At 70.3% G+C, this 225,344-nt stretch carries 213 protein-coding genes and 1 tRNA gene (2 of these 214 running past the window's edge); 128 read left to right on the top strand and 86 right to left on the bottom strand.

The genetic code is table 11. From position 1 onward, the window contains the following. The 3 genes in view from GON04_RS24270 to GON04_RS24260 are tightly spaced (at most 43 nt apart) and all read left to right on the top strand, a layout consistent with a single transcriptional unit that may run on beyond the window. Positions 1–1,068: the 3' portion of a class I SAM-dependent methyltransferase gene (locus GON04_RS24270; protein WP_232533177.1), read on the top strand. It extends 21 nt beyond the left edge of the window; the window shows 1,068 of its 1,089 coding nt (coding positions 22–1,089); the start codon falls outside the window, past its left edge; the stop codon is at positions 1,066–1,068. 43 nt (positions 1,069–1,111) lie between these two features. Continuing rightward, positions 1,112–1,306, top strand: a complete 195-nt coding sequence (locus GON04_RS24265) for a DUF2905 domain-containing protein (RefSeq protein WP_157400522.1) — start codon at positions 1,112–1,114, stop codon at positions 1,304–1,306. Further along, complete coding sequence (locus GON04_RS24260) at positions 1,303–2,226, top strand: ROK family protein (protein WP_157400521.1); 924 nt, start codon at positions 1,303–1,305, stop codon at positions 2,224–2,226. The genes GON04_RS24265 and GON04_RS24260 overlap by 4 nt, the downstream gene beginning before the upstream one ends. On the opposite strand, the gene GON04_RS24255 is transcribed toward GON04_RS24260, so the two are convergent. The 4 genes from GON04_RS24255 to GON04_RS24240 all read right to left on the bottom strand — a co-directional run bounded on the left by GON04_RS24255 (position 2,199) and on the right by GON04_RS24240 (position 6,773). Beyond that, positions 2,199–3,452, bottom strand: a complete 1,254-nt coding sequence (locus GON04_RS24255) for a multifunctional CCA addition/repair protein (RefSeq protein ID WP_157400520.1) — start codon at positions 3,450–3,452, stop codon at positions 2,199–2,201. The two genes, GON04_RS24260 and GON04_RS24255, sit on opposite strands and share 28 nt — an antisense overlap. Positions 3,453–3,490: 38 nt before the next feature. After that, positions 3,491–4,174: a glutathione S-transferase family protein gene (locus tag GON04_RS24250; RefSeq protein ID WP_157400519.1), complete on the bottom strand. Its 684-nt coding sequence runs from the start codon at positions 4,172–4,174 to the stop codon at positions 3,491–3,493. Positions 4,175–4,254: 80 nt separating this feature from the next. After that, a complete protein-coding gene (locus tag GON04_RS24245) occupies positions 4,255–4,776 on the bottom strand; it encodes an MgtC/SapB family protein (protein ID WP_157400518.1) in 522 nt (173 codons plus the stop codon). Continuing rightward, positions 4,776–6,773: a lytic transglycosylase domain-containing protein gene (locus GON04_RS24240; protein ID WP_157400517.1), complete on the bottom strand. Its 1,998-nt coding sequence runs from the start codon at positions 6,771–6,773 to the stop codon at positions 4,776–4,778. Before GON04_RS24240 ends, GON04_RS24245 begins: the two co-directional genes overlap by 1 nt. Positions 6,774–6,782: 9 nt before the next feature. On the opposite strand from GON04_RS24240, the gene GON04_RS24235 reads away from it, so the two are divergent. Beyond that, complete coding sequence (locus GON04_RS24235; protein ID WP_157400516.1) at positions 6,783–7,370, top strand: 5-formyltetrahydrofolate cyclo-ligase; 588 nt, start codon at positions 6,783–6,785, stop codon at positions 7,368–7,370. Positions 7,371–7,385: 15 nt separating this feature from the next. Here GON04_RS24235 and GON04_RS24230 read toward each other — a convergent pair whose 3' ends face one another. Beyond that, on the bottom strand, positions 7,386–8,369 hold the full coding sequence (locus GON04_RS24230) for a LysR substrate-binding domain-containing protein (protein WP_157400515.1): 984 nt from the start codon (positions 8,367–8,369) through the stop codon (positions 7,386–7,388). A 117-nt stretch (positions 8,370–8,486) separates the two neighbouring features. Here GON04_RS24230 and GON04_RS24225 point away from each other — a divergent pair, with 117 nt between their 5' ends. Next, a complete protein-coding gene (locus tag GON04_RS24225) occupies positions 8,487–8,942 on the top strand; it encodes a DUF2917 domain-containing protein (RefSeq protein ID WP_181653744.1) in 456 nt (151 codons plus the stop codon). A gap of 311 nt (positions 8,943–9,253) precedes the next feature. Continuing rightward, a complete protein-coding gene (locus GON04_RS27235; protein ID WP_157400513.1) occupies positions 9,254–9,955 on the top strand; it encodes a cyclic nucleotide-binding domain-containing protein in 702 nt (233 codons plus the stop codon). A gap of 3 nt (positions 9,956–9,958) precedes the next feature. On the opposite strand, the gene GON04_RS24215 is transcribed toward GON04_RS27235, so the two are convergent. Continuing rightward, entirely contained in the window at positions 9,959–10,618 is a 660-nt protein-coding gene (locus tag GON04_RS24215) for a peroxiredoxin family protein (RefSeq protein WP_157400512.1), read from the bottom strand. A gap of 22 nt (positions 10,619–10,640) precedes the next feature. Beyond that, entirely contained in the window at positions 10,641–13,769 is a 3,129-nt protein-coding gene (locus tag GON04_RS24210) for an AAA family ATPase (RefSeq protein ID WP_181653743.1), read from the bottom strand. A gap of 121 nt (positions 13,770–13,890) precedes the next feature. Here GON04_RS24210 and GON04_RS24205 point away from each other — a divergent pair, with 121 nt between their 5' ends. The 4 genes from GON04_RS24205 to GON04_RS24190 all read left to right on the top strand — a co-directional run bounded on the left by GON04_RS24205 (position 13,891) and on the right by GON04_RS24190 (position 16,042). Further along, positions 13,891–14,031, top strand: a complete 141-nt coding sequence (locus tag GON04_RS24205) for a hypothetical protein (protein ID WP_157400510.1) — start codon at positions 13,891–13,893, stop codon at positions 14,029–14,031. Next, positions 14,028–14,546 (top strand): gluconokinase, encoded by a 519-nt coding sequence (locus GON04_RS24200; RefSeq protein WP_198349400.1) that lies wholly within the window; start codon positions 14,028–14,030, stop codon positions 14,544–14,546. Before GON04_RS24205 ends, GON04_RS24200 begins: the two co-directional genes overlap by 4 nt. Before the next feature lie 79 nt (positions 14,547–14,625). Then, positions 14,626–15,615: an MBL fold metallo-hydrolase gene (locus GON04_RS24195; RefSeq protein ID WP_181653742.1), complete on the top strand. Its 990-nt coding sequence runs from the start codon at positions 14,626–14,628 to the stop codon at positions 15,613–15,615. A 130-nt stretch (positions 15,616–15,745) separates the two neighbouring features. Next, complete coding sequence (locus GON04_RS24190; RefSeq protein ID WP_157400508.1) at positions 15,746–16,042, top strand: hypothetical protein; 297 nt, start codon at positions 15,746–15,748, stop codon at positions 16,040–16,042. Positions 16,043–16,052: 10 nt separating this feature from the next. Here the strand turns inward: GON04_RS24190 and GON04_RS24185 are convergent, their stop codons facing one another. Both GON04_RS24185 and GON04_RS24180 read right to left on the bottom strand, forming a co-directional pair. Next, positions 16,053–17,198 carry an MFS transporter gene (locus GON04_RS24185; protein ID WP_157400507.1) on the bottom strand — a complete coding sequence of 382 codons (1,146 nt, stop codon included), beginning with the start codon at positions 17,196–17,198 and terminating at the stop codon, positions 16,053–16,055. After that, a complete protein-coding gene (locus GON04_RS24180) occupies positions 17,195–18,091 on the bottom strand; it encodes a DUF6279 family lipoprotein (RefSeq protein ID WP_157400506.1) in 897 nt (298 codons plus the stop codon). The genes GON04_RS24185 and GON04_RS24180 overlap by 4 nt, the downstream gene beginning before the upstream one ends. Between GON04_RS24180 and glmU the strand changes: the two genes are divergently transcribed. Further along, on the top strand, positions 18,090–19,490 hold the full coding sequence (gene glmU, locus GON04_RS24175) for a bifunctional UDP-N-acetylglucosamine diphosphorylase/glucosamine-1-phosphate N-acetyltransferase GlmU (protein WP_157400505.1): 1,401 nt from the start codon (positions 18,090–18,092) through the stop codon (positions 19,488–19,490). The genes GON04_RS24180 and glmU overlap by 2 nt on opposite strands. Positions 19,491–19,493: 3 nt before the next feature. Here glmU and GON04_RS24170 read toward each other — a convergent pair whose 3' ends face one another. Next, positions 19,494–19,991, bottom strand: a complete 498-nt coding sequence (locus tag GON04_RS24170) for an Lrp/AsnC family transcriptional regulator (RefSeq protein WP_370530029.1) — start codon at positions 19,989–19,991, stop codon at positions 19,494–19,496. A 125-nt stretch (positions 19,992–20,116) separates the two neighbouring features. On the opposite strand from GON04_RS24170, the gene glmS reads away from it, so the two are divergent. Beyond that, entirely contained in the window at positions 20,117–21,967 is a 1,851-nt protein-coding gene (gene glmS / locus GON04_RS24165) for a glutamine--fructose-6-phosphate transaminase (isomerizing) (RefSeq protein WP_157400503.1), read from the top strand. A 149-nt stretch (positions 21,968–22,116) separates the two neighbouring features. On the opposite strand, the gene GON04_RS24160 is transcribed toward glmS, so the two are convergent. From GON04_RS24160 to GON04_RS24145, 4 genes are all read right to left on the bottom strand, one after another. Continuing rightward, positions 22,117–23,031: a LysR family transcriptional regulator gene (locus GON04_RS24160; protein WP_157400502.1), complete on the bottom strand. Its 915-nt coding sequence runs from the start codon at positions 23,029–23,031 to the stop codon at positions 22,117–22,119. Positions 23,032–23,056: 25 nt separating this feature from the next. Next, positions 23,057–24,439 (bottom strand): FAD-dependent oxidoreductase, encoded by a 1,383-nt coding sequence (locus tag GON04_RS24155; protein WP_157400501.1) that lies wholly within the window; start codon positions 24,437–24,439, stop codon positions 23,057–23,059. A 22-nt stretch (positions 24,440–24,461) separates the two neighbouring features. Beyond that, positions 24,462–25,472 (bottom strand): Bug family tripartite tricarboxylate transporter substrate binding protein, encoded by a 1,011-nt coding sequence (locus tag GON04_RS24150; RefSeq protein WP_157400500.1) that lies wholly within the window; start codon positions 25,470–25,472, stop codon positions 24,462–24,464. A 192-nt stretch (positions 25,473–25,664) separates the two neighbouring features. Further along, the gene (locus tag GON04_RS24145) at positions 25,665–27,041 is read right to left on the bottom strand and encodes an amidohydrolase family protein (RefSeq protein WP_157400499.1); all 1,377 of its coding nucleotides are present in this window, start codon (positions 27,039–27,041) and stop codon (positions 25,665–25,667) included. Positions 27,042–27,293: 252 nt separating this feature from the next. Between GON04_RS24145 and GON04_RS24140 the strand changes: the two genes are divergently transcribed. From GON04_RS24140 to GON04_RS24130, 3 genes are all read left to right on the top strand, one after another. Then, on the top strand, positions 27,294–27,737 hold the full coding sequence (locus tag GON04_RS24140; protein ID WP_157400498.1) for a hypothetical protein: 444 nt from the start codon (positions 27,294–27,296) through the stop codon (positions 27,735–27,737). A 592-nt stretch (positions 27,738–28,329) separates the two neighbouring features. Beyond that, entirely contained in the window at positions 28,330–29,895 is a 1,566-nt protein-coding gene (locus GON04_RS24135) for an FG-GAP-like repeat-containing protein (RefSeq protein ID WP_198349398.1), read from the top strand. Between the two features lie 305 nt (positions 29,896–30,200). Further along, entirely contained in the window at positions 30,201–31,019 is an 819-nt protein-coding gene (locus GON04_RS24130; RefSeq protein ID WP_157400496.1) for a ParB N-terminal domain-containing protein, read from the top strand. Between the two features lie 116 nt (positions 31,020–31,135). On the opposite strand, the gene GON04_RS24125 is transcribed toward GON04_RS24130, so the two are convergent. Next, positions 31,136–32,221 carry an acyltransferase family protein gene (locus tag GON04_RS24125; RefSeq protein WP_157400495.1) on the bottom strand — a complete coding sequence of 362 codons (1,086 nt, stop codon included), beginning with the start codon at positions 32,219–32,221 and terminating at the stop codon, positions 31,136–31,138. A 221-nt stretch (positions 32,222–32,442) separates the two neighbouring features. Beyond that, the gene (locus GON04_RS24120; protein WP_157400494.1) at positions 32,443–33,066 is read right to left on the bottom strand and encodes a glutathione S-transferase family protein; all 624 of its coding nucleotides are present in this window, start codon (positions 33,064–33,066) and stop codon (positions 32,443–32,445) included. 302 nt (positions 33,067–33,368) lie between these two features. Between GON04_RS24120 and GON04_RS24115 the strand changes: the two genes are divergently transcribed. Further along, positions 33,369–34,286, top strand: coding sequence for a LysR substrate-binding domain-containing protein (locus GON04_RS24115; protein WP_157400493.1), 918 nt, complete (start codon positions 33,369–33,371; stop codon positions 34,284–34,286). Between the two features lie 22 nt (positions 34,287–34,308). Here the strand turns inward: GON04_RS24115 and GON04_RS24110 are convergent, their stop codons facing one another. The 9 genes from GON04_RS24110 to GON04_RS27230 form a co-directional block, all read right to left on the bottom strand. Continuing rightward, positions 34,309–35,493, bottom strand: coding sequence for an iron-containing alcohol dehydrogenase (locus GON04_RS24110; protein WP_157400492.1), 1,185 nt, complete (start codon positions 35,491–35,493; stop codon positions 34,309–34,311). 7 nt (positions 35,494–35,500) lie between these two features. Further along, entirely contained in the window at positions 35,501–36,484 is a 984-nt protein-coding gene (locus GON04_RS24105) for a Bug family tripartite tricarboxylate transporter substrate binding protein (RefSeq protein WP_157400491.1), read from the bottom strand. A 34-nt stretch (positions 36,485–36,518) separates the two neighbouring features. After that, positions 36,519–37,388 (bottom strand): TauD/TfdA dioxygenase family protein, encoded by an 870-nt coding sequence (locus tag GON04_RS24100; protein WP_157400490.1) that lies wholly within the window; start codon positions 37,386–37,388, stop codon positions 36,519–36,521. A 98-nt stretch (positions 37,389–37,486) separates the two neighbouring features. Further along, on the bottom strand, positions 37,487–38,422 hold the full coding sequence (locus tag GON04_RS24095; RefSeq protein ID WP_157400489.1) for a glutathione S-transferase family protein: 936 nt from the start codon (positions 38,420–38,422) through the stop codon (positions 37,487–37,489). A 36-nt stretch (positions 38,423–38,458) separates the two neighbouring features. Beyond that, positions 38,459–38,779 (bottom strand): hypothetical protein, encoded by a 321-nt coding sequence (locus GON04_RS24090; RefSeq protein ID WP_157400488.1) that lies wholly within the window; start codon positions 38,777–38,779, stop codon positions 38,459–38,461. Positions 38,780–39,049: 270 nt separating this feature from the next. Further along, positions 39,050–39,928 (bottom strand): NAD(P)H-hydrate dehydratase, encoded by an 879-nt coding sequence (locus tag GON04_RS24085; RefSeq protein ID WP_157400487.1) that lies wholly within the window; start codon positions 39,926–39,928, stop codon positions 39,050–39,052. Next, complete coding sequence (locus GON04_RS24080; RefSeq protein ID WP_157400486.1) at positions 39,925–40,683, bottom strand: histidine phosphatase family protein; 759 nt, start codon at positions 40,681–40,683, stop codon at positions 39,925–39,927. The genes GON04_RS24085 and GON04_RS24080 overlap by 4 nt, the downstream gene beginning before the upstream one ends. A 13-nt stretch (positions 40,684–40,696) precedes the next feature. Then, complete coding sequence (ligD, locus tag GON04_RS24075) at positions 40,697–43,270, bottom strand: DNA ligase D (RefSeq protein WP_157400485.1); 2,574 nt, start codon at positions 43,268–43,270, stop codon at positions 40,697–40,699. Between the two features lie 37 nt (positions 43,271–43,307). Beyond that, a complete protein-coding gene (locus GON04_RS27230) occupies positions 43,308–45,038 on the bottom strand; it encodes a ferritin-like domain-containing protein (protein ID WP_338051043.1) in 1,731 nt (576 codons plus the stop codon). 218 nt (positions 45,039–45,256) lie between these two features. Here GON04_RS27230 and GON04_RS24060 point away from each other — a divergent pair, with 218 nt between their 5' ends. Both GON04_RS24060 and GON04_RS24055 read left to right on the top strand, forming a co-directional pair. Beyond that, entirely contained in the window at positions 45,257–46,135 is an 879-nt protein-coding gene (locus tag GON04_RS24060; protein WP_157400484.1) for a hypothetical protein, read from the top strand. Between the two features lie 40 nt (positions 46,136–46,175). Continuing rightward, on the top strand, positions 46,176–46,757 hold the full coding sequence (locus GON04_RS24055) for an SAM-dependent methyltransferase (RefSeq protein WP_338051042.1): 582 nt from the start codon (positions 46,176–46,178) through the stop codon (positions 46,755–46,757). Positions 46,758–46,766: 9 nt separating this feature from the next. Here the strand turns inward: GON04_RS24055 and metK are convergent, their stop codons facing one another. After that, entirely contained in the window at positions 46,767–47,945 is a 1,179-nt protein-coding gene (gene metK, locus GON04_RS24050) for a methionine adenosyltransferase (protein WP_157400483.1), read from the bottom strand. Positions 47,946–48,082: 137 nt separating this feature from the next. Between metK and GON04_RS24045 the strand changes: the two genes are divergently transcribed. Together GON04_RS24045 and GON04_RS24040 are read left to right on the top strand one after the other, a co-directional pair. Continuing rightward, entirely contained in the window at positions 48,083–48,901 is an 819-nt protein-coding gene (locus GON04_RS24045; protein ID WP_157400482.1) for a lysophospholipid acyltransferase family protein, read from the top strand. Next, positions 48,901–49,767 carry an LpxL/LpxP family acyltransferase gene (locus GON04_RS24040; RefSeq protein WP_157400481.1) on the top strand — a complete coding sequence of 289 codons (867 nt, stop codon included), beginning with the start codon at positions 48,901–48,903 and terminating at the stop codon, positions 49,765–49,767. The genes GON04_RS24045 and GON04_RS24040 overlap by 1 nt, the downstream gene beginning before the upstream one ends. A 7-nt stretch (positions 49,768–49,774) precedes the next feature. Here the strand turns inward: GON04_RS24040 and GON04_RS24035 are convergent, their stop codons facing one another. Both GON04_RS24035 and yihA read right to left on the bottom strand, forming a co-directional pair. Continuing rightward, on the bottom strand, positions 49,775–50,695 hold the full coding sequence (locus tag GON04_RS24035; RefSeq protein WP_181653741.1) for an alpha/beta fold hydrolase: 921 nt from the start codon (positions 50,693–50,695) through the stop codon (positions 49,775–49,777). Further along, a complete protein-coding gene (gene yihA, locus GON04_RS24030) occupies positions 50,692–51,378 on the bottom strand; it encodes a ribosome biogenesis GTP-binding protein YihA/YsxC (protein ID WP_157400480.1) in 687 nt (228 codons plus the stop codon). Before yihA ends, GON04_RS24035 begins: the two co-directional genes overlap by 4 nt. An 85-nt stretch (positions 51,379–51,463) precedes the next feature. Here yihA and GON04_RS24025 point away from each other — a divergent pair, with 85 nt between their 5' ends. The 5 genes from GON04_RS24025 to GON04_RS24005 all read left to right on the top strand — a co-directional run bounded on the left by GON04_RS24025 (position 51,464) and on the right by GON04_RS24005 (position 57,398). Beyond that, positions 51,464–52,135, top strand: coding sequence for a c-type cytochrome (locus GON04_RS24025; RefSeq protein WP_157400479.1), 672 nt, complete (start codon positions 51,464–51,466; stop codon positions 52,133–52,135). 99 nt (positions 52,136–52,234) lie between these two features. After that, positions 52,235–54,349: a cytochrome c biogenesis protein ResB gene (locus tag GON04_RS24020; RefSeq protein ID WP_157400478.1), complete on the top strand. Its 2,115-nt coding sequence runs from the start codon at positions 52,235–52,237 to the stop codon at positions 54,347–54,349. Next, on the top strand, positions 54,349–55,668 hold the full coding sequence (gene ccsB / locus GON04_RS24015; protein WP_157400477.1) for a c-type cytochrome biogenesis protein CcsB: 1,320 nt from the start codon (positions 54,349–54,351) through the stop codon (positions 55,666–55,668). Before GON04_RS24020 ends, ccsB begins: the two co-directional genes overlap by 1 nt. 72 nt (positions 55,669–55,740) lie before the next feature. After that, positions 55,741–56,739 carry a protein-methionine-sulfoxide reductase catalytic subunit MsrP gene (gene msrP / locus GON04_RS24010; RefSeq protein ID WP_157400476.1) on the top strand — a complete coding sequence of 333 codons (999 nt, stop codon included), beginning with the start codon at positions 55,741–55,743 and terminating at the stop codon, positions 56,737–56,739. Beyond that, positions 56,739–57,398, top strand: a complete 660-nt coding sequence (locus GON04_RS24005; protein WP_157400475.1) for a protein-methionine-sulfoxide reductase heme-binding subunit MsrQ — start codon at positions 56,739–56,741, stop codon at positions 57,396–57,398. The genes msrP and GON04_RS24005 overlap by 1 nt, the downstream gene beginning before the upstream one ends. Here the strand turns inward: GON04_RS24005 and lysA are convergent. After that, positions 57,361–58,635, bottom strand: coding sequence for a diaminopimelate decarboxylase (gene lysA, locus GON04_RS24000; protein ID WP_157400474.1), 1,275 nt, complete (start codon positions 58,633–58,635; stop codon positions 57,361–57,363). The genes GON04_RS24005 and lysA overlap by 38 nt on opposite strands. Further along, positions 58,632–58,895: an LPS translocon maturation chaperone LptM gene (gene lptM / locus GON04_RS23995; RefSeq protein ID WP_157400473.1), complete on the bottom strand. Its 264-nt coding sequence runs from the start codon at positions 58,893–58,895 to the stop codon at positions 58,632–58,634. The genes lysA and lptM overlap by 4 nt, the downstream gene beginning before the upstream one ends. A 12-nt stretch (positions 58,896–58,907) precedes the next feature. On the opposite strand from lptM, the gene cyaY reads away from it, so the two are divergent. Beyond that, positions 58,908–59,237, top strand: coding sequence for an iron donor protein CyaY (gene cyaY, locus GON04_RS23990; protein WP_157400472.1), 330 nt, complete (start codon positions 58,908–58,910; stop codon positions 59,235–59,237). Positions 59,238–59,253: 16 nt separating this feature from the next. On the opposite strand, the gene GON04_RS23985 is transcribed toward cyaY, so the two are convergent. Then, positions 59,254–61,725 (bottom strand): penicillin-binding protein 1A, encoded by a 2,472-nt coding sequence (locus GON04_RS23985; protein WP_157400471.1) that lies wholly within the window; start codon positions 61,723–61,725, stop codon positions 59,254–59,256. A gap of 267 nt (positions 61,726–61,992) precedes the next feature. On the opposite strand from GON04_RS23985, the gene GON04_RS23980 reads away from it, so the two are divergent. Genes GON04_RS23980 through GON04_RS23930 form a run of 11 tightly spaced genes read left to right on the top strand, consistent with a single transcriptional unit; the run spans position 61,993 to position 72,498 of the window. Beyond that, positions 61,993–63,072, top strand: coding sequence for a pilus assembly protein PilM (locus GON04_RS23980; protein WP_157400470.1), 1,080 nt, complete (start codon positions 61,993–61,995; stop codon positions 63,070–63,072). Further along, complete coding sequence (locus GON04_RS23975; RefSeq protein ID WP_181653740.1) at positions 63,069–63,713, top strand: PilN domain-containing protein; 645 nt, start codon at positions 63,069–63,071, stop codon at positions 63,711–63,713. The genes GON04_RS23980 and GON04_RS23975 overlap by 4 nt, the downstream gene beginning before the upstream one ends. 6 nt (positions 63,714–63,719) lie before the next feature. Beyond that, positions 63,720–64,394: a type IV pilus inner membrane component PilO gene (locus tag GON04_RS23970; RefSeq protein ID WP_157400469.1), complete on the top strand. Its 675-nt coding sequence runs from the start codon at positions 63,720–63,722 to the stop codon at positions 64,392–64,394. Continuing rightward, complete coding sequence (locus GON04_RS23965; protein WP_232533175.1) at positions 64,394–64,930, top strand: pilus assembly protein PilP; 537 nt, start codon at positions 64,394–64,396, stop codon at positions 64,928–64,930. The genes GON04_RS23970 and GON04_RS23965 overlap by 1 nt, the downstream gene beginning before the upstream one ends. Then, complete coding sequence (locus tag GON04_RS23960) at positions 64,927–67,062, top strand: type IV pilus secretin PilQ (RefSeq protein ID WP_157400467.1); 2,136 nt, start codon at positions 64,927–64,929, stop codon at positions 67,060–67,062. The genes GON04_RS23965 and GON04_RS23960 overlap by 4 nt, the downstream gene beginning before the upstream one ends. Before the next feature lie 23 nt (positions 67,063–67,085). Beyond that, complete coding sequence (locus GON04_RS23955) at positions 67,086–67,616, top strand: shikimate kinase (protein ID WP_338051041.1); 531 nt, start codon at positions 67,086–67,088, stop codon at positions 67,614–67,616. 25 nt (positions 67,617–67,641) lie between these two features. Further along, positions 67,642–68,736, top strand: coding sequence for a 3-dehydroquinate synthase (aroB, locus tag GON04_RS23950; protein ID WP_157400466.1), 1,095 nt, complete (start codon positions 67,642–67,644; stop codon positions 68,734–68,736). 28 nt (positions 68,737–68,764) lie between these two features. Continuing rightward, the gene (locus GON04_RS23945; RefSeq protein WP_157400465.1) at positions 68,765–69,895 is read left to right on the top strand and encodes a deoxyguanosinetriphosphate triphosphohydrolase; all 1,131 of its coding nucleotides are present in this window, start codon (positions 68,765–68,767) and stop codon (positions 69,893–69,895) included. Further along, positions 69,892–71,082 (top strand): MFS transporter, encoded by a 1,191-nt coding sequence (locus GON04_RS23940; RefSeq protein WP_157400464.1) that lies wholly within the window; start codon positions 69,892–69,894, stop codon positions 71,080–71,082. Before GON04_RS23945 ends, GON04_RS23940 begins: the two co-directional genes overlap by 4 nt. A 13-nt stretch (positions 71,083–71,095) precedes the next feature. Continuing rightward, positions 71,096–71,656 (top strand): DUF1415 domain-containing protein, encoded by a 561-nt coding sequence (locus tag GON04_RS23935; RefSeq protein WP_157400463.1) that lies wholly within the window; start codon positions 71,096–71,098, stop codon positions 71,654–71,656. Beyond that, positions 71,653–72,498: a class I SAM-dependent methyltransferase gene (locus GON04_RS23930; RefSeq protein WP_157400462.1), complete on the top strand. Its 846-nt coding sequence runs from the start codon at positions 71,653–71,655 to the stop codon at positions 72,496–72,498. The genes GON04_RS23935 and GON04_RS23930 overlap by 4 nt, the downstream gene beginning before the upstream one ends. On the opposite strand, the gene GON04_RS23925 is transcribed toward GON04_RS23930, so the two are convergent. After that, positions 72,495–72,674, bottom strand: coding sequence for a hypothetical protein (locus GON04_RS23925; RefSeq protein ID WP_157400461.1), 180 nt, complete (start codon positions 72,672–72,674; stop codon positions 72,495–72,497). The two genes, GON04_RS23930 and GON04_RS23925, sit on opposite strands and share 4 nt — an antisense overlap. Positions 72,675–72,799: 125 nt before the next feature. Here GON04_RS23925 and GON04_RS23920 point away from each other — a divergent pair, with 125 nt between their 5' ends. The 27 genes from GON04_RS23920 (at position 72,800) to tatC (ending at position 96,399) form a co-directional block, all read left to right on the top strand. Next, positions 72,800–73,486, top strand: coding sequence for an REP-associated tyrosine transposase (locus GON04_RS23920; RefSeq protein ID WP_157400460.1), 687 nt, complete (start codon positions 72,800–72,802; stop codon positions 73,484–73,486). A 132-nt stretch (positions 73,487–73,618) separates the two neighbouring features. After that, on the top strand, positions 73,619–78,346 hold the full coding sequence (locus tag GON04_RS23915) for a glutamate synthase-related protein (RefSeq protein WP_157400459.1): 4,728 nt from the start codon (positions 73,619–73,621) through the stop codon (positions 78,344–78,346). Positions 78,347–78,370: 24 nt separating this feature from the next. Then, the gene (locus GON04_RS23910; RefSeq protein ID WP_157400458.1) at positions 78,371–79,837 is read left to right on the top strand and encodes a glutamate synthase subunit beta; all 1,467 of its coding nucleotides are present in this window, start codon (positions 78,371–78,373) and stop codon (positions 79,835–79,837) included. A 199-nt stretch (positions 79,838–80,036) separates the two neighbouring features. Then, complete coding sequence (locus tag GON04_RS23905; RefSeq protein WP_157400457.1) at positions 80,037–80,855, top strand: ABC transporter ATP-binding protein; 819 nt, start codon at positions 80,037–80,039, stop codon at positions 80,853–80,855. Further along, the gene (gene mlaE / locus GON04_RS23900; protein WP_157400456.1) at positions 80,852–81,634 is read left to right on the top strand and encodes a lipid asymmetry maintenance ABC transporter permease subunit MlaE; all 783 of its coding nucleotides are present in this window, start codon (positions 80,852–80,854) and stop codon (positions 81,632–81,634) included. Before GON04_RS23905 ends, mlaE begins: the two co-directional genes overlap by 4 nt. A gap of 9 nt (positions 81,635–81,643) precedes the next feature. Further along, the gene (mlaD, locus tag GON04_RS23895) at positions 81,644–82,147 is read left to right on the top strand and encodes an outer membrane lipid asymmetry maintenance protein MlaD (protein WP_157400455.1); all 504 of its coding nucleotides are present in this window, start codon (positions 81,644–81,646) and stop codon (positions 82,145–82,147) included. Further along, positions 82,144–82,935 carry an MlaA family lipoprotein gene (locus GON04_RS23890; protein ID WP_157400454.1) on the top strand — a complete coding sequence of 264 codons (792 nt, stop codon included), beginning with the start codon at positions 82,144–82,146 and terminating at the stop codon, positions 82,933–82,935. The genes mlaD and GON04_RS23890 overlap by 4 nt, the downstream gene beginning before the upstream one ends. A gap of 107 nt (positions 82,936–83,042) precedes the next feature. Further along, positions 83,043–83,693: an MlaC/ttg2D family ABC transporter substrate-binding protein gene (locus GON04_RS23885; RefSeq protein ID WP_157400453.1), complete on the top strand. Its 651-nt coding sequence runs from the start codon at positions 83,043–83,045 to the stop codon at positions 83,691–83,693. A gap of 14 nt (positions 83,694–83,707) precedes the next feature. Next, the gene (locus GON04_RS23880; protein WP_181653739.1) at positions 83,708–83,980 is read left to right on the top strand and encodes an STAS domain-containing protein; all 273 of its coding nucleotides are present in this window, start codon (positions 83,708–83,710) and stop codon (positions 83,978–83,980) included. Between the two features lie 75 nt (positions 83,981–84,055). Then, the gene (locus GON04_RS23875; RefSeq protein ID WP_157400452.1) at positions 84,056–84,979 is read left to right on the top strand and encodes an ABC transporter ATP-binding protein; all 924 of its coding nucleotides are present in this window, start codon (positions 84,056–84,058) and stop codon (positions 84,977–84,979) included. Between the two features lie 56 nt (positions 84,980–85,035). After that, positions 85,036–85,791 (top strand): ABC transporter permease, encoded by a 756-nt coding sequence (locus GON04_RS23870; RefSeq protein WP_157400860.1) that lies wholly within the window; start codon positions 85,036–85,038, stop codon positions 85,789–85,791. A gap of 10 nt (positions 85,792–85,801) precedes the next feature. Continuing rightward, positions 85,802–86,050 (top strand): BolA family protein, encoded by a 249-nt coding sequence (locus tag GON04_RS23865; RefSeq protein WP_157400451.1) that lies wholly within the window; start codon positions 85,802–85,804, stop codon positions 86,048–86,050. 1 nt (position 86,051) lies between these two features. Then, positions 86,052–87,320: a UDP-N-acetylglucosamine 1-carboxyvinyltransferase gene (murA, locus tag GON04_RS23860; RefSeq protein ID WP_157400450.1), complete on the top strand. Its 1,269-nt coding sequence runs from the start codon at positions 86,052–86,054 to the stop codon at positions 87,318–87,320. Between the two features lie 5 nt (positions 87,321–87,325). Continuing rightward, entirely contained in the window at positions 87,326–87,967 is a 642-nt protein-coding gene (gene hisG / locus GON04_RS23855) for an ATP phosphoribosyltransferase (protein WP_157400859.1), read from the top strand. A gap of 4 nt (positions 87,968–87,971) precedes the next feature. Continuing rightward, on the top strand, positions 87,972–89,291 hold the full coding sequence (hisD, locus tag GON04_RS23850) for a histidinol dehydrogenase (RefSeq protein ID WP_157400449.1): 1,320 nt from the start codon (positions 87,972–87,974) through the stop codon (positions 89,289–89,291). Then, positions 89,288–90,367, top strand: a complete 1,080-nt coding sequence (gene hisC / locus GON04_RS23845) for a histidinol-phosphate transaminase (protein WP_157400448.1) — start codon at positions 89,288–89,290, stop codon at positions 90,365–90,367. Before hisD ends, hisC begins: the two co-directional genes overlap by 4 nt. Further along, the gene (gene hisB / locus GON04_RS23840) at positions 90,364–90,960 is read left to right on the top strand and encodes an imidazoleglycerol-phosphate dehydratase HisB (protein WP_157400447.1); all 597 of its coding nucleotides are present in this window, start codon (positions 90,364–90,366) and stop codon (positions 90,958–90,960) included. Before hisC ends, hisB begins: the two co-directional genes overlap by 4 nt. Positions 90,961–90,988: 28 nt before the next feature. Then, positions 90,989–91,633: an imidazole glycerol phosphate synthase subunit HisH gene (gene hisH, locus GON04_RS23835; protein WP_157400446.1), complete on the top strand. Its 645-nt coding sequence runs from the start codon at positions 90,989–90,991 to the stop codon at positions 91,631–91,633. Positions 91,634–91,687: 54 nt separating this feature from the next. After that, complete coding sequence (gene hisA / locus GON04_RS23830; protein ID WP_157400445.1) at positions 91,688–92,431, top strand: 1-(5-phosphoribosyl)-5-[(5-phosphoribosylamino)methylideneamino]imidazole-4-carboxamide isomerase; 744 nt, start codon at positions 91,688–91,690, stop codon at positions 92,429–92,431. A gap of 64 nt (positions 92,432–92,495) precedes the next feature. Beyond that, positions 92,496–93,275, top strand: coding sequence for an imidazole glycerol phosphate synthase subunit HisF (hisF, locus tag GON04_RS23825; RefSeq protein WP_157400444.1), 780 nt, complete (start codon positions 92,496–92,498; stop codon positions 93,273–93,275). 28 nt (positions 93,276–93,303) lie between these two features. Next, complete coding sequence (gene hisI / locus GON04_RS23820) at positions 93,304–93,702, top strand: phosphoribosyl-AMP cyclohydrolase (RefSeq protein WP_157400443.1); 399 nt, start codon at positions 93,304–93,306, stop codon at positions 93,700–93,702. Then, a complete protein-coding gene (locus GON04_RS23815; RefSeq protein ID WP_157400442.1) occupies positions 93,699–94,064 on the top strand; it encodes a phosphoribosyl-ATP diphosphatase in 366 nt (121 codons plus the stop codon). Before hisI ends, GON04_RS23815 begins: the two co-directional genes overlap by 4 nt. Then, on the top strand, positions 94,061–94,417 hold the full coding sequence (locus tag GON04_RS23810; RefSeq protein WP_181653738.1) for a hypothetical protein: 357 nt from the start codon (positions 94,061–94,063) through the stop codon (positions 94,415–94,417). The genes GON04_RS23815 and GON04_RS23810 overlap by 4 nt, the downstream gene beginning before the upstream one ends. 12 nt (positions 94,418–94,429) lie before the next feature. After that, positions 94,430–94,789 (top strand): histidine triad nucleotide-binding protein, encoded by a 360-nt coding sequence (locus GON04_RS23805; protein ID WP_157400441.1) that lies wholly within the window; start codon positions 94,430–94,432, stop codon positions 94,787–94,789. An 86-nt stretch (positions 94,790–94,875) separates the two neighbouring features. Next, positions 94,876–95,121 (top strand): Sec-independent protein translocase subunit TatA, encoded by a 246-nt coding sequence (gene tatA, locus GON04_RS23800; protein ID WP_157400440.1) that lies wholly within the window; start codon positions 94,876–94,878, stop codon positions 95,119–95,121. Between the two features lie 25 nt (positions 95,122–95,146). Next, on the top strand, positions 95,147–95,608 hold the full coding sequence (gene tatB, locus GON04_RS23795) for a Sec-independent protein translocase protein TatB (RefSeq protein ID WP_181653737.1): 462 nt from the start codon (positions 95,147–95,149) through the stop codon (positions 95,606–95,608). Further along, positions 95,608–96,399: a twin-arginine translocase subunit TatC gene (gene tatC, locus GON04_RS23790; protein WP_157400438.1), complete on the top strand. Its 792-nt coding sequence runs from the start codon at positions 95,608–95,610 to the stop codon at positions 96,397–96,399. The genes tatB and tatC overlap by 1 nt, the downstream gene beginning before the upstream one ends. A 7-nt stretch (positions 96,400–96,406) precedes the next feature. Here tatC and GON04_RS23785 read toward each other — a convergent pair whose 3' ends face one another. Beyond that, a complete protein-coding gene (locus GON04_RS23785) occupies positions 96,407–97,552 on the bottom strand; it encodes a S1C family serine protease (RefSeq protein ID WP_157400437.1) in 1,146 nt (381 codons plus the stop codon). Between the two features lie 100 nt (positions 97,553–97,652). Here GON04_RS23785 and GON04_RS23780 point away from each other — a divergent pair, with 100 nt between their 5' ends. Together GON04_RS23780 and pdxA are read left to right on the top strand one after the other, a co-directional pair. Beyond that, the gene (locus tag GON04_RS23780; RefSeq protein WP_157400436.1) at positions 97,653–98,411 is read left to right on the top strand and encodes a Nif3-like dinuclear metal center hexameric protein; all 759 of its coding nucleotides are present in this window, start codon (positions 97,653–97,655) and stop codon (positions 98,409–98,411) included. After that, positions 98,408–99,445: a 4-hydroxythreonine-4-phosphate dehydrogenase PdxA gene (gene pdxA / locus GON04_RS23775; protein WP_157400435.1), complete on the top strand. Its 1,038-nt coding sequence runs from the start codon at positions 98,408–98,410 to the stop codon at positions 99,443–99,445. Before GON04_RS23780 ends, pdxA begins: the two co-directional genes overlap by 4 nt. A 7-nt stretch (positions 99,446–99,452) precedes the next feature. Here the strand turns inward: pdxA and mscL are convergent, their stop codons facing one another. Continuing rightward, positions 99,453–99,884 carry a large conductance mechanosensitive channel protein MscL gene (gene mscL, locus GON04_RS23770; RefSeq protein ID WP_157400434.1) on the bottom strand — a complete coding sequence of 144 codons (432 nt, stop codon included), beginning with the start codon at positions 99,882–99,884 and terminating at the stop codon, positions 99,453–99,455. 139 nt (positions 99,885–100,023) lie between these two features. Here mscL and petA point away from each other — a divergent pair, with 139 nt between their 5' ends. The 8 genes from petA (at position 100,024) to GON04_RS23730 (ending at position 106,721) form a co-directional block, all read left to right on the top strand. After that, on the top strand, positions 100,024–100,626 hold the full coding sequence (petA, locus tag GON04_RS23765; protein ID WP_157400433.1) for a ubiquinol-cytochrome c reductase iron-sulfur subunit: 603 nt from the start codon (positions 100,024–100,026) through the stop codon (positions 100,624–100,626). 7 nt (positions 100,627–100,633) lie between these two features. After that, positions 100,634–102,112: a cytochrome b gene (locus tag GON04_RS23760; RefSeq protein WP_157400432.1), complete on the top strand. Its 1,479-nt coding sequence runs from the start codon at positions 100,634–100,636 to the stop codon at positions 102,110–102,112. Positions 102,113–102,126: 14 nt separating this feature from the next. Further along, positions 102,127–102,891: a cytochrome c1 gene (locus GON04_RS23755; RefSeq protein WP_157400431.1), complete on the top strand. Its 765-nt coding sequence runs from the start codon at positions 102,127–102,129 to the stop codon at positions 102,889–102,891. 99 nt (positions 102,892–102,990) lie between these two features. After that, entirely contained in the window at positions 102,991–103,602 is a 612-nt protein-coding gene (locus tag GON04_RS23750) for a glutathione S-transferase N-terminal domain-containing protein (protein WP_027100926.1), read from the top strand. 18 nt (positions 103,603–103,620) lie between these two features. After that, entirely contained in the window at positions 103,621–104,130 is a 510-nt protein-coding gene (locus GON04_RS23745; RefSeq protein WP_157400430.1) for a ClpXP protease specificity-enhancing factor, read from the top strand. A 35-nt stretch (positions 104,131–104,165) separates the two neighbouring features. After that, a tRNA-Thr gene (locus GON04_RS23740) sits at positions 104,166–104,240 on the top strand. A gap of 202 nt (positions 104,241–104,442) precedes the next feature. After that, a complete protein-coding gene (locus GON04_RS23735) occupies positions 104,443–106,026 on the top strand; it encodes a hypothetical protein (RefSeq protein ID WP_157400429.1) in 1,584 nt (527 codons plus the stop codon). 134 nt (positions 106,027–106,160) lie between these two features. Further along, positions 106,161–106,721 (top strand): YbhB/YbcL family Raf kinase inhibitor-like protein, encoded by a 561-nt coding sequence (locus tag GON04_RS23730; RefSeq protein ID WP_157400428.1) that lies wholly within the window; start codon positions 106,161–106,163, stop codon positions 106,719–106,721. Positions 106,722–106,771: 50 nt separating this feature from the next. On the opposite strand, the gene GON04_RS23725 is transcribed toward GON04_RS23730, so the two are convergent. Then, complete coding sequence (locus GON04_RS23725; protein WP_157400857.1) at positions 106,772–107,254, bottom strand: HugZ family pyridoxamine 5'-phosphate oxidase; 483 nt, start codon at positions 107,252–107,254, stop codon at positions 106,772–106,774. A gap of 9 nt (positions 107,255–107,263) precedes the next feature. On the opposite strand from GON04_RS23725, the gene GON04_RS23720 reads away from it, so the two are divergent. The 4 genes from GON04_RS23720 (at position 107,264) to GON04_RS23705 (ending at position 109,567) form a co-directional block, all read left to right on the top strand. Continuing rightward, entirely contained in the window at positions 107,264–108,118 is an 855-nt protein-coding gene (locus GON04_RS23720; protein ID WP_232533173.1) for a hypothetical protein, read from the top strand. Positions 108,119–108,291: 173 nt separating this feature from the next. Further along, positions 108,292–108,453 (top strand): DUF1328 domain-containing protein, encoded by a 162-nt coding sequence (locus GON04_RS23715; protein ID WP_157400427.1) that lies wholly within the window; start codon positions 108,292–108,294, stop codon positions 108,451–108,453. A gap of 364 nt (positions 108,454–108,817) precedes the next feature. Then, the gene (locus GON04_RS23710) at positions 108,818–109,081 is read left to right on the top strand and encodes a hypothetical protein (protein ID WP_157400426.1); all 264 of its coding nucleotides are present in this window, start codon (positions 108,818–108,820) and stop codon (positions 109,079–109,081) included. 36 nt (positions 109,082–109,117) lie between these two features. After that, positions 109,118–109,567: a GFA family protein gene (locus GON04_RS23705; protein ID WP_157400425.1), complete on the top strand. Its 450-nt coding sequence runs from the start codon at positions 109,118–109,120 to the stop codon at positions 109,565–109,567. Between the two features lie 123 nt (positions 109,568–109,690). Here GON04_RS23705 and GON04_RS23700 read toward each other — a convergent pair whose 3' ends face one another. Beyond that, on the bottom strand, positions 109,691–109,996 hold the full coding sequence (locus GON04_RS23700; RefSeq protein WP_157400855.1) for a hypothetical protein: 306 nt from the start codon (positions 109,994–109,996) through the stop codon (positions 109,691–109,693). Between the two features lie 25 nt (positions 109,997–110,021). On the opposite strand from GON04_RS23700, the gene GON04_RS23695 reads away from it, so the two are divergent. Further along, positions 110,022–110,996 carry a M23 family metallopeptidase gene (locus tag GON04_RS23695; protein ID WP_157400424.1) on the top strand — a complete coding sequence of 325 codons (975 nt, stop codon included), beginning with the start codon at positions 110,022–110,024 and terminating at the stop codon, positions 110,994–110,996. Positions 110,997–111,114: 118 nt separating this feature from the next. Beyond that, entirely contained in the window at positions 111,115–113,910 is a 2,796-nt protein-coding gene (gene secA / locus GON04_RS23690; protein ID WP_157400423.1) for a preprotein translocase subunit SecA, read from the top strand. A 33-nt stretch (positions 113,911–113,943) separates the two neighbouring features. Here the strand turns inward: secA and GON04_RS23685 are convergent, their stop codons facing one another. Continuing rightward, entirely contained in the window at positions 113,944–114,906 is a 963-nt protein-coding gene (locus GON04_RS23685) for a response regulator (RefSeq protein ID WP_157400422.1), read from the bottom strand. Positions 114,907–115,061: 155 nt separating this feature from the next. Between GON04_RS23685 and GON04_RS23680 the strand changes: the two genes are divergently transcribed. The 6 genes from GON04_RS23680 (at position 115,062) to dcd (ending at position 120,541) form a co-directional block, all read left to right on the top strand. Continuing rightward, positions 115,062–115,724 carry a helix-turn-helix transcriptional regulator gene (locus tag GON04_RS23680; RefSeq protein ID WP_338051040.1) on the top strand — a complete coding sequence of 221 codons (663 nt, stop codon included), beginning with the start codon at positions 115,062–115,064 and terminating at the stop codon, positions 115,722–115,724. 52 nt (positions 115,725–115,776) lie between these two features. Then, a complete protein-coding gene (locus GON04_RS23675; protein WP_157400421.1) occupies positions 115,777–116,703 on the top strand; it encodes a hypothetical protein in 927 nt (308 codons plus the stop codon). Between the two features lie 19 nt (positions 116,704–116,722). Then, a complete protein-coding gene (locus GON04_RS23670; protein ID WP_181653736.1) occupies positions 116,723–117,496 on the top strand; it encodes a type III pantothenate kinase in 774 nt (257 codons plus the stop codon). Positions 117,497–117,578: 82 nt separating this feature from the next. After that, complete coding sequence (locus GON04_RS23665) at positions 117,579–118,649, top strand: BMP family ABC transporter substrate-binding protein (RefSeq protein ID WP_157400419.1); 1,071 nt, start codon at positions 117,579–117,581, stop codon at positions 118,647–118,649. 5 nt (positions 118,650–118,654) lie between these two features. Continuing rightward, complete coding sequence (gene guaD, locus GON04_RS23660) at positions 118,655–119,932, top strand: guanine deaminase (RefSeq protein ID WP_157400418.1); 1,278 nt, start codon at positions 118,655–118,657, stop codon at positions 119,930–119,932. Between the two features lie 42 nt (positions 119,933–119,974). After that, positions 119,975–120,541, top strand: coding sequence for a dCTP deaminase (dcd, locus tag GON04_RS23655; RefSeq protein ID WP_157400417.1), 567 nt, complete (start codon positions 119,975–119,977; stop codon positions 120,539–120,541). 7 nt (positions 120,542–120,548) lie between these two features. Here dcd and GON04_RS23650 read toward each other — a convergent pair whose 3' ends face one another. Together GON04_RS23650 and GON04_RS23645 are read right to left on the bottom strand one after the other, a co-directional pair. Continuing rightward, positions 120,549–121,298 carry a substrate-binding domain-containing protein gene (locus GON04_RS23650; RefSeq protein ID WP_157400416.1) on the bottom strand — a complete coding sequence of 250 codons (750 nt, stop codon included), beginning with the start codon at positions 121,296–121,298 and terminating at the stop codon, positions 120,549–120,551. Further along, complete coding sequence (locus GON04_RS23645; protein ID WP_157400415.1) at positions 121,295–122,203, bottom strand: delta(1)-pyrroline-2-carboxylate reductase family protein; 909 nt, start codon at positions 122,201–122,203, stop codon at positions 121,295–121,297. The genes GON04_RS23650 and GON04_RS23645 overlap by 4 nt, the downstream gene beginning before the upstream one ends. Before the next feature lie 97 nt (positions 122,204–122,300). Between GON04_RS23645 and GON04_RS23640 the strand changes: the two genes are divergently transcribed. Together GON04_RS23640 and GON04_RS23635 are read left to right on the top strand one after the other, a co-directional pair. Next, positions 122,301–122,573 (top strand): hypothetical protein, encoded by a 273-nt coding sequence (locus tag GON04_RS23640; protein ID WP_157400414.1) that lies wholly within the window; start codon positions 122,301–122,303, stop codon positions 122,571–122,573. Between the two features lie 134 nt (positions 122,574–122,707). After that, the gene (locus GON04_RS23635; protein WP_157400413.1) at positions 122,708–123,010 is read left to right on the top strand and encodes a hypothetical protein; all 303 of its coding nucleotides are present in this window, start codon (positions 122,708–122,710) and stop codon (positions 123,008–123,010) included. Here GON04_RS23635 and recJ read toward each other — a convergent pair whose 3' ends face one another. Next, on the bottom strand, positions 123,011–124,720 hold the full coding sequence (gene recJ, locus GON04_RS23630) for a single-stranded-DNA-specific exonuclease RecJ (RefSeq protein ID WP_157400412.1): 1,710 nt from the start codon (positions 124,718–124,720) through the stop codon (positions 123,011–123,013). Then, on the bottom strand, positions 124,717–125,670 hold the full coding sequence (locus tag GON04_RS23625) for a phosphoglycerate mutase (protein ID WP_157400411.1): 954 nt from the start codon (positions 125,668–125,670) through the stop codon (positions 124,717–124,719). Before GON04_RS23625 ends, recJ begins: the two co-directional genes overlap by 4 nt. 68 nt (positions 125,671–125,738) lie before the next feature. On the opposite strand from GON04_RS23625, the gene GON04_RS23620 reads away from it, so the two are divergent. Both GON04_RS23620 and lolD read left to right on the top strand, forming a co-directional pair. Continuing rightward, complete coding sequence (locus GON04_RS23620) at positions 125,739–126,995, top strand: lipoprotein-releasing ABC transporter permease subunit (RefSeq protein WP_157400410.1); 1,257 nt, start codon at positions 125,739–125,741, stop codon at positions 126,993–126,995. After that, a complete protein-coding gene (gene lolD / locus GON04_RS23615; protein ID WP_157400409.1) occupies positions 126,988–127,668 on the top strand; it encodes a lipoprotein-releasing ABC transporter ATP-binding protein LolD in 681 nt (226 codons plus the stop codon). Before GON04_RS23620 ends, lolD begins: the two co-directional genes overlap by 8 nt. A 250-nt stretch (positions 127,669–127,918) precedes the next feature. Here lolD and GON04_RS23610 read toward each other — a convergent pair whose 3' ends face one another. From GON04_RS23610 to GON04_RS23595, 4 genes are read right to left on the bottom strand one after another with little or no spacing between them, the layout of a single operon-like run. Continuing rightward, complete coding sequence (locus GON04_RS23610) at positions 127,919–128,959, bottom strand: VWA domain-containing protein (RefSeq protein WP_157400408.1); 1,041 nt, start codon at positions 128,957–128,959, stop codon at positions 127,919–127,921. Between the two features lie 12 nt (positions 128,960–128,971). Continuing rightward, complete coding sequence (locus GON04_RS23605; protein ID WP_157400407.1) at positions 128,972–129,958, bottom strand: DUF58 domain-containing protein; 987 nt, start codon at positions 129,956–129,958, stop codon at positions 128,972–128,974. Further along, complete coding sequence (locus tag GON04_RS23600; protein WP_157400406.1) at positions 129,939–130,946, bottom strand: AAA family ATPase; 1,008 nt, start codon at positions 130,944–130,946, stop codon at positions 129,939–129,941. The genes GON04_RS23605 and GON04_RS23600 overlap by 20 nt, the downstream gene beginning before the upstream one ends. A 50-nt stretch (positions 130,947–130,996) precedes the next feature. Continuing rightward, positions 130,997–131,998, bottom strand: a complete 1,002-nt coding sequence (locus GON04_RS23595) for a S1C family serine protease (RefSeq protein WP_157400405.1) — start codon at positions 131,996–131,998, stop codon at positions 130,997–130,999. 101 nt (positions 131,999–132,099) lie between these two features. Between GON04_RS23595 and GON04_RS23590 the strand changes: the two genes are divergently transcribed. From GON04_RS23590 to GON04_RS23565, 6 genes are all read left to right on the top strand, one after another. Then, the gene (locus tag GON04_RS23590) at positions 132,100–132,933 is read left to right on the top strand and encodes a TatD family hydrolase (protein WP_157400404.1); all 834 of its coding nucleotides are present in this window, start codon (positions 132,100–132,102) and stop codon (positions 132,931–132,933) included. 22 nt (positions 132,934–132,955) lie between these two features. Next, positions 132,956–133,705, top strand: a complete 750-nt coding sequence (locus tag GON04_RS23585) for a class I SAM-dependent methyltransferase (RefSeq protein WP_338051039.1) — start codon at positions 132,956–132,958, stop codon at positions 133,703–133,705. Positions 133,706–133,712: 7 nt separating this feature from the next. Continuing rightward, entirely contained in the window at positions 133,713–135,509 is a 1,797-nt protein-coding gene (gene tfpB / locus GON04_RS23580) for a type IV pilus assembly ATPase TfpB (RefSeq protein WP_157400403.1), read from the top strand. A gap of 164 nt (positions 135,510–135,673) precedes the next feature. Continuing rightward, complete coding sequence (locus tag GON04_RS23575; protein ID WP_157400402.1) at positions 135,674–136,162, top strand: tripartite tricarboxylate transporter TctB family protein; 489 nt, start codon at positions 135,674–135,676, stop codon at positions 136,160–136,162. A gap of 11 nt (positions 136,163–136,173) precedes the next feature. Beyond that, positions 136,174–137,685 carry a tripartite tricarboxylate transporter permease gene (locus tag GON04_RS23570; RefSeq protein ID WP_157400401.1) on the top strand — a complete coding sequence of 504 codons (1,512 nt, stop codon included), beginning with the start codon at positions 136,174–136,176 and terminating at the stop codon, positions 137,683–137,685. A gap of 108 nt (positions 137,686–137,793) precedes the next feature. Continuing rightward, a complete protein-coding gene (locus tag GON04_RS23565; protein WP_157400400.1) occupies positions 137,794–139,095 on the top strand; it encodes a DUF3422 family protein in 1,302 nt (433 codons plus the stop codon). 37 nt (positions 139,096–139,132) lie between these two features. Here GON04_RS23565 and GON04_RS23560 read toward each other — a convergent pair whose 3' ends face one another. Both GON04_RS23560 and GON04_RS23555 read right to left on the bottom strand, forming a co-directional pair. After that, complete coding sequence (locus GON04_RS23560) at positions 139,133–140,074, bottom strand: M48 family metalloprotease (protein ID WP_157400399.1); 942 nt, start codon at positions 140,072–140,074, stop codon at positions 139,133–139,135. Beyond that, positions 140,074–140,652 (bottom strand): SH3 domain-containing protein, encoded by a 579-nt coding sequence (locus tag GON04_RS23555; RefSeq protein ID WP_157400398.1) that lies wholly within the window; start codon positions 140,650–140,652, stop codon positions 140,074–140,076. The genes GON04_RS23560 and GON04_RS23555 overlap by 1 nt, the downstream gene beginning before the upstream one ends. A 39-nt stretch (positions 140,653–140,691) precedes the next feature. On the opposite strand from GON04_RS23555, the gene GON04_RS23550 reads away from it, so the two are divergent. Next, positions 140,692–141,489: an SDR family oxidoreductase gene (locus tag GON04_RS23550; protein WP_157400397.1), complete on the top strand. Its 798-nt coding sequence runs from the start codon at positions 140,692–140,694 to the stop codon at positions 141,487–141,489. A gap of 24 nt (positions 141,490–141,513) precedes the next feature. On the opposite strand, the gene GON04_RS23545 is transcribed toward GON04_RS23550, so the two are convergent. After that, positions 141,514–142,416, bottom strand: coding sequence for a DMT family transporter (locus GON04_RS23545; RefSeq protein ID WP_157400396.1), 903 nt, complete (start codon positions 142,414–142,416; stop codon positions 141,514–141,516). A gap of 99 nt (positions 142,417–142,515) precedes the next feature. Here GON04_RS23545 and GON04_RS23540 point away from each other — a divergent pair, with 99 nt between their 5' ends. The 3 genes from GON04_RS23540 (at position 142,516) to GON04_RS23530 (ending at position 144,824) form a co-directional block, all read left to right on the top strand. Next, positions 142,516–143,499, top strand: coding sequence for a quinone oxidoreductase family protein (locus GON04_RS23540; RefSeq protein ID WP_157400395.1), 984 nt, complete (start codon positions 142,516–142,518; stop codon positions 143,497–143,499). After that, the gene (locus tag GON04_RS23535) at positions 143,496–144,305 is read left to right on the top strand and encodes an NUDIX domain-containing protein (protein ID WP_181653735.1); all 810 of its coding nucleotides are present in this window, start codon (positions 143,496–143,498) and stop codon (positions 144,303–144,305) included. Before GON04_RS23540 ends, GON04_RS23535 begins: the two co-directional genes overlap by 4 nt. 132 nt (positions 144,306–144,437) lie before the next feature. Next, a complete protein-coding gene (locus GON04_RS23530; protein WP_181653734.1) occupies positions 144,438–144,824 on the top strand; it encodes a response regulator in 387 nt (128 codons plus the stop codon). Between the two features lie 6 nt (positions 144,825–144,830). Here the strand turns inward: GON04_RS23530 and GON04_RS23525 are convergent, their stop codons facing one another. The 9 genes from GON04_RS23525 to GON04_RS23485 are packed head-to-tail and all read right to left on the bottom strand — an operon-like array spanning position 144,831 to position 155,235. Continuing rightward, a complete protein-coding gene (locus GON04_RS23525; RefSeq protein WP_181653733.1) occupies positions 144,831–145,499 on the bottom strand; it encodes an HAD-IB family hydrolase in 669 nt (222 codons plus the stop codon). After that, positions 145,496–146,869 (bottom strand): aldehyde dehydrogenase family protein, encoded by a 1,374-nt coding sequence (locus GON04_RS23520; protein WP_157400394.1) that lies wholly within the window; start codon positions 146,867–146,869, stop codon positions 145,496–145,498. Before GON04_RS23520 ends, GON04_RS23525 begins: the two co-directional genes overlap by 4 nt. Positions 146,870–146,916: 47 nt before the next feature. Beyond that, positions 146,917–147,687, bottom strand: a complete 771-nt coding sequence (locus tag GON04_RS23515; protein ID WP_157400393.1) for a gamma-glutamyl-gamma-aminobutyrate hydrolase family protein — start codon at positions 147,685–147,687, stop codon at positions 146,917–146,919. Positions 147,688–147,700: 13 nt separating this feature from the next. After that, positions 147,701–148,834 (bottom strand): iron-containing alcohol dehydrogenase, encoded by a 1,134-nt coding sequence (locus GON04_RS23510; RefSeq protein ID WP_157400392.1) that lies wholly within the window; start codon positions 148,832–148,834, stop codon positions 147,701–147,703. A 38-nt stretch (positions 148,835–148,872) separates the two neighbouring features. Beyond that, complete coding sequence (locus GON04_RS23505) at positions 148,873–150,234, bottom strand: glutamine synthetase family protein (protein WP_157400391.1); 1,362 nt, start codon at positions 150,232–150,234, stop codon at positions 148,873–148,875. A 13-nt stretch (positions 150,235–150,247) separates the two neighbouring features. After that, on the bottom strand, positions 150,248–151,366 hold the full coding sequence (locus GON04_RS23500) for a 2-aminoethylphosphonate--pyruvate transaminase (protein ID WP_157400390.1): 1,119 nt from the start codon (positions 151,364–151,366) through the stop codon (positions 150,248–150,250). A gap of 15 nt (positions 151,367–151,381) precedes the next feature. Further along, positions 151,382–153,127, bottom strand: a complete 1,746-nt coding sequence (locus tag GON04_RS23495; RefSeq protein WP_157400389.1) for a putative 2-aminoethylphosphonate ABC transporter permease subunit — start codon at positions 153,125–153,127, stop codon at positions 151,382–151,384. Position 153,128: 1 nt separating this feature from the next. Beyond that, complete coding sequence (locus GON04_RS23490; protein WP_157400388.1) at positions 153,129–154,187, bottom strand: putative 2-aminoethylphosphonate ABC transporter ATP-binding protein; 1,059 nt, start codon at positions 154,185–154,187, stop codon at positions 153,129–153,131. A gap of 10 nt (positions 154,188–154,197) precedes the next feature. Further along, positions 154,198–155,235 carry a putative 2-aminoethylphosphonate ABC transporter substrate-binding protein gene (locus tag GON04_RS23485; protein ID WP_157400387.1) on the bottom strand — a complete coding sequence of 346 codons (1,038 nt, stop codon included), beginning with the start codon at positions 155,233–155,235 and terminating at the stop codon, positions 154,198–154,200. Positions 155,236–155,415: 180 nt separating this feature from the next. Here GON04_RS23485 and GON04_RS23480 point away from each other — a divergent pair, with 180 nt between their 5' ends. The 6 genes from GON04_RS23480 to GON04_RS23455 are packed head-to-tail and all read left to right on the top strand — an operon-like array spanning position 155,416 to position 162,643. Further along, positions 155,416–156,123, top strand: coding sequence for a phosphonate utilization associated transcriptional regulator (locus tag GON04_RS23480; RefSeq protein WP_157400386.1), 708 nt, complete (start codon positions 155,416–155,418; stop codon positions 156,121–156,123). Between the two features lie 10 nt (positions 156,124–156,133). Continuing rightward, positions 156,134–157,348: a phosphonoacetate hydrolase gene (gene phnA, locus GON04_RS23475; RefSeq protein WP_157400385.1), complete on the top strand. Its 1,215-nt coding sequence runs from the start codon at positions 156,134–156,136 to the stop codon at positions 157,346–157,348. A 7-nt stretch (positions 157,349–157,355) separates the two neighbouring features. Then, positions 157,356–158,831 carry a phosphonoacetaldehyde dehydrogenase gene (phnY, locus tag GON04_RS23470; RefSeq protein WP_370530022.1) on the top strand — a complete coding sequence of 492 codons (1,476 nt, stop codon included), beginning with the start codon at positions 157,356–157,358 and terminating at the stop codon, positions 158,829–158,831. Beyond that, positions 158,822–159,376 carry a phosphonate degradation HD-domain oxygenase gene (locus tag GON04_RS23465; protein ID WP_157400384.1) on the top strand — a complete coding sequence of 185 codons (555 nt, stop codon included), beginning with the start codon at positions 158,822–158,824 and terminating at the stop codon, positions 159,374–159,376. Before phnY ends, GON04_RS23465 begins: the two co-directional genes overlap by 10 nt. Beyond that, positions 159,373–160,230, top strand: a complete 858-nt coding sequence (locus tag GON04_RS23460) for an EamA family transporter (protein WP_157400383.1) — start codon at positions 159,373–159,375, stop codon at positions 160,228–160,230. Before GON04_RS23465 ends, GON04_RS23460 begins: the two co-directional genes overlap by 4 nt. 4 nt (positions 160,231–160,234) lie before the next feature. Further along, a complete protein-coding gene (locus GON04_RS23455) occupies positions 160,235–162,643 on the top strand; it encodes a GcvT family protein (RefSeq protein ID WP_157400382.1) in 2,409 nt (802 codons plus the stop codon). Positions 162,644–162,649: 6 nt separating this feature from the next. Here GON04_RS23455 and GON04_RS23450 read toward each other — a convergent pair whose 3' ends face one another. The 5 genes from GON04_RS23450 to GON04_RS23430 form a co-directional block, all read right to left on the bottom strand. Further along, positions 162,650–164,320: a Na/Pi cotransporter family protein gene (locus GON04_RS23450; RefSeq protein ID WP_157400381.1), complete on the bottom strand. Its 1,671-nt coding sequence runs from the start codon at positions 164,318–164,320 to the stop codon at positions 162,650–162,652. Positions 164,321–164,398: 78 nt separating this feature from the next. Then, positions 164,399–166,066, bottom strand: coding sequence for an FAD-dependent oxidoreductase (locus tag GON04_RS23445; protein WP_157400380.1), 1,668 nt, complete (start codon positions 166,064–166,066; stop codon positions 164,399–164,401). A gap of 57 nt (positions 166,067–166,123) precedes the next feature. Next, complete coding sequence (gene lspA, locus GON04_RS23440) at positions 166,124–166,630, bottom strand: signal peptidase II (protein ID WP_157400379.1); 507 nt, start codon at positions 166,628–166,630, stop codon at positions 166,124–166,126. Beyond that, entirely contained in the window at positions 166,630–169,479 is a 2,850-nt protein-coding gene (gene ileS / locus GON04_RS23435; RefSeq protein WP_157400378.1) for an isoleucine--tRNA ligase, read from the bottom strand. The genes lspA and ileS overlap by 1 nt, the downstream gene beginning before the upstream one ends. 112 nt (positions 169,480–169,591) lie before the next feature. After that, positions 169,592–170,590: a bifunctional riboflavin kinase/FAD synthetase gene (locus GON04_RS23430; protein ID WP_157400377.1), complete on the bottom strand. Its 999-nt coding sequence runs from the start codon at positions 170,588–170,590 to the stop codon at positions 169,592–169,594. A 135-nt stretch (positions 170,591–170,725) separates the two neighbouring features. Here GON04_RS23430 and GON04_RS23425 point away from each other — a divergent pair, with 135 nt between their 5' ends. Beyond that, positions 170,726–171,283 (top strand): HNH endonuclease, encoded by a 558-nt coding sequence (locus tag GON04_RS23425; RefSeq protein ID WP_157400376.1) that lies wholly within the window; start codon positions 170,726–170,728, stop codon positions 171,281–171,283. Positions 171,284–171,301: 18 nt separating this feature from the next. Here the strand turns inward: GON04_RS23425 and GON04_RS23420 are convergent, their stop codons facing one another. The 4 genes from GON04_RS23420 to GON04_RS23405 all read right to left on the bottom strand — a co-directional run bounded on the left by GON04_RS23420 (position 171,302) and on the right by GON04_RS23405 (position 175,773). Further along, complete coding sequence (locus tag GON04_RS23420; protein ID WP_338051038.1) at positions 171,302–172,675, bottom strand: alpha/beta fold hydrolase; 1,374 nt, start codon at positions 172,673–172,675, stop codon at positions 171,302–171,304. Between the two features lie 70 nt (positions 172,676–172,745). Then, positions 172,746–173,858 carry an acyl-CoA dehydrogenase family protein gene (locus tag GON04_RS23415; RefSeq protein ID WP_157400374.1) on the bottom strand — a complete coding sequence of 371 codons (1,113 nt, stop codon included), beginning with the start codon at positions 173,856–173,858 and terminating at the stop codon, positions 172,746–172,748. Between the two features lie 11 nt (positions 173,859–173,869). Further along, entirely contained in the window at positions 173,870–175,051 is a 1,182-nt protein-coding gene (locus GON04_RS23410; RefSeq protein ID WP_157400373.1) for an acyl-CoA dehydrogenase family protein, read from the bottom strand. A 50-nt stretch (positions 175,052–175,101) separates the two neighbouring features. After that, positions 175,102–175,773, bottom strand: coding sequence for a YceH family protein (locus GON04_RS23405; RefSeq protein ID WP_157400372.1), 672 nt, complete (start codon positions 175,771–175,773; stop codon positions 175,102–175,104). Between the two features lie 26 nt (positions 175,774–175,799). Between GON04_RS23405 and purN the strand changes: the two genes are divergently transcribed. The 3 genes from purN to GON04_RS23390 all read left to right on the top strand — a co-directional run bounded on the left by purN (position 175,800) and on the right by GON04_RS23390 (position 179,015). Beyond that, positions 175,800–176,384, top strand: coding sequence for a phosphoribosylglycinamide formyltransferase (gene purN, locus GON04_RS23400; protein WP_157400371.1), 585 nt, complete (start codon positions 175,800–175,802; stop codon positions 176,382–176,384). A 3-nt stretch (positions 176,385–176,387) separates the two neighbouring features. After that, positions 176,388–177,656 (top strand): RsmB/NOP family class I SAM-dependent RNA methyltransferase, encoded by a 1,269-nt coding sequence (locus GON04_RS23395; RefSeq protein WP_157400370.1) that lies wholly within the window; start codon positions 176,388–176,390, stop codon positions 177,654–177,656. A 144-nt stretch (positions 177,657–177,800) separates the two neighbouring features. After that, a complete protein-coding gene (locus tag GON04_RS23390; protein ID WP_157400369.1) occupies positions 177,801–179,015 on the top strand; it encodes a DesA family fatty acid desaturase in 1,215 nt (404 codons plus the stop codon). A 205-nt stretch (positions 179,016–179,220) separates the two neighbouring features. On the opposite strand, the gene rpmG is transcribed toward GON04_RS23390, so the two are convergent. Together rpmG and rpmB are read right to left on the bottom strand one after the other, a co-directional pair. Beyond that, positions 179,221–179,391: a 50S ribosomal protein L33 gene (gene rpmG, locus GON04_RS23385; RefSeq protein WP_055899695.1), complete on the bottom strand. Its 171-nt coding sequence runs from the start codon at positions 179,389–179,391 to the stop codon at positions 179,221–179,223. Positions 179,392–179,409: 18 nt separating this feature from the next. Continuing rightward, on the bottom strand, positions 179,410–179,643 hold the full coding sequence (rpmB, locus tag GON04_RS23380) for a 50S ribosomal protein L28 (RefSeq protein ID WP_157400368.1): 234 nt from the start codon (positions 179,641–179,643) through the stop codon (positions 179,410–179,412). Between the two features lie 229 nt (positions 179,644–179,872). Here rpmB and GON04_RS23375 point away from each other — a divergent pair, with 229 nt between their 5' ends. Continuing rightward, on the top strand, positions 179,873–180,100 hold the full coding sequence (locus GON04_RS23375; RefSeq protein WP_157400367.1) for a sulfurtransferase TusA family protein: 228 nt from the start codon (positions 179,873–179,875) through the stop codon (positions 180,098–180,100). Between the two features lie 15 nt (positions 180,101–180,115). Here the strand turns inward: GON04_RS23375 and GON04_RS23370 are convergent, their stop codons facing one another. Together GON04_RS23370 and GON04_RS23365 are read right to left on the bottom strand one after the other, a co-directional pair. After that, positions 180,116–181,105: a phosphatidate cytidylyltransferase gene (locus GON04_RS23370; RefSeq protein WP_157400366.1), complete on the bottom strand. Its 990-nt coding sequence runs from the start codon at positions 181,103–181,105 to the stop codon at positions 180,116–180,118. Between the two features lie 9 nt (positions 181,106–181,114). Then, positions 181,115–181,726 (bottom strand): lysophospholipid acyltransferase family protein, encoded by a 612-nt coding sequence (locus tag GON04_RS23365; protein WP_157400365.1) that lies wholly within the window; start codon positions 181,724–181,726, stop codon positions 181,115–181,117. Positions 181,727–181,840: 114 nt separating this feature from the next. Here GON04_RS23365 and GON04_RS23360 point away from each other — a divergent pair, with 114 nt between their 5' ends. Next, the gene (locus GON04_RS23360) at positions 181,841–182,707 is read left to right on the top strand and encodes a CAP domain-containing protein (protein ID WP_157400364.1); all 867 of its coding nucleotides are present in this window, start codon (positions 181,841–181,843) and stop codon (positions 182,705–182,707) included. Positions 182,708–182,719: 12 nt separating this feature from the next. Here GON04_RS23360 and mtgA read toward each other — a convergent pair whose 3' ends face one another. Genes mtgA through GON04_RS23335 form a run of 5 tightly spaced genes read right to left on the bottom strand, consistent with a single transcriptional unit; the run spans position 182,720 to position 187,807 of the window. Then, a complete protein-coding gene (gene mtgA / locus GON04_RS23355; protein WP_157400363.1) occupies positions 182,720–183,448 on the bottom strand; it encodes a monofunctional biosynthetic peptidoglycan transglycosylase in 729 nt (242 codons plus the stop codon). A gap of 3 nt (positions 183,449–183,451) precedes the next feature. After that, on the bottom strand, positions 183,452–184,294 hold the full coding sequence (gene aroE / locus GON04_RS23350) for a shikimate dehydrogenase (RefSeq protein WP_157400362.1): 843 nt from the start codon (positions 184,292–184,294) through the stop codon (positions 183,452–183,454). After that, positions 184,291–185,139 carry an energy transducer TonB gene (locus GON04_RS23345; RefSeq protein ID WP_157400848.1) on the bottom strand — a complete coding sequence of 283 codons (849 nt, stop codon included), beginning with the start codon at positions 185,137–185,139 and terminating at the stop codon, positions 184,291–184,293. Before GON04_RS23345 ends, aroE begins: the two co-directional genes overlap by 4 nt. A 2-nt stretch (positions 185,140–185,141) precedes the next feature. Then, complete coding sequence (locus GON04_RS23340; protein WP_157400361.1) at positions 185,142–187,199, bottom strand: ribonuclease catalytic domain-containing protein; 2,058 nt, start codon at positions 187,197–187,199, stop codon at positions 185,142–185,144. A 23-nt stretch (positions 187,200–187,222) separates the two neighbouring features. Then, complete coding sequence (locus tag GON04_RS23335) at positions 187,223–187,807, bottom strand: YqiA/YcfP family alpha/beta fold hydrolase (RefSeq protein ID WP_157400360.1); 585 nt, start codon at positions 187,805–187,807, stop codon at positions 187,223–187,225. Positions 187,808–188,125: 318 nt separating this feature from the next. Between GON04_RS23335 and GON04_RS27140 the strand changes: the two genes are divergently transcribed. Both GON04_RS27140 and GON04_RS23325 read left to right on the top strand, forming a co-directional pair. Beyond that, the gene (locus tag GON04_RS27140; RefSeq protein ID WP_198349396.1) at positions 188,126–189,874 is read left to right on the top strand and encodes a hybrid sensor histidine kinase/response regulator; all 1,749 of its coding nucleotides are present in this window, start codon (positions 188,126–188,128) and stop codon (positions 189,872–189,874) included. After that, positions 189,864–196,022: an alkaline phosphatase D family protein gene (locus GON04_RS23325; protein WP_181653732.1), complete on the top strand. Its 6,159-nt coding sequence runs from the start codon at positions 189,864–189,866 to the stop codon at positions 196,020–196,022. The genes GON04_RS27140 and GON04_RS23325 overlap by 11 nt, the downstream gene beginning before the upstream one ends. Positions 196,023–196,043: 21 nt before the next feature. On the opposite strand, the gene GON04_RS23320 is transcribed toward GON04_RS23325, so the two are convergent. After that, positions 196,044–196,715, bottom strand: coding sequence for a response regulator (locus GON04_RS23320; RefSeq protein WP_157400357.1), 672 nt, complete (start codon positions 196,713–196,715; stop codon positions 196,044–196,046). Between the two features lie 98 nt (positions 196,716–196,813). Between GON04_RS23320 and rodA the strand changes: the two genes are divergently transcribed. The 6 genes from rodA (at position 196,814) to GON04_RS23290 (ending at position 204,881) form a co-directional block, all read left to right on the top strand. Continuing rightward, on the top strand, positions 196,814–197,968 hold the full coding sequence (rodA, locus tag GON04_RS23315; protein ID WP_157400356.1) for a rod shape-determining protein RodA: 1,155 nt from the start codon (positions 196,814–196,816) through the stop codon (positions 197,966–197,968). Beyond that, positions 197,965–198,852 carry an NAD(P)-dependent oxidoreductase gene (locus GON04_RS23310; protein WP_157400355.1) on the top strand — a complete coding sequence of 296 codons (888 nt, stop codon included), beginning with the start codon at positions 197,965–197,967 and terminating at the stop codon, positions 198,850–198,852. The genes rodA and GON04_RS23310 overlap by 4 nt, the downstream gene beginning before the upstream one ends. After that, on the top strand, positions 198,849–200,930 hold the full coding sequence (locus GON04_RS23305; protein ID WP_157400354.1) for a protein kinase domain-containing protein: 2,082 nt from the start codon (positions 198,849–198,851) through the stop codon (positions 200,928–200,930). Before GON04_RS23310 ends, GON04_RS23305 begins: the two co-directional genes overlap by 4 nt. Before the next feature lie 44 nt (positions 200,931–200,974). Then, positions 200,975–202,435, top strand: coding sequence for a metalloprotease TldD (tldD, locus tag GON04_RS23300; protein WP_157400353.1), 1,461 nt, complete (start codon positions 200,975–200,977; stop codon positions 202,433–202,435). Positions 202,436–202,650: 215 nt separating this feature from the next. Beyond that, entirely contained in the window at positions 202,651–203,775 is a 1,125-nt protein-coding gene (locus GON04_RS23295; RefSeq protein ID WP_157400352.1) for a 3-deoxy-7-phosphoheptulonate synthase, read from the top strand. An 80-nt stretch (positions 203,776–203,855) separates the two neighbouring features. Continuing rightward, complete coding sequence (locus GON04_RS23290; RefSeq protein WP_157400351.1) at positions 203,856–204,881, top strand: hypothetical protein; 1,026 nt, start codon at positions 203,856–203,858, stop codon at positions 204,879–204,881. Here GON04_RS23290 and mpl read toward each other — a convergent pair whose 3' ends face one another. Then, entirely contained in the window at positions 204,882–206,258 is a 1,377-nt protein-coding gene (mpl, locus tag GON04_RS23285) for a UDP-N-acetylmuramate:L-alanyl-gamma-D-glutamyl-meso-diaminopimelate ligase (RefSeq protein ID WP_157400350.1), read from the bottom strand. Positions 206,259–206,330: 72 nt separating this feature from the next. On the opposite strand from mpl, the gene GON04_RS23280 reads away from it, so the two are divergent. The 7 genes from GON04_RS23280 to GON04_RS23250 all read left to right on the top strand — a co-directional run bounded on the left by GON04_RS23280 (position 206,331) and on the right by GON04_RS23250 (position 212,325). After that, positions 206,331–206,930, top strand: coding sequence for a hypothetical protein (locus tag GON04_RS23280; protein WP_157400349.1), 600 nt, complete (start codon positions 206,331–206,333; stop codon positions 206,928–206,930). Beyond that, a complete protein-coding gene (locus tag GON04_RS23275) occupies positions 206,917–207,465 on the top strand; it encodes a TlpA disulfide reductase family protein (RefSeq protein WP_232533172.1) in 549 nt (182 codons plus the stop codon). Before GON04_RS23280 ends, GON04_RS23275 begins: the two co-directional genes overlap by 14 nt. A gap of 129 nt (positions 207,466–207,594) precedes the next feature. Further along, positions 207,595–208,044: an acetyl-CoA carboxylase biotin carboxyl carrier protein gene (gene accB / locus GON04_RS23270; RefSeq protein WP_157400347.1), complete on the top strand. Its 450-nt coding sequence runs from the start codon at positions 207,595–207,597 to the stop codon at positions 208,042–208,044. A gap of 21 nt (positions 208,045–208,065) precedes the next feature. Continuing rightward, on the top strand, positions 208,066–209,415 hold the full coding sequence (gene accC, locus GON04_RS23265) for an acetyl-CoA carboxylase biotin carboxylase subunit (protein WP_157400346.1): 1,350 nt from the start codon (positions 208,066–208,068) through the stop codon (positions 209,413–209,415). A 16-nt stretch (positions 209,416–209,431) separates the two neighbouring features. Then, on the top strand, positions 209,432–210,316 hold the full coding sequence (prmA, locus tag GON04_RS23260) for a 50S ribosomal protein L11 methyltransferase (protein ID WP_157400345.1): 885 nt from the start codon (positions 209,432–209,434) through the stop codon (positions 210,314–210,316). 43 nt (positions 210,317–210,359) lie between these two features. Further along, on the top strand, positions 210,360–211,397 hold the full coding sequence (locus GON04_RS23255; protein WP_157400344.1) for a DUF3426 domain-containing protein: 1,038 nt from the start codon (positions 210,360–210,362) through the stop codon (positions 211,395–211,397). A 31-nt stretch (positions 211,398–211,428) separates the two neighbouring features. Continuing rightward, positions 211,429–212,325, top strand: coding sequence for a carbohydrate kinase family protein (locus GON04_RS23250; protein WP_157400343.1), 897 nt, complete (start codon positions 211,429–211,431; stop codon positions 212,323–212,325). Between the two features lie 13 nt (positions 212,326–212,338). On the opposite strand, the gene GON04_RS23245 is transcribed toward GON04_RS23250, so the two are convergent. Then, positions 212,339–213,106: an SDR family oxidoreductase gene (locus tag GON04_RS23245; RefSeq protein WP_157400342.1), complete on the bottom strand. Its 768-nt coding sequence runs from the start codon at positions 213,104–213,106 to the stop codon at positions 212,339–212,341. 129 nt (positions 213,107–213,235) lie between these two features. On the opposite strand from GON04_RS23245, the gene GON04_RS23240 reads away from it, so the two are divergent. After that, on the top strand, positions 213,236–214,690 hold the full coding sequence (locus GON04_RS23240; protein ID WP_157400341.1) for an MBL fold metallo-hydrolase: 1,455 nt from the start codon (positions 213,236–213,238) through the stop codon (positions 214,688–214,690). A 6-nt stretch (positions 214,691–214,696) separates the two neighbouring features. Here GON04_RS23240 and GON04_RS23235 read toward each other — a convergent pair whose 3' ends face one another. From GON04_RS23235 to GON04_RS23200, 8 genes are all read right to left on the bottom strand, one after another. Further along, the gene (locus GON04_RS23235; protein ID WP_157400847.1) at positions 214,697–215,638 is read right to left on the bottom strand and encodes a branched-chain amino acid ABC transporter permease; all 942 of its coding nucleotides are present in this window, start codon (positions 215,636–215,638) and stop codon (positions 214,697–214,699) included. Between the two features lie 86 nt (positions 215,639–215,724). Beyond that, positions 215,725–216,609 (bottom strand): branched-chain amino acid ABC transporter permease, encoded by an 885-nt coding sequence (locus tag GON04_RS23230; protein ID WP_157400340.1) that lies wholly within the window; start codon positions 216,607–216,609, stop codon positions 215,725–215,727. Positions 216,610–216,674: 65 nt separating this feature from the next. After that, positions 216,675–217,874 carry an ABC transporter substrate-binding protein gene (locus GON04_RS23225; RefSeq protein WP_157400339.1) on the bottom strand — a complete coding sequence of 400 codons (1,200 nt, stop codon included), beginning with the start codon at positions 217,872–217,874 and terminating at the stop codon, positions 216,675–216,677. A gap of 30 nt (positions 217,875–217,904) precedes the next feature. Beyond that, positions 217,905–218,609: an ABC transporter ATP-binding protein gene (locus GON04_RS23220; RefSeq protein ID WP_157400338.1), complete on the bottom strand. Its 705-nt coding sequence runs from the start codon at positions 218,607–218,609 to the stop codon at positions 217,905–217,907. Positions 218,610–218,694: 85 nt separating this feature from the next. Beyond that, the gene (locus GON04_RS23215) at positions 218,695–219,489 is read right to left on the bottom strand and encodes an ABC transporter ATP-binding protein (RefSeq protein WP_157400337.1); all 795 of its coding nucleotides are present in this window, start codon (positions 219,487–219,489) and stop codon (positions 218,695–218,697) included. Between the two features lie 154 nt (positions 219,490–219,643). After that, positions 219,644–222,937 carry a fused isobutyryl-CoA mutase/GTPase IcmF gene (gene icmF / locus GON04_RS23210; RefSeq protein ID WP_157400336.1) on the bottom strand — a complete coding sequence of 1,098 codons (3,294 nt, stop codon included), beginning with the start codon at positions 222,935–222,937 and terminating at the stop codon, positions 219,644–219,646. 152 nt (positions 222,938–223,089) lie between these two features. Further along, positions 223,090–225,117, bottom strand: coding sequence for a TRAP transporter large permease subunit (locus GON04_RS23205; protein ID WP_157400335.1), 2,028 nt, complete (start codon positions 225,115–225,117; stop codon positions 223,090–223,092). Next, positions 225,114–225,344, bottom strand: the final stretch of a protein-coding gene (locus GON04_RS23200) for a TRAP transporter small permease subunit (RefSeq protein ID WP_157400334.1). Its footprint extends 396 nt past the window's final position; 231 of the gene's 627 nt are visible here — the last part of the coding sequence; the start codon falls outside the window, past its right edge; the stop codon is at positions 225,114–225,116. Before GON04_RS23200 ends, GON04_RS23205 begins: the two co-directional genes overlap by 4 nt.

The following is a 225,344-nucleotide window of genomic DNA, read 5'->3' as shown; positions in this document are numbered from 1 at the left end:
AGCGCCCTCGCGGCGCTGATCGGCCGGGCGGCCGCCCGCGACGGCGGCTGGTTGCCGTTCGACCGCTTCATGGCGCTGGCGCTCTACGCGCCGGGGCTGGGCTACTACGCCAACGCCTCGCGCAAGTTCGGCGCGCTGCCGGCATCGGGCAGCGACTTCGTCACCGCACCCGAGCTGACGCCGCTGTTCGGGCAGGCGCTGGCGCGGCAGGTGGTGCAGGCGCTGGACGCGACCGCGACACGCCAGGTCTGGGAGTTCGGCGCCGGCTCCGGGGCGCTGGCGCAGCAGCTGCTGGAGACCCTGGGCGATCGCATCGAGCGCTACACCATCGTCGACCTGTCGGGCAGCCTGCGGCAGCGCCAGCAGGAGCGGCTGGCCGGCTTCGGCGAGCGGGTCGCCTGGGTGGACGCGCTGCCGGAGCGCTTTTCCGGCGTGGTGGTCGGCAACGAGGTGCTCGACGCCATGCCGGTGCAGCTGCTGCACCGCCGGCAGGGCCGCTGGCACGAGCGCGGGGTCGTGCTGCAGGACGGCCGGCTGGTGTTCGAGGACCGCCCGACCGACCTGCGGCCGCCGGTCGCGATCGACGGCGAGCACGACTACCTGACCGAGATCCACCCGCAGGCGCAGGCCTTCGTGCGCACGCTGGCCGACCGGCTGGAGGCGGGCGCGGCGTTCTTCCTCGACTACGGCTTCCCGGAGGCGGAGTACTGGCACGTGCAGCGCCACATGGGCACGCTGATGTGCCATCGCGGCCACCGGGCCGACCCCGACCCGCTGCAGGACGTCGGCCTCAAGGACATCACCGCCCACGTCGACTTCACCGGCATCGCGGTGGTGGCGCAGGCGGCCGGGCTGGAAGTGCTGGGCTACACGACGCAGGCCCGCTTCCTGTTCAACTGCGGCCTGCTGGAACTGGCCGCCGACGCCAGCCTGCGCGACAAGGCGGCCATCCAGAAGCTGGTCAACGAGCACGAGATGGGCGAGCTGTTCAAGGTCATCGGCCTGGCGCGCGGCGACTGGTGGGATGCGATCGGGTTCGCCGCCGGCGATCGCACCGGCCGGCTCTGACGCACGGTCCCACGGTCCGCGGCGCACGGCCTACACTGCCCAGATGATCCGCTGGTTCGTCGTCGTCTTCCTGGCCCTGATGCTGATCAGCTGGCTCACGCCCGCCCTGCAGAAACTTGGCTTCGGCCGCTTGCCGGGCGACCTGCGCTTCCGCCTGTTCGGCCGCGACTGGCAGGTGCCCCTCACCAGCACCATCCTGCTGAGCCTGCTGTGCAGCCTGATCGCCAAGTACCTATGAGAGCCTGCATCGACATCGGCGGCACCAAGGTGGCCGTCAGCCTGAACGACGGCAGCAGCCACGAGCTGCTGGCGCGCCGCAGCGAACCGACCGCCAAGACCGGCAGCAACGATGCCGTCGCGCGGCAGGTGCTGCGCATGGTCGACGCCGCCTGCGCCGAGGTGGGCATCGCGCCGGAGACGGTGCGCAGCGCCGGCGTGGCGTCGTGCGGCCCCTTCGTGCTGGTGGCCGGCCGCATCGAGCTGGCGACGCCGAACATCTGCGGCGGCATCGCCGGACCCGAACGCGGCCTGCCGAACGACTGGCGCACCGCGGTGCTGGAGGCGCCGCTGGCGCAGCGCTTCGACCGCCTGCGCATCGAGAACGACTGCATCGGCGCACTGGAGGCCGAGCGGCGCTGGGGCGCCCTGCAGGGCGTCGCCGACTGCGCCTATGTCACCTGGAGCACCGGCATCGGCACCGGCCTGTGCGTCGACGGCCGCGTGCTGCGCGGCAAGAATGGCAACGCCGGCCACGCCGGCCACTCGTTCGTGAGCGACAACGACGACGCCCTGTGCGGCTGCGGCAACATCGGCGACGTCGAGGCGCTGGTGGCGGGCAACGCGGTGGCGCGCCGCTTCGGCGCCGATGCCGCGACGCTGCTGCAGCGGGCCCAGGCCGGGGATGCCGCCTGCGCGGCCCAGGTCGACGAGCTGTGCCGGGTGCTCGGTCGCGCGCTCTACAACCTGGTGGTGACGCTGGACCTGCAGCGCATCAGCCTGGGCGGCAGCGTGTTCTGCAACAACCGCGACTACCTGCTGCCGCGCCTGCGTGCGCAGCTGGCGGGCCGCCTGCCGGCGCTCACCGACGGCTGCGAGCTGGTGCCCGCCGGCCTGCAGGAGCGGGTGGGCGACTACGCCGCGCTGGCGCTGGTCGACTGACCGGCGGCCAGCCGCTCCTGCACCGCCGCCACCCGGGCGGCCTGGATCCACTCCCCCACCTGGGGGCCGCTCAGGCCGCGCTCGGCCGCCTGCGCCGCGACCGTCGCGGTGGGCACCTGGCGCGCCGCCTCCAGCGCGCCGAGCAGGCGGGCGCGCTGCGGGTACGGCTGCTCCTCCAGGCCGAGGCGGCCGCGGGCATCGCACTCGCAGGCGAGCAGGGCGTCGGCGAAGCGCTGCGGCTTGCGGAAGGCGTCGCAGCGTTCGAGCAGGCGCACCACCGCCGCCGCGCCGAACTCGCCGCTGCGGTGGATGTTGCCGTGCTCGCGCGCCACCACGTCGGCCAGCTCCTGGCATTCGGTCGGCACCCGCAGCCGGTTCGTCACCTGCTTGAGGAGGCGCGCGCTGCGCTGCTCGTGGCCGATGTGGCGCGGCAGCACCTCCGCGGGCGTGGTGCCCTTGCCCAGGTCGTGCGTGAGGCAGGCGAAGCGCACCGGCAGCGGCGCCCGCAGGCGCGCGCTCATGTCCAGCACCAGCAGCAGGTGTTCGCCGGTGTCGACTTCGGGGTGGTACTCGGCGCGTTGCGGCACGCCCCACAGCCGGTCGACCTCGGGCAGCAGGCGTGCCAGCGCACCGCAGTCGCGCAGCACCGTGAGCATGCGCGAGGGCCGGTCCTCCATCAGGCCGCGCGCCAGCTCCTGCCAGACGCGCTCAGGGACCAGGTGGTCAACCTCTCCCTCGGCGACCATGGCGCGCATCAGCGCCAGCGTCTCGGGCGCGATCGAGAAGTCGCCGAAGCGGGCGGCAAAGCGCGCCAGCCGCAGGATGCGCACCGGGTCCTCGCGGAAGGCGTCGGTGACGTGGCGCAGCGTGCGGCCGGCCAGGTCGCGCCGGCCGTCGAAGGGGTCGATGAGGCGGCCGGCCTGGTCCTGCGCGATCGCGTTGATGGTGAGGTCGCGCCGCGCCAGGTCCTCCTCCAGCGTGACGCCGGGGTCGGCGTGGAAGGCGAAGCCGTGGTAGCCGCGACCGGTCTTGCGCTCGGTGCGCGCCAGCGCGTACTCCTCGCGCGTGTCGGGGTGCAGGAAGACCGGGAAGTCGCGCCCGACCGGCAGGTAGCCGGCCTCGATCATGGCCTGCGGCGTGGCGCCCACCACCACCCAGTCGTGGTCGTTCACGGGCCGGCCCAGCAGCGCGTCGCGAACGGCCCCGCCCACCATGTACGTCTGCATGGCGGCAGTGTAAGGGCCGCCCCCCGCGGCGTGCCGGGCTAGCGCCGGGTGCGGTAGGGCTCTTCGAAGTCGAGGAAATCCTGTTCGGCCAGCGCGCCCTCGATCCAGTCCGCCACACCGGGCAGCGAGCAGACACGCTCGATGTAGTCGGTCACCGCGGCGGGCACCGGCAGCGCATAGGTGCGCAGCCGCATGCACACCGGCGCGAAGTAGGCGTCGGCGATGCCAAACTCGCCGAACAGCATCGGGCCGCCGTGCTGGCGCAGCAGGCCGGTCCACATCGTCACCAGCCGCTCGACGTCGGCGCGCACCGCCGGCCGGTCGCGCCAGACCAGGGCCCCGACCTCGGGCAGCCGGGCCTCGATGTTCATCGGGCAGTGGGTCCGCAGGGCGCTGAAGCCGGCGTGCATCTCGGCGCAGATGCTGCGGGCGCGGGCGCGCGCCTGGCGGTCCTGCGGCCACAGTTGCCGGTCGGGCCAGGCCTCGGCGACGGTCTCGGCGATGGCCAGCGAGTCCCAGACCGCCAGCTCGCCGTCCACCAGCACCGGCACCTTGCCCACCGGGTTGATGCCGGCCAGGGTGGCCTTGAACTGCGAGCCGGGATCGAACGAGTCGAAGCGGACCCGGATTTCCTCGAACGGGATGCCGGCCTGGCGCAGCAGCACCCAGGGCCGCATCGACCAGGACGAGTAGTTCTTGTTGCCGATGTAGAGCTTGAGCATGCGGGCCTCCGCGCGGGATGGGCGGATGCTAGCGGCCGCGCCGGCCGCCATTGATGCGAAATCGCGCCGCGATTGATGCGTCAGCTCGCGCCGGGGCCGCCGTCGTCGACCGCCGCCCGGCGCCGGCGGCGCTGGTTCTGGATGACGTTGCGCAGCGGGATCTCCAGGAGCAGGATGCCCAGTGTCAGCAGCGTGCTCAGCACCGCCAGTGCGTCCAGGCCCAGGCCGGCGGCCAGGCCGATGGCGGCCGTCATCCACAGGCCGGCGGCCGTGGTGAGCCCGTAGACATGCTCCTGGTCGTCGGCCTTCAGGATGGAGCCGGCGCACAGGAAGCCGACGCCGGCCAGCAGTCCCTGGATGACGCGCGACACGCCTTCCTCGTCGAGCCCGGCACGACGCGCCGCCAGCATGAACATGGCCGAGCCCAGCGCCACCAGCATGTGGGTGCGCAGGCCGGCCGGCTTGCCGGTCAGCTCGCGTTCCAGGCCGAGCAGGCCGCCCAGCAGGGCGGCGAGCAGCAACCGCACCAGGGCGCGGACGAAGGACTCCAGGTCCCGGATGTCGGAGAACTCGCTGGCGACCGTGGCCAGCACCACGTCCATCAGGGCAGGTCCCGGTTGGGTTCGGGCAGCGCCATGTCGCGCGGGCCCACCATTCCCAGCCGGGCCTTGAGCGACTGCGGCTGGCCGGTGAGCACGGCGGCGTACAGGGTGGTGTTGGCCAGCACCTTCTTGACGTAGTCGCGGGTCTCGCCGAAGGGCACGTTCTCGGCCCAGGCGGCGGCCTCCATCACCGGGCCGTTGCGCCAGTTGCGCGGCCGGCCCGGGCCGGCGTTGTAGGCGGCGGCGGCCAGCGCCATCGAGTTGCTGAAGTCGTCGAGCACCAGCTTCAGGTAGCCGGTGCCGATCGCGATGTTGGTGTCGCGGTCGGCCAGCTGTTCGACCCGGAAGCCGTTCAGCCCGAGCTTGCGCGCCGTCCACCGGGCCGTGGCCGGCATGACCTGCATCAGCCCCGAGGCACCGACACTGGAGCGGGCGTCCATCACGAAGCGGCTCTCCTGGCGGATCAGGCCGTAGACGAAGGCCGGGTCGAGGTTGATGTCGAGGCTGCGGCGCACCACCTGCTCACGGAAGGGCAGCGGGAAGCGCTGCTCGATGTCGACCTCGCCCTTGGTGCGCTCGCTGGTGTTGATGCAGCGGTCCCAGACTTCGCGCTCGCAGGCGACCTGGGCGGCGGCCAGCAGCTCGCGGTCGGCCATGCCGCCGGGCCGGGCCAGGTTGGTGCCGTAGTTCCATTCGCGCACGCCCTCGCCGCGCAGGCCGAGCGCGATGGCGTACAGGCCGCGGGCCAGGCTGGGGTCCTGGCGGGCGGCCTCCTTCTCCTCGGCCGTGGGCGGTGCCGGGCGCGCCGGCGGCGTCACCCGCTGCCCCAGTTCCTCCAGTGCCAGCATCTCGTAGAAGCCGCGCGTGGGCGAGGCCAGCGCCTCCAGCAGCTTCTGCGCCTCGGCCCGCTGGGCCTCGTGGCCGCCGGCCAGCAGGGCGCGCGCCTTCCAGTACTGCCAGGCCGGGTCGCGGCGTGCCTCGTCGCTCATGGCGTCGATGGCGGCGGTCAGCGTGGGCCACTGCGGCGTGCGGCCCGCGCGCAGGGCGGCGCGCGCCTTCCAGGCCAGCATGTCGTCGGTCAGGTCGCTGTCGCGGGTGACCTTGGCGTAGAGCGCCAGCGCGTCGTCGTCCAGCTTCTGCGCCGCCTGGCGGCCGAGCACGCCCCAGATCCAGTTGCGTTCCTCGAGCTTGAGCTGCGGGCCCCACTTGGACTCGAGCAGCGCGGCCGCGTTGTCGGGGTCGGTGGTGGCCATCCGGATGAGCGCCAGGCCGATCAGCTCGCGCCGCACCCGCGAGCTGGCGGTCGCGCGGCTGGTGAGGAAGCGGGCCGGGCTGGCGTTCAGCTCGGCCAGCAGCGGCATGGCCTCGGCCGAGGCCAGCTCGACCGCCGCGGCCACCATCTTCGGCCGGTTGGCCTCCATCGCCAGCCGGGCCTTGCGCCAGGCGTCGGCGGTGCTCATCCGGTTGCGGCCGCTGGTCTCGGTGAGGAAGCGGCTGGCGGCCAGGGTGCAGGCGTCGTCGTCGCCGCGCTGGGCGAACCAGATCCGGCGCACCTCGTCGGCCAGGGTCGGCGGCGCCGCCGGCCCCTCGACCAGGTGGCGCACCAGTGCGGCATAGCAGCGCACCTGGCCGTCATCGTTCATGCGAAAGCGCGGGTGCTCGTCGGCGAAGGTGGTCCAGTCGCGCCGCTGGCCCAGCAGCAGCAGCCAGTCGTTGCGCAGCCGGTCTTCCTGGTAGGTCCCGGCGTAGCGGCCGAGGAAATCCTGCACTTCCTGGGTGCTGGCGGTGTCGAGGCGGGCGCGCAGTTCCCAGTAGGCGGCCCAGGGTTCCAGCACGTGGCCGCGCGCCAGCGGCAGCAGCTGGCTCAGCCGTGCCTTGTTGCCCTGGCGGAACGCCTGGGCCATCTCGAGGAGGGTGTCGTCGCCCCGGTTCTGAGCCTGCGCCACGGTTGCGGCAAACCCCACGGCGATCAGTGCCAGAATCGTTCGAAACTTCATCGGTGGATTATGGACAAGCCGGAGGACAAGAACGCCCTGCGCAAGCGCCTGGTCGAGGAGCGGCTGGCGCTGCCGGACCGCCAGCGGCGGTCCGACCTGCTGCAGCGCGTGATGCGCATCTGGCTGGTGGGCCGCCCCGATGCCGCCATTGGGGCGTACTGGCCGATCAAGGGCGAATTCGACCCCCTGCCGGCGCTGCACCGCTGGAAGGAAGACGGCGAATTGCAGGGCGAACCGCAGTTGCGCCGGATCGGCTTGCCTGTGGTGGACAAGCTGCACAAGACGCTCAAATTCCACGCCTGGTTCCCGGGCTGCCCGATGGAGGAGGACGCCTACGGCATCCCCAAGCCCAAGGACACCGAGGTCATCGTGCCCACCCTGCTGTTCGTGCCCTGCGTCGGCTACGGCGCCGGCGGCTACCGGCTGGGCTACGGCGGCGGCTTCTACGACCGCACGCTGTCCAAGCTGGAGCCGCGCCCGTTCACGGTCGGCCTGGGCTTCACCACCGGTTTCCTCGACGATTTCGAGGCCGAGCCGCACGACGTGCCGCTGGACGCCATCCTCAACGACAACGGCGTGGTCTGGCCGATCGGTTGAGCCCGGCGGCGCCGCTCAGTCGATGTCGTCGACGGTGTCGGGGTCCGGCACCTCGCCGATGGTCTGGCGTGTCGACCGGGCCTGCAACTGCAGCCAGTCGCAAAAGCCGGTGATCTCGGGGCGGTGGGCGCCGCGCGGACCGACGATGAGCCAGTAGGCCATGGGCGAATCGATGCGCAGCCGCGGCAGCGGCTCGATCAGGTCGCCGTTGGCCAGGCTCTCGGCCACCATCGGCAGCCGGGCCAGCACCACGCCCTGGCCCGTCAGGGCGGCCTGCACCATCTGGTAGGCGTAGTTGAAGTACAGCCAGCGCTTGGGCTGCAGGCGCGTGAGCTGGTGGCCGTCGAGCCAGCGGCGCCAGGTCAGCCACTCCAGGTGCGAGCGGTTGGCGTCGCCGGCCTCGATGAACGCGAACTGCGCCAGGTCGGCCGGCTTGTGCACGGCGCTGCCGCTCTTGAGCAGCCAGGGGCTGGCCACCGGTGTCAGCTGCTCGCCGAACAGCCGCACCGACTTGGGCGGCATGTTGGCCGCCGGCCCGTAGCGCAGCGCCAGGTCGACGTCGGCCAGCTCCAGGTCCAGGCTGGTGTCGGTGGCGTCGATGCGGATGTCGATGTCGGGGTGGTCGCGCTGGAACTGCTCCAGCCGCGGGATCAGCCACATCGAGGCGAACGAGGCGAAGGTGGTGATGGACACGCTCTTGCGGCCGGCGCTCTGGCGGATCTGGCGCACCGCGGCGTCGATGCGCGGCAGCCCGTTGTTCACCGCCAGCAGCAGCTGGCTGCCGGCGGTGGTGAGTTCCACCGCCCGCGTGTGCCGCAGGAACAGCGACACGCCCACTTCCTCTTCCAGCGACTGGATCTGGCGGCTGACGGCTGACTGCGTGAGCGCCATTTCCTCGGCCGCGGCGCGGAAGTTCAGGTGCCGGGCGACCGCCTCGAAGGCCCGCAGGTAGCCGGCCGACACCGGGCGGGTGCGCAGGTGGGTCTGGGAGTGGAGCATGGGGCGGGCCAGGGATTGATGCGGGATCGGAATGAAAAGCCTAGCTGGATTTCATTGGACCGACAAGCGCGCGGCTCCCATCATTCACTGCCGCCAATGCCAGACCAGGAGATCGCCATGTCCATGACCGCGCTGCTGCATCCGCAACAATCGACCACCCGCCTGAGCGGCACCTGGAAGCTGGCGCAGGGCCGTGCGACCACGCTGCGCCCGCGCGAGGACGGCGTGCTGCGCGTCGCCCACGGGCGGGTCTGGCTCACGTTCGACGGCCCGCACGCCGGGCCCGCCAACGATTTCGGCGACCGCGTGCTGGGCGCCGGCGACTCCGTGCGGGTGGCGGCCGGCCGCCGGCTGGTGCTGGAGTCGTGCGACGCCGCGCGGCCGGTGTATTTCAGCTGGGACTTCGAGACCGCCCCGCAGCCGGCAGCGGCGCGGGCGGTGGAGCAGTCCTGGAGCGACCTGCGCCTGGCCCTGGCGCTGGGGCTGCGGTCGGCCGGCCGGCTGGCGCGCGCCCTGGTGGCGCTCGGGGCCGGCACGCTGCTGCCGCGGCCGGTGCCCGTGCCGGCCCGCTGACGGGCAGGCGCCAGCGCCTGCTGGCGCTGAAGGCAGGGCAGGTCGGGGCGTCGGCGCAACGCGACGTGGTGCCGGCCGCTAGCCGTTTTTCCTGCGCCGCGCCTATCCTTGGCGGATCGACGACGCCAACGAGACGCGGTGACCTGGATGCTGCTCGGCATGTTCAACTGCCTTCACCTGGCTGCGCCGCGGCGGCCGGATGACATCCACCGACTTCGCCGGGCGGGTGATCGCGCTGCTCGAACAGGGGCTGGCGGGGTGAACGCGGTGACCACCACGCCGGCCGGCGCTGCCAGCCGAGGCGCGCCGCGGTGACCAGCGGCAGCGAACTGATCCAGGGCGCCGGGTCGCAGCTGGCCGGCTTCGTCGCCAGCATGCTGGCCTCGCCGGCGCACATGGTGGCCGGCCTGGCAGCGGCGCTGGGCGTCGGGCTGGTGGTGGCCGGCGCGCTCACGCGCACGATGCTGCCGCTGCGCTGGCTGGCCGTCGGCAGCAACGTCGGACTGCTGACCTACGCCGTGCTGCAGCCGTCACCGATCACGATGATCGTCTCGTTGTCGCTGCTGCCGATCAACCTGTTCCGGGCCATCGAGGTGACGCGGCTCACGCGCCGCGTGGCCCGCGCCGGTGTCCAGGCCGACATGGCGGCGCTCTGGCTGCGCCCGCACATGAAGCGGCGCCGGCTCAAGGCCGGGCGGACCCTGTTCACGAAAGGCGATCCGGCGGATCGGCTGTACCTGCTGGCCGAAGGCGAACTGGAGCTTGCCGACATCGGCGTGCCGCTGCTTCCGGGCCGCATCTTCGGCGAGGTCGCGCTGTTCTCGCCCGACCACAACCGCACGCACACGGTCCGCTGCGTCACCGACTGCCTCATCCTCGAGATCCACGAGAGCACCGTGCGCCAGCTGTTCTTCCAGCAGCCCGCCTTCGCGTTCCACCTGGTGCAGCTGCTGGCGCAGCGGCTGGGCGAAGACGTCCAGCGCGCGCAGAACAGCTCGAAGCTCGAGCGCTGACGGTCAGGCGGCCGCGCAGGCGCGCGCCGCGTCGAGGATCACCTCTTCGGAGGGAAGCTTGCCGATCCCGGCCACCCCTTCATCGGCGCACTCGATGTGGGCCCAGCGCACGATGCCTTCCCGATCGATCAGGTACAGCGCCTTGAGCTGCGGCCACTGCTGGTCGATGTCGGCCTGGTCGGCCGCGGTGTTGACGTAGCCGTCGAGCTCCCCCAGCACCTTGGCAGCCTCGGGCACCGGCAAGGGTTCGGGCAGCTCGCCGGTCGGGTTGACGCGGGTCGTCGCCAGCGCGTCCAGCAGGGCCGGCGTCGGCTCGGGCTTGGGCACGCCATAGGCGCGGTGCGTCGTCAGTCCAGGGTCGGACGCCAGGCGCAGGCGCGTCGGCCGGAACTTGAAGTACAGGCGCGCGTTCTCCGGCGCGGTGGCCACGACCGCCAGGGTCTCGACGCCGAGCTCCTTCAGCTTGTTCTCGAAACTGCCGAGCTGCACGAGCTGGCGGCGGCAGAACGGGCACCACAGGCCGATCATCAGCGCCAGGAACAGCGAGCTGCGGCCGCGGTAGTCGTCCAGCGAGACGGTTCCGGCCCCGGCCACCGCCGGGAGCGCGAAGCCGGGCGCCGCTTGGCCCGGCAAGACCGGATGGGTGAGGGTGGCGGTCGACATGTCCAGGCTCCTTCATGCGGGGTCAGCAGAGGAATGGAAGCACCATCAGCGCGTCGGGCTCGAGGCCGGCGCGTTCGCAGACCTCCCGCGCCTTCTCGAGGTGGGTTTCAGCCTGCTCAGGCCGCCCCGTGTCGAGATACAACGTCGCCAAACCATCGTAGCAGGGGAACAGCAGTTGCGGCTCATCGATCTGCTCGGCGAGTTGCAACGCTTCTTCGTACGACGCGAAGGCACGCGCATGGTCGCCGTGGCACTGGTGGATCTGGCCCAGCACGATCAGCGGCACGGCCAGGTGGTCGAGCAGCCCGAGCCGGCGGTCCAGGGCGGCGGCCGCGCGTGCCGCCGCCACGCCCTCGGCCTCGCACCGGTTCGTCAGCGCGCAATAGGCGACCGCCAGGTTCGCGTACAGGCGCGACTGGAAGCCCAGGTCGCCGACCTTGCGGGCCGTCTCCAGCCCCCGCAGGCAGGTGTCGATGCTGCGTTGCGGGTCCAGCGAGGCGTACAGCACGCCGAGGTTGGTGTAGCCGCGGCACGCCGCCTGCAGCATCTCGTGGGCCTCGGCCCGGCGCACGCTGCGCTCGATCTGCTCGACCGCCTCGGACGGCCGGCCCAGGCGGGCCAGCGCGATGCCCAGCGTGTTGCAGGCCTCGGCCTCGACGAGGACGGCGTCGCGCGTCGCCCCGCTCGCCGGCAACTCGGCGAGTGCGCGTTGCGCCAGGGCCAGCGCCTGGGCGTTGTCGCCGGCACGGAATGCGAGCCGGCCCATCTCCTGGAACAGGTGCGCGCGTTCGATCGGATCACCGCCGTCGCCCAGCCGCTCCAGGCCGGCGCGGAAGCAGACGCCGGCCCGCTCGCGGTCACCGGCCTCCCAGTGCAGGCCTCCGGTCTTGCGCAGGACGCGCGCCGCGCGCACCGGATCGTGCGCCACCGGCGCGGCCCGCTGGATGAGGTCGTATTGCGCGAGGGCGTCGTCGCGCCGGCCTTGCAGGCCCAGCAGGTCGGCCAGGCGCTCGCGCGCATCGCAGGTCACTGCGTCGACCGCGGGCGCTGCGGCGTCCGCAGCCGTCTCGCCCAGCGTGTCCAGCGCGCGCCGGTAGTGGCGCAGCGCGTCGTCGTTGGCATAGACCGCGCGCGCCCAGTCGCCGGCCGCCAGCAGGTAGCGGGCGCCGCGCAGCTTGTCCGGCGACAGGCTCCAGTGGTGGCCCAGGGCTTCGAGCTCGGCCAGGCGCCGCGGGTTGCCGGGCTCGCCGCCGGCTGCGGCTTCGAGCGCGCGGCCGACGCGCTCGTGCAGGTCGGTGCGCCGCGCCAGCAGCAGGTTCTGGTAGGCCACCTCGTGCAGCAGCACGTGGCTGAAACGCCAGTGCTGGCCCCCCGGCCCGTCGGCGCGGATCAGGTCGTCCGCGGCCAGGCGGTCGAGCGCGACGCCGGTCGCGTGGGGCACCGTCGCCACCTGCTCCAGCAGCGCGCGCTCGAATCGCGCGCCGAGCACCGCCGCCTCCTGCAGGGTGCGGCGTGCCTCGGGCCGCAGGCGGTCGATGCGCGAGAGCAGCAGGCCGTACAGGGTCGTCGGGACATCGACGGCGGCGCCTGGCGTGTCGCTGCGCCGGCCGCCGTCGCCGCCGGCGAGCTGGCCGCGGGCGGCGAGGCTGCGAACGATCTCCTCGACGAAGAGCGGGTTGCCGCCGGCCCGCGCCGCGACCAGTTCGCGCACCGTCGCCGCGGCGTCGCCGGCCGCGGCGCCGAGCAGGTGGGTCACGAGCGCGCGCGTGTCGTCGTCGTCCAGCGGCCCGAGCTCGATCGTCGACTGCGGCACCCGCGCGGTGCGGGGCAGTCGCGCATCCGGACGCTGGGAGACGAGCAGCATCAGCGGCCGGTCCGCAAGCTGGTCGGCGACCTCGCACAGCAGGTCCACCGACGCCGCATCGGCCCAGTGCAGGTCGTCGATGACGATGAGCAGCGGCTGGCAGGCCAGCCGCCGCTCGATCAGTGCACGCGCGGCCAGCGTGATCTGGCGCTGCAATTGCTCCGGGTCGATGTCGCGCGGCCGGGTGTCGTCGATGCCGAGCAGGTAGTTCAGGACCCGTGCCACCGCATCGGTCTCGTCGGCGTCGGCGCCCAGGGCCTGCAGGCCCTCCTGCAGCTTGTGCCGGGCGACGTCCAGCGTGTCGCCGGCATCGAGCCGGTAGGCCTCGCGGAACAGCGCGCCGAAGGTGCCGTAGGTCGGTTCGCCGAGCGATGCGCAGCTGGCACGCCGCACCGTGACGGTCCCGAGCCGGTCCTCGCGCTCGAGGCGCGCGAACCACTCCGCCACCAGCCGGGACTTGCCGGCGCCGGCCTCGCCGACGACGACGACGAACGCGGCCCGGCCGCGCTGCAAGCCGTCGAATGCGCCCGACAGTTGCGCCAGCGCCCGGTCGCGCCCGACCAGCGGCGCGGCCAGCCCGAACTCGGCCAGGCCGCGCGCCGGCCCGGCGTCGCTGCGCACGCCGACGAGGCGATGGGTCAGCACCGCCTGCGCCTTGCCGCGCAGCGCGAGTTCGGTGGCCGGCTCGAAGGCATAGCGGTGCCGCACCAGCCCGCGCGTGGCGTCCGACACCAGCACCGTCCCCGGCGCGGCGGCCGCGAGCAGCCGGGCCGCCGTGTTCACGGTGTCCCCGGTGACCGCGTAGGCGCCACCGGCGCCGTGCCCGAGGCTGCCGGCGACAACCGCCCCGGTGTGGACGCCGATGTGCAGCGTCACCGGCCGCCCCAGGCGCCCCGCCCAGGCCCGGCTCAGGCGCTCGACGCCGTCCATCATCTGCCGCGCCGCCTCGAGCGCGCGCAGCGGGTCGTCCTCGTGCGCGACGGGCGCGCCGAACACCGCCATCGCCGCGTCGCCGACGAACTTCTCCACGAAGCCGTCGTGGCGGGCGACGGCCTGCGCGAGGGTCTCGAACAGCGCGTTCTGGAACGTGCGCAGCATTTCGGGGTCGAGCCGCTCGGCCAGCGACGTGAACCCGGTCAGGTCGGCGAACACCACGGTGACCTGGCGACGGTCGGCCGCGGGCTCGGGGGCGGCGCGCGCGAGCGCTGCGCCGCAGCGCGGGCAGAACGCGAAGCCGGCTTCGCAGCCAAAGCCGCACGCCGGACAAGCGAGGCTGGACGAGGTCATGGCGGGTCCCCGATGCTGCCTGCAGGAGCGTCCCGGCAACTGATTCAACAATGCGTAACGCGTTACGCAAAGTAGAATCGCCGCCTCGCCCGACGCGCCGCCGGCGCCAGGAGCATTCCCCATGTCCCACGCATTCGCGAGCCAGGCCGACCCGGACCACGAGACCAGCACCTCCGGGCAACTGCTCCCGCAGGACTGGGCCTGTACGGGCGGCGTCGCCGGGCCGGTCGTGGTGCTGCCCGGACCGGGGCTGGCGCCATGAACGCCGCTGCCGGCCCGCGGGTGGTGGTCATGGGCGTGTCGGGCTGCGGCAAGTCCGCGGTCGGCGCCCGGCTGGCGCAGGCCCTGGGGGTGCCGCTGGTCGAGGGCGACGGCTTCCACCCGCCGGCCAACATCGACAAGATGTCGCGCGGCCTGCCGCTGGACGACGCCGACCGGGCCGGCTGGCTGCAGGTGCTGGGCGACCAGCTGGCGGGCCATGCCGGCGGCGCGGTGCTCACCTGCTCGGCGCTGAAGGTGGCCTACCGCGACCGGCTGCGGGCCGCGGCGCCCGGCCTGCAATTCGTCCACCTGGCGCTCACGCCGGCGCAGGCGCAGGCGCGGGTCGCCGGCCGCGCGGACCACTTCTATCCGCCCAGCCTGGTGGACAGCCAGTTCGCCGCGCTGGAGGATCCGGCCGGCGAGCCGGGCGTGGTCACCGTCGATGCGGCGCTCCCGATGGACGCCGTGGTGGCGGCGGCCCTGGCCGGCCTGCAGCAGCGCCCGGCCGGCAACTGATTCAACAATGCGTAACGCGTTACGCAAAGTAGAATCGCCGCCTCGTTCAGCGCCGTCCCCGGCGCAAGGAGCTTCCTCCGTGTCCAAAGCATTCGCGAGCCAGGCCGACCTGGCCGACAAGACGATCACCTTCGAGCAGCTGTCCCCGCATTGCTGGGCCTACACGACCGAGGGCGACCCGAACTCCGGCGTGATCATCGGCGACCGCTACATCATGGTGAGCGACGCCACCGCCACGCCCGCGATGGCGCGCGACCTGATCGCGCGCATCCGCACCGTCAGCGACAAGCCGATCAAGTACGTGCTGCTGACGCACTACCACGCGGTGCGCGTGCTGGGCGCCAGCGCGTTCGTCGACGAGGGCGCGACCGAGATCATCGCCAGCCAGGGCACCTACGACCTGATCGTCGAGCGCGGCGAGCAGGACATGCGCTCCGAGATGGAGCGCTTCCCGCGGCTGTTCCGCAACGCCGAGACCGTGCCCGGCCTGACCTGGCCCACCCTGGTGATCGGCGGCGGCAATCCGGTGCGCGGCGAGGTGCCCGGCCGCCTGACACTGGACCTGGGCGGGGTGCAGGTGGAGGTGTGGCATCCGGGGCCGGGCCACACGCGCGGAGACACCATCGCCTGGATCGGGGCGGAGAAGGTGCTGTTCTCGGGCGACCTGGTCGAGTACGAGGCCGGCGTCTATACCGGCGACGCCCATCTGGAGGAGTGGCCGGCCACGCTGGAGGCGCTGCGTGCGCTGGAGGCCGAGGCCATCGTGCCGGGACGCGGCGCGGCGATGAAGGGCCGCGCGCAGGTCAACCAGGCGCTCGACTACACCAAGCGCTGGGTGCAGACCCTGTTCACCGCCGCCCGGGAGGCCGCCGCCGCCGGCATGGACCTGAAGGCCGCGATGGCGCACACCCGCAAGTCCATGGACCCGGTGTTCGGCCATGTGTTCATCTACGAGCACTGCCTGCCGTTCGACGTCAGCCGGGCCTACGACGAGGCCAAGGGCATCAAGAACCCGCGCATCTGGACGGCCGAGCGCGACCAGGAGATGTGGGCCTCGCTGCAGGACTGAACGCGGGGCCGCCGGCGTCGGCAGGCACCGACGCGTGGCTGTCGTCGCGTTCCGACGCCGGCCGGCGCGGCCGCCGACATCCCGCTCCTGGTGCAGTTCCTAAGCTGCGTGCTCCCAGGAGTGCACCACGATGACCCGCAGATCCCCGCAACAGCAACCGCCCGGCGACCGCGTCGCCCAGCAGCAGCAGATGTCCGGCTCGACCGGGTTCCAGGCCCCGCGGCAACCCGACCCCGGCAAGCCCCAGCAGATGGGCGAAGGCAGCTACGAAGGCACGCGTGACTACCAGGAGCGCACCGAACGCTACCTCGACAAGGCAGACGTGAAGTCCGACGCCGAACGCGCCCGGCCGCGTTCCGAAGAGGAAGCGCGCGAGATGGAAGCGGCGGAGCGCGAAGGCCGCTCGCACTCGCGCGGCGAGGACTGACAGCAGCCCGTCAGTCCGCCGGCACGCTGCGCGCCGCCACCAGCGTGGCGCCGGCCAGTGCGCCCAGCAGCGCCGCCAGCCCGAGCAACCCGCCCCATTGCAGGGCGGAGCCGCTCGCGACCGGACCGATCGTCCCGCCCGCCGTGTAGCCGGTGATCATGGCGGCCGCGCCACCCGCGGTGGCGCGGCCGGCGAACTCGTGCGCGACTTCCACCATGGTGAGCGTGTACAGCGCCCCGCCGACGCCGCCCCAGACCACCCCGACCGCCCACAGCAGCCAGGGCCCACGGTCCGCGAACGCCAGCGCCGCGCTGGCGGCCAGCAGCGCGAGCGCCGCCACCGTGAAGACGCGCCGCATCGGGAACCGGTCGGCCGCCAGCCCGGCCGGCAGCTGGCACAGGAAGCTGCCGACGCCGATCGCGCCGGCGACGCTCGCCGCGCTGCTGAGGTCCAGCCCGAGCGAGGAGGCGTGGGCGGCACTGATCGACCCCAGCCCGGCCTCGAACACGCCGCCGCTGAACGCGATCAGCGCCAGCAGCGGCACCTGGCGCAACGCGTGCCAGGTGCCAGCCTGGCCGGGCGGTGGTTCCACGGCCGCATGGCTGGGGATGGACACGGCCACCGCGCAGCAGCCGGTCACCAGGGCGAGGGCGGCCCACAGGATCGGCCGCTCGCCCCAGCCGAGCAGGGCCGGCAGGAAGGGGCCGAGCGCCAGGGCCGCGCCGAGCGAGGTCTGGTACAGGCCCATGACGCGGCCGCGCTGGTCCGGCGGCGCCTCGCGCGCCAGCAGCGCCTCGGTGGCGTTCCACAGGCCGGCGGCACCGATGCCGCTGACGGCGGCGCCCACCGTCCACGGCAGCCAGTGGTCGGTGGCGGCGTAGAGCCCGACCCCGGCCAGCTCGAGCAGGCAGCCGGCGCGGTAGGTGCGCACCACGCCCCAGCGCGCCAGGATGCGCGGCACCACCGGGATCAGGAGGCCGATCAGCAGGAAGGGCACCATCGCGAACAGCCCGACCGCCGCGGTGCTGGCGCCGGCCCGCTGCAGGCTGATGGCCAGCACCGGGCCGGTCATGGCGAAGGCCAGGACGATCAGCGTGGTGGCGAGCGCGAACCGCCACACGACGCCCATGGCGCCCCGGGACGCCACTGCCGTCATTGCTGGGCCGCCAGTTCGCCGATGTCGCGCTGCCAGCCCCGCAGGCGCCGCGCCGCGAAGTCGCGCTGCGCGGTGCTAGTGCTGTTGTGCAGCGCGGAGGTGATGCGACAGGCCTCCTGCCGCATCACGTCGACGTAGGCGCGGAAGGTGGGGTCGGGCGAGGTGAGGTAGCGCTCGAGCAGCTCGTGCACCGCCTGCCGTGCCTCGTGCAGGGCAGGGCCCGGCTGGGCCGTCAGGCGCCGCAGCACCGCCAGCGTGTCGTGCTGGCGCCGGCGGCGTTCGGCGAGCAGCAGCGACGGGTTCCAGGCCGAGCCCTGCACCAGCCGGGCCAGCATCGTCCGCTGCGTCTCGGTCAGGCTGCCGTAGACGGTGTCGGCGCGGCCCAGCAACTCCTTCAGGCGCTTGTCGGCCTGTTCGGCGCGCGGGATGTCGATCCACTCCTTGGCGTAGTCGCGGTTCTTCTGCGCGTACTTGCGTTCGAGATGGCGCAGCTGGGCGTCGCTCAGGGTGATGGCCGTGGTGGTCAGCGCCGGCTCGGCCTGATCGCGCAGGGCGGCGATGCGCTCGCGCACCGGCGCCTCGAAGGCGCAGGCCTGCTCGGCACTGACGTCCCCCGGCGCGAGCTGCTCGGCCTGCTGCAGCAGCGGCAGCAGCCTCGGCAGCTCGCTGGCCCGGTGCCAGGCGTGCAGCCGCGCCAGGTCCTCGCGCACCCGCAGGCGCTGCACGTCGTCGAAGTCGACGTAGCCGTCGAGCCACCAGTAGGCCAACTCGGGCAGGGTTGCGTAGCCGAGCTTGATGGCGCTGCAGCCGCCCAACGCCATGGCAAGCAGGAGCGCACCGATAATCGCCGCGAACCTGGATGCGACGCGCAGCAGGATGGAAGGACAGGACATGACAGCAGTGGATGTGGTGATCATGGCGGCCGGGAAGGGCACGCGCATGAAGAGCCAGCGGCCCAAAGTGTTGCATCGATTGGCGGGGCGTGCGCTGGTCGACCATGTGACCGACTGTGCGGCGGCGCTCCAGGCCCGCCGGGTGGTGGTGGTCACCGGCCATGGTGCCGATGAGGTGGAGGCGGCGGTGGCCGCGAGCGCGGCCGGCGCCGGCCGCCCGGCACCGGTGTTCGTGCGGCAGGAGCCGCAGCTGGGCACCGGCCATGCCGTGCAGCAGGCCGTGCCGGTCCTGCCCGACGATGGGGTCGCGCTCATCCTCAACGGCGACGTGCCGCTGATCCAGCCCGACACCCTGCGCGCGCTGCTGGCCGCCTGCGCCGGCGAAAAGCTCGCCCTGCTGAGCGTCACCCTGCCCGATCCGGACGGCTACGGCCGCATCGTGCGCGAGGGCCAGCGCGTCACCGGGATCGTCGAGCACAAGGACGCGGGCGAGACGCAGCGCCGCATCGATGAGGTCTACACCGGCTTCATGGCGGTTCCCAATGCGCTGCTCAAGCGCTGGCTCGCCCGCCTGACCAACGACAACGCCCAGGGCGAGTACTACCTGACCGACATCGTCGAGCACGCGGTCGCCGACGGTGCGCCGGTGGTGGCGGTGGCCTGCACCGACCGGGTGCAGGTCGAAGGGGTGAACAGCGCGCTGCAGCTGGCCCAGCTCGAGCGCGCGTTCCAGCTGCGCCATGCGGAGCGGTTGATGGAAGCCGGCGTGCGGCTCGCCGATCCGGCGCGGCTGGACGTGCGCGGCACGCTGCGTTGCGGCCAGGACGTCGAGATCGACGTCAACTGCGTGTTCGAGGGCCAGGTGGTGCTGGGCGACGGCGTGCGCATCGGGCCCAACTGCGTGATCGCCAACGCCAGCATCGAAGCCGGTGCGCTGCTGCAGGCCTTCACCCACATCGAGGGCGAGCGCGCCGGCGTCACCATCGGCGAGGGCGCGCAGGTGGGGCCGTTCGCGCGGCTGCGCCCGGGCGCCCGGCTGGGCCCGGAGGTGCACATCGGCAACTTCGTCGAGGTGAAGAACTCGACCATGGGCCGCGGTGCCAAGGCCAACCACCTGGCCTACCTGGGCGACACCCAGGTCGGCGCGCGGGTGAATTACGGCGCCGGCTCCATCACCGCCAACTACGACGGCGCCAACAAGCACCGAACTGTGATCGAGGACGACGTGCACGTGGGCAGCAACTGCGTGCTGGTGGCGCCGGTGCGCATCGGCGAGGGCGGCACGATCGGGGCCGGCTCGACCATCACCAAGGACACCGAACCCGGCGGCCTGGCGGTGGCGCGCGGCCGCCAGATCCGGTTGCCGAACTGGAAGCGGCCGCTCAAGCAGCCCAAGTGAGCGTCAGGCCCGCGCCGGGCGCGGCAGGGGAACGCGCGGATCGAACTTGGCGCGGCGCACGGCGAAGTACGCCTTGACGTTGCGCACGTTGGCGTCCTGCGTGAACAGCCGCTGCGCCAGCGCCAGGTAGCCGGGCATGTCGGGCGCGCGGATCACCAGCACGAAATCAGGGCCAGGGGAGACGCGGTAGCACTGCTGCACCGCCTCGTCGGCCGCCACCCGGGCCTCGAAGGCCTCCATCGACGCGTTGTCCTGCCGGTCGAGCGTCACCTCGACGATGGCATCGAGGCCGTGGCCGAGCACCTCCACCAGCTTGTCGCGGTCGAGGATGGCGACCCGGCGTTCGATGAAACCGGCCTGCACCAGGCGCTGCACCCGGCGCAGGCAGGTCGGCGGCGACACATGGACCCGGGCCGCCAGTTCCTGGTTGGTCAGCCCGGCATCCTGCTGGAGCTGGTCCAAAAGAGCCAGGTCAGTGCTGTCCAATGATTCCAAAATAATTCGATCAGAGAAAGAATATTCCTTAAATCTAGCATATCGACAGAATCTTGCGTTTGCGGTGCTAATTCGCAGGCTTATTTCTCGGGACCCGGCCTACAGTCCCGCCATCCCAAGGAGTTCCAACCATGTGTGGCATCGTCGGCGCCGTCTCCACCCGCAACATCGTTCCCATCCTCGTCCAGGGCCTGCAGCGGCTGGAATACCGCGGCTATGACTCCTGCGGCGTGGCCGTGCATGCCGGCGGCCTGCGCCGGGCCCGCAGCACCTCGCGGGTGGCCGAACTGCTGGCCCAGGTGGAGCGGGAACACCTGGCCGGCACCACCGGCATCGCCCACACCCGCTGGGCCACGCACGGTGCGCCGGCCGTGCACAACGCCCATCCGCATTTCAGCCACGGCCCGGGTGAGCACGCAGGCGACCGCCCCGGTCGCGTGGCCCTGGTGCACAACGGCATCATCGAGAACCACGACGAGCTGCGCGCCGCGCTCAAGGCCAAGGGCTACCAGTTCAGCAGCCAGACCGACACCGAGGTGATCTCGCACCTGGTCGACAGCCTCTACGAGGGCGACCTGTTCGAGGCGGTGAAGGCCGCCACCCGCCGCCTGCACGGCGCCTATGCCATCGCCGTGTTCTGCAAGGACGAGCCGCACCGGGTGGTCGGCGCCCGCGCCGGCTCGCCGCTCATCCTGGGCGTGGGGCGGCAGGACGGCGAGCATTTCCTGGCCAGCGACGCGATGGCGCTGGCCGGCGTGACCGACCAGATCGTGTACCTGGAAGAGGGCGACGTGGTCGACCTGCAGCTGGGCCGCTACTGGATCGAGGACAAGTCGCACAAGCCGGTCACGCGGCCGGTCAAGACCGTCTTGGTGCACAGCGGTGCGGCCGAGCTCGGCCCCTACCGCCACTACATGCAGAAGGAGATCTTCGAGCAGCCGCGCGCCATCGCGGACACGCTGGAAGGCCTGCAGTCGGTGGTGCCCGAGCTGTTCGGCGACGGTGCGCTGGCGGTCTTCAAGGAGATCGACTCGGTGCTGATCCTGGCCTGCGGCACCAGCTACTACAGCGGCTGCACCGCCAAGTACTGGCTGGAGGGCATCGCCAGGATTCCCACCCAGGTGGAGATCGCCAGCGAGTACCGCTACCGCGAGTCGGTGCCCAACCCGCGCACGCTGGTGGTCACCATCAGCCAGTCGGGCGAGACGGCCGACACGCTGGCGGCGCTGCGCCACGCGCGCGAGCTCGGCCACGTGCACACGCTGACGGTGTGCAACGTGCCGACCTCGGCCATGGTGCGCGAATGCAAGCTGGCCTACATCACGCGCGCCGGCGCCGAGATCGGCGTCGCCTCGACCAAGGCCTTCACCACCCAGCTTGCCGGGCTGTTCCTGCTGACGCTGGTGCTGGCCGGCGTGAAGGGCCGGATGACCGAGACGCAGGAGGCGGCCCACCTGAAGGCCATGCGCCACCTGCCCACGGCGTTGTCGGCGGTGCTGGCGCTGGAGCCTCAGATCATCAGCTGGTCGGAGGACTTCGCCGCCAAGGAGAACGCGCTGTTCCTCGGCCGCGGGCTGCACTACCCGATCGCGTTGGAGGGCGCGCTCAAGCTCAAGGAGATCACCTACATCCACGCCGAGGCCTATGCCGCCGGCGAGTTGAAGCACGGCCCGCTGGCCCTGGTGACTAGCCAGATGCCGGTGGTCACGGTGGCCCCCAACGACGCCCTGCTCGAGAAGCTCAAGAGCAACATGCAGGAAGTGCGCGCCCGCGGCGGCGTGCTGTACGTGCTGGCCGACGCCGACACCCGCATCGAGAGCGAAGAGGGCATCCACGTGATCCGCATGCCCGAGCACTACGGCCCCCTGTCGCCGCTGCTGCACGTCGTGCCGCTGCAGCTGCTGGCGTATCACACGGCGGTGGCGAGGGGGACGGACGTCGACAAGCCACGGAACCTGGCCAAGAGCGTGACCGTCGAATGACGGGCGCGCGTGCGAGATCAGCAGAGAGAGAGACAGAGTGACAGAGTCGTGCGCGGGAAACAGCGGCGCTGACTGAAAACGGCGCCGCCGACCGGCAACCATGGTTGGATCCTGGCGGCGATCCAAGGCAAGACAGGGTCGGTGACGTCTCACGCAACGCCGGTGCCAAGCTCCAGCTGCTGCAGGCGCCTAGCCAGGCGATCGACGAAGTTCTGCGTCATGCCTGGCAAAGCGCGCTGGGTCGGCACCAGGATGCCGACCTGGAGCTGCGCCAGTTCCGCCACCGCGAGTGGTCGCCAGAGAAGGTCGCCGCGCCGCAGGTCGGACAGGAAGGCGATTTTCGAGAAGCATCCGATTCCCAACCCCGCCATGATCAGCCGTCGCAGCACGGGCATGGAGCTGCAGACGGCCGTGGGCTCGATTCCATCCCAGAACTCCGCGAACTCGGGCGCCTGGGCGGCTGTCACGACCGGGCTCATGCTGGGCCTGACCAGCCGATGGCGCGCGCATTCCTGCAGCGTCACGCTCGGCTGGTCGGCGAGCGGATGACCCGGGGGCATCACGACACCGATCGGGCAGTTCGCCACGGCGACCGTCGTCACGCCTGCCGCCAGCCGGCCCACGTAGGTGATGCCGATGTCCGCCTGGCCGGACACCACCATGCGGGGGACTTCGAGCGATTGTGCCGGGGCGATGGTGTATTTCGCCGCGGGGAAGACTTGCAGGAATTCCTCGACGACGGCAGGCACGAGATCATCGAGGAATGGGTCCATCGATGCGACCTTGATGTGGCCGGTGCTCTCGCCCTTGATCGCATCGATCTCCGCCCGCGCGACCTGGTACTGGTGCAGGGTTTCCCGTGCGTGCTTCAGGAGGCGTTCACCGGCCGGATTGAGCCGCAGGCCGTCGGGCAAGCGATCGAAGAGCTCGGTGCCGAGCTCCTCTTCCAGCTTCAGGATCTGCCTGTTGACCGCGCTCGATGCAACGCAAAGTCGCTCCGAAGCCTTGCGCACGGAGCCGCAACGGGCGACTTCGATGAAGTATCTGAGAACGCTGGAGTGCATGCCGGGTGGTCCTTCGCCACCCCGATCATGCAACCGCCTCCATGAAGGGGCGCGCGATCGCCGGAACGTCGGGGTTCGGACCCGGCTGGTCGCCCGGATCGGCTCCCTGTGCCCGCAATGTCCTCTGAAGCCTGGCGACGTCGACCCGGCGTACGGAAACGCCGGCGTCGAGCGCGAGCGTCGCGGCGATGCCGACGGCCTCGCCCATGGCCATGCACGGCGGGATTTCACGAGACGTCTTCTGGGCGGCCGACGTGGCCGAATAGTGGCGACCGGCGACCAGGAGGTTCTCCACGCCGAGCGGCACGAAGCTGCGATAGGGGTAGTAGTAGTCGCGGCCGCGGGCAACGGCGTCGTGAAAGCGGGTGCGCTCCTGCAGGTCTTCCTTGGTCATGACGTACTCGCCCTCCAGCAGCCGCGTCTGGCGGATGCCGGTTTGTGGTGCCATGTCGACCAGGTAGCAGTTGCGGAAACCGGGCAGCTTCGCTCTCACGAACTCGATGACGTTGTGGATCGTGGTGCGGCCCTGGATCTCGGCCTGTGTGAGGTCTTCCACCTTGAGGCCGTCCAGTCCCGCCATGTGCGGGCAGTTGCACCACACCACGCCGGGCAGCGGCGTCCTGAGCCACCACGACTCCCAGGCGCCGCCGAGCAGCTGCTTGACTTCCTTGTCGAGCGCGCGATAGGCCTCGGGCTCCTCGAATTCGAAGCGCTCGGCTTCGCGGGTGTCCACGCCACCCAGGCGAAAGACGGTCGTCGCGATGTAGCTTCCGCTGATGTGCGGAGCGCCCGCCGATGCCGCGACGTCCAGGTCGCCGGTCGCGTCGATGACGACCTTGCCGAGGATCGCCTCGCGTCCGCTCTTCGTCTCGCAGATGACGCCCTTGACCACCCCATCCTCGACGATCGCCCTGGAGAACCACGAATGCAGCCGCAGCTGGATGCCCGCCCGCATCACCATCTCCAGCGAAGTCCGTTTCCACGCATCGGGATCGAACGCGGCCGCGAAGCAGATGGGCGAGGGCTTCTGCTTGCTGTGGAAATCGGTGGTTCCCCAGCGCTTCCAGCGGCGCACTGACTCCGGCAGCGTTCCCCACTCGTGTTGCAACGGGTATTCGGCCAGGCCCAGCGCCTTCATGCGCTCGATCATCTCCAGGCAGATGCCCCGCACGGAGATCTCGTTCTGGTGCCTGTCCCACATGTCGTCGAGCACGAGAACCATGCCACCCGAAGCGAGGCCGCCCAGGTGGTTGTAGCGCTCCAGCAGCGTGACGCTGGCGCCATTGCGTGCCGCGGCGACGGCAGCAGCCTGGCCCGCGGGGCCGCCGCCGACCACGACGACATCGGATTGCGCCGCCACCCGCACGCTCTGCGCGGGCTCTTGCACCCAGTCTCCCACCCGGTTCATGGACATCTCCTGTTGGACGGATTCATTGCCGGATCGTGGCCGCGAGCCGCGTGAGGGTCGGCTGGATGCGGACAGCGTTCTGCTGGATGAAATCGTTGAATTGGCTACTGGACTGCACGAGCACGACTTGCCCCTGCTCCTCGATCCGGCTGCGCACGTGCGGCGTGTTCAGTGCCTCGTTGATCTTCGCGTTGAGCGCGGCCACGATGGCGGGCGGCGTTCCCTTGGGTGCGAAATAGCCGAACCAGCTGGGGATCGCGAAGCCGCGCAGGCCCTGCTCGATGAATGTGGGGGTGTCCGGCAATTGCGTGAATCTCGTCTCGGCCGCTACGCCGATCACCTTGAGCTTTCCGTCCTTCACATGCTGCTGCACCGCAGGCAGCGACGCCCAGCCCAGTGGCAGCTGGCCGCCCAGCAGGTCGACGACCATCGGCACTTCGCCGCGGTACGGAATGGCGCTGAGCTGGATGCCGGCATCCTCCTCGAGCCATGCGCCGGCGACGTGCGGCACGCTGCCCAGACCCCAGGTGCCATAGCTGATCTCGCGCGGCTTGGCCTTCGCGAGTGCGGCCAGTTCCTTGAGGTTGCTCGCGGGAAAGTCGGCGCGTGCGACCAGCAGTGGATAGATGATGGAAATCGCGGCGACCGGCACGAAGTCGGCGACGGAGTAGTTGATGCCCGTGTTCAACGCCGGGGTCAGCGTCATCATCCCGAGATTGCCGTTCAGCAGCGTGTAGCCGTCGGGTTGCGCTCCCTTGGCTGCATTGGCGGCGACGCCACCGCCGCCGCCCGGCCGGCTTTCGATCACCATCGCCTGTCCCGTCGCCGCACGGAACTGCTCACCGATGACGCGCGCCTGGTTGTCCGCGCCGCCGCCCGGCGGGTACATCAGGATGACCTTCACCGGCTTGTTGGGAAAGTCCTGCGCCCTGGCCGGAGAGGCAAGCATGCCGCTGCCCAGGACACTGCCCGCGAGGATGCGGGACAGCGCCGTCCGCCGTGAGAGTTGTGGGTAGCGTGGGGCATTCGACATGGGGCTCCTTCGCATCGACCAGCACGATCGCGGCGCGATGGTAGGCGTGCATTGCCCGGTCTCGAAAGCACCTTTTTTCGTGACGGGCGAGCGAAAAATTCGCTCGCTCCAGCCGCTGCCTTCCGGCCTAGGACGGCCAGCCTTGGCGCGGCCTCGTCACGCACCGCTTGTGCGCGAGTACTCCGGCGGGCTTCAGCCCGGCTGATGGCCGTGCGCGGCGCGCAACCGCAGGAACTGCGCCCGGGTCTTCGGCCCGAACGTCAGGAAATGCGGATCGGGCTCGTAGGCGGCGCGGGCCCGGCCGATCTCGTCGGCGGCTGCGCGACGGATGACTTCCTCGACATCGAGGCCGTACACCCGCGCGCCGTTGAGCCCGAAGATGCGCGCCCGCAGCCGCGGGGTCATCGGTGCGTAGCCGAACTTCTCCTGGTATTCGCCCGAGATCTGGAAGGTGCGGAAGGCCTGGATCTGGTCCTGCGGGGAGCCGTACCAGATGGAGTCCGACCCCCACAGCACGTTGCCTTCGCCCAGGTGCTTGACCAGTTTGCCGACGACGTGCGCTGCCTGGTCGGGGTCGCGCATCAGCATGCGCCAGGTACTGCCGAGTTCGCCGTAGACATTGCTGCCCTTGCCGAGGCCGGCTTCCTCGACCGAGCGGATCAACCGGTCGACGCCATCGCTGCGCGTCGGGTCGTACGGTCCTTCCTTGGCGGTCTGCACGTAGCCCGCGTGATAGACCAGGAAATTCATGTCGGGGAACATCTTGGCCACGCGGCCAATGTCGGCACAGGTCGAATGCTCGTAGGACTGGCGGCCGAACGGCAAGCCCTTGTGCACGCAGATGTTCCGGATGCCGACGCTGCGTGCCTTCTCGATCATCCGAACGGCGATGTCGTCGGTGAGGTAGAAGCCGCGGCCGTCCGGCCCCCATTGCGTGTAGCACTTGAGCGCCGACACTTTCCATCGGCTGGCCAGGGCGTCGATGTCCTCCATGTCGCCGGGCTGGTTCGGGTTGACGCGGCCGTGGATCAGCAGGCGCTGGCCGCGCGGCAGGCGCGACACGATCTCCTGCACCGCTGCGGCTTCCGCGATCGGCAGGTACTCGTCTTCGCGCCGCGACGGGATGAAGGAAAGAACCATCATGTCCGTGTCGGAGTCGAGGAACACGTCCTTCACGAACTGGTCGACGCCGCCGAGGCCGTGGCGCCCCTGCCAGGTCCTGCCGACGAAATGGCCCTGGACGTCGAAGATGAATTCGCGCGAGCCGAGCCGCTGCGCTGCCTGCTCGACATCGATCGCCGCCGTCTTCTCGATCTCGTAGAAGCCGCCGGTGCGCCCGGCCGCGGCGTAGGCCTCGTTGAAGGCGAGCAGGGTGCCGGCCGCGCCTGCGGCAGAGACCAGCAGGCGCCGACGCGAGAGGCCGAGCCGCTTCGCGTTGGCGTCGGCCACCTGGTGCGCGAGCGCGTTGGCGTGCAGGTGCACGCGCTCCAGCGGCATCGGCGCGACCTCGCCGTTGGAGGTCGAGTCCAGCTTGATGGGAAGGCGGCGGCCATCGGAATCGTGTCGCATGAGACCTCCTCGTGCCGAGGACAGGGATCGTACGCCGCGCACCAGGCACCGGCGCCACGCGCGCACTACGCAAGGGTGCTGAGCAGTGTCGAAGACCTTGAGTGCCGGGCTCCCCGCGGTCCATCCGCCTTGCGCTCGCAACCCACGACAGAGATGACCGTTGGCTGCCCGCCCCTAGCGGCGGTCATCCGAGCCGTTGGGTCCTGGACGCCCGGTTGTGCGCACTTCCTGTGCGACCAGATGCAGGCAGTCTTGAAGCGCCTGGTCTGCTGCGGCGCGTGCCTGGACGAGCTGATGCTCCAGGAAGGGGCCGGTCGTCCTCAGCGACCCGCTCCGCTCGAGGGCGTGCGCAATCATCACCTTCCTTTCGAGATCCCTCACCGCGCGTTCGGCTTCGTGCCACCGCTGAAGCTGCTCATCCACTATCGCCCCGCTGGGTTGAGGACCTTCATGGCGTCGGCGAGTCTTTCGCTCGCGAGCGCTTTCCGCTGCTTCAACTCGGCGAACAACTCGTCACCGGGGGGATCCTTCAGGGTTCGCTCGAATTGCTGCCATGCACTGGCGAGTCGACGCTCCGTCTCGCGCGCGGCTGCCTCAGCACTCTTCCAGGCGCTGAAGGCTTCATTCGTGTGGCCCGACATGTCGCTGGCACCTCATGCGTTTGTCAAACGCAGCAGCCTGCACGTAGCGCGATGACGTCGACCTCAAACCTGCGGGGCTGAGCCGCAGGCCTGAATCTGACGGAGCTTGTCCGTCTGAATGGCGATGAGAAGCTCACAGGCATGCGTCATGGCCGGCCGATCATCGGCATGTGCCTGGTCTTGCATGCGATGAAGGTGGGCACGTGTGTCCAGCACGCGAGCCAACGCACCTTCCGAATTGCTGTGAGGATCGGTCGAGTCCGCCTCTTGGTTTTGCGCGAATGATAATCCGCGCCCACCGGGACGATTCCTCAAAGAGGGCGTCTTCCGACGCTACTGACTACTCGAAGCCATCCGGTGCACCCACTGGAGCGGGTCCGTTGCACGAGCCCGACACGCTGGTGGCGAAATGCCTCGCGGCGGACGCAGCAGCAGCGAGTCGCAGTAAGTCGAAGATACACATTCAAACCGTCAGTAAATAATTTGACTCCATCCAGCTGAGCCACGAAATCTGGGCGGTACGCCAGACGGCCAGCGTTTTTTCCGCCTGCAGAGGCGGTCTGACAAAGGAGGAGTTCGAGTTGCAATCCCAAGGAAGACATCTGCCCCGCCACGCTCGCAACGCGCTCGGCGGACTCTTTGCCGCCGTGTTCCTGGCCGCCTGTGGCGGCGGCGGAACCTCCGCGCCGACCGCCCAGGTGGCCGCCCCCGCACCTGCACCGGGTACCGCGCCGGCGCCGGCTCCCGGACCGGCCCCCGCACCAGCTCCCGGCCCCGCCCCCGCACCGGCCGTCGCCGTCAAGACGTCCTACACCCTGCTCAAGGAGAGCGGACTCGTTCCGCAGAAGACGCGCAGCGCGAACGACAACGCCCGGACCTACCTGGACGTGGATGGCGACGGCGTGCTGGAGACGTTCGCGGTGCAGATGCTCTACGACCCGGCAACGTCGACACCCGCGACCGCGCAACCGGCGCGCTTCGGCTTCTACCGCAAGCAGCCCGATGGCTCGCTGCTGGAGGACACCTCGCTGCTGCCCGCGGGCAACCGGGCCTGCGTGCATCCGCGCAAGGCCGTTCTGTCCGACTTCAATGGCGATGGCAAGCTGGACATCTTCGTCGCCTGCCATGGCTTTGACGCGGCCCCCTTCCCGGGCGAGAAGAGCAAGGTCGTGCTCAGCCAGCCCAATGGCACCTACCTGATCCAGGATGCGAACACGGAGGTGGGCTTCTTCCACAGCGCCGCCGCCGCGGACTTCAACGGGGATGGCATCCCCGACGTGGTCGTCGCGAACTCCCAGGCCAATCCGTCGATCAAGGTCTGGCTGAACAACGGCCAGGGCCAGTTCACGCCCACCACGGACTACGTCCCGAACGAACTGCGCCGCCAGGCGAATTTCTTCACCGTGGACGTTCCCGATGTCGACGGCGACGGCACGTTCGACCTGTTCGTCGGCGGCCACGAGTGGGAGAACGCCAAGCCGACCGTGTACGTCAACCCGGGGAACAACAACTTCACCAGCGTGGCGGGAACGGTGCTGCCAGCCGTCGCGAACGAAGGCGTCGTCCTGGACATCGCGGTGACGGGCACCGGCGTCGACCGCGCTGCCTGGCTGCTGCGGACGTCAGGTGGCGACGGCACCTTCTACCAGAGTCTGGTCGTGCAGAAGGTGCGCTGGCCGTCGCTGGCGAGCACGGTGGCGGCATACAAGCGCCCGCAACAGTGGCAGGCCTGGATGATCCCCGCGGTCATCAACGGCACGCCCAAGCTGGTCAGCGATGACGTCGATGTCGCCTCCATCGACATCGCCTACGGCCCGGCAGCCGACAAGTACGTCGGCACCTGGAACATGGCCTGCTCGGGCTCCGAGACCGAGACCTTCACGCTCACCAAGACGGACGCGACGCACCTGACGGGCCAGGTCGTCCAGAAGTCGTATGGCAACCCGAGCTGCACGGGCGCCCCGACGAGCACCCAGACGTTCAACGCCACCATCAGCATCGACGGCCAGGTCAGCGTCATGAAGTCGGGCCTGCCGGTGAGCCTCGACCAGGTCACGGCCAACGTCGACAGCGGTATCGGCATCATCAAGTGGATGGCGACGGTCCTTCCCAACGGCCAGCTGTTCGTCGACTTCGACGACGCCGGGGTGTCGTCCTCCACGGTGTATCCGAGCGACCTGACCGAGGGCTACACCACCTACGACAAGCAGTAATTCCGGCAGGGCCCGGCCAGGGTCCCCGGTTCCGGAGCGCCCGCGACCCCGCGGGCGATTTTTCTGGTGGATCGGCCTGCCACCCCTGGCCGTCCTGCCGCCGCGACGCGACTGCATCACGCCGCAGTCGCAACCCGGTGAGATCACAGCCGCGCAGCTTGCTGTCCATGCCAGTTTGGACAAGCCAGATCGCGCGTGCAGCTTGAAAGACCAGGCGCGTCCGCCAGGGCCGATCCCGGCCAGGAGCCGACACTCCGCTGCCTACAATGCGCGTCCCCCGCATTCATCCAGTCCCGCATTCCCCGATGGACATCGTCGTCAACGAAGAGATCAAGGCCTACATCGATCCACTGACTCCCGAGGAGTACAGCGCGCTCGAACGCAGCATCCTGGCCGAGGGCTGCCGCGACGCGCTGGTGCTGTGGGGCAACATGCTGGTGGACGGCCACAATCGCCACGCGATCTGCCGCCAGCACGACCTGCCGTTCCAGACGGTGCAGAGCACTCGCTTTCGCTCGATCGAGGATGTGCACCTGTGGATGATCGACCAGCACCTGGGGCGCCGCAGCCTGTCGGACTTCCAGCGCGGCGTGCTGGCCCTGCGCAAGCGCGAGATCGTTGCCGAGCGGCTGGCGCGCACGGCGCCGGAAGCGGGTCCTGAGGCGCTCGCCGCCGAGTCAGCGTCTGCTGAAGAATCCGCGCCCGTCCCCGCCGCCGGGGCGCGGGAGAACACGCGCGAGGCACTGGCCCGGGTGGCCCGCCTGAGCAGCAGCCAGGTGATGCAGATCGAGAGAATCCAGAAGCAGGCCGCGCCCGAAGTGGTCGCTGCCGTCAAGGCAGGTGAGATCTCGATCAATGCAGCGGCCACGGTCGCCAGCCTGCCCCGCGAAGAACAGGTGGCCGCAGCCACTGGCGGCAAGGAGGAACTGAAGCAGGCGGCCAAGCGGGTGCGCGAATCGCGCAGGAAGTCCGCCGTTGCGCCGACGCCTCGGCAGGACGAGGCTGCGACGGGGGATGAGGACACGATCGAGTCGCTGCGCCAGCGCGTTGCCGTCCTGACGGCGGAGAACATGCAACTGCGGGAGCAGTTGGCGCAGTTCCGGCGCGAGGCCGCCGGCGAATAGCCCTGCCACATCGGTCTTGACCGGCGGGCGTCACGGCGTCGACCCCCGCGGGTTCTCCGCCGCGCGCTTACCGCAGATGATCAAGAGCGCACCGGTTCAGGTGAGCTCCGCCTCAGTCAGCGGCCCGGTGCCGCCGTGCCGGCGCGGATGACCGCGGGGCGCCAACGCAGCAGCGGCGCCTCCACCCAGCGATGGAACGGCACCGCCGCCAGATTGGCCAGCCCCCAGGCCAGCAGCAGCGCGGCGGGCGCCAGCGCATCCGGCATGGGTGCGGGGCTTTCGGCGTGGTGCGCATAGACGGCGTTGACCAGCAGGATGACCGGGAAGTGCACCAGGAACAGGGCATAGGCATGGCGCGCCAGGCCCTGCACCCGATCCACCCACCAGGCCGGCCCCGGCCCCTGGCGCCACAGCATCAGCACCGCGCCGGTGGCCGCGGTGACCAGCAGACGCTCGCGGAACTGCAGGGCCAGCGCCAGCAGCAGGAGGCTGACCAGCAGACCCAGGCTCAACCAGCGCAGACGCGTCGGCCAGCCCTGCCACCAGAACAGCAGCGCGCCCAGGCCATAGGCTCCGAAGAAGTAGGGCGCATAGGCATCCTGCGCGGAGTGGCGGTTGAAGTACAGCAGCGAGGCGGTCACCAGTGCGCCTACCAGGACCGGCGCCAGGCCCTGGCGCCAGGTCTGCGACAGCCCAAGGCGGCGTAGCCCCCACATCAGGGCCAGCAGCAGCGCAAAGAGCTGGAAGTCGATTGCCACGTACCAGGCGCCCACGGTCAGGGCCTCCTGGCCCAGCACATCGTGCAGCAGCAGCACATGGGCCAGCAGTTGGGTCAGGGTCACCTGCTCGGGCGCCAACGCCGGCAGCAGGGGCGCCACCAGCCAGGAGGCTGCCAGGGTCAGGCCCACCGCGACCAGGAATGGCGGGGCCAGGCGCCCGTAGCGCTGGGCCAGCAGGGCCGGCGCCGACCGGTGCAGGCCTGGCTCGTGGGACGACAGTGCACGGGCGCTCAGATAGCCGCCCAGCACCAGGAAGATCTGCACCGCCATGCGGCCGTAGTCATAAAACCAGCCGCTGATCGCCGGACTCAGCCCGTGCATGGCCTCGGCGATGGGGCCATAGACGCTGAGGTGGTGCAGGACGATCAGCTGGGCGGCCAGAGCGCGCAAGGCGTCCAGCGGGAACGAACGAGTGGCGGCCATTGGTTGACGGCGATGGCCGGCTATGGCCCCATGCAAGTGCAACGGCCGCGCAAGGCGCGGCCGGCGGAGGTCATTCTACGGGCCACTCCGCCAGCCCGCTCCGAGGGCCGCCCGCCGGGACGCGTGCACTCCGCTGCGGGCCTCCAAGGTGGGTGGCCGGCCAAAGGCGGGCGTCCGGAGTCCATGCGCAATCCGATTGCGATCCGTTGCTGCAGCGCAGGTCACATGTTGAGGCCGTGCTCGTTCGCGACGGTGAGGTTCCGCGCCTCTGCGCGCTGCAAGGCGGGACGGGCGGCGAGGCGGTTGCCGTACGCGACGAATGCGGGCCGCGCCTCGAGCATGCTGAAGCGCAGCATGTAGCGGACGGTGCCACCGAAGATCACGTCAGCCATCGAGAAGTGGTCGCCGAGGAGGAACTCGCGGCCGGTGACCGCGCCCTCCATCGCACGCAGCATCGACTCGTGGTCGCCCCAGCCCGCCTGCGAAGGCTTGAACTGCCAATCGGCGGCCTTTGCGATCGAGCCGGGCTCGATCACCGACGGGGCGAAGAGGGACCACCTCAGGTACGTCGCGCGCGCGGGGTCGTCCGGCAGCGGAGCGAGGCGGCCGAGCGAGTACCGATCCGCGAGGTAGAGCCCGATGGCCGCCGACTCCGTCACGACGGCGTCGCCGTCGACCAGGATCGGAAGCTTGCCCATCGGGTTCAGCACAAGCAACTCGGCGGCCTTGTGTTCCCCCCGCATCAGGTCGACGAAACGAAGGTCGTACGAAACGCCGAGCTCCTCGAGCATCCAGACGACGCCCGCCGCGCGGGAAAAGGGGTGGTGGTAGAGCACGATAGCCATGGCAGCGGCCTCCCTTCGCCGAGCGCAGTCTAGCGGCGCGCGGCGCGGAATGCGCCGACACCTGCGTCCCAGGTGCGGACGACCGGTCAACCCTTGCGCCCCGTCTGGCGTGCCGGCAGCTTGCGCTTGGCGGCGATCCCTTCGAACAATCGAGCTGTGATGCCTGCCGCTTCGCACGGCTCGTCAACGGTGGCAGGGGGGCAGGCGCTTCGCGATGCGCTCGGCCGCTGGATAATTTGCGGCGCGTCCGCGTTGCACAAGGACACCAGCATGTCCCACCCATTCACTTCCGGGCTCGCCAGGTGAAGATCACCTTCCGCCAGGTCGAAGTCTTCCTCGCCCTGTCCAGCACCCTCAGCTTCAGCGAGGCCGCAAGGATCAGCCATCTGTCGCAGCCGGCATTGAGCGTGGCGATCAAGCGGCTGGAGGAGGTCCTGGGGGCCCGGTTGTTCGAGCGCACGACGAGGCACGTGGCCCTCACGGCCGTCGGGATGGAATTCCAGCGCCTCGCGCAGCAGCTCGCAGGCAACGTCGAGCAGGCCCAGATCCGCATCCGCGAGTTCGCCGCCGGCAAGCGGGGACGGCTGACCATCGCCGCCGGCCCATCGGTGGCGGCCGGTTTCCTGCCGGCCGTCATGGGTGAGTTCTCCAGGCGCCTGCCCGAAGTGGAGCTGAGGCTGCACGACGAGTTGTCCGGCATCTGCCTGGAGATGGTGCGCACCGGCAAGGCCGACATCGCCGTCACGCCCGCAATGGCCGCGGGCAACGGGCTCGCAGCGGAAGACCTGTTCCGCGATTACCTGGTCGCCATCTTTCCCGCCGGGCACCCCCTGTGCGCGAAGAGGACCCTGAAGTGGGCGGACCTCCAGGCCTATCCCCAGGTCGCCGTCAACAACACCAGCCATCTGCGGCAGACCCTGAACGAGCAGTACCAGCAGCTGGGGCACGTGTTCGTCCCCGCCTACGAGGTGGCGCAGGTCCCCACCATGCTGGGGCTGATCTCGGAAGGCCTGGGCATCGGGGTGCTGTCCGAAGCCCTGCTGGTGCGCAGCAACCTGGAGGGCCTGGCCCATCGCCGGATCAGCACGGCCTCGGCCTATCGCCGCATCTGCGCATCCATTCCGGCCGGATCGCCGCCGACCCCGATCGTGGCCAGCTTCCTGGAGACCTGCCGGGAATTCGCCCGAAAGCGGCCGGTCCGCAAGGGACGCGCGGCGTAGTCCAGTCGCGTTGGCCTTGCTGTCAGGCCACGGCCTGGAGGATCTCCAGGACGTCTTCCCGCCTGGCCAGCGGCCGCGGGTTGGTGGCGGCCCACATGTCGTTCAGGGTCGCCTCCGCGATCGCCTCCAGGTCCGAGGCGCCGACACCCACGTCCGCCAGCGTGCGCGGCAAGCCGAGCTCGCGGATCAGGTCGTCCAGCAGCTCGGCAGCCGGGCGTTCGACGGATCCCAGGGCGGCGCTGATCCGGCGCTGCCGGTCGCCGACATGGGTGGCGTTCCAGGCCTGCACGCCGGGCGCCGTGACGCACGAGGTGTAGCCGTGCGGCACCGCATGCCTTGCGCCGAGGACGTGGCCGATCGCATGGCTGGCGCCCATCGGCACGCCCGAGGCGCTCGGGATCTTGCTCTGCCAGGTTCCGACCTGGCAGAGCAGGCGCGCCTGCAGGTCGCCGGGATCGCGGCGCACGCGGCGCAATCCTTCGCCGAGCAGGCGCAACGCGCTCTCGGCCATGCCGTCGCTGTACGGGTCGGAGAGCGTCGAGGCCAGCGTCTCGGTCGCGTGATCGACGGACCGGATGCCCGTGGACAGCCACAACCACTCGGGGGTGTGGATGGTCAGGCGCGGATCGAGCACGATCGCGGCCGGGGCCATGCCGGGATGCGTGATGCCCTCCTTCTTCTTCCTGCGCTCGTCCGTCACGCCGGCGAGCGCGCTGAATTCACCACCCGAGAGCGTGGTCGGCACCGCAATCAGCGTCCGTGTCGGGCCCTCGAAGGCCGGCCGCGACCAGCCGGCCTTGCCGCGGACGGCAAAGGTGAAGCGATCGAGGTCCGACACCTCGGTGATGCCGTGGTGCAGGCCGAGGTTGACGACCTTCGCCGCATCCACCACGGACCCTCCGCCCACGGCCACGATCATGTCGGCGTCGCAGGCCCGCGCCGCGGCGATGCCGGCGAGCACGTCGGCGCGGGGCACGTGCGGGGAGATGCCCGACCAGGTCCCCGCGTGGGCGGCGCCCAGCGCGGCCTCGATGTCCCGCACCACCGCCGTGTCCTCGCGCAGGGTGCGGCCGGCGATCACGAAGACCCGCCGGGCGTTGGCGAACCCGGCCTCCTCGGCGATGACGCAGGCCGCTTCGAGGCCCAGGTGGACCCGCTGCGTGCGACTGAGGGTGACCGTCTTGGCGGTCAGCGCGTCCGGCTTCATGCCCCGTTCACTCCGGCGTGATGCCCGACTTCTTCACGATGTCGGCCCACTTGCCGGCCTCCGCCTGCACATAGGCGCGGTAGGCCTCGCGTGACTGCGGCGCATCGGGCTCGATGTAGATGCCTTCGAACTTCGCCCGGACATCGGGTCGGGCAATGATGGTTCCGATGGCGGCGTTGAGTTCGTCGGCGATGGTCCGGGGCGTGCGCGCCGGCGCGAAGATGCCGAACCAGGTGCGCTGCGCGGCGGACGGGAATCCGAGTTCGCGCATCGACGGCACCTGCGGGAAGAACGGGCTGCGCGCATCGGTCGCAGCGGCCAGCGGCCGCACCTGGCCGCTGCGAACGTACGGTGCCGCGGCACCGGAGGTCACGAACATCATCGAGATCTGCCCGCCCAGCACGTCCATGAGCGCGGGGGCGCTGCCGCGATAGGGAACGTGCCGCATGCGGACGCCCGACTCCTTCGCCAGCATGAAGCCGAAGAAGTGCTGCGGCAGGCCGATGCCGGGTGAGCCGTAGGTCAGCTCCTCGCCCTTGCGGCCGAGCTCGAGCAGCTCCTGCAGGGACCGCGCCGGGCTGCGGGCCGACACGACGAGCAGGTCCGGCGCGCTGCCGACCGGGCTGATCGGCTCGAAGTCGGCCACCGCGTCGAACGGCTTCGGGCTGTACAGCGCGGGCACGATCGCATTGGTGGCCACATGCCCGAGCAGCAGCGTGTGGCCGTCCGGGGCGGCGTCGACGACCGCCCGCGTGCCGATCACGCCGCCCGCGCCGGGCCGGTTGTCGACGATGACGGACTGTCCCAGCAAGGGCCCCAGCTCGGCGGCGATCAGGCGCGCCATCAGGTCGGAACTGCCGCCGGGCGGCCCGGCGACGATGATCTTCGCGGTCCGGGTCGCGTAGCTCTTCGCCACCGCGATGCCCGGAAAGCCCAGTGCGCCTGCTGCCGAAAGGCAGGCGGCGGCCTGCAGGATGGAACGACGGTTCATGGCGACTTCCTCTCGTGCTGCGTCGGGCCGGGGGTCAGGCGGACGCGATCTGCGTGCGATACATCAGCCGGCGCGACGTCGGGTCGAAGGCGTCACGGCGATGGAGCGTCGCGGCGTTGTCCCACATCACCAGGTCGCCGCGCCGCCATACCTGCGTCCAGGTGAAGCGCGGGCGGGTGGCGTGCTGCCAGAGCTGGTCGAGCAGCATTTCGCTCTCGTCGAGGGGCAGGCCGACGATGTACGCGTTGCGGCGCCGGCCCAGCATGAGGTGGCGCTTGCCGCTGACCGCATGCGTCATGACGAGCGGATGCACGGCGCCCACGGTCTGCCGGGGGTCGGTGACTTCCCGGGCGCCCAGGCGCAGCTCCCCGGCGCTGTTGCGGCTCGCGTCGTGCACGCAGCGCAGCGTGGCGATGCGCTCCTTCACCTTCGCATCCAGCTCCTCGTAGGCGGCATGCAGGTTCGCGAAGTGGGTATCGCCACCCTGCGGCGGAACTTCCCGGGCATGCAGGCAGGCGGCCTTGGGCGGAAACTCGTTGTAGGTCATGTCCGAGTGCCAGACCGCTTCGGCATCGCCCAGGGCGCCCAGCGGCTTGCCTTCGACCTTGATGTTGGAGATCACCGTGATCTCCGGCGGCAGCGCGTCGTGCTGGGCGCTCATCTCGGCGCTCACCGTGGGCCGCTTGTCCAGCTTGCCGAAATGGCGGGAGAACGCGATCTGCGCTGCGAGGCTGAGGTTGTCCTGGTCGCGAAACCGCAGGACCAGGTGCTCCGACCAGGCGGCCTGCAGGGCCCGCGCATCCGCGTCGGTGAGCGGCTCGTTCAGGTCGAGGCCGCGGATCTCGGCGCCGAGAGTGTCGCCCAGGGGGTGGACGGTCAAGCTGAGGGTGTCTGCGTGCGCCATGGCGAGGTCTCCTGTGTGGGTCGCCAGGGCATGATTGCGCGCCCGCACCTATCAGTCCAATGTATTTTGCGGAGCGATTGATCAATCCAGCAAAAGAATCAGCTCCCTTCGTCCCAGCGCAGCCGCGGCCCGACGGGAACGATGCGCGTCGGGTTGATGTGCGGGTGGCTCATGTAGTAGTGCCGCTTGATGTGGTCGAAGTCGACCGTGGCGGCGATGCCCGGCACCCGGTACAGGGTGCGCAGGTACCGCGACAGGTGCGGGAAGTCCTCGATCCGGTTGCGGTTGCACTTGAAGTGGCTGAAATAGACGGCGTCGAAGCGCACCAGCGTCGTGAACAGCCGCCAGTCCGCCTCGGTGGGCCGGTCACCGACCAGGAACGGCCCCTCGCCCAGTTCACCCTCCACCCAGTCCAGCGCCGAGAACAGCCGCTCGAAGGCGCGTTCGTAGGCGCCCTGCTCGGTGGCGAAGCCGCACCGGTAGACGCCGTTGTTGATGTTGTCGTAGACGAAGGCATTGACGCGGTCGATGGCGTCGCGCAGCGCTGCCGGATAGAGGTCGACATCACCCTGGGCCAGGCCGGCGAAGGCGCTGTTGAACATGCGCAGGATCTCGCTCGACTCGTTGCTCACGATGGTGCCGGTCTTCCGGTCCCACAGCGCAGGCACCAGCACGCGTCCGGTGTACCCGGGGTCGGCGGCGGCATACAGCTGGTGCAGGTAGCGCGAGCCGTGCAGGTGGTCCGGCAGGGCATCGCTGAAGCACCAGCCCTGCGTCATCACCGGCTCCACCACGGACACCGTGATGACGTCCTGCAGGCCCTTGAGCATGCGCGCGATGAGCGTGCGATGGGCCCAGGGGCAGGCCAGCGAGACATAGAGGTGGTAGCGGCCGGCTTCGGCATGGAAGACAGCCGAGGGGTCCGAGGTGATCCAGTGGCGGAACGCCGAGGTCGTCCGCACGAACTCGCCCTGGGTGGGGCGCGTGTCGTACCAGCCGTCACGCCACTGGCCGTGGTCGAGGTAGCCGCTCATGCGAACTCCCCGAACGCAGGGACGGTGGTGGCTGCGTCAGCCCGGACCTGGCACCGGCAGCTGCACGGGCGCCGGGGCCATGCGGGACGGCGAGCTGCCCATGGTGGATGACGGCGGTGGCATGGATCGGGTCTGCGCCGGCGGTGCGCCCATCTCGGTGCGTCCGCCCGAGGGGCTGGCCGTGCCGGACTTGTACGGGTCCGCGGTGGTGCCGGACATCGGGGGCGCATCGCGCGGTGCGGGTTGCATGGGCGCCGCCGCCGGATCGGCCGGGCGTTGATCCGGGGGCGACGTTGTGTACTGCGCCAGCGCTGCGCCGCAGGCCAGCGAGGCTGCCAGTAGGACGGAGGTTTTCATGTTGATACTTCCAGCGTTCGGACCTTGCCGGGCCCGGTGGCCGAGGCGCCGGGAGTGGCGCTTGTCGGGGTCGCGGAGTCTAGGCAGCGTGCCCTCGAAAGCGAGCACCGTTGCCCGCGGTTACGGGATGCCGCGTCACGACGGGGGTGGGTAGCAGCTCGTTGCAAAGGATCGCGGGCCCGCGGGTCCGAACCCCCGGTCCGCGATTGACACGCTCCCCGGTGGCGCGAATAGTGGGAAGGACCTTGCTGCCCGCGGGCGCGTCGCGCCTCAGCCCGCGATGGCGTTCAGCGCCTCGAGCATCGCGTCGGGAATCTCGCGCGCCAGGTAGCCGACGGCACCCCGCCGGGCCGCCAGCCGGTCGCCGGCCTGGGCGTGCAGCACCACGCCCCAGGCGCAGGCCTGCTCGAGCGTCGCCCCGCGTGCGCACAGCCCTGCGATGGCGCCGGCCAGGGTGTCGCCCGATCCCGAGGTCGCCAGCCCGCAGTTGCCCCCCTCGTGGCGCCAGCAGCGGCCGTCCGGCGTGGCCAGGACCGTGGCCGCCCCCTTCACGGCGACGACGGCGTTCCAGCGGCGCGCGGCCTCCCACGCGGCGGTCGCGGGATCGGCCAGGACCGCCTGCTTGCCGGCGCCGGTCAGGTGGGCCATCTCGCCGGCATGCGGCGTGAGCAGCACCGGCTCGGGAAAGGGGCCCGCCATCGCCGCATCCATGGCGGCGGCATCCAGCACCAGGCGCCGGCCCGCCAGCAGGGGCAGCAGGCCGCGCGCGAAGGCGGCGGTGGCGGCGGTCTCCATCATCCCCGGCCCCACGAGGATGGCGTTCGCGCCTTCCAGGCTGGCCTCCAGGCGTTCGATGCCGTCCAGGCGGAAGCCGCCGGCGGGCGTCTCCGGCAGGCCGATCACGCGCGCCTCGGGCATCGCGAGCGCCAGGCCGGTGGCCACCGATTCGCCGGTCGCGATCACGAGCTTGCCGGCGCCCATGCGCAGGGCAGCCGTGGCCGCCAGCAAGGCCGCGCCCGGGATCTCGCGGCTGCCGGCGACCACCAGCAGCTGGCCGCGCGCCTCCTTGTCGGCGTCGTCGGACAGCGCGGGCAGCGGCCAGTCGCGCAGCGCGCCGGCGTCCAGCGGCAGGGGCGGGGTGGACGTCATGGCTTGGGCGCGGCCATCGCGTCCGGTTCGCGCGTGATGGGGGTCCCGGCCTGACGCAGCGGCGCGACGAAGTTGACCAGGTCGACGGCCATCGCGCGCGCCTGCGGGTCGAGCCGGTAGGAGGTGACGCCGCAGTTGGGCACGTCGCCCTGGCGGTCGAGCGCCAGCACCTCGTGCTCCTCCAGGCATTCCAGCAGGTAGCGCATGCAGTGCACGATGACCTGGTGGGCGACCACCAGCACGCGCTGGCCATCGTGCTCGCGCGAGACCATCTCGACGACGCTGCGCAGGCGCAGCACCACGTCGCACCAGCTCTCGCCGCCGGGCGGACGGAAGTAGAACTTGCCCACGTGCGAGCGCTGTGCGGCCAGCTCCGGGTGGCGCTCGCGGATGCCGCGCACCGTCAGCCGGTCGAGGATGCCGAATTCCTTCTCGCGCAGGCGCTCGTCGATGCGCAGCCGCACCCGGCGGGGATCGAGGCCGGCGGCCTCCATCAGCAGGCGGGTGGTCTGGCGCGCGCGCACGTAGGGCGAGGTGATCACGACCTCGGGCTGGTCGCCTGGCGCCAGGCTGCCGAACCAGTGGCCCAGCGCCACCGCCTGCTCGCGCCCGAGGTCCGACAGCGGCACGTCGATGTCGCGGTCGGCGATGTCGATCACCACCAGGCCGGCAGCCTCGGCCGCGTCGCGCGCGACGTTGCCGGCACTCTGCCCGTGGCGGACGATCCAGATCTTGCTCGGCCAGTTGGGCGTCATCGTGAGCGCGGTGTCAGGCGGGCCGGAAGCCCAGCTTCTTCATGGCCGCGTTGATGGACAGCGCGCTCCTGGCATAGCCGTCCCACGGGCTGTTGCCGGCGTCCAGCCGCTGGTGCACGGTGGCCACGGTCCAGTGGTCGCCGCCCTTCAGGTGCGCCAGCTCGTCCCAGTGCACCGGCACCGAGATGCCCAGCCCCGGGCGCGCGCGCGCCGACCAGGCGCACACGGTGGTGGCGCCGAAGCCGTTGCGCAGGTAGTCGATGAAGATGCGCCCGACCCGGTTCTTCGGCCCCGACTTGGCGACGAAGCGCTGCGGGATGGTCCGGGCCAGGTGCTGCACCACGGCCTGCGAGAAATCCTTCACCGGGTCCCAGCCGTGCTGCGGCTTGATGGGAACCACCACGTGCAGGCCCTTGCCGCCGCTGGTCTTGAGCCAGCCGGGCAGGCCGAGCTCGTGCAGGAAGGCGTGCACCAGCTGGGCCGCTTCCTGCATCTGGGGCCAGTCGACGCCCTCGCCCGGGTCGAGGTCGAACGTCATGCGGTCGGGCTTGTCGGCGGCGGTGGCGACGGCATTCCAGGTGTGGAACTCGATCACGTTCATCTGCGCGGCCGACAGCAGGCCGGCAGGCGCGACGATCTCCAGCATCGCCGGATGGCCGGGGACCATCTTCGGGTCGAGCGCCGCCACGCCTTCCATCCGGTAGCGGTCCAGGTGCTTCTGGAAGAACTGCTGGCCGTCCACGCCGTCGGGCGCCCGCACCATGGCGATCGGCCGTCGCCACAGGTGCTCCAGCATCAGCGGAGCGACCAGCGCGTAGTAGCGCACCAGCTCGATCTTGGTGATGCCGCTGCGGGCGTCGACCACGCGCTCCGGGTGGCTCACCCGCAGGCCGGCCGGGAGGGCCGCCGCCGTTGCGGCCGGCGCGGGCGCAGGTGCAGCGGCCTTGCGTCGCGCCACCGGCAGGTGCAGCGCCTGCTCGCGCGACACCGCCGCCGCCGGCTTGTCGTCGCGCAGGCCATGGAAGACGGAGTGGCGCACCTTGCCCTCGCGCGTCATCTCGCCGAACGCCACCTCGCACACCAGCTCCGGCCGCACCCAGTGCGACCCGCGCGGCAGCCCGCTGCCGCCACCATCGAACGGGCTGCGCGGCGCTTCCAGGCCGTCCAGGCGCTGGCGCAGCGCGCGCAGCGTGCGGTCGTCGAAGCCGGTGCCGACGTTGCCGGCGTAGCGCAGCTTGCCGTCGTCCCCGTGCATGCCCAGCAGCAGCGAGCCGATGCCGGCGCGCGAACCCTTGGGGTCGGTCCAGCCGCCGATCACGAACTCCTGCCGGCGCCCGCATTTGAGCTTGATCCAGTCGCTCGAGCGCCGGCCGGCATAGGACGACTCGCGCCGCTTGGCGATCAGGCCTTCCAGGCCGAGCTGGCAGGCCGAGGCCAGGATGTCCTTCGGCGGCGCCTCGAACACGGCGCTGAAGCGCACGTTCGGGTGCGGCTTGCGCTCGACGATGCGCTGCAGCACTGCGCGCCGCTCCACCAGCGGCACCTGGCGCAGGTCCTGGCCGGCGCAGAACGGCAGGTCGAACAGGTAGTAGACGATGTGTTCGGTGTGCGCGCTGTCGAACGCGCCCTGCAGCGCCTGGAAGTCGGCCGGCGTCTCCTGGCCCGGCATGATGATCTCGCCGTCGTACCAGCCGTCCGGCAGATCCATCGCCTGCAGGGCCTGCTGCAGGGCGGGCAGGCGCGCCGTCCAGTCGTGGCCGTTGCGGGTGACCAGGCGCACCGTGCCGCCCTCGGCGCGGGCCAGCATCCGGTAGCCGTCGAACTTGATCTCGAACACCCAGGCCTGCGGGTCGGCCGGCGGCCCGTCCACCAGCACGGCCAGCTGCGGCTGCAGGGTGGCCGGCAGGGCGGCCGGTCGGGCCCCCGCGGGCGGGCCGGAGCGCGCGGGGGGCGCCGGCGCAGGAGCCGTTACAGCGCCGCCGGACGGCGTGACGGCGGCCGGGCGGTCGTCCAGGTCTTGCACGCTGTCGGGCAATTCGTCGACCACGCTGAACTCGGTGGCCGGGCGCACGAAGCCGTCGCGCTCCTTGATCAGCAGCCACGGATCCTGCCGGCCGCCCTGGGCGCGGCCCTTCATGCGCACCAGGGCCCAGTGGCCATGCATCTTGTGGCCGCGCAGCTCGAACTTGAGCTTGCCGTCACGGAATCCCTGGTGCGGATCTTCCAGTGGGACCCAGGTGCCCTTGTCCCAGATGACGACCTTGCCGGCGCCGTAGTTGCCGGCCGGGATCGTGCCCTCGAAACGGTTGTAGGCGATCGGGTGGTCCTCGGTGGGCATCGCCATCCGCTTGTCGTGCGGGTCGTAGCTCGGGCCCTTGGGCACGGCCCAGCTCTTCATCGTGCCGTCCAGTTCGAGCCGGAAGTCGTAGTGCAGCCGCGTCGCCCAATGCTTCTGGATCACGAACGCCCGCGCGCTCTCGTCGGCGACCCCGCCCTCGGCCGGCTCCGGCGTGGCATCGAACCGGCGCTTGGCCTTGTAGGTCTTGAGCGCCTCGGCAGGGGAGGGGGGACGGTCGTCGGCGGCCATGCGGGGCGGCGCGGGTTGGCGCCCGCGCCGTCGGCGGTCAGCTGCGTTGGGTGGAATCGCGCAGCATCCGGATCTGATCGTGGTTGCGCTGGACCGCCTGGAACTGGCTCTCCACCACCGCCCTCACACCCGCCGGCAGCGGCTTCTGCAGGGCCTTGCGGTAGCGGGCCATCGCGTTGTCCTCGCCGCGCTCGCACTCTTCCAGCACGGCCTTGTCGTCGTAGGTGCTCAGCTTGGTCTTGACCGACACCCAGCCGCGGTGCAGGGCGCCGAGCGCGCTGCCGCTGTCCTGCACCGACCCGCCGAGCTGGCGAATCTGCTGGTTCAGCTGCTCGGCGCCGCGCCGGCAATCGTCCGCGCGCTGCAGCAGCAGGGACTTGAGGTCCTGCCGCCTGGCCTGCTCGGCGCATTCGCGGAAGCCGTACTCGCCGTCCTTGCAGCACTCCGCCAGGTCCTGCAGCGCATCGACGATGTCGCCACGGTCGCCACTGGTGTTGCCGGCGCTCTGGGCCGCCCCCACCATGCCGGCGGCGCCGGTGCCGCGCTCCATGCCTTGCGACTGCGACTGCGACTGTGACTGCGACTGCGCGTGAGGCATCGACGGTGCCGCGCTCGCCACCGCACCGCCCAGGGCCGAGCTGCCCATCGCACCGCGCGCCGCGCTGTCCTGGCTGGCTTCGGCCCGCAGCTGGTTGCGCAGCTCGCGCACCTGCTCGTGGTTGCGCTGCACGCCCCGGAACTGCCGCTCGACGATGGCCTGGATGTCCGTGGGCAGCGGCTGCTGCAGCGCCTTGCGGTAGCGCGCCACGGCGTTGTCCTCGCCGCGCTCGCACTCCTCGAGCACTGCCTTGTCGTCATGGGTGCTGAGCTTGGCCTTGACCGACACCCAGCCGCGGTGCACCGCGCCCAGGGCGCTGCCGCTGTCCTCGGCCGAGCCGCCCAGGCGGACGATGTGCTGGTTCAGTTCGTCGGCGGCGCGCCGGCAGTCCAGCGCCCGCTGCTGCAGCAGCGACCGGATGTCGGCCCGCTGGGCCTGCTGCGCGCTTTCGCCGAAGCCGTACTCGCCGTCTCGGCAGCACTCCACCAGGTCCTCCAGCACATCGACGAAGTCGCTGCGGTTGCCGCCGGTGGTGCCGGCGCTGCGCACCGTGCCCGCGAAGCCCGGGACGCTGGTGTCGCGCACGGTGGCCGTGGGGCTGCCGGCCATGCTGTCGCCCGCCAGATCGGTGCCGGCGGTCCGCGGCGCCGGCGCCAGGTCGCTCGCGCGCACCATGGCCGTGTCGCTCGCCACCGCGCCGCTGCCGGCGCGGCCGCCGATGCGCTCCCAGGCAGCGCGGCTGGCCGGCCGGGCCTGTTCCCAGGTCAGCCCGGAACCGGCACGCTGGTTCTCCCACTCGGAGGCCAGGCGCGGCTCGGCGGCTTCCCAGTCGGTGTCCTCGCGCAGGCGGGCCGTCACGCCGTGCCGGTAGGCCGGGCCGTAGTCGTCGAAGCTGCGCCCCGGCTCGTAGTACGGCTCGCGGGTGTAGGTCTCGCGCCAGTGCGCCTCCTCGGCAGTGGGGTTGATGGCCTCGGCGGCGGCCTTGCCGGCCAGTCCGCCGACCACGGCGCCGATCACGCCGCCGACCATGGTGCCCACCGGGCCCGCAAAGGTGCCAGCCGCCGCGCCCGCGAGCGCGCCTCCGGTCGCACCCACGCCCGTGCCCACCGGATGTGCACCCGGTTCGTCGGTGATGGGGTCGCGGTTCATGTCCCTGTCGTCTGCAGCCATGTGATGCTCCTTGGATGCGTGAATGATGGCGGCGTCGAGGTCCGCGCCGCGTCTCCAGCCATCTTGTGGCGGCCGTTGGGCTGGACCGTCAGCGAACCCGGGGAGCGGGTGTAGGAAAAAACGGCGTCACGCCCGACGCCCGCGCGCCGAAGCGCACCGCACAGCCGATGCCTGCGGCGTCCTACAGCCAATCGGGCAGCGCCGACGCACGCTGCAGCATGTTTCGCAAAGCCGTTTTCCTGCTGTGCCTGGCCATCGGTTGCTGCGGCCTCGCGCCCGCCGCGCTGGCCGACGCCGGCGAGCTGCGGGCCCGCCACGAGCAGTTGCAGGAGCAACTGCGCAACAACCCCTACGGACGCACGCTGCACATCGTGTCGACCGAGGAGCCGGAGCGCCTGACCGGCGACGTGTTCGCGGTGCTCGACCATCCGTTTGCGCGGGTGAGCACGGCCCTGCAGGATCCGGCGCACTGGTGCGACATCCTGCTGCTGCCCTTCAACACCAAGTACTGCCATGCCGTCGAGGGCACGAACGGTCCGGGGCTGCGGGTGCGCATCGGCCGCAAGTTCGACCAGCCGCTGGAGCAGGCATACCGGATCGATTTCGGCTGGAACAAGGTGGCCGCCCAGCCCGACTATTTCGAGAGCCGGCTGGTGGCCCCGCAGGGGCCCGTGGGCACGCGTGACTACCGGATCAGCGTGGCGGCGGTGCCGCTGGAGCGTGGCAAGACCTTCCTGCGGCTGACCTACTCGTACGGCTACGGCCTGACCGGCCGCCTGGCCATGCAGGCCTACCTGGGCACGGTCGGTGCCGACAAGGTCGGCTTCAGCGTCGTCGGCAAGGAGAGCGACGGCCAGCCGCAGTACATCGGCGGCGTGCGCGGCGCGATCGAGCGCAACGCCATGCGTTACTACCTGGCGATCGACTCCTACCTGGACTCGCTGACAGTGCCGCCCGCCCAGCAGCTGGAGCGGCGCATCCAGGGCTGGTTCGACGCCACCGAACGGTACCCGCGCCAGCTGCGCGAGATGGACCGGGCGACCTACGTGGCCATGAAGCGCCTGGAGCACGAGCGCCAGCAGACGGTGATCGACTGAGCCCGGCGGCAAGGCGGGGCCCGTCCTGGAGGAGTACGCCGTGACCGTCCGCCCGCCCATCGCTGCGCCGGGTGCCGACCGCCGGATCCTCCTCGCCCTGCTGGCCGGCACGCCCCTGCTGGGCTACACCCAGTCCGGGCCCGACGACACGCAGCGCCTGGACGTCCCCTACCTGCCGACGCCGCAGCCGGTGGTGGACCGGATGCTGGCGCTGGCGGGGGTGGACCGGTCCGACACCGTCTACGACCTGGGCTGCGGCGACGGGCGCATCGTGATCACGGCGGCGCGCAGGCACGGCGCGCGCGGGGTGGGCATCGACCTGAACCCGCAGCGCATCGACGACGCGCGGACCAACGCGCGACAGGCGGGCGTCGGCGACCGGGTGCAGTTCCAGGTGGCCGACCTGTTCGAGGCCGACCTAGCGCCGGCCAGCGTGGTGACGCTCTACCTGCTGCCCGACCTCAACCGCCGGCTGCGCCCGCGGCTATGGCAGCAGCTGCGCGTGGGCACGCGGGTCATCTCGCACGACTTTGACATGGGCGACGAGTGGCCGCCCGAGCGGATGGAGCGGGTGGCCGGCAAGACCCTGTACTTCTGGACGATCCGGCCGGAACACAAATAGCCAGGTGCCTTACAGGCCCGCAGCCGCGCGCAGCGCCGCAGCTTTGTCGGTGCGTTCCCACGAGAACTCGGGCTCCTCGCGGCCGAAGTGGCCGTAGGCGGCCGTCTTCTCGTAGATTGGGCGCAGCAGGTCGAGCATCTGGATGATGCCCTTGGGGCGCAGGTCGAAGTGCTCGTTCACCAGGGCGGCGATCTTCTCGTCCGAAATGACGCCGGTGCCTTCGGTGTAGACCGTCACGTTCATGGGGCGGGCGACGCCGATGGCGTACGCGACCTGGATCTGGCACTGCTTGGCCAGGCCGGCCTTGACCACGTTCTTGGCCACGTAGCGGGCGGCGTAGGCGGCCGAGCGGTCGACCTTGGAGGGGTCCTTGCCGGAGAACGCGCCGCCGCCGTGCGGGCAGGCGCCGCCGTAGGTGTCGACGATGATCTTGCGGCCGGTGAGGCCGCAGTCGCCCTGCGGGCCGCCGACGACGAAGCGGCCGGTCGGGTTGATCAGGTACTTGGTCTCCTTGAGCCACTCCTTGGGCAGCACCGGCTTGATGATCTCCTCGATCACCGCCTCGATGAAGGCCGGCTTCATCTTGTGGCCGTCGCTCATCTCGGGCGCATGCTGCGACGACAGCACGACGGTGTCGATGCTGTGCGGCTTGCCGTCGACGTAGCGCATGGTCACCTGGCTCTTGGCGTCCGGGCGCAGGAAGGGCAGGCGGCCGTCCTTGCGCAGCTGGGCCTGGCGCTCGACCAGGCGGTGCGCGTAGTAGATCGGCGCCGGCATCAGCTCGGGCGTCTCGTCGCAGGCGTAGCCGAACATCAGGCCCTGGTCGCCGGCGCCGGTGTTCAGGTGGTCGTCGCTCGCGTGGTCGACGCCCTGGGCGATGTCGTTGGACTGCTTGTCGTAGCAGACCATGACCGCGCAGCCCTTGTAGTCGATGCCGTACTCGGTGTTGTCGTAGCCGATGCGCTTGATGGTGTCGCGCGCGACCTGGATGTAGTCGACGTGGGCGTTGGTGGTGATCTCGCCGGCGAGCACGACCAGGCCGGTGTTGCACAGGGTCTCGGCGGCGACGCGGCTGCGCGGGTCCTGCCGGAAGATCGCGTCCAGGATGGCGTCGGAGACCTGGTCGGCCACCTTGTCGGGGTGACCTTCCGAGACGGATTCGGAGGTGAAGAGGAAGTCGCTCGCCATTTGAATAAACTCCAGCGTTGGTTGCAAGGCGCGTTGCCTTGGCCGGAGCTTCTGGCGAACGCTTTAGCAGCTTGGTTTAACGTCGCCCTGCAAGTAGTTCAGTAACTCGGCGACCCCTCCATTCTAAACGTCCTGACTTGACCACCGTGTTCCGCCTCCTGGCCGTGCTGCCCCTGTGGCTGCTGCACGTCATGGGTGTGGCGTTGGGCTGGGTCGCGTTGCTGGCGTCCCCCACCTACCGGCGCCGCTTCGTCGCCAATGCCGCCCAGGCGGGCTACACGCTGCGCCAGGTGGGCGGTGCCGTGGGCGCCGCGGGCCAGCTCATCGCCGAAGTGCCGCGGCTGTGGTTCGGCCGCCCCCCGCCGGTGCAGTGGTCGGGCGAGCACCTGATCGACGAGGCGCTGGCGCGCGGGCGCGGCATCGTCTTCCTCACCCCGCACCTGGGCTGCTTCGAGGCCACGGCCCAGGGCTACGCCGCACGCTACGGCCGCATCACGGTGCTGTACCGGCCGGCCCGCAAGGCCTGGCTGCGGCCGCTGGTCGACCAGGCGCGCCGCCGGCCCAACCTGGAAACGGCACCGACCACGCTGGCCGGGGTCAAGCAGATGCTCAAGGCCCTGCAGGCCGGGCAGGCGGTGGGACTGCTGCCCGACCAGGTGCCGCCCCAGGGGCTGGGCGTGTGGGCGCCGTTCTTCGGCAAGCCGGCCTACACAATGACGCTGTCGGCGCGGCTGGCGCGCCAGACCGGCGCTGCCGTGCTGCTCGCCTGGGGCGAGCGCCTGCGCTGGGGCCGCGGCTACCGCATCCACCTGCGCCCCTGGCCCGGCGCGGTGCCGGAGGCGCCGGATGCGGCGGCGGTGGGCGTGAATGCCCAGATGGAGGCACTGGTGCGCGAGTGCCCGGCGCAGTACCTGTGGGGCTATGCCCGCTACAAGGCACCGCGGGGGGCCGCCTGATGCTCAGCCGCCTGGGCGTCCTGTTCATGCGCCTGCTGGCGCCGCTGCCGCTGCGCTGGGTGCGCGCCCTCGGCTGGGCGCTCGGCTGGGTGCTGTATGCCGTGGTGCCGGGGCGGCGCCACGTGGTGCAGGTCAACCTGGCCCTGTGCTACCCGTCCTGGACCGAGTCGCAGCGGCGGGAGCTGGTGCCCCGGGTCTTCATCGCGTTCGCCCAAGCCTGGCTCGACCGCAGCTGGATCTGGCACGGCGCGCCCGATGCGGTGCGGCGCCGGGTGCACCTGACCGGCGCGCTGGACGAACTGGAGGGGCGCGAGCCGACGGTGATCTTCTGGCCGCATTTCGTCGGCATGGATGCCGGCTGGACGGCCCTGACGCTGGACAGCCAGCGGCCCTTCATGACGATCTACACCCGCCAGGCCAACCCGGTGGTCGACGCCTGGATCCTGGCCGGCCGCCGGCGCTTCGGCAACGTGCGCCTGTTCGACCGCGCCGACAGCGCCAAGCAGGTGGTGAGTGCGCTGCGCGAGGGCGTGCCCCTGTGCCTGCTGCCCGACATGAACTTCGGGCCGGAGGAGTCGATCTTCGTGCCGTTCTACGGCATCCCGGCCGCCACCGTGCCCTCGCTCTCGCGCTTCGCGCGCCTGGGCCGGGCCAAGGTGGTGCCGCTGCTCACGCGCATCACGCCGGACGGCTACGACGTGCAGGTGCTGCCGGCCTGGCGCGACTACCCCACCGACGACGTGGCCGCCGACACCGCCCTGATGAACGAGCGGCTGCAGGACTACATCGACGGCATGCCGGACCAGTACTACTGGGTCCACAAGCGCTTCAAGACCCGCCCGCCGGGCGGCAAGCCGGTTTACTGACCGGCGCTCAGAGCGGCCGGGCGAGGAAGGCCGCCAGCCGTTCGGCGACGAAGGCCGGGCGCTCGTGCACGATCCAGTGCGTGGCCCCGGGCACCCGCTCCAGCGTCAGGCGCGGGACCCAGGCGTCCAGTCCCTCGACCAGCGACGGCGGCAGCGCGATGTCCTCCATCGCCCACAGCACCAGCGTCGGCAGGTCGACCGTGAGCATCTCGTGCGGCAGGCTGACGGCCGCGGCTGCCGGGTCGCCGGGCCGCGGCGGGCGCAGCGGCGAGGCCCGGTAGTAGTTGCAGCCGCCGCGTAGCCCGGCGCCCGGCGGGCCGCCGGGCGCGCCGTCCCACACGGCGCGGTACCGCCGTTTCACGGCCTCGGTGAGCCAGGGCGCGCCGTGCGGCTGGGTGAAGAAGGCCCACAGCCGGCGGTAGTCGTCCTCGGCCAGCAGCTGCTCCGCGTCCGGGCGGATCAGGAAGTTCATGTAGGCGCTGGCCTGTTGCTGCTGCGGGTTCGACTGCAGCTCGCGCAGGAAGGCGCCGGGGTGCGGCGAGTTGACGATGGCCAGCCGGCGGGTCAGCTGCGGCAGCTGGTTGGCCAGGTTCCAGGCCACGGCGCCGCCCCAGTCGTGCGCCACCAGGCACTCGAGCGGCGCGCCCTCGGCGGCCACCAGCGCCGCCAGGTCCTGCACCAGGTGCCGGGCGCGGTAGGCCGCGACCTCGGCCGGCGCGCTGCTGCGCTCGAAGCCGCGCAGGTTGGGCGCCACGCAGCGGAAGCCGCCGTGCTCGGGCCGCGCGAAGTGCGCCAGCAGCTCGTCCCAGACGAAGGCCGCTTCCGGGAAGCCGTGCAGGAACACCAGCACCGGCCGGCCGCGCGCGCCGCTGGCGCGGCAGCTCAGCGTGATGCCGTGCGGCAGCGCGAGCGCGAAGGTCTCGATCACGGTTCGCCGTCGTGGGTCCACTGCCACAGCAGCAGTGCGGTCTCGCCCACGCCCTGGCGCTTCAGGGCCGAGAACAGCTTCACCTCGCCGCCGGCTGCCTGCAGGCGCGCGATCGACAGCGCCTTGGCCGCGTCGCTGCGGGTGAGCTTGTCGGCCTTGGTCAGCAGCACCAGGAACTTCAGGCCGGCCTCGACCCGCGGCCGGATCACCTCCAGCAGGATGTCGTCCAGCTCCGTCAGGCCGTGGCGCGGATCGCACAGCAGCACGACGCCGCGCAGGTTGGGACGGCTGACCAGGTAGTTGGCCATCACCTGCTGCCAGCGCAGCTTGTCCTGCTTGGGCACGGCCGCGTAGCCGTAGCCGGGCAGGTCGGCCAGCACCGCGTCGGTGATGCCCTGCTTGCCGAGCGAGAACAGGTTGATGCTCTGGGTGCGCCCCGGGGTCTTGGAGGCGAACGCCAGCCGCTTCTGCTGGGTGAGGGTGTTGATGCAGGTGGACTTGCCGGCATTGGAGCGGCCGACGAAGGCGATCTCCGGGTGCTCGTGCGGCGGCAGGAATTCCAGCTGCGGGGCGGTGGTGAGGAAGCGGGCCGTGTGCATCCAGCCCAGGGCCCGTTCGGCGGGGTCCTTGGCTGGCGGCGCGGTTCGCGCGGGTGCGGGGCTCGCGCCGGGCGGTGGGGGCATGGGAGGGGGAGTCCAGCCGGGAAGGGGAACCCGGGAGGCGCATTGTAGAATCGCCGGGTTTTGCGCCGAAGAACCACCTACTGACATGAAGTTGCTTGCCACCCTGCTGACGGCCGCGTTCCTGGCTGCGCCCGCGCTCCCCACCTTCGCCCAGCAGCACGGCAATGCGCCGGCCGAGAAGCCGGCGGCCGCGCCCGCCAAGCCGGCCGCCCCGGCCAAGCCCGACCTGGCCCAGGGCGAGTCCAAGTTCACTGCCGTCTGCGTGGCCTGCCACGGCGCCGGCGGCAATTCGGGCATCCCGGCCAACCCCCGGCTGTCGCAGCAGCACCCCGAATACATCGTCAAGCAGCTGCAGGAATTCAGGGCCGGCAAGCGCAAGAGCGCCGTGATGCAGCCGTTCGCGTCGCAGCTGAGCGACGACGACATGCGCAACATTGCCGCCTACGTCGGCTCCAGTCAGGCCAAGCCGGGCTTCGCCCGCGACAAGGAGCTGGTGTCGATGGGCGAGAAGATCTACCGCGGCGGCATCGCCGACCGCCAGATCGCCGCCTGCGCCGGCTGCCACAGCCCGAACGGCTCCGGCATCCCGGCCCAGTACCCGCGCCTGTCCGGCCAGCACGCCGATTACACGGCGGCCCAGCTGACGGCGTTCCGCGACGGCGCGCGCGTCAACAGCGTGCAGATGACCCAGGTCGCCGCCAAGCTGAACGACCGGGAAATCCGGGCCGTGGCCGACTACATCGCCGGCCTGCGTTAATCGCGGGCCACGCCGTCGGGAACCAAGCGGGTCCCGGCGCACACTACAGCTAGGCGGGTGTCCCAGGGACGCCCGCCTTCTTCTTTTTTGCCGACCGCCATGACCGCCGCCACCGAGGGCCTGCGCCCCGCGACCATCTCCCCGCGCCTGCGTGCGCTGGTGGAACTGCTGTCTTCGATGCGGTTCGCCATCTCCCTGCTGACGGTGATCTGCATCGCCTCGGTGATCGGCACCATCCTGAAGCAGGCGGAACCGGCGGCGAACTACGTCAACCAGTTCGGGCCGTTCTGGTCGCAGCTGTTCCTGGCGCTGCGGCTCAACACGGTCTACAGCGCCTGGTGGTTCCTGCTGATCCTGGCCTTCCTGGTCACCAGCACCTCGCTGTGCATCGCCCGCCAGACCCCGAAGATCCTGGCCGACCTGCGCACCCTCAAGGAGGGCATGCGCGAGCAGGCGCTGCAGTCGTTCAAGCACCGGGCCCAGGCCGGCGTCGACGGCTCGCCCGAGGTGGCGGCGCGGCGCATCGGCGACGCGCTCGCCCGCGCCGGCTGGAAGGTCAAGCTGCAGCAGCGCGCCAGTGCGCGCGGTGAAGGCTGGATGGTGGCGGCCCGCGCCGGCGCCGCCAACAAGATCGGCTACCTGGCCGCGCACAGCGCCATCGTGCTGGTCTGCCTGGGCGGCCTGTCCGACGGCGACCTGATCGTGCGGGCCCAGATGCTGCTGGGCGGCAAGACGCCTTATGCCGGCGGCGGCATGATCGCCGACGTGCCGGCCCAGCACCGGCTCGGGGCCGCCAACCCCACCTTCCGCGGCAACCTGCTGGTGGCCGAGGGCACGCAGGCGGGCACCGCGGTGCTGTCGCAGCCCGACGGCATCCTGCTGCAGGAGCTGCCATTCTCGATCGAGCTGAAGAAGTTCATCGTCGAGTACTACTCGACCGGCATGCCCAAGTTGTTCGCCAGCGAGATCATCATCCACGACAAGGAAACCGGCGAGGCGGTGCCGGCGCGGGTGGAAGTCAACCACCCGGCGCGCTGGCGCGGGGTCGAGATCTACCAGTCCAGCTTCGACGACGGCGGCTCCAGCGTGAAACTGGCGGCGGTGCCGATCAACGGCGAGAGCAAGCGCTTCGAGCTGCAGGGCGTGATCGGTGGCACCTCGCAGCTGGCCAAGGGGCAGGGCACGGGCGCCGAGACCATGACGCTGGAATACACCGGCCTGCGCGTGATCAACGTCGAGAACATGGGCGAGGCCTCGCGCAGCGGGGCCGACCCGCGCAAGGTCGACCTGCAGGTCTCCCTCGGCCAGCACCTGGGCGCCGCCAACAAGGCGGGAGGCAAGAAGGAGCTGCGCAACATCGGCCCGAGCATCAGCTACAAGCTGCGCGATGCGGCCGGCCAGGCGCGCGAGTTCAACAACTACATGCTGCCGGTCGACATGGGCGACGGCGTGCCGGTGTTCCTGCTCGGGATGCGCGAGACGCCGGCCGACCAGTTCCGCTACCTGCGGGTGCCGGCCGACGACAAGGGCTCGCTCGACGGCTTCGTGCGCCTGCGCGCGGCCCTGGCCGATCCCGCCGCCCGCCGCGAGGCGGTGAGCCGCTATTCGGCCAAGGCCACGGATCCTTCCAAGCCGGAGGTCACCGAGCAGCTGGCCGGGTCGGCCGCCCAGGCCGTGGCCCTGTTCGCGGGCGATGCTGCGGCTGGCGGCAAGGGGGCCGGCCTGGGCGCCGTGTCCGACTACCTGGAGGCCCGGGTGCCCGAGGCCGAGCGCAACCGCGCCGGGGAAGTCGTGGTGCGCATCCTGGGTGGCGTGCTGTTCGAGCTGGCGCAGCTCACGCGCGAACAGGCCGGCCTGCCGGCGCTGGCCAGCGACGAGCGCACCCAGGCCTTCATGGCGCAGGCCGTGATGGCGCTGAGCGACTCCTTCCTCTACCCGGCACCGATGGCGTTCCAGCTGCAGGACTTCCAGCAGGTGCAGGCCAGCGTGTTCCAGGTCACCCGCTCCCCGGGCCGCAATGTGGTCTACCTGGGGTGCGCTTTGCTCATCATCGGCGTTTTTGCCATGCTCTATGTCCGCGAGCGGCGCCTGTGGGTCTGGCTGACCCCGGACACCGGCGGCAGCGCGGCGGCGATGGCGCTGTCGAGCAACCGCCAGACCCTGGACGTCGACCGCGAGTTCGCCAGGCTACGCACGCAACTGCTGGGATCTTGATGAACACCGCCACCACCACCATCACGCTCGACCACGGCTTTCTGTCCCGCCGGCGTCCGCTCGACTGGGCGTTCGCGCTGCTGGTCGTCGTCGCCGGCCTCTATGCGTTCGGCCGCTACGCGGCCCACATGGACGTGTACGAGAAGGGGATCCTGCTGGCCAGCATCCCGGCCGCCATCTGGCTGGGCTGGTTCTGGCGGCCGCTGCAGGCCCTGATGGTGGGCGTGGGCGCCCTGTCGCTGCTGGCCATCGGCAGCTACCAGGGGTCGCTCGCACGGGCCGACTCGGTCTTCTGGCTCAAGTACTTCCTGTCGAGCCAGTCCGCGATCCTGTGGATGAGCATGCTGTTCTTCATGAGCACGGCCTTCTACTGGCTGGGCGTCGCCAGCCGGACGCAGGCCGACACCATGGAGCGCATCGGCTCGCGCCTGGCCTGGGCGGCGGTCACCCTGGCCCTGGTCGGCACCATGGTGCGCTGGTGGGAGAGCTACCTGGTCGGGCCGGACGTCGGCCACATCCCGGTCAGCAACCTGTACGAGGTGTTCGTCCTGTTCTGCTGGCTGACGGCGCTGTTCTACCTGTACTTCGAGGCGCACTACGGCACCCGGGCGCTGGGTGCCTTCGTGCTGCTGGTGGTCAGTGCGGCGGTCGGTTTCCTGCTCTGGTACACCGTGGTGCGCGAAGCCCAGGAGATCCAGCCGCTGGTGCCCGCGCTCAAGAGCTGGTGGATGAAGCTGCACGTGCCGGCGAACTTCATCGGCTACGGCACCTTCGCGCTCTCGGCCATGGTGTCCTTCGCCTACCTGATCAAGCAGCACGCCGGCGAGACCAGCTGGTGGAAGCTGGCGCCGCTGTGGCTGCTGGGGGTGGTGCTGTGCTTCGAGCCGGTGGTGTTCCGCCAGACCGTGGGCGGCGGCAGCGCCTACTGGGCGGTGTATTTCGGCATCGCCGCGCTCATCGTGGCCAGCATCCTGTGGAGCCGGCGCCGCATCGCCGAGCGCCTGCCGTCCTTCGAGGTGCTGGACGACGTGATGTACAAGTCCATCGCGGTCGGCTTCGCCTTCTTCACCATCGCCACCGTGCTGGGCGCCCTGTGGGCCGCCGAGGCCTGGGGCGGCTACTGGAGCTGGGATCCGAAGGAGACCTGGGCGCTGATCGTCTGGCTGAATTACGCGGCCTGGCTGCACATGCGCCTGATGAAGGGGCTGCGCGGCACCGTCTCGGCCTGGTGGGCGCTGGTCGGCCTGGCCGTCACCACCTTCGCCTTCCTGGGCGTCAACATGTTCCTGTCGGGTCTCCACAGCTACGGCACGCTGTGAGATGGATTCCGGTGTAAGGTCCGGCCGCGAAATCCGTCCAACGGGCAACGCCCCGCAAACAAGAGGACCTGCATGCTGATCAAGACCGGCCGCGACGGCTACATCCATCCGACTTCCAGCGAGATCACGCCGCAGGCGGTCTACCGGCAGCGGCGCGAGATGCTGCGGTTGCTGGCCACCGGTGCGGCCGGTGCCGCCCTGGCGAGCTGGGCCGGCCGCGAGGCGCTGGCCCAGTCGGTCCAGCGGCCCGGCAAGCTGGCCGCCCTGGCGGGCCAGAAGTCGTCGGTCGCCGGTGCGGTGACGATGGAGAAGGTCACCGAGTACAAGGACGCGAGCAGCTACAACAACTACTACGAGTTCGGCACCGACAAGGGCGATCCGGCCCACAACGCCCACACGCTCAAGACGACGCCGTGGACGGTGGAGGTCGACGGGCTGGTCAAGAAGCCGGGCAAGTACGCGCTGGACGACCTGCTCAAGCTCGGCGCCCAGGAGGAGCGCATCTACCGCCTGCGCTGCGTCGAGGGCTGGTCGATGGTGATTCCCTGGGTGGGCTACTCGCTGGCGCAGCTGCTGGAGAAGGTGGAGCCGCAGCCGGGTGCCAAGTTCGTCGAGTTCCACACCCTGGCCGACCCCAAGACGATGCCCTTCGTCGGTTCGCGCGTGCTCGACTGGCCCTACGTCGAGGGCCTGCGCATGGACGAGGCCTTGCACCCGCTGACGCTGCTGGCGTTCGGCATGTACGGCGAGGTGCTGCCGAACCAGAACGGCGCGCCGGTGCGGCTGGTGGTGCCCTGGAAGTACGGCTTCAAGAGCGCCAAGAGCCTGGTGCGGGTGCGCTTCACGGACAAGGAGCCGAAGACGGCCTGGAACAAGGCCGCCGCCAACGAGTACGGCTTCTATTCCAACGTCAACCCGAACGTCGACCATCCGCGCTGGAGCCAGGCCACCGAGCGCCGCATCGGCGAGGACGGGCTGTTCGCCAAGAAGCGCAAGACGCTGATGTTCAACGGCTACGAGGCCCAGGTGGGGCAGTTGTACGCCGGCATGGACCTGAAGAAGAACTACTGATGGCCGCGCCCGCCGCGCGCGGGCGGCGCGCGCTCCTGCTCCATCCGGCCGCCAAGCCCGTCCTGTTCATCGCCGCGCTGCTGCCGTTCGCGTGGCTGTTCTACGCCGCGCTGACGGACCAGCTGGGCGCCAACCCGCAGGAGTACCTGATCCGCTCGCTGGGCGACTGGACCCTGCGCTTCCTGTGCCTGACGCTGGCCGTCACGCCGCTGCGCACCATCGCCAACCAGCCGGCGCTGCTGCGCTTTCGCCGCATGCTGGGCCTGTTCACGTATTTCTACGCCTGCCTGCACCTGCTGGGCTACGCCTGGTTCGACATGGGGCTGGAGTTCGACGAGATCGCCCGCGACATTGCCAAGCGGCCCTTCATCCTGGTGGGCTTCGCCGGCTGGCTGCTGCTGACGCCGCTGGCGGCAACCTCGTTCAACCGCGCCATCCGGGCGCTGGGCGCGGCCCGCTGGCAGCTGCTGCACCGGCTGGTGTACGCCATCGCCGGCCTGGCCATCCTGCACTTCTTCTGGATGCGGGCCGGCAAGAACAACTTCACCGAGGTGGCCGTCTATGCGGCCATCCTCGGCGTGCTGCTGGGCTGGCGCGCGTGGCGCCGGCTGCGCCCGGCGCCTAGGGCAGCAGCCGTTCGCCCCGCAGCAGGTCGCTGACCTTCTCGCGCTCGCGGATCAGGTGCGCCCGGTCGCCGTCGACCAGCACCTCGGCCGCGCGGCCCCGGGTGTTGTAGTTGCTGGCCATGCTCATGCAATAGGCGCCCGCCGACAGCACCGCCAGCAGCTCGCCCGGCTGCACGGCGAGCCGGCGCTCGTGGCCGAGCCAGTCACCGCTTTCGCACACCGGCCCGACCACGTCGTACAGGGTCGCCGATGCGTCGGCGGCGGCGGCCACAACCGGCTCGATGCCGTGCCAGGCTTCGTACATGGCCGGCCGCGGCAGGTCGTTCATGGCGGCATCGACGATGCAGAAGTTCTTCTGCTCGCCCGGCTTGAGGTACAGCACCTCGGTCAGGCAGACGCCGGCGTTGCCCACCAGCGAGCGGCCCGGCTCGATCATCAGTTCGCGGTCGCCGTAGCCGCGCGCATCGAGCTTGCGCAGCAGTTCGGCCCACAGGGCGTCGGCGGCCGGCGGGGTGTCGCCGCGGTAGTCGATGCCCAGGCCGCCGCCGAAGTCGATGTGGCGCAGCCGCACGCCGGCGGCCTCGACCGCGTCGACCAGGTCGAGCACCCGGTCCATGGCATCCAGGTAGGGCCCGCTCTCGGTGATCTGCGAGCCGATGTGGCAGTCGATCCCGACCACCTGCAGGTGCGGCAGTTCGGCCGCCCGCTGGTAGGCGTGCAGCGTGCGCTCGTGCGCGATGCCGAACTTGTTGCCCTTCAGCCCGGTGGAGATGTAGGGGTGGGTCTTGGGGTCGACGTTGGGATTGACGCGGATGCTCACCGGCGCGGTGCGGCCCATCACGGCCGCCACCTCGTCGAGCACCTCCAGTTCGGGCTCGCTCTCGACGTTGAAGCAGCCGATGCCGGCTTCCAGCGCCCGCGCGATCTCGGCGCGGGTCTTGCCGACGCCCGAGAAGATGACGTCGGCGGCCTTGCCGCCGGCCGCCAGCACCCGTTCGAGCTCGCCGCCCGAGACGATGTCGAAGCCGCAGCCGGCGCGCGCGAACACCTGCAGCACGGCCAGTGAGGAGTTGGCCTTCATGGCGTAGCAGATCTTCGAGCGGCGGCCGGCGAAGCCGCGCTGGTAGGCCGCCAGCGCCGCCAGCATGGCGGCCTGCGAATAGATGAACAGCGGCGTGCCGTACTGGCGCGCCAGCTCGGCCACGCGGACCTGCTCGACGTGCAACTCGCCGCCGGTCCAGGCGATGTGGGGATGGCCGGGATGGGTCATGGGCGCACCGTGCTGGTGTTGCCGGCCGCGGGGGGCAGATCCTGCGGCGGCATCGCCGCAGGGGCCGGCGGGGCGGCGGGATCGGAGGCGGCGCGGGTCGGGTTGAGCGACTGCGGCAGGCTGGCCCGGCCGGCGGCAGCCGGCTCGGTGGGCAGGTAGAGCGGACCGCGCTGGCCGCATGCCCCCAGCAGCAGCGCGGCCGCGACTGCCAGGGCCGGCCGCCGGGGCACGCTGCATAGAATGGAATCGAACGTCAACATCGCAAAATTGTAATGACCGACCCTGAATACATGGACCGCGCCGAGGCCTTGCTGCGGCAGGTGGAAGCCGGATGCGACCGCATCAACGACGACACCGACACGGACATCGACAGCCAGCGGGTCGGCGGCATGGTCACCCTGACGTTCCGCAACGGCAGCCAGATCATCGTCAACCTGCAGAAGCCCCTGCACGAAGTGTGGCTCGCCGCCCGGGCGGGCGGCTTCCACTACAAGTTCGACGGCAGCAGCTGGATGGACACCAAGGGCCAGGGCGAGTTCTTCGCCAGCCTCGCCCGCCACGCCAGCGAGCAGGCCGGCGAGGCGCTGGACTTCAGCGCCTGAGGGCGGCCGCCGCCCTTCAGTTGCGGAACAGGTCGAGGATGCTGCGCCGTTCCTCGGGCGGCCGCGACGGCGAGGGCGCCGAGTTGCCGTCCGGCGCCGGCGACATCGCCGGCCCCAGGGGAACGCTGGCCGGCCGCGCCGGCCCCGCGCCCGACGTGCCGCTGATCGGCACCGGTTCGACCTGCGGGGTCGGGGTCACGCCCAGGCTGCTGACGCCGCCGCCACGCGAGTACTCCTCGTAGAACCACTCGCCGCCGACGTTGACCACGCCCTCGGGCGCCGTCGGCACCACCTCGGGCACCCCCTTCAGGGCGGTCTCCATGAAGTTGATCCACACCGGCAGGCTCATGCTGCCGCCGGTCTCGCGGTCGCCCAGCGGCCGCGGGTTGTCGTATCCCATCCAGACGATGGCCACCACCGAGGGGTGGAAGCCGTTGAACCAGGTGTCGATCGAGTCGTTGGTGGTGCCGGTCTTGCCGTACAGGTCGGGGCGCTTGAGCACCTGCTGGGCGCGGGCGGCCGTGCCGGAGCGGGTGATCTCCTGCAGCAGGCGGTCCATCACGAAGGCGTTGCGGGCGTCGATGGCGCGCACCGCCTCGGTAGGCAGCGGCGGCTGGGTTTCCACCAGCACCTTGCCCTTGTGGTCGACGATGCGGCTGATCAGCCACGGGTTGACGCGGTAGCCGCCGTTGGCGAACACCGCGTAGCCGGTGGCCATCTGCATTGGCGTGACCGAGCCGGCGCCCAGCGCCATGGTGAGGTAGGGCGGGTGCTTTTCGGGCTCGAAGCCGAAGCGGCTGATCCAGTCCTGCGCGTTCTGCGTGCCCACGGCCTGCAGGATGCGGATGGACACCATGTTCTTGGACTTGGCCAGCGCCGTGTGCAGCGGCATCGGGCCCTCGAACTTGCCGTCGTAGTTCTTCGGCTCCCAGGGTTGCCCGCCGGTGACGCCGGCGTCGAAGAACAGCGGCGCGTCGTTGACGATGGTCGCCGGCGTGAAACCCTTCTCCAGCGCCGCCGAGTAGATGAAGGGCTTGAAGCCCGACCCCGGCTGGCGCCAGGCCTGGGTGACGTGGTTGAACTTGTTCTTGTAGAAGTCGAACCCGCCCACCATGGCCAGCACGGAGCCGTCCTTGGGGTCGAGCGCCACGAAGGCGCCCTCGACCTCGGGCAGCTGGGTGATCTCCCAGGTGCTCTTGGGCGTCTGCATGACGCGGATGACGGCGCCCGGGCGGATCTTGATCTTGGGCGGCGCCTTGTCCGACAGGCCCGACTGGGCCGGACGCAGGCCGTCGCCGGTGATCTCGAAGCGGTCGCCATTCTGGCGCACGGCGATGATCTTCTTGGGGCCGGCTTCCAGCACGACGGCCGACATGACGTCGCCGTTGTCCGGGTGGTCGGCCAGGGCGTCGTCGATGGCGTCTTCCTGCTCCTTGCGGTCGGCCGGCAGGTCGATGAACTCCTCCGGGCCGCGGTAGATCTGCCGCTTCTCGTAGTCCATGATGCCCTTGCGCAGGGCCCGGTAGGCGGCCTCCTGCTGCACCGACTTGACCGAGGTGACGACGTTCAGGCCGCGCGTGTAGGCGTCGTCGCCGTACTGCGAATAGACCAGCTGGCGCACCGTCTCGGCCACGTACTCGGCGTGCACCCGGCCGTGCTCGTTGGGCGGGCGCACCTTCAGCTCCTGGCGCTTGGCGGCCTCGGCCTGGGCGGACGTGATGAAGCCGTTCTCCTCCATCCGCTCGATGATGTAGAGCTGGCGCGTGCGGGCCCGGCTGGGATTGCTGATCGGGTTGTAGGCCGACGGGGCCTTGGGCAGGCCGGCCAGCATGGCCGCCTCGGCCACCGTCAGGTCCTTCATCGGCTTGCCGAAATACGCCTCCGAAGCCGCCGCGAACCCGTAGGCGCGGTTGCCCAGGAAGATCTGGTTCATGTAGATCTCGAGGATCTGGTCCTTGGTGAGCAGGTGCTCCAGCTTGAACGTCAGCAGGATCTCGTAGAGCTTGCGGGTGAACGTCTTCTCGGACGACAGGTAGACGTTGCGGGCCACCTGCATGGTGATGGTGGAGGCGCCCTGGCTCTTGGCCCGGCCCAGGTTCGCCACGGCGGCGCGCACCAGGCCCTTGTAGTCGACGCCGCTGTGCGAATAGAAGCGGGCGTCCTCGATGGCCAGCACCGCGTTCTTCATCACCGCCGGGATCTCGGCGATGGGCGTCAGGTTGCGCCGTTCCTCGCCGAACTCGCCCAGCAGGACGCCCTCGGCCGAAAACACGCGCAGCGGCAGCTTGGGCCGGTAGTTGGACAGCTCGGAGATGTCCGGCAGGTTGGGGTAGGCCACCGCAAGGGCGACCCCGGCCACGATGACCGCCGAGGCGACGGCGGCCAGCGCACCGCCCACCAGCCAGAGGAAGGCCTGCAGGAGTCGGCGCTTCCAGGTCGGACCGCGGCGGGACGAGCCGCGCCCGTCGGAAGAGGAATCAGAGGGCATAGGGGGGTGGGCAGGAGCCCATGGGCATTATAAAAATCGGCCCGGCCGGCCACGGTCGAGTTGTTGCAGCGCAGCAAGAGACAAGATGCACGACAGGTCCGAGGATGCCCGTCGAGCTTGCGCAAGAGCCGTCACACGCGTGGCTGTTTGGCAACGTTTCGTACGGGCCAGAGGGGAAAATTCCTTTGGGCGACAAGGATGTTACTGCTAGCATTGAAGTGGAATCTTAAGTTTGTTACCGCCTGAATCGGCGGGCAGGAGACCGAGTTGATCTCTCTGGGATCGTTGTTCAGCCGGCAACCGGCGCCCTTGCTGGGCTTGGATATCAGCTCATCCAGCGTCAAGCTGGTCGAGCTCGGCCGTGACAAGTCCGGCGCCCTGGTCCTGGAGCGTTGCGCCATGGAACCGCTGGAGCGCGGCTGGATCACCGACGGCAACGTCGAGAAGTTCGACGAGGTGGCCGAGGCGATGCGCCGGCTCATCAAGAAAAGCGGCACCCGCACCAAGAATGTCGCCATGGCGCTGCCGCCGTCGGCCGTCATCACCAAGAAGATCATCCTCCCGGGCGGCCTGTCCGAGCAGGAACTCGAGGTGCAGGTCGAGACCGAGGCCAACCAGTACATCCCATTCTCGCTCGACGAAGTGAGCCTGGACTTCTGTGTGGTCGGGCCCAGCACCACCTCATCCGGGGATGTCGAGGTGCTCATCGCCGCCTCGCGCAAGGAAAAGGTCCAGGACCGCCAGGGCCTGGCCGAGGCCGCCGGCCTGAAGCCGGTGATCATCGACGTCGAGTCGTACTCGTCGCGCCTGGCCGCCGGTCGGCTGATCCAGACGCTGCCGGCCAACGGGGTGGACACCATGGTCGCCCTGTTCGAGGTCGGCGCCTTCACCACCAGCATGCAGGTGATCCGCAACGACGAGGTGCTGTACGACCGCGACCAGGCCTTCGGCGGCGCCCAGCTCACCCAGCTCATCGTGCGCCAGTACGGCTTCTCGCCCGAGGAGGCCGAGGCCAAGAAGCGCAGCGGCGAGCTGCCCGACGACTACGAGGCCACGGTGCTCAAGCCGTTCGTGGACAGCATGGCGCAGGAAGTGGCCCGCGCCCTGCAGTTCTTCTTCACCAGCACCCCGCACAACCGCGTCGACCACATCATGCTGGCCGGCGGGTCGGCGGCGCTGCCCGGCCTGAACGACGCCGTCACCGCCCAGACCTCGTTCCCCTGCGGCCTGGCGAACCCGTTCGACGGCATGGTGATCGGCGACGGCGTGCGCGAGAAGAAGATGCGACGCGAAGCCCCGTCGTACCTGACGTCCTGTGGCCTGGCCATGCGGAGGTTCCTGCAGTGATCCTGATCAACCTCCTGCCCCACCGCGAGGCGGCCCGCAAGCGCCGGCGCGAGGCGTTCTTCGCCTCCCTGGGCGTCGCGGCCCTGTTCGGCGGTGTCATCGCCGGCGCCATCTTCCTGTGGTTCCAGGCCCAGATCTCGTCGCAGCAGGACAAGAACGCGCTGCTCGACCGGGAGATCAAGAAGCTGGAAAGCCAGATCCGCGAGATCTCCACCCTGCAGCAGGAGATCGCCGCGCTGCGGGCCCGCCAGCAGGCGGTGGAAGACCTCCAGTCCGACCGCAACCTGCCGGTCCACCTGCTCAACGAGCTGGTGCGGCAGCTGCCCGACGGCGTCTACATCACCACCGTCAAGCAGGACAACCAGACCGTCACCCTCACCGGCGTGGCGCAGTCCAACGAGCGCGTCTCGGAGCTGCTGCGCAACCTGGGCAACAACAGCGCCTGGCTCACCCGGCCCGAGCTGGTCGAGATCGTGGCCGGCTCCGTGAACCTGGGCCCGCGCGAGCAGCGCAAGGTCTCGAACTTCAACATGCGCGTGCGGCTGCTGCGCTCCAGCGAGGTGACCAAGCCCGCCGGAGCCGCCTCGGCCCCGACCTCGCCCGCCGCCACCGCGGCTGCCTCGGCGCCCGCCAAGACCTGAAGCACCATGGCCACCACCGCTGTCCCCAAATTCGACCTGGCCGGCCTCCAGCAGAAGGTCGCCGCGCAGTTCCGCGGGCTCGACCCGAACGACCCCGCGTCCTGGCCCCTGGTGCCTCGCCTGGCGGCCTGCCTGGCGCTGATGGTCGCCATCGTGGTCGCGCTCTGGTTCGTCTGGCTCACCAACTCCGACCAGGAACTGGACCAGGAGATCGCCAAGGAAAAGTCGCTCAAGGAGGACTACTCCAAGAAGCTGGCCCAGGCCGTCAACCTCGATGCGCTGAAGAAGCAGCGCGAGCAGGTGCAGCAGTACGTCACCCAGCTGGAAAAGCAGCTGCCCAGCAAGGCCGAGATGGACGCGCTGCTGTCGGACATCAACCAGGCGGGCCTGGGCCGAAGCCTGAGCTTCGAGCTGTTCCGGCCCGGCCAGGTCAACGTCAAGGAGTACTACGCCGAACTGCCGATCGCCCTGAAGGTGACTGGCCGCTACCACGACATCGGCTCGTTCGCCTCCGACATCGCCAACCTGTCGCGCATCGTGACCCTGAACAACGTCGGCGTCACGCCGGGCCGCGACGGCATGCTGTCCATGGACGCCACGGCCAAGACCTTCCGCTACCTCGACGCCGACGAAGTCGACAAGCAGCGCAAGGCGTCCGCGCCCAAGGGAGCCAAGAAATGATGCCGACCCGCCTCGCCGCCGCCCTGGCCGTCGTGCTGCTGGCCGGTTGCGGCGCCTCCCACCAGGAGGAGACGCTGGAGTGGATGAACCAGCAGCGGGCCCAGACCCGGCCCAAGGTGCAGCCCATTCCCGAGCCCAAGCAGTTCAGCCCCCAGGCCTACACGCAGGAAACGGCGTTCGACCCGTTCAGCAACCAGAAGCTGACGCAGGCCCTCAAGCGCGAGACCACCCAGTCGACCTCCAGCGCGGCGCTGCTCGCGCCCGAGCTCGCGCGCCGCAAGGAGCCGCTCGAGGGCTTCCCGCTCGACACCATGTCCATGGTCGGCAGCCTGCTCAAGCAGGGCCAGCCGGTCGCCCTGGTTCGCGTGGACAACCTGCTGTACCAGGTGCGCCCCGGCAACTACCTGGGCCAGAACTACGGAAAGATCACCAAGGTCGGGGAGGCCGAGGTCGTCCTGCGCGAGATCGTGCAGGACGCCGCGGGCGAGTGGATCGAGCGCAGTGCGACGCTCCAATTGCAAGAGAGGTCGAAATGAACAAACAGAACATGATGGCGTGGCGACGGGTGGTGGCGTGCGTGGGGTGGCTGCTCCTCGCAGGCGCCAGCCTGTCAGCCCAGGCGCAAAGCACCGTGGTCGAGTCGGTCAGCAGCTCGATCCAGGGCGGCGTGGAGGTCGTGCGCATCGACTTCTCGCAGCCGCTGCCGGCGGTGCCGGCCGGCTTCACCATCCAGTCGCCGGCGCGCATCGCGCTGGACATTCCCGGCGCCAGCAACGGCCTGGGGCGTTCCACCGTCGAACTGAACCAGGGCAACCTGCGCTCGATGAACGTGGTCACCGCCGGTGACCGCACCCGCCTGGTGCTGAACCTGAAGTCGCCGACCGGCTACAAGGCCCAGCTGCAGGGCAAGTCGCTGCTGGTCTCGCTCGACGCCGTCTCCGGCGTGGCGCCGGCTGCTACCGCCGCCGTCACCTCCCAGTTCGCCGAGAACCGGGCCCGCGACGCGCAACCGATCAAGGACCTGGACTTCCGCCGTGGCCCCGACGCCGCCGGCCGCGTGATGGTCGAACTGCCGAACAACCAGGTCGGCGTCGACATCCGCCAGCAGGGCCAGCAGCTGGTGGTCGAATTCCTGAAATCCACCCTGCCGGAAGGCCTGCGCCGCAAGCTCGACGTGTCCGATTTCGGCACGCCGGTGCAGACCGTCACCACCTTCCAGGCCGGCGACCGCGTGCGCGTGGTCATCGAACCCAAGGGCCAGTGGGAGCACAGCGCCTACCAGAGCGACAACCAGTTCGTGGTCGAGGTGCGCCAGCAGAAGGTCGACCAGTCGAAGCTGACCCAGGGTCCCGGCTACGCCGGCGAGAAGCTGTCGCTGAACTTCCAGAACATCGAGGTCCGCTCGCTGCTGCAGGTCATCGCCGACTTCACCAACTTCAACATCGTGACCTCCGACTCGGTCGCCGGCGCGGTGACGCTGCGCCTGAAGGACGTCCCCTGGGACCAGGCGCTGGACATCATCCTGCAGGCCAAGGGCCTGGGCATGCGCAAGTCCGGCAACGTGCTGTGGATCGCGCCCAAGGACGAGATCGCATCCAAGGAGAAGCTGGAGCTTGAGGCCCGCGCCGCCATCCAGAACCTGGAGCAGCTGCGCACGCAGGCCTTCCAGCTGAACTACACCAAGGCGGCCGAGATCGCCGCCCAGCTCACCGCCGGCCCGATCGCCAACCGCGTGCTCAGCCAGCGGGGCAGCGTCATCGCCGAGCCGCGTACCAACCAGATCTTCGTCACCGACGTCGGCAGCCGCATCGACCAGGTCCAGGAGCTGATCGCCAAGCTCGACATCGCGGTGCGCCAGGTGCTGATCGAGGCGCGCATCGTCGAGGCCTCCGACACCTTCGGCAAGTCGCTCGGCGCGCGCCTGGGCGCGGTCGACCTGCGCACCGACAACGCGCGCGGCGGCACCAGCGGCTACGGCGTCGGCAACAGCCGGGCGTCGGTCACCGGTACCTACGACGGCGTGTCGGCGCAGACCGGCCAGACCACGACGGCCTTCGACACGGTCACGACCACCTTCGTGAACCTGCCGGCGGTCGGTGTCGGCGGCTTCAATCCGGCCAGCTTCGCGCTGTCGCTGTTCAACGCCGGTGCCAACCGCTTCCTGAACCTGGAACTGTCGGCGCTGGAAGCCGACGGCCGCGGCAAGCTGGTGTCCAGCCCGCGCGTCATCACGGCCGACAAGACCAAGGCGCTGATCGAGCAGGGCACGGAGTTCCCGTACCAGCAGGCCACCTCCAGCGGCGCCACCTCGGTGGCCTTCCGCCGCGCCACGCTGAAGCTGGAAGTCACGCCGCAGATCACGCCCGAGGGCAACATCATCCTGGACCTGGACATCAGCAAGGACAGCCGGGGCGAGACCACCGCGGCCGGCATCGCCATCAACACCAAGCACATCCGCACCCAGGTGCTGGTGGAGAACGGCGGCACGGTGGTGATCGGCGGCATCTTCGAGCTGACCGAGACCGAGAACGACACCAAGGTGCCGTTCCTGGGCGACCTGCCGGCCGTCGGCTTCATGTTCAAGAACAAGTCGCGCACCTCCAACAAGCAGGAGATGCTGGTCTTCATCACGCCCAAGATGCTGGCCGACCGCTCCGCGGCCCGCTGAGCGGCGCCCGCCGCCGCAGTTCCGTGCCCAGCCTCGTCCTTGTCGGCTTGCCCGGTTCGGGCAAGTCGACGGTGGGCCGCAGCCTCGCACGGCGGCTCGCGGTTCCCTTCCACGATTCCGACCACCGGCTCGAGCAGCGCCTGGGCTGCTCCATCCGCGAGTTCTTCGAGCGCGAGGGCGAGGCGCGCTTCCGCGACCTCGAGCACGAGGTGCTGGCGGAACTGGTGGCCGCAACCGAACCGGCCGTCATCGCCACCGGCGGCGGCGCCGTGCTGCGCGAGGCCAACCGGCTGCTGCTGCGCGGCGGTCCGCGGGTGGTCTACCTGCATTCCAGCCCCGAGGAACTGTGGCGCCGCCTGCGCCACGACACCCAGCGTCCCCTGCTGCAGGTGACCGATCCCCAGGGGCGCCTGCGCAGCCTGTTCGCCGAACGCGATCCGCTGTACCGTGAGGTCGCCGAGTTCGTCATCGAGACCGGACGGCCGTCGGTGCCGACGCTGGTGAACATGGTCGTCATGCAACTGGACCTCGCCGGCCTGCTGCCGCTGCGCTGAACCCGCGCCTTACACTGGCGGGCTTATGCCGCCTGCCACGCTTCACCAGGTCCCGATCGCGCTCGGGGATCGCAGCTACCCCATCGTCATCGGCACCGGACTGCTCGGCGCGGCATCGACCTGGTCGGGCCTGCCGAAGGCGGCCGCGGCGCTGGTGGTGACCAACGACACCGTGGCGCCGCTCTACCTGGCCGGCCTGCAGAAGGCGCTGGCGCCGCACTACCGCGCCGTGCACACCGTGGTGCTGCCCGATGGCGAGGCGCACAAGGACTGGCAGACCCTGAACCGCATCTTCGATGCCCTGCTGTCGCACGGCTGCGACCGCAAGACGGTGCTGTTCGCCCTCGGCGGCGGCGTCGTCGGCGACATGACCGGCTTCGCCGCCGCGAGCTACATGCGCGGCGTGCCGTTCGTGCAGGTGCCCACCACGCTGCTGGCGCAGGTCGATTCCTCGGTCGGTGGCAAGACCGGCATCAACCACCCGCTGGGCAAGAACATGGTGGGTGCGTTCTACCAGCCGGCCCGCGTGGTCTGCGACCTGGACACCCTGAAGACCCTGCCGCCGCGGGAGTTCAGCGCCGGCCTGGCGGAAGTGATCAAGTACGGCCCCATCGCCGACATGCCGTTCCTCGACTGGATCGAGGCCGACCTCGACCAGCTGCTGCGGCGCGAGCCGGCCGCCCTGGCGCGGGCCGTACAGCGCAGCTGCGAGATCAAGGCCTGGGTCGTGGGCCAGGACGAGCGCGAGTCCGGCCTGCGGGCGATCCTCAACTTCGGCCACACCTTCGGCCATGCCATCGAGGCCGGCCTGGGCTACGGCGAGTGGCTGCACGGCGAGGCCGTCGGTTGCGGCATGGTGATGGCGGCCCACCTGTCGCAACGGCTCGGGCTGGTCGACGACGCCTTCGTCGCGCGCCTGACGCGCCTGGTGCAGGCGGCGGGGCTGCCGGTGCGCGGCCCGGCGTTCGGCGCCGACCGCTACCTGGCCATGATGCGCCTGGACAAGAAGGCCGAGGCGGGCGACATCCGCTTCATCGTCATCGACGCGCCCGGGCGGGCCGCGGTGCGGCCGGCGCCCGAGGCCATGGTCCGCGACGTCATCGCGCACTGCACCGCCTGAGCGGCGGGGCGCCCGCGCCGGCAACCCGATGAGCCTCGCTTCCTACGCCAGCGACCCGGCGCGCTCGCGCGGACGGCGCCATCCGGAGCCGCCGGCACCGACCCGCACCGAATACCAGCGCGATCGCGACCGCATCGTGCATTCCACCGCCTTCCGCCGGCTGGTCTACAAGACGCAGGTGTTCCTCAACCACGAGGGCGACCTGTTCCGCACGCGGATGACGCACTCGCTGGAGGTCGCGCAACTGGGGCGCTCGATCGCCCGCCCGCTGGGGCTGGACGAGGACCTGGTCGAGGCCGTCGCGCTCGCCCACGACCTGGGCCACACGCCGTTCGGGCACGCCGGCCAGGACGCGCTGAACGACTGCATGGGGCCGTTCGGCGGCTTCGAGCACAACCTGCAGAGCCTGCGCGTGGTCGACGAACTGGAGGAGCGCTATCCGCTCTTCGACGGCCTGAATCTCAGCTTCGAGACCCGCGAGGGCATCCTCAAGCACTGCTCGCGCGCCAATGCGCAACGGCTCGAGGCCGCCGAGCCGGACGGCGTCGGGCGCCGCTTCCTCGACCGCACCCAGCCCGCCCTCGAGGCGCAGCTGTGCAACCTGGCCGACGAGATCGCCTACAACGCGCACGACATCGACGACGGCGTGCGCTCCGGGCTGCTGGCCATGGAGCAGCTCGACGCGGTGGCGCTGTTCGCGCGCCACCGCGACGAGACGCTGGCCGAGCACCCGCAGCTGGAGGGCCGCCGCCTGTTGTACGAGGCGATCCGCCGCATGCTGTCGGCCCAGGTCTACGACGTCATCGACGCCACCCGAACGGCCCTGCAGGCCGCCGGTGTCGACAGTGCCGATGCCGCGCGGCGGCAGCCGCCGCTGGTGCAGTTCAGCGGGCCCATGCGGGACCAGTCGGCCGAGCTCAAGCAGTTCCTGCTGCGCAACCTGTACCGCCATCCCCAGGTGATGGAGATGACGGGGCAGGCCAAGCAGGTGGTGCGCGAGCTGTTCGCGGCCTACGCCGCCGACCCGGCGCAGATGCCGCCCGCGTTCGCCGGCAAGGCCAACCGCGAGCGCAGCATCGCCGACTACATCGCGGGCATGACCGACCGCTTCGCTGCCCGTGAACACGAGCGGCTGACCGGCCGCCGCCTGTTGCCTTGAGCGTCCAACGGTCCTCCGCCTGGCTGGTGCTGCTGGCCGGGGTGGCGGCGGCCCTGCACGTGGGCAAGCTCCCGCCCGCGCTGCCGGTGCTGCGCGAGGCACTGGGCCTGAGCCTGGTGCAGGCCGGCTTCCTGCTCTCGCTGGTGCAACTGGCCGGCATGACATTGGGATTGGTGGTCGGACTCGCGGCGGACAGCATCGGTGCCAAGCGCACCATGGTCGCGGGCCTGCTGCTCACCGCCGCCGCCAGCATCGCCGGCGGCTGGGTGACTGCGCCGGCACCCCTGCTGGTGCTGCGCGCGGTGGAAGGGCTCGGCTTCCTGCTCGGCTCGCTGCCCGCGCCGGCCCTGATCCGCCGGCTGGTGCCGGCCGAGCGCCTGAGTCCGATGCTCGGCCTCTGGAGCACCTTCATGCCGGTCGCGACGGCGCTCGCGCTGCTGGTCGGCCCGGCCTGGATCGCGTGGGCGGGCTGGCCGGCCTGGTGGTGGTTGCTCGGCGCCTTCTCGCTCGTGATGGCGGTCTGGCTGGGACGCGCGTTGCCGCCCGATCGCCACGCCGGTGCAGCGGCCGACGTCGGAACGCGGGTCGCCCAGACCCTGGGGGCGCCCGGCCCCTGGCTGGTGGCGCTGGCGTTCGGCGCCTATTCGGCGCAGTGGCTGGCCGTCATCGGCTTCCTGCCGTCGATCTACCGCGATGCCGGGCTGGCGCCGGGATGGACGGCGCTGGCGACGGCTGGCGCGGCCGCCGTCAACATCGTCGGCAACCTGGCCTCCGGCCGGCTGCTGCAACGCGGCGTGCGGGCGCCACGCCTGCTGGCGCTGGGATTCTTCTCCATGGGAGTGGGCGGCGTGCTGGCCTTTTCGCCGCTGGCAGGCGAGGGCGCAGCCGGCGCGCTGCTGCGCTATGCCGGCGTGCTGGCCCTGTCGGGCATCGGCGGCGTCATTCCCGGCACGCTGTTCTCGCTGGCAGTGCGCCTGGCGCCGGGCGAGCGAACCGTGTCGACCACGGTCGGCTGGATGCAACAGTGGTCGGCGATCGGCCAGTTCGCCGGACCGCCGCTGGTGGCCTGGGTGGCCTCGCGGGCCGGCGGCTGGGAGTCGAGCTGGCTGGTCACCGGCGGCTGTGCCCTCGCCGGGCTCGCGCTGGCGGCCGTGGCATCGCGCTTGCCGCCCCTGCGCGGCCACTAGAATGCCGCTCCCCATGACGGTCCCCGCCACGACGCCCGAGCAGGTCACCGGTGCGATGCATCGCTGGCTCGAGCGCGCCGTGATCGGGCTCAACCTGTGCCCGTTCGCCAAGGCGGTCCACGTCAAGGGCCAGGTCCACGTCGCCGTCTGCAGCGCCAGTGCGTTCGGCGACGTGCTGGAGGCCCTCGATGCCGAGCTGACCGAGCTGCTGGCGCAGGACGCGGAGCAGCGCGACACGACGCTGCTGGTAGTGCCGCAGGGGTTCGACGAGTTCCTGCTGTTCCTGGACCTGGTGCGTGCGGGCGAGCGGCTGGTCAGCCGGCGCGGCCTCGACGGCGTCGTGCAGCTGGCGAGCTTCCATCCGGCCTACGTGTTCGGCGGCGCCGATCCCGCCGACCCGGCCAATGCCAGCAACCGGGCGCCCTATCCGACGTTGCACCTGCTGCGCGAGGCCAGCATCGACCGGGCCGTGGCCGCCTTCCCGGAGGCGGAGGCGATCTTCGGCGCCAACGTGGCGAAGCTGCGCGACCTCGGCGCCGATGGCTGGGCAGCCCTGGGGGTGGGCCCGGCATGAGCGGCGTGCGCGAACCGGACCTGCGGCCCGGGCAGTCGGTGGAGCTCCTGAAGGAGCTGCACATCCTCACCCGTGACGGCAAGCTCAACCAGGACTCGCGCCGCAAGCTCAAGCAGGTCTACCACCTGCACCAGTTCATCGACGACCTGCTGCGCGAGCTGCCCCCGAGCGACGAGGGACCGACCGTGGCCGACCACGGCGCCGGCAAGTCGTACCTCGGCTTCATCCTGTACGACCTGACGCTCAAGGCGCTGGGCCGTGGGACCGTCTACGGCATCGAGACCCGGGCCGAGCTGGTCGAGCGCTCCCGCGCGCTGGCGCAGCGGCTGGGTTTCGAGCGCATGCAGTTCCTGGCGATCAGCGCCGCCGATGCGGCCGACGCGCAGCAACTGCCGGCCGCCATCGACCTGGTGACGGCGCTGCACGCCTGCGACACCGCCACCGACGACGCCATCGCGTTCGCCTTGCGCAAGCAGGCGCGCGCCCTTGTGCTGGTGCCGTGCTGCCAGGCCGAAGTTGCCGCCACCTTGCGCCAGACCAAGGCCTTGTCGCTGGCGCGCACGCCGCTGGCCGAGCTCTGGCGCCACCCCCTGCACACGCGCGAACTGGGCAGCCAGCTGACCAACGTGCTGCGCTGCCTCTACCTCGAGGCGAACGGCTACCAAGTCACGGTGACCGAACTGGTGGGCTGGGAGCACAGCCTGAAGAACGAGCTGATCCTGGCCCGGCGCACCGGGCAGCGCAAGCGCAGCGCAGCCCAGCGGCTGCGCGCCTTGCTGGCGGAATTCGGCCTGGAGTCGCTGGAGCCGGTGCGCTACCCGGGATTGCCGGCCGACGCTTAGGGGCGCCGGGAGGGCGTGCGGGCGCGGATGCGGCTGACCAGCAAGACGGCGGCCACCGCCACCAGCACCGCCAAGCCGATGGCGAGGTACTGCTGCGGGACGCCGATGACGACGGCGGCGAACACCACGCACGCCATCACCACCAGGAACCCGACCATGTAGACGGCGAAGGGCATGACTGCTCCGGGGGAACTGCTTGCTGAACACTGCATTTTTGGCCGTGTACCTGCAGGCGCTGTCGGCGCTGGCCTCGCCTTCGCGTCAGCAGAATAATCGGGGTCAGGTCCGCTTTTTTCCATTCATGGCCCGCCTTCCCCGCCTCACGCTGCCCGGCTACCCGCACCACGTCATCCAGCGCGGCAACAACCGCCAGCCCATCGTGGCCGACGATGACGACCGGCGCCTGTTGCTCGACCTGTTCCTGTCCGCCAGCCGCGAACACGACGTCGCCGTCCATGCCTACGTGCTGATGGACAACCATTTCCACCTGCTGGCCACGCCGGAAGGCGGGCGCGGGCTGGCGGCGATGATGCAGGCGGTCGGGCGCAGCTACGTGCGGTACTTCAATCAGCGCACGCAGCGCACCGGCACCCTCTGGGAGGGGCGGTATCGCTCGACCCTGGTGCAGGCCGATGCCTACCTGCTGGCCTGCATGGCCTACCTGGACCTCAATCCGGTGCGTGCCGGGCTGGTCGCCGCGCCGGCCGACTACGCCTGGTCGAGCCATCGGCACTATGCCGGCCGCACGCAGGACCGGCTGGTCACGCCGCACCCGCTGTTCTGGTCCCTGGGCAACACCCCGTTTGCCCGCGAGCAGGCCTATACCGAGCTGGTGGCGGCGGGCGTGGCCAAGGAGGTGGAGCAGCTACTCACCGACGCGACGTTGCGGGGCTGGGCCGTGGGGGACGCCGGCTTCCTGAAGACCCTGGAGCGCGAGGCGCCGCGCCGGCCGACACCGCGCAAGCCGGGTCGACCCAAGGGTATTTGATCTGTCCCTTAATTATGAGGTGGAGTGAAAGCGATGCCATTTTTAGGAGTCTGACCCCGATTATTTCTGCTTGGCACGGATGCTGCGCTGCACTATGCTCGCAAACCCTGATTCCCCCTTCTGGAGCGTGCCATGACGACGGCGGCCGAAATCAAACACCTGCAAGAACACGGCCTGTATTCAGCGGCCCATGAGCACGATGCCTGCGGTGTCGGCTTCGTTGCGCACATCAAGGGCGCCAAGAGCCATGCCATCGTCACGCAGGGCCTGAAGATCCTCGAGAACCTCGACCACCGGGGCGCCGTCGGTGCCGACAAGCTGATGGGCGACGGCGCCGGCATCCTGCTGCAGCTGCCCGACGCCCTGTACCGCGAGGAGATGGGCAAGCAGGGCGTCGAGCTGCCGCCGCCCGGCGAGTACGGCGTCGGCATGGTGTTCCTGCCCAAGGAGCACGCATCCCGCCTGGCCTGCGAGCAGGAGCTGGAGCGCGCCATCAAGGCCGAGGGCCAGGTGTTCCTGGGCTGGCGCGACGTCCCGGTCGACCGCGAGATGCCGATGTCGCCGGCGGTGCGCCTGAAGGAGCCGATCCTGCGCCAGGTCTTCATCGGCCGCGGCACCGACGTGATCGTGCAGGACGCCCTCGAGCGCAAGCTGTACGTCATCCGCAAGACCGCCAGCGCGGCGATCCAGCGGCTGCGGCTGAAGCACTCGAAGGAGTACTACGTGCCCTCGATGTCCAGCCGCACGGTGGTCTACAAGGGCCTGCTGCTGGCCGACCAGGTCGGCACCTACTACCTGGACCTGAAGGATCCGCGCTGCGTCTCGGCCCTGGCCCTGGTGCACCAGCGCTTCTCGACCAACACCTTCCCCGAGTGGCCGCTGGCCCACCCGTACCGCTACGTCGCCCACAACGGCGAGATCAACACGGTCAAGGGCAACTACAACTGGATGCGCGCGCGCGAGGGCGTCATGTCCTCCCCGGTGCTCGCGGCCGACCTGCACAAGCTGTACCCGATCAGCTTCGCCAACCAGTCCGACACCGCCACCTTCGACAACTGCCTCGAGCTGCTCACCATGGCCGGCTACCCGCTGTCGCAGGCCGTGATGATGATGATCCCGGAGCCCTGGGAGCAGCACACGCTGATGGACGAGCGCCGCAAGGCCTTCTACGAGTACCACGCGGCCATGCTGGAGCCGTGGGACGGCCCGGCCTCCATCGTGTTCACCGACGGCCGCCAGATCGGTGCCACGCTGGACCGCAACGGCCTGCGTCCGTCGCGCTACTGCGTCACCGACGACGACCTGGTGATCATGGCCTCCGAGTCGGGCGTGCTGCCGGTGCCCGAGAACAGGATCGTGCGCAAGTGGCGCCTGCAGCCGGGCCGCATGTTCCTCATCGACCTCGAGCAGGGCCGGATGATCGACGACGAGGAGCTCAAGGCCAGCCTCGCCAACAGCAAGCCGTACAAGCAGTGGATCGAGAACCTGCGCATCAAGCTGGACGACCTGTCGGACAACGCCGGTGACGCGCCGGCCAGCGAGGTCGAGCTGCTGGACCGCCAGCAGGCCTTCGGCTACACCCAGGAGGACATCAAGTTCCTGATGTCGCCGATGGCGCAGGCCGGCGAGGAGGGCATCGGCTCGATGGGCAACGACAGCCCGCTGGCCGTGCTGTCGAACAAGAACAAGCCGCTCTACAACTACTTCAAGCAGCTGTTCGCCCAGGTCACCAACCCGCCGATCGACCCGATCCGCGAGGCGATCGTGATGTCGCTGGTGTCGTTCATCGGCCCCAAGCCCAACCTGCTCGACATCAACCAGGTCAACCCGCCGATGCGGCTGGAGGTGAGCCAGCCCATCCTCGACTTCGCCGACATGGCGAAGCTGCGCAGCATCGAGAAGCACACCCAGGGCAAGTTCCGCAGCTACACGCTGGACATCACCTACCCGCTGGCCTGGGGCCACGAGGGCGTGGAGGCCAAGCTCGCCTCGCTGAATGCCGAGGCAGTGGATGCCATCCGCGGCGGCAAGAACATCCTGATCATCAGCGACCGCGCCGTCAGCCCCACCCAGTTGGCCATCCCGGCACTGCTGGCGCTGTCGTCGATCCACCAGCACCTGGTGCGGGAGGGCCTGCGCACCACCGCCGGCCTGGTGGTGGAGACCGGCTCGGCGCGCGAGGTGCACCACTTCGGCGTGCTGGCCGGCTACGGCGCGGAAGCCGTGCATCCCTACCTGGCCATGGAGACGCTGCTGGAGATCCACCGCGACCTGCCGGGCGATCTGTCGGCCGAAAAGGCGATCTACAACTACTCCAAGGCGATCGGCAAGGGTCTGTCCAAGATCATGTCCAAGATGGGCGTGTCGACGTACATGTCGTATTGCGGCGCCCAGCTGTTCGAGGCCATCGGCCTGAACAGCGACACGGTCGAGAAGTACTTCACCGGCACCGCCAGCCGCGTCGAGGGCATCGGCGTGTTCGAGATCGCCGAGGAGGCGATCCGCATGCACCGCGCCGCCTTCAGCGACGATCCCGTGCTCTCCACCATGCTGGACGCCGGCGGCGAGTACGCCTGGCGCACCCGCGGCGAGGAGCACATGTGGACGCCCGACGCCATCGCCAAGCTGCAGCACAGCGCGCGCGCCAACAACTGGAGCACGTACAAGGAGTACGCGCAGCTGATCAACGACCAGAGCCGCCGCCACATGACGCTGCGCGGCCTGTTCGAGTTCAGGGTCGACCCGGCCAAGGCGATCCCGGTCGACGAGGTCGAGCCGGCCAGGGACATCGTCAAGCGCTTCGCCACCGGCGCCATGTCGCTCGGCTCCATCTCGACCGAGGCGCACGCCACGCTGGCCATCGCCATGAACCGCATCGGCGGCAAGAGCAACACCGGCGAGGGCGGCGAGGACCCGGCGCGCTACCGCCAGGAGCTCAAGGGCATCCCGATCAAGACCGGCCAGACGATGGCCCAGATCATCGGCCAGGACGTGGTCGAGGTCGACATCCCGCTGCAGGACGGCGATTCGCTGCGTTCGCGCATCAAGCAGGTGGCGTCCGGCCGCTTCGGCGTGACGGCGGAATACCTGTCCTCGGCCGACCAGATCCAGATCAAGATGGCGCAGGGCGCCAAGCCGGGCGAGGGCGGCCAGCTGCCGGGCGGCAAGGTCTCCAAGTACATCGGCAAGCTGCGCTACTCCGTGCCCGGCGTGGGCCTGATCTCGCCGCCGCCGCACCACGACATCTACTCGATCGAGGACCTGGCGCAGCTGATCCACGACCTGAAGAACGTGGCGCCGCATGCCTCCATCAGCGTCAAGCTGGTGTCCGAGGTCGGCGTGGGCACCATCGCCGCCGGCGTGGCCAAATGCAAGTCGGACCACGTGGTCATCGCCGGCCATGACGGCGGCACCGGCGCCTCGCCGTGGTCGTCGATCAAGCACGCCGGCTCGCCCTGGGAGATCGGCCTGGCCGAGACCCAGCAGACGCTGGTGCTCAACCGCCTGCGCAGCCGCATCCGGGTGCAGGCCGACGGCCAGATGAAGACCGGCCGCGACGTCGCCATCGGCGCGCTGCTGGGCGCCGACGAATTCGGCTTCGCCACCGCGCCGCTGGTGGTCGAGGGCTGCATCATGATGCGCAAGTGCCACCTGAACACCTGCCCGGTCGGGGTGGCCACCCAGGACCCGGTGCTGCGCAAGAAGTTCGCCGGCAAGCCCGAGCACGTCGTCAACTACTTCTTCCACGTCGCCGAGGAAGTGCGCCAGATCATGGCGCAGCTGGGCATCCGCAAGTTCGACGACCTGATCGGCCGCAGCGACCTGCTGGACATGAAGAAGGGCATCGAGCACTGGAAGGCGCGCGGTCTCGACTTCAGCCGCCTGCTGGCGCAGCCGAACGTGCCGGCCGAGGTGCCGCGCTTCCACGTCGAGGAGCAGGACCACGGCCTGGACAAGAGCCTGGACAAGGTGCTGATCGAGCGCAGCCGGCCGGCCATCGAGCGCGGCGAGAAGGTGCAGTTCATCGAGGTGGCGCGCAACGTCAACCGCACGGTCGGGGCCATGCTGTCCGGCGCGCTGACCAAGGCCCACCCTGAGGGCCTGCCCGACGACACCATCCGCATCCAGCTGGAAGGCACCGGCGGCCAGTCGTTCGGCGCCTTCCTGGCCAAGGGCATCACGCTGTACCTGATCGGCGACGCCAACGACTACACCGGCAAGGGCCTGTCGGGCGGCCGCATCGTGGTGCGCCCCAGCATCGACTTCCGCGGCGAGGCCACGCGCAACATCATCATCGGCAACACCGCGCTATACGGCGCCACCACCGGCGAGGCCTTCTTCGCCGGCGTGGCGGGCGAGCGCTTCGCGGTGCGCCTGTCGGGTGCCACCGCGGTGGTGGAGGGCACCGGCGACCACGGCTGCGAGTACATGACCGGCGGCACGGTGGTGGTGCTGGGCAAGACGGGGCGCAACTTCGCGGCCGGCATGTCCGGCGGCATCGCCTACGTCTACGACGAGGACGGCCAGTTCGCCAGCCGCTGCAACACGGCGATGGTGTCGCTCGACGCCGTCGGCAGCGCCACCGAGCAGAAGGCCATCGGCGGCACCAAGCTGCACGGCGGCGAGACCGACGAGGCCCTGCTGCGCCGGCTGCTGGAGGAGCACAACCGCTGGACCGGCAGCCGCCGCGCCCGCGAACTGCTGGACACCTGGGCGAGCGCGCGCCAGAAGTTCGTCAAGGTGTTCCCCAACGAGTACAAGCGGGCGCTGGCCGAGATGCACGAGCGCGAGGTGGAGGAGGCCAGCACCGGCAACAACGCCCACGTGGCGATGAAGCACGAGCCGGTGGCGGCGAAGTAAGCGCGAGACGACGAGGAACAGGACATGGGAAAAGTCACCGGCTTCATGGAGTACGAGCGCGTCGAGGAGGGCTACAAGCCCGTGCCCGAGCGCGTGAAGCACTACAAGGAATTCGTCATCGGGCTGGACGACCAGCAGGCCAAGGTGCAGGGTGCGCGCTGCATGGACTGCGGCACGCCGTTCTGCAACAGCGGCTGCCCGGTCAACAACATCATTCCGGACTTCAACGACCTGGTGTACCGCCAGGACTGGGAGAACGCGTGGGTCGTGCTGGACTCGACCAACAACTTCCCCGAGTTCACCGGCCGCATCTGCCCGGCACCGTGCGAGGCGGCCTGCACGCTGAACGTCAACGACGATCCGGTCGGCATCAAGTCGCTCGAGCACGCGATCATCGACCGCGCCTGGGACAACGGCTGGGTCCGCCCGCGCGCGGCCAAGATCAGGACCGGCAAGAAGGTCGCGGTGGTGGGCTCGGGGCCGGCCGGCATGGCCGCCGCCCAGCAGCTGGCGCGCGCCGGCCATGACGTGACGCTGTTCGAGAAGAACGACCGCATCGGCGGCCTGCTGCGCTACGGCATCCCCGACTTCAAGATGGAGAAGTCGCACATCGACCGCCGGGTCGAGCAGATGAAGGCCGAGGGCGTCACCTTCCGCACCGGCGTGATGGTCGCGGACCTGCCCAAGGGCTCCAAGGTCACCAACTGGGCCAGGGAAACGGTTTCGGCCGAGCAGCTCAAGCAGGACTTCGACGCCGTCGTCCTGACCGGCGGCGCCGAACAGTCGCGCGACCTGCCGGTGCCCGGCCGCGACCTCGACGGCATCCATTTCGCGATGGAATTCCTGCCCCAGCAGAACAAGGTGAACGCCGGCGACAAGGTCAAGGGCCAGATCCGCGCCGACGGCAAGCACGTGATCGTGATCGGCGGCGGCGACACCGGCAGCGACTGCGTGGGCACCAGCAACCGCCACGGCGCCGCGAGCGTCGTGCAGTTCGAGCTGATGCCCCAGCCGCCCGAGGAGGAGAACAAGGAGCTGACCTGGCCGTACTGGCCGTACAAGATGCGCACCAGCTCCTCGCACGAGGAAGGCTGCGAGCGCGAGTTCGCCATCGCCACCAAGGAATTCATCGGCGAGAAGGGCAAGGTCACCGGCCTGAAGACCGTCCGGGTTGAGTGGAAGGACGGCAAGATGGTCGAGGTGGCCGGCAGCGAGCAGATGCTCAAGGCCGACCTGGTGCTGCTGGCCATGGGCTTCGTCAGCCCGGTCGGCAGCGTGCTCGAGGCGTTCGGCGTCGACAAGGACGCGCGCGGCAATGCCAAGGCCAGCACCGAGTTCATCGGCGGCTACGCCACCAACGTGCCCAAGGTGTTCGCCGCCGGCGACATCCGCCGCGGCCAGTCGCTGGTGGTGTGGGCGATCCGCGAAGGCCGGCAGGCCGCCCGCGCGGTCGACGAATTCCTGATGGGGTTCAGCGACCTTCCGCGCTGAGGCGGATCGGATCCAGCCGCAGGCACCCAGGGGCCGCCGGGCATGGCTCTTGCGGCCGCCGACGGGGTCCGCCAGGCCTTGGCTGACGGTTCTTCCAGACGGATGAGCGAACCCCCAGCCCGGCAGTGGGAGGAGGGTGGTCGTATCATTGGCGGTTCCGAATTGCCAGGCCGGGCACGCCCCGGCCTTTTCGTTCCGCATGCCCGAACCCCACGATAGCGCCCTGGTCGTCTGCCGCGAGCTCAGCTTCGGCTACGGCGCGCGCCGCATCCTGGACGGGGTGAGCTTCTCGGTGCCGCGCGGCAAGGTCACGGCGCTGATGGGTGCCTCCGGCGGTGGCAAGACCACCGTCCTGCGCCTGATCGGCGGCCAGGTGCGGGCCCAGCAGGGCAGCCTCACGTTCGACGGCCAGGAGGTCGGGACGCTGGACGCCGCCGGCCTCTACGCCATCCGCCGGCGCATGGGCATGCTGTTCCAGTTCGGGGCCTTGTTCACGGACATGTCGGTGTTCGACAACGTCGCGTTCCCGCTGCGCGAGCACACCGAGCTGCCCGAGGCCCTGGTGCGGGACATCGTGCTGATGAAGCTCAACGCGGTGGGGCTGCGCGGCGCCCGTGACCTCATGCCCAGCGAAGTCTCCGGCGGCATGGCGCGCCGCGTGGCGCTGGCCCGCGCCATCGCCCTCGACCCGGAACTGGTCATGTACGACGAGCCCTTCGCCGGCCTCGACCCGATCTCGCTCGGCACGGCCGCGCAGCTCATCCGCCGCCTGAACGACACCCTCGGCATCACCAGCGTCGTGGTCTCGCATGACCTGGAGGAGACCTTCCGCATCGCCGACCAGGTGATCGTGCTGGCCAACGGCCGCATCGCCGCCCAGGGCACGCCCGAGCAGGTGCGCGCCTCGGACGACCCGCTGGTGTCGCAGTTCGTCCACGCCCGCCCCGAGGGGCCGGTGCGGTTCCACTACCCGGGGCCCACCGTGGCACAGGATTTCGGGGGAGGCCTGGGCGGATGAGCTGGTGGAAACCTGCCGACGTCGGGTTCGCGACCCGCACCGCCCTGGCCAACCTGGGCCAGGGGGCCCGCCTGTTCGTGCGGCTGCTGGGCCTGTCGGGGCCGGCGCTGCGCCGTTTCGGCCTGGTGCGCGACCAGATCCACTTCCTGGGCAACTACTCGCTGGCCATCATCACGGTGTCGGGCCTGTTCGTCGGCTTCGTGCTCGGGCTGCAGGGCTACTACACGTTGCAGCGCTACGGCTCGTCCGAGGCACTGGGCCTGCTGGTGGCCCTGTCGCTGGTGCGCGAACTGGGGCCGGTGGTCACGGCGCTGCTGTTCGCCGGGCGCGCGGGGACCTCGCTCACGGCCGAGATCGGCCTGATGAAGGCCGGCGAACAGCTGTCCGCGATGGAAATGATGGCGGTCGACCCGGTGCGGCGCATCCTCGCGCCCCGCTTCTGGGGCGGCATCGTCGCCCTGCCGCTGCTGGCAGCGGTGTTCAGCGCGGTCGGCATCATCGGCGGCTACGTCGTGGGTGTGCTCCTGATCGGGGTCGACCAGGGCGCCTTCTGGAGCCAGATGCAGGGCGGCGTCGACGTCTGGCGCGACGTCGGCAACGGCGTCATCAAGAGCGTCGTGTTCGGCATCACCGTCACCTTCATCGCGCTGCTCGAGGGATTCGAGGCGCATCCCACGCCCGAGGGCGTGTCGCGGGCGACCACCCGCACCGTTGTCGTCGGCTCGCTGTCGGTGCTCGCACTCGACTTCGTGCTCACGGCCATGATGTTCAGCATCTGAGGCAAGGCTATGGATCGATCCAAGAATGACGTGTGGGTGGGGCTGTTCGTGCTGCTGGGCGCGGCGGCCATCCTGTTCCTGGCCCTGCAGTCGGCCAACCTGCTGAGCCTGAGCTTCCAGTCGACCTACCGCGTCACCGCCAAGTTCGACAACATCGGGGGACTCAAGCGCCAGGCGGCGGTCAAGAGCGCCGGCGTCGTGGTCGGACGCGTCGAGTCCATCGTGTTCGACGACAAGAGCTTCCAGGCCCGGGCCGTGCTGGCGCTGGAGAGCCGCTACCAGTTCCCGAAGGACAGCTCGCTGAAGATCCTCACCGCCGGCCTGTTGGGCGAGCAGTACATCGGGATCGAGGCCGGGTCCGACGAGAAGAACCTCGCCCAGGGCGATACCATCTCCACCACCCAGTCCGCCGTGGTACTGGAGAACCTCATCGGCCAGTTCCTCTACAACAAGGCCGAGGGCAGTGGCGCGAACAGCAATGCGCCCGCAGCAGGGAGTGCACCGAAGAAATGATTGATCACCCGATCGCGACCGGCCGCGGCCGGCGCTTCGTGGTTGCCGGGCTGGCGGTGGCCGTCGTGCTGGCGCTCAGCGCCTGCGCCACGGGGCCGAATGCCAACCCGCGCGACCCGCTGGAGCCGATGAACCGCGGCGTCAGCCGTTTCAACGAAGACCTCGACGACGTGCTGCTGAGGCCGACAGCCACTTTCTACCGGGACACCGTGCCGCCCCTGGTGCGCACCGGCGTGTCGAATTTCTTCGGCAACATCGGCGACGCCTGGTCGACGGTGAACAACCTGCTGCAGTTCAAGGTGCAGTTCGCGGCCGAGAGCCTGATGCGGTTCTCCGTCAACACCACCATCGGCATGCTGGGCGTGCTCGACGTGGCCAGCGACATGAACCTTGAGCGCCACCGGGAAGACTTCGGCCAGACCCTCGGACGCTGGGGCATCCCGGCCGGCCCCTACGTGGTGCTGCCGCTGCTGGGCCCCTCGACGCTGCGCGACACGGCAGCGCTGCCGATCGACTGGCGCGGCGACATCACCACGCACGTGAGCCCGGACGCGGCGCGCAACACCCTCATCGGCCTGCGCGTGATCGACGTGCGGACCAACCTGCTGCGCGCGAGCGATGTGCTGGAGGGCGCGGCCCTGGACAAGTACAGCTTCACCCGCGATGCCTACCTGCAACGCCGCCGGGCCGAGATCTTCGACTCCGGCAAAGAGGAGAATTCCGACGACGGCAGCGACAAGGAAGAGGCCCCGGCCGCGAGCCCGCCCGCGGCGCCGGCGTCGCGCTGAGGTCACAGCCTGTTGCAAGCGGCGGTGCCGGTGCGGAAACCCCGCCCGGGGCGCCGATTCCAATCATGGTGCGGACGAGTTCCGCAACAAAAGAAAGGTCAAAATCGATGAACAGACGTTATCTTGGTCGCGTGGCGGCTGCCGCCATCCTGGTCGGCACCTTCGGCGGCCTGATGCCGGCGGTCTCCTGGGCGGCCGACGAGGCGCCCGACGTGCTCATCAAGCGGATTTCCGACGAAACGCTGGGAGCCATCAAGGCCGACAAGTCCATCCGTTCCGGGGAGATCGACAAGATCATCGCGCTGGTCGACAGCAAGATCATGCCGAACGTGAACTTCCAGCGCATGACGGCCGCGTCCGTCGGCCCGGCCTGGCGCCAGGCCACGCCGGAGCAGAAGTCACGCCTGCAGGAAGAGTTCAAGACGCTGCTGGTGCGCACCTATTCGGGCGCCCTGTCGCAGGTGAACGACCAGGTCATCACGGTCAAGCCGCTGCGCATGGCGCCGGACGACAAGGAAGTGGTCGTGCGCACCGAGATCCGCGGCCGCGGCGATCCGATCCAGCTCGACTACCGGATGGAAAAGACGCCGGGCGAGGGCGCCGGCTGGAAGATCTACAACCTGAACGTGCTGGGCGTGTGGCTGGTCGAGACCTACCGCAGCCAGTTCGCGCAGGAGGTCAATGCCAAGGGCCTGGACGGCCTGATCACCGCGCTGGCCGACCGCAACAAGAACAACGCCGGCTCCAAGAAGAGCTGAGCGCGGATCTGCCGGTGCTGGTCATACCCACGCAGCTCACGCACGCGCAGGCCGCGGCTTGTGCCCGCATGCTGGCGCAGGCCTTGCAGTCCGAATCGCAGCCGCAGGCGGTGGTCGACGCCTCGCCGCTGCAGGCGTTCGATTCCTCCGCGATTGCGGTGCTGCTCGAGTGCCGGCGCGAGGCGCTGGCCATGGGCAAGACCTTCGCGGTGGCCCACATGCCGGCGCGCCTGCGCGAGCTGGCGGTCGTGTACGGCGTGTCCGAGTTGCTGCAGCCGGCCGCTTGAGGCGCAGCGGATGGTGGGGGCTTGTGCCGGGCGGCCGGGCCGCAACCGGACCGGCGCCTAAAATGGCGGGTTCCCATGCCCGCGATCTCGTTCCAGTCCGTCAGCAAGACCTTCCAGTCCCCGCGCGGCAGCCTCACCGCCCTCGACGGCGTGAGCTTCGACATCGCCGAAGGCGAGTTCTTCGGCCTGCTGGGGCCCAACGGCGCCGGCAAGACCACCCTCATCAGCATCCTCGCCGGCCTGTCGCGCGCCACCAGCGGCAAGGTTCGCGTGCATGGCCACGACGTGCAGGCCGACTACGCGCAGGCCCGGCGCCAGCTGGGCGTGGTGCCGCAGGAGCTGGTGTTCGACCCGTTCTTCACGGTGCGCGAGGCGCTGCGCATCCAGTCGGGCTACTTCGGCGTGCGCCGCAACGAGGCCTGGATCTCGGAACTGCTCGAGAGCCTGGGCCTGGCCGACAAGGCCAACGCCAACATGCGCCAGCTGTCCGGCGGAATGAAGCGGCGCGTGCTGGTGGCCCAGGCGCTGGTCCACAAGCCGCCGGTCATCGTGCTGGACGAACCCACCGCCGGCGTCGACGTGGAGCTGCGGCAGACCCTGTGGCAGTTCATCGCCCGCCTCCACCGCGAAGGCCACACCGTGCTGCTGACGACCCATTACCTGGAGGAAGCCGAGGCCCTGTGCCATCGCATCGCGATGCTCAAGACCGGCCGCGTGGTGGCGCTCGAGCGCACCAGTGACCTGCTCAAGGCGGCCTCCAGCAACGTGCTGCGCTTCAAGCTCGACCAGCAGCTGCCGGCCGAATTCGCCGCCAAGGCGCGCGTCACCGGCCGCATCGTGCAGCTGCCCGCGCACGACGCGCACGAGATCGAGAACTACCTGGCGGCGATCCGCCAGGCCGGCCTGCGGGTCGAGGACGTCGAGATCCGCAAGCCGGACCTGGAGGACGTGTTCCTGGACGTCATGTCGGCCGAGTACCAGCAACGGGTGGCCGCATGAGCGCCGTGCCCGACGACGTCGCCGCGCCGGTGCGCGGCCCGCTGGCCGTGGCGGCCCTGAGCGGCTGGCGCACGCTGCTGTACAAGGAGATCCTGCGGTTCTGGAAGGTGAGCTTCCAGACGGTGGCGGCCCCGGTCCTCACCGCCATGCTGTACCTGCTGATCTTCGGCCACGTGCTGGAAGGCCAGGTCAAGGTCTACGGCACCATCCCGTACACCGCCTTCCTCGTGCCCGGCCTGGTGATGATGAGCGTGCTGCAGAACGCGTTCGCCAACAGCTCCTCGTCGCTGATCCAGAGCAAGATCATGGGCAACCTGGTGTTCGTGCTGCTGACGCCGCTGTCGCACTGGAGCTGGTTCATCGCCTATGTCGGCTCGTCGGTCGCGCGCGGGCTGGCGGTCGGCCTGGGGGTCCTGGTCGTGACGTCGCTGTTCGCCGTGCCCGGCTTCGTGGCGCCGGTGTGGATCGTGGTGTTCGCGCTGCTGGGCGCCGCCATGCTGGGCGCGCTGGGCCTGATCGCGGGCCTGTGGGCCGAGAAGTTCGACCAGATGGCCGCGTTCCAGAACTTCGTGATCATGCCCATGACCTTCCTGTCGGGCGTGTTCTATTCCATCCATTCGCTGCCGGCGTTCTGGCAGGGCGTGAGCCACCTCAATCCCTTCTTCTACATGATCGACGGCTTCCGCTACGGCTTCTTCGGCGTGAGCGACGTCTCACCCTGGACCAGCCTGGCCGTCGTCGGCGGCGCGATGCTGGTCGTCAGCGCCATCGCCGTGCACCTGCTGCGCATCGGCTACAAGATCCGCGGGTAAGGCCCCATCCATGACTGCCGAGGAACTGCGCTCCATCATCGCCGCCGGCCTGGCCTGTGACCATCTCGTGGTCGAGGGCGACGGCCGCCACTGGTCGGCCGTCATCGTCTCGCCCGAGTTCGAGGGCAGGCGGTCGATCCAGCGCCACCAGCGGGTCTACGCCACCCTGGGTGCGAGAATGCAGACCGACGAGGTGCATGCCTTGTCGATGAAGACGTTCACGCCGGCCGAGTGGGCCGCGCAACACCACCAATCCTGAGATGGACAAGCTACTGATTCGCGGGGGCCGCCAGCTCCACGGCGAGGTTCGCATTTCGGGCGCCAAGAACGCGGCGCTGCCCGAGCTGTGCGCCGCCCTGCTGACCGACGAGCCGGTGACGCTGGAGAACGTTCCGCGCCTGCAGGACGTCGCCACCATGCTCAAGCTGGTGCGCAACATGGGCGTGGTGGCCGAACGGGGCCACGATGGGAGCGTCCGGCTCGACGCCGGCAAGCTCAGTTCGCCCGAAGCCCCTTACGAGCTGGTGAAGACCATGCGCGCCTCGGTGCTGGCGCTGGGGCCCCTGCTGGCCCGCTTCGGCGAAGCCACCGTGTCGCTGCCCGGGGGCTGCGCCATCGGCTCGCGCCCGGTCGACCAGCACATCAAGGGCCTGCAGCAGATGGGCGCCGAAATCGTGGTGGAGCATGGCTACATCATCGCCAAGCTGCCCAAGGGGCGCGATCGGCTGCGCGGCGCCAGCATCACCACCGACATGGTGACGGTGACCGGTACCGAGAACCTGCTGATGGCGGCGACGCTGGCAGACGGCGAGACCGTGTTGGAGAACGCCGCCCAGGAGCCGGAGATCACCGACCTGGCCGAGATGCTGGTGCGCATGGGCGCCCGCATCGAGGGCCAGGGCAGCAGCCGCATCCGCGTCCAGGGTGTGGCACGGCTGCATGGCTGCACGCACCGGGTGGTGGCCGACCGCATCGAGGCCGGCACCTTTCTGTGTGCGGTGGCCGCGGCCGGCGGTGACGTGGTGCTGCGGCACGCGCGCCCCGACCACCTGGAAGTGGTCCTGGAGAAGCTGCGCCAGGCCGGCGCCAGCGTGACCGCCGTCGATGACGGCATCCGCATCCACTCGGCCGGGCGCCTGAAGGCGCAGAGCTTCCGCACCACCGAATACCCGGGCTTTCCCACCGACATGCAGGCCCAGTTCATGGCCCTGAACGCCATCGCCGAGGGCCACTCGCAGGTCACCGAGACCATCTTCGAGAACCGCTTCATGCACGTCAACGAACTGGTGCGCCTGGGCGCGAAGATCCAGGTTGACGGCAAGCTGGCGGTGGTCGAGGGCGTCGAGGCGCTGTCCGGCGCGGCCGTGATGGCCACCGACCTGCGCGCCTCGGCCAGCCTGGTCATCGCCGGCCTGGTGGCTGCGGGCGAGACGGTGGTCGACCGCATCTACCACCTGGACCGGGGCTACGACCAGATGGAAACCAAGCTGCGTGGCATCGGCGCCGAGATCGAGAGAATCGGGGCATGAGCCAGATGATCACGCTGGCCCTGTCCAAGGGCCGCATCTTCGACGAGACGCTGCCGCTGCTGCGCGAAGCGGGCATCGAGGTGTCCGAGGACCCGGAGAAATCGCGCAAGCTGATCCTGGCCACCAACGATCCCGGCGTGCGCGTGGTGCTGGTGCGCGCCACCGACGTGCCCACCTACGTGCAGTACGGCGGTGCCGACCTGGGCGTCACCGGCCTGGACACCCTGATCGAGCACGGCAACCAGGGCCTGTACCAGCCGCTGGACCTGCAGATCGCCAAGTGCCGCGTCAGCGTCGCCGTGCGGGCCGACTTCGACTATGCCAATGCGGTGCGCCAGGGTTCGCGCCTGCGGGTCGCCACCAAGTACGTGGGCATCGCGCGCGAGTTCTTCGCCGCCAAGGGCGTGCACGTCGACCTGATCAAGCTGTACGGCAGCATGGAGCTGGCGCCGCTCACCGGCCTGGCCGACGCCATCGTCGACCTCGTCTCCACCGGCAACACGCTCAAGGCCAACCACCTGGTGGAGGTCGAGCGCATCATGGACATCAGCTCACGCCTGGTCGTCAACCAGGCTGCGCTCAAGTTGAAGCAGGCGCCGATGCGCCGCCTGATCGACGCCTTCGCGCGGGCCGTGCCCGCCGCCTGACGCGATGACCCTGCAAGCCCGCCCCCTGCGCCTGTCCACCGCCGATGCCGGCTTCGAGGCCGCGTTCCAGGCCCGCCTGCATTGGTCGGCCGACACCGACGCCCAGGTGGAGCAGGCGGTCACCGACATCCTGGCCGCCGTGCGCGCGCGCGGCGATGCCGCCGTGCTCGAGTTCACCGGCCGCTTCGACGGTCTGCCGGCCGATGCGATGCAGGCGCTGGAGCTGGCGCCGGCGGAACTGAAGGCGGCCTTCGACGGCTTGCCGGCCGCGCAGCGCCAGGCGCTCGAGGCGGCCGCCGCCCGCGTGCGCAGCTACCACGAGGCCCAGAAGCGCGCGAGCGGCGAGAGCTGGACCTACCGCGACGCCGACGGCACGCTGCTGGGACAGAAGGTCACGCCGCTGGACCGGGTGGGCATCTACGTGCCCGGCGGCAAGGCGGCCTACCCGTCGTCGGTGCTGATGAACGCCATCCCCGCCCACGTGGCCGGCGTCGGCGAGATCATCATGGTGGTGCCGACCCCGCGCGGCGAGCGCAACCCGCTGGTGCTGGCGGCGGCGCACGTGGCCGGCGTCACCCGCGCCTTCACCATCGGCGGCGCCCAGGCCATCGCGGCGCTGGCCTACGGCACGGCGACGGTGCCGCGGGTGGACAAGATCACCGGCCCGGGCAACGCCTACGTGGCCAGCGCCAAGCGGCGCGTGTTCGGCCAGGTCGGCATCGACATGATCGCCGGCCCGAGCGAGATCCTGGTGCTGGCCGACGGGTCCACGCCGGCCGACTGGGTGGCGATGGACCTGTTCTCGCAGGCCGAACACGACGAACTGGCCCAGAGCATCCTGCTGTGCCCCGACGCCGGCTACATCGCACAGGTGCAGCAGGCCATCGACCGCCTGCTGCCGGAGCTGCCGCGCGCGGCCATCGTCGCCGCCTCGCTCAACGGCCGCGGCGCGCTGATCCAGACCCGGTCGATGGACGAGGCCTGCGCCATCAGCAACCGCATCGCCCCCGAGCACCTGGAGATCGCCAGCGCCGAGCCGCACCGCTGGGAGCCGCTGCTGCGGCACGCCGGCGCCATCTTCCTGGGCGGCTACACGAGCGAGAGCCTGGGCGACTACTGCGCCGGTCCCAACCACGTGCTGCCCACCAGCAGCACGGCGCGCTTTTCCAGCCCGCTGGGCGTGTACGACTTCCAGAAGCGCAGCAGCCTGATCGAGGTGAGCGAGCAGGGCGCGCAGTCGCTCGGCCGCATCGCTTCGGTGCTGGCCCATGGCGAGGGCCTGCAGGCCCATGCCCGCGCCGCCGAGATGAGGATCAAGCCATGACCGCGACCCTGCCGCCGCAGCTGGCGCGCCTGATCCGCCAGGACGTGCAGGGCATGCACGCCTATGCGGTGCAGCCGTCGGCCGGGCTGGTGAAGCTGGACGCGATGGAGAACCCGCACCGGCTTCCCGCCAACCTGCAGCAGGCGCTCGGCGCGCGGCTGGGCGCCGTCGCGCTCAACCGCTATCCGGGCGAACGGGTCGACACCCTGCGCGCCGCCCTGAAGGCCTATGCGCAGGTGCCGGACGGCTACGACCTGATGCTGGGCAACGGGTCGGACGAGCTGATCTCGCTGCTGGCCATGGCCTGCGACGTGCCCGGTGCGTCCATCCTGGCGCCGCTGCCGGGTTTCGTCATGTACGGCATGAGCGCGCAACTGCAGGGCCTGAAGTTCGTCGGCGTGGACCTCACGCCCGACTTCGAGCTCGACGAGAGCGCAATGCTGGAGGCCATCGCCACCCACCAGCCGTCCATCATCTACCTGGCCTACCCCAACAACCCCACCGCCAACCTGTGGGACGACGGCGTCATCGAGCGCATCGTCGAGGCCGCGCCGGGGCTGGTGGTGATGGACGAGGCGTACCAGCCGTTCGCCAGCCGCAGCTACCTCGACCGCCTCACCCGCCATCCGCATGTGCTGCTGATGCGCACGCTGAGCAAGTTCGGTCTGGCGGGGGTCCGCCTCGGCTACATGGTCGGGCCGGCCGCGCTGATCGCGCAGGTCGACAAGGTGCGGCCGCCCTACAACGTCAGCGTCCTGAACTGCGAGGCGGCCCTGTTCGCCCTGGAGCACGCGGACGTGTTCCACCAGCAGGCGGCCGAGCTGCGGCGCGAGCGCGCCCTGCTGCTGGACCGGCTGGACGCCATGCCGGGCGTGCGGGCCTGGCGCAGCGACGCCAACATGATCCTGGTGCGGGTGCCGGAAGCCGCCCGCTCCTTCGAGGGCATGAAGGCCCGCGGCGTGCTCGTCAAGAACGTTTCTAGAATGCATCCCTTGTTGGCCAACTGCCTGCGCCTGACGGTCGGAACCACCGACGAGAACGCGCAGATGCTGGCGGCCCTGCAGGCAAGCCTATGACCATGGAACGCACCGCCGAGATCACCCGCAACACCGCCGAGACCCGCATCACGGCGCGCGTCGGCCTGGACGGCACCGGCAAGGCCAACCTTGCCACCGGCATCGGCTTCTTCGACCACATGCTCGACCAGATCGCCCGCCACGGCCTGATCGACCTGGACGTGCAGGCGCAGGGCGACCTGCACATCGACGGCCACCACACGGTGGAGGACGTCGGCATCACCATCGGGCAGGCAGTGGCCCAGGCCCTCGGCGACAAGAGAGGCATCCGCCGCTACGGCCATGCCTACGTGCCGCTCGACGAGGCGCTGTCGCGGGTGGTGATCGACTTCTCCGGCCGCCCCGGCCTGGTCATGAACGTGCCGTTCAAGAGCGGCATGATCGGCACCTTCGACACCCAGCTGGCGCATGAGTTCTTCCAGGGCTTCGCCAACCACGCCTTTGTGACCCTGCACATCGACAACCTGCGCGGCGACAACGCCCACCACCAGTGCGAGACCGTCTTCAAGGCGTTCGCCCGGGCCCTGCGCATGGCGGTCGAGCTCGATGCGCGTGCGGCCGGCACCATTCCGTCCACCAAGGGGTCGCTCTGACCGCGTCCGCGGCCCGGTCCCAGCCCGAATGCAAACGGTAGCGGTCGTCGATTACGGCATGGGGAACCTGCGGTCGGTCTCGCAGGCGGTGCAGCACGCCGCCAGCGGCACCGGCCTGGAGGTGGTCGTCACCTCCCGTCCCGAGGAGGTCCGGGCGGCCGAGCGCGTCGTCCTGCCCGGCCAGGGTGCCATGCCCGACTGCATGCGCGAACTGCGCGACTCCGGCCTGCTGCCGGCCGTGCTGGAGGCGGCCGCCGCCAAGCCGCTGTTCGGCGTCTGCGTGGGCATGCAGATGCTCCTGGACCGCAGCGAGGAGGGGCCGAGCGACGGCCTGGGCCTGATTCCCGGGGCGGTGCGCCGGTTCGAGCTGGCGGGCCGCCTGCAGCCCGACGGCAGCCGCTTCAAGGTGCCGCAGATGGGCTGGAACCGCGTCTTCCAGTCGCAGCCGCACCCCCTGTGGGCCGGCATCGACGAGGGTGCCTGGTTCTATTTCGTCCACAGCTTCTACGCCCAGCCGTCGGATGCGCGCCACAGCGCGGGCGAGGCGGACTACGGCGGGCGCTTTACCGCCGCGCTGGCCCGCGATAATATTTTCGCGACCCAGTTCCACCCCGAGAAAAGCGCCGACGCCGGCCTGGCCCTCTACCGAAACTTCCTGCGCTGGAAACCCTGAGCCATCGCGCAACGCGATGGCTGCCCCAACCGCAGCCCACCTCCCCGCCGATCAATGCTCCTCATTCCCGCCATCGACCTGAAGGACGGCCACTGCGTGCGCCTCAAGCAGGGGGACATGGACCAGGCCACGGTGTTCAGCGAGGATCCGGCCGCGATGGCGCGCAACTGGCTGGCCAAGGGCGCACGCCGGCTGCACCTGGTCGACCTCAACGGTGCGTTCGCCGGCAAGCCGCAGAACTTCGCCGCCGTCCGCGCCATCCTGAAGGCCGTCGGCGACGACATCCCGGTTCAGCTCGGCGGCGGCATCCGCGACCTCGACACCATCGAGAAGTACATCGACGGCGGCCTGCGCTACGTGATCATCGGCACCGCGGCGGTCAAGAACCCGGGCTTCCTGAAGGACGCCTGCAGCGCGTTCGGCGGCCACATCATCGTCGGCCTGGACGCCAAGGACGGCAAGGTCGCCACCGACGGCTGGAGCAAGCTCACCGGCCACGAGGTGGTCGACCTGGCGCGCAAGTTCGAGGACTGGGGCGTCGAATCGATCGTCTACACCGACATCGGCCGCGACGGCATGCTCACCGGCATCAACATCGACGCCACCGTGAAGCTGGCGCAATCGCTGCAGATCCCGGTCATCGCCTCCGGCGGCCTGTCCGGGCTGGCCGACATCGAGAAGCTGTGCGCCGTCGAGGACGAAGGCGTCGAGGGTGTCATCTGCGGCCGAGCCATCTACTCCGGCGACCTCGACTTCGCCCAGGCCCAGGCCAAGGCCGACGAACTCACCAAGGGCTGAGCGCCGGCCGGCCGGCGTTCAGCGCCCATCCGCTCGACGCGCCCGGCCCCACGCCGAACCTCCCATGCTGGCCAAACGCATCATTCCCTGCCTGGACGTCACCGGCGGCCGGGTCGTCAAGGGCGTCAATTTCGTCGAGCTGCGCGACGCCGGCGATCCGGTGGAGATCGCCGCCCGCTACAACGAGCAGGGCGCCGACGAACTGACCTTCCTGGACATCACGGCCACCAGCGACGGCCGTGACCTCATCCTGCACATCATCGAGGCCGTTGCGGCCCAGGTGTTCATCCCGCTGACCGTGGGCGGGGGCGTGCGCACCGTCGAGGACGTGCGCCGCCTGCTCAATGCCGGCGCCGACAAGACCAGCTTCAACTCGGCCGCCATTGCCAACCCCGACGTGATCAGCGCCGCCTCCGCCAAGTACGGCGCCCAGTGCATCGTCGTGGCCATCGACGCCAAGCGGCGCACCGGCGACGACCTGGCCGCCCGCGGTGACGGCTGGGACGTCTACAGCCATGGGGGCCGCCGGAACACCGGCCTCGACGCGGTGCGCTGGGCCACCGAGATGGCGCGCCGGGGCGCCGGTGAGATCCTCCTGACCAGCATGGACCGCGACGGCACCAAGGCGGGCTTCGACCTCGCGCTCACGCGCGCCGTCAGCGATGCGGTGGCCGTGCCCGTCATCGCCTCCGGCGGGGTCGGCAACCTCGACCACTTGGCCGACGGCATCCAGCAGGGCGGCGCCGACGCCGTCCTGGCCGCCAGCATCTTCCACTATGGGGACTACACGGTGGCGCAGGCCAAGGCGAGGATGGCTGAGCGCGGCATCCCCGTGCGCGTGTAGCCGGCGCCGGATAGCCGACAATCGGCGGATGGATTGGCTCGATGAGGTCCGCTGGGACCCCCAGGGACTGGTGCCCGTGATCGCCCAGGAAAGCGCCACCGGCGACGTCCTGATGTTCGCCTGGATGGACCGCGAGGCGCTGCGCCGCACCGCCGAGACCGGCCAGGCGGTCTACTACAGCCGCTCGCGCCAGCGCCTGTGGCCCAAGGGCGAGGAATCGGGCCATGTCCAGCAGGTGCACGAGATCCGGCTCGACTGCGACAACGACGTCGTCCTGCTGCGGATCACCCAGCTCGGGCACGATCCTTCCATCGCCTGCCACACCGGGCGTCACAGCTGTTTCTTCCAGCGACTCGAGGGGGGCGCCTGGACGGCGGTCGAGCCCGTCTTGAAAGACCCGGCCGCCATCTACACCTCGAAGGCATGAGCACCGACGATTCCCTGGCGCGCCTGGCGGCCGTCATCGAGAGCCGCAAGCCCGCCCGCGGCGGCGACCCGGAGCGCAGCTATGTCGCCCGGCTGCTGCACAAGGGGCCGGACGCCTTCCTCAAGAAGATCGGCGAGGAGGCCACCGAGGTCGTGATGGCCGCCAAGGACCTCGAGCGCGGGGGCGACCGCGCCGCGCTGGTCGGCGAGGTGGCCGACCTGTGGTTCCACAGCATGATCGCGCTGGCCCACTACGGGCTGGCGCCGGCCGACGTCATCGCCGAACTCGAGCGCCGCGAGGGCACCAGCGGCATCGAGGAGAAGGCCCTGCGCAAGGCGCGCGGGCGGGAGGCGGGCGAGTGAGCGAGACCGACTTCGCCACCTTCGACGCCAAGACCTCCGCCGACCGCACGGTGATGCACGTGCTGTACGGCATGCACACGATTGCCTGGGCCAGCCTGGGCACGCTGGCGGTCATCGCGCTGATCGTCAACTACATCAAGCGCGCCGACGAGCACGATGCCGTCTACGCGGCGCACCACGGCTACATGATCGCCACCTTCTGGTGGACCATCTTCTGGCTGCTGCTCACCTCCCCGCTGTACCTGCTGCTGATCTTCCCGGGCGTGGTGGCGCACGCGATCGTCGGCTTCTGGTACCTGTACCGCTGCATCAAGGGCTGGCTGCGCTTCGATGCCGGCCGTCCTCCCCGCTGAGTGCATGACGTCATGAGCCACGACCCGAACTGCCTGTTCTGCAAAATCGTCCAGGGTGCCATCCCGGCCCGCAAGGTGTACGAGGACGACGACATCCTCGCCTTCCACGACATCCATCCGTGGGCGCCGGTGCACTTCCTCATGATCCCCAAGCAGCACCTGCCGTCGCTGGCGCAGGTCACCGAGCAGCATGCGCCCATGCTGGGCCGCATGCTGGCGCTGGCGCCCAAGCTGGCGTTGCAGGAGGGCTGCCGGCCCTATCCCGATGGCGGGCACCGCGTCATCATCAACACCGGCGCCGAAGGTGGCCAGGAGGTGCACCATCTCCACATCCACGTGATCGGCGGCCCGCGACCCTGGCTCAAGGGATAGCGCCCCGCGGCTTCGGCCGCCGGGGTCTTCCGGGGGCGGCGCTCCCCGCCGACTAAAATCCCCCTCAGTTCATTCAGGAGTAATCCATGGGTTCCTTTTCCATCTGGCACTGGTTGATCGTGCTGTTGATCATCGTGCTGGTCTTCGGCACCAAGAAGCTCAAAAACATGGGCTCCGATCTCGGCGGCGCCGTCAAGGGCTTCAAGGACGGCATGCGCGATGGCTCCACGCCCGACACGCCCACCCCGCCCGCGGGCCAGGTGACCAACGCCCCGGGCACCACCGAAGCCGGCAAGACCACCATCGACGTCGAGGCTCGCAACAAGTCGTGACGCCTCTCCGCGGAAAGCGCCCGGCGTGATCGACCTCGGCATATCGAAGATGGCCCTGATCGGGGCCGTGGCATTGATCGTCATCGGCCCCGAGAAGCTGCCGCGCGTGGCCCGCACGGTGGGCACGCTGCTGGGCAAGGCACAGCGCTACGTCAATGACGTCAAGGCCGAGGTCAACCGGTCGATGGAGCTCGACGAACTGCGCAAGATGAAGGAGAGCGTCGAGACCGCCGCCCGCGACGTCGAGAACTCGGTGCGCACGGGCGCCAGCGAGTTCGAGAAGACCTGGTCCGACGCGGTCGCCGCGCCCGAGGCGCAGCCGCTGGCCGAGCCGCCTTCGGTTCCCGAATACAAACATCCGAAGAAGAAGTGGCGCCTCAAGCGCGGCGCCACGCCCCAGTGGTACAAGGCACGCGCGGGGGTCCGTACCCGCGCGCTGTCGGGTGCGGCGCGGGTCGCCCGGTACCGTCCGAAAAAGTTCAACTGATGTCCGATCCTGACAAGGACGACGAGCTCGCGGGGACAGAGCAGCCGTTCGTTGCCCACCTGGTCGAGCTGCGCGACCGCCTCATCAAGGCCGTCATCGCCATCGGCATCGCCGCTGCGGTGCTCGCCGTCTGGCCCGGCCCCTCGGCCCTGTACGACATCCTGGCGGCGCCGCTGGTGGCCCACCTGCCCAAGGGCGCGACGCTCATCGCCACCAACGTCATCTCGCCGTTCGTGGTGCCGCTGAAGATTCTCTTCATGGCCGCCTTCATGCTGGCCCTGCCCGTGGTGCTGTACCAGGTATGGGCGTTCGTCGCCCCGGGGCTGTACTCGCACGAGAAGCGGCTGGTGCTGCCGCTGGTGGTGTCCAGCACGCTGCTGTTCCTGTTCGGCGTCGCGTTCTGCTACTGGTTCGTGTTCGGCCAGGTGTTCCAGTTCATCCAGAGCTTCGCACCCAAGAGCATCACGGCCGCGCCGGATATCGAGGAGTACCTCAGCTTCGTCATCGGCATGTTCCTGGCATTCGGCCTCGCCTTCGAGGTGCCGGTGGCCGTCATCCTGCTGGTGCGCATGGGCGTGGTCACCGTCACCCAGCTGCGCCAGTGGCGCGGCTACTTCTGGGTGCTGGCGGCGGTCGGCACGGCGCTGGTCACGCCGCCCGATGCGGGCTCGATGCTGATCCTGCTGGCCGTGGTCGGCGGGCTCTACGAAGTCGGCATCGTGGCCGCCCAGGTGTTCCTCAAGAGCACCGTCGCCCCGGCCGACGACGCGCCGGCCGCCACAGACTCCTGATCCGGCACTAGCGCTGCGGCGGGCGCGGGCGCAGGCCCGGCGTCACGTCCAGCCGCAGCGGGTCGTCGCGGCGCTGCAGCTTGAAGGCCGTCGGGCTGCCGGGCTTGAGCGCGGCCACGTTGGTCAGCAGCTCCGACACGTTGCCGATCGGCTTGCCGGCCACTTCCAGGATCACGTCGCCGGGCCGGATCCCGGCCTGCGCGGCCGGACCGTTCTGCAGCACCCCGGTGATCAGCACGCCGGTGCGGGCCTTGACCCCGAAGGTCTCCATCAGGTCGGGCGACAGGTCGGCCGGCTCGACGCCGATCCAGCCGCGCCGCACCACGCCTTCCTTGACGATGCCCTCCAGCACCTGCTTGGCAGTGGAGACCGGGATGGCGAAGCCGATGCCCAGGCTGCCCCCCGAGCGCGAGTAGATCGCGGTGTTCACGCCCATCAGCTGGCCGCCGACGTCGACCAGGGCGCCGCCCGAGTTGCCGGGATTGATGGCGGCGTCGGTCTGGATGAAGTTCTCGAAGGTGTTGATGCCCAGCTGGTTGCGACCCAGCGCGCTGACGATGCCGCTGGTGACGGTCTGGCCGACGCCGAACGGGTTGCCGATGGCCAGCACCTGGTCGCCCACCTGCAGCGAGTCGCTGTTGCCCAGCGTGATCACGGGCAGGCGCTCCAGGCTGATGCGCAGCACGGCCAGGTCGGTGTCGGGGTCGGTGCCGATCACTTTGGCGCGCGCCGAGCGGCTGTCGTTGAGCGTCACCTCGATCTCGTCGGCGCCCTCGACCACGTGGTTGTTGGTGAGGATGTAGCCGTCGGGGCTGATGATCACGCCGCTGCCCAGGCCGACCTGGGGCTGGCCGTTGCCCTGGTCGCCGAAGAAGAACCGGAACCAGGGGTCGCTGGCCTGCGGCCCGCGCGGCGGCGCCTTGCTGGCGTTGATGCTCACCACCGCCGCGGAAGCGCGCTGCGCGGCGACCCGGAAGCTGCCCGGCGGGGCGGGCGCGGTGGCCGCCTTGGGCGCCTCGACCAGCGCCACGCCGGTGTCCTGGGTGAGCGTGGGCGCCTGCCGCACCCATTCGGGCTTGAGGGTGGCGACGATGAACCAGGCCGCCAGCAGGACCGTGACGGACTGGGAAAAAACGAGCCAGAGGCGGCGCATGGCGGACGGTGGTAGGTGAACCGCCGGAGTGTAGTTCGCGGGTGGCGCGCCGCGGTAGGCTGCGCGCGCTGTTCCACAATCGGGCTTTTCCCCTCCCACCATGGTCACCCGCCAGCACCTCGCGCAGTCCTTCGACACGCTCCTGCAGCCCGAGCGGTTCCGCGACTACGGCCCGAACGGCCTGCAGGTCGAGGGCCGCGCCGAGGTGCGCCGGCTGGTGTCCGGCGTCACCGCCAGCAAGGCGCTGATCGAGGCGGCCATCGCCGACCGGGCCGACGCCATCCTCGTGCACCACGGGCTGTTCTGGCGCGGCCAGGACGGCCGGGTGACGGGCTGGATGAGGCAGCGCCTGGCCCTGCTGCTGGCCCACGACATCAACCTGTACGCCTACCACCTGCCGCTGGATGCCCATTCCGAGCTGGGCAACAACGCCCAGCTCGGGCGCGTGCTGGGCCTGGCGGCCAGCGGCCGGTTCGGCGAGCAGGACCTGGGCTTCCTCGGCGCCCGCCAGGACGGGGGGCGCTTCCCCGATGCCGCCGCCCTGGCGGCGCACGTCGAGACGGCGCTCGGCCGTGCGGTCACGCTGGTCGAGGGCGCGGCCGGCCCGATCGAGCGCCTGGCCTGGTGCACCGGCGGCGCGCAGGGCTACTTCGAGGCGGCGATCGCCGCCGGTGCCCAGGCTTTCCTGACCGGCGAGATCTCGGAGCCGCAGGCGCACTACGCGCGCGAGTGCGGCGTCGCCTTCCTGGCCTGCGGCCACCACGCCACCGAGCGCTACGGGGCGCCGGCGGTGGCGGCCCACGTGGCCGGCGCCCTGGGCCTGGAGCACCGCTTCATCGACGTGGACAACCCGGCATGACGGCGCCGCGCCCGCTCGCCATCACCCAGGGCGATCCCGCCGGCATCGGCGGCGAGATCATCGCCAAGGCGTTCCGGCGCGCGCCGGAGCTGCTCGAGGGCTGTTTCGTGGCCGGCGACCTGGCCCACCTGCGCCGCGCCTGCGCCGCGGCCGACCCGGGTGCGCTGCCGCTGCCGATCGCCGTCATCGAGCAGCCGGCGCAGGTCGTCCAGGTGCCGCCCCATTGCATCCCGCTGCTGCAGGTCGGGCCAGCGCGGCCGCTGGTTCCCTGGGGCCGGATTGACGCCGCGGCCGGCCGGCTGGCGGCCGACGCCGTGGTCTGGGCCGCCCGGGCGGCGCTGCGCGGCGAGGTGGCGGGGCTGGTCACGGCGCCGCTGCACAAGGAGGCGCTGGCGGCCGCCGGGGTGGCGTTCCCCGGTCACACGGAACTGCTGCAGGCCGAGGCGGCCTGCCATCGCGGCCTGTCCGTGGCCGAGCTGCCGGTGCGCATGATGCTGGCCAGCGACGAGTTGCGCACGGTCCTGGTCAGCATCCACGTGTCGCTGCGCGATGCCATCGAGGCGGTCACGCGCGAGCAGGTGCTGCAGACCCTGCGCATCACGCACCAGGCGCTGCAGCGCGTGCTGGGCCGCGCGCCGCGCATCGGCGTGGCCGGCCTGAATCCGCACGCCGGCGAGGGTGGCCTGTTCGGGCGGGAAGAGCTGGAGGCCATCGCCCCGGCCGTGCAGGCAGCACGCGGCGAGGGCATCGATGCCAGCGGCCCGCATGCGCCGGACACGGTGTTTATGCGGGCGCGGGCGACGCCGCAGCGGCCGGGCGAATTCGACGTGGTGGTCGCGATGTACCACGACCAGGGCCTGATCCCGGTGAAGTACCTGGGCGTCGACAAGGGCGTGAACGTCACCCTCGGGCTGCCGCTAGTGCGCACCAGCCCCGACCACGGGACGGCGTTCGACATCGCCGGCAGCGGCCGCGCCGATCCGGCCAGCCTGCTGGCGGCGATCCGGGTGGCGCGCGACCTGGCCGGCGCCTGAGCGGGCCTTACTTGCGCAGGCTGTCGCGGATCTCGCGCAGCAGGACGATGTCCTCCGGCGGGGCCGACGGCGCTGCGGCGGCCGGCTCGGCGTGCGCCCGCCGCAGCCGGTTGATCTGCTTGACCAGCATGAAGATCACGAACGAGAGCAGCAGGAAGTTGACGGCGACGGTCAGGAAGCTGCCATAGGCCAGCACCGGGACGCCGGCCTTCTTCAGGGCGTCCAGGGTGGTGGCCGTGCCGGGCGGCACCGTCCGCAGCACGACGAAGAGGTTGGAGAAATCCAGGTTGCCGATGATGGCGCCGACCACCGGCATGATGATGTCGCCCACCAGCGACTCGACGATCTTGCCGAATGCGGCGCCGATGATCACGCCGACGGCCAGGTCGACCACGTTGCCCTTGAGCGCGAATTCGCGAAATTCCTTCAGGATCGCCATTGCTTCTGCTCCTCGTTGACCTTGGAGCGCGCAGTATGGCCGGGAACGGCCTTCGGCAGCGCCTGCCCACTGGAATCACGTCGATACGCTCCGCTACAATCGCGGGTTGACCTTCCCAGCGACCCCTTTCGAGGACTTCATGAGTGACACCCCAGTGGACACCAGCAAGAGGACGTGGCTGATCGCGTCCACCTGTGCTGGAGCGGCAGGCGCTGCATTCACCGCCGTACCGTTCGTGGCCGGCTTCCAGCCGTCGGAACGCGCCAAGGCCGCGGGTGCCCCGGTGGAAGTCGACATCTCGGCTCTCAAGCCGGGTGAGAAGATGACCGTGGAATGGCGCGGCAAGCCGGTCTGGATCCTGCGGCGCACGCCCGAGATGCTGGCGTCCGTGAAGCAGGTCGACGGCGAAGTCGCCGACCCCGAATCCGACCGCAAGTCCTACCCCACGCCCGAGTACGCCAAGAACGAGCACCGCTCGATCAAGCCCGAGTTCTGGGTCGGCGTGGGCATCTGCACGCACCTGGGATGCTCGCCGTCCGACAAGCTGCAGCCCGGCCCGCAGCCGTCGCTTCCCGACAACTGGGGCGGCGGCTTCCTGTGCCCCTGCCACGGCTCCACCTTCGACATGGCCGGCCGCGTGTTCAAGAACAAGCCGGCCCCGGACAACCTCGAAGTGCCCCCGCACATGTACCTGTCCGACACCCGCCTGCTGATCGGCGAAGACAAGAACACCAAGGCTTGAGGCGTGCATGGCTGAGTTCAAGGAAATCTCCCCCAATGCCAGCGCCGGCGAGAAGCTGGGCAACTGGTTCAACAACCGCTTCCCGACCTTCGGGGAGCAGATGCGCTACCACGTCACGGAGTACTACGCTCCGAAGAACTTCAACTTCTGGTACTTCTTCGGCTCGCTGGCGCTGCTGGTGCTGGTGATCCAGATCGTCACCGGCATCTTCCTGGTGATGAACTACAAGCCCGACGCGGGCCTGGCGTTCGCATCGGTCGAGTACATCATGCGCGACGTCCCCTGGGGCTGGCTGGTGCGCTACATGCACTCCACCGGCGCCTCGGCGTTCTTCGTGGTGGTGTACCTCCACATGTACAAGGGCCTGATCTACGGCAGCTACCGCAAGCCGCGCGAGCTGGTCTGGATCTTCGGCTGCGCGATCTTCCTGACCCTGATGGCCGAAGCCTTCATGGGCTACCTGCTGCCCTGGGGCCAGATGTCCTACTGGGGCGCGCAGGTGATCGTGAACCTGTTCTCGGCCATCCCGTTCATCGGCCCCGACCTCGCCCTGCTGATCCGCGGCGACTACGTGGTGAGCGATGCCACCCTGAACCGCTTCTTCAGCTTCCACGTCATCGCGGTGCCGCTGGTCCTGCTCGGCCTGGTGGTCGCCCACCTGCTGGCCCTGCACGACGTCGGCTCGAACAACCCCGACGGCGTCGAGATCAAGGGCCCGAACGCGCCCCGCGATGCCAACGGCAAGCCGCTGGACGGCATCCCGTTCCATCCCTACTACACGGTCCACGACCTGGTCGGCGTGACGGTGTTCCTGATGGTCTTCTCGGCGGTGATCTTCTTCGCCCCCGAGGCCGGCGGCTACTTCCTCGAGTACAACAACTTCATCCCGGCCGACCCGCTGAAGACCCCGCCGCACATCGCGCCGGTCTGGTACTTCACGCCGTACTACTCGATGCTGCGTGCCATCACCAGCGAGATGGCCGCCGTGCTGGCCCTCATCGTGCTGGCTGCCGCGTTCTTCAGCACCCGCCGCCTGGCCGGTTTCCTGAAGCCGGTGGTGTGGGTGGTCGCCGTCGCGGTCGCCATCATGCTGGGCCTGCTGCCCACGCTGGCCGCCTGGCTGCACCTGCCGCTGGGTGGGCTGTTCAAGACGCTCTCGTTCCTGAACGGCATCGACGCCAAGTTCTGGGGCGTGCTCGTCATGGGCGGCGCCGTCATCATCCTGTTCTTCCTGCCGTGGCTCGATGCCAGCCCGGTGCGCTCGATCCGCTACCGTCCCTCGTGGAACAAGTGGGTGTACGGCGTGTTCGTGGTGAACTTCGTCGTGCTGGCCTACCTGGGCACCCAGCCGCCGTCGCCGGTGGGCGAGCGCATCTCCCAGCTGGGCACGCTGTTCTACTTCGGCTTCTTCCTGCTGATGCCGTGGTGGAGCCGCCTGGGCGAGTTCAAGCCGGTGCCCGAGCGCATCACGTTCGCCGCGCACTGACGGGAAATCCAAGAATGAAAAAGCTCCTTCTCTCCCTGGCGTTCTCGCTGGCGGCGGTGCTGCCGCTGGCGCCTGCCCAGGCCGCCTCCGAGGGCGTGGCCTGGGACCGCGCGCCCAACATGACCAACGACCTGCCGGCGCTGCAGAGCGGTGCCAAGCTGTTCGTCAACTACTGCCTGAGCTGCCACTCGGCGGCGTTCATGCGCTACAACCGCCTGCAGGACATCGGCCTGTCCGAGCAGCAGATCAAGGACAACCTGCTGTTCGCCACCGACAAGGTCGGCGACACCATGAAGGCGGCGATCGATCCCAAGCAGGCCAAGGAATGGTTCGGCGCCGTGCCGCCCGACCTCACGCTGGTCGCCCGCTCGCGCGCCGGCCACGGCGGCACCGGGGCCGACTACCTGTACACCTTCCTGCGCACGTTCTACCGCGACCCGACCAAGGCGACCGGCTGGAACAACCTGGCGTTCCCCAGCGTGGGCATGCCGCATGCCCTGTGGCAGCTGCAGGGTGAGCGTGAGCCGGTGTTCGACACCCTGCAGGAGCACGGCCACGAGGTGCATGTGTTCAAGGGCTGGAAGCAGGTGAGCCCGGGCACGATGACCCCGGCCCAGTACGACCAGGCTGTCGCCCACCTGGTGGGTTACTTGCAATGGATGGCCGAGCCGGCCCAGAACACGCGGGTTCGCATCGGCGTCTGGGTGATGCTGTTCCTGCTGGGCTTCACGTTGATTGCCTGGCGCCTGAACGCCGCCTACTGGAAAGACGTCCGCTAGACCGTTGAAAACGCGGTCCGGCCCGGCCGGATGCGCGTCCCCGTGGACACGGTCGGCTCGCCGACCGTGTTTTCGCTTTTTGATAAGGAGCCATTTCCCATGATGGTGCTGTATTCGGGGACCACGTGCCCCTTCTCCCACCGCTGCCGGTTCGTGCTGTTCGAAAAGGGCATGGACTTCGAGATCCGCGACGTCGACCTGTACAACAAGCCGGAAGACATCAACGTGATGAACCCGTACGGCCAGGTGCCCATCCTGGTCGAGCGCGACCTCATCCTGTACGAGTCGAACATCATCAACGAGTACATCGACGAGCGCTTCCCGCATCCCCAGCTGATGCCCGGCGACCCGGTCGACCGCGCCCGCGTGCGCCTGTTCCTGCTCAACTTCGAGAAGGAACTGTTCGTGCATGTCAGCACGCTCGAGTCGCGCGCCTCCAAGGGCAACGAGAAGGCGCTGGAGAAGGCCCGCTCGCACATCCGCGACCGCCTGACCCAGCTGGCCCCGGTGTTCCTGAAGAACAAGTACATGCTGGGCGAGAACTTCTCGATGCTCGACGTTGCCATCGCGCCGCTGCTGTGGCGCATGGACTACTATGGCATCGAGCTTTCGAAGAATGCCGCTCCGCTGCTGAAGTACGCCGAACGCATCTTCTCGCGCCCGGCGTACATCGAGGCGCTGACGCCGTCCGAGAAGGTGATGCGCAAGTAAGCTCAGCTGCGAAGAACGATGAACGCCCTGGAATCGACGTCCACGCGCCCCTACCTGATCCGCGCGCTGTACGACTGGTGCACCGACAACGGCCTCACGCCCTACGTCGCGGTGCAGGTCGACGACTCGGTCCAGGTGCCGCGCGAATACGTCAAGAACGGCGAGATCGTGCTGAACATCAGCTTCGACGCGACCAGCTCGCTCAAGCTGGGCAACGAGTTCATCGAGTTCAAGGCCCGGTTCGCGGGCACCGCGCGCGAGATCATGGTGCCCGTCAACCGGGTGATCGCGATCTACGCCCGCGAGAACGGGCAGGGCATGGCCTTCCCGGTGCCGCCGACGGCCACCGCCGAGGAGCCGGCGGGCTCGCGTCCCACCCCGCTCACCAGCGTGCCTGCGGCCGGCGCGCCGGAAGCCGATCCAAAGGTGGTGCAGCTGGTCACGCCCGAGGCGACCGGGCCCAGCCCCAACGGCGAGCCGCCCAAGCCGCCGTCGGGCCCCCGGCCGGCCCTCAAGCGCATCAAGTGACCCCTGGCGCGGCCGTGCGCCTAGAATTTGCCTGCGCCGATTTAGCTCAGTGGTAGAGCAACCGCCTTGTAAGCGGTAGGTCGTCAGTTCGATCCCGACAATCGGCACCAAACCCAGGGGGTCTGTCGGCCCCCTTTCGTATTCGCTTGCGGAATGGCGAATGAGCGACGAGGTGTGACCGGTCGCTGCCCGGGGCGGGCCTTGTCTTGCCATTTCCCCACACCGTCGACCCCTCAGACCGGGCGGACGCCCGGAAAGCGGTGCGGTAGCTCAGGCGTACCGGAAAATGCCGGGAACGCCCCGGAGACCCCCATGAGCAACCCCGACATTGCCCCCATCCAGACCAGGCCGTCCGGCAGCAGTTCGGAGCCGGCGATCGTGACCTTCGCGGTCAACGATCCCGAGGTGTTGTTGGCATTGGGCGAGTACCCCGAGGGCAGCGCGCGCACCAACTTCCTGGTGACCGCCCTGAAGGTTGGCGTGCTGTCCCTGAAGGCGGCGCGCGGCACGCTGGACACCGACACGGTGCGCCGCGAAGGCGACCGCCTGATGGAGCAGCTCGGCGAGCGGCTGAACGCCTGGCGGGGCAAGTTCGAGGAGCGCGTGACGGGCTCTCTGTCCCACTACTTCGACCCCAAGGAGGGCCTCTTCGTCGAGCGGGTCGACCGGCTCACCAAGGCCGATGGCGAGCTGGCCACCGTCGTGCGCCAGCAGGTCCGCGATGCCGAGCAGAGCCTGTCGAAGGTGTTCGACCAGTTCATCGGCGAGAACAGCCTGCTGCTCAAGGCGCTGGACCCGAGCGGCGACAACCAGCTGATCGCCAACCTGCAGCGCACGCTCGATGCCGTGGTGCAGGCGCAGAACGTCTCCATCCTCAACCAGTTCTCGCTGGACAACAAGGAAGGCGCGCTGGTGCGCTTCCTGTCGGAGCTGACCAGCAAGCATGGCGACCTGAACAAGGCCCTGTCCGAGGACATGCAGTCGGTGGTGGCCGAGTTCAGCCTGGACAAGCCCGATTCGGCGCTGTCCCGCCTCGTGGGCCAGGTGGAAGCCACGCAGCGCCGCCTGACGGCCGAACTCAGCCTGGACAGCGAGAACTCGGCCCTCAAGCGCATGTACCTGATGCTGCAGGAGCACCAGCGCATCAACGTCGAACAGAACACCCGCCTGGCCGAAACCCTGAACGCCGCAGTTCAGGCCCTGCAGGCCCGCCGCGAAGAGTCGCTCAAGAGCACGCGGCACGGGCTGGAGTTCGAGGCTGCGCTGGGCGACCACCTGCGTGGCCTGGTCGCTGCGGGCGGCGACCTGGCGCAGGACACCGGCGCGACCACCGGCCTGATCCCCAACTGCAAGGTGGGAGACCACCTCATCACGATCGGCCCGGAAAAGGTGGCCGCCGGCGCGCGCATCGTGGTCGAGGCCAAGGAGAGCGCCTCCTACGACCTGAACAAGACCATCGAGGAAGCGGAGGTCGCGCGGCGCAACCGCAGCGCCGGCGTCTGTGTCTTCGTGCACTCGACCCGGACGGCGCACGGCTCGATTCCCGTTTTCGCCCGCTATGGGCACGACATCGTCGTGCGCTGGGACGCGGAGGACCCCGCCGGCGACGTCTGGCTGCAGGCGGCCCTGATGGTGGCGACGGCGCTCTCGGTGAAGGCGGCCACGCACGGCAAGCAGGACGCGGCCAGCTTCGACAAGATCGACAAGGCCATCGAGCGCGTGCGCAAGCACATCGAAGGGTTCGAGGAGATCAACACGTCGGCGACGACGGTGCAGAAGTCCGCTGAGCGCATCCTCAAGCGCGCGAAGTTGATGGAGGAGGGCCTGGCGGGCCAGGTCGAGTCGATCGTGGAGGAGTTCCTCAAGCTGAAGGATCGCGCGGCCGACGAGCAGTGACGTGGACGGTCGTGGGGCGGGCGCGGCCACCGCGCTCTCCTGCCGACCGTTCCCGACGCGTTCGCGTTCCGGCACCTTGGCTTGACCGCCCCGTGGCGGGGTCGCATCATCGCCCTCGCTGACAGGAGATGCCCATGCGAACCACGCTCATGTTCCTCGCGGCGTTCGGCGTCGCGAGCGCCCAGGCTGCCGGCTTCAAGCTCGAAAGCCCGGACGTGAAGGCCAATGCGACGATGGACAAGAAGTTCGAGGCCAACGTGTTCGGCTGCAGCGGCGAGAACAAGTCGCCCGCGCTCAAGTGGAGCGGCGCGCCCAAGGACACCAAGAGCTTCGCCGTGACGGTGTACGACCCCGATGCGCCGACCGGGTCGGGCTTCTGGCACTGGTTCGTCTACAACATTCCCGCGAACGTCACCGAGTTGGCCGCCGATGCCGGCGCGCAAGGCGGCGCCAACCTGCCCAAGGGCGCCGCGATGAACCGCATCGACTACGGCTTCGCCGCCTGGGGCGGCGCCTGTCCGCCGCCGGGCGACAAGCCGCATCGCTACGTCTTCACGGTCTATGCACTGAAGACCGACAAGCTCGAATTGCCGCCCGACGCGACCGCCGCCGTCGCCGGCTTCATGACGAACGCGAACAAGCTCGCGTCGGCGACGTTCACCGCCAAGTACGGCCGTCCGGCGCAGAAGAAGTAGTCGCGCGGTTCCTGCTGTCGCGGGAAAGCCCGCGGAGACGCGCGCGCCGATCAGGCCGGAATGCCTCGCAGCACCGCTTGCAGCGACTCGCCTGCCAGGCTGTGCGCCCGCCCGAATCCCGCGATGAGACGCGCGGACTGGAGGCGCAAGGCAAAGATCGAAAAGTCCGCCAGTTCGAAGGTCTGCGCCGCATCCGGGAAACGCGCCAGGTAGCGCTCGCGAGCACCCAGATAAGCCTGGCCGTCGGGCGCCAAGGGCAGGGCTTCGGCGACGAGCGACACGCGCGGCAGCGCCTGCGGCGAGGTCGCACCGTCGGTGTCGGCCGTCACCAGGACGCTCACCCGCGGATGGTCGAGCATGTCCCGGGTATGGGTGGCCAGAGCGCTCACGTGGATCAGCAGTTGCATCTCCGATGGCGCGAGCACGAACGGCACCATCGAGATGGCCGGCTCGCCGCGGTGGAGCGTGGCGAGCGCCGCGATGGGGCGCTCCAGCAGCAGGCGTTGCAGCAGTGCGGTTGCATCCGGATCCATCGCGGCATTGTGCGGCAGCCATCCGTCGACGCTGCTCAGCGGGACGCAGCCGCTGGCCGACGCTACGATCGACCACTTCGCAACCGCTGCCTGAAGGTCCATTTGCTCGCCTCCATCCTGTCGCGCCGCTGCGTGCCGCTAGCCAGCCTTCTCCTGGGGGCCTGCCTGTCGGCGGTCCACGCGGCGGACGGCGGCCCCAGCGGCCACGAGGGGGAGGAGCCCTGGAAACTGACCACGGGCGTGTACGCAGTGTCCGGCGGTGGCCAGCAGAGCGCGCAGGCCCTCGACGTGAACCTGCGCCGCTCGGGCTCCTTCGGCAATGGCTGGATCGGCTGGTATCGCCAGAACAGCGATGGGCTGACCCAGTGGCGCGCGGGCTGGGACCGCTTCTTCGCTGCCGGCCCCGCGCGCATCCAGCCTGCGCTCCAGGTCGCCTCCGGCGGCTTCTTCGGAGCGACGGTCTCCGTCGAAGCCGGTCAACCCTGGTTCGCCGGAGTCGGCGCCGGTCGCACCAACCTTCGGCCCTACGTCAACCTGAACTTCGATCCCAACGACATGGTGATGGCCTCGTTCGGCCACCGGTCGGACCACGACCAGGTGCAGTTGCTGCTCATTGCCGACAACCGCCAGCACCCGGACCAGCGCCACCTGCACCTGAACTGGAAAACGGACCGGGATGGCGGCGAAAAACTCACCTGGGACATTCTCGCCAAGCAGGGCGACGTCGATGGTGAGCACATCCGCCGCGTCGGCGCTTCCGTGACGTACGACTGGCCGCGCTGGTCCCTGCGTGCAGCATGGGACCCCAAGGTGAACTTCACGCCCCAGAACATGTTGCGGCTGTCAGTGGCCAGCCGGTTCTAGGCGGCTGCCGCGGCGCTGAGCGCCCAGTCCGCAGCCACGGTTGCGTCCTACAGGCGGGGACGAGGGCGCGGACATGCAGTAGCGCCGGCCGCTGATCATGCGCGCGGCCAAGCCACTTAATCTTTTTGCCGGGCCTGCACCCGAGGGGTGCGCCATTCCGACAGGAGTCCGACATGCTGCATTACGCCGTCGTCTTTTTCGTCATCGCGCTGGTCGCTGCGCTGTTCGGTTTCGGGGGCATTGCCGCCGGCGCCGTCGAGATCGCGAAGATCCTCTTCTTCGTCTTCCTCATCCTGGCTGTCGTCGCCTACCTGTTCGGAGGCCGCAGGCCTTGAGGGGCTGCGGGCGTTCAGCCCGGACGGTTGCCAGGACCGCCGGTCCGCCATAGGGACTGCCGACTGGCCTCGGCGACCGGCAAGCTCGAACCAAGGCCGGACGCCGCGGTTGGCGCTCCTTGTCCGCGCGGGAGAGCACCCGCGGGTGACCGCCGCGAACGCGCAAGCCTGCGGGTGCCCACGAGGGATGCGCTGCCGCAGCAGCCTCTGAACGTCCCTGGTCGTCCCATCACCCTCCCGGCATTCATGGGCGGGTTTGAAGTCCTCGAGGGAGGACGAAACCGCAGCAAACGAGGTCTTTGGGGTGCTACCCCGCTCAGCCAGTCTGGACTACAGTCGAACTGGCCCAGCAAACCAGCCGACCATGAAAAGCATGCTCATGACCTGGCGCGAATCGATGGCTCGCCTCGCGGCGTTGCGTCAATTGCGGCAGAGCATCGAAGCGCTGGAAGACTATCCCAGCGACAGCAGGGAATCGATGCTGGCCTCCCTGGGCCAGGTGATCCGCGAAGAAGAGGAGGCGGCCTCTGGCCTGGAGCGCAAGCTCGATCAAGCGCTTCTGCGTGCCGAGGGGCAGGTCGAGTCCTCGTCCGGCCCTTCAGTCCCGGGCCGGCTGCCGAACCCGTAGCGCGGTGCCGGCGCTCAAGCTGCAAGGAGAGTCGCCATGCTCATCACCGGCCAGTGCCATTGCGGCAACATCGGCTTCACCCTGCACTGGTCGCCCGAGCCGGAGCGGATCCCCGCGCGTGCCTGCACGTGCTCCTTCTGCCGCAAGCACGGTGGCGTGTGGACCTCCTGCCCCACTGGCGCTCTCGAGGTGCGGGTGAAGAACCCGGCCGGCGTGCACCGCTACGCCTTCGGAACGCGAACCGCCGTCTTCCACGTGTGCAGGGGGTGCGGCGTGGTCCCGGTGGTGACCAGCGAGATCGGCGGCCGCACCTACGCCGTGGTCAGCGTGCGCGCGTTCGAGAATGTCGATCCGGCGCTGCTGCAGCAGGCCGATGTCAGCTTCGATGGCGAAGGGGAGGGCGACCGGCTGGCCCGCCGCCAGCGCAACTGGATTGCCGACGTGCGCATCGTCGATGCCGGTGGGGGCGCATCGATTCAGCCGTGAGGAGCACGCGCCGGTTCGCCGCGCCGGGCAACCCGATTTGCAGCCCTGCGCGAGCCTTGTCATCGGTTAGTTTTCAGATCGATGGCGGCAACGTCCCCCACCTTCGACGCGCCGCGCCGCGGCTCACTTCCCGGCTTGGACCTTGATGCGAATTGAGGTAACCTGCCGCCCGCTGCCGCACAGCTGAGCTTGAAGAGCGGGGACCACCTGCCTCAGTTTCGCGGCCGCGGCGTTGCCCTCCACCAGCAGGCACCAGGCCGTCCCGTCGATGGGCCCGGGCCGCACGCGGGGACGCAGCGCCACCGGGATCAGGGGCTCGATCGCCCGCAACCGTTCGCCGGACTCACGCGCCAGATCGGCCAGCTTCGCCAGCGTCGGCGAGTCCTGGGCGGCTTGCTGCAGCGTGACCGGGTGATGTTTGCGGTTCAAGGGCGGCGTGAAGGATGAGGGGTTGATGCATTTCATTATCACGGATGCCTGGCTGGCCAAGAGCCGCGCCATCCACCTGAGCGGCACCAAGCTGCTGCTGGCCTTGTTGGGGCTCTCCCTCGCGCTGATGCTGTCGGCCGCCAGCCTCTACCACTGGGTGTTCCTCACCGGCGCGCGCGAGGGCTGGCCGGTGTTCGGCACGCTGGTGCGGTTGGTCACCAAGGACGAGTTCGAGCAGCGCGACCGCTACATGCGCGAGAACGTCGAGGCCATGGCGCGCAAGGTCGGCGAGATGCAGGCCAAGCTGCTGCAGCTGGAAGCCCTCGGCGAGCGGGTCTCGGGCCTGGCGGGCGTCAATCCGGCGGAACTGCGCACGACACCCGGCCGCGGCGGGGCGCTGGTCAGCGGCCATCCCCTGACCGTCGACGAACTGCGCCAGGCACTGGCCGACCTCGACCAGATCGCCGACCACCGGGTCGACATCCTCACCGTCGTCGAGTCGCGCCTGTTCGACCAGAAGGTACGCACGTTGATGATCCCGACGCAGCACCCGGTCACGGCCGGCCACCTGGGGTCGCCGTTCGGCTGGCGCATCGATCCGTTCACCGGCGGCTCGGCGCTGCACACCGGCCTGGACTTCCAGTCGGATCCCGGCACGCCGATCGCCGCGGCGGCCGGCGGCGTGGTCGTCACCCAGGCGTGGCACCCGCAATTCGGCAACCTGGTCGAGATCGACCACGGCAACGGGCTGCTGACCCGCTATGCCCACACCTCCCGGGCCTACGTGCACCGCGGCGACCTGGTCAAGCGGGGCCAGAGGATCGCCGACGTGGGGTCCACCGGCCGCTCGACCGGCCCGCACCTGCATTTCGAGGTGCTGGTCGAGGGCATCCCGCAGGACCCGAGGAAATTCCTCGACGCCGGCGCCAACCTCCAGCGGCTCGAGGTCGCCGCGGCCCGCCCGGCAGTGCCACCCGTCGTCCAGCGCGCCGGGCGGTAAAATCAGCCGCTTTGCCGCAGCCGGCGCTTGCACCGGCCCGCGGCAGCCCCACCTGCTGCAGCTACACAAGGATTTGGCTGTCCTGCGAGGCCGACGGCCACCAGGCGGCACCGCGTTCATGGCCAAGAATTTCCTCACCCAGATCTTCGGTTCCCGCAACGACCGGCTGCTCAAGCAATACCGCCGCGTGGTGGAGCAGGTCTCCGCGCTGGAGCAACAATTCGAGAAGCTGGACGACGAGCAGCTGCGCGCCAAGACCCAGGAGTTCAAGGACCGCGTGGCCCGGGGCGAGGCGCTGGACGCCCTGCTGCCGGAAGCGTTCGCGGTCGTGCGCGAGGGTTCCAAGCGCGTCATGAAGATGCGCCACTTCGACGTCCAGATGCTGGGCGGGATGGCGCTGCACAACGGCAAGATCGCCGAGATGCGTACGGGCGAGGGCAAGACCCTCACCGCCACGCTGGCCGTGTACCTCAATGCGCTGTCGGGGCACGGCGTGCACGTGGTGACCGTCAACGACTACCTGGCCAACCGCGACGCGCAGTGGATGGGCCGCCTCTACAACTTCCTGGGCCTGTCGGTCGGCGTCAACCTGCCGCAGATGTCGCGCCAGGAGAAGCAGGCCGCCTACGGCTCCGACATCACCTACGGCACCAACAACGAGTTCGGCTTCGACTACCTGCGCGACAACATGGTGTACGAGCCGGCCGACCGCGTGCAGCGGGGCCTGAACTACGCCATCGTCGACGAGGTCGATTCCATCCTGATCGACGAGGCCCGCACGCCGCTCATCATCAGCGGCCAGGCCGAGGACCACACCGACCTGTACATCGCGATGAACAGGGCCGTGCCGCTGCTGACGCGCCAGGAGGGTGAGGCCGATCCGCTCACCGGCGAGGGCGTCACCAAGCCGGGCGACTTCACCGTCGACGAGAAGACCCACCAGGTCTTCCTCACCGAGCAGGGCCACGAGAATGCCGAGGCCATCCTGGCCAACCTCGGCCTGCTGCCCGAAGGCGCCTCGGTCTACGACCCGGCCAACATCACGCTGATGCACCACCTGTACGCGGCGCTGCGGGCCAAGCACCTGTACCACCGCGACCAGCACTACGTCGTGCAGCGCGGCGAGGAAGGCCAGCTCGAGGTGGTGATCGTCGATGAATTCACCGGCCGCCTGATGGCGGGCCGGCGCTGGAGCGACGGCCTGCACCAGGCCGTCGAGGCCAAGGAAGGCGTGCCCATCCAGCCGGAGAACCAGACGCTGGCCTCCATCACGTTCCAGAACTACTTCCGCCTGTACGCCAAGCTGTCCGGCATGACCGGCACGGCCGACACCGAGGCCTACGAGTTCCAGGAGATCTATGGCCTGGAGACGGTGGTCATCCCGCCCAACCGGCCCAGCAAGCGCGAGGACCAGCTCGACCGCGTGTACAAGACCACGCGCGAGAAGTACGAGGCCGCCATCCAGGACATCCGCGAGTGCCACGAACGCGGCCAGCCGGTGCTGGTGGGCACGACCTCGATCGAGAACTCCGAGATCATCGACCAGCTGCTCACCAAGGTGGGGCTGCCGCACCAGGTCCTGAACGCCAAGCAGCACGCCCGCGAGGCCGACATCGTGGCCCAGGCCGGCCGCTCGAAGATGATCACCATCGCGACCAACATGGCCGGCCGCGGTACCGACATCGTGCTGGGCGGCAACGTCGAGAAGGCCGTCGAGGCGGTCGAGGCCGACGAGGCGCTCGATCCGGCCGCCCGGCAGGCGCGCATCGCCGAGCTGCGCACGCAGTGGCAGCAGGACCACCAGAGCGTCGTGCAGCAGGGCGGCCTGCGCATCATCGCCACCGAGCGGCACGAGTCACGCCGCATCGACAACCAGCTGCGCGGCCGGTCGGGCCGCCAGGGTGATCCCGGCTCGTCGCGCTTCTACCTGAGCCTGGACGATCCGCTGATGCGCATCTTCGCCGGCGACCGGGTGCGCGCCATCATGGACCGCCTGAAGATGCCCGACGGCGAGGCCATCGAGGCCGGCATGGTCACCCGCAGCATCGAGAGCGCGCAACGCAAGGTCGAGGCCCGCAACTTCGACGTGCGCAAGCAGCTGCTGGAGTACGACGACGTCGCCAACGACCAGCGCAAGGTCATCTACCAGCAGCGCAACGACATCATGGACGCGGCCGACCTGTCGGCGCAGATCGCGTCGCTGCGCGAAGGCTGCTTCACCGATCTGGTGCGGCAGTTCGTGCCGGTCGAGTCGGTCGAGGAGCAGTGGGACCTGGCAGGCCTCGAGAAGGTGCTGGCCGACGAGTGGGGCATCGTGCTGGGCCTGCGCGAGCTGGTGCAGGCCTCCACCGCCATCACCGACGAGGACATCCTGGAGAAGGTCATTGCCGCGGCGCACCAGGCGTTCGAGCGCAAGGTGGCCGAGATCGGCCCGCAGAACTTCACCCAGTTCGAGCGCGTGGTCCTGCTGCAGAGCATCGACGTCCACTGGCGCGAGCACCTGGCCGCGCTCGACTACCTGCGCCAGGGCATCCATCTGCGCGGCTATGCGCAGAAGCAGCCCAAGCAGGAATACAAGCGCGAGGCCTTCGAGCTGTTCGGCCAGCTGCTCGACTCGGTGAAGAACGAGGTGACCAAGGTCCTCATGACGGTGAAGGTGCAGTCGGGCGAGCAGCTCGACCAGGCCGCCGAGGACATGGAAGAGCGCGCCGAGCACATCAGCAACATCACCTACACCGCCCCCAACGAGACCGGCGAGGCGGAGAGCCGGCTGGACGAATCGACCGCTGCTCGGTCGGCGGTCGGCGTCGGCGCTGCGCTGGCGGCGGGCGAGGTGCCGCGGGTCGGCCGCAACGATCCCTGCCCGTGCGGCAGCGGCAAGAAGTACAAGCAGTGCCACGGCAAGCTGGCCTGAGCGGGCCGGCTCGCACGGGACGCTGAGGCGTCCTCAGTGGTCGACCTGGCGGCGCGGCTGGCGTGCCAGCCAGCGCGTGTAGCCGGCGTCGCCGCCACCGGTGCCGTCGATCGGGAACAGCGCGCCCAGCAGCTGCGGGCCGCCGATCGGGAAGGCGTCGCCCAGCTCGGGCGCCCGTTGCAGGCCGGAGGCCAGCTCCAGGTTGGCCAGCTTGCGGCCGGCCCGGATGTCCTCGACGGCGTCGGCCGGCAGGCGGGCCGATTCGGCCATCTCGGCCAGCGCCGGCAGGGCGGCCGGCGTTTCCAGCTGCAGCCAGCTGGCGAAGCCGGCGGCATCGAGGCCTAGCACGCCGAACGGCTCGCCGATCACCACGTGCTCGACCCAGCGGCGCGAGGCCAGCGCGCCCAGTTCCTGCGCCACCGCCGCATCGCGCAGCAGCGCGTGGTGCTCCGGCCTGAGGGTGGCGCGCCAGGTCTGTGCGTGGCGCGGATGCGGCGTGGTCATCAGGCGTTGCACCACCTGCACCAGATGGCGCGACATCTCGGGCATCTGCTTGGCGATGAACTGCTCGATGAGGCCGCGGTTGAAGGCGTCCACCGCCACCTGCTCGTCGGCCTGGCCGGTGAGCAGCACGCGGGCGCCCGACCAGTCCTGCAGTTCCGACAGCACCTGCAGGCCGTCCATGCCCGGCATGGAGAAGTCGACCACGCAGGCGCGCGACAGGGCGTAGCGCTCGGTCGAACGGGCCCAGTAGTCCAGGATCTGCGGCACCAGCGGCCGGCCGGCCCGCCAGTGGTCCACCAGCTGCTGCTGGTTCCAGGCGTCGGCCTCCCAGAACGGCGGCTCCTCGCGCAGCTTGGCGATGCAGTCGGTGGGACGCGCGAACAGCCGCACGTGCCATTGGCGCGGCAGCACCAGGGCCAGCATCTCCAGGTAGTCGGGGTCGTCGTCGAGGAAGACGACGGTGCCGGGACGGTGAAAGAGCGGAAAGCTCATGCGGCGTGCAATCGGAGGCCCGCGACGGGCCGGGTGTGTGTGGGTTTTTGGCCGCCTGGCGTACTGCTTGCGTGGCGGAAGGGGTGTGCCGGAAACAATCGAGACACGATGCTGCTATTGTCTCAGCCCGTTTGAAGTCCCTGCCATCCCCCTCGGTGATTCCTGCTAACTTTGACAGCGCCGACCTCGACACGGTGCTGAGCGACTGGCTGCGCGCGCTGCACGAGCAGGCCGTGCTCGCCGTCGTCATCCTCGGCCCCAACCCGTTCGGCGCGCGCGACGAGCGCGACGTGGTGGCCGTCCACCCGCCCGGTCTGGGCGTTGCCGCCCGTGCGCTGGCCGCCAGCAGCGACTACGGCAGCGGCTGGCGCGACACCGATGCGCCGCTGGTGGCCTGGCAGTCGATCGCGCGCCCCGAGCCGGTGCCGGGCGACTGGCGCTCCCAGTGGGTCGCGCACGGCTTCCACGGGCTGGTGCGGGTCGAGTTCCCCTTGCCGGCCGACCGCGCCTTCGAGTGCTTCCTGTTCTCCCCGCGCGAGCTGGCCGGCCGGGCCGAGGCGGCGGCGCTGGTGTGGTCGACGATGAGCGTGTGGCCGCTGGTGCGGCGCGCGCTCGCCACCGCCCGCTCGACCCTGAGCCCGCGCGAGCGCGAATGCCTGGTGCTGGCCTTCCAGGGCCTGACCGCGCGCGAGAGCGCCGGCCGCCTGCAGTGCGCCGAGCGCACCGTGAACTTCCACCTGGCCAACGCGATGGGCAAGCTCAAGGTCGACAGCAAGCTGGCGGCCATCCAACGCGCCTGCTGGCTGGGCGTCATGTAGCCGCAGTCCCGGGCTCGGCGGTACATTTGGGGCCTTTCGACCGTCTGCCGCCATGGACCCCGACGACCAGACCGCTTCCCTGATGACGCCGGCCAAGCTGGCCCAGGTGTCCGCCGCCCGGGCGCCGGTCTCGCCGTCGGCCTTCCTCGACCAGATGGCGGCCGACGTCGGCCACCAGCACGTGCGCCGGCTGGCCGAACTGCGCGCCGCGCTCGAGCGCGAGGCCCGTGCGTCCAGCGCAGCCAGCGTCCGCCCGCCCCTGGAGGAGCTCGCCCAGGCGCTGCCGCAGGTCGATTTCGGCCTGCTCGAGCCGCGCGGCTGGTGGGCCGGCCTCACTGGCAAGAACCGCAGCGCCGGCGCCGTGTTCGCCGCCGGCGTCGACGCTGCCGAGGGCGCCGCCCGGTCCGTGGGCGCGGGCGTGGGGGCGGCGCAGAAGGCACAGCAGCCGCATGCCGTCACCGCCGACCGGGCGCTGGTCGAGGTCGAGGTCGAGTACCAGGCGCTCGACCGGCTCATCGACCAGGGGGCGCGCTGGCTGCAGACCATGCGCAGCCAGCTGCAGCAGCGCGGCGATCCCGGCGCGCTGGATGCGAACGCCCGCCGCCAGGTCGACGAGGATGCGGCCCGCTGCGAGCTGCTGGTCAGCCGGCTGAAGGCGCTGCGCGCCGCCGCCGCGGCCTCGCAGCAGGCGCGCCAGCAGGCCCTGGCAACGGCCGAGCGGCGCTCCGAGCTCACCCGCAGCACCCTGCAGGCGGTGGCGTCGGAGGTGACGGGCTGGCGCTCGCGGCTGTCGGCGCTGGCGGCTGCTGCTGCCGAGGGCCGGGCCGCCGGCCGGCTCGACGCCGCGCGCGAGGCGCACGAGCAGCTGCAGCGCCGGCTGGCCGCCGTCCTGGCCGACTGCGAGCAGCTGCGCTCGCACGAGGCCGCGCTCCTGGACGCGCTGGACGCGATGCGCGTGCAGCTCGATGCGGTCGCCTGAACCCGCGAAGGCCCTGCGCGTGTCCCTGCTCGCCATCGACATCGGCAACACCCGCCTGAAGTGGGCGCTGTACGACGCACCGCACCCGGGCGCCGCCATCCTGGCCCACGGGGCCGAATTCCTGGAGCAGATCGATGCGCTGTCGGAAGGCGCCTGGGCGCGGCTGCCGGCCCCCGACCGCATGCTCGGCTGCTCGGTCGCCGCCGACGCCGTGCGGCGCCGCGTCGAGGCGCAGCTGGAAGAGCTCTGGGACCTGCCGGCGCAATGGGTGCACGCCAGCGCGGCCGAGGCCGGGCTGACCAACGGCTACGACCACCCGGCCCGCCTCGGCGCCGACCGCTGGGTCGCGATGGTGGGGGCGCGCCAGCACGCGCTGGCGCACGGCCCGGCGCGGCCGATGGTGGTCGTGATGGTGGGCACCGCGGTCACGGTGGAGGCGGTCGACGAGGAGGGGCGCTTCCTCGGCGGCTTCATCCTGCCGGGGCACGGCATCATGCTGCGCGCGCTCGAGTCCGGCACGGCCGGCCTGCACGTGCCCACCGGCGAGGTGCGCGCCTTCCCCACCAACACCAGCGACGCGCTCACCAGCGGCGGCACCTACGCCATCGCCGGCGCGATCGAGCGCATGGTGCAGCACGTGCGCGCGCACTGCGGGGCCGAGCCGGCCTGCATCATGACCGGCGGCGCCGGCTGGAAGATGGCGCCCCACATGTCGATCGCGTTCGAGCTGGTCGACTCGCTCATCTTCGACGGCCTGCTCGAGATCGGCCGGCACCGCTTCGGGCCGTCCTAGCGCCGCCCCCGCCGTACAATTCGACAGCCGCTGTGCCCCGCAGCGGCTTTTTCATTTCCGCGGGGCCATGTCGAGGACAACCATGTTCAAAAACCTCGCTGCCGCGCTCGCGGCCGCCTTCCTGTGCCTGCCCGCCTCGCCCCAGCAGCCGCCGGCGCTGAAGGTGGCCTTCGTCCACGTCGCGCCGCTGACCCAGGCCGGCTGGGTGCGCCAGCACGAGGAGGGCCGCCAGGCCCTGCAGGCGGCACTGGGCCCGCGCGTGGCCACCCGGTCGGTCGAGAACGTGCCGGAGGGCCCGGACGCCGAACGCGTGATCCGTGACCTGGCCCAGCAGGGGCACCAGCTGATCTTCACGCCCAGCTTCGGCTACATGGAGCCGACGCTCAAGGTCGCGCGCGACTTCCCCCAGGTCAGGTTCGAGTCCATCACCGGGTACAAGACGGCGCCCAACGTCGCGGTGGCCAACGCCCGCTACTACGAGGGCCGCTACCTGGCCGGTGTCGCGGCCGGGCGGCTGTCGGCGTCGCACACGGCCGGCTACGTGGCCGGCTTCCCGATCCCCGAGGTGCTGCAGGGCATCAACGCCTTCACGCTGGGCATGCGCTCGGTCGACCCGCAGGCGCAGGTGCGTGTGGTGTGGCTGAACGCCTGGTTCGACCCGGCGCGCGAGCGCGACGCGGCCATGACCCTGATGAACCAGGGCGCCGACGTGCTCGCCTTCCACACCGCCTCCACCGCCGTGATGGCGGCCGTCCAGGAGCGCGGCCGGCTGGCCATCGCCTACCACTCGGACATGCGCTTTGCCGCGCCCGACGCCCAGGTGCTGGCCGTGACGCACCACTGGGGCGACTACTACACGCGCCGCGCGCGCGAGGTCCTGGACGGCACCTGGAAGCCGGGCAACGTCTGGGGCGGCATCCGCGAGGGCATGGTGCGTGTCGAGCACTTCGGCCCCAAGGTCCCCAGGGCGGTGCAGGACGAGGTGCTGGCGCGCCAGCGCGACATCGCCGCCGGCCGGCTGCAGCCGTTCGCCGGTCCCCTGGCCGACAACACCGGCCGCACCGTCGTGGCGCGCGGCGCCGCCCTGACCGACCCGCAGATCCTCGCCATGGACTTCCTGGTGGCGGGCGTGCTGGGCAAGGTCGGACAATAGGCGGCATGCAAGCCTTCCGCGCCGCCCTGCTGCGATTCGCCGAGGACGGCTCGGCCCTCTACGACGCCGACGGCTTCCTGCTGGTCGGCCCCGGTGCAGACGGGCGGCCGGTGGTGCGCGCGGCCGGGGCCTGGCAGGCGCTGGCCGCCAGCTACCCGGGCGTGCCGGTGGAGCACCTGCCGCACCGCATCCTGGCGCCGGGGTTCATCGACCTGCACGTGCACTTCCCGCAGACGGACGTCATCGGCTCGCCGGCCGAGGGCCTGCTGCCCTGGCTGGAGAAGTACACCTTCCCGCACGAGGCGCGCTTTTCCGATCCGGCCTACGCACACGGCGTCGCCACCGTCTTCCTCGACGAGCTGCTGCGCCACGGCGTGACCACGCCGCTGACCTTCGCCACCTCGCACCCGGCGTCGGTCGACGCCCTGATGGCGCAGGCGCAGCAGCGGGGCATGCGCCTCATCGCCGGCAAGGTGCTGCAGGACCGGCACTCGCCCGACGGGGTGCGCGACGAGACCGAGCAGTCCCTGCGCGACACCGAGGACCTGATCCGGCGCTGGCACGGCCGGGACAGGCTGGGCTATGCCATCACGCCGCGCTTCGCGCCGAGCTGCACCGACGCGCAGCTGCGCGGCGCCGGTGACCTCGCCGCGCGCTACCCCGATGTCTGGATCCAGTCGCACGTGGCCGAGAACCGCGACGAGATCCGCTGGGCGCGCGAGCTGTTCCCCGATGCGCGCAGCTACCTGGCGGTCTACGACGGCTTCGGCCTGATGCGCGAGCGCGCGATCTACGCCCACTGCATCCATTTCGACGACGACGACCGGCTCCTGATGCGCAGCACCGGCGCCGCGGCGGCGGTCAGCCCGACCAGCAACCTGTTCCTGGGCAGCGGCTTCTTCGACTACGCCGGTGCGCGCCGGGTGGGCTTTCGCTACGGGCTGGCCAGCGACGTCGGCGGCGGCACCAGCTTCAGCCCGTTCCACACCATGCTGGCCGCCTACTACGTCGGCCGCGAAGGGCAGACCAAGCCGGGCGTGAGCCTGTCGCCGCAGCACCTGTGGTGGCAGCACACGGCGGGCGCCGCCCAGGCCCTCGGGCTGGAGGGCGTGATCGGCAACCTGCAGCCGGGCTGCGAGGCCGACTTCCTGGTGCTGGACCCGCATGCCACCCCGCTGCTGGCGCGCAAGACGGCGCATGCGCGCGACCTCGACGAACTGCTGTTCTCGCTCATCGTGCTGGGCGACGACCGCGTGGTCGAGCGGGTCCACCTGGCCCGGTGAGCCCGGCGGCCCCACCTACAATCGAGCCCAGGAGCGGGCGACATGACGATCAAGAGCGACAAGTGGATCCGGCGGATGGCCGAGCAGCACGGCCTCATCGAGCCGTTCGAGCCCGGGCAGATCCGCCAGGTGAACGGCCAGCGCGTCATCAGCTACGGCACCTCGAGCTACGGCTACGACATCCGCTGCGCGCCCGAGTTCAAGGTCTTCACCAACATCCACAGCACCGTGGTCGACCCGAAGAACTTCGACGAGAAGAGCTTCGTCGACTTCCACGACGACGTCTGCATAATCCCGCCCAACAGCTTCGCCCTCGCGCGCACGCTGGAGTACTTCCGCATCCCGCGCAACGTGCTGACCATCTGCCTGGGCAAGAGCACCTACGCGCGCTGCGGGATCATCGTCAACGTCACGCCGTTCGAGCCCGAGTGGGAAGGCTACGTGACGCTGGAGTTCTCCAACACCACGCCGCTGCCGGCCAAGATCTACGCCGGCGAGGGCTGCGCGCAGGTGCTGTTCTTCGAGAGCGACGAGACCTGCGAGACCAGCTACAAGGACCGCGGCGGCAAGTACCAGGGCCAGCGCGGCGTCACGCTGCCCAAGGCCTGAGCGCGCCTCAGCGCCCGAAGCCGCTGGCGCGGAACGCCTCGATGCCGGCCGGGCTGGCGATGAAGGCCAGCCACTGGCGCACCGCCGGCGTGTCGGCCACTGCCGCGGCCGCATAGCCGGTGCCCTGCCCGTGCGGCGGCGGCAGGGGCCCCGCGTAGCGCACGCCCGGGTGCTGCACGATCTCGCTCGACTGGCTGATGCCCAGCGCATAGCGGCCCTGGCCCACCGCCTCCACCACGTCGACGCCGAACGGCAGCACCGTGAGCCGGCCGCGCAGCGGCTCGCGCAGTTCCAGCGCGTCGAGCACCTTGGCGAAATGGGTGCCGGCGGTGGCGCCGCGGGCCGGGTCGGCGTAGGCGATCGACGGCGCGGCCAGCAGGGCCTCGCGCAGCGCCTGTGCGCTCGACAGGTCGGGCAGCGGCGCGCTGCGCGGGACGGCGATGCCGACCTGGACACGGCCGATCGCCTGTGGCGCCAGCGCGGCCAGCTTGCCGGCCTCGCGCAGCTGCGCGAGCGCGGCGTCGCTGAGCACCGCCACGTCGACCGGCTCGCCGCGCGCGACCCGGTCGCGTTGCGCGCCCACGGTGTCGTAGCTGGCCAGCACGCGGTGCCCGCTGGCGCGCTCGAAGGCCGGGGCCAGCGTCTCGATGGCCTGCTTGGCGGCGCCGGCCGCGGCCACGCGCACCTCGTCGGCGAGCACGGCCAGCGGCAGCAGGGCGGCCAGCAGGGCAAGGAAGGGGCGGATCAGGGCGGTCATGGTTCCTCTCGCAAGGCGCAGCGCGCGGCGGCCAGGTCCCAGCCGGCCCAGCCGCAACTCTTGAACAGCACCGGGCCGGGCCGCGTCGCGTGGCCGAGCACGATGTCCCGCAGGGTCGGAAAGCCGGCCGGGTCGAGCCCGGCCTGCAGCAGGTCCCCCGCCTCGTGCACGGCATCCGGCGTGTCGAGCACGACCGTGCCCTGCGCGGCCAGTGCCCGGCACAGCGCCGGGGCCAGCTCGACCATGCGGGGCGTGAAGGCGCCGACGGCGGCGATGAAGGCATCGGGCCGGCAGGGCCCGTTCAGCACCACCTGGCTGGCCGGCGTGGCGGTGACCACGAGCGGGCAGGTCGCCAGCGCCGCGTCGGCATCGTCGACGACCTCGACGCGCAGCCCCAGGCCGCGCGCGCGGCCGGCCAGCGCCTGCGCGCTGGCGCGGGTGCGCGAGACGATTCGCAGCTCCCGCACGCCGAGTCCGGCGGTGAACGCTTCGACATGGGCCTGGGCCTGTGCCCCGGCGCCCACGACCAGCAGCGGCCCCGCGGGCTGCGGCGCCAGGCGCCGCGCCGCCAGCAGCGACACCGCCGCCGTGCGCCGCGCCGTCACCGTCGGCCCGTCCAGCACCAGCTGCCGCACACCGGTGGCGGCGTCGAAGACGACCACGTCGCCCTGGATGGCCGGGCGCGCCGTGCCGGCATTGGCCGGCGTGAAGGTGATGAGCTTGGTGATCGCCAGCCGGCCGTCGAGCGCCGGCATGACGAACAGGCTGCCACCGCCGGGCAGGGGCTGGACCAGGCGGGCCGGCACCTGGACCGTCGCGTCGCCCAACAGCCGCTCGATCTCATCGGCAAGCAGGCTGAACGGCAGGCGGTCGGCGGTGGCGGCAGCGTCGAGCAGGGCGGGCATGGCTGGCTGGATTCTGTCCTACGGGCAGTCGCGGGCGGCGGGCAGCGTTTGCCGTGGCCGGGCTCCTAGCATGGGGAGAACCCCCTAGGAGATCACCGTGTTGTCCCGTGTGCTCGACCCCAGTACCGGCCTCGTGCGCGACCGCGCCGTCTGGCTGGTGCTCGCCGCCCTGATCGTCACCCAGTTGCTCGCGTTCTTCCTGTTGTGCACGCAGCAGGTGCGCCGGGCCGAGGAGCGTCGCGCCGCCGCCGGTGTCCAGCCGATGAGCGTGGAATGCCAGCACGCCAGCCGGGTGCCGGGCTGCCGGCCGCAGGCGCACCCGCCGACCACGGCGCAGGCCGAATCGGAGTCGACCATCGCCGCGCGCTGACGATGGGCACCACTTCGGCGACGCCCGTGTTGAGCTAGCGTCCGACAGGGGCAGGGACCGGCCACCGACGGTGGAGGCACGTAGCAGCACCTATCGTGAGTGCACAGGACCAGTAGTCGTCCAGGGAGTGCACCATGACATTCGCCCACCATGCCGAAGCGGTGACCGCCGATGCCGGCGCATCGCTGGATTCCTCCGACGACTTCGACCTGCCGCTCGTGACCACGCACTACTGCCCCACCGAGCTGCTGGGAACCTTCACGCTGCTGATGGCCGGTCACGCACGCTGCGTGAGCGCGGCCATGATGCTGGGCGATCGCGAATACGCGATGTGGCAGCTGGCCCGGGCCCAGACCCTGTCGGACCCGGCGCTGCGGCAGGTGGCGCTGCGCCTGTTCGCCTACTTCGACGAACCGGCCTGCCGCGCACCGGCCTGACTAGCCCTCGACGCCCTCGATCAGGAAGCGCACCCGCCGCACGCCCTGCCACTCGTCGGCATCCAGCCGGTAGGCGATGCGTGCGCGCGCCGGCAGCGGCTCGGTGTGGCCGAACCACATGCCGTCGACCGCCTGGCCCTGGTGGCGCAGCTTCAGCGCCAGGTGCTTCTCGCCCACCAGCCGCTGCGACACCACCTCCACTTCCTCGCTGAACACGGGCGGGGCGAAGCCCTGCCCCCAGACCTGCTCGTGCAGGCGGTCGACCAGTTCCGGCCGCCGGTACTCGGGTGCGAGTGGACCGTCGGTGTGCAGCCGGCGCAGCAGCGTGGCGGCATCCAGCCACTCCTGCGCCACCTGCGCCATGGCCTGCTCGAAGGTGTCGAGGTGCTCCTCGCCGATGGTGCAGCCGGCGGCCATGGCGTGGCCGCCGAACCGCTGCAGCACGCCGGGGTGGCGCTTGGCCACCAGGTCGAGCGCATCGCGCAGGTGGAAGCCCGGGATCGAGCGGCCCGAACCTTTCAGCTCGTGTTCCTTGCCGGGCGCCTGGCTTGCCGCGAACACGAAGGTGGGCCGGTGGAAGCGGTCCTTCAGGCGCGAGGCCACGATGCCCACCACGCCCTCGTGGAAGTCGGGATCGAACACGACCAGCGCCGGCGGCGCCTCCTCGCCATCCTCGAACAGGGATTCGGCGATCTCCAGCGCGGCCTCGCGCATCTCGCCCTCGATGTCCTTGCGCTCGCGGTTGATGCCGTCCAGCGTGGTGGCCAGTTCGGCGGCGCGGGCCGCATCGTCGGTGAGCAGGCACTCGATGCCCAGGCGCATGTCGGCCAGCCGGCCGGCGGCGTTGATGCGAGGCCCGAGGGCGAAGCCGAAGTCGAAGGTGGTGGCGACGTCGGCCTTGCGGCCGGCGGCGGCGAACAGGGCGGCCAGCCCGCAGGGCAGGGCGCCGGCCCGGATGCGCTTGAGGCCCTGGGCCACCAGGCGGCGGTTGTTGGCGTCGAGCTTGACCACGTCGGCCACCGTGCCCAGCGCCACCAGCGGCAGCAGGGCGTCGAGCTTGGGCTGGGTGTCGGCGCTGAACACGCCGCGCTGCCGCAGTTCGGCGCGCAACGCCAGCAGCACGTAGAACATCACGCCGACACCGGCGATGGACTTGCTCTCGAAGCCGCAGTCCGGCTGGTTGGGATTGACGATGACGGCGGCGTCGGGCAGCTGCGGGCCGGGCAGGTGGTGGTCAGTGACGATCACCTGCAGCCCCAGCGCATTGGCGGCCGCCACGCCGTCGACGCTGGCGATGCCGTTGTCGACCGTGACCAGCACGTCGGCGCCGCTGGCCTTGACGCGCTGCGCGATCGAGGGGGTCAGCCCGTAGCCGTCGACCACGCGGTCGGGCACCAGGTAGTCGACGTTCGTCGCGCCCAGCAGGCGCAGCCCGCGCAGGCCGACCGCGCAGGCGGTGGCGCCGTCGCAGTCGTAGTCGGCCACGATGCACAGCCGCCGGCCGGCGGCCATGGCGTCGGCGAGCAGCACGGCGGCGGCGGCCGCGCCGCGCAGCGTGGCCGGCGCCAGCAGGCGCGCCAGGCCGTCGTCGAGCTCGTCCTTGGCGCAGACGCCGCGGGCGGCATACAGGCGGGCCAGCAGGGGATGGATGCCGGCCTGCTCGAGCGCCCAGGCGGCACGCGGCGGAACGTCGCGGGGAATGATCTTCATAGGTCCTTCAGGAAGTCGGCCGGGCGCGGGCGCGACCAGAGGCGGGCCAGCCGCCGGCCCAGGCCGGTGCGACCGCTGCGCCAGGTGCGCGCGCGGCGCTCGCCGCACAGGGTGAGCGCCACCGGCCGGCCGGCGTCCAGCGCGCGCTGCAGCTGCTCGCCGGCGCTGGCATCGAGTTGCTGCCAGTTCGTCGTCCAGGTGTCCCAGTCCTGCAGCAGCGCGGCTTCGTGCAGCTCGGTGGCGACCTGCAGTCCGGCCGGACGCACCGGGGGTGGCGCGGTGGGCAGGGCGCCGGCGCCGCTGGCCCAGAACGAATTGACCGGCAGCCGGCCGGCCTGCACGCGGGCCTCGTTGACGGGGTGCGTGTACAGCAGCATCTGCATCTCCTGCTGCAGCCGGCGCAGTGGCCGGGCGGCGTCGCCGTTCGGCATCCAGGGGTCGAGAACGCGACCTACCACGCGGTCCAGCGAGGCCAGGGCCAGCTGCCCGAACAGCGGGCCCGAGGCCAGCCAGCGCGTGGGCGCGGCGTAGGCGAGCGACAGGCCGTCCTGCTCGAAATAGGGCTGCATGGCGGCCAGCAGGGCCTGCGATTCGGCGGCCTCCAGGGCCAGCTCCTGCGGGTGGTGCATGGCGGCGTGGCCCGTGCCCAGGCGCCAGTGGCAGGGCGTGATCCAGGCCCAGGCCGCCGGGCCGGGGTCGGTGCCGGCCTGGCGCAGGTCCCAGGCCGCCCACGGCAGGCGGCCGTCGTCGCCGGCCAGCCCGCATTCGCGCGCCAGCGCGCGCTCGTGCGGCATGGACAGCGCCTGCTCGCCGGTGTCCTCGGTCTCGGCCGGCGCCAGCTGCGCGAGCAGGTGCCCGATGCGCGGCAGCGACAGCGTGGCCAGTGCCTGCCGGCAGCCCTCGCCGTCGCACGCGGCGAAGGGAATCAACAAGTGGGCACCGTCCGACATGGCCGGGATTGTCGTGGATGCCACAATGCCGCCCAGAACAAAAGCGGGCGAACCGCGACAATCGTCCCATGCGTGTTCCCTACGAGCTCGCGCTGGGCTGGCGTTACACCCGGGCCGGACGCGCCACCCGCCGCGACGGCTTCATCTCCTTCATCTCCGGTGTGTCCATGCTCGGCATCGCGCTGGGCGTGGCCGCGCTCATCATCGTGTTGTCGGTGATGAACGGGTTCCAGAAGGAGGTGCGCGACCGCATGCTGGCGGTGGTGTCGCACGTCGAGGTGTACGGCCCCGGTGGCGGCGTGCTGCCCGACCTGGAACGCACGGTGCGCGAGGCGCGCGCGAATCCCGAGGTGGTGGGTGCCGCCCCCTTCATCGCCGCGCAGGCGCTGGTGGCGCGCGGCGAGGACATGCGCGGCGCCCTGGTGCGCGGCATCGATCCGCTGCTGGAGCCGCAGGTCACCGACCTCGGCCAGGCGGTGCAGGCCGGCACCCTGGCCAGGCTGGTGCCGGGTGGGTTCGGCGTGGTGCTGGGCGCGGAGCTGGCGCGCAACCTGGGCGTGCGCGCCGGCGATCCGGTCACCCTGGTCGCGCCGGGCGGCCAAGTCACCCCGGCCGGCATCGTGCCGCGCCTGAAGCAGATGACGGTGGTGGGCACCTTCGACTCGGGCCACTACGAATACGACAGCGGGCTGGTGCTGGTGCACCTGGACGACGCCGCCCGTCTCTTCCGGCTCGAGGGGCCGACTGGCGTGCGGCTCAAGCTCAAGGACCTGAACCGCGCGCGCGACGTCGCGGCCGAGCTCGCCACCAGCCTCACCGGGCCGGTGTCGGTGCGCGACTGGACGCGCCAGAACCGCACCTGGTTCGCGGCCGTGCAGCTCGAGAAACGCATGATGTTCATCATCCTGACGCTGATCGTGGCCGTGGCCGCCTTCAACCTGGTGAGCACGCTGGTGATGACGGTGACCGACAAGCGCGCCGACATCGCCATCCTGCGCACGCTGGGCGCCAGCCCGCGCAGCATCATGGGCATCTTCGTCGTGCAGGGCGCCGCGGTCGGGGTCATCGGCACGCTGGCCGGCCTGCTGCTCGGGCTGGGGATCGCCTTCAACATCGACGTCATCGTGCCGGCGCTCGAGCGGCTGTTCCACGCCAGCTTCCTGCCGCGCGACATCTACCTGATCAGCCGCATGCCCAGCGACCCCCAGCGCGGCGACATCCTGCCGGTCGCCGTCATCTCGCTGGTGCTGGCGTTCGCCGCCACCCTCTACCCGAGCTGGCGCGCCAGCCGCGTCAACCCGGCCGAGGCCCTGCGCTATGAGTGACGACGCCCCGATGCTGCAGGCGCGCGGCCTGGCCAAGCGCTTTTCCGAGGGTGGCCTGGACGTCGAGGTGCTGCGGGGCATCGACCTCGACGTGCATCCGGGCGAGACGCTGGCCATCGTCGGCGCCTCGGGCTCCGGCAAGAGCACCCTGCTGCACCTGCTGGGCGGGCTGGATGCGCCCACCGGCGGCGAAGTCCGCCTGGCCGGCCAGCTGCTGGCGTCGCTCGATCCGGCCACGCAGGGCGCGCTGCGCAACAAGCACCTGGGCTTCGTCTACCAGTTCCACCACCTGCTGCCGGAGTTCAGCGCGCTGGACAACGTCGCCATGCCGCTGCGCATCCGGCGCCTTGCGCGCGAAGAGTACGAGCAGGTGGCCCGCGCGGCCCTCGAATCGGTGGGGCTGGGCCACCGCCTCGCCCACCGGCCGGCCGAGCTGTCCGGCGGTGAGCGTCAGCGGGTGGCCATCGCGCGGGCGCTGGTGACCAGGCCGGCGTGCGTGCTGGCCGACGAGCCCACCGGCAACCTCGACCGCACCACGGCCGACACGGTGTTCGAGCTGGTGCTGCAGCTCGCGCGCGACCAGGGCACGGCGTTCGTGCTGGTGACCCACGACGAGCAACTGGCCGCCCGTTGCGGGCGCCAACTGCGGCTCACGTCAGGGCGCCTGGGTTAGCACTGCATGCGGGGGCTGGTCCGCTCCCTCTTCCGCTCGGAGGAGAGGGCTGGAGTGCGGGGGATCCCGAAATCGGAGCAACCGGTTTTTTGACGCGAACGCGTTAGAGGCGGGTGCAGCTGCGCCTGACGACAGAGCGCCTGGGTTGCCAATGCATGCGAGGGCTGACCGCTCCCTCTCCCCCTCGGGGGAGAGGGCTGGGGTGAGGGGGTTCCTGAAGCCGGAGCAACCGGTTCTTTGACGCGTTGCGTCAAAGAATCCGGTTGAACCAGAGCAGCGACAGGGCCGCGGCCAGCACCGACAGCCCGGCGGCAGCCAGCGCCAGCAGGCCGGAGATCTCGGTTTCCTTCTTCTCGACCGTTAGCTTGGAGCTGAGCGCGTCGTAGACCTTCTTCAGGTCCTGCGCGGTGCCGGCGTAGAAGTACTCGGCATTGGTCTTGGTGGCCACCGCCTTGAGCGTCTCCTCGTCCAGGCGCACGCGCATCGACCAGCCCTCGAAGCCGATGGTCTCGCCATCCACCGTGCCGATGCCCACCGTGTAGACGCGCACGCCGCGGTCGGCCGCCATCTTGGCCGCCTCCAGCGGATCGACGCCGGTGGTGCGCTGGCCGTCGGTGAGCATGATGATCGCGGCCGAGGTGTACGAGCCCGGCGCGACGGGTGTCCACTCCTTCTTCTCCTTCTTCTGGTCGTCGATGGAGAAGCCGCGCGCGCGGTCGCGGCCGCCCTGCAGGGCCGCCAGCTCGATGCCCTGGTCGGGGAAGATGGTGGCCAGCGAGATGACGATGGCGTTGCCGGTGGCGGTGGCGCGCTGCAGCTGGAAGCGGTCGATCGCGGTGACCAGGTCTTCCCGGCTGAGGGTGGGCAGCTGGGCCACCTGGGCCGAGCCGGCGAACGCCACGATGCCCACCTTCACGTGCCGCGGCAGCTCCTTCAGGAACGACTTGGCCGCCGTCTGCGCGGCCTCCAGGCGGCTGGGCAGGACGTCGGTCGCGCGCATGCTGCCCGAGACGTCCATCGCCAGGATGATGGTCTGCTGCTGCGAGGGCAGGGTGACCACCGCCGTCGGCCGTGCCGCCGCCACCAGCATGGCGGCCACGGCCAGCAGGAACAGAGCCGGCGGGATGTGCCTGCGCACGCTCTGGCCGGCGCCCATCGCCTCCTTGACGATGGACAGCGAGGCGTAGCGCACCGCCAGCTTCTTCTTGCGGCGCAGCAGCCAGGCGTAGAGCAGCACCAGCAGCGGCACGGCAAGCAGCGTCCACAGGAACTCGGGCCAGAGGAATTGCATGGAAGGATGTCCTTAGGCGGCGTGTTGCAGGTGTGCCGGCAGGCTGCCCGACGACAGGCGGGAGCGGCGCTTGCGCATCTCGGTGAAGCGGACCATGGCCTCGACCAGGTCGGCGTCGGTGGACAGCTCGAGCGTGTCGACGCCGGCCTGCGCCAGGCCCTGGCGCAGCTCGGCCTCGCGCTCGGCGGCGATGCGGGCGAAGCGCTTGCGAAAGCCCGGGTCGTGCGTATCGACCAGCACCTGCTCGCCAGTCTCGGCGTCGCGCAGCGTGAGCAGGCCGAGGTCGGGCAGCTGCAGCTCGAGCGGATCGAGCACCCGCACCGCCACCACCTCGTGCCGCTGGGCCAGCAGGCCGAGCGAGCGCTCCCAGCCCGGTTCGCTGATGAAGTCGGAAACGACGAACAGGGTGGAGCGGCGCCGGATGAGGCTGGCGGCCGAATCGAGCAGCACGCGCAGGTTGGTCTGGCCCGCCGCGACGCTGAGCGGCCGGTGCTGGATGGCGTGCAGCACGTGCAGCACGTGGCGGCGGCCGCCGCGGGTGGGGATGACGGTGTCGACCCCGCTGCCGTACAGCATGGCGCCGACGCGGTTGCCGTGCCGGGTGAGCATGCGCGCCAGCACCGCCACGAACTCGGCCGACACGTTGCGCTTGCGCTGCTCGCCGGAGCCGAAGTCGACCGAGGGGCTGAGATCCAGCAGGAACCAGGCCGCCATCTCGCGGTCTTCCGTGAACACCCGCACGTGCGGCACGTTCTGGCGCGCGGTGACGTTCCAGTCGATGTGGCGGACGTCGTCGTGGTGCTGGTACTCGCGCAGGTCCGCCAGGTCGAGGCCGGAGCCGCGCATCAGCGTGCGGTAGTCGCCCTGCAGCAGGCCATCGAGGCGGCGGATGACCGTCCACTCGAGGCGCCGCAGCACATGCTCGGCGCCAGGCGCCGGCGTCGCCGACACCGGCGGGGCGGCCTCGGGAGGAGCGCTCCTACGCAGCCAGTTTCTCATGCTCGAGCGGCCGCGGCGGGGCGGGGATCTTGCCCATGATCTGCCCGATGACGGCGTCGCCGCTGAGGCCCTCGGACAGTGCTTCGTAGGACAGCACCAGGCGGTGCCGCAGCACGTCGGGCACCAGGTCGGACATGTCCTCGGGCAGCGCATAGGTGCGCCCGCGCAGCATGGCGAGCGCACGCGCGCCCTCGACCAGGTTGATGGTGGCCCGCGGGCTGGCGCCGAAGGTGATGAACTTGCCCAGGTCCTTCATGCCGTGCTTGTCGGGCGTGCGCGTGGCCGAGACCAGCCGCACGGCGTACTGCACCAGCGAGGGATCGACATAGACGCGCCGGCATTCCTGCTGCAGCGCGGCCAGCTGCTCGGTGGTGGCGACCGGCATGACGTCGACCGCCGGGCCGGTGACGCGCTCGACGATGACGTACTCCTCCTCGTCGGTCGGGTAGTCGACCAGCACCTTCATCATGAAGCGGTCGACCTGCGCCTCCGGCAGCGGGTAGGTGCCCTCGGTCTCGATCGGGTTCTGGGTGGCCATCACCAGGAAGGGATTGGGCACCTTGTGGGTCTGCCCGGCGATGGTGACCTGGCGTTCCTGCATCACTTCCAGCAGCGCGCTCTGCACCTTGGCGGGCGCGCGGTTGATCTCGTCGGCCAGCAGCAGGTTGGCGAACACCGGGCCCAGCGAAGTGGAGAAGTCGCCGGTCTTCTGGTTGTAGATGCGCGTGCCCACCAGGTCGGCCGGCACCAGGTCGGGGGTGAACTGGATGCGCTTGAATTGGCCGCGCACGGTGCTGGCCAGGGTCTTGACCGTCAGCGTCTTGGCGAGCCCGGGCACGCCCTCGACCAGCAGGTGGCCCTGCGCGAGCATGGCCACCATGACGCGTTCGAGGAAGCGGTCCTGGCCGACGACCACCCGCTTGACCTCGTAGAGGATCTGCTCCATGAGCTTGGCGGTGGCGCTGTCCTGGCGGGCGGTCTGTTCCATGCAGTTCAACTTTCTCGATGGTCGATGGTCGAAGGACGGATGGGCTGGGGTCAGAACGGCGGCAGGCCGGCGGCCGAGGCGGCGTTCTCGATCGGGACGGCAAATCCGATGCCCAGGAAGGTGCGCGCGGGCGTCGGGTTGAGGATGGCGGTGACGATGCCCACCACCTCGCCGTCCATGGTGACCAGCGGACCGCCCGAATTGCCGGGGTTGGCCGCCGCGTCGAACTGGATGAGGTTGTTCATCTCCTGCTTGCCCTCGGGCGAGCGGAACGAGCGCTTCAGGCCCGACACCACGCCGCCCGAGACCGATGGGCCGATGCCGAACGGGAACCCGACCGCGATCACCTTGTCGCCCGGGGCCAGGTCGCTCGTGGAGCGCATGGTGGCCGCGATCATGTCGTCGGGGATCTTGTGCGCCTGCAGCACCGCCAGGTCGTTCTCGGGCTGCACCCCGGTGATGCTGGCGGACGACTCGAGGCCGTCGGAGAAGGTGACCTTCACGGCGTCGGCGCCCGACACCACGTGCAGGTTGGTCAGGATGATGCCCTTGTCGACGATGACCACGCCGGTGCCGACGCCGGCTTCCACCAGGTCGTCGCCGGGCGGGGCATCGGGCTCGGTGGCCTTGGCCGGGCCCAGCGGCTTGGGCTTGGCGCCGCCATGGCCGAGCTTGACCGCGGGATCCTCCTTGAGCCGGGTCTTCTTGATGTAGCTGACCACGCGCACCACGGCGGGCCGGATGTTCTCGGCCGCCTTGGCGTACTCGGACGGCAGCACCTGCGTCTCGAGCGTCTTGAGCACCGCGGCGTTGATGTCCTTCTGCGTCAGCCGGCGCTGGGTGGGCTGCAGCAGCACGCTGGTGGCCAGCAGGGCACCCAGGAGGGCGATGGCGGCCCAGAGCATGGCCGGACTGGCAGCGGCGCGGCGCCAGCGGCCCTTGCGGGCGGGAGTGGGGGTGGACGGAGCCGCATCGGGGGCGGGCTGCGCGGCGGCGGGAGCCTGCTGCGCAGGAGCCGGACGGCTGGAGCTGTAGAGAGCTGGCCTGCGCATCGGAACACCTTCCTGGGGAGAAAGGCGGTGCAGCACCGCCTGCGAGCAAACGGTAGCACGGTTTGCCGCGGCCTGCACGCCCGTTGCGGCATCATCGCCCCATGCCCGAGTTCGTGGACACGCACTGCCATCTGGATGCGCCCGAGTTCGCGGCCGATCGCATGGATGTGCGCCGGCGCGCAACCGCCGCCGGCGTCCGCCACTGCGTGCTGCCGGCAGTCGACGCCGACAGCTTCGAGGCCGTCCGCGCCCTCGCGCACACGCATGGCGACAGCTACGCGCTCGGCATCCATCCGCTGCGCACGCCGGCGGCGCGCGAGAGCGACCTGGCGCTCCTGGATCGCCGCCTGGCCGAGCTTGCCGACGACCCCGCGCTGGTGGCCGTGGGCGAGATCGGCCTGGACCTGTTCGTCGCCGGCCTGGATCCCGAGCGGCAGGACAGCTTCCTGCGCGAGCAGCTGCGCATCGCCCGCCGCCACGGGCTGCCGGTCATCCTGCACGTGCGGCGCTCGGCCGACCGCCTGCTGAAGCACCTGCGCGAGCTGCCCGTCACCGGCATCGCGCACGCCTTCAACGGCAGCGAGCAGCAGGCGCGCGCCTTCGTCGAGCTGGGCTTCAAGCTGGGCTTCGGCGGCGCGGTGACACACGAGCGCGCTCTGCAGCTGCGGCGGCTGGCCGCGGGGCTGCCGCTGTCGGCGCTGGTGCTGGAAACCGATGCGCCCGACATCCCGCCCAACTGGCTCTACCGCACGGCCGCGCAACGCGCCGGCGGCGAGCCGCAGGGCCGTAACGAGCCGGGTCAGCTGCCAGCCATCGCAGCCGTGGTCGCGGGCCTGCGCGGCCTCCCGCTCGACGAGCTGGCCGATGCGACCACCGCCAACGCGGTGCAGGCCCTGCCGCGGCTGGGCGCGCGGTTGCGCGGCCGGGGCAGCTGAGGCGCCGCCGATAATCGGCCGCGTGACCACGACCGAGCCCCTGCCCGAAGTCAATTTCTCCGACCACGGCGACATCCGCTACCTGCACCTGGGCACGGAATGGGTGCAGGGCTCGATGCGGCTCGACGACCCGTTCGCCATCCACCTCGAGTACGTGCAGCGCATGATGGCCTGGCTGCTGTTCGTCGATCCGGCCAGCGTGGCGCGGCGGCACGCCATGCAGCTGGGCCTGGGTGCGGCGTCGCTGACCAAGTTCTGCCACCGTGCGCTGCGCATGCGCACCACCGCCATCGAGCTCAATCCGCAGGTGATCGCGGCCTGCCGGCTGTGGTTCAAGCTGCCGCGCGACGACAGCCGGCTGTCGGTCGTGCTGGGCGACGCCGCCGAGGTGGCGGCGCACGCCCACTGGCGCGGCCAGGTCGACGCGCTCCAGGTCGACCTGTACGACCACGAAGCGGCCGCCCCCGTCCTCGACAGCCAGGCCTTCTATGCCGACTGCCGGCGGCTGCTCACCGACGACGGCTGCATGACGGTCAACCTGTTCGGGCGCTCCTCGAGCTACGAGCGCAGCCTGGCGCGGATCACGGCGGTGTTCGGACGCGAGGCGGTGTGGGCGTTCCGGCCGACCCGGGAGGGCAACACCATCGTGCTGGCGCTGCGCACGCCCCAGCAGCCGGTGCGCGGCGAACTGGCCGCCCGGGCCGAGGCCGTGCGGGCCCGCTGGGGGCTGCCGGCGCACAAGTGGTTGCGCGTCTTCAAGCCTGTGGAATGATGCGGGCATGAGCCCGACCGTGCGCAGCAAGCCCGTCTCCCGCCCGTTCGCCCACGAGGGCCCCGTCGACTGGCGGCACCTGGTGCAGTGGCTCAGCGAGGACGGCGTCATCTCCGGCGAGGAGGCCCGCCGCACCATCGCCCGCTGCTCGCAGGCCGAGAGCTCCCAGCACCCGCTGGTGCGGCTGGCGGCGGTGGCCATGACCCGGGCCCAGGACGGCAAGCCGCTGGACATCGAGATGCTGACCCAGTACCTGGCCGGGCGCGCCGGGCTGGACTACCTGCGCATCGACCCGCTCAAGGTCGATGTCGGCCGGGTCGCCGACACCATGAGCGCCGCCTATGCCGAGCGGCACCGCGTGCTGCCGGTGCAGGTGACCGCGACCGAGGTGGTGGTCGCCACGGCCGAGCCGTTCATCGCCGGCTGGGTGGCCGAGGTGGAGCGCCAGGCGCGCCGCTCGGTGCGGCGGGTGGTCGCCAACCCGCAGGACATCCACCGCTACACGGCCGAGTTCTTCGCGCTCGCCAAGTCGGTGCGCGCGGCCCAGAAGTCGGGCGGCGGCGCGAGCGCCGGCAGCTTCGAGCAGCTGGTCGAGCTGGGCAAGAGCACCAAGCAGCTGGACGCCAACGACCAGGGCGTGGTGCAGGTGGTCGACTGGCTGTGGCAGTACGCCTTCGACCAGCGGGCCAGCGACATCCACCTGGAGCCGCGCCGCGAGCAGGGCGTGATCCGGTTCCGCATCGACGGCATCCTGCACCCGGTCTACCAGATGCCCATGGGCGTGCTCAACGCGATGACGGCGCGCATCAAGCTGCTCGGCCGCATGGACGTGGTGGAGAAGCGCCGGCCGCAGGACGGCCGCATCAAGACCCGCAACCCGCGCGGCGACGAGGTGGAAATGCGCCTGTCGACCCTGCCGACGGCCTTCGGCGAGAAGATGGTGATGCGCATCTTCGATCCCGACACGGCCGTCAAGGACCTCGACGCGCTCGGCTTCTCGCAGCACGACGCCCAGCGCTGGGAGGCGCTGGTCAAGCGGCCGCACGGCATCGTGCTGGTCACCGGCCCGACCGGCTCGGGCAAGACCACCACGCTGTACTCCACCCTCAAGCGGGTCGCGACCGAGGAGGTGAACGTCAGCACCGTGGAGGACCCGATCGAGATGATCGAGCCGTCCTTCAACCAGACCCAGGTCCAGACCCAGCTGGACTTCGGTTTCGCCGAGGGGCTGCGCGCCCTGATGCGCCAGGACCCCGACATCATCATGGTGGGCGAGATCCGCGACCTGGCCACGGCCGAGATGGCGGTGCAGGCCGCGCTCACCGGCCACCTGGTGTTCTCCACCCTGCACACCAACGACGCGCCGTCGGCCGTCACCCGCCTGATGGAGCTGGGCGTGCCCGGTTACCTGATCAACGCCACGGTGCTGGGCGTGCTCGCCCAGCGGCTGGTGCGCACCCTGTGCAAGCAGTGCCGCGCGCCCGACGAGCACACCGCCCGCGAGGCGGCCGAAGAGATGATCCGGCCCTGGAAGCTCACCGGCGGCTGGCGCCCCTACCGGGCCGTGGGCTGCGTCGACTGCCGCATGACCGGCTTCATGGGCCGGATGGGCCTGTACGAACTGCTGACCGTCAGCGAGGCCTTCAAGGAGCGCGTGTCCCGTGAGCCGGCCATGGCCGCCCTGCGCCGCCAGGGCGTCGCCGACGGCATGCGCCCGCTGCGCCTGGCCGGCGCCCTGCGCGTGGCCGAGGGACTGACCACCCTGGAGGAGGTCCTGTCGGCCACCCCGCCCCTGTCCGACTGAGGCCCAAAAGTCAGCTTCTGGTCAGGCTCGCTCCAAAATGACGGCCGGCTCGGCGAAACGGTCAGTACCTGGTCAGTCCAGTTGATATAGGTGAAATCCACATCGCCTGACCGGCACCTGACCGCAACAATCCGTCCCTTCGGAATCTCCCGAGGAGACGTGACTTGAAAATCAAGAGCCAGAAAGACTTCGTGGCCGGCCTGATGTTCACTGCGGTGGGCATTGCGTTTGCCTGGGGCGCGACCAACTACACGGTCGGCAACGGCGCCCGCATGGGCCCGGGCTACTTCCCGCTGATGCTGGGCATCCTGCTGGCCGCGCTGGGCGCCATCATCACCTTCACCGCACTGGTGGTGGAGACCGAGAACGGCGACCGCATCGGCAGCCTGGCCTGGAAGCCCCTGGGCTTCATCATCGGCTCCAACATCCTGTTCGGCATCCTGCTGGCCGGCCTGCCCAAGCTGGGCGTGCCGGCCTTCGGGTTGATCGTGGCCATCTACGGCCTGACGTTCGTGGCCGCCCTGGCCGGCGACGAGTTCAAGGCCAAGGAAGTCGCGATCCTCGCGACCGTGCTGGCCATCGGCAGCTATCTCGCCTTCGTGGTCCTGCTCAAGCTGCAGTTCCCCGTCTGGCCTTCCTTCATCACCGGCTGAGCGAGCAAACCATGGACCTGATTTCCAACCTGGCGATCGGCTTCGGCGTGGCCTTCACGCCGATCAACCTGCTGTACGCCTTCATCGGCTGCCTGCTGGGCACGCTGATCGGCGTTCTGCCCGGCATCGGCCCGGTGGCCACCATCGCCATGCTGCTGCCGGCCACCTACGCGCTGCCGCCGGTGTCGGCCCTGATCATGCTGGCCGGCATCTACTACGGCGCTTCCTACGGCGGCTCCACCACCGCCATCCTGGTCAACCTGCCGGGCGAATCGTCCTCGGTGGTGACCGTGATCGACGGCTACCAGATGGCCCGCCAGGGCCGCGCCGGCCCAGCCCTTGCGGCCGCCGGCCTGGGATCGTTCTTCGCCGGCTGCGTCGGCACGCTGATCCTGGCGGCCTTCGCCGCGCCGCTGACCGAGGTGGCGTTCAAGTTCGGTCCGGCCGAATACTTCTCGCTGATGATCCTGGGCCTGATCGGCGCCGTGGTGCTGGCCTCCGGCTCGCTGATCAAGGCGGTGGCGATGATCGTGCTGGGCCTGCTGCTCGGCCTGGTGGGCACCGACGTCAACTCCGGCGTGGCGCGCTTCTCGTTCGACATCCCGGAACTGACCGACGGCATCGGCTTCATCGTCATCGCCATGGGCGTGTTCGGCTACGGCGAGATCATCCAGAACCTGTCGCACTCGTCCGAGCACCGCGAGGTCTTCACTGCCAAGGTCGAGCACCTGTTCCCGACCAAGGAAGACTTCCGCAACATGATCCCGGCTGTGCTGCGCGGCACGCTCCTGGGCTCGGCGCTCGGCATCCTGCCTGGCGGCGGCGCCCTGCTGTCCGCCTTCGCGGCCTACACGATCGAGAAGAAGACCAAGCTGCGTCCGGGCGAAGTGCCGTTCGGCAAGGGCAACATCCGCGGCGTCGCGGCGCCCGAGTCGGCCAACAACGCCGGCTCGCAGACCTCCTTCATCCCGCTGCTGACGCTGGGCATCCCGCCCAACGCCGTGATGGCGCTGATGGTCGGTGCCATGACCATCCACAACATCCAGCCGGGCCCGCAGGTGATGACCAGCAACCCGCAGCTGTTCTGGGGCCTGATCGCCTCGATGTGGATCGGCAACGCGATGCTGGTGATCCTGAACCTGCCGCTGATCGGCATGTGGATCAAGCTGCTCACCGTGCCCTACCGCTGGCTGTTCCCGTCCATCGTGCTGTTCTGCGCGATCGGCGTGTACTCCACCAACAACAACACCTGGGACATCTGGATGGTCGCCGCCTTCGGCATCATCGGCTACGCCTTCATCAAGCTCGGGGCCGAGCCGGCGCCGCTGCTGCTCGGGTTCATCCTGGGCCCGATGATGGAAGAGAACCTGCGCCGGGCCCTGCTGCTGTCGCGCGGCGACTGGAGCGTGCTGATCACCCGGCCGCTGTCGGCCGGCCTGCTGGCCGCCGCCCTGCTGCTGCTGATCATCGTGCTGCTGCCCTCGGTGAAGCACAAGCGGGAAGAGGCCTTCGTGGAGGAGTGAGCCACGGCCTGCGCCCGGTCCCCCGGGCGCTTCGCCTCCAGCGGCGCCTTCGGGCGCCGCTGTCGCTTTGGGCGGCCGCTACGGCCGGGCACAATCGTCCGCACCACCATGCCGTCCATCGTCGCCCAACCCACCGCGCACCCGCTGCGCGTCGCCCTCCACAACGAGATCCATGCCCGCCCGCCCGAGGCCATGGGCGCGCCGCTGGCGCTGTCGCACCTGGTCATGGTGTGCGATGCGGCCGAGCGCGAGGCGAGCCGGGAGCACCTGGCGGCGCTGCTGCGCGACCACCACCTTCCGCTGCCCGATGCCCAGACCACGCACCTGCGGATGGACGTGGGCGGCATGCGGCTGCGTTGGGAATTGCACACCGAATTCGTCAGCTGGACCTTCTCGCGCCCCTTCGATGCCGCCGGATTCGGCAGCCGCGAGCCCGCGCCCGCGCTGGAGGCGGTGCCGCGCGAGTGGCTGGCGGCGCTGCCGGGCCAGTGGCTGGCGGGCCTGCACCTGTGGGTCCTCTCCAGCCAGCAGTTCGGCGCCGCCAGCCTGGCGTCGCACGTGCTGCGCGAGGAGACGCTGGTGGCGTCCACCGTGGCCGATGGCCATGGAGAGGTCTACACCGACTGGTCCCTGCATCCCGACGGCTTTTCCCGCATGGTGCTGCTGGCGGGCGGGATGACGCCGCGCCGCCTGGGCCGCCTGGTGCAGCAACTGCTGGAGATCGACAGCTACCGCATGGCGGCGCTGCTCGGGCTACCGGCCGCCCGCCAGGCCTTCGCGGCCCTCGGCACCGCCGAGCGCGAGCTGGCCGAACTGGCCGCGGCGATCCGGGTGGCCGAGCGCAACGACGAGCCGCGGCTGCTGGATCGCCTGACCAAGCTGGCCGGCGAGGTGGAGGGCCAGTACGCGGCCACGCATGCGCGCTTCTCGGCCAGCGCGGCCTATTTCGAGCTGGTCGACCGGCGCATCGCCGACATCGGCGAATCGCGCCTGGCGGGGCTGCAGACGCTGGGCGAGTTCATCGGCCGGCGCCTGTCGCCGGCCCGCAGCACCTGCGAGTGGGCCACGCGCCGGCAGGACGCGCTGTCGCAGCGCGTCTCGCGCATCAGCAACCTGCTGCGCACGCGGGTGGAGATCGAGCAGCAGCAGAGCGCTCAGGGCCTGCTCACGGCGATGAACACGCGCCAGGGCCTGCAGCTGAAGCTGCAGGCGACGGTGGAGGGGCTGTCGGTGGCGGCCATCACCTACTACGTGGTCGGCCTGGTGAGCTACCTCGCCAAGGGCGCACACGCCTTCGGCTGGCCGTTCACGCCCGAGGGCACTGCCGCCACCGCCATCCCGGTGGTCGCCTTCGCGGTCTGGCTGTCGCTGCGGCGCCTGCACGCGCGCCTGCTGCACGACAGCGAGTGACCGGGCCGGCGGCAGCGGTGCCGCCGCGGGGCCGGCGTCAGCGCTTCGGCTGTGCGAGCCGCTGCTCGATGCGCACCACCGGCTTGCCGGCCAAGGCGTCGAGGCGGCGGCCCATCGCCTGTTCGAGCAGGTCCAGCCGCTGCTGGGCCGGCGGATGGGTCGACAGCGACAACGCGAACAGCGGGTTGTCGGGCGCCGCCGAACGCAACTGCTGCAGCACGCCGGGCAGGCCGTAGGGGTCGAAGCCGGAACGCGCGGCCAGCGCCACGCCCTGGCGATCGGCCTCGAACTCGTCGCTCTGGTCGAGGCCGCTGAAATAGAGGTTGCGCCCCAGCGCCAGCATCTGCTGCGAGACCAGGCTGCCGACGGCGTTGCTGGTGCGGATCTGCGAGCCGAGCAGCTGGGTGGCCAGGCCGGCGCGCGCCTTGCTGCGCAGGGCCTGCAGGTGGTGGCGCTCGGTCACGTGCGTGATCTCGTGCGCCAGGATGCCGGCCAGCTCCGCCTCGTCGACGCGATCGACCAGGCCCCTGGTGACGAAGACGAACCCGCCCGGTGCCGCGAAGGCGTTGAAGCCGGGGTCGTCGAGCACGCCGAAGGTCCAGGGCAGCAGGGGCCGGGCCGACTGCAGGCTGATCCAGCGCCCGAGCTGGTTGACGTAGCGCTGAAGGGCCGCGTCGGCGTGCAGTGGCTTGCTTCCCAGCAGCACCGCCGCCAGCTGGCGGCCGATCTCGATCTCCCTCGTCTCGTCGATCGTGCCGTCGGCCTGCGACAGCAGGGTCATCAGGTCGTTGGCCGGCGCCGCTGTAGCGGTCGGCTGCGTGCCGCCCAGCAGGCTGCCCAGCGCTGCGGCCGGCGAGGCCGAGCCGCCCTGCTGGCCGCCCAGGATGGAATTGAGCAGGCCCAGGCCGCTGGTCTGCGCCGCGGCTGGCAGCGCGAGCAGCGCGGCGGCGGCCAGGGCGACGGCGGTGCAGCGGCGCATCACGGCTGACCTCCCTGGCCACTGCGGGCAGGCACCGGCAGCGGTTCGACGGACTCGGTCCGCAGCGCCGCCTCGCGCGCGAACTGGCGCGCCTGCGGCTCGGCCACGCGCAGGGCCTCCATCCGTGTCACCGCCGCGGTGTCGGGCTGGGCCTGCGCCAGGTCCTCGGCGCCCAGGCCGCGGATGCCGATGGTCGAGGTCGGCGTGATCGCGCGCTGCTGCGACGGCTTGGTGAAGAAGCTGGCGACACCGCGCAGCGCACTGGCGGCCCCGCCGCCCGAGGTGCCGGCGGCGCCGGACGCGGGGCCCAGGTCGAACAGATGGACCCAGCCGGTGGCGCCGGCGGCGGTGCGCACCCGCACCCAGGGGCCCTGGCGGTCGGCCAGGCGAGTCAGCGGCGTGTCGGCGGCCAGCGTGGCCAGGCTGCGGCCGGCCTCGCCGGGCGCTTCGCGCAACTCGGTGGTGCGGCGGGCCAGCGCCGGTTCCTCCTGGGCCTGCGCGGGGGCCGGCAGCGAGGCCGCCAGCACCAGTGCGAACAGCCAGGCCCCGGCGCTGGAGCGCGAGCGGGCACGTATCATCCTGCGTTCCAAATCTCGACGACAGAAGGGCGCAATTCTATGGACCTCGGCATTGCGGGCAAATGGGCGCTGGTGGGTGGCGCCAGCAAGGGACTCGGCTTCGGCTGCGCGCAGGCGCTGGCCCGCGAGGGTGTGAACGTGGTGCTGGTGGCGCGCGGCGCGCCGGCCCTGCAGGCGGCGGTGGAGCAGCTGCAGGCCGACCCGGCCAAGCCGGCCGCGGCGCAGGTGCTGCAGGTGGCGGCCGACATCACGACCCCGGAAGGCCGCGCCGCGGTGTTCGCCGTGCGCCGCGACTTCGACATCGTGGTCACCAACGCCGGTGGTCCGCCCCCGGGCGACTTCCGCGAATGGGACCGCGAGGCCTGGATCAAGGCGGTCGACGCCAACATGCTGACCCCGATCGAGTTGATCAAGTCGCAGGTCGACGGCATGGTTGCGCGCGGCTTCGGCCGCATCGTCAACATCACCTCGTCGTCGGTGAAGGCGCCGATCGACATCCTGGGCCTGTCCAACGGCGCGCGCAGCGGCCTCACCGGCTTCGTGGCCGGCGTGGCGCGCACGAAGAAACTGGCGGCGGCCAACGTCACCATCAACAACCTGCTGCCCGGCTCGTTCGACACCGACCGCATCAAGGCCACGCTGGACGGCGCGGCCAAGAAGACCGGCAAGAGCCGCGACGAAGTGCTGGCGGCCCGGGTGGCCACCATCCCCGCCGGCCGCCTGGGCACGCCGGCGGAGTTCGGCGCCGCCTGCGCCTTCCTGTGCAGCATGCAGGCGAGCTACATCACCGGCCAGAACCTGCTCACCGACGGCGGCGCCTACCCCGGCACCCACTGAACGGCCGCGCCGGGCGGCCGGCGCTCACGCCTTGCGCGACGAGATGAAGATGCCGCCCACGATGAGCAGGAAGGCGACGCCGTGGAACGGCCGCGGCAGCTCGCCCAGGACCGCCGCCGACATCACGGCGGCGAACACCGGCGCCAGGTTGGAGAAGAAGCCGGCCACCGTCGGCCCGACGCGCTGCACGCCCAGCCCCCAGCACCGGTAGGCCAGGATCGCCGGCCCCACCGCCACGAACAGCAACGCCGCCGCGACCGGCCAGCTCCAGGCGATGTACTGCGGGGCCGCCGCCCACTCGCCGGCGGCGAACAGCGCCGACCAGCCGAGCCCGAACACCATCTGCGCCATGAGCAGGGCCGCCCAGTTGCCGCGGATGGCGGCCGGATCGCCGGGCCGCACCAGCAGCCAGCTGTAGAACGCCCAGGCCACGGTGGCCAGCAGGACGTAGAAGTCGCCCGGCACCAGCCGCACCTGCAGCAGCAGGTCCCAGTCGCCGCGGCTCAGCACGACCAGCACGCCGGCGATCGACAGCGCCGCACCCGCGACCTGCCGCGCCGTGATGCGCTGGCCGAAGCACAGCGCCCCGATGCCCAGCATCCAGGCCGGCGTGCTGGCGGCCACCAGCGTGACGTTCAGCGGCGTGGAGGTCTTCAGGGCCAGGTACTGCAGCGCGTTGTAGCAGCCCACGCCCAGCAGGCCGAGCACGGCGAAGCGGCGCCACAGGGGCCACAGCGGGCTGTCGCGCCGCAGCAGCCAGGCGGTCGACGGCAGCAGCAGCAGGAAGGCGAGCAGCCAGCGCAGGAAGTTCAGCGTGATGGGCGGCACCAGGCCTGCCAGCAGCCGGCCGACCACCGCGTTGCCGGCCCACAGCAAGGGCGGCAGCACGAGCAGGGCGGCGGTGGCGGGCGTCAGGCGTTGGTGCATGGCGCAACTGTATCGGGGGCCCCGGCGGCGTCCCGCGATGTGTGGCAGGATGGCGCGCCGCGCCGCGGCCCCATGACCAGCATCGAGGAGAACACGACCATGTCCAGAGCCGTCCAGATCGACCAGAATGGCGGGCCCGAGCAGATGAAGATCGTCGACGTGCAGGTCGGCGAGCCGGGCCCCGGCCAGATCCGCATCCGCCACAAGGCGGTCGGCCTGAACTTCATCGACGTCTACCAGCGCACCGGCCTGTACCAGCTGCCCATGCCCCTGAAGCTGGGCATGGAGGGCTCCGGCATCGTCGAGGCGGTGGGCGAGGGCGTCACGCACCTGCGTCCGGGTGACCGCGCCGCCTATGCGAGCCAGCCGCCCGGCAGCTATTGCGACGTGCGGGTGATGCCGGCGATGAACGTCTGCAAGCTGCCGGACGCGATCGATTTCGACACCGGCGCCGCCATGATGCTCAAGGGCCTGACGGCGCAGTACCTGCTGCGCCGCACCAGCCCGCAGGGCGGGCTGAAGGCCGGCGACTACGTGCTGTTCCACGCCGCCGCCGGCGGCGTCGGCCTGATCGCCTGCCAGTGGGCCAGGGCGCTGGGGCTGCAGCTCATTGGGACGGCCGGCTCCGACGCCAAGTGCGCCCTGGCCAAGGAGCACGGCGCGACGCACGTGATCAACTACGCGAAGGAAGACTTCAAGGAGCGGGTCAAGGAGATCACCGGCGGCAAGGGCGTGAAGGTGGTCTACGACTCGGTCGGCAAGGACACCTGGGAGAAGTCGCTCGACTGCCTGCAGCCGCTGGGCCTGATGGCCAGTTTCGGCAACGCCTCGGGCCCGGTGCCGCCCTTCGCGCCCGGCATCCTGGGCACCAAGGGCTCGCTCTACGTCACCCGGCAGACGCTGTTCTCGCACATCACCAGCCGCGAGAACACGCAGGCGATGGCCGACGACCTGTTCGCCGCCGTTACCGGCGGCCAGGTCAAGATCCGCATCGACCAGCGCTTCCCGCTGGAGCAGGTGCAGGACGCGCACCGCGCGCTCGAGGCGCGCAAGACCACCGGCAGCACCATCCTCACCCTGTGAGCGGATTTCCGGCGCTGCCCGCCGGCTGGCTGGCCGGCCTGCGCGCACGGCTGGATCGTCCGCCGGCGCAGCCGCGGCTGCCGCTGCGCTGGCGCGGCCACGCCATCGGTTCGGTCGAGCCGCAGTGGGTGGCGGGCCTGCACGCGGCGGCGCCCACCACCGTGCCCCTGCTGCGGCCGGCGATGGACCCGGCCGGCCCCGGCTACTTGGTCGACGGCGCCGACCTGACCACCGCGCTGCAGGTCCTGGCCGATGCCATGCGCGCCGCCGGTCGCGCCCATGCCTGGCGCGACGAGCAGCTTGCGGTGGCAGGCGAGGACGGTGCGGTGCTCGGCAGCATCGAGCGGGCGGCGGTCCGGCCGCTGGGCATCGCCACCCGGGCCGTGCACCTGCTCGGCCAGGCCGGCAGCGGCCACTGGATCCAGCAGCGTGCACTCGACAAGCCCACCGACCCGGGGCTGTGGGACACCCTGATGGGGGGCATGGTGCCGGCCCGCGATGCGGTGGCCGAGGCACTCCAGCGCGAGACCTGGGAGGAGGCCGGCCTCCGGCTGGACCAGCTCGAGGACCTGCAGCGCGGCGGCGCGGTGCTCAGCCGGGGACCGGCGGGCGAGGTGGCCGGCGGCTACGTCGTCGAGGTGATCGACTGGTACCGGGCACGGGTGCCCGACGGCGTGGCGCCGGTCAACCAGGACGGCGAGGTGGCGCAGTTCCGCCTGGTCGGCGACGCGGAACTGGTGCGGATGCTGGTGGCCGACGAGTTCACGCTGGAGGCGGCCGGGGTGTTCGCGGCGGCGGCCGCCTGATCGCCTCCTGACCGCCGTCTCCTACAGGCGCTTGGCCGGGCTGCTTGCACTTGGGTTGCTGGCGAGCGACTAGATTGGGGGCAATGAAGCATCGGCCATGTCCCCCTGGGGGCAGGGCCTCCGGAGCACCGAGTGGCATTGCGAGCCTATATCGTCGAGGACAGCCCGACCATCCGAGAGAACCTCATCGAGACGCTGCAGGAGCTGGCGGAGGTGGAGTGCGTCGGCTTGGCCGACACCGAGAGCGAAGGCAAGTCCTGGCTGGCGGCCCACCCCGATGCCTGGGACATCGCCGTCGTCGACCTGTTCCTGCGCCAGGGCAGCGGCCTCAAGGTGGTGGAGGCCGGCCGCACGCGCCGGCGCGGCCAGAAGGTCATCGTGCTGAGCAACCATGCGACGGCCGACATGCGGCGCCGCTGCGCCCAGCTGGGCGCCGACGCGGTGTTCGACAAGTCCACCGAGATCGACGACCTGCTCGACTATTGCGTGAAGGCGCGCGGCGAGCTCGAGGCGGCCTGAGCTGGCTCAGCCGTTCCAACGGATGACGCGCCACGCGCGCTGGCGCGCGATGGCGGCCAGCTGCGGATCGGGCTCGACGGCCACCGCCTCGTCGGCCGCTTCCAGCAGCGGCAGGTCATTCGACGAGTCGCTGTAGGCAATGCTGTGCCAACCGGCCAGCGATGAACCTCGCTGCGCCAGCCAGTCCTGCAGGCGTCGCACCTTGCCCGCGCGCATATTGGGCGGCCCGTACACTCCGCCGGTGAACAGGCCGTCCTGCTGCTGCGCCTCGGTGGCCAGCAGGTGGTCGATGCCCAGGTGGGCCGCCGTCAGCTCCGTGATGTAGCGGTTGGTGGCGGTGGTCAGCACGACCAGCGCGCCGGCCGCCCGTTCCTGGCGCACCAGGTCCAGCGCGCCCGGCGGAATGCGCGGCACCACCTGCTCGTGCAGGAAGCGCCGGCGCAGCGGCTCCCACTCCAACGGGCTGCGGCCGGCCAGGGTGGACACGTAGAAGCCCGCGAACTCGTCCACGCCCACCGTGCCGGCCTGGTAGCGCGACTCCATGTCGGCGTTGCGCACGGCAAAGGCGGCGCGATCGAGCAGGCCTTCGGCGATCAGGAAATCGCACCACAGCACATCGCTGTCGCCCAGCAGCAGCGTGTGGTCGAGGTCGAAGAGGGCGAGGCGCGGCTTCACGCGGCGCGCAGGTGCCAGGCCTTGGGCCGCGTGAAGGCCTGGATGCCGTAGCTGGACAAGGTCAGGCCGATGCCGGAGTCGCCGACGCCGCTCCAGGGCAGGCGCGGGCTCACGCGGTCGCAGCAGTTCCAGTAGACGCTGCCGGCGTGCACCTGCGCCAGCAGCCGCCGCGCCCGCGCCTCGTCGCGGGTGTAGACGCCGGCGGTGAGGCCGTAGCGGGTGTCGTTCATCAGGCGCACCGCCTCCTCGTCGCCCGCCACTTTCTGGATGCCGATCACGGGCCCGAAGCTCTCCTCGCGCATCAGTTCCATGCGGTGGTCGACACCCGAGAACACGGTGGGCTCGAACCAGTTGCCGGGACCGGCGCCGCGCGCGCCGCCCGCCAGCAGCGTCGCGCCCTTGGCCCGCGCATCGGCGACCTGGGCTTCCAGCACCTCGAGCTGTGGCGCCCGCGTGATGGCGCCGATGTAGGTGTCCTCGCGCATGGGGTCGCCGCGGCGCAGGCCCTTGACGGTGTTGACGAAGGCCGCCACGAAGGCGTCGTGGATCTTCTCGTGCACGTAGATGCGTTCGACCGAGCAGCAGCTCTGGCCGGTGTTGTACATGGCGCCGTCGGCCAGCGACTCGGCCGCCGTGCGCGGATCGACGTCCTCGCAGACATAGGTCGGGTCCTTGCCGCCCAGCTCCAGCTGCAGCTTCACGAAGCGGCCGGCGAGCGCCTGCGAGATGCGGCGGCCGGTGGCGTGCGAGCCGGTGAAGAAGACACCGTCCACCGGCTGCTCGAGCAGGGCGGTGCCGACGGCGCCGGCGCCCACCAGGCAGGCCATCACCGCGGGCGGCACGCCGGCCTCGTGCAGCAGCCGGGTGATCGCCAGGCCGGTCTGGGCGGCGTATTCCGAGGGTTTGTAGAGCACCGCATTGCCGGCGAGCAGCGCCGGCAGGATGACGTTGCAGCCGACGAACCAGGGGTAGTTCCAGGCCGAGATGTTGGCGACCACGCCCAGCGGCTCGTGCTGGATCACCTCGCGCATGCCGGACTCGTCGAACACCTGTTCGGGCGCCAGCACCGGTTCGACCATGCCGAGGAAGAAGTCGATGCGCGGCAGCAGCCCGTTGAGCTCGTTGCGCGACATCCGGATCGGCTTGCCGGTCTCGCGCGTCATGGTCACCGCCAGCGACTCCAACTGGCCGACCACGCCGGCGCGGAAGCGCTCGATGCAGACCTTGCGGTCGGCCAGCGGAGTGGCGGCCCAGGCCGCCTGGGCGGCGCGTGCCGCGGCGTAGCAAGCGGCGACCGAGGCCGCGTCGTCGGCCGGCAGGGTGGCGATCAGGGCGCCGGTGGCGGGATCGTGGACGGGCAGCTGGGTCATCGACAGGGAACCTTCGCGCTACGCGCAGCGGTGGAACGAGCGGGGGCTCATGCGGTGCGGGCCGCGCGGGCGGCCGCCAGGAAGTCGTGCAGGAGCGGGGTGTCGTCGACCACGCCCAGGCGCGGGAAGTGGAACTCGGGGTGCCACTGCACCGCCGACACCCAGGCGCCGCCGGTGTGGCGGATGGCCTCGATGACGCCGTCGTCGGGCGAGGTGGCCTCGACGACGAAGCCGGGCGCCAAATCCTTGATGCCCTGGTGGTGCACGCTGTTGATCTTGTGGCGGGCCTCGCCCAGCAACTGCGCCAGCCGGGTGCCGGGCACGATGTCGACCTCGTGGAAATTCAGGTCGTAGGCCTGGGCGTCGCGGTGCACGCGGGCACCGGGGTTCTGGGTGGCGATGTCCTGGAACAGGGTGCCGCCGTGCGCGACGTTGATCAGCTGCAGGCCGCGGCAGATGCCGAACACCGGCTTGCCGGCTTGCTCGAACGCCTGCACCAGGGCGATCTCGTAGGCGTCGCGCAGGCGGTCGCCGGCCCACTCGGGCCGCAGCGGCTGCTCGCCGTAGCTGCCCGGCCAGACGTCGGCGCCACCGTGCAGCACCAGGCCGTCGAGCCAGTTGGCGTAGTCGTGCACGGTGATGTCGCCGCGCGCGGTGTCGCCGTAGGGCGCCGGCACCATGACCGGCAGCGCGCCGCCGGCCATCACCCAGTGCGCGGTGGACTGCTCGATCCACTGCAGGGTCTTGGACGGGGCGGCCTTGCGCTGCGGGTCCGGGTGGAACAGGCAGGCGCTGATGCCGATCTTCGGCCGATCCATGTCCCGCCGCCTCTCACATGGCATGCTCGAACAGGCGCTGGAAGTCCTGCGCCGTCACCGGCCGTGGATTGGTCTGGTGGCAGATGTCCTTCACCGCGATGTCCACCAGGCGCGGGATCTGCTCGCGCTTGACGCCGTGCGCGGCGAGCGTTCCGGTGATGCCGATCTGCTGCTTGAGGTGGCCGAGCCAGCGCACCAGGCCGGGGCCGCCGCCGCCCGAGCGGCAGACGTGCGCCAGTTCCTCGAACTTGTCCGGCGCGGCCTCGATGTTCCATGCCAGCACGGGCTCGATCATCAGGGCGTTGGCCAGGCCGTGGTGCAGGTCGCACACGGCGCCGAGCGCGTGGGCGCACGAATGCACCGCGCCCAGGTCCTTCTGGAACGCGATGGCGCCCATCATCGACGCCATCATCATGTCGCTGCGGGCCGCGATGTTGCCCGGCTCGCGCACCGCGGTGACGAGCGAGCGCGCCGCGATGCGGGTGCCCTCCAGCGCGATGCCGTCGCACAGCGGATGCCAGGCCGGCGACAGGTAGCTCTCGATGTTGTGCGTCAGCGCGTCCATGCCGGTCGCGGCGGTGACGTGCGCCGGCAGGGCCAGCGTCAGTTCCGGGTCGGCGAAGACCTTCCTGGCCAGGATCCGGGGGCTGAACACGACCCGCTTGAGGTGGGTGTCGTCCTCGCTCACCACCGACGACCGGCCGACCTCGGAGCCGGTGCCGGACGTCGTGGGCAGGGCGACGAAGTACGGCAACTCGTTCTCGATCGCCCGCACCTGGGGATGGTCCCAGGCGTATTCGATGATGTCGCCGGGGTGGGTGGCCGCGACACCGACCACCTTGGCGACATCGAGCGCGGCGCCGCCGCCGAAGCCGATCACGCAGTCGGCGCCGTGGGCCCGGAACGCGGCCGCGCCGGCCATCACCTGGCTGGCCGTCGGGTTGCCGAACACGCCGCCGTACACCGCCACCTCCAGCCCCTGCAGGTGGGTGCGGAACTCGGCTAGCACGGGCAGCGCCGCCAGCGCGCGGTCGGTGACGAGGAGCGGCCGTCGCAGGCCACTCTCGTGCAGGTGCGCGCCGACCTCCTTGCGCGCACCGGCGCCGAAGACGATGGGGGTGGGGAAGGAGAAGCTCGACAGGCTCATGGCGATGCGGGTGTTGGGGACGCGCCGGCGGCCGGCCGTCAGATGATCTCGAAGTAGCGCCTGAGCTCCCAGTCGGTGACGCCGTCCTGCCACTGGCGCCATTCCCATTCGCGGGTGGCGGCGAAGTGGTCGACGAAGGTGTCGCCGAGCCAGTCGCGCGCGATGGCCGAGTTGCGGAACACCCGCGTGGTCTCGATCAGGCTGCGCGGCGCGCGCGGGATGTCCTCGGCGCCTTGGTTGGTGCCGGTGATCGGCGGCGCGGTGAGCTTCAGGCCCTGTTCGACGCCATGCAGGCCGGCCGCGATGACCGCGGCCATGGCCAGGTAGGGGTTGACGTCGGCGCCGGGGCAGCGCGTCTCCAGCCGGGTGGCTTTGGGCGAGCCGGCGATGACGCGGAAGCTGGCGGTGCGGTTGTCGATGCCCCAGCTCGGCTTGACCGGCGCCCAGAAGCCGTCGACCAGCCGCTTGTAGCTGTTGATGGTGGGCCAGAACAGCGGCGCGAACTCCATCAGGCAGGCCACCTGGCCGGCCAGGTAGCTTTCGAACAGCGGGCTCATCCTGCGCGGGTTGTCGGCGCCGAAGAACAGGTTGGTCTTGCCATCCGACAGGCTCTGGTGGATGTGGCCGCTGCAGCCCGGGTACTGCTGGCTCCACTTGGCCATGAAGCTGGGCATGATGCCGAAGCGCTTGCCGATCTCGCGCGCCCCGGTCTTGAACAGGATGGCGCGGTCGGCCTGCTCCAGCGCGGTGGAAAAGCCCAGCGCCACTTCCATCACGCCCGGGCCGGTCTCGGTGTGCAGCCCCTCGATCGGCACGTTGAAGGCGAGCATCTCGTCCATCAGCGCGTTGAAGAACCCGGGGTTGTCGGCCATGCGCAGCAGCGAGTAGCCGAACATGCCGGGCGTGATGGGATCGGGCGGCTGCCCGCGCTTGGCGGCCCAGGTCTGCGGCGTCTCGCGGAAGTTGAACCACTCGAACTCCATGCCCGTCATGGGCGCGAACCCGAGCTTGTCGGCCCGGGCCAGCACCCGCTTGAGCGTCTGGCGCGGGCACACCGGGTGCGGCGCGCCGTCGGCGCTGACGAACTCGCCGAGGAAGAAGGGCACGTTGCCGTCCCAGGGCACGTGCCGCGCCGTGCCGAGGTCGATGCGGGCCAGCGCGTCGGGGTAACCGTGCTGCCAGCCGGTGACGGAGGTGTTGTCGTAGCAGGTGTCCAGCATGTCCCAGCCGAACACCACGTCGCAGAAGCCGAAGCCGCCGTCGGCGGCGCCCTCGAACTTGTCGATGTGCAGGTACTTGCCGCGCAGCACGCCGTCGATGTCGCTGACGGCGACCTTCACCTTGGTGGCGCCGTCCTTCTTGAGGGCGGCGAGGGCGGGGTGGGGTGTGCTGCTGGCCATGGCGGGGTGAAGGTCAGATGGCGGGTTCGCCCGAGGCGATGCCGAGCTCCTGCAGGGCGAGCTCGACGGCGTGCACGGCCTGCTGCATCTCGTTGCGCCCGATGGCGCCGATGCAGCCGACGCGGAAGGTTTCGATCTGGGTCAGCTTGCCCGGATAGAGGATGAAGCCGTGCGCCTTGGCCGCCTCGTAGAAGCTGCGGAAGGCGTAGCGCGGGTCGCCCGGCGCATGGAAGGTGACGATGATGGGCGCCTGCACCGCGGGGTCGAGGAACGGCATGAAGCCCAGCCGGCCCATGCCGTCGACCAGCGTGCGGTAGTTGTCGGTGTAGCGCGCCAGCCGGGCCGGCTGGCCGCCCTCGGCCTCGAACTGCGCGATCGCCTCGGCCAGCGCGACGACGACGTGGGTCGGCGGCGTGAAGCGCCACTGGCCGGTCTTCTCCATGTACACGTGCTGGTCGTGCAGGTCCATCGCCAGAGACTGGCTGTTGCCGGCGCAGCCCTCGAGGATGGCCTTGCGCAGGAACACGAACCCCATGCCGGGCACGCCCTCCAGGCACTTGCCGCTGGCGGCCACGAGCGCATCGAAGCGCACCTCGCGGGCGTCGATGGGCAGCGCGCCGAACGAGCTCATCGCGTCGACGATCAGGCCCTTGCCGCGGCGCTCGCAGGCGAGGGCGACTTCCGGCAGCGGGTTGAGCACGCCCGCGCCGGTCTCGCAGTGCACCAGCACCACGTGGGTGATGCTGGCGTCCTGCGCCAGCTGGCGCTCGACCGCCGCCGCCGACACCGGCGCGGATTCGTCGAACGGCAGCACCGTGCAGCGCCGCCCCATCAGGCTGGTGAGGCGGGCGGCGCGCTTGCAATAGGCGCCGTTGTCCAGCACCAGCACGTGGCCGTCGCGCGGGACCACGGTGGCCACCGCGGCCTCGACGCTGAAGGTGCCGCTGCCCTGCAGGGGCACCACGACGTGGCTCTGCTCGCCATGCACGATCTTCAGCAGGCTGGCCCGCACCCGCGCCGTGACCGCGTTGAAGTCGGCGTCCCACGATCCCCAGTCGCGCAGCATGGCGAGCTTGGTGCGCAGCGTGGTCGTGAGCGGGCCGGGGGTCAGGAGGATACGGTCGCGGTCCATGGGTCCTTCCGATGCTTATCGTGTCACGGTTCGCCAGGCCTGTGTGCGGCGCTGGATCCACCAGGCGATGGCCATGAACAGCAGCATCGCCGCCGTGGAGGCCGCGGCGATGAGCACAGCCATGGCAGCGGCCGCGCCCATCTCGCCCGCCTCGTCGAGGTTCAGGATCGCGATCGACGCGACCTTGGTCTCGGGCGAGTACAGGAACACCACGGCGGAGATGGTGGTCATGGCGTTGATGAAGAAGTAGCGGGCGATGTCCACCAGCGTGGGCAGGCAGATCGGGACGGTGACGCGCCAGAAGGTCTTGAAGAACGGCACCTTCAGCGAGGCGCTGACCGCCTCGAATTCGCTGTCGAGCGACTTGAGCGAGGTGACGGCCGTCAGGTGGCCGGTGGTGTAGAAGTGGACCACCGTGCACAGCGTCAGCAGCGTGAGCGTCTGGTACAGCCCGCCCAGCGGGTTGCCGGGGGCGTTGTAGAAGAAGATGTAGCCCAGGCCCAGCACCAGGCCGGGCACCGCCATCGGCAGCATGGCCAGGGCCGAGACCAGGCCGCGCAGCACCCGCACCGGCCCGGCGCCGGGCTCGCGGCCGCCGGGGCTCTTTTCCAGCAGGTAGGCGCCGCAGAACACCACGACGGCGCCGAAGACGGCGGTGCCGGCCGCCATCGCCAGGCTGTTGAGGAAGGCGGTGCCGACCTCGGCGTCGACCAGGCCCAGCACGTAGTGCCGCAGGCTGGGCGTGAGGTTGTAGGGCCAGAAGCTGGCGAACGAGGCGAACACCGCCATTCCCAGCATGGCCAGCATGAGGAAGGCGACGACGCAGCAGTAGGCCGTCATCCCGGCATCGAAGCCGCGCGCCGCCTTGGGCGCGTAGGGCACGGCGCGCGCCGTCAGCATGGCGGTCTGGCGCCGGCTCACGTACTGGTCGACGCCGAAGGTGAGCACGGCCGGGGCGAGCAGCAGGATGGCCACCACCGCCCCCTTGGCGAAATCCTGCTGGCCGATGACCAGCTTGAACACGTCGGTGGCCAGCACGTTGAAGTTGCCGCCGATCACCTTGGGGATGCCGAAGTCGGTGACCACCAGCGTGAAGGTGACCAGCGCCGCCGAGATGAGCCCGTACTTGGCGCCGGGCAGCGTGATGGTGAAGAACTTGCGGGCGCGGCTGGTGCCCAGGGCATCGGCCGCCTCGTACAGGCGGGCGTCGGCCAGCGAGAGCGCCGACACCAGGATCATCAGCGCGTGCGGGAACACCGCGAAGCATTCGCCCAGCACGATGCCCGGCGCGCCGTAGATCTGCTCGATGCCCAGCCGCTGCATCCAGGCCTTGAGCACGCCCTGGTTGCCGAACCAGTAGATCAGCGAGATGGCGGACAGCAGCGAGGGCGCCAGCAGCGGCACCAGAGTGATGCCGCGGAACAGCGCCTTGCAGGGCATGCAGGAGCGGGTGAGTGCGTAGGCGAAGCCGAAGGCCAGCGGCACCGCGATGGCGGTGACCACCGTGGAGACCCAGAAGCTGTTCCACAGGCTGGACAGCAGTGCCGGGTTGCGGGCGTAGTCGAGGAAGTTGCGCAGCCCGGCGAATTCGCCGCCGGGCCCCTGCACGGCGTGCAGCAGGATCGCCCCCAGTGGCAGCGCCAGGAAGACGACCAGGGCGATGGCCACCACGGCCAGCGCGGCGTGCGCCACCCGATCGCTCCAGTGGGCGCCCTGCCGCACTGGCAACGGCGACGTGGTGGGCGCGAGCACCGCCGACATCTCAGAACACCTTGATCCGTTCGGGCAGCAGCTTCAGCCGCAACGGCGAGCCGACCGCCAGCGACTGCTCCGACAGGTAGTTGAGCGACAGGTAGACCGTGAGCCGGGCCGGGTCGATGGCCGGCGACGCCACGTGGACGTGGCAGAACGAGCCGAGGAACTCGATCTTCTCGATGCTGGCGTCGAACACGTGCGGGTCGCCCTCGGCAATGGGACGCGCCAGCACGTCCTCGGGGCGCAGGTAGACGCGCGCCTCGCGCTCGGGGCCGTCGCAGGGAATGCGCAGCGTGCCCAGGCGCAGTTCGCCGCCGCTGACGCGGGCCGGCAGCACGTTGACCTTGCCGACGAAATCGGCCACGAAGGGCGAGGCCGGTTCGCGGTACACCTGCAGCGGCGTGCCGACCTGCTCGATCGCGCCCTGGTTCATGACCACGATGCGGTCGGCCACCGACAGCGCCTCCTCCTGGTCGTGCGTGACCATGACGGTGGTCACGCCCACCTTCTGCTGCAGCGCGCGGATCTCGTGGCGCAGGCGCACCCGCTCCAGCGCGTCGAGGGCGGACAGCGGCTCGTCCAGCAGCAGCAGGCCGGGCGAAGTGGCCAGCGCCCGGGCCAGCGCGATGCGCTGCTGCTGGCCGCCCGAGAGCTGGGCCGGGTACTTGGCCTGGCTGCCCGGCAGGCCCACCAGCTTGAGCAGTTCGGCCACCCGCGCGCCGACCTGCGCCTTGGGGGTGCGCCGGTTGACCAGGCCGTAGGCGACGTTGTCGGCCACGGTGAGGTTGGGAAACAGCGCGTAGCTCTGGAACACGATGCCGTAGTCGCGCTCGGCGGGCGGCAACCGCGAGATGTCGCGCCCGTCCTGGCGCACCTCGCCGGCGCTCTGCACGTCCAGCCCGGCGATGATGCGCAGCAGCGTGGTCTTGCCGCAGCCGGAGGGCCCGAGGAAGCAGACGAATTCCCCGCGGGCGATGCCCAGGTTGATGTCGTGCAGCGCCGTGAAGCCGCCGAAGGTCTTGCGGACGTGGCGCAGCTCGAGGTAGCTCGGGTCCTCCGGGGTCATCGGTGCTCGATTACTTCTTTTCGGTCTTGCCGTCGTAGCGCTTGGTCCACTCGGCCAGGATGCGCTCGCGGTTCTCGGCGGCCCAGCCGAAGTCCATCTTCACCAGCCGTGCCTCGTAGTCCTTGGGCACGTTGGGCAGTGGCGCGGCGACGCCGGGCTGCGCGGTGATGGCGAAGTTCTTGCCGTACAGCAGCATCGCGTCCTTGCTCGACGCCCAGTCGGCCAGCTTCTTGGCCGCCGCCAGCTTCTTGGTGCCCTTGTGGATGCCGAAGGCTTCCAGGTCCCAGCCCAGGCCTTCCTTGGGGAACACCAGGTCGATGGGCGCGCCCTTGGCCTTGTTGGTGTTGCCGCGGTATTCGAACGAGATGCCCATCAGGTACTCGCCGGCGGCCGCCATGTTGCAGGGCTTGGAGCCGGAATGCGTGTACTGGCCGATGTTCTCGTGCAGCGCGTCCATGTACTTCCAGCCGCCGCCCTTGCCGCCGTCGTCGCCCCAGAGCGTGAGCCAGGCGGTGACGTCGAAGAAGCCGGTGCCCGAGGAGGCCGGGTTGGGCATGACGATCTGGCCCTTGTAGACCGGCTTGGTGAGGTCCTTCCAGGTCTCGGGCTTGGGCACGCCCTTCTTCTGCGCCTCCGTCGTGTTGAAGCACACCGTGGCGCCCCATACGTCCATGCCCCACCAGGCCGGCACCGACTTCTTGTCACGGTACTGGCTCATGATGGCATCGAGGTTGAGCGGCGCGTACGGCTCCAGCATGCCCTGCTTGTCCAGCAGCGCCAGGCTGGTGGCGGCGACGCCCATCACGACGTCGGCTTGCGGGTTGGCCTTCTCGGCCAGCAGCTTGGCGGTGATGACGCCGGTGGAGTCGCGCACCCACTTGAGCTCGATGTCGGGCACGGCCTTGTTGAAGCCCTCCTGGTAGGCCTTGAGCTGGTCGGTCTCGAGGGCGGTGTAGACCAGGAGGGTGGTCTTTTGCGCCGACGCCGCGCCGGCGAAGGCGAGCAGGCCGCACGCGGCAAGGCAGGTGAAGAGGCGGGACACGGGCATGGCAGCTCCTTGATGCTGACGGGACGTGGAATGAACGACGAACCGGTGACCGCGCGTTGCACGAAACGTGCCTTTCCCCCTCGCGCTTCTCTTGCGGTCCATTGAACGACGCACCCCAGAGCTTGTCAATTGTTTTTTGCAGATTGTTGACAATCCGGGCGATGCTGCTTTAATCGCCGCATGGCTTCCGCGCTCCATCCCACCATCGCGCTGCTGCAGACCAGTTCATTGGCCAGCGTGGTGCAGCAGGAGGTCGAGCGCGCCATCCTGGTCGGCGAATACGCCCCCGGCACCAAGCTGATCGAGGCGGCGCTGGCGCAGAAGATGGGCGTCTCGCGCGGGCCGGTGCGCGAGGCGTTCCGCATGCTGGAGGAAGCCGGGCTGGTGCGCACGGAGAAGAACCGCGGCGTGTTCGTGCGCGACATCCCGATCGACGAGGCGGTGGAGATCTTCGACCTGCGCGCGGCCATGGACGAACTGGTGGGCCGCCAGCTTGCCGCAAACATCACCCCGGCCCAGCTGAAGGAAATCCGCGGCCTGGTCGAGCAGATGGAGAAGGCCGTGAAAGCGGAGGACGCCTACGGCTACCACCTGCTCAACCTGGGGTTCCACGACCGGCTGGTGGAGATGGCCGGCAACCGCAAGCTCACCGCCATCTACCGCAAGCTGATCAAGGAGCTGTCGCTGTTCCGGCGGCTCAACCTGGCCGACAACTGGCTGCTGCCGGTGTCGGCCGGCGAGCACCGCCAGATCGTCAAGGCCATCGCCTCGGGCGACCCCGACGCCGCGGGCAAGGCCCTGTTCCAGCACGTCATGGACAGCAAGCAGCGCACCATCGAGAACGACCTGCGGCGCCAGTCCCGCAGCCAGGCGCGGGACACCGCGTGAAAGGAGCCACATGCTGACCGTCAACCAGCGCACCTACCAGCCGCCGCGCCAGCCCACGGTGGTGGTCTGCGTCGACGGCTGCGAGCCCGACTACCTGGCCCAGGCGGTCGCCGCCGGCCGGATGCCCTGGCTGCAGAGCGCGCTGGCCGAGGGCACCGGGCTGGTGGCCGATTGCGTCGTGCCGTCCTTCACCAACCCGAACAACCTGTCCATCGTGACCGGCGCGCCGCCCAGCGTGCACGGTATCTGCGGCAACTACCTGTTCGACACCGCCAGCGGCACCGAGGTCATGATGAACGACCCCAAGTGGCTGCGCGCGCCGACCCTGCTGGCGGCCCTGGCCGATGCCGGGCATTCGGTGGCGGTGGTCACGGCCAAGGACAAGCTGCGCCGGCTGCTGGGGCACGGCATGAAGGGCATCTGCTTTTCCTCCGAGAAGGCCGACCAGGCGACGCTGGCCGAGAACGGCATCGAGGACGTGCCGGCCCTGGTGGGCATGGCGGTGCCCGACGTCTACAGCGCGGAACTGTCGGAGTTCGTCTTCGCCGCCGGCGTGCAGCTGATGCGCACCCGGCGCCCGGACGTGATGTACCTCTCGACCACCGACTACGTGCAGCACAAGCACGCCCCCGGCACACCGGGCGCCAACGCCTTCAACGCCATGATGGACCGCTACCTGGGCGAGCTCGATGCGATGGGCTGCGTCATCGCGCTGACGGCCGACCACGGCATGAACGCCAAGGTCGGCCTGGACGGGCGGCCCGACGTCATCTACCTGCAGGACTGGTGCGACCGCGCCATCGGCACCGGCCGCGTCCGCGTCATCCTGCCGATCACGGATCCCTACGTGGTGCACCACGGCGCCCTTGGCTCGTTCGCCACCGTGTACCTGCCGCCCGACCAGCCGGCCGCGCCCATCGTCGCCCAGCTGCGCGGCCTGCGCGGCATGGAGCTGGTGCTGGAGCGGGGCGCCGCGGCCGACCGCTTCGAGCTGCCGGCCGACCGCATCGGCGACATCGTCTGCGTGTCGGAACGCTTCACCGTGATCGGGACATCGGTCGCGCGGCACGACCTGTCGGGCCTGGACGCACCGCTGCGATCGCACGGCGGCATCAGCGAGCAGCGCGTGCCGCTGGTGGTCAACCGCAAGCTGGCGAACGTCGATCCCAACCGCCGCTGGCGCAACTTCGACGCCTTCGATCTGGTGCTCAACCACCTGCAGTGAGGTGCCGATGGCTGCCACGTCCGCATCGATGGCCGAGTTCATCCGCGAGCAGGCCCTGGACCGCATGCGCATCGCCGGCCGCCAGGTCGGTGCCGGGCGCGAGGGTGAGCGCGCGATCGCCGTCTTCAACCCCGCGACCGGCGAGCGCCTGGGCAGCGTGCCCAAGGCGACCCTCGAGGAGGTGCGCCAGGCCTTCGAGACCGCACACGCCTTCCGGCCCCGGCTCACGCGGTCCGAGCGCGCCGCCATCCTGCAGAAGGCGGCCGCCCTCATCCGCGAGCGGCTGGACGAGGTGGCCGGCCTGATCACCGCCGAATCGGGGCTGTGCCGCAAGGATTCGGTCTACGAGGCCGGGCGCGTCAGCGACGTGCTGCTGTTCGGCGCCAACGAGGTGCTGCGCGACGACGGCCAGATCTTCAGCTGCGACCTCACGCCGCACGGCAAGAAGCGCCGGGTGTACACCCAGCGCGCGCCGCTGCTGGGCGTGATCAGCGCCATCACGCCGTTCAACCATCCGATGAACCAGGTGGCGCACAAGGTCGTGCCCAGCGTCGCCACCAACAACCGCATGGTGCTCAAGCCGTCGGAGAAGGTGCCGTTCTCGGCCATCCTGTTCGCCGACATCCTCTACCAGGCCGGCCTGCCGCCGGAGATGCTGAGCGTGGTGACGGGCGACCCGCGCGAGATCGCCGACGAGCTGATCACCAACCCGCGCGTCGACCTGGTGACGTTCACCGGCGGCGTCGCCATCGGCAAGGCCATCGCCGCCAAGGCCGGCTACCGCCGCATCGTGCTCGAGCTCGGCGGCAACGATCCCATCATCGTGATGGAGGATGCCGACCTCGACGAGGCCTCCACGCTGGCGGTGCAGGGTTCCTACAAGAACTCGGGCCAGCGCTGCACCGCCATCAAGCGCCTGCTGGTGCACGAGGCGGTGGCGGGCCGCTTCACTGAGCTGGTGGTCGACAAGACCCGGGCCTGGAAGCACGGCGATCCGCTCGATCCGGGCAACGACATGGGCACGGTGATCGACGAGGCGGCCGCCAGCCTGTTCGAGGCGCGCGTGCACGAGGCGGTCGGCCAAGGCGCGCGGCTGCTGGTGGGTAACCAGCGGCGCGGCGCGTTCTACTCGCCCACCGTGCTCGACAACGTCCAGCCCGGGATGACCGTTGTGCGCGAGGAGACCTTCGGGCCGGTGTCGCCCATCATCCGTTTCCGCGACATCGACGACGCGATCCGCATCGCCGACGGGACGGCCTACGGCCTGTCCAGCGCCGTGTGCACCAACCGGCTGGACTACATCACGCGGTTCGTCGACGAACTGCACGTCGGCACCGTCAACGTGCGCGAGGTGCCCGGCTACCGGCTGGAGCTCACGCCGTTCGGCGGCATCAAGGATTCCGGGCTGGGCTACAAGGAGGGGGTGCAGGAAGCGATGAAGAGCTTCACCAACCTCAAGACCTACTCGCTGCCATGGCCCTGACGCTGGACGACATCGGGGTCCTGTTCGACCGCCGCGGCGGCGAGCAGTACAGCGGCGAGCCGGTCACCCAGCTCGAACACGCGCTGCAGACGGCGCACAGGGCCGAACAGGCCGGTGCCGGCGACGGCCTCGTGACCGCCTGCCTGCTGCACGACCTGGGCCACCTGGTGCACGACCTGGGTGCTACGCCCACCCTGCGCGGCATCGACGACGTGCACCAGCACCTGGCCCTCCCGTTCCTGCGCGGGCTGTTCCCGGACCAGGTGCTGGGAGCCATCGGCGGCCATGTCGACGCCAAGCGCTATCTCTGCGCCGTGCGGCCCGGCTACCAGGAGGCGCTGTCGGAGGACTCGAAGCGCTCGCTGCGGCTGCAGGGCGGCGTGTTCACCCCGGTCCAGGCCGACGCCTTCATCGCCCGGCCCGGCGCTGCCGACGCGGTGCGCTTGCGCGAGTGGGACGACCTGGCCAAGGTCGCGGGAGCGGCCACGCCGCCGCTGGCGCACTTCCTCGAGCGGGCCCGGCGCTGCGCGCTGCGCGCGGCATGACCCTCACCTGGCCCGTGGCGGCGGCGGTGCTCCTGGGCGCGCTGCTGCACGCGGGCTGGAACGCACTGGTGAAGTCCAGCACCGACAAGGCGCTGGACACGGCGGTCATCCACGTCATCGGCTCCCTGCTCGGCCTGCCGCTGCTGCTGCTGGCAGGCCTGCCGCCGGCGGCCGCCTGGCCGTTCATCCTGGCGTCGGTGGTCATCCACATCGGCTACTACATCGCGCTCACCGGCGCCTACCGCCATGGCGACCTCGGGCTGACTTATCCGCTGATGCGCGGCCTGGGGCCGATGCTGGTGGCGCTATCGTCCACGCTCACGGTGGGCGAGCAGCTGTCGCCGACGGCCTGGGCCGGGGTGCTCGGCGTCTGCGCCGGCGTGCTGGTGCTGGGCCTGTCCAGCCATGCGCTGGAGCGGCCCCAGGCGGTCGGCTTCGCGCTGGCCAACGCCGTGGTCATTGCGATCTATACGGTGGTCGATGCGCTCGGTGCGCGCACCGCGGTGCGCGAGGGCGGCAGCGCGCTGCAGTACATCGCGGCGCTATTCGTGCTGGACGGCTGGCCGTTCGGATTGCTGGTGCTGCATCGGCGCGGTTTCGCCGTCGCCTGGCCGTACGCGCGCGCCCGGGCGCCGCTGGCCACCATCGGCGCCGCCGCGTCGCTGGGCTCGTACGGCATCGCGCTGTGGGCCATGACGCGTGCGCCGGTCGCGGTGGTCGCGGCGCTGCGCGAGACCTCGGTGCTGTTCGCGGCCCTGCTGGGCACCTGGCTGCTGCGCGAGTCCTTCAGCATCCGCCGCGCCACCGGCACCGCCGTGATCGTGGCGGGCGTCGTCGCCTTGCGACTGGGATGACACCATGACCCTGCCGACCCATGCCCGCATCGTCATCGTCGGTGGCGGCATCGCCGGCTGCTCCACCGCCTACCACCTGGCCAAGGCGGGCTGCACCGGCGTGCTGCTGCTGGAGCAGGGCAAGCTCACCAGCGGCACCACCTGGCACGCCGCGGGGCTGGTGGGCCAGATGCGGCCGAATCGCAGCATGACCGCGATGAGCCGCTACGGCATCGAGCTGTATGCCACCCTGGAGCAGGAGACCGGCCTGGCCACCGGCTGGAAGCAGTGTGGCAGCGTCAACGTCGCCCGCACGCCCGAGCGCCTCCAGGTGCTGCGCCGGCAGCTGGCGCTGGCGCGCAGCTTCGGCGTCGAGTGCCACGAGATCTCGCCAGCGGAGGCGGGCGAGCTCTACCCGGTGATGCGCACCGACGACCTGCAGGGCGCGATCTGGCTGCCGGGCGACGGCAAGGCCAACCCGGCCGACCTGTGCATGTCGCTCGCCAAGGGGGCCCGCCAGCGCGGCGTGGCCATGCACGAGGACATCGAGGTGACCGGCGTGCTGGTGGAGAACGGGCGGGTGACCGGCGTGCGCACTGCGCAGGGCGAGGTGCGCTGCGAGGCGCTGGTCAACTGCGCCGGCCAGTGGGCCCGCCAGTTCGGCGCGCTGGCCGGCGTCAACGTGCCGCTCTATCCGGCCGAGCACTTCTACATCGTCACCGGCCGCATCCCGGGGGTGCATCCCATGCTGCCGGTGATGCGCGACCCGGACGGCTACATCTACTACAAGGAGGAGGTCGGCGGCCTGCTGATGGGCGGGTTCGAGCCGAAGGCCAAGCCGTGGCGCGTCGACCCGATCCCGTCCACCTTCCAGTTCCAGCTGCTCGACGAGGACTGGGACCAGTTCGAGATCCTGATGACCAACGCCATCCAGCGCACGCCCTGCCTGGAGACGGCCGAAGTGAAGATGCTGCTGAACGGGCCCGAGAGCTTCACGCCCGACGGCAATTTCATCCTCGGCGAGGCGCCGGGGCTGCGCGGCTACTTCGTCTGCGCCGGCTTCAATTCGGCCGGCATCGCCAACAGCGGCGGCGCCGGCCGCCTGATGGCCGAGTGGATCCTGGCCGGCGAGCCGCCGATGGACCTGTGGGAGGTCGACATCCGGCGCTTCGGTGCCTTCACCGGCAACCGCCAGGCACTGGCCGAGCGCACCGGCGAGACCCTGGGCCTGCACTACGCGATGCGCTGGCCGCGCCAGGAACTGCAGACGGCGCGGCCGCTGCGCACGTCGCCGCTGTACGACCTGCTGGCCACGCGCGGCGCCGAGTTCGGCAGCAAGAACGGCTGGGAGCGCGCCAACTACTTCCGCCCACCGGGGGCGCAACGGCCGGCCGACACGCTCGGCACGCCGGGCTGGCTGCCCTGGGTGCAGGCCGAGCAGCGGGCCACGCGCGAGGCGGTCGCGCTGTACGACCAGACCTCGTTCGGCAAGCTGCTGCTGCAGGGCCGCGACGCGCTCGCGGTGCTGCAGCGCCTGTGCGCCAACGAGATGGACGTGCCGGTCGGGCGGATGGTGTACACGCCGCTGCTCAATGCGCGCGGCGGCATCGAGAGCGACCTGACGGTGCTGCGCCAGGCCGCCGACCGCTTCCTGCTGGTCACCGGTTCCGCGCAGCCCACCCGCGATGCCGACTGGATCGAGCGCCACATCGGCGCCGGCGAGCATGCCGTGCTGACCGACGTCTCGGCCCTGACCAGCGTCCTGTCGGTCATGGGGCCCAGGGCGCGTGCGTTGCTGGCCCGGGTGAGCCCGGACGACCTGTCGCCCGAGGCGCTGAAGTTCTCGTGGACGCGCGAGATCGACCTCGGCCACGCCCGCGTGCGCGCGGCCCGCATGAGCTACGTGGGCGGGCCGGGGTTCGAGCTGCACGTGCCGGTGGAGATGGCGCGCCATGTCTACCTGGCCCTGCACGCGGCCGGCAAGGACCTCGGGCTGAAGGATGCCGGCTACTACGCACTGGACGCGTTGCGCATCGAGCAGGGCCGGCGCGCCTGGGGCGCCGAGCTGGGCCCCGACGAGACGCCCTGGCAGGCCGGGCTGATGGCCGGCGTGCGGCTGGACAAGCCGGTGGACTTCCTGGGCCGCGCGGCGCTGCTGGCGGCGCAGGGCCAGCCCCTGGGCAAGAAGCTGGTGGCGCTGGTGGTGGACGGCGGCGCCTGGCCCTGGGGCGGCGAGACCATCCTGGTCGGCGGACAACCGGCCGGGGAGATCACGTCGGCCGGCTACAGCCCGCTGGCCGGCGGCTGCGTGGCCCTGGGTTACGTGCGCGAGGCGGCGGCGCAGCTGCCGCACGCCGGGACGCCGGCCCGCATTGACCTCTGGGGAGAGGCGGTGGCGGTGCGGCTGTTCGACCGCTGGCCGCCGCGCGCCTGAGGCGCCTCAGCTGGTGACGCCGTCCTTGGCCAGCACGTCGCTGCGCAGGCGGCTGGGGGCCAGTGCGCCGGCCGACTCCAGGATGGGGTAGGCGATCGAGCAGATGTGCGAGTTGATGCGCTTGAGGTCGCTGATCAGGTCGATGTGCAGCGAGCTGGTCTCGATGCTCTGCACCGTGTTGCCGGACAGGCGCGACAGGTGGGTGGCGGCGTAGGCATGCTCGAGGTCGCGGAAGCGCGCCTTTTCCTCCAGCAGCTTCTGCGCGTCGCGCACCGACCCGTTCAGGAACACGCTCATGCCCAGGCGCAGGTTGTCGACCAGCCGCGCGTGCAGCTCGCAGATCTCGGCCATGCCGGCCTCGGAGAAGCTGCGGCCCTTGCGGATCTTCTTGTCCTCGATGTCGATCAGGATGCGCTCGATCGTGTCGCCGATCTGCTCCATGTTGATCGTGAAGCTGATGATGTCGGTCCAGCGCCGGCTTTCCTCCTCGCCCAGCGCCTCGCGCGAGATCTTGGTTAGGTAGTACTTGATGGCGGAATAGAGCTCGTCGACCGTGTCATCGAGCTTGCGCAGGTCCTCGGCCAGCCGCAGGTCGTTGGTGCGGATCACGGTGAGGATGCCCAGCAGCATGGTCTCGACCACGTCGGCCTGGTGCAGCGCCTCGCGGGCGGCGCACGAGATGGCCAGCGAGGGGGTGCCCAGGGCCGAGGGGTCGAGGTGGTGCGGCCGGTTGCCGGCCGGGCCCCGCTCGGGCTTGGGCAGCCAGCGGGTGGCAGCGCGGGCGATGGGATGCACCAGGCCGAGGAACAGCACCGCCATCGCCAGGTTCAGCGTCAGGTGGAACAGCACCACGGTGGACACCGTGGGGCCGAGGTGGGGCCGCAGGTGCGTGAGCCACAGCCCGATGCACGGCGCCGCCAGCGCCACGCCGATGCACTTGAACAGCAGGTTGCCCAGCGGCACGTGGCGCACCTCGACGGCGGAGCGCGAGGTGGTCAGCACGCCCAGCAGGCCGCTGCCCAGGTTGGCGCCCAGCACCAGGCCCAGCGCCATGTCGACCGGCACGATGCCCGAGGCGGCCAGGGTCGCCGTCAGCAGCACGATGGCCAGGCTGGAATACGACAACAGGGCGAGCACGGCGCCGGTCGTGATCTCCAGCAGCAGGTCGCTGTTGATCGAGGCCAGCAGCGCCCGCACCACCGGCGACTGCACCATCACCTGGGTCGCCTCGGAGATCAGGCGCAGGGCCAGCAGCATCAGGCCGAGGCCGATGAGCACGCGCCCGAAGCGGCCGACGTTGGTGGAAGGCCGGGAGATGAACAGCACCACGCCGCTGAAGATCAGCAGCGGCGACAGCCAGGACAGGTCGAACGAGAAGATCACCGTGACCAGGCTGGTGCCGACGTCGGCCCCCAGCATGACGGCCAGCGCCAGCGGCAGCGTGATCAGGCCCTGGCCGACGAAGGCGGCGACGATCAGGGCGGTGGCGGTGCTCGATTGCAGCAGCGCGGTGACGCCGACCCCGGCCAGCGCCGCGTTGACCCGGTTCCTGCCGACGCTGCGGGCCAGCACCTGGCGCAGGTTGGCGCCGAACACCCGCAGGATGCCCGTGCGGACGAGGTGGGTGCCCCAGACCAGCAACGCCACGGCCGCCAGCAGGTTGAGCAGATGCTTCATGCTTGAAGCATCCGATGATACGGGCGGCTGGGCGGTGCGGTGTCGTTCCCGCGCATCACCGGAGCCGCCGGCTGGCGGTCATGCCCGGCTCTCCTGGGTCCGGGCCTCCAGGTAGCGGTGCAGGGCCGCCACCACGGCGGCGCCCTCGCCGATGGCTGCCCCGACCCGCTTGGTGGAGCCGGCGCGGACGTCGCCCACCGCGAACACGCCCGCCAGGCTGGATTCGAGCTCGCCGCGCCCGGGCCCGCCGGTGACCACGAAGCCGGCCCGGTCCAGTGCCACGCCGCAGCCGGCCAGGAAGGCGGTTTCGGGCGAGGCGCCGATGAAGAGGAACAGGTTGCGCACCGGCCGCCGCGTGACGGCGCCGGTATCGCGGTCCTGCCAGGCCACGTCGGACAGGTGCCCGCCGGCGTCGCCGTCGAGTTCCACCAGTTCCTGCCGGGGCAGGACGGTGATGTTGCGGGCCGCCGCGATGCGGTCGACCAGGTAGCGCGACATGGTGGCCGCCAGCGCGGCGCCGCGCACCAGCATGGTCACCTGCGCGGCATGCGCGGCCAGGAAGACCGCGGCCTGGCCGGCGGAGTTGCCGCCGCCCACCAGCACCACGTGCTCGCCCTTGCACAGGCGCGCCTCGATCGGCGAGGCCCAGTACCAGACCCCGCGGCCCTCGAAGGCCGGCAGGTTGCGCGCCTCGGGGCGGTTGTAGCGTGCCCCGGTGGCGACCACGACGGCCCGGGCGCGCAGCTGGCGGCCGTCGGTCAGGTGCAGGGTCGGCGCGTCCATGCCGGCGCCGCACTCCAGCGTCTCGACCTGGGCCGGCACCAGCACCCGGGCCCCGAACTTCTGCGCCTGCACGTAGGCGCGGCCGGCCAGGGCCTGGCCCGAGATGCCGGTCGGGAAGCCCAGGTAGTTCTCGATGCGGGCGCTCGCGCCGGCCTGGCCGCCGAAGGCGCGGCAGTCCAGGGCGACCACCTCCAGCCCTTCGCTGGCGGCGTAGACCGCGGTCGCCAGGCCGGCGGGCCCGGCGCCGATGATGGCGACGTCGAACAGCTGCTGCTGCTCGCCGGCATCGAGCAGGCCCAGGCAGCGCGCCAGCGCGTGCTCGTCCGGGTCGACCAGGATGCTGCCGTCCGGGCAGACCGCCAGCATCTCGTGCGGCCGGTTGGCGTACTGCGAGGCGAGCGCGCAGGCGCTGGCGTCCTCGCGCGGGCTGATCACGTGGTAGGGCTGGCCGTTGCGGCGCAGGAAGTGCTCCAGCCGCACCAGGTGCGGCCCCTGGGCGTCGCCGATCAGCACGGCGCCGGCCGCCCCGCGTTCGATCAGCGCCACCCGGCGCAGGATCAGGGCGCGCGTGATGCGCTCGCCTAGGTCGGCCTCGGCGGTCAGCAGCGCGCGCAGCTGTGGCGGCGGCACCAGGATGGCTTCGACCGCTTCGTCGGCGACCCCGTCCACCAGCGCCGGCGCTCCCGAGAGCTGTCCGACTTCGCCGAGGAACGACCCCGGCCCCTCGCGGACGATGGGCGCCACGTGCCCCAGCCCATCGCGCTGGCAGATGGTGACGACGCCGCGCAGCAGCAGGAACAGGCCCGGCCCGGGCTGGCCGGCGCGGAACAGGTACTCGCCGGCCGCGTACTGCCGGGCGGAGCCGAACCGTGCCGCCCGGGCGAGGTCGTCCTCGCCGAGCACCGGGAACATCTGCTCGCGCCGGCCAATGAAGGAATCGAACGCTTCGGGAAGGTCGGCCATGCGGCTAGCCTGCGGGGATTCCCGCCGGCCGTCAACCCGGCGGCCGCGCCGCGCAGGTCAGCCGCTGCGCCGCACGCGCCGCAGCTCGTCGACGACGAGGCCGATGGCGCCCAGCGTGATGCCGCTGTCGGCCACATTGAAGGCCGGGAAGAACCAGCCGCCGTAGTGGACCTGCAGGAAGTCGACCACGTAGCCGTGCAGCAGGCGGTCGACCAGGTTGCCGACCGCGCCGCCCAGGATGAGCGCCAGCGACAGGCAGAACAGCTTCTGCCCCGGATGGGTGCGCAGCATCCAGACGATGAAGACGACGGCGGCCACGGCGATGCCGGTGAACAGCCAGCGCTGCCAGCCGGAGGCCGCGGCCAGGAACGAGAACGCCGCCCCCGTGTTGTGGGCTCGCACGATGTTGAAGAAGCTGGTGATCGTGGTGGAGTCGCCCAGCCGGTAGTAGCCGAGGATCAGGACCTTGGTGAACTGGTCGGCGATCAGCAGGATGAAGGCCAGCCCGAGCCAGGGCAGCAGGCTGCCGGCGGGCGACGCGCTGCGGAGGGCGGCGCGGGCCATCAGGCGTGGTGCCGGTCTTCGCCGGTGCCGTACAGGTTGCTGACGCAGCGGCCGCAGATCGCCGGATGGGCGGGGTCGGCACCGACGTCGGCACGCCAGTGCCAGCAGCGCTCGCACTTGGTGTCGGTCGACGGCACCGCCTGCACGCCCAGGGCCTCGCCGGCCGCCAGGGCGATCGCCGAGGTGATGAAGACGAACTTCAGGTCCTCGCCCAGGCCGGCCAGCAGCGCGTGGTCGGCCGCCGGCGCGGTGACGGTGAGGTTGGCCTGCAGCGAGGAGCCGACGGCGCCGCTCGCGCGCACCGCCTCGATCTCCTTGTTGGCCAGGTCGCGGATCTCGCGGATGCGGTTCCACTTGGCCAGCAGGGCCTCGTCGGGCGCGCCCAGCTCGGCGTACTCCTCCAGGAAGATCGAGTCGGAAGTGCCGAACACCTGCCAGGCTTCCTCGGCCGTGAAGCTGAGGAAGGGCGCCATCCAGCGCAGCATGGCGTGCGTGATGGTCCACAGCGCGGTCTGCGCGCTGCGGCGGGCGAGCGACTTGGCGCCGGTGGTGTAGAGCCGGTCCTTCAGGATGTCGAGGTAGAACGCACCCAGGTCCTCGGAGCAGTAGACCTGCAGCTTGGCCACCACCGGGTGGAACTCGTAGACCTCGTAGTGCGCCAGCACCTCGGCCTGGAACTGGGCCGCGCGGCTCAGGGCGTAGCGGTCGATCTCGAGCAGCTCGGCCATGGGCACCGCGTCCTTGGCCGGGTCGAAGTCGCTCACGTTGGCCAGCAGGAAGCGCAGCGTGTTGCGGATGCGGCGGTAGGCGTCGACCACCCGCGCCAGGATCTTGTCGTCGCCGGCGATGTCGCCGGAGTAGTCGGAGGCGGCCACCCACAGGCGGATGATCTCGGCACCCAGCTTCTTCCAGGTCTCCTGCGGATCGACGCCGTTGCCCAGCGACTTGCTCATCTTGCGGCCCTGGCTGTCGACGGTGAAGCCGTGCGTGAGCAGGCCGCGGTAGGGCGCGCGCCCGTACATCGCGCAGGCGGTGAGCAGCGACGAGTGGAACCAGCCGCGGTGCTGGTCGTGGCCCTCGAGGTAGAGATCGGCCTCGGGGCCGTTCTCGTGCGCGCTGCCCGGGTGCGAGCCCTTGAGCACGGTGGTGTGCGTGGTGCCCGAGTCGAACCACACTTCCAGGATGTCGGTGCTCTTGGTGTACTGCGGCGCATCGGCCGCCGCGCCGACACGGCCCAGGATGTCCTCCGGCGTGGCCTTGCTCCAGGCCTCGATGCCCCCGGCCTGCACCATGTCGGCCGCCAGGTCGAGGATCTCCATCGTCTTCGGATGCAGCTCGTGGGTGTCCTTGTGCAGGAAGAAGGGCAGGGGCACGCCCCAGCTGCGCTGGCGGCTGATGCACCAGTCGGGGCGGCCGGCGATCATGTCGTGCAGGCGCGCCTTGCCGTTCTCGGGGAAGAAGCCGGTTTCCTCGATCGCGGCCAGCGCCATCTGGCGCAGCGTTTGCGGCGCCTTGTCGCGGGTGAACACGCCTTCGCCTTCGTCCATGCGTATGAACCACTGGGCGGCGGCGCGGTAGATGACCGGCGACTTGTGGCGCCAGCAGTGCGGGTAGCTGTGGGCGATGGTCTCGGTGGCGAACAGGCGGCCGGCCTTGTCCAGCGTCTCGATGACGACCGGTGCGGCCTTCCAGATGTTCTGGCCGCCGAACAGGGCGAAGTCGGGCGCGTAGCTGCCGTTGCCCTGCACCGGGTTGAGGATGTCGTCGTAGGACAGGCCGTGGGCGATGCAGCTGTTGAAGTCGTCCAGGCCGTAGGCCGGCGAGGAGTGGACGATGCCGGTGCCGTCCTCCGCGGTGGCGTAGTCGGCCAGGTAGACCGGCGACAGGCGCCGGTAGGCCGCGTCGACCTCGTACAGCGGATGCCGGAACTGCAGGCCGTCGAGCGCCTGCCCCTTGGCAGTGGCGACCACCTCGCCGGTGAGCTGGTAGCGCGCCAGCGCCTTCTCGACCAGCGACGCGGCCAGCACGACGTAGCCGCGCGGGGTGTCGACCAGGGCGTAGTCGAGTTCCGGGTTCAGGTTCAGCGCCTGGTTGGCCGGGATGGTCCAGGCGGTGGTGGTCCAGATGACGACGAAGGCATCCTGCGCCTTGGGCAGCGCCGCCAGGCCGAAGGCCCGGGCCAGGGCCGCCGGGTCGTGGGCCAGGAAGCCGACGTCCAGCGTCTGCGACTTCTTGTCGGCGTACTCGATCTCGAACTCGGCCAGCGAGGAGCCGCAATCGAAGCACCAGTAGACCGGCTTGAGGCCGCGGTAGACGAAGCCGCGCTCGATGACGCGCTTGAAGGCGCGGATCTCGTCGGCCTCGTTGCGCAGGTCCATGGTGCGGTAGGGGTGCTCCCAGTCGCCCAGCACGCCCAGCCGCTTGAAGTCGGCCATCTGGATGCCGATCTGCTCGGTGGCGAAGGCGCGGCTCTTGGCCTGCATCTCGTCGCGCGGCAGGTTGCGGCCGAACTTCTTCTCGATCGCGTTCTCGATCGGCAGCCCGTGGCAGTCCCAGCCCGGGATGTAGGCCGCGTCCAGCCCCTTGAGCTGGCGCGACTTGACGATCATGTCCTTGAGCACCTTGTTCACCGCGTGGCCCATGTGGATCTGGCCGTTGGCGTACGGCGGGCCGTCGTGCAGGATGAACTTCTGGCGGCCGCGGCGGGCGACGCGCAGGCGCTTGTACAGGCCCTCGTCCTCCCACTGCTTCACCCAGCCCGGCTCGCGACGGGGCAGGTCGCCGCGCATCGGGAACGGGGTGTCGGGCAGGTTGAGGGTGGCGCGGTAATCGGTTTTCTGGTCGGACATGCTGGGGCCTCGGGGGCTGCGACAAGCTCAGCCCGGTCGGGCCGCAGGGGGGCGAAGTGCGCGGGTCCGGTCGCCCTGAGCCTGTCGAGGCGGCGAGCGGCGGGGGCGCCCCCTAAATTCGGTCGCGGGTGGTCTGGCGGCGGGTGGACGCGAAGAAGGCGCGGGCGTCGGCGCAATCGCGCGCAATGCCGGCACGCAGCGCTTCCAGGCTGTCGTACTTCAGCTCGTCGTGCAGTTTGCGCAGCAGGTCCACCCGGACGATTTTACCGTAGCCCCCCTGCGCCCCGAGCTGGCTGGGCCATTCCAGGCAGTGGGTCTCCAGCAGCACGCGCCCGCCGTTGACATCGCGCGGATCCAGTGACGGCCGCACCCCGAGGTTGGCCACACCCGGCAGCGGGTCGGCCACCAGGCCGTGGACCTGGACCGCGAAGATGCCCGAGGCGGCCGGTTTCCAGTGCGAGAAGCGCAGGTTCAGGGTGGGGAAGCCGAGGTCGCGGCCGAGCTTGCGCCCGTGGACGACGTGGCCGCTGATGCTGTACGGACGGCCCAGCAGGGCGGCGACCCCGTCCATGTCGGCACTGGCCAGGGCGTCGCGCACGGCCGAACTGGAGACGCGCAGGTTGCGCACCTCGTAGCTGTTCATGCGTGCGACATCGAACCCCCGCGCCTGGCCGGCCGCATCCAGCATCGCGTAATCGCCGGCGCGCTTGGCGCCGAAGCGAAAGTCGTCGCCCACGAGCACGTAGCGGGCCCCGAGGCCGCGCACCAGCACCTCGTCGATGAAGACGTCGGGAACCTGGCTCGACAAACGCGCATCGAACGGAAGGACCACGCACTGGTCGACCCCGCACGCGGTCAGCTCGCCCAGCTTGTCGCGCAGGGTGGCGATGCGTGCGGGCGCCAGTTCGGGCTTGCGGGCCACGGCGGCGAAGTAGTCGCGTGGGTGCGGCTCGAACGTCAGAACGCAGCTGGGCACGCCGCGGTGGCGCGCCTCGCTGTTCAGCAGCGCCAGCATGGCCTGGTGGCCGCGATGGACGCCGTCGAAATTGCCGATCGTGACGGCGCATGCCGGCGCGATGCCGGGATGGTGGAAGCCGCGGAAGATGTGCATGCCGGCGTCGATATCGTTTTGATAGCGCCCGGTCTCGGCGCGCAGGGGCGCCGCGGGCGAAATGTCGCTGAATCAGGGTATATTGTGCTTGCTGTTCCGTTCGCTGTTCGCCCGTTGTCGTGGAAGGAGCGTTCGTTGAAGGTCTTGAAGTTGTCCGGCCAGGGTCTGCCGCAGTCCTGGATTTCCCTCGAGCAGGCGGTGCTGCACTATGCCGCCGATGAGGTGCGCTGGGAGGTCGGCGCACAGGTTGCGCTGTTCCGTGGCGGCCACAACGCCATGACCGGCGAGCAGTCGCTCATCGCCGTCAGCAGCATCATCGGCACCAAGGGGGTGCCGAACATCAACCCCTTCGACCTCAAGCCCGGCCTCACCAACGGCAAGCTGTTCGCCCGCGACCGCAACATCTGCGCTTACTGCGGCGGCGATTTCCACGAGGATGAGCTCACCCGCGAGCACATCATTCCCTTCGCGCAGAACGGCAAGGACCACTGGATGAACGTGGTGACGGCATGCCGTGCCTGCAACCACCGCAAGAGCAACCGCACGCCCGAGCAGGCCCGCATGCCGCTGCTCTACGCGCCCTACGTTCCCAGCCTGTGGGAAGACTTCATCCTGCGCAACCGGCGCATCCTGGCCGACCAGATGGAGTTCCTGATGGCGCACCTGCCCAAGTCCTCGCGCCTGCACGGCTAGCGGCACCGGGCCGTCCGGTCAGTCGGTCAGCTCGAGCACCGACACCCGGTTCTGCGCTAGCGGCCAGCTGCGGCCTACCACCTTCTCCCCATTGAATTCGGCCACCACGGTGCGCGGCAGGCCGGCCGGCTGGATGCGCGAGCTGGCGACGCCGGCCCCCGGCAGCGCGCCCGGCGGCGGCGTCTGGCCGTCGAACGCCATGCGGTCGCGGGTCGGATCGAAGTAGCCACGCGGGCGCGTCATGAGCACCAGGGCCGGCGCGTCGCGGTCGGCGCCGGGCACCCGCTCGGGGCGCAGGTGCACGATTGCGCTCGAGCGCGGGAAGGGGCTGCGGTAGACATGCGTGGTGGCGTAGCCGGGTGCCGCCACGACGAACTCGAGCCGGGTCTCGGGCGTGGTGGCGAGCGGGCCCCAGCGGCCGTCCGGTCCAATGGCCTGCGACAGCAGCGCGGGGCCGCGGCGCTCGCCGGTGCCGGCGTCGACGGCGTACACCGCCAGCGTCGCGCCCGGCAGCGGCAGGTTGTTCGGCAGGTTGCCCGAGGCCGGATCGGTGGACGACACGCCCAGCCCGCTGACCTGGCCGGACAGCACGACGCGCGGCTCGGGAACGACGGCCGGCTGGGCCGGCGGACGGCCGGTGAGGAACTGGTGCATGGCGGCGAAGGCGGCCGGCGACAGCGCCGTCTCGCGGTGGTCGATGCGCGGGATCACCACGTTGGTGGCGCCCTTCAGTTCGGGGCCGGCGGCCGTCACGTGGGTCGGCTGGCCGCGCCGGCCGATCCACAGGCCGTCCGGCTGCGCGAACTTGTCGTTGCCGTCGGAGCGGATCGTCAGCCAGCGCACCGGGCCGGTCACCTCGTCGCCCTGCGCGTTGCGTGGCGTGTTCAGCGCGCGCAGGAACGGACCGGTGCCGTTGAACTCGCTGTTCGGCTGGAAATCGGGCAGCGCCCACACGCCGTGGTTCGGCGTTCCACCGAGGATGGCATGGCTCACGCGGTCGGCACCCGGGCCGTTCTGGATGTAGTCGCGCACGGCATTGCCGCCGCGCGACAGGGCGACCAGCACCACCTGCCCGGCACCCGTGGCCTGCAGCATGCGGTCGACCTCCGCCCGCAGGTGGTTGCGGAAGTCGGCCGAGGTGCTGCGTCCCGGCTGCGGCCGGGCGTGGTCCTCGGTGGCGGTGGGATAGGGCAGGTCGATGGCGTGCAGGCGTTCGCGCGGCCAGCCGTTCGATTCGAACCGCCACAGCAGCGACTGGAAGATCGATGCGCTGTCGCCGTTGCCGTGGACGAAGACGATGGGCGGCAGGTCGGCACCCCCGCGGGTGGAGGCGCAGGCGGCGAGCAGCGCGGTCGCGGCCGACGCGGCCAGCAGGTCTCGACGGGTGGTCACGGATGTCTCCTTGTCGGCGGGCCAAAAGAAATGCCCGCGGGGCGCGGGCATTCTGGGGGAGGGTCGACGCTCAGGCGAACACGCCGGCCGTGTCCTGCATCCGCGCCGACACTTCGCCCAGGTGGTGCAGCGTGTCGCCGAACGTCAGCTCCAGCTGGGTGAGCTTCTTGAAGTAGTGGCTGCCGATGTATTCGTCGGTGACGCCGATGCCGCCGTGCAGCTGCACCGAGTTCTGGCCCACGAAGCGCATCGCGACACCGAGCTGGTACTTGGCGCGCGCCATGGCCCGGCGCCGCTCCGCGGCCGGGGCATTGAGCTTCAGGCTCGCGTAGTAGCTCATCGAGCGCGCCAGTTCCTGTTGCATCTTCATGTCCGCCATGCGGTGGCGCAGGGCCTGGAAGCTGGCGATCGTGACGCCGAACTGCTTGCGGGTGTTCATGTACTCCGCCGTCAGGGCCATGGTCTTGTCGATGACGCCGACGCCTTCCGCGCACGCGCAGGCAATGCCGATGTCGACCGCATGTTCCAGGGCCGCCAGGCCGTCCTGCGTGACCAGCGTGGCCGGGGCGTTGCTGAACACGACCTCGGCGGCGCGGCTGCCGTCCAGGGTGGGGTAGCCCGTGGCGGTGACGCCGGCGGCGCGCTCGACCAGCAGCATCGCCATGCGGCCGTCCGCCATGGCGGGCACCAGGAACGCATCGGCCTGGTCGCCGGCCGGCACCAGGCTCTTGCTGCCGCTCACGGTCCAGCCGTCGCCCTGCCGGCTGGCCTTGGTCTCGCAGCGGTCCAGGTGCCAGCGCGCCTTGCGTTCCTGGTGCGCCAGCACCAGCAGCGTCTCGCCACTGGCGATGTGGCCCAGCCGGGCCGTCTTGAGCGGTTCCGGTCCATACCCGTTGATGACCGCGCCGGCGATGAGCGCCTGCGCCAGCGGCTCCAGCACCAGGCCACGGCCCAGCTCCTCCATCACCACCATGCCCTCGACCGGCCCCATGCCCATGCCGGCGTGGTCCTCGGGAACGTAGAGCCCGGCCAGGCCCAGTTCGGCCAGCTCGGTGTAGGTGTCGCGGTCGAAGCCGCCGGCGCGCACGGCGCCCCGCCGGCGCTCGAAGCCGTAGCTGCGGTCGACCCACTTGCGTACCGCGTCGCGCAGCTGTTCCTGGTCGTCGGAAAAATCGAAGTCCATGTCTTGTCTCCTCAGCCCAGGACGGTCTGCGCCACGATGTTGCGCTGAACCTCGTTGCTGCCGCCGTAGATGGTGGTCTTGCGCAGGTTGAAATAGGTCGCTGCCAGCGGCGCCAGTCCCGTTGCGGCGCCCGGGAAGTCGCCCTGCCAGCCGGCTTCCATGGCTTCCAGGATGAAGGGCACGCTGTACGGGCCCCCGGCCAGCATCATCAGTTCGCTGTAACGCTGCTGGATCTCGCTGCCCTTGATCTTCAGCAGGCCGGCCACGTCGAGCGAGTTCTTGCCCGACTTCTCGGCCGACAGCACGCGCAGCACCATCATCTCCAGGGCCACGATGTCGACTTCCAGCTTGGCGATCTCGTCGCGGAAGCGCTGGTCGTCGTACACGCCCTCGGCCTTGGCGATGCGCTTGAGCCGCTCGAGCTCGCGCTTGGCGCGGTTGACGTCGGCGATGTTGGTGCGTTCGTGCGAGAGCAGGTGCTTGGCGTAGGTCCAGCCCTTGTTCTCCTCGCCGATCAGGTTCTCGGCCGGCACTTCGACGTTGTCGAAGAACACCTCGTTCACCTCATGGCCGCCGTCGAGCATGATGATGGGCCGCACGCTGACGCCGGGCGACTTCATGTCGAGCAGCAGGAACGAGATGCCGGTCTGCGGCTTGCCTTCGGTGCTGGTGCGCACCAGGTTGAACATCCAGTCGCCGTACTGGCCCAGGGTGGTCCAGGTCTTCTGGCCGTTGACGATGTACTTGTCGCCCTTGCGTTCGGCGCGTGTCTTGAGCGACGCCAGGTCGGAGCCCGAGCCCGGCTCGCTGTAGCCCTGGCTCCACCACACCTCGCCGCTGGCGATGCCCGGCAGGAAGCGCTTCTGCTGCTCGGCGTTGCCGAAGGCCATGATGACCGGCGCCACCATCACCGGCCCGAAGGGCACGATGCGCGGCGCGCCGGCCAGCGCGCACTCTTCCTCGAACAGGTGTTTCTGGATGGCGTTCCAGCCCGGGCCGCCGAACTGCTTCGGCCAGCCGTAGCCCAGCCAGCCCTTCTTGCCGAGGATGCGGGCCCAGCGCTGCATGTCATCGCGCGTGAGGTGCAGGTTGTTGTGGACCTTGTTCGAAATGTCCTGCGGCAGGTTGTCGCGCACCCAGGCGCGGATGTCTTCGCGGAACTGCTGTTCCTCGGGCGTGAAGGCCAGGTCCATGGGGGGTGTCTCCGGTATGCGATGCGAACGCGGTTTCTAGCACGGGCGTGCTATCGGTCCTGTCCGAGTCGTGACAAGCCGAGGGATTCGCGCAGGCTCTGCAGTTCTTCGCGCAGCACGGCGACCTCGCCCTCGAGTGCCTGCAGCCGCCCGGCCAAGCCGGCGGGCGCCGCTTCCCGCGCCGGCTCGCGCGAGGCGTCCCGCGCGCCGGCGTTGTCGGCCAGGGCGCCGGACAGCAGGTGTGCCCAGCGCTGTTCGCGCGCTCCCGGGGCCTTGGGCAGGCGCGCGACGAGGGCCCCGCCCTTGTCGGCCGAGCGCTCCTCCAGTTCGGCCAGGAAGGCCTCGACCGAGGAGATGTCGGCGAAGCGATGCCAGCGTTCGCTGTTGATGCGCAGCTCGCCTGCGGTCTGCGGCCCGCGCAGCATGAGCAGGCCCAGCAGTGCCGAGGACTGGCTGGGCACGCCCAGGACGCGCTCGAAGTTGTGCTCCCAGCGGGTGACGCGGCTGCCACTGGTCTCGAAGACGAGCGCCAGCCGCTTGAGCTCGTCCAGGGCTTCCTGCGCCTGGGCGTCGGTCACCTCCAGCAGAGGATCGCGGGCGCTCTTCTGGTTGCAGCCGGCCACCAGCGCGTTCAGCGACAGCGGGTAGCTGTCCGGAACGGTGCGGGCCTTTTCCATCAGCGTGCCGAGCACGCGCGTTTCGATCAGGGTCAGGGGTCGCATGGGGAGGATGGGACAATCGCTGCCGAATGAAGAACATCGTGATTCTGATCTCGGGCGGGGGCTCGAACATGGCCGCCATCGTGCGCGCGGCCCAGCGCGGCGAGTGGGCCCACCGCCACGACGCCCAGGTGGCGGCCGTGGTGAGCAACCGTCCCGATGCCGGCGGCCTGGCCTTCGCTCGCGAGCAGGGCATCGCCGCGGAGGTGGTCGACCACAAGCAGTTCGAGGGCCGCGAGCCGTTCGAGGCGCAGCTGGTCGCGGCGATCGACCGCCACCAGCCCTGGCTGGTGGCGCTGGCCGGCTTCATGCGCATCCTCACGCCCGGCTTCGTCGGCCGCTACCAGGGCCGGCTGCTGAACATCCATCCCTCGCTGCTGCCGGCCTTCCCCGGCCTGCACACCCACCGCCGCGCCATCGAGGCGGGCTGCCGCTTCGCCGGCGCCACCGTGCACCAGGTGACCGCCGAGCTCGACCACGGCCCCATCCTCGAGCAGGCGGTGGTTCCGGTCCTGCCCGGCGACACCGAGGCGGCGCTCGCTGCCCGCGTGCTGACGCAGGAGCACCGCATCTATCCGCGTGCCATCGAGGCGCTGCTGCGCGGGGGGCTCTGAGCGATGCATCCCAAGGCCATCCTCGGTGCCTGCAGCGAGCTGTTGCAGGATGTCCTGACCTTCGAGCACCCGGCCGACGCCGTCGTGTCGCGCTACTTCCGCGAGCACCGCTCGCTCGGTCCGCGCGAGCGTGGGACGCTGGCCGAGACGGTGTACGCGGTGCTGCGCCGCAAGCTGCTGTTCGACCACCTGGCGCCGTCGGGCAGCGGGCCCAAGGCGAGGCGGCTGGCCATCCTGGGCTTCCAGGGCCCGCGTGACTTCCTGCTGGCTGCGCTGGACGAGCCGGAAAAGCGCTGGCTGGCGCAGTGCGACGCGGTCGACCGCCAGGCTCTGCTGGAGCGGCACCGGCACAACCTGCCCGAGTGGCTGGTCGAGCCGTTGAAGGCGCAGCTGGGGGCCGAGTTCTGGGCCCTGGCAGAGTGCTTCAACGAGCCGGCCCCGCTGGACCTGCGGGTCAATGCCTTTACCGACAAGCGCGAGGATGTCCAGGCCGAACTGCGGCGGGCGGGCATCGCCGCCGTTGCGACGCCGTATTCGCCCTGGGGGCTGCGCCTGGCCGACAAGCCTGCGCTGACCAGGCTCGAGGCGTTCACCCGCGGTGCCTTCGAGGTGCAGGACGAGGGCTCCCAGCTGCTGGCCCTGCTGCTGGAGGCACGGCGCGGCGAAATGGTGGTCGACTTCTGCGCCGGCGCCGGCGGCAAGACGCTGGCCTTGGGCGCCGTGATGCGCAGCACCGGGCGTCTCTATGCGTTCGACACCTCGGCCCACCGCCTCGAGGCGCTCAAGCCCCGCCTGGCGCGCAGCAAGCTCAGCAACGTGCATCCGGCGGCCATCGCCCACGAGCGCGACGAGCGCATCAAGCGGCTGGCGGGCAAGATCGACCGGGTGATCGTCGACGCGCCCTGTTCGGGGCTGGGCACCCTGCGCCGCAACCCGGACCTGAAATGGCGGCAATCGCCCCAGGCCGTGGCGGAGATGACCGTCAAGCAGGCCGCCATCCTGCGCAGTGCCGCCCGTCTGCTCAAGTCAGGCGGCCGGCTGGTCTATGCCACCTGCAGCGTGCTGCCGGCGGAGAACGAGGACATCGCCGCGGCCTTCACGGCCGAGCTGGCCGAGACGTTCCGGCCCCTCCCGGTCGCTGACATCCTGCAACACGTCAAGGTGACCCAGCCGGGGCTGACGGCCGGGCCGGACGGCGGTGCCTACCTGCGCCTGTGGCCGCACCGCCACCAGACCGACGGGTTCTTCGCGGCGGCCTGGGAGCGCCGCTGAGCCGGCGCGGCAGGGTTGACGAGAGTCAATCCTTTACGCGCAAATAGCACAAATTTGAGGCCGCCGGGAACCCCTAGGCCTAAAATGGCTCGGATGGGTTGCGGCATCCCTGCCCGCGCCTGACTTGCGAGACCTCCTCACCTTATGTTTCTTCCCGACTGGGCCGTGCTGAACGCGGCGATCGACTGGCTGGCCCACGGCCTCTGGAATCTGCCCTGGTGGCAGGTCGTCCTGTACACGCTGGCCACCACGCACGTGACCATCGCCGCGGTCACCATCTTCCTGCACCGCACGCAGGCCCACCGTGCGATGGACCTGGGCCCCATCCCGTCGCACTTCTTCCGCTTCTGGCTGTGGCTGGGCACCGGCATGGTGACCAAGGAGTGGGTGGCGATCCACCGCAAGCACCACGCCAAGTGCGAGACCGCCGACGACCCGCACAGCCCGCAGACCCGCGGCATCGAAACCGTGCTGTGGCGCGGCGCCGAGCTCTACCGTGCCGAGGCCAAGAACAAGGAAACCATGGCCAAGTTCGGCCACGGCACGCCCGACGACTGGATCGAGCGCAACCTGTACACCCGCTACAGCTGGCAGGGCGTGGGCGTGATGCTCATCCTCGACCTGGCCCTGTTCGGCGCCCTCGGTGCCGCCGTCTGGGCGGTGCAGATGCTGTGGATCCCGATCACGGCGGCCGGCATCATCAACGGCATCGGCCACTACTGGGGTTACCGCAACTTCGAGGCGCCGGACGCCAGCACCAACATCTCGCCCTGGGGCCTGATCATCGGCGGCGAGGAACTGCACAACAACCACCACACCTACCCGACCTCGGCCAAGTTCTCGGTCAAGCCCTACGAGTTCGACATCGGCTGGGTCTACATCCAGGCCATGCAGCGCATCGGCTGGGCCAAGGTCAAGAAGGTTCCGCCCAAGCTGCGCCTGGGCGCGGTCAAGCCGGTCGCCGACGAGAAGACGCTGGAGGCGCTCATTGCCCACCGCTACGAGGTGATGGCCGGCTACGCCCGCGAAATGCGCCGGGTCTGCAAGTCGGAAATCGAGCTTCTCAAGGAGAAGAAGGCCGACCTGTCGCCGCTCAAGGCGGCCCGCCGCTGGCTGCACCGCGACGACGACCGGGTGCCGGCCTCGGCCCGGGTCCAGCTCGAGCGCGCCCGTGCCGCCCACCCGGTGCTGGACCAGATGGTCACCATGCGCGAGGAACTGCGCCAGATGTGGCTCAACACCTCCCAGTCGCGCGAGCAGCTCGCAGCCGACCTGCAGGCCTGGTGCCGGCGGGCGGAGGAAAGCGGCATCGAGGCGCTGCGCCAGTTCTCGCTGCGCCTGCGCGCCGCGAACGCCTGACCTGCGGGCGCACCGCGCCCGCACCAGCTCCCCGGCAACAGCCTGCGGCCCAACGGTCGCAGGCTGTTGTCTTTTGGGCGTCGCCAGCGACGGGCGAGGGAAAGGTCGGAGGGCTATCCGGATCCGGAAACGAAAAAGCCCCGCAGTGCGGGGCTTTCCTGGATCCCCGCCTGGGCGGGGAGAAGTCGAAGCGCAGCGGTGCTGCTTACTTCAGCTTCGTTTCCTTGTACTCGACGTGCTTGCGAGCCTTGGGGTCGAACTTCATGATCGACATCTTCTCGGGCATCGTCTTCTTGTTCTTGCTGGTCGTGTAGAAGTGGCCGGTGCCCGCCGTGGACTCCAGCTTGATCTTTTCGCGTCCGCCTTTGCTAGCCATGGTGCTGCTCCTTCTCGGTTAGGCCTGGCCGCGGGCGCGCATGTCCGCGAGCACGGCTTCGATGCCATTCTTGTCGATCAGGCGCACGGCGGCGTTGGACACGCGCAGGCGCACCCAGCGGCTTTCGCTCTCGACCCAGAAACGGCGGTATTGCAGGTTCGGCAGGAACCGGCGCTTGGTTTTGTTGTTCGCGTGGGAAACGTTGTTTCCCACCATCGGGCCCTTGCCCGTGACGTCGCAGACGCGTGCCATGGAAGCACTCCAGAAAAATCGGCGGCCACTGTCGGGCGCAACGGCTTGCGTTGCGGCCCTCGCGAAACTCGCCTCACCTCGCCAAGTCGGGTGGCGGTAACCCATCTGCCGTTCGACCACCTTCCCAGGTGGGATGCCGGCAAAGCCTGCGATCATAGCACGCTGGCGGCAGCGTCGGCCTGGTGCCGTGCTTCGGCCTAGAATCGGCCTCATCTCGCCAGGGCCCTCCATGACCATCGACAAGGAAATCGACACCCGCGGCCTCAACTGCCCGCTGCCCATCCTGCGCGCCAAGAAGGCGCTCACGGACATGCTGACGGGCCAGCTGCTGCGGGTGGTCGCTACCGATCCGGGCTCGATGCGCGACTTCCAGGCTTTCGCCCGCCAGACCGGCAACGAGCTGGTCGAGCAGCAGCAGCTGGGCGAGGAGTTCATCCACGTCCTGCGCCGCCGCTAGGCGTCGTTCGCGCCCTCAGGCGCCGAAGTACCAACGCACCGAGTGGAAGAAGATCGGCGCGCCGAAGCACAGCGCGTCGACGCGGTCCAGCAGGCCGTTGGCGCCGGTGACGGCGGCCCGGGGGCCCCACGCCGGCACGCCGCGGTCGCGCTTGAGGGCCTTCATCACCAGGTGTCCGAGCGACCCCGCGGCACAGGCGATGGCCGCCATTCCCACTGCCTGGCCCAGCGTGAAGGGCGTGATGAACGACAGGGCGCCGCCCAGCAGGCTGCCCGCCGCCATGCCGGCGGCCCAGCAAGGCCAGTTGAAGCTGCTGCTCACGCCGGGAATGCTCGGCGGCCGCCGTAGCCGGCGGGTCAGCAGGTGCTGCACCACCATGCAGGTCTGGATCACGAACACCATGAAGAACACCAGGAAGGCGCCCTTGCCGGTGAAGTTGCGCTGGCTGAAGTCCAGCAGCAGCAACGCCGGCACGTGGCTCATGCCGTAGATGCACACCACGATGCCCCACTGGAGCTTGGCATTGCGCTCCAGGAACCGCTGGGTGTCGCCGCCCAGCGCGCTCGCCACCGGCAGCGCCAGGAAGACATACACCGGGATGAACACTGTGAACAGGTCGAAGTGCCGCGTCGCCGCCAGCCAGAACTGCACCGGCAGCACGACGAAGAACGCCAGCACCAGGCTGCGGTGGTCGGCTCGGCGGGTGGGCGACAGGGTGATGAATTCGCGCAGCGCCAGGAAGGCGATGAGCGCGAACAGCAACGTGCCCATCAGGTCCCCGGCCGCCCAGGCGGCCCAGAACACCGTCACCATGAACCAGGAAGTACCCAGCAGCCGGCGGAAGTTGCGCAGTTCCTCGTGCCGGGACTCGTCGCGTGCGTCGCTGCGCGTGCGGAAGGTCAGCAGGAAGGCGGCGATGCTGATGATCGCCAGGAGCCCGAAGACGGAAACGAACAGCGCCCCCACCTGCTGGGAGGGCGTGAGGCTGCGCAGGAACGAGAGCATGGTGGCGGCTCAGACGTTGCGCAGGGCGATCACCGCGTCGCGGGCGCGGCGCAGGAAGGCGTGCCGGTCCTCGCCGGGCGCCAGCGCCACCGGGGCGCCGAAGGTGACGGAGCACAGGATCGGAACCGGGACCACCTCGCCCTTGGGCATGACCCGCTGCACGTTGTCGATCCATGCGGGCACCAGCACCACCTGGGGGAACCGCAGCGCCAGGTTGTACAGCCCGGCTTTGAACGGCTGGGGTTCCTCGGCGTGGCCGCGCGTGCCTTCCGGGAACAGGATGATGGAGTCGCCGCTGGCCAGCGCCTGCACCAGCGGCTCGAGCGGGTCCTGCTCGCCGGTGCGGGCGCGGTCGATGTAGATGGCGTTGAAGACCCGGGTGGTGATCCACTCGCGCAGGCGGCTCGTCGTCCAGTAGTCGCGGGCCGCGATGGGGCGGGTGATGCTGCGCAGTTCCTGCGGCAAGGCGGCCCAGATCATCACCAGGTCGGCATGGCTCTGGTGGTTGGCGAAATAGATCCGCTGTTCGGCCTTGGGCGGGCAGCCGTACCAGCGCGCCTGTGCCCCGGTGAGCAGGCGCACCAGGCCCAGCAGGAACAGGCTCATCGCCTTGGCAAGCATGGGCGGATCTTAAGCACCCGATGAGGCACTGGGATGTGCGGCCGAGCTACCTTTTGTTGCGTATGAAGGCGCAGAGCCACCCCTGCCCGACGGCGCGGTGGCTACGCTGGGCCGATGTCACTGCTGACGAACTTTCCCGACCTGCTGTTCGGCCTGGGGCTGGCGGCCGTGACCCCTGGGCAGGCCCAGCAGCAGGCGCACCCGATCCGGGACGATGCCGCCGCGCTCGTGCAGGCGGCGCGGCAGCAGTGCAATCCGGATGCACCGGCGCTGCGAACCCAGCCGAGGCTGTCCGAGGCAGCTCGGCGGTTGTCGCGGGGCGTCCCGCTGCAGACCGCGCTCGACGACAGCGACTACCGGGCGCGCCGCAGTTTCCAGTGGACGTTCAAGGGCTACGCCTCGCCGGACGCGGTGGCGCAGGCGCTGCAGCAGAAGCACTGCTCCACCCTGGGCAATCCGGAACTGCTCGATGTCGGCCTGCAGCGCAACGGCAACTCGTACTGGCTGGTCGCCGCGGCGCCGTTCGATCCGCCGGCGCAGGGCGCGGCCGGTGCCGTGGCCGCCCGCGTGCTGACGCTGGTGAACCAGGCCAGGACGCAGCCGCGGCGCTGCGGCAGCCAGGCGTTCGGCGCCGCGCCGTCCCTCTCGCTCAACGAGGTGCTCACGCGTGCGGCGGCCACGCATGCGGAGTCGATGGCCCGCTACGGCTACATGGAACACCGGGGACGCGACGGCAGTTCGCCGGCCGACCGCGCCAGCCGGGTCGGTTACGACTGGCGCAGCATCGGCGAGAACATCGCCATGGGCCAGACCACGCCCGAGAAGGTGATGCAGGACTGGCTGCACAGTCCCGAGCACTGCGCCAACATCATGGAGCCGCGCTTCACCGAGATGGGGCTGGCGTACGCCGTGAACAAAGGCAGCGAGGGCGGCATCTACTGGGCCCAGGCGTTCGGGCTGCCCAAGCGCGCGACGCGCTGAGGTGGGGCCGGCTCAGGGCAGTTCGGCGTGGCGCATGCGCGCGAGGATGGTCTGCGCGCGGCTGGCCAGGTAGCCCGAGTTGGGCACCTTCTCGAAATAGCGCGGGCGCGGCAGCATCACGGCGAGCCGGGCCGCCTCGTAGGGCGTGAGCTGGGCGGCCGGCTTGCGCCAGTAGTGGCGCGCCGCGGCCTCGGCGCCGAAGACGCCTTCCCCCCATTCCACGTTGTTCAGGTAGATCTCCAGGATGCGCTGCTTGGTCAGCAGCCGTTCGAGCGCGAACGTCAGCACGATCTCCTGTCCCTTGCGCACCAGCGTGCGCTCGCCGGACAGCAGCAGGTTCTTGGCCAGTTGCTGGGTGATGGTGGAGCCGCCGACGATCTTGGGTGGCCTGGCATTCGGGCGCAGCTGGGACCGCCGCGCGGCCTGCTCCTCGGCCTTGGCATTGCGCTCCCAGGCCTTCTCGATCGCCTCCCAGTCGACGCCGTCGTGGGTGGCGAAGCCGTCGTCCTCCGAGGCGATGACGGCCCGCTTCAGGTGCTCGGAGATGCGGTCGTACGGCACCCAGTCCTGGCGCCAGCGCAGGCGGTCCTTCTGGCTGGCGATGCGCCAGGCCTCGGACCGCTGGAAGGTGGTGGACTCGGGGTCGACCGACACGGCAACGGCGATGCGCAGCACGAAGAACAGCTGCAGCAGCACGCCGGCCAGCACGGCCAGCAGCAGCCAGCGCAGCAGCCCCTTCATCGATCAGCCCGCCGCCAGCAGCGCCCGCAGTTCCGCCAGCACGCCGTCGGTGTCCGGGCGGACGCCGCGCCAGACCAGGAACGACTCGGCCGCCTGTTCCACCAGCATGCCCAGCCCGTCGCGGCCGCGGGCGCCGTGCTCGTGGGCCCACTGCAGGAAACCCTGGGCCGGCGGGCCGTACATCATGTCGTACGCCAGGGCCCCGGGGGCCAGCGCCGAACCCGGAACCGGCACGCCGCCTCCGGACAGGCTGGCTGCGGTGGCATTCAGGACGACGTGGAAGCCGGCCGGCACCGCGTCCAGCCCGCAGCCGCCCAGGTCGACGCCGCTGGCGGCTGCCAGCGCGGCGTGGCCCTCGAGCAGGGCCAGCGCCCTGGACACGGTGCGGTTGGCCACCACCACGCGCCGGGGTCGCGCTTCCAGCAAGGGGCCCAGCACGCCGGCAGCGGCGCCGCCGCCACCCACCAGCAGCACGTCGCGGCCGACGAGATCGACGCCGGCATTGCGCTGGATGTCGTTGACCAGCCCTGCGCCGTCGGTGTTGTCGCCGAAGACGGCGCCATCCGGGTCGAAGCGCAGCGTGTTGCAGGCACCGGCCAGCCGGGCCCGCTCGGTCCTCGCGGTGGCCAGGGCGGCCGCCTCGAACTTGAACGGCACCGTGACGTTGCAGCCGCGGCCGCCGCCGGCGCGGAATGCCCGCAGCGCGGCGGCGAAGCCGTCCAGGGGCGCCAGCAGGCGTTCGTACTGCACGGGCTCGCCGGTCTGGCGGGCGAAGCGGGCGTGGATCCAGGGGGAGCGGCTGTGGGCGACAGGGTTGCCGACCACGCAGTAGGCGTCGGGGGTCATCGGCTGGTGAGCTTGGTTTCCAGCGTCTCGTCGCGGGTGAACTTGAAGCGCGAGACGACCACGATCTGGTCGGCGCGGCGGCGCATCGCCGTGGTGAAGGCACCGAACGGGCCGGCCGCGCGGGCGATGGTCTGGGCCCGGCGGTCGAGGGTGGGATTGCCCGAGGTCTCGACCACTTCGGTGGCGAGCACGCGGCCGTCGTGGTTGACGGTGACGATCATCGTGAGCTCGCCGTACAGCTTCTGCCCCGACGCTTCCGGGAAGTTGTGCGTGCCCCGGTCCTCGATGCGCCGCCGCAGGGTGTCGTAGTAGACGGCGTAGGTCTCCTCGCGCGTGGCCGGGCTGATGTAGCGCTTCTTGGGCCGGGCGTTCTCTTCGTTGATGCGGCGCTCGATCTCGGCCAGCAGCTTCACCAGCTGGCGCCGTCGTTCCTCCCGGGCCTGGGCCTCGGGGTTGGTGGCGGGCTGCCGGGGGTCGGCCGGTGGCATGGCTGCCAGCATCTGCTTGACCTGGGCGAGCATGAGCATCTGCTGCTCCTGCATCGTCTCGATGCGCTTTTGCGCCTCCTCGCTGGAATCGCCGATGGACGACAGCGCGGAGGGCGGCAGCGGCGAGGTGGCACGGCCCCGGGCGGCCTCGCCGCCGCCGGCCAGCGTTGCCTGGGCGATGGCCTGGGCCTTGTCCGGGCGTTCGGTGGTCCTGGCGTTGACCAGCACCACTTCGAGCGGCGTGTCCTGGAACACCCGGTTGAAGGCTTCGGGATCGACGATGCGAACCGTCAGGAGTGCCGCATGGGCCGCGACCGACACGCCCAGCGCGATCTGCAGGGTGCTGAGGGACTTCAGGTTCACGAGGGCGGATTATCCGCCCCATTGTCGGGTTCGGCGCCTTCCGACACGTCGACGGCGATGGCGATCGGGCCGCCCACCGCCTCCTCGTCCTCGCCGGTGTCGTCTTCGGCCGACACCGCCTGGGGCGCGGCATCGAGCCGCTCGACGACGGTGCCCGCCACCTCCAGCGTGATGTCGTCGATGGCGCCCAGCCGCACGCGCAGGCGGGCACCGCGCGGCGCGCCCTCGGCGCCGAGCACCGGCAGCACCAGCGGCAGGTCGTCCGCGCGCACCAGGCCTTCCTTGAAGACCGTGCCCGTGATCTCCTGCAGCCCGTGCTGGCGCAGGTAGCGCAGCGTCCAGAACCGCTCCATGCCGGCCTGGTAGCCGTTGTAGGCCGTGTAGGCGGCATCGAAGCTGGAAATGACCGAGAACAGCTCGGCGTCCTTCGGCTTGAAGGGCGCCGCCAGGGCCGCGGTGCGCCCGTGGCGGGCCGCCGCGATGATCTGCCACTGGTTCACCAGGTCGGTGTAGCGGCGCAACGGCGAGGTGCTCCAGGCGTAGCACTTGACGCCGATGCCGGCGTGCGGCGCGGCCTTGGTGCCCATGCGCACCTTGACGCCCGGCGCCAGGCTGGCCTGGCTGCGGTAGATGCCGGGGATGCCCAGGTCGGCCAGCCACTGGCCCCAGCTGCTGTTGGCCAGGATCATGGCCTCGGCGACGATCAGGTCGAGCGGCGCGCCCCGGCGGCGCACGGTGATCTCGACCTGCTCCGTGCCGTCCGGCTCGCGGCCCTCGCTGCCCACCAGGCGGAAGTTGTAGTCGGGACGGTTGAAGGTCTCCGGCTTGCCGCGCACCAGTTCGCGCAGGCCCTTCAGGTGCAGGGCCAGGCGCCACAGGAAGGCCAGCGGCTCGCGCAGGCGGGTGACCACTTCCGGCATCTCGCCGCCCGCGGCCCCGCCCTCGAGCCAGCCTTCGGTGAGCGCGGCGTCCAGCTGGTCGTGGCGCAGGTTGGTCGCGATGGGCACGCGTTCGAGCCGCGTTTGCGAGTCCTTCACCACCAGGGTCTGCTCGTCGAAGTCGACGTACAGCGACACGGCGGGGCAGTCGCGCCCCTCCTGCAACGTGTAGGCCTGCACGACGTCGTCCGGCAGCATGGTGATCTTGTGGCCGGGCATGTACACGGTCGACAGGCGCTGGCGCGCCACCTGGTCGATCGGCGTGCCGGGCTGCAGCGCCAGGCCGGGCGCCGCGATGTGGATGCCCACCGTGACCGTGCCCGATCCCAGGCCCTGGACCGACAGTGCGTCGTCGATCTCGGTGGTGCTGGAGTCGTCGATCGAGAACGCCTGCACCGGCGCCAGCGGCAATTCGTCCGAGATGGCGGGCGCCGCCAGCGGCGGGAATCCCGTGCCCTTGGGGAAGTGGTCGAACAGGAACCGCTTCCAGTGGAACTCGTAGGCCGAATGGATGGCACCGGCGTTCTGCAGCAGCGCCAGCGGCGCCGTGTGGGTGGCGCGCGAGGCCTCGACCACCGCCTTGTATTCGGGCGCGTTCTTGTCCGGCTTGAACAGGATGCGGTACAGCTGGTCGCGGATCGCCGGCGGGCAACTGCCGCTGCCCAGCTCGGCGGCCCAGGCCTCGATCTGCTGCTGCACCTGCTTCTTCTTCTCGATCGCCGCCAGCGCCTGCTGCACGATCTCGGCCGGCGCCTTGCGGAACCGGCCCTTGCCGGCGCGGCGGAAGTAGTGGGGCGCCTCGAACAGGCGCAGCAGCGTCGCGGCCTGCTGGTCCAGGCTGGCCTTGTCGCTGAAGTACTCGCGTGCCAGCTCGGCGAAACCGAACTCCTCCTGCGGGGCGAACTCCCAGGCCAGGTCGAGCTCGATCTCCGACGCCAGCTTCTGGGCTGCCGCCATCAGCTCGGAGGGCTGGGGCTTGTCGAACTTCAGCAGGACGTTGGCGGCCTTGACCTTGACCCGCTTGCCGCTTTCCAGCTCCACCTGCGCCGACGCATCGGCTTCCGACAGCACCCGGCCGGCGAGGAACTTCCCGGCATCTTCGAACAAAGCAAACATCGCCGGGATTGTCCCATGCACCCTCAACGCGACAGCAGGAAGCCGAGCACCCCGTCGATCTGCTGGTCGAAGTCCGACAGCGCGTGGTCGCTGCCTTCCAGCAGCTCGATGTGCGCCCCTGCGTAGCGGGCCGCCATCTCGCGCCAGTCCAGCACTTCGTCACCCTTGGCGATCACGGCGTACGTTGCCTCGGGGCGGCGCAGCCCGGTGTGTTGCAGCGCCCGCAGCTCCTCGATGTAGGCGGGCTCGAAGTAGAAGCGGTCGGCCGGGTCGTGCCAGGACGCCTGCTCGCCGATGTGGCGTGCGAGGTCGCGGGCCGGGTCGACGGCCGGGTTGAGGACCACGCAGGGGCAGCCGGTCTCGTGGGCGACGTGGGTGGCGTAGAAGCCGCCGAGCGAGGACCCGATGACGCCCATGCCGGCACGCGGCCAGTGCGCGATGCCGTCCATCACCAGGGCCATGGCCTCGCGCGGCGAGGGCGGCAGCTGCGGGCACCACCACGTGAGGTCCGGATGGTCGGCGGCGACCCGGGCCGCCACCAGGCGGGCCTTGGTCGATCGCGGCGAGGACCGGAAGCCGTGCAGGTAGAGAAGGTGGGTCAGGGGCATGCGCCGATCATAGGAAGCGCCCAGTTCTCGCCCGCCCAAAAAAATACCCCACAGGCGGGGCCTGCGGGGTGAAGACCGGACGGGCCTGCCGGACCGCCGGATCAGGGTTGGTTGCCGGGTTGGGCACCACGCGCCCACGTCCCCGGTCCACTGAACGGCGAAAGGTAGTCGCAAGCCAGGCACGGCAGGATCGGCCGGATGGGTGAGTGGCCCATGCAAGTCGGGCCGAAGAGGGCAGCGCCTCTGGTGGCTGCCACGGAAAGAAGTTACAACTGCGCGCCGGTCGGATCGGCGAGGGATCGGGAGGGCATGGAGAGGATGGCGGAAGGCGCGGACGGGGAGGCCGGCGCCGGCGAGATGACGCGGCGTAGCGTCGAGATGCTCCTGCGCCAGACGCGCGCAGGGGCCGGCATCTCGGTGCTGCTGGGGGGCATCTTCGGCCTGATCCTGGTGCCGGCTGCCGGCTGGACACTGTTCCTTTGCTGGTATGGGCCGTTCCTGGTCGTCATGCTGGCGCGCCAGCCGTATTTCGATCGGGTGGTCGCCCGCGACGGACCGACCGAATTCACGCTCCTGCGCGTTGCCATCCTGGCGGCCTTCTCCGGCTGGCTCGCCGCCGTGACGCTGCCGCTGTTCAGCCGCTACCTGGGCGTCGCCCACGTCGGTGTACTCACCATCCTGCTGGTCGGCTGGGTGGCGCTGGCGGTCGGCGTGCTGGCCGTGCAGCCACGCGTCTACGCCGTCTACGTGACCGTGTGCATGCTCACCATCTTCCTGGGCTGGATCGGCCAGGCGGAGGGGCTGGAGATGCTGACCATCGGCGTCGGCATGGTCCTGGGCGGCTTCATGCTGGTGCAGCTGGCCCGCGTCATCCACGGGCAGGTGCGCGACGCCGTGGTGGCGGGGGAGCAGAACGCCCGCCTGGTCGGCCAGCTGCGCGACGCGCTGGCGCGCCAGCAGGAGGCGCAGCGCGCGCGCTCCCGGTTCCTCGGTGCGGCGAGCCACGACCTGCGCCAGCCGGTCCAGGCGCTGCTCTTCCTGTCGGATATCTTCCGCAAGTCCACCGACAGTGCGCGCCGCGATGCCATGGCGCAGCAGATCATGCGCACCGGAGAGTCCATCGACAACATGTTCCGCCACTTGGTGGACTTCGCCCAGATCGACGCGGGCACGATGAAGGTCGCGCTGCAACCGGTCGACCTGAACCGCCTCGTGCATGGCGCGATCTCGGGCTTCGCCGAAAAGTGCGCGGCCAAGGGCTTGCGGTTCCGCGTCGACCCCCAGGTGGGCGGGACGGTCATCGCCGACCCGGTGCTGCTGGAGCGGGTGCTGCGCAATTTCCTGGACAACGCCTGCAAGTACTCGCTGCACGGCGAGATCGTCCTGCGCGTGCGGCAGGTCGCCGGCGATCTCGAGGTCTGTGTGCAGGACGAGGGCGTGGGAATGGACGAGGAGGACCTCGCCCAGGTCTGGAACGCCTTCCATCGGGGGCGTTCGGCCGGCCTGGCCGAGGCGGAGGGCATCGGCCTGGGGCTGGCCATCTGCCGCCACATGGCCGACCTGATGAGAGCCGGCCTGGAGTTGACGTCCGCCCCGGGCCAGGGAACCCGGGCCGCCATCCGCTTGCCGGTCCCGCAGGGCGTGGCGGCCGCCGCGCGCGTGCCGGTGCCCGGCCTGGCCCTGGTGCTGGCCGGCCGCCTGGTGGCGGTGCTGGAGAACGACAAGCTGGCGCGCCTGGCGCTCGAGTCCTGGCTGCAGGAAGCCGGCGCCCAGGTCGCGGCGGGAAGCGGCCTGCCGCAGCTCCGGGCGGCGCTGGCGGCGGCCGGGCGCGCCCCCGACTTCATCCTGGCCGACTACCGGCTGAACGAAGGCGACGGCGCCGAAGCGATCCGCTCGCTGCGGGCCGAGCACGGCGAGATCCCGGCGCTCATCATCTCCGGCGAACCCGATCTGGACGAGCGCAGCCTGGGCGTGCCGTTCCTGCAGAAGCCGGTCACGCCCGACAAGCTGCTCGAGCAATTGCGCCGGTCGCTACCGGCACCGGATGGAGTGCGCCTTGCCGACTGAGACCCGGGACGGGGCGACGGCATCGGCGCCGTCGCAGACGCCCCTGTCCATCACCTGGCGCGACTGGCTGGAGCGATCCGGCTGGAAGGCCGGCACCGCGTCGCCGCACGCATTCGATGCCATCGTGGTCGGTTCCGGCTACGGCGGCAGCGTGGCCGCCCTGCGCCTGGCCCAGAAGGGCTACCGGACCCTGCTGCTCGAACGGGGCAGCGAGTACCTGCCGGGCGATTTTCCGAACGACTTCTCGCTCGTCCCCAAGGCGATGCGGGTGAACATGCCCGGGCAGGGCCTGCCGGTGGGGCGGGCGAGCGGCCTGGTCGAAACGCACGTGGGGCTGGGCATGGTGGCCATCACCGGCAACGGATTGGGCGGCACCAGCCTGATCAACGCCGGGGTCGTCATGGAGCCGGATCACGACGTCTTCTCGCAGCCGGCCTGGCCGGCCCCCATCCGCCAGGCCGAGGCAGGGGGCCTCGGGCCGTTTTTCGCACTCGCCCGCCACCACCTGGACGTGCACGAGTGGGACGCCTCGCTGCCCGGCGGCGGCGTCCTGCACAAGACATCGGCCCTGAAGCGCTTTGCCCGCGTGGTGGGCGCCGAGGCCGACCCGGTGGCGGTCACCATCGATCCGGACCGGTGCGTGCGGTGCGGCGACTGCGCATCCGGCTGCAACGTCCCCGGCGCCAAGCGGTCCCTCGCGGCCACCTACCTCCAGCAGGCGCTGGACACGGGGCTGGTGCAGATCGTGACCCAGGCCGAGGTGTACCGGTTCGACCGGGTGCGGTCGCCGGGGGCTGCCGATCCGTCGTGGCAGGTCCACGTGTTTTCCACCGATGCGCAGCACCACTTCACGGCGCCGCGCGAGGTGTTCGCCGACGCCCAGCCGGCGGCAACCCACCGCACGCTGGCGGCGCCGCTGCTGTTCCTGTGCGCCGGCACCCTCGGCACGACGCAGCTGATGCAGCGCTCGCAGGCCCGCTCCGGCGGTGACCTGCCCTTGCGGTTCTCGCCGACGCTGGGCACGCGCGTCTCGGGCAATGGCGACAGCCTGAGCTGGCTGGTCGACGAGCCCGAGGTCGTGGCCAGCCTCGGACGCGGCGAGGCCGGCGTCGAGGAGTGGCAGCGCGCGCGCAAGCTCGGGGCGGGCAAGTTCCGGCCGGCCGGCATCGTCGGTCCGACCATCACCGCCAAGGTGGACCTTCGCGACCGGGACCAGCCGCTGGACCAGCGGCTGGTCCTCGAAGATGGTGCAGTGCCCCGAGCCATCGCCCAGCTGTACCGCGAACTGCTGGCCAGTGCGCACGGCCTGCGGCAACTCGATGGCTGGTGGCCCCGCCGGCTGCGGCATCCGGGCGCCGCGCAGGAGGATCCGCTCGCGGCCAGCGAGGGGCGGGCGCAGCAGGCCCAGGTGCTGCTGGCGATGGGGCACGACGGCTCGCCGGCGCGGCTGGTCTGGATGGACGGCGATGACCGCGCGGCGCCCTGGTTGCCGGAGCCCGACACACTCGAGACCTACAAGCGGCAGCAGGCCCTGTTCGACCGCTTCGGCCTGCGGCACGTGCACAGTCCGCTCTGGCGGGCGCTGCCGGAGAGCGCGGCAAAGCTGATGAGCGGCCCCAAGCCGCCGCAGACGGTCACCACGGTGCACCCGCTTGGCGGCTGCGCCATGGCGGATTCGCCGGCCGAGGGCGTGGTGGACGACCTCGGGCGCGTCTGGGCGCAGGATCCCGGCCAGTTCGGGCGCGCGCCGGCCGGCATCGGGCCGGTGCACACCGGCGAACAGCCGAACGTCGACGAGCCGCAGGTCTACCGCGGCCTGTACGTGCTCGACGGCTCCATCGTGCCGACCTCGCTGGGCTGCAACCCGTTGCTGACGATCACCGCGCTGGCCGAGCGCGCGCTGCACGCGGTCGAGAAGAAGCCTCAGCACAGCCAACCCGGGGAGCCGGCACGCAGCCAGCCGCGCCCGGCCGAGGCGTTCCCCTCGCGCGACATTCCCATCGATGCCACGCTGCACGAGGTGCTGGTCGCACGCGATGTCCGTGTGGCTGGCCCGCTGGCCTGCCTGCTGGAGGGCGACCGCGGCAGTGGTCGGCTGGAGGCGGACTTCCTCAGCGCCGACCTGGCCGGTGACATGGCCGGCGCCGATCATGCGATGAAGGTGAAGGCGACGCTGTCGCTGGGCACAGTCGCCAACGCGGAGCCCGGCGAGGTCCGGGTCCGCTACCAATGTGTCGGAGGTGGATCGTTCATGCCGTTGCCGGCGGGGCGCTGGAGCAGCGGACCGGTGCACTTCGCATGGGCCATGGCGCAGCTGGCATTCCTGGTGATCGGCGGGATGGTGGCCGCCGGTGCCGTCGCCTGTGCCGGCTGGGAGGCGCTGCACGCCCAGTGGTCGCCGAAGGGGATGGCGCTGGCCGTCTCGGCGCCACTGCTGTTGGCGTTGCTGGCGATCGTCCTCCCCATGGGGCGCGCCCTCCTGACCTGGTTTGTGCTGCGCGGCCGGCGCGACATTGCCGAGAAATGGAAGGCGCGGCGCGAGTCGGGGCAGGGCGGCATGGGGGCGATGGATCTTTGGCAATGGGGGAAGTCGCTGGCCCAGCAGATGGTGCATGCCGCCGAAGTGCGCGTCATGCGCTACCGCATCGAGATGGACCTCGATCCCGCGCTGCCGGCCGGCGACATGCCCCGCAAGGTCACCTTGCTGGCGACCAAGACGGTGATGTACCGGGCCAGCCTGCGGCAGGTCTGGGACTGGTGGCGCAAGCACGAACAGCGTCGCGACGACGGAACGGTGGAGCCGGTGCCAATCCGTCCGACGGTCTGGGAGCAGGTCATGGATGCGCAGGTGCAGGTGGTCGCGCCCGGCGGCGGCGTGATCGCGCGCGGCACGTTCCGCATGGGCTTCGAGAACCTCACCTCCAGCGGTCTGTCGGCCGCGCGCCAGCACGCCAAAGGCGCTCTCGAACTCGGGCGCAACGGCGACACGACCACCGGGCTCATGGTGGCCATGGGCTACCCGCTGCTGTTCGTGCGCTACATGCTCAAGACGCGGCTGCTGGACTTCCGGCTGCCGACGTATTCCCGGCGTCCGCGACCCGATGTGGCCCCGGCAAGCGAAACCGCCTTGCGGGTGGACGGCCAGCTCGTCGAGCCGGTGCTGTACTGGGTCAAGGTCGACCGGGGGACGTCGAGCAGCGATCGCGGCGAGGAGAGTACGGCCCCGCTGCGGCTGCAGTTGCGGCAGTACCGCCAGCGCAGGGAGGGGGCCGCGGTGGCCCCCGAGGTGATCCCCGGTACCTGGATGGGCCGTCCGGTCGCCCGGGCGAAGGCGATCCTGCTGCTGCACGCCTTCGGCCAGTCGGGCCTGACCTTCACGTTCAAGACCGACGCCATCCGCGAAAACCTGGCCGAGCACCTGTACCGGCAGGGGCACGAGGTCTGGATCCTCGAGAGCCGCATGTCCACCCGCAGCGGCTACGCCCAGGATCCCGGCACGGTCGACCAGATCGCTGCACACGACATTCCGTGTGCCGTCCGCGCCATCCTCGAGCAGCTGGGCAAGGACCTGGCCGGCGACGCACGGCTTGCCGGGCGTGCGCTCCAGATCTCGGCGTTCGCGCAGTGCATCGGCGCGGCAGCGTTGTGGATGTCCCTGCTGTCCGGGCGCCTGTCGCACGATCCGCGGCCATCAGCCGGCGACCGCAGCTTGGCGCCGCGGCTGCCCGTGTTGTCGCATGCCGTGTTCAGCCAGGTCCACCCCTGGATCGTCGGCGGCCGGACCACCCAGGCCAAGACCTGGGTCCCGGCCCTGCTGCGGGCACTCGGGCGGCGCGCGGTGGTGCCGTTTGCAGTGCGCGGGCCGCAGGACGGCATGTTCGCGCAATGGATGGACCGCCTGTTCGCCAGCATGCCGGCACCGGCGGCCGAGAGCCGCCGGCCGGACGGCAGCGACGACGGCGCCGCCACCTGCCGCCGCATCCGCTTCATCGAGGCGCCCCTGTTCCGGCACGAGAACATCGGGCCCGGGACGCTGGAGCAGATGAATCTGCTGTTCGGCGACGCCAATCTGCGGCTGTTCGCCCAGGCGCGGCGCTTCGTCGACCGCGAGCGCCTGGTGGACGAGGACGGCGTCGACTGCTACATCACCGACGAAGCCATCCAGCGCCACCTCGCCTTCCCGATCCAGCTGCTGCACGGCGAGCAGAACGAACTGTTCGACATCAGCAGCGTCCATCGTTCGTTCGAGCGGCTCGGCGACTTCCATCCGCAGTGGCAGCAGGCGTTCTGCCGGCCTGCGGACACCGCGCCGCCGCAGCCCATCGTGGCGCCGGGTTACGGCCACCTTGACGTGCTGATCGGCAATCGGGCCGCGCACGAGGTCTTTCCGCGCCTCTCGGCGTTCCTGCGAGCCTGCCTGGACCGCCCGCACCACGATTTCCAGCCACCGTCACCGACGGGCTGGGTGGCGCGGGCGCCGCGGCTGGGCCCCTTCCTGGGCTGGTTGCGCGACGACGGGCAGGGGGCGCGGCTGCGCATGTCCTTCCTGCTCGAAGACCACGCGGCGGACGGCCCCGGGCAACCTTGTCCGCCGGTTGTGCTGCGGCGCCAGCGGTCAGGTGCAGGCGGCTTCACCCGCTGGGCACTGGGGCTGACATGGCATGTCCACGAGGTCGTGTCGGAACCCCAGGGGCAACCGGGCGCCGAAAAGGTGGCCTTGCGCTTCGCCTGGGCCGACGTACCGTTGCCAACGGATTTCTCGGGCGATGACGAATGGGAAGTTCTCAGCCTGCACCGGTCGTGGTACCGGCGCCCGGGCACCTTGCCGGACGCCTGTCCGGGCGACGGCGTCCTCGACCGCTGGCTGGCCGGCATGGGACACCGGCCGTCTGCCGAGCAGGTGCTGCCGTCCGTCAGCCTGGGACCGCACGACCTGTCCCGGGCGCGGTTCAAGGTTCCGGCGCTGTCGGTGCAGACGCTGCCGCCGGCCAGCGAGGTCACCTTCGCGGCGGCCTGCTGCCGCTATCCCGGCCTGGGCATCGACCAGGAGCGCGTCAACCAGACGCTGGACGAGTTCCTCAGAACGGACGTGCGACGCGACGAAGTGGCGTTTGCGATGCTGCTGGGCGACCAGATCTACGCCGATGCCACGGCCGGGCTGGTCGATCCGACCAGCCCGCTGGAGCGCTACTACGACCGCCACATGGCGGCGTTCGACCGCGACGGCCTGGGTCGCCTGGCGGCGGCGATGCCGGTGTACATGACGCCCGACGACCACGAATGGGCGGACAACTTCCCGGCCGGCAGCCCGCTGGTGAAGGAGCGCTGGCCGCAGTGGAATCCCCGCACCGGGTTCGCCCGACGCGAGCACGGGGCATTCCGCGTCGCGGGCAAGGCCATCACCGCGTTCCAGCGCCTGACGTCGCCGCGGCACGACCGGCTGCGGGCCCAAGGCGATCGCGACCACTACGAGTTCGAGCATGGCTGCGCCCGCTTCTACGTGCAGGATGTCCGCTACTCGCGCCAGCGCAACCGGGGCAAGATCGTGGGCGACGACTTCCTGGCCAGCCTGCGTGCATGGCTCACCCAACCGCAGGCGCGCAGCCATCTGAACGTCATCGCCTGCGGGTCCGTGATCCTGCCCGGCCTGCGCCCGGACAGCGATCCGGCCAGCCCCGGCGCGATCGACACCTGGCAGTACGCCCCGGCCCAGCGCCAGGCGATGCTGGCGCTGCTGGTGGACCTGGTGCCGGGAAATTTCCTGCTGCTGTCGGGTGATTACCACGTCAGCGGTGCCGCCCAGCTCGAATCCGCTGGCAAGGTGGTCGGCCATGCCGTGGTGGCGCCGCCGCTCTATGCCCCCCTGCCGTACGCGAACAGCACGCCCGGGACGGTGTTCCTGGACGAGCAGGTCGACCTGCCCGGTCGGGCGCCGCTGGTCCTGAGGACCCTGCCGGGCGGGGAGTTCCTGCGCGGATCCGGGCTGGGCACGGTCACGGTAACCCGGGACGACGCGGGCCCGGGGCTGGTATTCCAGCGCAAGCTGTGGGTCTGGGAGAGGGGCGAGGCGCTCGAGTCCGTGTGCCGGATGCCGCTGCTGCCGCAAGAGGCGGCCGAGCGGCGCGGCCTGCTGCCCACCGCCGTGTGACCGGCGGGCCGCCGCAGGCGGTCAGTGCTCGGGCCGCATCTGGGCCTGGAGCTCGTTGATGCCAACGCCCGCCCGGGCCAGGGCATAGACGGCCTCGGTGCGGTTGGACACCACCAGGGCGTCGAAGATGTGCGAGACGTGCGTCTTGATGGTGGCGTCGGACAGGTTCAGGTCGCGCGCGATCACCTTGTTCGGCTTGCCCTGGACGATGCCCAGCAGCACCTGGCGCTGCCGTTCGGTCAGGCGGGCGCCCAGCTTGTCCCAGGCGTCCTTCTGGGCCCGGCTGGCGGGTTCGCCGATGCTGAGGCTGCTGGGCGGCAGGAACACCCCGCCCGACAGCACCAGGCCGAGGGCCGCCGGCAGCATGTCGCCGGGGGCTGACTTGGGAACGAAGCCGAAGGCGCCGAGGTCGATGCACTCGCGCACGACGGTGGGGCTCTCGTTGCCGGACAGCACCAGCACCGGCACGTCGGGCCGGTGGGCGCGGACGGTGCGCAGCGAATCGAGGCCGGTGCAGCCGGGCATCTGCAGGTCCAGGATCATGAGGTCGACCGGCCCGCCTTCGTCGAGCTTGGCCAGGGCGCCCTGCACGTTGCCGGATTCGGTGACTTGCAGGTCCGGCAGCGTGGCATGCAGGGCGTGCACGACACCACTGCGGTACAGCGGGTGGTCGTCGACTACGAGGATATTCATGAGATGCCTGGGGGGTGGGGCATCTTAGCTGCCCGCCTCCGGGCGCCGCGGTCGGCCATTTGGATGATCGCCGGCACCGGGGCGGATAATCGCGCCCCATGTCAGCCGTGTTCGAGAAGCCGCCCCTGTGGCAGCGTGCCACACCCATGCTCCAGGGCTTCGACGGCCCCTTGGCGTTCGCCGTCTTCCTGCTGGCCTGCGCCGGTTTGCTGACGATGTACTCGTCGGGCTTTGACCACGGCACCCGCTTCGTCGACCATGGCCGCAACATGCTGATCGCGGCCAGCATCATGTTCGTGGTCGCCCAGGTGCCGCCCCAACGGCTCATGAGCTTCGCGGTGCCGCTGTACACGATCGGTGTGGCCCTGCTGATCGCGGTGGCCGTGTTCGGCATCACCAAGAAGGGCGCGCGGCGCTGGGTGAACGTGGGCGTGGTCATCCAGCCGAGCGAGATCCTGAAGATCGCGATGCCACTGATGCTGGCCTGGTGGTTCCAGAAGCGCGAGGGCCAGCTGCGGCCGCTCGACTACGCGATGGCGGCGCTGATCCTGCTGGTGCCCGTGGGTCTGATCATGAAGCAGCCCGACCTGGGCACGTCCCTGCTGGTGCTGTCCGCCGGCGTGGCCGTGATCTTCTTTGCCGGCCTGTCCTGGAAGCTGATCGTGCCGCCGGTGGTCATCGGGCTGGTGGCGCTGGTGCTCATCGTCATCTTCGAGGGCCAGTTGTGCGCCGACGGCGTGCGCTGGCCGGTCCTGCACGACTACCAGCAGCAGCGCATCTGCACCCTGCTGGATCCCTCGAAGGACCCGCTGGGCAAGGGCTTCCACATCATCCAGGGGATGATCGCCATCGGTTCGGGCGGGGTGTTCGGCAAGGGGTTCATGCAGGGGACCCAGACCCACCTGGAGTTCATCCCGGAGCGCACCACCGACTTCATCTTCGCCGCCTTTTCCGAGGAATTCGGCCTGCTGGGCAACCTGTGCCTGATCAGCGGCTTCATCTTCCTGGTCCTGCGCGGGCTGGCCATTGCCCTGGAGGCCCCGACGCTGTTCTCGCGCCTGCTGGCCGGCGCGATCACGATGATCTTCTTCACCTATGCGTTCGTGAACATGGGCATGGTCAGCGGCATCCTTCCCGTGGTGGGCGTGCCGCTCCCGTTCATCAGCTACGGCGGCACCGCCATGGTGACGCTGGGCATGGGCCTGGGCATCCTGATGTCGATCGCGAAGGCCAAGCGACTCGTGCAGTCATGACCGCCCCGGGCGGCACCGTCGCGGTCGTCGGCGTCGGCAACATGGGCGGCGCCATGGCCGCCCGGTTGCTGTCGCTCGGCTGGACGGTGCGCGTGCGCGACCTCGATCCGGCCAAGGTGGCGGCCCTGCGGGCGCTGGGCGCGAAGCCGACGGCCAGCGCGGCCGAGGCCGCGGCCGGCTGCCTGGGGCTGATCGTGTGCGTGGTCGACGCCGGGCAGTGCGACGAGGTCCTGTTCGGCGCCGACGGCGCGGCCGCCGTGCTGGCAGCCGGCACGCCGGTGGTCCTGTGCCCGACCATCGGCCCGCACGATGCCGAACGGCTGGCGGACGCCCTCGCGGCACGCGGCCTGCGCGCGGTCGATGCGCCCATGTCGGGGGGGCCGGCGCGCGCGCGCGACGGCACGATGAGCCTGATGGTGGCCTGCTCCGACGACACCCATGCCGGCGTGCTGCCCTTGTTGCAGGCACTTAGCAACAGGTTGTTCCGGGTCGGCACGCGCCCGGGCGACGGCGCCCGGACCAAGCTGGTGAACAACCTGCTGGCCGGCATCAACCTGGTCGGCGCCGCCGAGGCCATCGCCATGGCAGGCCGGTTGGGGCTGGACCCGGCCCGCACGCTCGACGTGATCGAGCAGTCGAGCGGCCAGAGCTGGATCGGCTCGGACCGGATGCGGCGTGCGCTTGCGGGCGACTGGGCTCCGCGCGCCCATGTCAGCCTGCTGCAGAAGGACACCCGACTGGCGGTCGAATCCGCCTCGGCGGCCGGCTTCCACGGACCGCTGGGCGCCGCCGCGCGCGACGTGTTCGAACGCGCCGCCCGCGCCGGGCTGGCCGACCTGGACGACGCCGCCCTCCTGCGGCTGCTGGCGGCGGACGGGCCATGACCACCATCCTCGTCGTCGAGGACGACGATGCGATCCGCAGCAACGTGGCCCGCCTGCTGAGGCTGGAGGGCTACGAGGTGCTCGCCGCGGTCAACGGCGCCCAGGGGCTCGAGCAGGCGCGCCAGGCGCGGCCCGACATCGTGATCTCCGACATCGGCATGCCCGGGCTGGACGGCTTCGCCCTGGTCGAGGCCATGCGCGCCGATCCCGCGCTGGCCGCCACGCCCGTGATGCTGCTCACCGCACTCGACGACCGCGCCAGCATGCGGCGCGGCATGACGGCCGGGGCGGACGACTACCTCGCCAAGCCCTTCACCCGGGTCGAACTGCTCGATGCGCTGGCCGGCCTCCTGAAGAAGCGCGGCCGGCTGCAACAGACCATCGAGGAGGCCGTCAGCCAGCGCGAGGCCCATCTGCGGCGCGCCTTCAGCGAGAGCATCGGCGGCCAGCAGATCACCGACCGGTTCGGGCTGGAGGCGCCCAGCGGCGCCGTGGCCGACCAGGTGCTGCAGGCCACGGTGCTGTTCGCCGACATCCGCAACTTCACCGCGCTGGCCGAGAAGCTGGATTCGGCGGAGGTCGCCGAGCTGCTGACGGAGTATTTCGAGCGGGGTTGCGACCCCATCCTCAAGAGCGGAGGCCGGTACCTGAAGTTCATCGGCGACGGCCTGATGGCCATCTTCGCCGATGCGCCGGATGCCGAGGTCCCGGCGGCGCGCCAGGCCCTCTCGGCGGCGCTCGGCCTGGCGCTGTCCACGCAGGGCTTTCGCAGCTGGCTGGACCGCCGGTTCGGCGGCCGCGCGCTGCCGCCGTTTGCCATCGGCGTCGGCTTGCACAGGGGCGAGGTCGCCCTGTGCCGGGTCGGCATGGAGGGCAGCCGGGAAACCACCGCCATCGGCGACACCGTCAACGTGGCGGCGCGGCTGGAAGCGGCCAGCAAGGAACTCGGCTGGACGGTCGTGGCCAGCACGGCCGTCCTGCGCGAGGCCGGCGAGGGCATCCAGACCGGCGGCATGACGGCGCTGGAGGTCCGCGGGCGCAACGGTTACGTCGACGTGGCCGAGATCACCGGCCTGGCCGCCGGATTCGGCGACACCGAAGGCATGGCGACGCTGGCGCTGCGGGCCGACGAGGTCACGGCGGCGCTGCAGGTCAACTCCGAGATCACGGCCCGGGCCGTGAAGGGCGCGCTGCAGTCCAGGCTGACCGCGCTCAAGGACCACCGGTTCGCCGCCGGCGAGCCGCCGCTGCGCCTGCGCGGGTACCGGCTCACGCGCAAGATCGGGTCCGGCGGCATGACCGAGGTGTACCTGGCCGAGCGCGACGTCGATGGCCTGCCGGTGGTGCTCAAGGTGCTGGAAGCCAGCGGCAAGTCGGCCAACGAGCACCTGTCGCGCTTCATCCAGGAGTACATGCTGCTGTCGCGCATCCAGCACCCGAACGTGGTGCGCATCTACGACCAGGGCTTCACCGACGACCACGCCTACATCGCGATGGAGTACTTCGCGCGCGGCGACCTGCGCAGCGAACTGAACGCCGGCATGGCCCGGGAGCGGGTGATGGAGGTGCTGGGCCAGGTCGCGCAGGCGCTGTCGGCCATCCACGCGCTGGGCGTGATCCACCGCGACCTGAAGCCGGAAAACATCATGCGGCGGGCCGATGCCACGGTGGCGGTGGCCGACTTCGGCATCGCGAAGTCGCTGCTGGCATCGGAGCAGCTGGCGTTTTCGCAGACCCGCCATGGCGACGTGGTCGGCACGCCGTACTACCTCAGTCCGGAGCAGGCCTCGGGCCACCCCATCTCGCCGGTCTCGGACCTCTACAGCCTGGGGATCATGCTGTACGAGATGCTGGTGGGCGAGCGGCCCTACCGGGCGGAATCGCTCAACGCGCTGCTGGCGCATCACGTGAACACGCCCACGCCGCGCCTGCCGGCGGAACACGAGGGGCTCCAGCCCATCCTGGACCGGCTCATGGCCAAGCGGCCGGAGGACCGGTTTGCGAGCGCCGACGCCCTGCTGGCTGAACTGGAGCAGCGTCAGTTCCTGCGGACGGTGGCGCTGCCCCCGCCAGGCTGAGCCTGCACCCCGCGGGGGCGGGCACGACCTCCTAGAATGCTCCGATGATCTCCCGCGAACCCACCATCGAACGTCTCGCCACCGCGCAGCGCCTGCTCCTCGAGCCGTTCGGTCTGAACGAAACCCACCTCTCGCGTGCCCTGGGCGAGATCACGGCCCACCGGGTCGACGACGCCGACCTCTACTTCCAGTACACCCGCAGCGAGGGCTGGAGCCTGGAGGAGGGCATCGTCAAGACCGGCAGCTTCAGCATCGACCAGGGCGTGGGCGTGCGCGCCGTCAGCGGCGAGAAGACGGCGTTCGCGTACTCGGACGACATCTCCGAGGCCTCGCTGCTGGATGCGGCGCGCACCGTGCGCTCCATCTCGGCCTCTACTCGCGCCGGCAAGGCCAAGGTGGCGGCACGCAAGGTGGCATCCAGCCGCTCGCTCTATCCGGCGCTCGACCCCATCACCACGCTGGACAGCACGGCCAAGGTGCAGTTGCTCGAGAAGGTCGAGAAGCGGGCCCGCGCCAAGGATCCGCGCATCGTCCAGGTGATGGCCGGGCTGGCCAGCGAGTGGGACGTGGTCATGGTGGCGCGTGCCGACGGCACGCTGGCCGCCGACGTGCGCCCGCTGGTGCGGCTGTCGGTCACCGTCATCGCCGAGCAGAACGGCCGCCGCGAGGTGGGCTCCAGCGGCGGCGGCGGCCGCTTCGGGCTGGCCTATTTCGACGACTCCCGCATCCAGGAGTACGTCGACGATGCCGTCAAGGCGGCGCTCACCAACCTGGAGTCGCGGCCGGCGCCCGCCGGCGAAATGACCGTGGTGCTCGGCCCCGGCTGGCCCGGCATCCTGCTGCACGAGGCCATCGGCCACGGGCTCGAGGGCGACTTCAACCGCAAGGGCTCCAGCGCCTTCTCGGGCCGCATCGGCGAGCGGGTGGCGGCCAAGGGCGTCACGGTGCTGGACGACGGCACCATCGCCGACCGGCGCGGCTCGCTCAACGTCGACGACGAGGGCAACCCCAGCCAGCGCAACGTGCTGATCGAGGACGGCATCCTGCGCGGCTACATCCAGGACGCCCTCAACGCGCGCCTGATGGGCGTGGCGGCCACCGGCAACGGCCGGCGGGAAAGCTATGCGCACGTGCCGATGCCGCGCATGACCAACACCTACATGCTCGGCGGCGACAAGAGCCCCGACGAGATCGTCGCGAGCATCCGGAAGGGCCTGTACGCCACCAACTTCGGCGGTGGCCAGGTCGACATCACCTCGGGCAAGTTCGTGTTCTCGGCCAGCGAGGCGTTCTGGGTCGAGAACGGCAAGATCCAGTACCCCGTCAAGGGCGCCACCATCGTCGGCAACGGCCCCGACGCGCTGACGCGCGTCACCATGATCGGCAACGACATGCGGCTCGACAGCGGAGTGGGCACCTGCGGCAAGGAGGGCCAGAGCGTGCCGGTGGGCGTCGGCCAGCCGACCCTGCGCATCGACGGCCTGACGGTCGGCGGCACGGCCTGACGTTGCAGTCCGCGCGGCCTGTGGTAGATTCCTTTCCCATGCGCACGCAGAGCGTCTTCTTTTACGGCTACTTTTGGTTCTCTGGCCCTACCGGCGGTCGAGAGTCCTGAGCGCACGCGAACGAAGACGCACCCAGAACCCCCGAACAAACCGCCGGTACCCCCGGCGGTTTTTTCTTGTCCTTTCGAAAACCGCACCACCTCAGGAGCACCCCGATGACCGCGATGACCCCCAACGCCAGCGAGCCCTGGTATGCGCGTCCTGTCGACAAGACCAGCGACACCGACGACGAACGCATCAAGGACATCACCGTGCTGCCTCCTCCCGAACACCTGATCCGGTTCTTCCCGATCCGGGGCACCGCCGTCGAGGCGCTGATCACCGCGACGCGCAAGCGCATCCAGGACATCATGGCCGGCCGCGACGACCGCCTGCTGCTGATCATCGGGCCGTGTTCCATCCACGACCCGGCGGCGGCGCTCGAGTACGCGCGCAAGCTCAAGGACGTGCGGGCCCGGTACGCGGACACGCTGGAGATCGTGATGCGCGTCTATTTCGAGAAGCCGCGCACCACGGTCGGCTGGAAGGGGCTGATCAACGACCCTTACCTGGACGAGTCGTTCCGCATCGACGAGGGGCTGCGCATCGCCCGCCAGCTGCTGATCGAGATCAACCGGCTCGGGTTGCCGGCCGGCAGCGAGTTCCTGGACGTGATCTCGCCGCAGTACATCGGCGACCTGATCGCCTGGGGTGCCATCGGCGCCCGCACCACCGAGAGCCAGGTGCACCGGGAGCTGGCCTCCGGCCTGTCGGCGCCGATCGGCTTCAAGAACGGCACCGACGGCAACATCCGCATCGCCACCGACGCGATCCAGGCGGCGGCGCGCGGCCACCACTTCCTGTCGGTGCACAAGAACGGCCAGGTGGCCATCGTTCAGACCAACGGCAACAAGGACTGCCACGTCATCCTGCGCGGAGGCAAGGCGCCCAACTACGACGCCGCCAGCGTCGGGGCCGCCGTGCGCGATCTCGAGGCGGCGAAGCTGCCGCCCACCCTGATGGTCGATTGCAGCCATGCCAACAGCAGCAAGCAGCATGAGCGCCAGGTCGACGTGGCCCGCGACATCGCGGCGCAGATCGCCGGCGGCTCGCGCAGCGTGTTCGGAGTGATGGTCGAGAGCCATCTGCAGGCGGGGGCGCAGAAGTTCACGCCCGGCAAGGACGATGCGACCGCCCTCCAGTACGGCAAAAGCATTACCGATGCCTGCCTCGGTTGGGACGATTCGCTGGCGCTGGTCGACATCCTGGCGAGTGCGGTGCGCAAGCGACGCGACCGCTAAGCTTTACAGGGGTAGTTCTTTACAGTCAGTAACACGAGGGCTACATTTGTTGCGCGCTGCCCCGGCAGCACTCGACAACCATGGCCTTCGAACTCCCCATCCTGCGCCTCGGCATGGCCGGCTTCAGCCTGGACCAGCAGGAGCGGCTGCGCCAGGTCGTCGGACACGAGAACCGGACACGGCTGGTCTGGGAAACGGCGCGCATCAATGAGGCGGACGTTTTCCTGGTCAACGGCGCCCGCACCCAGGTGCTGGCCGACGGCACGCTGAGGATTGCCTCGGGCGTGCCCGCCGGTCGCTCGGTGCAGTTCGCCATGGCCGAACTCGACCGGCCGGTTGCCTTCGGCCAGCCGCTCGCCCCCCGCAATTTCCAGCCCGACCTGCAGTTCGATCCGGCCAGCCTCGACAGCGTCACCGCCGTGCTGGCTCGTTTCGAGGCCCTGCTGGCGCCGCTGATCGCCCAGTTCTGCCTGGCCTCGCAGATCCTCGAGCAGGAAAGCGCCCTGGGCAGCGGCAATTACCACGTCAGCGGCGAAGCCGGCCGATTGCTGGCGGTGGTGAACCTGCGCGGCCAGGTCGCGGTGCTGTCGTCGGCGCCGCCCGAGGAATTCGACGGTGCGATGTGGACGCCGCAGCCGAGCAGCGCTCCGATCCCCGATCATTTCACCCGTACCAGCCTGTCGCATCTGATGTGGCAGTACGCGCTGCGTACCACCCGCGACGTGCTGCCGCAGCGCTACCACACCGACCTGCTGTATTTCCGGCGTCCGCCGCGCCTGCCGCAGCGCGCCCTGTCCGACGCCCACCTGCTGCTGTTGCGCGAGCTGGCGTACGCGCCGGCCACCTTCACGGAACTGCAGCAACGCACCGGGCTGGTCGGCGCGGACCTGGTGCGCACCCTGTCGGCCCTGTACCTCGTGGGCGCCATCACCTCGAATCCCAAGCGGGCGGCACAGCCCGCGATCCGCCGGCACGACGGCGCCGATACCGACGGTCACGTGCTGCACAGCGTCGCCCCCTCGGGCATGGATCCGGAGTCCGGCCCCGGCATGCTGCGGCCCGTGCGGCCGGACCTCACGGCGCCGGCGCCGCTCTCGTTCGATTGATCAGCGGGCGCTGAGCGCCTGCAACAGGCGGGCGTGGATGCCGCCGAAGCCGCCGTTGCTCATGCACACGACGTGGTCCCCGGCCCGGGCCGCCGGGACCACCTGCGCCACGAGGTCCTCGATCGAGTCGGCGACGCTGGCCCGCACGCCCATGGGTGCCAGGGCATCGCGCGCATCCCAGCCCAGCCCGCCGGCGTGGCAGAAAGCCAGGTCGGCCTGTTCGAGGCTCCAGGGCAGCTGGGCCTTCATGGCGCCGAGCTTCATGGTGTTGCTGCGCGGTTCGAACACCGCCAGGATCCGGCCGCCGGCCGGGCCCAGCTTGCGCCGCAGGCCGTCCAGCGTGGTGCGGATGGCGGTCGGGTGGTGGGCGAAGTCGTCGTAGACGCGCACGCCGCCGCTTTCGCCCCGCAATTCCATCCGCCGCTTGACGTTGCGAAAGCGCCCCAGGGCGGCTGCGGCCTGCGCCGGTGCCACGCCGACGTGTTCGGCCGCCGCGATGGCCGCCAGGGCATTGAGCTGGTTGTGGGTGCCGCTCAGGTCCCAGTCGACCCGGCCCACGCGCTCCCCGCGCAGGAGCACGTCGAACCCGCCGGGCTCGCCCTGGGCGGTGAAGTCGCTGACGGCCGCGCCGAAGCTGCGCACCTCGCTCCAGCACCCCTCGTGCAGCACGCGCGCCAGGCTCTCCTCCAGCTCGTTGACGATGACCCGGCCGGAGGACGGCACCGTGCGCACCAGGTGGTGGAACTGCCGCTCGATGGCAGCCAGGTCGTCGAAGATGTCGGCGTGGTCGAATTCCAGGTTGTTCAGCACCGCCGTGCGCGGCCGGTAATGGACGAACTTGCTGCGCTTGTCGAAGAACGCGGTGTCGTACTCGTCCGCCTCGATGACGAACTGCCCGCCGGTGCCGAGCCGGGCCGACACCCCGAAGTCGACCGGCACGCCACCGACCAGGAAGCCGGGTTGCTGACCGGTGGCTTCCAGCACCCAGGCCAGCATCGAGGTGGTCGTGGTCTTGCCGTGCGTGCCCGCGACCGCCAGCACGTGGCGGCCGTGCAGGACATGTTCGGCCAGCCACTGCGGCCCGCTGGTGTAGCGGGCGCCGGATTCCAGGATCGCTTCCATCAGCGGGTAGCGCGGGCTGCCGTCGGGCAGGCGCGCCCGCGAGACCACGTTGCCGACGACCCAGACATCGGGGCGCAAGGCCATCTGGTCGGCGCCGTAGCCCTCGACGAGGTCGATGCCGAGGGCCCGCAGCTGGTCGCTCATGGGGGGATAGACGCCGGCGTCGCAGCCGGTCACACGGTGGCCGGCTTCCCGGGCCAGCGCGGCGACGCCTCCCATGAACGTGCCGCAAATGCCGAGGATGTGGATGTGCATCGGCTCGATTATCGGGGCGGCCCATCGGTCATCCCGCGTCCCGGAAGGCTCCGTGCCGGGCAGAATTGACCGATGGACACCCTGCGTGAGATCGCCGCCACTGCCGCGCGGATGGTGGTCGAGGAAGGCCTGGAATACGGTCCGGCCAAGCGGCGCGCCGTCCGGCAGCTGGGCCTGCCTGTGCGGGCGGCGTTGCCGGACAACGACGTGATCGAGGAAGCGGTGCGCGAGTACATCGCACTGTTCTGCGCCGACACGCAGCCCGTCGAACTGGCTGCCCTGCGCCGGCTGGCGCTGACCTGGATGGAGCGGCTGGCCGAGTTCAGGCCCCACCTGGCCGGCGCGGTCTGGCATGGAACGGCGACCCGGCTGTCCGACATCTACCTGCAGTTGTTCTGCGATGACTCCAAGTCGGCCGAGATCGCGCTGATCGACAAGGGCGTCGACTACGAGGCCAGGACGGTTCCGGGCTTCCAGGGTGCACCGGTCGAGGCGCTGAGCCTGTCCAGCCGCAGCCCGGAGCTCGGCGAGACCATCGGCGTCCACCTCCTGATCCACGACCACGACGACTTGCGCGGTGCGCTCCGGCGCGATGCGCGGGGTCGGGTTCCGCGCGGGGACATGGCGGCGGTGCGTGCCCTCGTCGACAATGCTGCCCATGTCGACCACTGAATCCACGGCTCCCCTGACGTCCCGGCGCTCCCTTCTCCTGGCGGCCGGTGTCGGTGTCGTGGCCGCGGCCGCGGGGGCCGGCGTCGCGTTCTGGCGCCGCGAGCCGCAGGCCCAAGGGGACGCCTCGGCGCTGTGGGGGCTGACCTTCGACACGCCAGCCGGCCAGCCGTTGACCATGGCGGCCCTGCGCGGCAAGCCGCTCCTGGTCAACTTCTGGGCCACCTGGTGTCCGCCCTGCGTCGAAGAACTCCCCATGCTCGACCGTTTCGCGCGCGAACACGCTGCCAACGGCTGGCAAGTCGTCGGCTTGGCGATCGATCAGCCCAGCGCCGTGCGCAAGTTCCTGGCCGCGACGCCAGTCAGCTTTCCGATCGGGCTGGCGGGGCTCGAGGGCACCGACCTGGGCAAGTCCCTGGGCAATTCGGCCGGTGGGCTGCCCTTCACCGTCGTGCTGAAGCCGGATGGGAAAGTGCGCGAGCGTAGAATGGGGAAGGTCGCCCCGGGCGACCTATCGCGCTGGGCAGCGGCAGCCTGAGACGCGACACGGCTCCCGGCTTTACCTGCCGACGCCCCGACGGGCGCGCTCTTCAGCGAAGAAAAGTAAAAATCGCTGCAAATTGCGGTAAATTCGCCGACCTTAACAAGAAATGCGGCTGGAGCCACCATGGACTTGCGCAAATTGAAGACCCTGATCGACCTGGTCTCGGAGTCGAACGTCTCCGAACTGGAGATCACGGAAGCGGAGGGAAAAGTCCGCATCGTCAAGGGCGGCACGGCCGTCGTGCAGCATGCCGCGGCACCCGTCGCGATGGCACCGGCGATGCCGGCATCGGCCGCGCCGGCGCTCGCGCCGGCCGCGCCCGCCCCGCAGGCACCGACCGGCCATGCCGTCAAGTCGCCGATGGTGGGCACGTTCTACCGCGCGTCCAGCCCGGGCGCGAAGTCGTTCGTCGAGGTCGGCAGCCAGGTCAAGGAAGGCGACACGATCTGCATCATCGAGGCGATGAAGATCCTCAACGAGATCGAGGCCGACAAGTCGGGCACCGTGTCCAAGATCCTGTGCGAGAACGGCCAGGCCGTGGAGTACGGACAGCCCCTGTTCATCATCGAGTGACGATCCGGTAAGCGCTCACTCATGTTCAAGAAGATCCTGATCGCCAACCGCGGCGAGATTGCCCTCCGGGTGCAGCGGGCCTGCCGCGAACTGGGCATCAAGGCCGTGATGGTCTATTCGGAAGCCGACCGCGAGGCCAAGTACGTCAAGCTGGCAGAGGAGGCGGTCTGCATCGGGCCGGCCGCTTCGGCACAGAGCTACCTCAACATGCCGGCCATCATTTCGGCCGCCGAGGTCACCGACGCCGAGGCCATCCACCCCGGCTATGGCTTCCTGTCGGAAAACGCCGATTTCGCCGAGCGGGTGGAAAAGAGCGGCTTCCAGTTCATCGGCCCCACGCCCGAGTCGATCCGCATCATGGGCGACAAGGTGTCGGCCAAGCAGGCCATGATCAAGGCCGGCGTGCCCTGCGTGCCCGGCTCCGAGGGCGAACTGCCGGACGATCCGGCGGTCATCCGGCGCACGGCGCGCACCGTCGGCTACCCCGTCATCATCAAGGCGGCGGGCGGCGGCGGCGGCCGCGGCATGCGCGTGGTGCACACGGAAGCCGCGCTGATCAACGCGGTCCAGATGACCAAGGCGGAGGCGGGCGCCGCCTTTGGCAATCCGGCGGTGTACATGGAGAAGTTCCTCCAGAACCCGCGCCACATCGAGATCCAGATCCTGGCGGACAAGCACCGCAACGCCGTCTACCTGGGCGAGCGCGACTGCTCGATGCAGCGCCGCCACCAGAAGATCATCGAGGAAGCGCCGGCGCCGGGCATCCCGCGCAAGCTGATCGACCGCATCGGCGAGCGCTGCGCGGCGGCCTGCAAGAAGATCGGCTACCGCGGCGCGGGGACGTTCGAGTTCCTGTACGAGAACGGCGAGTTCTACTTCATCGAGATGAACACGCGGGTGCAGGTCGAGCACCCGGTGACCGAACTCGTCACGGGCATCGACATCGTGAAGACGCAGATCATGGTGGCGGCCGGCGAGAAGCTGCCTTTCGTGCAGCGCGACATCGCGCTGCGCGGCCATGCCATCGAGTGCCGCGTCAACGCCGAGGACCCGTACAACTTCACCCCGTCGCCCGGTCGCATCACGCTGTGGCATGCCCCGGGCGGGCCGGGCGTGCGCGTCGATTCGCACGTCTACAACAACTACTTCGTGCCCCCCAACTACGACTCGATGGTCGGCAAGATCATCGTGCACGGCGACACGCGCGACCAGGCGCTGGCACGCATGCGCACCGCGCTGCTGGAGACGGTGGTCGAGGGCATCAACACCAACATCCCGCTGCACCGCGAGCTGATGGTGGACGCCAAGTTCATGCAGGGCGGCACCAACATCCACTACCTGGAGCAGTGGCTGTCGCAGCACAAGCGCTGATCCGGTCCGGGCACCCATGTACGAGTTGCGCCTGCTCTGTGGCGAACACCAGGTCGAGGCGCTGAGCGACGCGCTCGAGGCGCTGGACGCCCTGAGCGTGTCGGTCGAGGACGCCGACGCCCAGACCCCGGCCGAACAGGCCCTGTTCGGCGAGCCCGGCATGCCGCCGCCCAAGGAAGGCTGGCAGCGGTCGCGGGTCCTGGCGCTGTTCCCCACCCGGGAAGCGGCCGAGGAAGCGCAGGTCCTGCTGCAGGCGCAGGACTTCTTCGCCGGTGCGCAGGTCGCCGGCATCGAGGAGGTCGCCGAGCAGGACTGGGTGCGCCTGACGCAGTCGCAATTCGCGCCGGTGGAGATCACGCCCGAGTTCTGGATCGTGCCGACCTGGCACGAACCGCCGGCCCAGGCGACGACGGTCATCCGCCTCGATCCCGGCCTGGCCTTCGGCACGGGCACGCACCCCACCACGCGGATGTGTCTGCGCTGGATCGCGCGCCAGCCGCTGAAGGGACGCACAGTGCTGGATTACGGCTGCGGCTCCGGCATCCTGGCCATCGGTGCCGCCAAGGTGGGCGCCGGCCGGGTCGACGCGGTCGACATCGACGAGGCGGCGGTGCGCTCGACGCTGGACAACGCGCAGGCCAATGGCACCGGGCTGGGCGTCGTCGGCCTGCCCGACGCCGTGCAGGGCCGCTACGACGTGGTGCTGGCCAACATCCTGGCCACGCCGCTGAAGGTGCTGGCGCCGCTGCTGTGCGGGCTGGTCCAGCCGCCGGGCCACCTGGTGCTGGCTGGCATCCTCGAGCGCCAGGCGGAGGAACTGCAGCGCGCGTACGCGCCCTATGCCAGCCTGTCGGTCGCCGACCAGGACGAAGGCTGGATCCTGATGACGGCGCGGCTGTGAGCCGCCCGGGCGCGCGGCGCCGGTTCCCTACAATGCCCGGCTCATGAGCATGATCACCGGCTGCCCGGCCTGCGGAACGATGTTCAGGGTGGTCCCCGACCAACTGAAGATCTCCGAAGGCTGGGTGCGCTGCGGGCACTGCGCGGAGGTGTTCGATGCCGCCGCCCACATGCAGCCGGATGCGGTGCTGCCGGCACAGCCGGTTGCCGCGGCGGCACCCGGGGCCGTGGTCGATGCCGCTCCAGACGCCGAGCGAGCCGCCGTCGCTCACGCGCCGACCACCGAAGCCAGCACGACGGGCCCCGATCAGCAGGCCGACCCGGCGCCGGACCTGCAGACGCATCCGGAGGCGCAGCTGCCGTCCGCCGGCCCGTCGCTCACGCCCTGGCACGCACCGTCCGGCTTCGGCCCGTCGTCCCTGTCCCCCGAGGAGCACGGTTACCTGCCCCTGCACCTGGTGCGGGAGGAGGCCGATGCGGCCGCCGTGGACCTGGACGCGCAGGACGCACTGGATGCACAGGATCACCGCGAGCCGGACGAGGCCGAAGACCTGCCGCTGGAGGACGTGACGTTCGTGCGCGATGCGCGGCGCAAGGCGTTCTGGCGCCGGCCCGCGGTGCGCGTGGCCCTGGTGCTGGGATCGCTGGCGCTGGCCGGCCTGCTGGCGGCGCAGGTCGCCGTCCACGAGCGCGACCGCCTGGCGGCCCTGGACCCGCAGGCGCTGCCGCTGCTCGAGCGGCTGTGCCGGCCACTCGGCTGCCGCGTCGGTCCGCCGCGCCGCATCGAGGCCATCGCCATCGACAGCAGCGGCTTCACCAAGCTGCGGCCGGACACCTATCGCCTGAGCGTCACGCTGAAGAACCAGGCCCAGGCGCCGGTCGCCGTGCCGGCACTGGAACTCACACTCACCGATTCGCAGGACCAGCCGCTGCTGCGCCGCGTGCTCACGCCGGGCGAGCTCGGCGCCCCGGCAGACACCATCGCCGCGGCCGCCGACTGGTCGGCCTCGGTGGCCATCGCCGTCGGCGGTGCCAGCGCGGCACGCGTGGCCGGCTACCGGCTGCTGGCCTTCTATCCCTGATCCATCCCACCTTCACCACGAGACTTCTTCCATGGCAGCCGTCATCTGCGGGTCGCTTGCGTTCGACACCATCATGAACTTCGAGGGCCGCTTCTCGCAGCAGATCCTGCCCGACCAGCTCCACATCCTGAACGTCTCGTTCCTGGTGCCGCAACTGCGGCGCGACTTCGGCGGCTGCGCGGGCAACATCGCCTACAGCCTCAAGCTGCTGGGCGGCACGCCGCTGCCGATGGCGACCGTGGGCACCGATGGCGCGGGCTACCTCGATCGCCTGCGCGAGCTGTCCATCAGCACCGAGTTCGTCCGCCAGGTGGAAGGCACCTACACGGCGCAGGCGATGATCATGACCGACCTGGACAACAACCAGATCACGGCCTTCCATCCCGGCGCGATGATGCAGGCACACGTCACCCACATCGCCGCGCGGCCCGACATCAAGCTCGGCATCATCTCTCCCGACGGCCGCGATGCCATGCTGCAGCATGCCGAGCAGTTCGCGGCGGCCGGCATCCCGTTCGTGTTCGATCCGGGCCAGGGCCTGCCGATGTTCGACGGCCGCGAGCTGGCGGCCTTCATCGACCAGGCCAGCTGGGTCACCGTCAACGACTACGAGGGCAAGATGCTGATGGAGCGCACCGGCTGGGACGCGGCCGGGATCTCGCGCAAGGTGCGCGGCCTCGTCGTCACGCTCGGCGGCGAGGGGTGCGACGTCTGGGTGGACGGCGAGAAGACGCACGTGCCGGCGGTGAAGGCCGCGGCCGTCGTCGATCCCACCGGTTGCGGCGATGCCTGGCGCGGCGCGCTGCTGCACGGCCTGGAGCAGGGCTGGCCGCTGGCACGCTGCGCCGAACTGGGCAACCGCGTCGGCGCGGTGAAGATCGCCAGCCGCGGCCCGCAGAACTGGCGCTTCGACCAGCCAGCCGCCTGAGCGGCGGCGGCGCTCAGCCGCGCGCGTTCGTCACGCCGCCGTCGACCACCAGCGTGTCGCCGACGACGTAGTCGCCGGCCCGGGACGCCAGGAACACGGCGGCCCCGGCCATGTCCTCGGGCTGGCCGATGCGGCCGACCGGCACCCGCCGCGCCACGTCCTCGCCATGGTCGCGCGCATCCTTGTTCATCTCGGAGGCGAACGGCCCGGGGGCGATGCCGCTCACCACGATGTTGTCCTGCGCCAGCCGCAGGGCCAGCCGGCGCGTCAGGTGGATCAGGCCGGCCTTGCTGGCGGCATAGGAGTAGGTCTCCCACTGGTTCACCGAGATGCCGTCGATCGACGCGATGTTGATCACCTTGGCCGGCCGCGTGCGCGCGGCAGCCTTCAGCTGGGCGTGCAGGGCCTGGGTGAGGAAGAAGGGCGTCTTCAGGTTCAAGTCCAGCACCTTGTCCCAGCCCTTCTCGGGGAAGGTGTCGAAGGCTTCTCCCCAGGCGGCGCCGGCGTTGTTGACCAGGATGTCGAGCGCGGGCTCGCGGCTCGCGATCTCGGCGGCCAGGGCGCGCGCCGCCTCCACCGTGGACACGTCGCAGGGCAGCGAGACGCAGGGGCCGATGGCCGACAGCTGCTCGGCCGCCTCGTCGCAGGCCGCAGCCTTGCGCGCCGTGATGTAGACCTTGGCGCCGTGGTGCAGGAAGCCGGCGGCGATCATCCGGCCGATGCCGCGCGAGCCGCCGGTCACCAGGGCCACGCGGCCCTGCAGCGAGAACAGATCCTTCATGGGAGTCTCCGGTTGGGGTGGCGCCAAGTCTGGCGGATGGCAGCTCGGCCGCCAATCACCCGGACGACATCGTGGTCGAACACTCACTAGCATGGGGCCGGGCCGATTGCCCACCCAAAGGAGACGACCATGCGAAGAAGAATCCTGGCCCTCGGGCTTCCCGTCCCGGCCATCGCCGCATTGCTGGCCGCCTGCGCCTCGGCGCCGCCGGATCCGCAGGCGGCGCTGAAACGCGCCGAGGCCGCGATGGGCTCCGCCCAGGTGCGCTCGCTGCAATTCAGCGGCAGCGGCAGCGGCGGCATCTTCGGCCAGGCCTACCGGCCGGGCGATCCCTGGCCGCGCATCACCTATTCCAGTTTCTCGCGGGTCTACGACTACCAGAATGCGGCGTTCCGCGAGGAGTTCGCCCGCACCCGCGCCGAGCCCAACGGCGGCGGTGCCTTGCCGCTGATGGGAACGGGCGAACAGCGCGCCACCGGCCTGTTGCGCGGCACCCAGGCCTGGAACCTGGCTGGCACCACTGCCACCGCCGCGCCCCTGACGGCCGACGGCCGGATCCATGACCTCTGGACGTCGCCCCATGGCGTGCTGCGTGCCGCCCAGCGCAACAACGCCACCACGCGCGTGGAGGGCGGCAAGACGCTGGTGAGCTTCACCGAGCCGAACCGGTTCCGGGCCACTGCCGTCATCGGCGAGAGCGGGCTGGTGGAGCGGGTCGACTCCGTGCAGCCGAATCCGGTGACGGGCGACACGCCGACCGTGACGACCTACGAGGACTACCGGGACTTCGGCGGCGTCAAGTTCCCGGCCCGCATCCGCCAGACCCAGGGTGGGTCGCCGGTGCTGGACCTGCAGGTGACCCAGGTCCAGGCCAACACGGTGCCCGCGATCGAGGTGCCCGCGGCGGTTCCCGGCTTCGTGGAGCGGGCCACCTCCGAGAAGGTGGCCGAGGGCGTGTGGTTCCTGGCCGGCGGCTCGCACAACAGCGTGCTGGTCGAGATGGCCGATCACCTGATCCTGATCGAGAGCCCGCTGTACGACGCCCGCACGCAGGCGGTCCTGACCGCGGCCAAGCAGCTGGTGCCGAACAAGCCGGTCCGGTACGTCATCAACTCGCACCACCATTTCGACCATTCCGGCGGGCTGCGCACGGCGGCCGCGGATGGCGCCACCCTGGTGACCAGCGAGCTGGCCAGGCCCTGGTTCGCGCAGGCATTCGCCACGCCCAACGCCATTGCGCCCGACGCACTGGCCCGCTCCGGCCGGCCGGTCCGCATCGAAGGCGTGTCGGGCAAGCGCACCTTCACGGATGGGACCCGCACCCTGGAAGTGATGATGATCGACGGCAGCGTGCACGCCCAGGGTTTCATGCTCGCCTGGCTGCCGCGCGAGCGCCTGCTGGTGGAAGCCGATGCCTACACGCCGGGCCCTGCCGGTGCGCCGCCGCCGGCGCAGCCGAACGCCAACAACGTGAACATGCTGGACAACGTGGAGCGGCTGCGGCTGGACGTCGACCGCATCCTGCCGCTGCACGGCCGCGTGGTACCGATCGCGGAACTGAGGGCCGCCGCAGGCCGCCGCTGACGCGGTTCAGCCGGCGCGGGCGCGGCGGCGCTCGCGCCAGGCCAGCAGTTCGCCGACCACGCCCTTGCGGAAGGCGAGCACGCACAGCACGAAGATCACGCCGATGATCACCGTCACCCACTCGCCGACCTTGTCGGCCAGCATGTCCTGCAGGGCGATCACGATGCCGCCCCCGAGCACCGGACCGAAGAAGGTGCCCACGCCGCCCAGCAGCGACATCAGGATCACCTCGCCGGACATGGACCAGTGCACGTCGGACAGGGTGGCGAACTTCATCACCAGCGTCTTCATCGAGCCGGCCAGGCCCGCCAGCGAGGCGGACAGGATGAAGGCGAGCAGCTTGTAGCGGTCGACCTCGTAGCCGAGCGAGATGGCGCGCGGCTCGTTCTCGCGGATCATCTTCAGCACCTGGCCGAAGGGCGACGTGACGATGCGCAGGATGCCCAGGAAGCAGGCCAGGAACACGGCCAGCACCACGTAGTACATGACGTGGTCGTCACCCAGCGGCAGCACGCCGAACAGGTTGCCCCGCGCCACGCCCTGCAGGCCGTCCTCGCCGCCGGTGAACGGGGCCTGCAGGCAGACGAAGAACACCATCTGCGACAGGGCCAGCGTGATCATGGCGAAGTAGATGCCCTGGCGCCGGATGGCGACCAGCCCGAACACCAGGCCGAGCAGGGCGGCGAAGACCACCCCGGCCAGCACGCCCAGTTCGGGGGTCCAGCCCTGGACCTTGACGAACCAGCCGGTGACGTAGGCGGCCGTGCCGAAGAAGGCAGCATGGCCGAACGACAGCAGGCCGGTGAAGCCGAGCAGCAGGTTGAACGCGCAGGCGAACAGCGCGAAACACAGCAGCTTCATCACGAAGACCGGGTACAGGCCGATGAACGGCGCCAGCACGGCCAGCGCCAGCAGCGCGAGGTAGGTCAGGCGGACGGTCCTGCTCATGCCGCCGCCGTGGCGGGCGATCGCCGCGTTCGCTGGCTCGATCGGCAGCTCGCCGGCGGTGGTGACCGAGGTGGAGGGTGGGGTCATCAGGCCTCCTTGCCGAACAGGCCGGCGGGTCGCAGCATCAGGACGATGGCCATGATCACGAACACGACGATGTTGGAGGCTTCAGGATAGAACACGCGCGTGAAGCCTTCGACGATGCCCAGTCCGAGGCCGGTGATGACGGAACCCAGGATGGAACCCATGCCGCCGATCACCACGACGGCGAACACGACGATGATGAGGTTGGAGCCCATCAGCGGCGTCACCTGGATCACCGGGGCGGCCAGCACGCCGGCCAGGCCCGCCAGGGCGGCGCCCGCGCCGTAGGTGAGGGACACCATCAGGGGCACGTTGACGCCGAACGCCTGCACCAGCTTGGCGTTCTCGGTGCCCGCGCGCAGGTAGGCACCCAGGCGGGTGCGCTCGATGATGAACCAGGTGGCCAGGCACACCGCCACCGACGCGACCACGACCCAGGCCCGGTAGTTGGGCAGGATCATGAAACCGAGGTTGGTGGCGCCCGCCAGGGCTTCCGGGACGGAATAGGACTGGCCGGAGACGCCATATTCCTTGCGGAAGGCGCCTTCGAGGATGAGGGCGAGGCCGAACGTGAGCAGCAGTCCGTACAGGGGGTCGAGCCCGTACAGCCTCTTGAGGAGCAGTCGCTCGATCACCACGCCGAACGCGCCGACGAGAAGGGGCGCCAGGAGCAGCGCCCACCAGTAGCCCACGCCCCACTTGTCCAGCATGATCCAGGCCGCGAAGGCGCCGACCATGTAGAGGGCCCCGTGCGCGAAGTTCACGATGTCGAGCAGGCCGAAGATGACGGCCAGCCCGAGACTGAGCATCGCGTAGAAGGCGCCGTTGACCAGGCCCAGCATGAGCTGGCCCAGGAAGGCCTGGTGGGGAATGCCGAAGATTTCCATGGCGGCGTGTGCTCGTCTGGAGGTGGGCGGGGGGAGCCCGCCCACCGTCGTTCAGGTTTGCTTCCTTACTTCTTCAGCAGCGAGCACTTCGACTCGGCGGGGGTCGTGAACGCCTGCTCGCCGGGCACCTTGGCCACCAGCTTGTAGTAGTCCCACGGCGTGTTCGACTCCTTGGCCGACTTGACCTGGAACAGGTACATGTCGTGGAGCATGCGGCCGTCGGCGCGGATGGTGCCGTTCTTGTGATAGAAGTCGTTGAACTTCATCCCGCGCAGGGTCGACATCACCTTGTCGGTGTCCGTCGTGCCGGCGGCCTGGACGGCCTTCAGGTAGTTGGTGGTCGCCGAGTAGTCGGCCGCCTGCAGGCTGGACGGCATGCGCTTGTACTTGTCGAAGAAGCGCTTGGCGAACTTGCGCGAATCGTCGTCCTGGTTCCAGTACCAGCTGTCGGCGACCTGCAGGCCTTCGGCGTTGGCGACGCCGATCGAGTGCACGTCGTTGATGAACACCAGCAGGCCGGCCACCTTCATGCTCTTGGTGATGCCGAATTCCTTGGCCGCCTTCATGGCGTTGATGGTGTCGCCGCCGGCGTTGGCCATGGCCAGGATGTCGGCCTTGGAGCCCTGGGCCTGCAGCAGGAAGGACGAGAAGTCGGAGGCGTTCAGCGGGTGCTTGACCGAGCCGACCACGGTGCCGCCGTTGGCCTTGACCACGGTGGTGGCATCGGCTTCCAGCGAGTGGCCGAAGGCGTAGTCGGCGGTCAGGAAGTACCACTTCTTGGCGCCGCCCTTGACCAGCGCGTTGCCGCCCACCTTGGCCAGCGCCACGGTGTCGTAGGCGTAGTGGATGGTGTAGGGCGTGCAGTCCTCGTTGGTCAGGCGGGCGGAGCCGGCGCCGATGGAGATGAAGGGGCGCTTCTTCTCCTTGGCGATGCCCGCCATGGCCAGGTTGGTGCCGGAGCTGGTGCCGCCGATCAGCAGGGCCAGGTTCTGGCTGTCGATCCACTCGCGCGCCTTGGAGGCGGCGACGTCCGCCTTGTTCTGGTGGTCGGCGGTGAGCACCTCGATCGGGCGGTTGAGCACCTTCCCGCCGAAATCCTGCACCGCCCACTTGATCATCTCGGCGCCGGCCGGGCCGTCGATGTCCGCGTACAGGCTGGACATGTCGGTGATGAACCCGATGCGGACCGGGCCGTTGTTCTGCGCCGTCGCGGCCAGGCTGCCCAGGCCCAGGGCCATGGCTGCAACGAGGGTCTTGAACTTCATGGAAGGTCTCCTTGGAAAAAAGCGGTGGCGCTAGACGCCGAGATATTCCTGCAGCATGGACATGTTGTCCCGCAGCTGGTGTTGCGCGAACTCGCGCACGATCTTGCCGTGCTCCATGACGTAGAAGCGGTCGGCCAGGGGGGCGGCGAAGCGGAAGTTCTGCTCGACCAGCACGATGGTGTAGCCCTTGGCCTTGAGCGTGCGGATCATCTCGGCCAGCTTCTGCACGATGACCGGGGCCAGGCCCTCGGAGATCTCGTCCAGCAGCAGCAGCCGCGCCCCGGTGCGCAGGATGCGCGCCACGGCCAGCATCTGCTGTTCGCCCCCCGACAGGCGCGTGCCGGGGCTCGCGGCGCGCTCCTTCAGGTTGGGGAACATGCCGTAGATCTCGGCGACGCTCATGCCGCCGGGGCCCACGCTGGGCGGCAGCAGCAGGTTCTCCTCGGCCGACAGGCTGGCGAAGATGCCCCGTTCCTCGGGGCAGTAGCCCACGCCCAGGCGCGCCACCTTGTGCGGCGGCAATCCGATCGCCTCGCGGCCCTGGATGCGGATCGACCCGGTGCGGCGGCCGGTCAGGCCCACGATGGCACGCATGGTGGTGGTGCGTCCGGCGCCGTTGCGGCCCAGGAGGGAGACCACTTCGCCTTCGCCGACCGACATGTTCACGCCGTGCAGGACGTGCGACTCGCCGTACCAGGCGTTCAGGTTCTCGATGCGCAGGAACTCACTTGCCATCATGCCTCCGGCGAGCCGCCTCCAGGAGGCATGGGCCCCTTCGGGGGCAGTGCAGCGGCGCAGCCGCCAGCGTGGGGGCCGGCATTCAGTGCGCCCCCTGCAGTTCGGCGTCGGCGGCGCCCATGTAGGCCTCGATGACCTGGGGATTGCGCGACACCTCGGCGTAGGGGCCGTCGGCGATGACGGCACCGCGCTGCAGCACCGTGATGCGGTCGGCGATCGACGACACGACGTTCATGTTGTGTTCGACCATCAGGATGGTGCGGCCGGCCGAGACCTTCTTGATCAGCTGCGTGACGCGGCTGACGTCCTCGTGGCCCATGCCCTGGGTGGGCTCGTCGAGCAGCATCAGGTCCGGCTCCAGCGCCATCGTGGTGGCCAGCTCCAGCGCCCGCTTGCGGCCGTAAGGCAGGTTCACGGTGAGCTCGTCGGCGAAGGCGGAGAGGTCGACTTCGCCCAGCAGGGCGCGGGCGCGCTCATGCAGGTGGAACAGCGACCGTTCGGGCTTCCAGAAATGGAACGAGGTGCCGAGGTTGCGCTGCAGGGCGGCGCGCACGTTCTCCAGCACGGTCATGTGCGGGAACACGGCGGAGATCTGGAACGAGCGGACGATGCCGCGGCGGGCGGTCTGCGCCGGCCGCTCGTTGGTGATGTCGCTGCCCAGGTAGGTGATGGTGCCGCGGGTGGGCGGCAGGAACTTGGTCAGCAGGTTGAAGAAGGTCGTCTTGCCGGCGCCGTTGGGGCCGATCAGGGCGTGGATGTCGCCGCGGCGGACCTGCAGGTCCACGCCGTTCACGGCGACGAAGCCCTTGAACTCCTTCGTCAGCCCTTTGGTCTCGAGGATGATCTCCGCTGCCAAGGCACGCACTCCTGTTGGCATGCCCACGGCACGCCCGAAGCCGGGATGCTAGTACCCGTGTTGCAGCGCGGTAGCGGGGAACCCCCTAGGTAATTCTGCGTGGCCCTGCGGTGCCCTGGGGCAAGAGGTCGCCCAGGCTGTCAGGAGCCTGACGATGGGCGGCCCGGAGCACGGGTCACATGTTGCGCCGGTACTGGCCGCCGACCTCGAACAGGGCGTTCGTGATCTGCCCGAGCGAGCACACGCGCACCGCATCCATCAGCACCTCGAACACGTTGCCGTTGTCGATGACGGCCTGCTGCAGGCGCTGCAGCATGGCCGGCGCCGCCGTCGCGTTGCGGGACTGGAAGTCCTGCAGCCGGCGCAGCTGGCCCAGCTTCTCGTCCTCGGTCGAGCGGGCCAGCTCCAGCTTCTCCAGCACGGTGTCGCCGTGCGGGTTGCGGAAGGTGTTGACGCCGACGATGGGCAACTCGCCGGTGTGCTTGAGCATCTCGTAGTGCATGCTCTCGTCCTGGATCTTGCCGCGCTGGTAGCCCGTCTCCATCGCGCCCAGCACGCCACCGCGTTCGGCGATGCGCTCGAACTCGGCCAGGACGGCCTCCTCGACCAGTTCGGTCAGCTCTTCCATGATGAAGGCGCCCTGGTTGGGGTTCTCGTTCTTGGCCAGCCCCCACTCCCGGTTGATGATGAGCTGGATGGCCATGGCGCGCCGCACGCTGTCCTCGGTGGGCGTGGTGATGGCCTCGTCGAACGCGTTGGTGTGCAGCGAATTGCAGTTGTCGTAGATGGCGATCAGCGCCTGCAGGGTGGTGCGGATGTCGTTGAACTGGATCTCCTGCGCGTGCAGGCTGCGCCCCGACGTCTGGATGTGGTACTTGAGCTTCTGGCTGCGCTCGTTGGCGCCGTACTTGTCCTTCATCGCCACCGCCCAGATGCGCCGCGCCACGCGCCCCATCACGGTGTACTCCGGGTCCATGCCGTTGGAGAAGAAGAACGACAGGTTGGGGGCGAAGTCGTCGATGTGCATCCCGCGGGCGAGGTAGGCCTCGACCAGCGTGAACCCGTTGGACAGCGTGAACGCCAGCTGGCTGATGGGGTTGGCCCCGGCCTCCGCGATGTGGTAGCCGGAGATGGACACCGAATAGAAGTTGCGCACGTTGTGGTGCACGAAGTACTGGGCGATGTCGCCCATCACCTTGAGGCTGAACTCGGTCGAGAAGATGCAGGTGTTCTGCCCCTGGTCTTCCTTGAGGATGTCGGCCTGCACCGTGCCGCGCACGTTGGCCAGCACCCATTCGCGCACCTTGGCGGCCTCGGTGGCGGTGGGCTCGCGGCCGTTGTCGGTGCGGAACTTCTCCAGCTGCTGGTCGATGGCCGTGTTCATGAACATGGCCAGGATGGTCGGCGCCGGGCCGTTGATGGTCATCGACACCGAGGTGCTGGGGCTGCACAGGTCGAACCCGGAGTACAGCACTTCCATGTCCTCCAGCGTCGCGATGGACACGCCGGAGTTGCCGACCTTGCCGTAGATGTCGGGGCGCTCGGCCGGGTCGTTGCCGTACAGCGTGACCGAGTCGAAGGCGGTCGACAGGCGCTTGGCCGGCATGCCCTCGGAGAGCAGCTTGAAGCGGCGGTTGGTGCGGAAGGCGTCACCCTCGCCCGCGAACATGCGGGTCGGGTCCTCGTTCTCTCGCTTGAAGGCGAAGGTGCCGGCGGTGTACGGAAAGCTGCCGGGCACGTTGTCCAGCATCAGCCACTTCAGGATCTCGCCGTGGTCCTCGTAGGCCGGCAGGGCCACCTTGCGGATGGTGGTGCCGGAGAGGGACTTGGTGGTGAGCGCGGTGCGGATTTCCTTGTCGCGGATCTTCACCACGTATTCGTCGCCGGCGTAGGCCCGCTGCATGTCGGGCCACTGCTGCAGCAGGTGCAGCGCATCGCGGTCCATCCGGGCCTTGCGCTTGCCCGCCAGGTCGAGGGCGGCCTCGGCGGCCGGCGCCCGCTCCGGCTTGTCGACCTTGAGCATGCGCGCCGCTTCCTGCAGCTGCTGGATCTCGCGGGCCAGGCGGGCCTGCTCGCGGGCGCGCTTCTTGTACCCGCGCACCGTGTCGGAGATCTCGGCCAGGTAGCGCACGCGCGCGCCTGGCACGATCGGCGTCTGGTTGGTGCTGTGGCGGCCGCCCACCTCCGGCAGCCGACCGGCCTGCACGGGCAGGCCCAGCTCCTGCAGGCGCGCCCGCAAGGCCTGGTAGAGCGCGGTGACGCCATCGTCGTTGAAGCGCGCCGCCATGGTGCCGAACACCGGCATCTCCTCCGGCCGTCGGGTCCACGCCTCGCGGTTGCGCTGCACCTGCTTGGCGACGTCGCGCAGGGCGTCGGCAGCCCCCTTGCGGTCGAACTTGTTGATGGCGACGAACTCGGCGAAGTCGAGCATGTCGATCTTCTCGAGCTGGCTGGCGGCGCCGAACTCCGGCGTCATGACGTACAGCGGCACGTCGACCAGCGGCACGATGGCGGCGTCGCCCTGGCCGATGCCCGATGTCTCGACCACGACGAGGTCGAAGCCGGCGGCCTTGCAGGCGGCGATGACGTCCGGCAGGGCGGCCGAGATCTCGCTGCCGAAGTCGCGCGTGGCGAGCGAACGCATGAACACGCGCGGGCCCTGTTGCCAGGGCGAGATGGCGTTCATGCGGATGCGGTCGCCCAGCAGGGCACCGCCGCTCTTGCGGCGCGAGGGGTCGATGGAGATGACGGCCACGTGCAGGCGGTCGTCCTGGTCGAGCCGCAGCCGGCGGATGAGTTCGTCGGTGAGCGAGGACTTGCCGGCGCCGCCGGTGCCGGTGATGCCGACCACCGGTACGGTGCGGGCCCCGGCCCGTTCGCGCACCCGGGCGACCAGCGCTTCGTCCGCCGCACCGTTCTCGATGGCGGTGATGAGCTGTGCCAGCGCGCGCCAGTGGCTGTAGTCGTGGCCCTCGATGGCGCCGGCGTCGGTCGGGGCGTGCGGCGACAGGTCGCGGTCGCACCGCATCACCATCTCGCCGATCATGCCCTGCAGCCCCATGCGCTGGCCGTCCTCGGGGCTGTAGATGCGGGTCACGCCGTACTCGTGCAGCTCGCGGATCTCGGCCGGCACGATGACGCCGCCGCCGCCGCCGAACACCTGGATGTGTTCGCCGCCGCGCTGGCGCAGCAGGTCGACCATGTACTTGAAGTATTCGACGTGCCCGCCCTGGTAGGAGCTGACGGCGATGCCCTGCACGTCTTCCTGCAGGGCGGCGGTGACGACCTCGTCGACGCTGCGGTTGTGCCCGAGGTGGATGACCTCGGCGCCCATGCCCTGCAGGATGCGCCGCATGATGTTGATGGCCGCGTCGTGGCCGTCGAACAGGCTGGCCGCGGTGACGAAGCGCACCTTGTGCGTCGGGCGGTAGTTGGCGAGCGCCTTGAATTCGGCGGACAGGTCGGTCATCGGGGTGTCTCCGGAGGACCGGGCTCGTGGCCCGGTCGGGAAAGTCTGCGCGCGCCAGCTTAATTGACGTTTACGTCAACGTCAATCGAACGCGTGGTCCGGATGAAAAACGGGGCGCCGAAGGCGCCCCGTGCATCGGAAAGGTGGCCGGGTCAGCCCCCACCGTAGAGGTAGTTCGGCAGCCAGAGCGTGAGCGAGGGCCAGATGTACATCAGCACCATGCAGACGATCACGATGAGCATGTACGGCATCATGCCCGCGAAGATCTGGTTGATGGTGACGTGGGACGGCGAGACGCCCTTCAGGTAGAACGCCGACATCGCGACCGGCGGCGACAGGAAGGCCGCCTGCAGGTTGACGAACACCAGCACGCCCCACAGCATGGGATCGATCTGGAAGTGCTGCAGCAGGGGCAGGAAGATGGGCACGAAGATCACGATGATCTCGGTCCACTCCAGCGGCCAGCCCAGGACGAAGATGATGGCCTGGGACACCAGCAGGAACTGGATCGGCGTCAGGTTCATCGCCAGCACCCACTCCTCGACCAGGCGCTGGCCACCCAGCAGCGCGAACACGGCCGAGAAGATGGCCGACCCCACGAACAGCCAGCACACCATGGAGGTGGTCTTGGCGGTCAGGAACACGGCCTCCTTGATGCGCTGCCAGGTCAGCGTGCCGGCATGCCAGGCCATCAGGAAGGCGCCCGCCGCCCCCACGGCAGCCGACTCGGTGGCCGTGGTGATGCCGAACAGGATGACCGCCAGCACCACGAAGGTGAGGACGGCCAGCGGCATCACCGACGACGTGAGCATGCGCAGGATCTCGAACTGCTCGGCGTCGAACCGCCAGTAGTACCAGACCAGCAGCAGGGCTGCGATGGCGCAGGTGATCCCGAAGCCGATGTAGAAGGAGGGCGGCACCGCGGCCTGCTCCGCCGCCTTGGACGGCCCGCCCAGGCTTTCCAGGGGACCGTCGCCGGTGCGCGCGGCCGGTGCCGCGGCTCCTCGCGCGCCGGGCGGTTCCTGCACGCCGCCGGCGCCCGGCGGCTCGCGCAGTCCGCCGGCGCCTGGTGGTTCCTTCAGGCCCTCCGACGGCGGCTCCTTCAGCCCCTCGGCGGGCGGCTCCTTCAGGGCGCCAGCGGTGTCGGCCGGCGGTTCGCGCAGGCCGGCCTGGGCCGGCGGTTCCTGAACGCCGCCGCCGGTGCCGGGCGGTTCCTGGACGCCGCTGCTGGCCATGCCGTTGTCGACCGCCTCGGCCGAAATCGGAACCGAGGTGTCGACGCGCTGCGAGTAGATGACCACGTACCACCAGACGGTGCCGAGGGTGACCAGCGCCAGCGCCAGCGGCACCAGGGCCGTGCCCAGCCCGCGCAGCAGCCGGGTCCAGGTGAGCCCCAGCTCCCGTCCGGCACCGCCTAGGGCCCGCGCGGGTGCCGCCACGGCCGCCGCGAAGGCCGGCAGCAGGCGGCGCGAGTACTGGCCGGACACGTGCGCCAGCCAGTCCGGGATCGGCACCTGCATCTGCTCGGGCGGCAGCTTGGGCGCCACCCGTGGGTTCAGGGTGACCCAGCCGATGATGTAGATCAGGTAGAGCAGCGAGAGGAAGAAGCCGGGGAACATCGCGGCGGCGTACAGCTTCACCACCGATTGGCCGGCCACGGCCGCATACACGATGATCATCACGGACGGCGGGATCAGGATGCCCAGCGTGCCGCCGGCGGTGATGACGCCGGCTGCCAGCCGCGTGTCGTAACCCGCGTTGAGCATCGGGCGCATCGCGATCACGCCCATCAGCACCACCACCGCACCGACCAGGCCGGAAGCGATGCCCCAGAAGGTGCAGATGATCAGCGTGGTGACCGCCAGCGAGCCGGGGACGCTGCGGAACGCCAGCTGCACGCTGTAGAACATCTTGTCCACCAGGGCGCCGCGTTCCATCACGTAGCCCATCAGGACGAACAACGGGATCGACAGCAGGGTGTCGTTGTTCATCGCACCGAAGGCGCGCTGCACCATCAGCTCGAAGACCTTGTTGTCCCAGAAGTGGACCGCAGGATCGTAGAAGGCGACGTAGCCGAACATGATGCCCAGCCCCATCAGGGTGAACGCCGTCGGGAAGCCCAGCATGATCACCACGACGATGAGGGCCAGCATCGTCAGGCCGAGTGCGGCGTTGCTCATCCCTTCAGCCCCTTCGACTTCTCGATCGCCAGCTGGCGCGCTTCGTCGTCCACCAGTTCGCTGCCGGCCAGCTGCTGCGCCACGACGTCGGCCTCCTGCGCGTCCTGCAGGCGCGGCGTCCACTGACCGGTCTTCAGGCACACGATGCAGCGCAGCATCTCGGACAGGCCCTGGATCAGCACGACGGCGCCGGCCAGCGGGATGATGAACTTGAACGGATAGATAGG

Origin of the sequence: Ramlibacter pinisoli (assembly GCF_009758015.1) — a bacterium.
Lineage (GTDB): Bacteria > Pseudomonadota > Gammaproteobacteria > Burkholderiales > Burkholderiaceae_C > Ramlibacter > Ramlibacter pinisoli.
Note: the sequence above shows the minus strand (reverse complement) of the source record. Positions and strands in the feature narration are given on the sequence as shown.

Bases quoted from the DNA above. Each gene is read 5' to 3' on its own strand.
- lptM (WP_157400473.1), bottom strand. From the start codon at position 58,895: ATGTTGACGTTCGATTCCATTCTATGCAGCGTGCCCCGGCGGCCGGCC.
- GON04_RS24250 (WP_157400519.1), bottom strand. From the start codon at position 4,174: ATGCTCAAGCTCTACATCGGCAACAAGAACTACTCGTCCTGGTCGATG.
- GON04_RS23960 (WP_157400467.1), top strand. From the start codon at position 64,927: ATGAACAAACAGAACATGATGGCGTGGCGACGGGTGGTGGCGTGCGTG.
- GON04_RS23785 (WP_157400437.1), bottom strand. From the start codon at position 97,552: ATGCGCCGCCTCTGGCTCGTTTTTTCCCAGTCCGTCACGGTCCTGCTG.
- glmS (WP_157400503.1), top strand. From the start codon at position 20,117: ATGTGTGGCATCGTCGGCGCCGTCTCCACCCGCAACATCGTTCCCATC.
- GON04_RS23735 (WP_157400429.1), top strand. From the start codon at position 104,443: ATGAGCAACCCCGACATTGCCCCCATCCAGACCAGGCCGTCCGGCAGC.
- tldD (WP_157400353.1), top strand. From the start codon at position 200,975: ATGATCTCCCGCGAACCCACCATCGAACGTCTCGCCACCGCGCAGCGC.
- GON04_RS23570 (WP_157400401.1), top strand. From the start codon at position 136,174: ATGGACCTGATTTCCAACCTGGCGATCGGCTTCGGCGTGGCCTTCACG.
- lysA (WP_157400474.1), bottom strand. From the start codon at position 58,635: ATGACCCATCCCGGCCATCCCCACATCGCCTGGACCGGCGGCGAGTTG.
- GON04_RS23360 (WP_157400364.1), top strand. From the start codon at position 181,841: ATGTCACTGCTGACGAACTTTCCCGACCTGCTGTTCGGCCTGGGGCTG.
- GON04_RS23685 (WP_157400422.1), bottom strand. From the start codon at position 114,906: ATGAGCTTTCCGCTCTTTCACCGTCCCGGCACCGTCGTCTTCCTCGAC.
- mtgA (WP_157400363.1), bottom strand. From the start codon at position 183,448: ATGAAGGGGCTGCTGCGCTGGCTGCTGCTGGCCGTGCTGGCCGGCGTG.
- GON04_RS23505 (WP_157400391.1), bottom strand. From the start codon at position 150,234: ATGGCCAGCAGCACACCCCACCCCGCCCTCGCCGCCCTCAAGAAGGAC.
- GON04_RS24180 (WP_157400506.1), bottom strand. From the start codon at position 18,091: ATGTCCTGTCCTTCCATCCTGCTGCGCGTCGCATCCAGGTTCGCGGCG.
- GON04_RS23595 (WP_157400405.1), bottom strand. From the start codon at position 131,998: ATGCGCAGGCCAGCTCTCTACAGCTCCAGCCGTCCGGCTCCTGCGCAG.
- GON04_RS23970 (WP_157400469.1), top strand. From the start codon at position 63,720: ATGGCCACCACCGCTGTCCCCAAATTCGACCTGGCCGGCCTCCAGCAG.
- GON04_RS23280 (WP_157400349.1), top strand. From the start codon at position 206,331: ATGGACACCCTGCGTGAGATCGCCGCCACTGCCGCGCGGATGGTGGTC.
- GON04_RS23405 (WP_157400372.1), bottom strand. From the start codon at position 175,773: ATGCGACCCCTGACCCTGATCGAAACGCGCGTGCTCGGCACGCTGATG.
- GON04_RS23235 (WP_157400847.1), bottom strand. From the start codon at position 215,638: ATGAGCAGGACCGTCCGCCTGACCTACCTCGCGCTGCTGGCGCTGGCC.
- GON04_RS23515 (WP_157400393.1), bottom strand. From the start codon at position 147,687: ATGGATCGGCCGAAGATCGGCATCAGCGCCTGCCTGTTCCACCCGGAC.
- GON04_RS23460 (WP_157400383.1), top strand. From the start codon at position 159,373: ATGACCCTCACCTGGCCCGTGGCGGCGGCGGTGCTCCTGGGCGCGCTG.
- phnY (WP_370530022.1), top strand. From the start codon at position 157,356: ATGGCTGCCACGTCCGCATCGATGGCCGAGTTCATCCGCGAGCAGGCC.
- tatA (WP_157400440.1), top strand. From the start codon at position 94,876: ATGGGTTCCTTTTCCATCTGGCACTGGTTGATCGTGCTGTTGATCATC.
- GON04_RS23920 (WP_157400460.1), top strand. From the start codon at position 72,800: ATGGCCCGCCTTCCCCGCCTCACGCTGCCCGGCTACCCGCACCACGTC.
- GON04_RS23965 (WP_232533175.1), top strand. From the start codon at position 64,394: ATGCCGACCCGCCTCGCCGCCGCCCTGGCCGTCGTGCTGCTGGCCGGT.
- GON04_RS23610 (WP_157400408.1), bottom strand. From the start codon at position 128,959: ATGCAATTCCTCTGGCCCGAGTTCCTGTGGACGCTGCTTGCCGTGCCG.
- petA (WP_157400433.1), top strand. From the start codon at position 100,024: ATGAGTGACACCCCAGTGGACACCAGCAAGAGGACGTGGCTGATCGCG.
- cyaY (WP_157400472.1), top strand. From the start codon at position 58,908: ATGACCGACCCTGAATACATGGACCGCGCCGAGGCCTTGCTGCGGCAG.
- metK (WP_157400483.1), bottom strand. From the start codon at position 47,945: ATGGCGAGCGACTTCCTCTTCACCTCCGAATCCGTCTCGGAAGGTCAC.
- GON04_RS23945 (WP_157400465.1), top strand. From the start codon at position 68,765: ATGAGCCTCGCTTCCTACGCCAGCGACCCGGCGCGCTCGCGCGGACGG.
- GON04_RS23755 (WP_157400431.1), top strand. From the start codon at position 102,127: ATGAAAAAGCTCCTTCTCTCCCTGGCGTTCTCGCTGGCGGCGGTGCTG.
- GON04_RS23255 (WP_157400344.1), top strand. From the start codon at position 210,360: ATGAGCATGATCACCGGCTGCCCGGCCTGCGGAACGATGTTCAGGGTG.
- GON04_RS23635 (WP_157400413.1), top strand. From the start codon at position 122,708: ATGACATTCGCCCACCATGCCGAAGCGGTGACCGCCGATGCCGGCGCA.
- GON04_RS24020 (WP_157400478.1), top strand. From the start codon at position 52,235: ATGACCGCCGCCACCGAGGGCCTGCGCCCCGCGACCATCTCCCCGCGC.
- GON04_RS23725 (WP_157400857.1), bottom strand. From the start codon at position 107,254: ATGGATCCGGATGCAACCGCACTGCTGCAACGCCTGCTGCTGGAGCGC.
- GON04_RS23395 (WP_157400370.1), top strand. From the start codon at position 176,388: ATGCATCCCAAGGCCATCCTCGGTGCCTGCAGCGAGCTGTTGCAGGAT.
- GON04_RS24125 (WP_157400495.1), bottom strand. From the start codon at position 32,221: ATGGCCGCCACTCGTTCGTTCCCGCTGGACGCCTTGCGCGCTCTGGCC.
- GON04_RS23445 (WP_157400380.1), bottom strand. From the start codon at position 166,066: ATGGCCGACCTTCCCGAAGCGTTCGATTCCTTCATTGGCCGGCGCGAG.
- GON04_RS23450 (WP_157400381.1), bottom strand. From the start codon at position 164,320: ATGAAGCATCTGCTCAACCTGCTGGCGGCCGTGGCGTTGCTGGTCTGG.
- GON04_RS23215 (WP_157400337.1), bottom strand. From the start codon at position 219,489: ATGCCAACAGGAGTGCGTGCCTTGGCAGCGGAGATCATCCTCGAGACC.
- GON04_RS23245 (WP_157400342.1), bottom strand. From the start codon at position 213,106: ATGAAGGATCTGTTCTCGCTGCAGGGCCGCGTGGCCCTGGTGACCGGC.
- GON04_RS23745 (WP_157400430.1), top strand. From the start codon at position 103,621: ATGAACGCCCTGGAATCGACGTCCACGCGCCCCTACCTGATCCGCGCG.
- GON04_RS24240 (WP_157400517.1), bottom strand. From the start codon at position 6,773: ATGAAGTTTCGAACGATTCTGGCACTGATCGCCGTGGGGTTTGCCGCA.
- GON04_RS23410 (WP_157400373.1), bottom strand. From the start codon at position 175,051: ATGGACCTGGCCTTCACGCCCGAGGAACAGCAGTTCCGCGAAGACATC.
- GON04_RS23590 (WP_157400404.1), top strand. From the start codon at position 132,100: ATGCCCGAGTTCGTGGACACGCACTGCCATCTGGATGCGCCCGAGTTC.
- GON04_RS24150 (WP_157400500.1), bottom strand. From the start codon at position 25,472: ATGTCGAATGCCCCACGCTACCCACAACTCTCACGGCGGACGGCGCTG.
- GON04_RS27140 (WP_198349396.1), top strand. From the start codon at position 188,126: ATGGCGGAAGGCGCGGACGGGGAGGCCGGCGCCGGCGAGATGACGCGG.
- GON04_RS23375 (WP_157400367.1), top strand. From the start codon at position 179,873: ATGACCATCGACAAGGAAATCGACACCCGCGGCCTCAACTGCCCGCTG.
- tatC (WP_157400438.1), top strand. From the start codon at position 95,608: ATGTCCGATCCTGACAAGGACGACGAGCTCGCGGGGACAGAGCAGCCG.
- GON04_RS23465 (WP_157400384.1), top strand. From the start codon at position 158,822: ATGGCCCTGACGCTGGACGACATCGGGGTCCTGTTCGACCGCCGCGGC.
- GON04_RS23645 (WP_157400415.1), bottom strand. From the start codon at position 122,203: ATGCCCGCCCTGCTCGACGCTGCCGCCACCGCCGACCGCCTGCCGTTC.
- GON04_RS23890 (WP_157400454.1), top strand. From the start codon at position 82,144: ATGATTGATCACCCGATCGCGACCGGCCGCGGCCGGCGCTTCGTGGTT.
- GON04_RS23240 (WP_157400341.1), top strand. From the start codon at position 213,236: ATGCGAAGAAGAATCCTGGCCCTCGGGCTTCCCGTCCCGGCCATCGCC.
- GON04_RS24145 (WP_157400499.1), bottom strand. From the start codon at position 27,041: ATGCGACACGATTCCGATGGCCGCCGCCTTCCCATCAAGCTGGACTCG.
- GON04_RS24245 (WP_157400518.1), bottom strand. From the start codon at position 4,776: ATGGACGTGGTGCTGGCCACGGTCGCCAGCGAGTTCTCCGACATCCGG.
- mpl (WP_157400350.1), bottom strand. From the start codon at position 206,258: ATGCACATCCACATCCTCGGCATTTGCGGCACGTTCATGGGAGGCGTC.
- GON04_RS23600 (WP_157400406.1), bottom strand. From the start codon at position 130,946: ATGGAACAGACCGCCCGCCAGGACAGCGCCACCGCCAAGCTCATGGAG.
- GON04_RS23340 (WP_157400361.1), bottom strand. From the start codon at position 187,199: ATGTTTGCTTTGTTCGAAGATGCCGGGAAGTTCCTCGCCGGCCGGGTG.
- GON04_RS23915 (WP_157400459.1), top strand. From the start codon at position 73,619: ATGACGACGGCGGCCGAAATCAAACACCTGCAAGAACACGGCCTGTAT.
- glmU (WP_157400505.1), top strand. From the start codon at position 18,090: ATGACAGCAGTGGATGTGGTGATCATGGCGGCCGGGAAGGGCACGCGC.
- lolD (WP_157400409.1), top strand. From the start codon at position 126,988: ATGAGTGACGACGCCCCGATGCTGCAGGCGCGCGGCCTGGCCAAGCGC.
- GON04_RS23565 (WP_157400400.1), top strand. From the start codon at position 137,794: ATGCCGTCCATCGTCGCCCAACCCACCGCGCACCCGCTGCGCGTCGCC.
- lspA (WP_157400379.1), bottom strand. From the start codon at position 166,630: ATGGCCCGCGCCGCCCTCCGCAGCGCGTCGCCCGCCGGCAGCCTGCTG.
- GON04_RS23485 (WP_157400387.1), bottom strand. From the start codon at position 155,235: ATGCCCGTGTCCCGCCTCTTCACCTGCCTTGCCGCGTGCGGCCTGCTC.
- GON04_RS23695 (WP_157400424.1), top strand. From the start codon at position 110,022: ATGCATTTCATTATCACGGATGCCTGGCTGGCCAAGAGCCGCGCCATC.
- icmF (WP_157400336.1), bottom strand. From the start codon at position 222,937: ATGACCGACCTGTCCGCCGAATTCAAGGCGCTCGCCAACTACCGCCCG.
- GON04_RS23310 (WP_157400355.1), top strand. From the start codon at position 197,965: ATGACCGCCCCGGGCGGCACCGTCGCGGTCGTCGGCGTCGGCAACATG.
- GON04_RS23230 (WP_157400340.1), bottom strand. From the start codon at position 216,609: ATGGAAATCTTCGGCATTCCCCACCAGGCCTTCCTGGGCCAGCTCATG.
- GON04_RS24185 (WP_157400507.1), bottom strand. From the start codon at position 17,198: ATGACGGCAGTGGCGTCCCGGGGCGCCATGGGCGTCGTGTGGCGGTTC.
- GON04_RS24120 (WP_157400494.1), bottom strand. From the start codon at position 33,066: ATGGCTATCGTGCTCTACCACCACCCCTTTTCCCGCGCGGCGGGCGTC.
- GON04_RS23480 (WP_157400386.1), top strand. From the start codon at position 155,416: ATGGCTTCCGCGCTCCATCCCACCATCGCGCTGCTGCAGACCAGTTCA.
- hisB (WP_157400447.1), top strand. From the start codon at position 90,364: ATGACCATGGAACGCACCGCCGAGATCACCCGCAACACCGCCGAGACC.
- phnA (WP_157400385.1), top strand. From the start codon at position 156,134: ATGCTGACCGTCAACCAGCGCACCTACCAGCCGCCGCGCCAGCCCACG.
- GON04_RS23335 (WP_157400360.1), bottom strand. From the start codon at position 187,807: ATGCCCCTGACCCACCTTCTCTACCTGCACGGCTTCCGGTCCTCGCCG.
- GON04_RS23805 (WP_157400441.1), top strand. From the start codon at position 94,430: ATGAGCCACGACCCGAACTGCCTGTTCTGCAAAATCGTCCAGGGTGCC.
- mlaD (WP_157400455.1), top strand. From the start codon at position 81,644: ATGGATCGATCCAAGAATGACGTGTGGGTGGGGCTGTTCGTGCTGCTG.
- GON04_RS24205 (WP_157400510.1), top strand. From the start codon at position 13,891: ATGTCCCACGCATTCGCGAGCCAGGCCGACCCGGACCACGAGACCAGC.
- GON04_RS23320 (WP_157400357.1), bottom strand. From the start codon at position 196,715: ATGAATATCCTCGTAGTCGACGACCACCCGCTGTACCGCAGTGGTGTC.
- murA (WP_157400450.1), top strand. From the start codon at position 86,052: ATGGACAAGCTACTGATTCGCGGGGGCCGCCAGCTCCACGGCGAGGTT.
- aroE (WP_157400362.1), bottom strand. From the start codon at position 184,294: ATGACCCCCGACGCCTACTGCGTGGTCGGCAACCCTGTCGCCCACAGC.
- GON04_RS23625 (WP_157400411.1), bottom strand. From the start codon at position 125,670: ATGTCGGACGGTGCCCACTTGTTGATTCCCTTCGCCGCGTGCGACGGC.
- GON04_RS23930 (WP_157400462.1), top strand. From the start codon at position 71,653: ATGAGCGGCGTGCGCGAACCGGACCTGCGGCCCGGGCAGTCGGTGGAG.
- dcd (WP_157400417.1), top strand. From the start codon at position 119,975: ATGACGATCAAGAGCGACAAGTGGATCCGGCGGATGGCCGAGCAGCAC.
- GON04_RS23875 (WP_157400452.1), top strand. From the start codon at position 84,056: ATGCCCGCGATCTCGTTCCAGTCCGTCAGCAAGACCTTCCAGTCCCCG.
- GON04_RS23605 (WP_157400407.1), bottom strand. From the start codon at position 129,958: ATGAGAAACTGGCTGCGTAGGAGCGCTCCTCCCGAGGCCGCCCCGCCG.
- rodA (WP_157400356.1), top strand. From the start codon at position 196,814: ATGTCAGCCGTGTTCGAGAAGCCGCCCCTGTGGCAGCGTGCCACACCC.
- accC (WP_157400346.1), top strand. From the start codon at position 208,066: ATGTTCAAGAAGATCCTGATCGCCAACCGCGGCGAGATTGCCCTCCGG.
- GON04_RS24085 (WP_157400487.1), bottom strand. From the start codon at position 39,928: ATGACGTCCACCCCGCCCCTGCCGCTGGACGCCGGCGCGCTGCGCGAC.
- aroB (WP_157400466.1), top strand. From the start codon at position 67,642: ATGCCGCCTGCCACGCTTCACCAGGTCCCGATCGCGCTCGGGGATCGC.
- GON04_RS23455 (WP_157400382.1), top strand. From the start codon at position 160,235: ATGACCCTGCCGACCCATGCCCGCATCGTCATCGTCGGTGGCGGCATC.
- GON04_RS23205 (WP_157400335.1), bottom strand. From the start codon at position 225,117: ATGAGCAACGCCGCACTCGGCCTGACGATGCTGGCCCTCATCGTCGTG.
- hisF (WP_157400444.1), top strand. From the start codon at position 92,496: ATGCTGGCCAAACGCATCATTCCCTGCCTGGACGTCACCGGCGGCCGG.
- GON04_RS24210 (WP_181653743.1), bottom strand. From the start codon at position 13,769: ATGACCTCGTCCAGCCTCGCTTGTCCGGCGTGCGGCTTTGGCTGCGAA.
- GON04_RS23500 (WP_157400390.1), bottom strand. From the start codon at position 151,366: ATGGACCGCGACCGTATCCTCCTGACCCCCGGCCCGCTCACGACCACG.
- GON04_RS23730 (WP_157400428.1), top strand. From the start codon at position 106,161: ATGCGAACCACGCTCATGTTCCTCGCGGCGTTCGGCGTCGCGAGCGCC.
- GON04_RS27230 (WP_338051043.1), bottom strand. From the start codon at position 45,038: ATGGCTGCAGACGACAGGGACATGAACCGCGACCCCATCACCGACGAA.
- GON04_RS23815 (WP_157400442.1), top strand. From the start codon at position 93,699: ATGAGCACCGACGATTCCCTGGCGCGCCTGGCGGCCGTCATCGAGAGC.
- msrP (WP_157400476.1), top strand. From the start codon at position 55,741: ATGCTGATCAAGACCGGCCGCGACGGCTACATCCATCCGACTTCCAGC.
- secA (WP_157400423.1), top strand. From the start codon at position 111,115: ATGGCCAAGAATTTCCTCACCCAGATCTTCGGTTCCCGCAACGACCGG.
- GON04_RS23550 (WP_157400397.1), top strand. From the start codon at position 140,692: ATGGACCTCGGCATTGCGGGCAAATGGGCGCTGGTGGGTGGCGCCAGC.
- hisC (WP_157400448.1), top strand. From the start codon at position 89,288: ATGACCGCGACCCTGCCGCCGCAGCTGGCGCGCCTGATCCGCCAGGAC.
- mscL (WP_157400434.1), bottom strand. From the start codon at position 99,884: ATGGCGATCCTGAAGGAATTTCGCGAATTCGCGCTCAAGGGCAACGTG.
- GON04_RS24215 (WP_157400512.1), bottom strand. From the start codon at position 10,618: ATGTCGACCGCCACCCTCACCCATCCGGTCTTGCCGGGCCAAGCGGCG.
- hisG (WP_157400859.1), top strand. From the start codon at position 87,326: ATGATCACGCTGGCCCTGTCCAAGGGCCGCATCTTCGACGAGACGCTG.
- ccsB (WP_157400477.1), top strand. From the start codon at position 54,349: ATGAACACCGCCACCACCACCATCACGCTCGACCACGGCTTTCTGTCC.
- GON04_RS24080 (WP_157400486.1), bottom strand. From the start codon at position 40,683: ATGACGCCCAACTGGCCGAGCAAGATCTGGATCGTCCGCCACGGGCAG.
- GON04_RS23540 (WP_157400395.1), top strand. From the start codon at position 142,516: ATGTCCAGAGCCGTCCAGATCGACCAGAATGGCGGGCCCGAGCAGATG.
- GON04_RS24225 (WP_181653744.1), top strand. From the start codon at position 8,487: ATGTCCATGACCGCGCTGCTGCATCCGCAACAATCGACCACCCGCCTG.
- GON04_RS24200 (WP_198349400.1), top strand. From the start codon at position 14,028: ATGAACGCCGCTGCCGGCCCGCGGGTGGTGGTCATGGGCGTGTCGGGC.
- GON04_RS23905 (WP_157400457.1), top strand. From the start codon at position 80,037: ATGCCCGAACCCCACGATAGCGCCCTGGTCGTCTGCCGCGAGCTCAGC.
- GON04_RS23250 (WP_157400343.1), top strand. From the start codon at position 211,429: ATGGCAGCCGTCATCTGCGGGTCGCTTGCGTTCGACACCATCATGAAC.
- rpmG (WP_055899695.1), bottom strand. From the start codon at position 179,391: ATGGCTAGCAAAGGCGGACGCGAAAAGATCAAGCTGGAGTCCACGGCG.
- yihA (WP_157400480.1), bottom strand. From the start codon at position 51,378: ATGCCCCCACCGCCCGGCGCGAGCCCCGCACCCGCGCGAACCGCGCCG.
- GON04_RS23620 (WP_157400410.1), top strand. From the start codon at position 125,739: ATGCGTGTTCCCTACGAGCTCGCGCTGGGCTGGCGTTACACCCGGGCC.
- GON04_RS24155 (WP_157400501.1), bottom strand. From the start codon at position 24,439: ATGAACCGGGTGGGAGACTGGGTGCAAGAGCCCGCGCAGAGCGTGCGG.
- GON04_RS24255 (WP_157400520.1), bottom strand. From the start codon at position 3,452: ATGCAGACGTACATGGTGGGCGGGGCCGTTCGCGACGCGCTGCTGGGC.
- GON04_RS23370 (WP_157400366.1), bottom strand. From the start codon at position 181,105: ATGCTCTCGTTCCTGCGCAGCCTCACGCCCTCCCAGCAGGTGGGGGCG.
- pdxA (WP_157400435.1), top strand. From the start codon at position 98,408: ATGACGGCGCCGCGCCCGCTCGCCATCACCCAGGGCGATCCCGCCGGC.
- GON04_RS23305 (WP_157400354.1), top strand. From the start codon at position 198,849: ATGACCACCATCCTCGTCGTCGAGGACGACGATGCGATCCGCAGCAAC.
- GON04_RS24005 (WP_157400475.1), top strand. From the start codon at position 56,739: ATGGCCGCGCCCGCCGCGCGCGGGCGGCGCGCGCTCCTGCTCCATCCG.
- tfpB (WP_157400403.1), top strand. From the start codon at position 133,713: ATGAGCCCGACCGTGCGCAGCAAGCCCGTCTCCCGCCCGTTCGCCCAC.
- GON04_RS24265 (WP_157400522.1), top strand. From the start codon at position 1,112: ATGATCCGCTGGTTCGTCGTCGTCTTCCTGGCCCTGATGCTGATCAGC.
- prmA (WP_157400345.1), top strand. From the start codon at position 209,432: ATGTACGAGTTGCGCCTGCTCTGTGGCGAACACCAGGTCGAGGCGCTG.
- GON04_RS24190 (WP_157400508.1), top strand. From the start codon at position 15,746: ATGACCCGCAGATCCCCGCAACAGCAACCGCCCGGCGACCGCGTCGCC.
- GON04_RS24100 (WP_157400490.1), bottom strand. From the start codon at position 37,388: ATGGCGCACGCAGACACCCTCAGCTTGACCGTCCACCCCCTGGGCGAC.
- GON04_RS24060 (WP_157400484.1), top strand. From the start codon at position 45,257: ATGTTTCGCAAAGCCGTTTTCCTGCTGTGCCTGGCCATCGGTTGCTGC.
- GON04_RS23430 (WP_157400377.1), bottom strand. From the start codon at position 170,590: ATGCACATCTTCCGCGGCTTCCACCATCCCGGCATCGCGCCGGCATGC.
- recJ (WP_157400412.1), bottom strand. From the start codon at position 124,720: ATGAAGATCATTCCCCGCGACGTTCCGCCGCGTGCCGCCTGGGCGCTC.
- hisA (WP_157400445.1), top strand. From the start codon at position 91,688: ATGCTCCTCATTCCCGCCATCGACCTGAAGGACGGCCACTGCGTGCGC.
- GON04_RS23520 (WP_157400394.1), bottom strand. From the start codon at position 146,869: ATGACCCAGCTGCCCGTCCACGATCCCGCCACCGGCGCCCTGATCGCC.
- purN (WP_157400371.1), top strand. From the start codon at position 175,800: ATGAAGAACATCGTGATTCTGATCTCGGGCGGGGGCTCGAACATGGCC.
- GON04_RS23490 (WP_157400388.1), bottom strand. From the start codon at position 154,187: ATGACCCCGGAGGACCCGAGCTACCTCGAGCTGCGCCACGTCCGCAAG.
- GON04_RS24025 (WP_157400479.1), top strand. From the start codon at position 51,464: ATGAAGTTGCTTGCCACCCTGCTGACGGCCGCGTTCCTGGCTGCGCCC.
- rpmB (WP_157400368.1), bottom strand. From the start codon at position 179,643: ATGGCACGCGTCTGCGACGTCACGGGCAAGGGCCCGATGGTGGGAAAC.
- GON04_RS23665 (WP_157400419.1), top strand. From the start codon at position 117,579: ATGTTCAAAAACCTCGCTGCCGCGCTCGCGGCCGCCTTCCTGTGCCTG.
- GON04_RS23650 (WP_157400416.1), bottom strand. From the start codon at position 121,298: ATGACCGCCCTGATCCGCCCCTTCCTTGCCCTGCTGGCCGCCCTGCTG.
- GON04_RS23495 (WP_157400389.1), bottom strand. From the start codon at position 153,127: ATGTCGGCGGTGCTCGCGCCCACCACGTCGCCGTTGCCAGTGCGGCAG.
- GON04_RS23910 (WP_157400458.1), top strand. From the start codon at position 78,371: ATGGGAAAAGTCACCGGCTTCATGGAGTACGAGCGCGTCGAGGAGGGC.
- GON04_RS24160 (WP_157400502.1), bottom strand. From the start codon at position 23,031: ATGCACTCCAGCGTTCTCAGATACTTCATCGAAGTCGCCCGTTGCGGC.
- GON04_RS23885 (WP_157400453.1), top strand. From the start codon at position 83,043: ATGAACAGACGTTATCTTGGTCGCGTGGCGGCTGCCGCCATCCTGGTC.
- GON04_RS24235 (WP_157400516.1), top strand. From the start codon at position 6,783: ATGGACAAGCCGGAGGACAAGAACGCCCTGCGCAAGCGCCTGGTCGAG.
- GON04_RS24040 (WP_157400481.1), top strand. From the start codon at position 48,901: ATGCTCAGCCGCCTGGGCGTCCTGTTCATGCGCCTGCTGGCGCCGCTG.
- GON04_RS24110 (WP_157400492.1), bottom strand. From the start codon at position 35,493: ATGAAGCCGGACGCGCTGACCGCCAAGACGGTCACCCTCAGTCGCACG.
- hisI (WP_157400443.1), top strand. From the start codon at position 93,304: ATGGATTGGCTCGATGAGGTCCGCTGGGACCCCCAGGGACTGGTGCCC.
- GON04_RS23415 (WP_157400374.1), bottom strand. From the start codon at position 173,858: ATGGACTTCGATTTTTCCGACGACCAGGAACAGCTGCGCGACGCGGTA.
- GON04_RS23365 (WP_157400365.1), bottom strand. From the start codon at position 181,726: ATGCTTGCCAAGGCGATGAGCCTGTTCCTGCTGGGCCTGGTGCGCCTG.
- GON04_RS23545 (WP_157400396.1), bottom strand. From the start codon at position 142,416: ATGCACCAACGCCTGACGCCCGCCACCGCCGCCCTGCTCGTGCTGCCG.
- GON04_RS23760 (WP_157400432.1), top strand. From the start codon at position 100,634: ATGGCTGAGTTCAAGGAAATCTCCCCCAATGCCAGCGCCGGCGAGAAG.
- GON04_RS23925 (WP_157400461.1), bottom strand. From the start codon at position 72,674: ATGCCCTTCGCCGTCTACATGGTCGGGTTCCTGGTGGTGATGGCGTGC.
- GON04_RS24130 (WP_157400496.1), top strand. From the start codon at position 30,201: ATGGACATCGTCGTCAACGAAGAGATCAAGGCCTACATCGATCCACTG.
- mlaE (WP_157400456.1), top strand. From the start codon at position 80,852: ATGAGCTGGTGGAAACCTGCCGACGTCGGGTTCGCGACCCGCACCGCC.
- GON04_RS23295 (WP_157400352.1), top strand. From the start codon at position 202,651: ATGACCGCGATGACCCCCAACGCCAGCGAGCCCTGGTATGCGCGTCCT.
- GON04_RS23865 (WP_157400451.1), top strand. From the start codon at position 85,802: ATGACTGCCGAGGAACTGCGCTCCATCATCGCCGCCGGCCTGGCCTGT.
- GON04_RS23290 (WP_157400351.1), top strand. From the start codon at position 203,856: ATGGCCTTCGAACTCCCCATCCTGCGCCTCGGCATGGCCGGCTTCAGC.
- GON04_RS23510 (WP_157400392.1), bottom strand. From the start codon at position 148,834: ATGAGCCTGTCGAGCTTCTCCTTCCCCACCCCCATCGTCTTCGGCGCC.
- ileS (WP_157400378.1), bottom strand. From the start codon at position 169,479: ATGTCCGACCAGAAAACCGATTACCGCGCCACCCTCAACCTGCCCGAC.
- hisD (WP_157400449.1), top strand. From the start codon at position 87,972: ATGACCCTGCAAGCCCGCCCCCTGCGCCTGTCCACCGCCGATGCCGGC.
- ligD (WP_157400485.1), bottom strand. From the start codon at position 43,270: ATGGCCGCCGACGACCGTCCCCCCTCCCCTGCCGAGGCGCTCAAGACC.
- GON04_RS23675 (WP_157400421.1), top strand. From the start codon at position 115,777: ATGGACCCCGACGACCAGACCGCTTCCCTGATGACGCCGGCCAAGCTG.
- GON04_RS23985 (WP_157400471.1), bottom strand. From the start codon at position 61,725: ATGCCCTCTGATTCCTCTTCCGACGGGCGCGGCTCGTCCCGCCGCGGT.
- GON04_RS23750 (WP_027100926.1), top strand. From the start codon at position 102,991: ATGATGGTGCTGTATTCGGGGACCACGTGCCCCTTCTCCCACCGCTGC.
- GON04_RS24090 (WP_157400488.1), bottom strand. From the start codon at position 38,779: ATGAAAACCTCCGTCCTACTGGCAGCCTCGCTGGCCTGCGGCGCAGCG.
- hisH (WP_157400446.1), top strand. From the start codon at position 90,989: ATGCAAACGGTAGCGGTCGTCGATTACGGCATGGGGAACCTGCGGTCG.
- GON04_RS24230 (WP_157400515.1), bottom strand. From the start codon at position 8,369: ATGCTCCACTCCCAGACCCACCTGCGCACCCGCCCGGTGTCGGCCGGC.
- GON04_RS24095 (WP_157400489.1), bottom strand. From the start codon at position 38,422: ATGAGCGGCTACCTCGACCACGGCCAGTGGCGTGACGGCTGGTACGAC.
- GON04_RS23715 (WP_157400427.1), top strand. From the start codon at position 108,292: ATGCTGCATTACGCCGTCGTCTTTTTCGTCATCGCGCTGGTCGCTGCG.
- GON04_RS23780 (WP_157400436.1), top strand. From the start codon at position 97,653: ATGGTCACCCGCCAGCACCTCGCGCAGTCCTTCGACACGCTCCTGCAG.
- guaD (WP_157400418.1), top strand. From the start codon at position 118,655: ATGCAAGCCTTCCGCGCCGCCCTGCTGCGATTCGCCGAGGACGGCTCG.
- GON04_RS23220 (WP_157400338.1), bottom strand. From the start codon at position 218,609: ATGGCAAGTGAGTTCCTGCGCATCGAGAACCTGAACGCCTGGTACGGC.
- GON04_RS23390 (WP_157400369.1), top strand. From the start codon at position 177,801: ATGTTTCTTCCCGACTGGGCCGTGCTGAACGCGGCGATCGACTGGCTG.
- accB (WP_157400347.1), top strand. From the start codon at position 207,595: ATGGACTTGCGCAAATTGAAGACCCTGATCGACCTGGTCTCGGAGTCG.
- GON04_RS23560 (WP_157400399.1), bottom strand. From the start codon at position 140,074: ATGCGCCGCTGCACCGCCGTCGCCCTGGCCGCCGCCGCGCTGCTCGCG.
- GON04_RS23710 (WP_157400426.1), top strand. From the start codon at position 108,818: ATGAAAAGCATGCTCATGACCTGGCGCGAATCGATGGCTCGCCTCGCG.
- GON04_RS23225 (WP_157400339.1), bottom strand. From the start codon at position 217,874: ATGAAGTTCAAGACCCTCGTTGCAGCCATGGCCCTGGGCCTGGGCAGC.
- GON04_RS23555 (WP_157400398.1), bottom strand. From the start codon at position 140,652: ATGATACGTGCCCGCTCGCGCTCCAGCGCCGGGGCCTGGCTGTTCGCA.
- GON04_RS24260 (WP_157400521.1), top strand. From the start codon at position 1,303: ATGAGAGCCTGCATCGACATCGGCGGCACCAAGGTGGCCGTCAGCCTG.
- GON04_RS23275 (WP_232533172.1), top strand. From the start codon at position 206,917: ATGTCGACCACTGAATCCACGGCTCCCCTGACGTCCCGGCGCTCCCTT.
- GON04_RS23705 (WP_157400425.1), top strand. From the start codon at position 109,118: ATGCTCATCACCGGCCAGTGCCATTGCGGCAACATCGGCTTCACCCTG.
- GON04_RS24105 (WP_157400491.1), bottom strand. From the start codon at position 36,484: ATGAACCGTCGTTCCATCCTGCAGGCCGCCGCCTGCCTTTCGGCAGCA.
- GON04_RS23935 (WP_157400463.1), top strand. From the start codon at position 71,096: ATGACGGTCCCCGCCACGACGCCCGAGCAGGTCACCGGTGCGATGCAT.